A 228280-nucleotide genomic window follows, 5' to 3' on the forward strand; every position below is an offset into this window, starting at 1 on the left:
GGCTGGTCGATGGGACCGGCGAACAACAGACGCGCGCGACGCACGGTCAGGCGCTGGCCGTAGGCGCGATAGCGGCCGTCGTTGAGCCAGAGTTCGCCACGGGTGTCCATGTTGTCGCCGATGTGCACCTGACCTTGCAGATTGGCGGTCAGGCCGAAACCGGCAAAGCTCAGCTTGTCCTGGCCGACGATCACGTCGATGTCCATTTTCATCGCGATCGGTGGTTTGCCCTCTTCGGTCTGCGCGCCAACGATGATCGTGTCGTCGGAGACTTTTACCGTCGATGGCGGCAGCTCGCGCACGGTGATTTCGCCTTTCGGCACCAGCACCTTGCCGGCAACTTTCAGCTCATCGCCGGCCATGGAAATCTTCAGATCCGGGGCCATTTCCAGTTTGGCGTAGGGCTCGACGCTGACCGGCAATTGCGTGCCCTTGAGCGCCAGATCGACCACCAGCGCCTGCCCCCAAGCGACGTTGCCGTTGAGGCTGCCCTTGCCAGTCTTGCCGCTGTTCCAGCCTCCGTCCAGGCGCATCGACTCGCCGGCGATCGCCGCAGTCAGTTGCAGATTCTGCAGCTCCATCGGCAGTTCGGCGCCGGACACTTCGCCATCGCTGAGCTGCACGGTGCCGTTGACCAGCGGTGCGAGCAAACCACCGGAGATCGTGCCACTGCCGTTGAGGCGGCCGGTGAGTTTCTCGACCATCGGTACAAACGGCCGCGCCACCGACAGGTCGAGGCCAGAGAGGCGGAACGAGCCGCTCAGCGGTTTGTTCTTCGGCAGCGGATTGAGCTGCGCCTGGACCATCAATTCGCCGAGTTTGCCGCCGACAAAATTGAGCTCGGTGTCGACGCGCTTGGGCGTGAGCTTGCTGCTGAGTTTGAGGGTCTGGTAGGGGAAATCCAGCCAGCGATCCTTGTCGCGCACGCGCAGGGTGCCGCCGCTGGCGTCGACACTGACCACGCCGTTCGGGCCGCTGGCGGGCAGGTCCAGTTGCAGATCGGCGTTGAGCCGGCCCTGCCAGGCGAAGTCTTTGGGCAGCCATTGCGCAAGGCTTTCGATCGGGAATTGCTTGAGGTGATAACGCAGCTTAGGCTCGGGCATCAGGCGCTGATCTTCGCCACACAGGCTGGCATTGCCGGACAGCCAGCAATGCGCGCCGAAATTGATCTGGCCGTCCGCCAAGCGCTCCAGTCTGGCCGGGCTTTGCAGCTTCCAGTCCTGGCCACCGGCCTGAATGTCGCCACTGGCCAAGCGTCCGTGCCAGTTGCCCTTGTCGAGATTGCCGTCCAGACCCAGCGCCAGTTTCAGCTTCGGTCCGATCAGGTCGAGGTTGAGTTTCTGGCTTTTGATATCGCCCTGAGCACTGGCGGTCAGGGTGCCCAGCGAGGTGTCGCCGGTCTGAATGCCGCTGCCTTTGAGATTGATCTTCGCTCGTTGCGCGCTGTCGAGCGTGGCGTCGAGGTTGAGGCTTTGCAGGCGATTGTCCTGGAAGGCCAGTTGCGAACCTTGCAGATCAAGCTTGCCCTGTGGCGCCTTCAGCGTACCGGCGACGTTGATCTGGCCGTTGACCTGCCCGCGCAGTTGCGGCCAGAGCTGGGCCAGACGCGGCAGCTTGATGTCGATCTGCCCGCCGAGTTTGTCCTGCAGGCTGCCCTTGCCGTTGATGCTGTTATCGCCGAGGCGGATCTGCAGGGCGTTGAGGTTCCACCGCTCGCCAGCGCCGTCAGCCTTGGCCTGGAGGACCGCCGGCTGACCGCGCAATTTGCCTTTGAGGTCGAGGTCGGCGCTGAGGCTGAGCTGATCATTCTTCATCTCGCCCTTACTCTGCAACGGCCCGGCCAGGGTGCCCGGCAGTTCGGCGACCCAGTACGCCGGGTTGAGCGCCGACAGATCCAGCGCGGTATCCCAGGCGATGCCGTCGGCGAAGCGCACATTGACGTGCCCTTCGGCCTTGCCCTGCCCGGCCTGCATGACCAGTTGCGGCAAGGCGATCTGTTCCAGACTGCCACTGAACGGACTGCTCAAGGTGAACGCCCCGGCCGGGCCATCCAGCGCAGCGTCGAAGTTGCCGAGGTACTGACCGTCGGTGTAGGACACTTCGCCGGTAAAGGTGCGCAACGTCACTTGCGGCTCGTCGATTTCCGGATAGAGCCGGTGCCACGGGAAGTCTTGCCAGTTGATATTGGCCTGAGCGCTGAGGCCTTTGCTCCAGTCGACATTGCCGGTGAGCTTGAGGCTTTGCTTGTCGTTGGCGTTGAGGTCGAGCCCGGCGATCTGCGCGCCGTTGGCGTCAACCTTGCCCTTGAGCAGCAGCGCCACCGGTGATTTCTCGGCGGGCAACGATGCGTTGCCGAGCAGTTGATAACCGTTTTTCAGGTCGCCTTCGCCGGTGAGCACAAGCTGATTGAATTGCAGGGTGTCCGGCAAATCGGCGCTCGGCTTGAACGCATCGCTGGTGACGCGCAGCTTGGCCGGGAGGTTTTCCGCCAGCGCTTGCAGCTCGCCGTTCAACTGGCCGTCGAGGTAGCCGCGGCTGTCGGCGTGCAGGTTGAGGGTTTTCAGCAGGTCGCCGTCGACTTTCAGCGCCAGCGTCCACGGCTCGCTGCCGGGAGAAGGCAAAGTCAAATCGCCCTGAATCGTCAGCGGCCAGTTGCCGCTCGGTTGCAGCAGGCCGGACAGGTTCAGGCTGAGCTCGTCGCGCTGCAATTTCACGCTGTCGATCTGCAGCCCCTGAGCGGTCCAGTGCGCCGCCAGTTGCAAGCCCTTGAGCTGTTCGCTGCCGTTGAACAACAGGCTGCCCACCTCGACGTCGCCCAATTCGATGGCCAACGGCAATTGCAGGTCCGGCAGTGTGATCGGGCCGCTCTCGGTGGTTTCTTCGCTCGGCGGGAATTGCAGGACGACCTGATCGGCCTTGAGCTGATCAATGCACAAGGTCATGCGCGTCAGGCACAGCGGCGACCAGGCGAAGATTGCCTTGTTCAGCTCGACGCGGCTGGTGTCCTGTTGCCATACCAGGTGATCGGCACTCCACTGCCCAGCGAGGCGACCGTGGAAATTCTCCACGCTCAAGCCGGGCACAAGGCCCAGCGCCCAACGGCTGCCGGCCTGCGTGCCAAGCAGTGCGGCCAGGCTCAAGACAATCAACACGACCAGCGCCAACAGCGTCAGCGCCGTTATTTTCACACCACGCTTCACAGCTCAGGCCCCATGGAAAAGTGCAGCCGGATGCCGCCGTCGTCGTCCAGCGCATGGGCCAGGTCAAGGCGGATCGGCCCGACCGGCGAGACCCAGCGCACACCTACACCGACCCCGGTCTTGAGGTCGGGCAGTTCGAGTTTGTTAAAAGAGTTGCCTTGGTCGACGAAGGTCGCGACCCGCCATTTCTCGGCGATCGAATACTGATACTCGACGCTGCCGGCAATCATGTAGCGGCCACCGATGCGGTCGCCGTCAGAGTTTTTCGGCGACAGGCTCTGATAGTCGTAACCGCGCACGCTCTGATCGCCACCGGCAAAGAAGCGCAGCGACGGCGGAATCGAGTTGTAGCCGTTGGTGGCGCTGCCGCCGACCTGCACGCGACCGAGCAAGCGGTGCTTGTCGAACACCGTGGTCAGGCCCTTGACCAGCGCGGTGCCATATAAAAGGTTGTTGTCCGAACCGAGGCCTTCCTTGGCCACTTTGCTTTCGAAGCTCAGGCGATAGCCGTTACGCGGATCGATGCGGTTGTCGCTTTTCAGATAGGAATAACTGATGCCGGGCATGAGCAACGTGCTCAGGCCGGAGTCGTCGCCGAGTTCGTATTCTTCACGTTGCCATTTCAGCGAGATCACCCGCTGCCAGCCGCTGGGCAACTTGCTGTGCCATTCCGGGCCGAAAGTCAGCAGTTTGCTGAGGGTGTCGGAGCCTTCGATGTCTTCGAACTGATAGCCGCCGGCCCAGCGCAGTTTGTCGGTCAATGGCGGGTCGAGCGGGATGTCGTAGAACAGCCCGACGTTCTGCCGGGGCGCCGAGAGCTCGGCCTCCCAGCCATAGCTGTCGCCCTGCGGGTTGACCCAGTGACGCGTCCAGTTGGCCTTGATCCGTGGCCCGACGTCGGTCGAATAACCGAGGCCCAGGCCCATGGTGCGCGGCTTGCGCGTGTCGAGTTTGACGGCGACCGGAATCACATCGTTCTGCGCTGCCGTCGGTGCCGCGTCGACACGCACGCCTTCGAAATAGCCGCTCGATTGCAGGTCGCGATTGAGTTCGGCGATCAGTTCCGAATCGTAAGGCTCGCCTGCCTTGAACGGCACCATGCGTTGCAGCAGGTCTTCGTCGAACGGCGTGTCGCCCTCGAAACTGACTTTGCCCAGCGCATAGCGCGGGCCGCTGTCGTAGATCAATTCGATGTCGGCGACACCTGCGCGCGGGTCGACCATGAGTTTCTGGCTGGTGAAATGACCGCTGAAGTAACCGAAGCGCGAGGCCTGATTTTGAATCACGCGCTTGGCGTCTTCGTAACGGCCATGGTTGAGCACGGCGCCGGACTTGAGCAGGTCGCTTTTCGGCACGCGAAAGGATTTCAGCGAGGCTGCCGGGCCGTCGACGCGCACGGTGACGTTGCGCAGGCGAATCGGCTCGCCGGGATCGATGTTCAACACCAGACGCGGTTTTTCTCCGCCCTTGACGTCACTGTCGATCTGCGGCTGGTAATAGCCCAACGCCTGCGCCGCTTTGCGCGCCTGCTCTTCGGCGCCGCGACTGAAACGCAGCAAGGCTTCTTCGTCGCGATCGCCGAGGCTGCCGATATAGCCTTCTATATTGGCCTTGAGTTCATCGTTGGACGGCTTGATCCGTACATCCAATTCACTTTGCGCCAGCGCCGCGCAGCTGGATAACAGCATCAGCACGCCGCTGGTAAATCTTCGTGGAAACTTCATAGGCGCGGATGCTATCACGGGCTCGGGAGCCTGATAGAACAGGTAATTTGTGAAGAAGTTCGATCATTATCCCGTTGCTGTTTGTAACACCTGCGGATTGGCGTGGAAAAATACGTGTTCGCGCACCGGCCCGACGGCAACCTCGCCGATCTCCTGATAACCCTGCCTTTTATAGAATTCCAGGTAGCGCGGGTTGCCGGTGTCGAGCACCACGCCTTGCGATGTTTCATCGACGGCGCACCAGTTGTGCACGGCAGTGAGCAACTGTTCGCCGTAGTGTTTGCCTTGAAACTGCGGGTGAACGCCGAGCAACGGCAGCATGTGCACCGAATCACCCGGCACGCATGCAGCAACGGCATCGTGGTATTCCAGATAACGCCGGGTGCAGCGAAAACCGGTGCTGAGCACCATGCGCAAGCGCCACGCCCAACTTTCGGTAACGCCCAGGCGCCGTTGCGGCGGTGCGATCAGGGCGATGCCGATCAAGCGATCGTTGACCAACAGGCCGATTGCCGGCAGGTCCTGGAGAAAATGCTGTTTGACCAGCTCGCGCACCGTGGCGCGCACCCGTTGTTCATAGCCGGGACGTTCGGCTTCGAACAGGTAGCCGAAGGTCGGCTCGTGGCGATAGGCCTGATACAGCAACGAGCGGGCTTCGCGCGAATAGCCGCGGTCGAGCATATGGATGTCGGCAACGGCGGTCTGGGTTTCAGGCATTGCAGTGATTCTCCCCGGGGGCGCGCTCGGAGGCTGGCGCGCTTGTTGGTACGAACCTTGGGCGGATGTGGTGGTTCCCCTGACAGGTATAGACCAAGTCGGGATCTTCATCGATCTCGCCGGCCTCTTCGCGAGCAGGCTCGCTCCCACAGAGGCGCTGCATAGGGCATCACAAATCCCACAGGCCAAAATGATTTGTCCCACACTGGCCCATCTCCCCCATGTCAGCTAGCATCGCCCTTTTGCCAGGACTGCCGACCATGAAGATTGTTTCCTTCAACATCAACGGACTGCGTGCCCGTCCGCATCAGCTGGCAGCGCTGATCGAAAAACATCAGCCCGACGTGATCGGCCTGCAGGAAACCAAGGTCCACGACGACCAGTTCCCCCTCGAAGACATCCGCGCCCTCGGCTACCACGTGCACTTCCATGGCCAGAAAGGTCATTACGGGGTCGCCCTGCTCTCGCGCAACGAACCGATCGCCATCCATAAAGGCTTCGCCACCGATGAAGAAGACGCGCAGCGGCGGTTTATCTGGGGCACTTTTGCCGATGCCAACGGCGTGCCGGTGACGATCATGAACGGCTATTTCCCACAAGGTGAAAGCCGCGACCACCCAACCAAATTCCCTGCCAAAGAGCGTTTCTACAGCGATCTGCAAGCGCTGCTGGAAAGCCAGTTCCACAATGAACAGCCACTGGTGGTGATGGGCGATGTGAACATTTCCCCGGAAGACTGCGACATCGGCATCGGCCCGGACAACATGAAGCGCTGGCTGAAAACCGGCAAATGCAGCTTCCTGCCGGAGGAGCGCGAGTGGATGGCGCGCCTGAAAAACTGGGGCCTGACCGACAGCTACCGTCACCTCAATCCCGACGTGAGCGACATGTTCAGCTGGTTCGACTACCGCAGCCGTGGCTTTGAAGATGAGCCCAAACGCGGCCTGCGCATCGATGTAATTCTGGCTTCCCATGGCCTGCTGCCACGGGTCAAGGACGCCGGCGTGGACTACGAACTGCGCGGCATGGAAAAGCCATCGGACCATGCGCCGATCTGGCTTGAGCTGGCCTGAGGGAATTTTCATTGTGGGAGCGAGCCTGCTCGCGAATGCGGTGGATCAGCGACGAATTTTTCGACTGACACGGCGCCTTCGCGAGCAGGCTCGCTCCCACAGGTAATCCCCTGTCATATTTCGGTCACGCGCCTGACTTAATCTCCCCGGCAATCCCCTTGGCTTGATTCGGTGCCGGCATGACCCTGCGTGTTCTCTGCATTTTCCTGTTGAGTGGCTGGTTGTCGATCTACGCCGCCGCCCTGCCGATCCCCGAAAACGGCCCGGCTCTACGCATTCAGGGCTCCAACACCATCGGTGCCGATCTGGGTCCGGCGCTGGTCGAAGGCCTGTTGCAGCAACAAGGCCTGCTGAAAATCCACCGCGAAACCCCGGACACCGCCAACGAACAACGCATCGTCGGCCAGACCGCACAAGGGCAACGCGTGATCATCGAAGTTGCCGCTCACGGTTCCAGCACCGGTTTCGCTGCGTTGAAAAACGCCAGCGCCGATCTGGCCGCCTCTTCCCGTGAGATCAAGGACAGCGAACTGCTTGCCCTGCAAACCCTCGGCGATCTGAAAAGCCCGGCGGCCGAGCAAGTCATTGCCATCGATGGCCTGGCGATCATCCTCAACCCGGCCAACCCGCTTGAGCAGTTGAACACCGAGCAACTGGCGCGGATTTTTGCCGGCGAAGTGAAAACCTGGGAAGAACTCGGTGGCCGTGGCGGCGCCATTCATTTATATGCGCGGGATGATCAATCGGGGACGTACGACACGTTCAAGGAACTGGTCCTGAGCCGGCGTGGGAAAAGTCTCGGCAGCGCGGCGAAGCGTTTCGAATCCAGCGAGCAATTGTCCGATGCGGTCAGCAACGATCCGCAAGGTATCGGCTTCATCGGCTTGCCCTATGTCCGTCAAGCCAAAGCCGTGGCGATTGCCGACGGCGCGTCGCAAGCGATGCTGCCGCTGAACAGCCTGATCGCCACCGAAGACTATCCGCTGTCGCGGCGCTTGTTCTTTTATCTACCGCCGGACATCCAGAATCCGTGGGCGCAGGCGTTGGCAACGTTCGCGCAAAGTCCACAGGGACAGGCGATCGTCGCGACCAGCGGTTTTGTCAGCCAGACCGTGCAGGCCATGAGCGTGGCGCCGAATGCGCTGATGCCAGAGGGTTATCAATCTCTCAGCCGGCATGCCCAGCGTCTGACAGTGAATTTCCGTTTTGCCGAGGGCAGCGCCAGTCTGGACAACAAGGCGCGGCAGGATCTGGCGCGGGTGCTCGACTATATAAAGCGCAATGGCAAGACCGAACGGGCGGTGACGCTGGTGGGGTTTGGTGATTTGAAGGATGACCCGGCGCGGGCTGATCTACTGTCGAAGCTGCGAGCAATGGCGGTGCGGCGCGAGCTGGTCAAAAACGGTGTGGTCATGCGCGAAGTACGCGGCTTTGGTGCGCTGATGCCGGTGGCGACCAACAGCGCGGATGAAGGGCGGATCAAGAATCGGCGGGTTGAGGTTTGGGTGTATTGATCCTGATGTCGATGTGCTGAGTGTACAGGCCCTTTCGCGAGCAGGCTCGCTCCCACATTGGATCTGTGGCGTGCACAAATCTTGTGGGAGCGAGCCTGCTCGCGAATGAGGCGACGCGGTATTACTGGCCGCTACGCATCATCTCCTTCGGCACATACTTGCCGATCTCGAACTTGCCAATCGCCGCGCGGTGCACTTCGTCGGGGCCGTCGGCCAGGCGCAGGGTGCGCTGCATCGCATACATATAGGCCAGCGGGAAATCGTTCGACACCCCTGCCCCGCCATGCATCTGGATCGCCCGGTCGATCACCCGCAAGGCCACGTTCGGTGCGACGACTTTGATCTGCGCAATCTCGCTTTTCGCCACTTTGTTGCCGACGGTGTCCATCATGTACGCCGCTTTCAACGTCAGCAGACGCGCCATGTCGATCTCCATCCGCGAGTCGGCGATCTTGTCGATGTTGCCGCCCAGACGCGCCAGCGGTTTGCCGAATGCGGTGCGGCTCACCGAGCGTTTGCACATCAGTTCCAGCGCACGCTCGGCCATGCCGATCGAACGCATGCAGTGGTGAATCCGCCCTGGGCCAAGGCGACCCTGAGCGATTTCGAAGCCGCGTCCTTCACCGAGCAGAACGTTTTCGTACGGCACCCGAACGTTGTCGAACAGCACTTCGGCGTGACCGTGCGGTGCGTCGTCGTAGCCGAATACCGGCAGCGGACGGACGATTTTCACCCCGGGGGTGTCGACCGGCACGAGGATCATCGAATGCTGGGCGTGACGCGGCGCGTCGGGGTTGCTCAGGCCCATGAAGATCAGAATCTTGCAGCGCGGATCGCAGGCGCCGGAGGTCCACCATTTCTTGCCGTTGATCACCCACTGATCGCCATCACGCACGGCCCGGGCGGCCATGTTGGTCGCGTCGGAAGATGCCACGTCGGGCTCGGTCATGGCGAACGCCGAACGAATCTCGCCGCGCAGCAGCGGCTCGAGCCAGCGCTGTTTCTGCTCTTCGTTGGCGTAGCGCACCAGCACTTCCATGTTGCCGGTGTCCGGCGCCGAGCAGTTGAACGGCTCCGGCCCCAGCAGGGAACGGCCCATGATTTCCGCCAATGGCGCATATTCGAGGTTACTCAGGCCGGCGCCCAGCTCGGACTCAGGCAGAAACAAATTCCACAGCCCTTCAGCCTTGGCCTTGGCCTTGAGCTCTTCCATGATTGCGGTCGGCTGCCAGCGATCGCCCTCGGCGACCTGGCGTTCGAACACCGCTTCGGCCGGGTAAACGTAAGTGTCCATGAACGCAGTCACGCGCTCACGCAGTTCCTGAACCTTGGGCGAATAAGCGAAATCCATGGGTAGTTACCTTCTCGGGCAGAGGTTGTTCAAGTCATGCAATCGATGCTAGAACAGCGCTGATCATTTACCTAGCCTATTCTCGGCGTGTATAAACATTCATCACCAATATATGATCCGCTGATCGTCAGCCCCAAAACACTTGCACTTAATAACAAGAGAAGCCGCGTTATGAATCTGAGCAAGGTCGACCTGAACCTTTTCATCGTCTTCGACGCGATCTACACGGAAGCCAACCTGACCCGCGCCGGGCAGATTGTCGGCATCACCCAGCCGGCGGTGTCCAATGCCCTGGCGCGGTTGCGCGAAACCTTCAACGACCCGCTCTTCGTGCGTACCGCTCAGGGCATGGTGCCCACGCCGATGGCGCAGAACATCATCGGCCCGGTGCGCAACGCCCTGTCGCTGCTGCGCGTGTCGGTGCAGGAAAGCCGCATCTTCAACCCGGCGCAGGCGGCCAAGACTTACCGCATCAGCATGACCGATTTGACGGAGGCAATCATTCTGCCGCCCTTGTTCCAGCGTCTGCGCCGCCTGGCGCCGACGGTGATCATCGAAAGCTTTCTGTCCAAGCGCCGGGAAACCACCAAGGAACTGGCCGCCGGGCGTCTGGATTTCGCCGTGGATGCGCCGCTCAACACCGACCCGCAGGTACGCCACGTCAAGCTGATGGACGACCGTTACGTCTGCGCCATGCGCAAGGGCCATCCAATGGCGAGCAAGGAAAAACTCAGTCTCGATGACTATTTGTCGCTGACTCACATCCATATTTCCAGCCGCCGCAGTGGTCTGGGCTATGTCGATCTGGCGCTGGGCAAAATGGGCATCCAGCGCAAGATCGCCCTGCGCTCGCAGCACTATCTGATGGCCTCGCAAGTGATGCAGCAGACCGACATGGTCATGACCGTGCCGGAACGCTTCGCCCGCCGCCATGATCTGCAATCGTTCAATTTGCCGGTGAATGATGTGCCCTCGGTGGAAACGCACCTGTATTGGCATGAGAGCACCGACCAGGACCCGGCCAACCGCTGGATGCGCGAGCAGATGATCGAGTTGTGCCAACAGGTGACGGCGCAGGAGAAGAAGCTGGAGAAGGTGTAGGGCTTTTTTACCGCGTTATCGTTCTTCGCGAGCAGGCTCGCTCCCACAATGAATTGCATTTCATCTGAAGGAACGCGGTCGAATGTGGGAGCGAGCCTGCTCGCGAAGAGGCCTGTACGGACACCCCAAATCCATCCCGCTTGACGTAAACGTAAACCACCGATTAGCTTAGCGCCATGCCCCTTTTCCGAGCGCTTTCATGAGCAGTCAGACCTATAGCATTTCCGACCTCGCCCGCGAGCTGGACATCACCACCCGGGCGATCCGCTTTTATGAAGAGCAAGGCCTGCTCAGCCCCGAGCGTCGTGGCCAGGAACGTATCTATTCGCCGCGCGACAAGGTCACTCTGAAGCTGATCCTGCGCGGCAAGCGCATCGGTTTTTCCCTGGCCGAATGCCGCGAGCTGATCGAGCTCTATGACCCTAGCGGCGGTAACACCAAACAGCTCAACAGCATGCTGGCGAAAATCAGCGAACGCCGCGAACAGCTCGAACAGCAGTTGCTGGATATCGAACAGATGAAGCTCGAGCTGGACACTGCTGAAGAGCGCTGCGTGCAGGCGTTGGAGCAGACGCTCAAGAGCCAGCAGGCGGTCTAGCCAACACTGGCGCCCCTGTGGGAGCGAGCCTGCTCGCGAATGCATTCTGTCATCCAACATTAACGGTGACTGATCCACCGCTTTCGCGAGCAGGCTCGCTCCCACAGGGTTCTTCGTGAACTAAAAAAACAGGCAGGTCCCACCCATGTCCCTCCCCTCCCAAGTACGCCTGATCGAAGTCGGCCCGCGCGATGGCCTGCAGAACGAAGCCCAACCGATCAGCGTGGCTGACAAGGTGCAACTGGTCGATGCCCTGAGCGCCGCCGGGCTCGGCTACATCGAAGTCGGCAGTTTCGTCTCGCCGAAATGGGTGCCGCAGATGGCCGGCTCCGCCGAGGTGTTTGCGCAGATCCAGCGCAAACCCGGCGTGACCTACGGCGCGCTGGCGCCGAACTTGCGCGGCTTTGAAGACGCGCTCGCCGCCGGGGTCAAGGAAGTCGCGGTGTTCGCCGCCGCCTCCGAGGCGTTCTCGCAGCGCAACATCAATTGCTCGATCAACGAAAGCCTGGCGCGGTTTGCGCCGATCATGGAGGCCGCCAAACAACACGGCGTTACCGTGCGCGGTTACGTTTCCTGTGTGCTGGGCTGCCCGTATGAAGGCACGGTCGCGCCGGAGCAAGTGGCGATGGTCGCGCGCGAGCTGTACGCGATGGGCTGCTACGAAGTGTCGCTGGGCGACACCATCGGCACCGGCACGGCGGGCGCGACCCGGCGCCTGTTCGAGGTGGTCTCGGCGCAGGTACCACGGGACAAGCTTGCCGGGCATTTCCACGACACCTATGGCCAGGCCATGGCCAATATCTACGCCAGCCTGCTCGAAGGCATTGCGGTGTTCGACAGCTCTATCGCCGGCCTTGGCGGCTGCCCTTACGCCAAAGGCGCGAGCGGTAACGTCGCGACCGAAGACGTGGTGTACCTGCTGGATGGCTTGGGCATCGAGACCGGTATCGACCTGGACGCCTTGATTGCTGCGGGCCAGCAGATCAGTGCAGTGCTCGGCCGTCCAAGCGGTTCGCGAGTGGCCAAGGCACGCAGCGCGCAGTGAGGTGTTACCGCTGGGTCAGTGCTGTGGGCAAAAGCGAGTAACACGGAAACAAATTGTCTGGCTTTGCCCTGGGGTGAAAAAGCCCGAAAAACTTAAATCACTGATTTATAAGACTTTTTAAAAGTTGGCACGACACCTGCTATCTCTATGGCATAACAAGAATAAAAAGCCGCAAACCAATAAAAACAAGACGAAACGACTCTGACATAACAAGAACAACACGGCAGAGACGCAGCTAACAGATTTTTTTGGAGAAGGTGTGCTTTTCAGGGTGCTCTCAGGAGTGACCCGCAACCGGGCAGAGAACAATAAAACTACCTTCAGGTAGCTCCCGAATCGGTTGGATCGTTAAACGAGAAAGCAGATCAGCGCTCAAAAAAATACGTTTGCTCTTGACCCCGGATGGGGGTCGCCAAAAAGCTGTACAGGGCCACGGTTGCCAAAAACAACAACAGACCGACCCTCAATAATAAAAAGAGCACGCAACGACAAATTAAAGGGGAGCTTCGGCTCCCCTTTGTGCTTTCTGCAATTCGTCTCTCTATCACTGCATCCCTGTGGGAGCGAGCCTGCTCGCGAAAACGGTGTGCCAGACACATTTGCGCTGAATGACACACCGCATTCGCGAGCAGGCTCGCTCCCACAGAAATTTTGTGATTATCCCTCGATTGTTTTCAGCTCCTCGATACTGATCTCACGCATCCTGAATTTCTGGATCTTGCCCGTCACCGTCATCGGAAACGCGTCGACGAATTTGAAGTAACGCGGTGTCTTGAAATGGGCGATGCGCTCCTTGCACCAGGCTTGCAGCTCCAGTTCGGAGGCGCTGTGGCCGGGGTGGAATTTGATCCAGGCGACGATTTCCTCACCATAGCGCGAGCACGGAATACCGATCACCTGCACGTCCGCCACCGCCGGATGGGTGAAGAAGAACTCCTCCAGCTCACGGGGATAAACGTTCTCCCCGCCACGAATGATCATGTCTTTGTTACGCCCGGCGATGTTGACGTAACCCTCCTCGTTCATGCTCGCCAGGTCGCCGGTGTGCATCCACCCCGCCTCATCGATTGATTCGGCGGTGGCCTGCGGATTCTTCCAGTAGCCGAGCATCACGCTGTAGCCGCGCGTGCACAATTCGCCGGTGGTGTTGCGGGGCACCACGTTGCCAGCGGTGTCGATGATCTTGCTTTCCAGTTGCGGCTGGGTGCGCCCGACCGTGGTGACACGCAACTCCAGCTCATCCGCTGGCCCGGTCTGCAGCGACACCGGACTGGTTTCGGTCATGCCGTAGGCGATCTGCACTTCGCTCATGTGCATTTCGTTGATGACCCGGCGCATGACCTCGATCGGACAGGTCGCGCCGGCCATGATCCCGGTGCGCAGGCTCGACAGGTCGAAGGTCTGCCGCTGCGGCTGATCGAGCATGGCGATAAACATGGTCGGCACACCGTACAGCGCCGTGGCTTTTTCTTCGGCCACCGCTTGCAGGGTCAGCGCCGGATCGAAAGCGTCGTTGGGGTAGATCATCGTGCTGCCATGGGTGACGCAACCGAGGTTGCCCATGACCATGCCGAAGCAGTGATACAGCGGCACCGGAATCACCAGACGATCGGCAGTCGTCAGGCCGAGGCTTTCGCCGACCATGTAGCCGTTGTTGAGAATGTTGTAGTGACTGAGGGTCGCGCCCTTGGGGAAACCGGTGGTGCCGGAGGTGTACTGGATGTTCACCGGTTGATCGAAATGCAGACTGGTACTGCGTTCGCGCAATTGATCGGGCGAGACGCTGGCGGCCAGATCGCTGAGCTGCGACCACGGCAGAAAACCGGGCGGCGGATTGGCATCGAGGCTGATCACGCCGCGCAACTCCGGCAGGCGTTCGCTACGCAGCTGACCGATGGCGTGCTCAGCCAATTCCGGCGCCAGGCTCTGGAGCATTTCGTGGTAATTCGAGGTTTTGAACGCTCCGGCACAGACCAGCCACTGGCAGCCGGATTGCTTGAGCACGTACTCGAGTTCGGAGCTGCGGTAGGCGGGATTGATGTTGACCAGGATCACGCCGATCTTCGCCGTGGCGAACTGAGTGATGCACCACTGCGCGCAATTCGGTGCCCAGATACCCAGGCGATCACTGGTCTGCAAGCCCAGTGCGAGCAAGGCCCTGGCCTGCTCATCCACCGCGTCGGCCAGTTGCCGCCAGGAGTAACGCAACTGTTGATGGCGCACCACCAAAGCCTCGCCGTCCGGGTATTGCGCGACAGTCTGATCGAAGCGTTGACCGATGGTCATCGCCAGCAGGGCTTTGTCCTGAGAGCCACGGGTGTAGCTGCGCTGCGGGTTTGCACTGGGTAGATCCATGACGACCCCTATTGTCTTTATTAGTGGGTTTTCCCGGTTTTGAATCCCTGTGGGAGCGAGCCTGCTCGCGAATACGCTGCGTCATTCAGCCTTGAGGGCGACTGATACAGCGCTTTCGCGAGCAGGCTCGCTCCCACCAGAAACAAACCGATATCTGATCCTGAACTGTCCTTACTCTCGCCCAAGTTGACGCTTACGTAAAGCCGATTGACAGTCGAACTGTGGAAGCTTTACGTTAACGTAAAGCTGAACGCCGATTCGTCGTGCGCTCCACCCGATAAAAAAGCCAAAAGGTGCCTCATGAGCTATCCATCCCTGAATTTCGCCCTCGGTGAAACCATCGACATGCTGCGCGATCAGGTGCAGTCCTTCGTCGCCGATCAGATCGCCCCGCGCGCCGCGCAGATCGACCACGACAACCTGTTCCCCGCCGACATGTGGCGCAAATTCGGTGACATGGGCCTGCTCGGCATCACCGTGCCAGAGGAGTACGGCGGCGCAGGTCTGGGTTATCTGGCGCATGTGGTGGCGATGGAAGAAATCAGCCGTGGCTCGGCGTCGGTGGCGTTGTCCTATGGCGCGCACTCCAACCTTTGCGTCAACCAGATCAACCGCAACGGCAACCACGAACAGAAAACCAAATACCTGCCGAAGCTGATCAGCGGCGAGCACGTCGGCGCTCTGGCGATGAGCGAGCCCAACGCCGGTTCCGACGTGGTATCGATGAAACTGCGCGCCGACAAACGCGGCGACCGCTTTGTACTCAACGGCAGCAAAACCTGGATCACCAACGGCCCTGACGCCAATACGTACGTGATCTACGCCAAGACCGATCTGGAAAAAGGCCCGCACGGCATTACTGCATTCATCGTCGAGCGTGACTGGAAAGGCTTCAGCCGCAGCAACAAGTTCGACAAGCTTGGCATGCGTGGCTCCAACACCTGCGAGCTGTTTTTCGATGACGTCGAAGTACCGGAGGAAAACATCCTCGGCGTGCTCAACGGTGGCGTGAAAGTGCTGATGAGCGGCCTCGATTACGAACGCGTGGTGCTTTCCGGTGGCCCGACCGGGATCATGCAGTCGTGCATGGACCTGATCGTGCCGTACATCCACGACCGCAAGCAGTTCGGCCAGAGCATCGGCGAATTCCAGCTGATCCAGGGCAAAGTTGCCGACATGTACACCCAGCTCAATGCCAGCCGCGCCTATCTGTACGCGGTGGCCCAGGCTTGCGAGCGCGGCGAAACCACCCGCAAGGACGCTGCCGGGGTAATCCTCTACACCGCCGAACGCGCCACGCAAATGGCCCTCGACGCGATCCAGATTCTCGGCGGTAACGGCTACATCAACGAATTCCCCGCCGGCCGCCTGCTGCGCGACGCCAAGCTCTACGAAATCGGCGCAGGCACCAGCGAGATCCGCCGCATGCTGATCGGCCGCGAACTGTTCAACGAGACGAAATGAATTTCGTCAGCTGCAAGCCGCAAGCGACAAGCTGCAAGAGAACCACGCTCTTGCCCCAACTTGCAGCTTGCCGCTTGTAGCTGGAAGCTGCTTACGGAGTAAGCCCCATGATTCTGCACACTCAGCTCAACCCGCGTTCAGCGGAGTTCGCCGCCAACAGTGCGGCGATGCTCAAACAGGTCGACGCGCTGCACACCTTGCTCGCCCAAGTGGCGCAGGGTGGCGGTGTCAAAGCGCAGGAACGCCACACCTCGCGGGGTAAATTGCTGCCGCGCGAGCGCATCAATCGCTTGCTTGATCCGGGCTCGCCGTTTCTCGAAATCAGCCAACTGGCCGCCCATGCGGTTTACGGCGAAGACGTGCCGGCTGCCGGGGTGATCGCCGGGATTGGTCGCGTTGAAGGCGTCGAGTGCATGATCGTCGCCAACGATGCGACGGTGAAAGGTGGCTCGTATTACCCGCTCACCGTGAAAAAACACCTGCGCGCGCAGACCATCGCCCAGCAGAATCGCCTGCCGTGCATTTATCTGGTGGATTCCGGTGGCGCCAACCTGCCGCGTCAGGACGAAGTGTTTCCGGATCGCGAGCATTTCGGGCGGATATTCTTCAATCAGGCGAACATGAGCGCCATGGGCATCCCGCAGATCGCCGTGGTCATGGGCTCGTGCACCGCAGGCGGCGCGTATGTGCCGGCGATGGCAGACGAAGCGATCATGGTGCGCAACCAGGCGACGATTTTCCTCGCCGGCCCGCCGCTGGTAAAAGCCGCGACCGGCGAAGTGGTCAGCGCCGAAGACCTCGGCGGCGCCGATGTGCACTGCAAGACCTCCGGCGTGGCCGACCATTACGCCGAGAACGACGAACACGCCCTCGCCCTCGCCCGCCGCAGCGTCGCCAACCTCAACTGGCGCAAGCTCGGCGAGGTGCAGCAACGCACACCGATCGCGCCGCTGTACGCCAGCGACGAGTTGTACGGCGTGGTTCCGGCTGACGCCAAGCAGCCATTCGATGTGCGCGAAGTGATCGCGCGGCTGGTCGACGGTTCGGTGTTCGATGAATTCAAAGCGCTGTTCGGCACCACGCTGGTCTGCGGTTTCGCGCACTTGCACGGCTACCCGATCGCGATTCTGGCAAACAACGGCATCCTCTTCGCCGAAGCTGCGCAGAAAGGTGCGCACTTCATCGAACTGGCCTGCCAGCGCGGCATTCCGCTGCTGTTTCTGCAGAACATCACCGGTTTCATGGTCGGCCAGAAATACGAGGCCGGCGGCATCGCCAAGCACGGCGCGAAACTGGTGACCGCGGTGGCCTGTGCCAAGGTGCCGAAATTCACCGTGATCATCGGCGGCAGCTTCGGTGCCGGCAACTACGGTATGTGCGGGCGCGCTTACGATCCGCGTTTCTTGTGGATGTGGCCGAACGCGCGGATTGGCGTGATGGGCGCCGAACAGGCCGCCGGTGTGCTGGTGCAGGTCAAGCGCGAACAGGCCGAACGCAGCGGTCAGGCGTTCAGCGCCGAGCAGGAGACCGAGATCAAGCAGCCGATTCTCGATCAGTACGAAGAACAGGGTCACCCTTATTACTCCAGCGCTCGGCTGTGGGACGACGGCGTCATCGACCCGGCGCAGACCCGCGATGTACTGGCCCTGGCCTTGTCCGCGTCGCTGAACGCGCCAATCGAACCGAGCCGCTTCGGCGTGTTCCGGATGTGATGTTTTTTTGTGGGAGCGAGCCTGCTCGCGAATGCGCTCTGTCAGGCAGCGGATAGATCGACTGATACCCCGCTTTCGCGAGTAGGCTCGCTCCCACAAGAACCGTGGAGACGGATGAATATGAGCGACTTCAATACCCTCGAACTGCAAAACGACCCACGCGGTTTCGCGACGCTGTGGCTAAATCGCGCGGAGAAAAACAACGCGTTCAACGCCGAGATGATCCGCGAACTGATCCTCGCCCTCGACAAGGTCGCCAGCGATTCGAACCTGCGTTTCCTGCTGCTGCGCGGGCGTGGCAAGCATTTCAGTGCCGGTGCCGACCTGGCCTGGATGCAGCAATCGGCGGAACTCGATTACCACACCAATCTTGACGATGCCCGCGAACTGGCCGAGCTGATGTACAACCTCGCCAAGCTGAAAATCCCCACTCTGGCTGTGGTTCAGGGCGCGGCGTTTGGTGGCGCGCTGGGCTTGATCAGTTGCTGTGACATGGCGATCGGCGCCGATGACGCGCAGTTCTGCCTGTCGGAAGTGCGCATCGGTCTGGCCCCAGCGGTAATCAGCCCGTTCGTGGTGCAAGCGATCGGTGAGCGTGCGGCGCGGCGCTATGCGCTGACTGCCGAGCGCTTCAACGGGCAGCGGGCGCGGGAGATCGGCTTGCTCGCCGAAAGCTATCCTGCGGCTGAACTGGAGCATCAGGTCGAACAGTGGATCGACAACCTGTTGCTCAACAGCCCCGCGGCCATGCGCGCCAGCAAGGACTTGCTGCGCGAAGTCGGCAACGGCGCGCTGACCCCGGCCCTGCGCCGCTACACGGAAAATGCCATCGCGCGGATTCGCGTCAGCCCTGAAGGCCAGGAAGGCTTGCGCGCCTTCCTGCAAAAACGCCCACCGAACTGGCAAGCCGCACCCACCAAGGAGTCGCGTTGATGAGCGCACCTGTGATTACCACTGTGCTGGTGGCCAACCGTGGCGAAATCGCCTGCCGCGTGATGCGCACCGCCAAGGCCTTGGGCCTGACTACCGTCGCTGTGCACAGCGCCACCGACCGCGATGCGCGGCACAGCCGTGAAGCCGATATCCGCGTCGATCTGGGCGGCAGCAAGGCCGCCGAGAGTTATCTGCAAATCGACAAATTGATCGCCGCTGCCAAGGCCAGCGGCGCCCAGGCGATTCATCCCGGCTACGGTTTTCTCTCGGAGAATGCTGGATTCGCCCGCGCCATTGAAACCGCCGGACTTATCTTCCTCGGCCCGCCCGCCTCGGCCATCGACGCGATGGGCAGCAAATCCGCCGCCAAAGCGTTGATGGAAAAGGCCGGTGTGCCTTTGGTGCCGGGCTATCACGGCGAGGCGCAGGACCTCGACACCTTCCGCGAAGCCTGCGAACGCATCGGTTATCCGGTGCTGCTCAAGGCCACTGCGGGTGGCGGCGGCAAAGGCATGAAAGTCGTCGAGGATGTCAGCCAACTGGCTGAAGCCCTCGCCTCGGCGCAGCGCGAAGCGCAATCGTCGTTTGGCGACTCGCGGATGTTGGTGGAAAAGTATTTGCTCAAGCCACGTCATGTGGAGATTCAAGTGTTCGCCGATCAGCACGGCAACTGCCTGTATCTCAACGAGCGCGACTGTTCGATCCAGCGCCGTCATCAGAAAGTCGTCGAAGAAGCCCCGGCGCCGGGTCTGACGCCCGAGTTGCGCCGGGCGATGGGCGAAGCGGCCGTGCGTTCGGCGCAGGCGATCGGTTATGTCGGCGCCGGCACCGTGGAGTTTTTGCTGGATGCGCGCGGCGAGTTTTTCTTCATGGAGATGAACACGCGGCTGCAAGTCGAGCACCCGGTGACCGAAGCAATCACCGGGCTCGATCTGGTCGCCTGGCAGATTCGCGTCGCCCGTGGGGAAACGCTGCCGATCACTCAGGCGCAGGTGCCGCTCAATGGTCATGCGATCGAAGTGCGTTTGTATGCCGAGGATCCGGCGAATGATTTCCTGCCGGCCACCGGGCGGCTGGACTTGTATCGCGAATCGGCACAGGGCGCGGGGCGGCGGGTGGACAGCGGGGTCGAGGAAGGTGACGAGATTTCGCCGTTCTACGACCCGATGCTCGGCAAGCTGATTGCTTGGGGCGAAGATCGCGAACAGGCACGCTTGCGTCTGTTGAGCATGCTCGACGAGTTTGCGATTGGCGGGCTGAAGACCAACATCAATTTCCTGCGCCGGATCATCGCGCATCCGGCGTTTGCGGCGGCAGAGCTGGATACCGGGTTCATTCCGCGCTATCAGGAGCAATTGCTGCCCGCACCAGGCACGTTGAGCGATGAGTTCTGGCAGGCGGCGGCGCAGGCGTTTGCGCAGAGTCTGCCGCAGCGTGCGCGGGCGGATGATCCCGCCTCGCCCTGGTCTTGCGGCAGTGGTTTGCGAGCAGGTTTGCCGGCGCAAATCACCGTGCATTTGAGTTGCGAGGGACAGGATCGCGCGTTGACCTTGAGAACTGCGGCCCATGCAAAACTGCTTGGCGAAGCATTAATCGTCGAGCATGACGGCGTGCGCCGCACTCTACGGGCGATTCGTCAGGGTGGCGCGTTGTATCTGGAATGGGACGGCGAATTACGGCGCATCGAGGCGTTCGATCCGATCAGCGCCGTCGAGGCCAGCCACAGCCATCAGGGCGGTCTGACCGCGCCAATGAACGGCAGCATCGTGCGCGTGCTGGTCGAAACGGGACAATCGGTTGAGGCCGGGGCGCAACTGGTGGTGCTTGAAGCCATGAAGATGGAACACAGCATCCGCGCGCCGCATGCCGGTGTGATCAAAGCGCTGTACTGCCAGGAAGGCGATATGGTCAGTGAAGGCAGCGCTTTGGTTGAACTGGAAGAGGGATGAAATAAAAGGGTCGATCCTGGCCCTGCGCGAGGATCGATCCGCTCAGTAACGCGCCGTTGCCTGAACCACCACGCCGATGATCCGGCATTCATCGGTGAGCAGGGTTTTCGGCCAGGTTGGATTGAGCGGCACCAGGTAACGCTGGCCGGCCTGCTCGTCGAGTTTGCGGAAAATCGCTTCTTCGCTGTCCGGCCACTGGGCGATCACCAGTTTGCCAGGCACCGCCTCCAACTCCGGATCGACCAGAATCAGCATGCCCTCGGCAACGCTCTGCCCGCTCGGCGCGGTCATCGAATCCCCGGTTACTGTCAGCCAGAACGCCGCACCGCCGCGAGCGTGGTAATCCGTGAGTTCGAAGCGCTGCTTCGCTGATGCTCCGGGATAGCTCGCCGCAGTGTCACGCACTTCGCACGGTGCACGCCAATCGCAAACCGGATAACGGAAGTACGGGTTGTACTTCTGCGCCAGCGGCATCTCGTCTTCCGGCGTCGGCTGCGGTTCGCGAATCACCAGAACGACTTCAAGGAAGTCCATTCCCAGCGCCTTGAGCACGCGGTTCATTTCGGTAACACCGGGTTCGCGACGCTTGTTCAGCCAATGACCGATCCCGCCCTGGGACATGCCGACGCGCTCTCCGAGCTCTGTTTGAGTGACTTTGAGTTCACTCATCTTGGCCTTGACCAACTCAATCCATTTATCCATGTGCCGCACCTTACGCGGACGTCTTCGACCGGCAAAACACATATTGTAGTATTTAAATCCTAGTCACAAATACAGGCGGTACTATCCTAGAGGAACGGACTTTCAATCGAACATGGAGTGACGTTTCATGATGAACATCAGCAGCAAAGACATGCCCGATCTGCAAATTGACACCAGCTTCACCTCCCCTCAGGGCAATGCCGCCGCACAGCGCGCGCTGGACTACTACTTGAAACCGACTGTTTCGAAATCCGAGACGGACGAACGTTTTTTCAATGTCAAAGGCCATCTCAGCGGCGAGGAAGCACTGGTGCATGCCTCGGATCTGTTGCGATGTGCGGCCGCCACCGCGTTCAAGGCCGCAGAAAACCTGCAAGGCACCAGTCGCGATCTGGCCTTTTCGGTGGTGCACATGGTGGATATGGCGCGGGCGATGGTCGACCATTCGATCGACAACGATGAAGTCACGGCGGACAAGGTACGGGCGGACAGGAAAGAATTTTCCCATCGCGCAGATAAAAACATTTGACTTGCAAATGATAATGATTATTATTGCAAGCAGCTGGTCGCGAGATCAGTCGATGGACCAGAGACCTTAGGTCGGTCTTCTGGACTATCTCCTCATCAGGCTAATCACGGTTTTTGACCCGGCTTTTTGCCGGGTCTTTTTTTGCCCGTTTTTCGGGCTTGTGTCTTCAGGCTAATGAAGTCTTTGGGTGCTGCAAATTCGATGGCGCGGATAATATCAAAAGAATATTGATTGGCAAGCCGAGCCCAGCCACATTGGGCGAAACTAATGGCAATCAGCACTTGAGAATCAATCGCATAGCCTCTAAGCTGCTGGAGCGTCACGGAAGACGCCCCCCGCTACACCCGCGATTCCCCTCGGTTTCAGCCCTGCCTGCGTGTAAAGTACCGGTCATAAAAATCCTGATCAGGAACCGACCATGACCGTGGCCAAATCTTCGTTCGACATCAGCGCCAATTTCGACAGCGGCAATATCCAAGTCATCGATATCAGCAACCCGCTCAGTCCCGTCCTGGCCATCCGCCCGGACACCCGCAGCGCTCATTTTCAGTGGTTCCACTTCAAGGCCAGCGGCCTGCATGTGCACCAGGAACACTGGTTTCGCCTGGTCAACGCCAGCCAATCGACCTACAGCAAAGGCTGGCCGGGCTATCAAGCGGTGGCGTCGTATGATCACGTCAACTGGTTCCGCATCCCCACCAGCTTCGAAGGCGACAGCCTGCGCTTCTGCCTCGAAGCGGAACAGACCCACGCCTGGTTCGCCTACTTCGAACCCTACAGCCGCGGCCGCCACGACTGGTTGATCGAGCAAGCGCTAAGCAAGGCTGGCACCGAATTGCTGGCGACCGGCAAAAGTGTCGAGGGCCGCGACATTCAGCTGCTGCGCAAAGGCACCGGTGCCGAAGGCCAGCGCAAAATCTGGATCATCGCCCAGCAGCATCCGGGCGAGCACATGGCTGAATGGTTCATGGAAGGTGTGATCGAGCGTCTGGAACGACAGGACGATCCGGTATTGAACAAACTGTTGGCCAGCGCCGATCTTTATCTGGTGCCGAACATGAACCCGGACGGCGCGTTCCACGGCCACCTGCGCACCAACGCCATGGGGCAGGACTTGAACCGGGCCTGGCAGAGCGCCAGTCAGGACATCAGCCCGGAAGTGCTATTCGTTCAGCAGCAGATGCAAAAGTATGGCGTCGATGCGTTTATCGACGTACACGGCGACGAAACCATACCTCACGTTTTCACCGCCGGCTGTGAAGGCAATCCTGGTTTTACGCCGCGCATCGAAAAGCTTGAAGAGCATTTCCGCAGCCACTTGAAGCACACCACCAAAGACTTCCAGACCACCTATGGCTACACCCGCGACGAACCGGGACAGGCCAACATGACCCTGGCCTGCAACAGCGTCGGACAGAAATACGACTGCCTGTCGCTGACCCTGGAGATGCCGTTCAAGGACCACGACGACCACCCGGACAAGATCACCGGCTGGTCGGGCAAACGTTCCAAGCAACTGGGTAAAGACGTGTTGACCACCCTCGCCGACATGGTCGACACCCTGCGCTGATCCCCTTCCCTGCAACAACAAAAGATCGCAGCCGGCCTGCGATCTTTTGCGTTATAGGGTCAGCCGCGATCGCGCCCGCGCAACATGCTGTCGAGCACTTCGTCACGACGCACCCAGCCATGGAACAGCGCCGCCGCCAGGTGCAGCAGCACTGTCAGAAACAGCAGATACGCCAAATAGCCATGGGACTTGCGCAGCAACGCAAACAGTTGCGCGTCGGCCGGCACAATTGGCGGCAGATGCAGCGACGCCGAGAGCATCACCGGCTCGCCCGAGGCACTGATCATCGCCCAGCCGAGCAACGGCAACACCAGCATCAACGCATACAACAAGACGTGGGAAGCCTTGGCTGCGAGCACCTGCCAGCCCGGCAGATCATCCGGCAGCGGCGGTTGACGCGTGGTGAAGCGCACCAGCAGGCGCACGATCACCAGCGCCAGAATCGCGATGCCCAGCGGCTTGTGCAGATGAATCAGCCATTCATGGCGAGACGACACCGAAGTGACCATGCCCGCGCCGATAAACAGCATGGCGATGATCATCAGCGCCATCAGCCAGTGCAGCAGGCGCGCCAGCAAAACAAAATGCGTCGGTTGCTTGTTCATGGACGAGCCTCCTGTTTGGCGGCGGGCAACTGGCTGACTTCGCTGGTGCGACGCAGGTAGGAATCGGCATAGCCGGCAGAACGCGCGGCCAGCAGTGGATCTTCCGAGCCTTGAATCCCGGCCGGCAGCACCAGCGGGTCGTAGTTGATGTCACGGCACTCGCCACTGAGTTGCGGCTGGGTCTTCTCCAGCACCAGGGTTCCGGCGTTCAACACTTTGCGATCTGCGGGCCAGGTCTTGCTGGCATCGTTGACCGGGTCACCGGCGTTGGCCAGGGTGATGTTCAACTGAAAGCGCAAGGGTGCGGCGGCCAAGCGTTGCACCAGATCCTTATCGAGAAAGTCCGCGCCTTCAGGAGCCGTGGCACCCGCCGCGTCCTGCGCCAGCGGCGTCATGCTCCAGCGTACGGCCTGTTTTTTACCGTTGCCATCGACCAGATAGAACGCATTGATGCTGTTATAGGTTTCGGTGGCGTAGCTGGCCGAAGGCTTGGCGGTCTTCACCCACGTCAGAAACGGCACGGCTTCCGGATGTGCGGCAAAAAACGCCGGCACCTTCGTCGGGTCTGGCTTGCCGGTGGCTGGATCCGGCGACTGCGCCTGCTGCAATTGGTAGAACGCTTCGGGCGTGCCCACCGGAAACACCGGCATGCTGTTCATCCCGGTGCGCCATTGCTGACCGTTCGCCTGGGTGAAGCGCAGCGCCAGGCTGCGGATCGGTACGGCGCTGTCCGGCGCGTAGGGATTGCCGGCCGGCAAGGCGAAACGCCCCACCACCGGTGTCTGCGGCAGGTTGAACACCTGTGCCGTGGAGAACGCGCGCGCCTCGCCGCTGCTTTCGAAATGGCCTATCACGCAGACACCCTTGGCGTGATTGCGACGAAAGCCGGGATGCACGCCGTTGTTCTTTTCCAGCACATCGACCAACGCTTTTGGCGTCAATCGTTGCGGGTCAAGGTTGCCATGCACGTAGGCAAACGCCCCGGCCACGGCGGCGACAATCACGGCAATGCCGCCCAGACGAAAAACCAGGCTCGCGGCGCTCAGTGGCTGGCGCGGCGGCCTGCCGGGCGGTGCAGCGTTGGGGGACGAGCGATCAACCATGAATATCTCCAGGCCATCGGCCACAAGTGGAAAGAGTCAGCAAGACGCACCCCGTCCGGGTTTATTCCACGGCGCGGTATTTATTTTTGCGCACGGGGAATAACCTGCGCTGACGGGCGTCTTCCTAGTCCACAGCGTAGCGACCAGCAGACATTCATGAGCGAATTCGACGAACAGTTGAGAGAAATCATTCCCAGATTGCGCCGCTTCGCCGTGTCGTTGACGCGCAACAGCAGCAGCGCTGACGATCTGGTCCAGGCCAGCCTCGAGCGGGCACTCTCGGCGTGGGGCGAAAAACGCGCTGACGGCGACGTGCGCGCCTGGCTGTTCGCGATCCTCTATCGGCAATTTCTCGATGCGCACCGTCGTTCGCGGCGCTATGCGCGGATGCTGGAATTTTTCACCGGTCGCGACGATGCCGAGCCGTCTGTGGAACGCACGGTGATTGCCCAGTCGACCCTGCAAGCCTTCGAACGCCTGCCCACCGAACAGCGCGCTTTGCTGCTGATGGTCTCGGTGGAAGGCCTGTCCTATAAAGAGGTCGCCGAGATCCTCGGCGCCCCGATCGGCACCGTGATGTCGCGCCTGTCCCGCGCCCGCCAGGCCTTGCGCCAACTCAGCGACGGCGAAATCAGCAGCCCTTCCTTGCGGATACTCAAATGATCAGCCTGCCTCCCAGCGAACGTGATTTGCACGCCTATGTCGACCACCAGCTCAGCGACGCCGATCGGCGCGTGCTCGAGACCTGGCTGGCCAGTCACCCTGAAGAAGCGGCACAGGTGCGCGCCTGGCAACGCGACGCCCAGCAGCTGCGCGCAGCGCTGAGTGGCGCGTTGCAGCAACCGGCCAATCCGGCGCTTGACCCGATGATGATTCGCCAGCGCCGCCGCCAGCAGTCCCGTCGGCACCTGGCCAGCGCGGCGGTGCTGCTGATTGCCGTGAGCATTGGTGGTTTCAGTGGCTGGCAGGCACGGGAAATGACCTTGGCGCGCCCTGCGCAATTGCCGATGACTGACGCGTTGCAAGCCTATCGCCTGATCGCCCAGCAAGGCGTACTGCCCGCCGATTACAAGGTCGACAGCGACGGCGACATGCAGCGCTGGCTCGACCGCTACTTCAGTGGTGCCGGGCGCTTGCCGGACTTGAAAGCTGCCGGATTCGAGCCGGTCAGCGGGCGTTTGCTCAGCACCGATGAAGGCGCGGCGGCGATGGTGATGTATGAGGATGGCAGCGGTCACAAGGTCAGTTTCTACCTGCGTCCACCGGGGCCGAAAAACACCCTGCTGCCGCGCGGTTCGCGCAGCGATGGCGATCTGCAGGCCGATTACTGGTCAGGGCCGGGTTACAACTATGCGGTGGTCAGCCCGACCGACTCGCCGGCAGCAGAGTTGCTCAAGCAATCGCCACCGTTCTGAAATCCGCCCCTTGTAGGAGCTGACGAGTGCAACGAGGCTGCGATCTGTTCGCGGCAACCCAGGATCAAAAGATCGCAGCCTCGTTGCACTCGTCAGCTCCTACAGGGGACCGTGCACATATTTCATGGAGCCGACGCCTGAGCTCTGGTTACACTTGGGCCACCGCGCTCCCGGTGGAGCCCGCCCAATCAAACAGGAGCCTTTCCCGCGTGCCCGCCCGAACGCCGAAACGATCACGACTGAGCCAACGCTGGCCGTTGTTGCGCCGCCTGTTCGGCAAAAGCCTGCCCGTCAGCGCCGGGCACGATGCTCATGCCGCGACCATCCGCGATTATTTCCGCGACAAGGCCAAAAGCCAGGGCTACACCCTTAGCCGCAGTCAGCAGCACGTCATCGACTGCATGGCGCAGCAGGCCAGCGTACTGCTGGGCGACAGCGGCCACACACCGCCGAGTCTGTACCTGTACGGAGCCGTCGGGCGCGGCAAGAGCTGGTTGCTCGACGGTTTTTTCCAGGCACTGCCGATCCCGCGCAAACGTCGCCTGCACTTCCATCAGTTTTTTGCCCGGCTGCACGACGGCATGTTCCGTCACCGCCTGCAGGAAGACGCGCTGGAAATCACCCTGGATGAGTTGCTGGAAGATTGCCAGGTGCTGTGTTTCGACGAATTTCATGTGCACGACATCGGCGACGCGATGCTGATCACGCGTTTGTTCAAGGCCCTGTTCAAACGGCGGATCATGCTGCTGGTGACCTCCAACTATGCACCCGAGGGCCTGCTGCCCAACCCGCTGTATCACGCACGCTTCAAACCGGTGATCGAGCTGATCAACACGCGCATGCAGGTGATGGAAGTCGGCGGCGACCACGACTACCGCACGCTCAACCGCCAGCATTCGCATCAAGTGTTTACCCAAGGACATTACGTCTGGCCGGCTACAACAGCCCAGCGCCAGGCCCTGGACCTGCCACCAGCCGACGCGCCTGCCCTTGCCCTCGAGGTTGGCAAGCGCCAGCTTCAGGCCCGTTTTTGCCAAGGCCGGCGAGTCGCGTTCACCTTCAACGACCTGTGTGAACAGCCAACGGCAGTGATGGATTATCTGCAACTGTGCCAGCGTTTCGACCAGTGGATCATCGATGACCTGCCGCCGCTCGGCGAGTGTCCGATCGCCGTGCAACAGCGCTTCATCAATTTGATCGACGTGCTCTACGATCAGGACAAACACCTGACCCTGCTCGGCCAACTGCCGCTGGGCCAGAGCCTGGAAGGTCACGCCATCGACCTGGCGCGCACGCGCAGCCGGTTGGGGCAATTGCAGGAAATCCACGCTCCCAACTGACACCCTACCCTGTGGGAGCGAGCCCTGTGGGAGCGAGCCTGCTCGCGAAAGCGGTATGTCAGTCAGAGTTCATTTAACTGATACACCGCTTTCGCGAGCAGGCTCGCTCCCACAAGGTCCCGGGACAACTCAAAATCCGTTCAGCATCCGCTTTACCGCTATCATGTCGCCCATTCCCGCGCCCCCGCGTCGCTCCACCGATCAATAGCGAAACCAGACATGCACACCCTTGCTCAACTGCGCGCCGGCGAGCTGTCAGGCATTACCCGCCTCGACCTGTCCTGCGGGCTGACCGAATTCCCCCGCGAAATATTCCAACTGGCCGACACGCTGGAAGTGCTCAACCTCAGCGGCAACGCGCTGAGCAGCCTGCCCGATGACCTGCATCGCCTGACCCGCCTGCGCGTGCTGTTCTGCTCCGACAACCAGTTCAGCGAACTGCCGGCGTGCCTCGGCCAATGCACCGCGCTGACGATGGTCGGCTTCAAGGCCAACCGCATCGTCAATGTCCCTGGTGACGCTCTGCCGCCGCAGCTGCGCTGGCTGATCCTCACCGATAACCGCATCGCAAGCCTGCCCAGCGAACTCGGTGAACGGCCCGCCCTGCAGAAGCTCATGCTCGCCGGCAATCGCCTGCGCTCGCTGCCAGACTCCCTGCGTCACTGCCATCGGCTGGAATTGCTGCGCATCGCCGCCAACCAGCTCAACGAGCTGCCGCAATGGCTGCTGACCTTGCCGAGCCTGACCTGGCTGGCCTACGCCGGCAATCCGCTGGAGACCGAAGCCGATGCCGCTGCCCTTGAGGCCACGCCGCTGATCGACTGGTCGACGCTGCGCATGGAACAGCAACTGGGCGAAGGCGCTTCTGGGGTGATTTCCCGGGCAGTCTGGCAGCGTGACGATGGCACGGCGCAAGCGGTTGCGGTGAAGCTGTACAAAGGCGAGATGACCAGCGACGGCTCGCCGTTGCATGAGATGAACGCCTGCATCACCGCCGGTTTGCACCCCAACCTGATCCGCGTCGAGGGTCGCATCAGCGGCCACCCCGATCAGCAGCAGGGATTGGTGATGCAGTTGATAGATCCGAGCTTCGGCAATCTCGCCGGCTTGCCGAGCCTGGTCTCGTGCTCGCGGGATGTTTATGCCGAGGACTGCCGGTTCACGGCGGAGGTTGCCCTGCGCGTCGCCCAAGGCATCGCCTCAGCGGCCGAGCACCTGCACCACCAAGGCATTACCCACGGCGATCTGTATGGCCACAACATTCTGTTGAACGATCAGGGCGATTGTCTGCTCGGGGATTTCGGCGCGGCGTCGTTTCATGCAACCCGCGATGATGTGCAGACGCGCGCATTGCAGCGCCTGGAAGTCCGTGCGTTCGGTGTGTTGTTGGGGGAATTGCTGGAGCGTGTCGACTCAGGATTGAGTACGGAGCGGCGCGCGCACCTGGAGGCGCTGGAACGACGTTGCTGTCAGGCGGATGTGCTGGGGCGGCCGGGGTTCAGTGAAGTCATCGAGATGCTGGAGAATCTGTGACCGCTGCGCGGTCATTCGCGAGCAGGCTCGCTCCCACATTGGAATGCATTGCAAATGTGGGAGCCAGCCTGCTCGAGAAGAGGTCATTACTGGCGCGACGGATCAGCCAGCCAGACCAACAAACATGTCCTGCACGTCATCATGGTTGTCGAGGCCTTCGAGGAACGCTTCGACTTCAGCCATCTGCTCGTCGCTCAAGCCGCTGACCGGGTTCTTCGGCTGGTAGCCGAGCTTGGCCGAGAGCACGGTGAAGCCTTGTTCCGGCAGGGCTTTCTGCACAGCGTCGAGGTCGGTCGGGTCGGTGAGGAACAGCGTCGCGCCCTCTTCGCCCGGCTCGAAATCCTGGGCACCGGCTTCGATCGCAGCCATTTCCGGATCGGCTTCCGGGCTGTCCGGCGCGGCTTCGATCATGCCGACGTGGTTGAACATCCACGCCACCGAACCCGAAGCGCCCAACTGGCCCTTGCGGAACGCCACACGAATTTCCGCGACGGTGCGGTTGATGTTGTCGGTGACGCATTCGACGATCAGCGGCACCTGATGCGGCGCGAAGCCTTCGTAGGTCACGCGATGGTATTGCACGGTTTCACCCAGCAGACCGGCGCCTTTCTTGATCGCGCGATCGAGGGTTTCTTTTGGCATCGAGGCTTTTTTCGCCTGTTCGACCACCAGACGCAGGTGTGCGTTGGTGGCGGTATCGGCACCGTTGCGCGCAGCAATGGTGATTTCCTTCACCAGTTTGCCGAAGATCTTCCCTTTGGCGTTGGCTGCCGCTTCTTTGTGTTTAACCTTCCACTGTGCGCCCATTACTCACTCTCTTGATCTGTGGCGCCGAGACATCTATTGGCCGACGCGTGGCGGCAAGTTTATACGGCCTAAAGTCGGCAATCGACCAAAAAAACAGCCGACGGAATCGACATCTTCACCAAAGCATGTAGGGGGATTCTGAAAAGCGCCTTTGACATGACCATTCAGGCCGACGGTTTCGTACCCTTGAAACCCCGTATCGCCTGACAGGGCCTGCTCGAATGCTCAATGACAAGGAAAGTCCCTTCACCCTTACGCTGACCGACAGCGGATTGCGCCTGCCGGTGGTGCGTTTTCGCGGCGAGGAAGCGCTGAACCAGCCTTACCGTTTCGACATCGAACTGCTCGGACTGGCCCCGGCCATCGTCCCGGGATCCTTCCTGCACAGGCCAGCCTTTTTGCGGCTCAGTGAGCAGCACGGATTCCACGGCGTCATTTCCAGCGCCAGCTGCGAACATCGCGGGACGCATCGGGTCGGCTATCGACTGATTCTGGTGCCGCATCTGCAACAACTGGCGCAAACGCATAAGCGCCGCGTGTTTACTCACCTGAGTGTGCCGCAGATCATTCAACAACTGCTCGAAGAACATGCCCTGCCAGCGCACAGCTACCGCATTGAAATGAGCGTCGGTCACTACCCTGCAAGGGCGTTTTGCATTCAGTACGAAGAAAGCGATCTGGCACTGGCGCAGCGGCTATGCGAAGAAGAAGGCATCCACTATCACTTCGAACATGGGCCGGACGGACACGTCGTGGTCTTCGCTGACGACAGCCTGAGCCTGCCGCAGGAACCGGTCGAAATCCCTTTCAGTGCTGATGAGCAACCACCGTCGCCCTGCGTCAGCGCGCTCTATCAACAGCATCGCGCGGCGCCTGTACCGATGCTGCATGCGGTGCGCAATCGCGGTCAGCCAACCGGCAATGCCGAAGCCGCCAACGAGGTCTCGACCGAGTTGCCGATGCCCGCGCGATCGCCGGAACGTCTGCACGCCGAACAACGCAGCCGACGTCATCTGCAACGCCAACGCTGCCAGTTGCGCTCCATTCACGGGCGCAGTGATTGCAGCGATTTGCTCAGTGGACGACTGCTGCTTGTGGCCGACCACCCGATTCATCATTTCAACGAACAATGGCTGATCAGCGCGGTGCGCCACCACGGGCAGCACCCTTCGATCCTTGATCCGGCGCCAAGCGTTCAGCGTTATCACAACGACTTCACTGCGCAGCCCTGGTCGACCGACTTCCGTCCGCCACTCAAACAAGCTCGCCCGAATATTGCCGGTTATCACTTGGCGAAAGTGGCGGGTGCGCCTGGGCAACCTGCGCAAGTGGACGAAAACGGCTGCCTCGCTGTAAGCCTGTGGCCGTCTGCGGATAAATCCGCCAGCGACGCCCTGTGGCTGCCGATCGCCATGAGCCGGCTCAGCGGCCCTGTCGCCATCGATCAATTACCGCGTGCTGGCAGTGAAGTGTGGGTGAGTTTCCTCGACAGCGATCCGGACCGACCGATCCTGTGCCTCAGCCACGCACGCCAGCCGCCGGAGCGCGAATCAGAGCCCGTGCGCGACAGCCTGTTGCTCGACTGGCTGAGCCACCGCGCCGAGCATTGATCGGCGCCTCAGCTTTTGTCCGCCTTGCCCGCCGCCGCCGCGAACTTGGCCAGGCGCACGTCCAGATGCCGAGGCCGGTGCCCGTGATCTTCGGCGCGCTCCTTGCGGCGGATGGCGTTGCGCACCATCAACGAGCCGAGGTAGCGGATGGGTTCCGGCGGGAAATAACCCAGCGGCCCGTTGACCAGCGGCGAGCGGGTCCACGGGTTATCCAGGCCTTGCACCAGCGCGGCGAGAATCTGCCCGCCCATGTGACACGGGCCGACGCCGCTGCCGGAATAACCGAAGCCGTAAAACACATTGCCCGCCCCGCTCATCTGGCCGAAAAACGGTAAGCCGGTCACCGAACGATCCGACGGGCCGTTCCACGTCGCGTCGATTTTGACCTCGGCGAACGCCGGGAAAAAATCCGCGAGACTGCGCTTGAGCAAGCCGGCATAAGGCGACGGCTGATCGAACACCGGCAGCATCCGCCCGCCATAGGCGAAGGTGTTGCCGCCCTTGCCGAGCATGATCCGGCCGTCCGGGGTGTTGTGGTAGTAATGCACGAAAATCCGCGAATCGAGGACGCTGACGCCGCTGGTCAAACCGATTTGCTGCAGCAGCTCCGGACGCGGTTCGGTGATCAGCATGTCACTGGAAACGATCGCCACACTGCGCTCGAACTGAGGAAACGCGCGGGCCATCCACGCATTCATCGCCAGCACCACGCGGTCGGCGATGACCTTGCCGCCGGGCGTGTGAATACGTGCCGGGCGGCCCTCTTCCAGTCCGGTCATCGCCGTACCCTCATGGATTTTCACGCCCGATTGCAGCGCCACCCGGCGCAGGCCGCGCACCAGTTTGCCCGGTTGCACGCTGGCAGCCGCCGGGGAAAACCAGCCTTCCAGATGTTTTGACGAACCAGCCATGCGCTGCACATCGGCGAGCGGTCGCTGGCTGAACGAGTTGATGCCGTTACGCTCCAGCGCCGCGATCACCGCGTCAGTTGCGCCGACCTGGGCGCGATTGGTCGCGGTGTACAGCGTGCCGTCGAGGCGGTAGTCGGCATCGACGCCGTACTGCTCGCAGAACTCGCCGATCGCATGGATGCTGCGCTCGGATTCCTTGACCAGACGCACCGCCTCGTCGACGCCGAACAAGCGTTCCAGGGTGAAATATTTCGCCGACCACGACAGCGCACAGCCGCCATTGCGGCCACTGGCGCCAGCGCCGCAGATGTCCGCCTCGATCAGCAGCACCTCCAGCTCGGGGTTTTGCTGCTTGAGCATGATCGCCGTCCACAATCCGGTGTAGCCGCCGCCAACGATGCACACATCGGTGCGCACCTCGCCTTGCAGCGGTGGACACTGCTCGGATGGGTCGGCCTGCAAGGCTTGCTCGAGCCAGAACGGTCGCATGGGAAATCTCCAGTCAGAAAGCCACGACGCAGCCTGCCGCGCACCGCGCAGCAGGCCACGGGGCGAAGGGTTTCAGGAACGCAGCGGTTTGACGCTCAGCGGGCAGTTGGGGATCGCCGCGCGCGGCTCCATCACGCCGACCGGCCGACTGTTCCAGTGCGGAATCAGCACCAGCGCCGAGAACAGCGCGCATCCGGCGAAGACGATGAACACCGTCACCGAGTCGAAGTAGCCCGGTAGCAAACCGCCGAGCACCGCGCCTACGGAGCCGCAGCCGTTGACGAAACCGGCGGCGGTGGCACCGGCCTTGGCCTTGCCGAAATCGATGGCGGCCGCACCGCTGATCATCGAGTCCGGGCCGTACAACGTCAGGCCCATGACGAACAGCAACGCGACGACCAACAACACGCTGCCGGTGTTCAGCGCAGCCATGAACAGCGCCAGCGTTACGGTCAGCGCCAACAGACTCAGCACGCAGGCCGGCATGCGTCGGGCGCCGAAGAGTTTGTCCGAGGCCAGGCCGATCATGATCGGCCCGAGCAATCCGGCCAGTTCAAACGCGGTTGGAATGATCGCCGCGCCGACCTTGCCGACACTGGGCATCTGCTCGAAAACAATCACCGGGCCCCACAACAGAATCGCGTAGCGCGCCGGTTTCAGCAGGAAATACGCCAGGCCCAGCACCAGCACCGTGCGGTTGCGCAGGATTTCCTTTAACGGCTCCCACACGCTGAGTTTGCTGTTGGCTGCGGTTTCCTCGGCGGTCAGTTCCGGCTCCGGCTCCACCGCCGGCAAGCCGACGTCTTCCGGTTTGTTGCGCTGGAAGATAAAGAACAGCACGGCCACCACCGCGACCACCGCCGCGCTGGAAATGAATGCCGCGTGCCAGGTGCCGACCAGCGTGTAGGCCCACCAGCCGGCGAACGGCGAGGCGACCAGGCCACCAAACGCGTAACAGGAACTCCACAAGCCGAGCACGCGCCCGCGCTGCTCTGACGGGAAGAAGCTGCCAAGGTTTTTACACAGCCCGGACCAGCCAGTGGACTGCGCCAGACCTTGAATCAACATACACGTGGCGAAGATCGGCAATGTAGCGAAACTGCCCATCACCAGCGCCGCAGCGGCGGATATCAGCAAACCGCCAAGCACTACGACTCGCGGGCCAAAGCGATCGGCGAGCATGCCCCAGGTGAACTGTCCGAGGGCATACGCCGCCAGATAGATCGCGTCGAGGTTGGCCATGGCCATTTTGTCGAGGGTGAAATCAGGGTCTTCGGCGATGCCCAGTTTGGCCACCGAAAACGCTTTGCGGGTGAAGTAGAACGCGGCGTACGCGAGCCAGGTAATAGCGAAGATCTGCACGCGCCAACGCGCCAGGGTGCCGATGTGCTTGTTCATGGTGGTTCTGACCTCAGGGTGTGAGTGTGCCGGCAGAATCGTTAAGAAAAACGCCTGTGTTTTTTATTGTTGAGCACTGCGATACCGCCCCTTCCCTTCGGCGATAACGGTCAGATGAGTCTGCTGTTGCACGCACAGGCTCATGGGCCGGCGCCGCTGCTCGACCGAGCAGTCAGCGATGGCGTGAGCCGATCAAAGCAATTACTGTTTAATAAATAAAATCGATTTATCGTATTTCACACATAAGCTGAGCTTGTTACTGGAGCCACCATGTCTGTCTCTCACGCCCAACTCAAAGCGTTCCACGCGGTGGCCGTCCATGGCAGCTTCACCCGCGCCGCCGAGCGGCTTTATCTGACGCAACCGGCGATTTCCGACCAGGTGCGCAAACTCGAAGAACGCTTCGGCGTGCTGCTGTTTCACCGCAATAAACGTTCCGTACGCCTGACCGATCTCGGCGAGCGCCTGCTGGCGATCACCCAGCGCCTGTTCGTGATCGAAGCCGAAGCGCAGGAATTGCTGCAAGAATCCCAGGCCCTGCAGACCGGCAGCCTGATTCTCGCGGTGGACGCGCCGATCCACGTGTTGCCGCAGATCGCACGGTTCTGCGAGCGCTACCCGGGCATCAGCGTGAAAATCGAAACCGGCAATACCGATGAATCGCTGTTTCGCCTGTTCAACTATCAGGCCGATCTGGCGCTGCTCGGCCGCGACGTAACCGATGAACGCTTGCTGTGTGTGCCGTTGCGCAACGATCCGATGGTGGCGTTCGTTTCGCGCAATCATCCGTGGGCCGAGCGCGAATCGATCTGTCTGGCCGATCTGGATGACACGCCACTGGTGCTGCGTGAAACCGGTTCGGTGACCCGGCAGACCCTGGAAGAAGAAATGGCCCGCGCAGGTTTGCGCATCCGCCCGGCGATTCAGGTTGAAGGTCGGGAAGCGGCGCGCGAAGCCGTGGTGGTGGGGATCGGGGTTGGTGTGGTTTCAGCGGCGGAGTTCGGCGCCGACTCACGGGTCTGCGCGTTGCCGATCACCGACTGCACGAGGCGCCTGACCGAAACCCTGGTGTGCTTGCGCGAACAGAGTTCGCGGCGGGTGGTGGCGACGTTTCTTGATATGGTTCGCGAGAGCCTTGTGTAAACAGTATTGGCCCCTTCGCGAGCAGGCTCGCTCCCACATGGGACCGCGCTCTGTAGTGTGGGAGCGAGCCTGCTCGCGAAAAAGTCGCCTCGGTTTTCAGTCTGGCGCCAGATCAAAAAACGCCTGAATCAAGCGCAACTCGCGCCGGCGCTCCATGCAGCCAATCATGTGCCGGTTCATCAGCCCTTCCCCGGCAATCGGGATCGCCACCACGCGCGGGTCATGACTGACCTCCACCGATGACACCACACCGACCCCCAACTCGGCCGCGACCGCTTCGGTCACCGCCTCGCGACTGTCCAGCTCCAGCAACACCCGCGGCTGAATCGACGCCTGCGCACACGCCTGGTCAAAAGTGCGCCGGGTAATCGAACTCGGCTCGCGCAGGACCATGATCACTTGGTCCAGCTCCTTGACTTTCACTTCCCCGGAGCGATTCGCCCAGCGATGCCCCGCCGGCACCAACGCGCAGATCCGCGATTCGCTCAGCGCTTGCAGATGCAGACCCTTGCGCGGCTCGACCTCGGTCAGCACCGCGACATCGGCGTGTTCCGACAACAGCGCCGCCAGGGTTTCCTGCGCGTTGCCCAGACGCAGGTTGACGGTGATCCCCGGATAGCGCGCGCGCAAACTCGCCAGCATCGGCATGACCATGTGCGGCCCATCCGCCGCCACCTCCAGACGCCCGGTCAACAATTGCCGATTGGCCTCGAGCAGCGTCTGCGCTTCTTCAGCCAGGCCGAACATGGCGCGGGTGATCGCCGCCAGTTTGGTGCCCTCCTCGGTCAGTTCCACCCGTCGCGCGGTGCGCCGCAGCAAGGTGATCTGGTAGTGCTCTTCCAGTGCCTTGATGTGTCCGGTAACCGCCGGCTGGCTGATGAACAACCGCGCAGCCGCGCGGGTAAAGCTGCCTTCGCGGGCCACGGCATCGAAGGCGCGCAGCTGAAACAAATTCATGGATAACCCTCACTGATGGCTGGCATAACAACAAACAATTTGATTGATGCAGCGGCGAATTGCAACGTAGGCGCCGTAGCTTCATCCCACAGCGTTTTCGCGAGGACACACGAATGAGTACCGCCGCACCGATTCTGCTCACTCCCGGCCCGTTGACCACTTCGGCCCGCACCCGCCAGGCCATGATGGTCGACTGGGGTTCGTGGGATGACCGCTTCAACCAGCTGACCGCCAGCCTGTGCGAGCAATTGCTGGCCATCCTCAACGGCGCCGCCAGCCACCATTGCGTACCGTTACAGGGCAGCGGCACCTTCGCCGTCGAAGCGGCGATCGGCACGTTGGTACCGCGTGATGGCAAAATCCTCGTGCTGATCAACGGCGCTTACGGCAAACGGCTGGCCAAGATCTGCGAAGTGCTTGGGCGCTCGTTCAGCACCTTCGAAACCGCCGAAGACGAGCCGACCACCGCCGCCGACGTCGACCGCTTGCTGCGCGCCGACGCTGACATCACCCACGTGGCGCTGATCCACTGCGAAACCAGCACCGGCATTCTCAATCCGCTGGCAGAGATAGCCGAGGTCGTCGCGCAACACGGCAAACGTCTGATCATCGACGCCATGAGCTCATTCGGCGCATTGCCCGTGGATGCGCAAAAAGTGCCATTCGACGCGCTGATTGCCGCTTCCGGCAAATGCCTGGAAGGCGTACCGGGGATGGGTTTTGTCTTCGCCCGCAAGGAATCGCTGGCCGCCGCGGCTGGCAACTCGCACTCGCTGGCGATGGACCTGTACGACCAGCACGCCTACATGATGAAAACCGGGCAATGGCGCTTCACCCCGCCCACCCATGTGGTCGCGGCGCTGCACGAAGCGCTACTGCAATACAGCGAAGAAGGCGGTCTGCCGGCGCGGCATGCGCGTTATGCCGCCAACTGTCAGGCGCTGATGGAAGAGATGAACAAGCTCGGCTTGCGCAGCTTCCTGCCGGCGGCGATTCAGGCGCCGATCATCGCCACTTTCCATGCCCCGCAGGATCCGCGCTACCAGTTCAAGGACTTCTATGAGCGGGTCAAGGCCAAGGGTTACATCCTCTACCCCGGCAAACTGACCCAGGTCGAAACTTTCCGCGTCGGCTGCATCGGCCACGTCACCCCGGACGAAATGCGCCAGGCCGCAGCAGCAGTGGGTGAAGTGCTGCGCGAGATGGAAGTGCTCGATATCTGAGCCCCACCAAAAATCCCCTGTGGGAGCGAGCCTGCTCGCGAAAGCGTCGTCCCAGGCGACACATGCGCTGTCAGACCGCTTTCGCGAGCAGGCTCGCTCCCACATTTGAACTGCATTACAACTCAGGAATTCATCGCCATGAACTACACCAATCCAAGCAAGCTGCAAGCCGCGATCCTCGACTGGGCCGGTACCGTGGTCGATTTCGGCTCGTTCGCGCCGACGCAGATCTTCGTCGAAGCCTTCGCCGAGTTCGATGTGCAGGTGTCGATTGAAGAAGCCCGTGGGCCGATGGGCATGGGCAAGTGGGATCACATCCGCACCCTCTGTGATCAGCCGCAAGTGGCGGAGCGTTATCGCAAGGTATTCGGTCGCACGCCGACCGACGATGACGTCACCGCTATCTACAACCGCTTCATGCCGTTGCAGATCGAGAAAATCGCCGAGCACTCGGCACTGATTCCCGGCGCGCTGGACGCCATCGCCCAACTGCGCGCACAAGGCATCAAGATCGGTTCCTGCTCCGGTTACCCGAAAGCGGTCATGGACAAAGTCGTCGAACTCGCCGCCAGCAACGGCTACGTCGCCGACCACGTGGTCGCCACCGACGAAGTGCCAAACGGTCGTCCATGGCCGGCGCAAGCGTTGGCCAACGTGATCGCTCTGGGCATCGACGATGTTGCAGCGTGCGTGAAGATCGACGACACCGTGCCGGGCATTCTCGAAGGTCGCCGGGCCGGCATGTGGACGGTTGCGCTGATTTGCTCGGGCAACGCGCTGGGTCTGGATTATGAGGGTTTCCGCGCGCTGGGCAGCGATGAACTGGCCAGCGAGCGCCAGCGCATCCACGCGCTGTTCGCAAGTTCGCGGCCGCATTACATGATCGACACCATCAGCGATCTGCCGGAAGTGATCGCCGACATCAACAAGCGTCTGGCCAACGGTGAGATGCCGCAAAACGCCTGAGGCCGATAACCGGAACACCGCTGATCCATGACAATCAGCGGTGTTTTTTTGCACTGTCTTAAATAAATATATTGCCCGGTTATTACTTACTCTGAAACAAGGTTGCCCTCTGCGTCGTACGCACTACCATCGGGATGTTTAACGCTTCCGCCAGGCAATTGTTCAGTACCATCTTCCCAGACAATACGGCCATCCGGATATTCAACGGTATTATCAGACCATACGATTCGCCCGTCCGGATACTCTACCCGGCCGTCGTCATATTGAATGATGCCGTCGGGACGCTTGATCGAAGTCTTATCAACGTCAACCACGCTACCGTCAGGCAGTGTGGTCGAACCATCGACATTGACGGTCGCACCGAGTGTTTGAATCAGCGTAATCAAGGCCACCGGATCGATGTTGATGTTAAGGGTCGGCCATGGCATTGGCGGACGCTTGGTATCGACCGGCGCTACTGGTGCGGTCGGCGCAACTGGTTTGGTTGGGGCTACCGGTTTGGTTGGCGCCACTGGTTTGGTCGGTGCTACTGGCTTGGTTGGCGCCACTGGCTTGGTCGGCGCTACCGGTTTGGTTGGTGCCACTGGCTTGGTCGGCGCTACCGGTTTGGTTGGTGCTACTGGCTTGGTTGGCGCTACCGGCTTGGTCGGCGCTACCGGTTTGGTTGGTGCTACTGGCTTGGTTGGTGCCACTGGTTTGGTCGGTGCTACGGGTTTGGTCGGTGCTACGGGTTTGGTTGGCGCCACTGGCTTTGGTGTAGTGGTAGTGGGGCGAGGCTTGGAGATCGGACTTTTCATATTCACACTCAAATTTACAAATATAATTATGATCTTTAATAACAAACTAAAGAGCCGAACCAACAATAATCACGCACAACAAACTATTCAAATCAAAAGAACCTACAAGATATAAGCAACATAGAGTTACGCCCACAGACCAACGCACACCAACAACTTTAAATAAGCAGAAATAATAAACCGTACAAACAAGACTTTTGTGTGTTGCAAATATCATTACGCCGAAACGCATGTACTGATCGCGTCCATCGGCTATGTCATTGCAAATCCGCGTCGCCCCTGCAAGCCCCCCGTGTGGATAAAGATCAGACGCGTGCCGATGGCGAATTCGCCTGACTCGACATGCTGCTTGAGCGCCAGCAAGGCCTTGCCGGTGTACAGCGGTTCCAAAGGGATGCCGCTGGTTTGCTCGGTCTGATCGATGAAGGTCAGCAACGCCTCGTCAACTATGGCGAAACCACCACGGCTGGCGTCGATCAGTTGATAGTCCGCCGCAGGCTCGGTGGCTGGCGCGAGGATCGACTCGATGTTCGGCGCTACGCCGTGATCATCCGGGACCGCCAGAGCACCGTACACCGCGCGCTTGCCTTTCTCGGCGAGCGCCAGCCCGGCCAGTGTCGTGCCGGTGCCACAGGCCAGCCACCAGGCGTCGAAATCATTCCAGCCCAGCTTGGCCAATTGCTCTTCGGCTTGCTGCCTGATCGCTGCGCAACCCAAGGCGCCGGCCAATCCACCACCGCCCTCGGGCACCGCATGCAGCGTCGGATATTGCGCTTGCCATGGCACCCAGAATCCCGCTTCGTGCCGTGCGCGGTAGCCGGCGTAACCGAGCCAATGCAACTGCATGCCGAACGCTTGCAGATCCCGCACTGTCGGCGTGTCCTGCGGGTGCCCGCGCAGCAGCCCCACGGTTTTGAAACCCAGCCGTTTGCCCGCCGCCGCCAGCGCATGCAGGTGATTGGAATGCGCACCGCCGAGGCTGATGATGCCCTCGGCACCGGCACGCTCGGCGGCTTTGAGGTGTTCGACGAGTTTGAACCACTTGTTGCCGCTGATCAGCGGGTCGATGCGGTCCAGGCGCAGGATCGCAACCTCGATGCCGGCAGCTGCAAGCCAGTCCAGATGGAGCGGTTCGAGAGGGGCCGGGGGTAGCCAGTTGGGGGGAGGCAAAAGCATGGGCACTGCACAATCTGGAAAAGACCACATACTAGTAGGAGCTGCCGCAGGCTGCGATCTTTTGATCTTGCTTTTGAAATCAGGATCAACAGATCGCAGCCTTCGGCAGCTCCTACAGAATGTGTTTACAACTCAGCCGCCAGCCGCGAACCTTGATTGATCGCCCGCTTGGCGTCCAGCTCCGCCGCCACATCCGCGCCGCCGATCAAGTGCACGTTCTGCCCGGCTTCAACCAGACCGTCGTGCAATTCACGCAACGGATCCTGCCCCGCGCAGATCACGATGTTGTCCACTGCCAGCAGTTGCGGCTCGCCGGATTCGCCGATGCGAATGTGCAAGCCTTGGTCATCGATGCTCAGGTATTCGACGCTGTTGAGCATCTGCACCTGCTTGTTCTTCAGACCGGTGCGATGAATCCAGCCGGTGGTTTTGCCCAGACCGTCGCCGACCTTGGTTTTCTTGCGCTGCAACAGGAACACCTCACGGGCCGGCGCATGCGGTGCCGCTTTGATTCCCGCCACACCACCACGGGCCTCCAGTTGCGTGTCGATGCCCCACTCTTTCCAGAACGCCGCGCGATCCAGACTGGTGGCTACGCCTTGATGAACGAGAAATTCCGAGACATCGAAACCGATCCCGCCAGCACCGATTACCGCGACACGCTTGCCGACCGGTTTGCGCTCGAGGATCACATCCAGATAACTCAGCACCTTGGCATTTTCGATGCCCGGAATCGCCGGCACGCGCGGGGCGATACCGGTGGCGAGAATGATTTCGTCGTAGCCGCCCTCAACCAACTTGGCCACGTCGACGCGGGTGTTCAGGCACACCTCGACATTGGTGGTTTGCAGCTTGCGGTTGAAGTAGCGCAGGGTTTCGAAAAACTCTTCCTTGCCCGGCACGCGCTTGGCAATGTTGAACTGGCCACCAATCTCACTGGCCGAATCGAACAACGTCACCTGATGACCGCGCTCGGCGGCTACGGTGGCGGCAGACAAGCCGGCAGGGCCGGCACCGACCACGGCGATTTTCTTGATCCGCTGCACCGGCAGGTAATTGAGTTCGGTTTCGTGGCAGGCGCGCGGGTTGACCAGGCAACTGGTGAGCTTGCCGCCAAAGGTGTGGTCGAGGCACGCCTGGTTGCAGCCGATGCAGGTGTTGATTTCGTCGGCGCGGCCTTCGGCGGCTTTGTTGACGAAGTCGGGATCGGCGAGGAATGGTCGGGCCATGGAGACCATGTCGGCATCGCCCTCGGCAAGAATCTGCTCGGCAATTTCCGGGGTATTGATGCGGTTGGTGGTGATCAGCGGGATGCTCACCGAGCCGCGCAACTTGGCCGTAACCTTGCTGAACGCTGCACGCGGAACCTTGGTGGCGATGGTCGGAATCCGCGCTTCGTGCCAGCCGATACCAGTGTTGATGATGGTCGCACCGGCCTGCTCGATGGCTTTGGCAAGCATGACGATTTCATCCCAGGTGCTGCCACCTTCGACCAGATCGAGCATCGACAGGCGGAAGATGATGATGAAATTCGGCCCGACCGCTTCGCGCACACGACGGACAATTTCTACCGGCAGGCGCATGCGGTTTTCGTAGCTGCCACCCCAGCGGTCGGTGCGGTGGTTGGTGTGCGCGGCGAGGAACTGGTTAATGAAATAACCTTCCGAGCCCATGATTTCGACGCCGTCGTATTCGGCGGTTTGCGCCGATACCGAGCAGGTGACGAAATCGCTGATCTGCTTTTCGATGCCCTCTTCGTCCAGCTCTTTAGGCTTGAAGGGATTGATCGGCGCCTGAATCGCGCTCGGCGCTACTTGCTTCGGGCTATAGGCATAGCGACCGGCGTGAAGAATCTGCATGCAGATCTTGCCGCCCGCCTCGTGCACCGCGCGAGTGACGATGCGGTGCTTGAGCGCCTCTTCCTCGGTAGTGAGCTTGGCCGCGCCGGAATACACGCCGCCCTCGTCATTCGGGCCGATGCCGCCGGTGACCATCAGGCCGACACCGCCACGGGCACGTTCGGCGAAGTACGCCGCCATGCGCTCGAAGCCACCCGGCTTTTCTTCAAGGCCAGTGTGCATCGAGCCCATCAGGGTACGGTTGCGCAGCGTGGTGAATCCCAGGTCCAGCGGGGCCAGCAGATGCGGGTAATGAGCGGCGGTCATCGGTAACTCCACAACGAGCGATCACGGAAAAGTTGCGGGAGCTCTGCGTCCCCCGTCAGTCATGTTCGACAGACTAAGAGTCGCACCGCTGTCACTCAATGACCGTAACTGACAAGTTATTGATCCAAATGCGCAGCGCCCCTTGGCAACCCGGGCCATGGGCCCTACCCTAGTCGGCACATCCTGTACCCGGCTGTTGTTGGTTTTCATGCGCAAACTTCTGTATCTGTTTTTCTCCATGGCCCTCGTTGCCGCCCTGACCACCTACGCCATGTGGGCGGCAGACCGGCCGGCGGGACATTACCTGTCGGACCTGCGCATCAAGCTCGCCGTCAATCAGGGCACGCCCGGCGATCGTGGCAATCTGCTCGGCATCCAGCCCGAACTGTTCCCCACCGATTACCAAAGCTCCGCACGCCTGCACCGCAAACTCGCGGCGTATCTGCAGCAGGCCCGTGATCAAGGCTTGCTCAACGAAAAAACCGTGGTGGTGTTGCCCGAGCACGTCGGCACCTGGCTGATGATCAGCGGCGAGAAAGACGACTTGTATCAGGCGCCAACGCTGGCGGAGGCAATGAACTGGCTGGCGGCGAGCAATCCACTGCTGTTTGCCCGAGGGTGGCTGCGGGCCAAGGGCGAGCAACGCCTGGATGACGCTTATCTGCGGATGAAAGCGAAAGCCATGGCCAAGGATTACCAGGCGCTGTTCGGCGGTCTGGCCAAGGAGTTCCAGGTCACCCTGGTGGCCGGCTCCATCGTGCTGCCTGAGCCAAGCATCCGCGACGGCCGGCTCAAGCCCGGCAGCGGCGCCCTGTTCAACAGCAGCGTGGTGTTTGGTCGCGACGGCGTACCGTTGGGCCAGCCGCAACGGCAGATGCATCCGATCTTTGATCAGCAAGGTGTGATTCAGGCCGAAGACAAACACGCCATACAGGTCGTCGATACCCCGGCCGGACGCTTGGGCATCCTGATCGGCAGTGACAGCTGGTACCCCGCTAACTACCGCACCCTTGATGAGCAAGGCGCGCAACTGGTGGCCGTGCCGGCGCAGGTTATCGGCCAAGGCGCCTGGGACAAGCCATGGCGTGGCTACAAGGGTTCGAGCACGCCGGGCTCGGTCAGCCTCAAGCCCGGCGACCTCAGTGAAGGTCAAGCCTGGCACCGACTGACCCTCACCGCGCAACCGCCAAGCAGCCACGCGATTGCCGGCGTCAGTGTGTTCATGCGCGGGCAGTTCTGGGACAAGTCGAGTACCGGCACAAGCTTCCTCAGCAGCAACGGCCAGCAGTTCGCCGATGGCGAGGCCCGTGGTGCGCGCTTGCTGAACGTCTGGCTGTAAACCATGAAGCCGCAGCCGATGCGCCTCGGGGATCTGTCGGTGGGTTTCGTCCATAGTCTGGCCGACGCCGTGCGCAGCCACGACGTCGATCCGCTGCCTCTGCTTGAACAATATGGCCTTGATGCAGCGCGACTGGCCGAGGCCGGGGCGCGATTGTCGATCCCGCGTTACATGCGCCTGGGCCATGCGGCGATTCAACTCACCGGCGACCCGGCCCTGGGCCTGCGCATGGGCCGGATGATCCGCTTGAATCAGGCCGGTCTGGCCGGCATCACTGCGGCGCAAGCACCCACCGTGCGTGAAGCGGCCCGCTGCCTGACGCGCTTCGAGCCGCTTTACGGCTCGAACTATCGCGGGCAGTCCAGTTTCCACGAAGACGCCAACGGTGCGTGGCTGCGCTTCTACTCGATCAGCCCGTACAACACCTATAACCGCTTCGTGGTCGACTCGATCCTCGCTGGCTGGCTGCATCAGTTGTCGAGCCTGTGCGGCGAAACGTTACGCGCCGAGCGAATCGAAATCGAATTCGAAGCGCCGGATTACCGCGACGCCTACACAATGCTCGGTGACTGCCCGATCCAGTTCAGCGCCGAGCGCAACCAACTGCGCCTGAGCCTGAGCAGCCTCGCCCTGCGCAACCCTGAACATTGCCCGAGCACCTGGCGACATCTGCTGCAATTGTGCGAGCGGGAGCTGGAACAACTGACCCGCACCCGCAGCCTGCGCGAGCGCATCACTCAGTTGCTCGGCCCGCTGCTCAACGGCGGCCGCGAGCCGGATCTTGAAGAAGTCGCGGCACGCCTGAAACTGCCGACCTGGACCTTGCGGCGCAAGCTCACTGAGGAAGGCACGCAATTTCGCGCGATCCTCAATGACACACGCCGCGACCTGGCGATGACCTACATCCGCGACACCGAACTGGCATTCGGCGAAATCGCCTACCTGCTGGGCTTCGCCTCAGCTGAAGCCTTCCAACGCGCATTCAAGCGCTGGAGCGGGCAGACGCCCGGCGAATCCCGACGAAATTACCGCTCGGGAGCCTGAAGCTCAGAGTTCCGTCGCGTCGTCAGCCGGCTCTGGTTGATCCAGTTCAAAGGCCTGGTATTCGAGCAGTTCTTCCTGATACTCATCCATCGTATGAATCCCCCAACTGCTCGCTATGAAAATGGCCTGATCAATCGACCTGTGCCCCGAGCATAAAGTGCCCGTGTGAAGGAAAAGTGAAACGCTGCCTTCATGAATAAAACGTAGCAGGTGGTTGGGGATTTATCGCGGCGATGATGCCGCAGGTGTGTAACCAGATTTTAAGCCAACCCGAAAACCACTGTGGGAGCGAGCAGGCTCGCGAAGCGGTGTGTCAGTCTAATCATCTGTCGACTGATACACCGCTTCGCGAGCAGGCTCGCTCCCACAGGGTTTCGCTTGGTTTCTTATTGGCCCGAAGCCGGCATCGCCGGAATCGGCTCGGATGGTGGCGGAATATCCGGGTTGGTCGGCGGAGTGATGGTTTCGCTGGCCGGCGCTGGCTCTTCCACGGGCGCTGGCGCAGGCGTAATCGGCGTCGACTCCGCTGGGGGCACCATCGGTTCGGAACTCACTGGCGCGGTTTCAACCGGGGCCGGTGCAGTTTCCGCAGCCGGCACGGGGACCGGTTCCGCTGCAGGTGTCGGCGCCAGAGGCGCAGGTGCAGGTGCCGCTTTTGGTTCTGGCACACCAAGATCGGTTTTCGGCTTTTCTTCGATGTGTGCAGCTTTCTTCGCATCGGCGGGCAGGAACTGCTCCACCAGCGTGAAGAAACGCTCGTAGAACTTCTGCGCAATGACCGTCTCACTGGCGACCTTGACCATCGAGTCGTCCGAGGAGCCGATCGGCATCGACACCGAGCCCAACACACCAACCCCGAGGCTGGCCGAGTTGTTGGTCTTCTTCAGCGCATAACGGTCCTGCAAGGCGTTGGCGAACACCGTCGCATGATGCCCGGCGCTGCCATCTTCGGCGCAGACCACGTTGAAGCTGATCTCGAGGTGCGTCTCGCCGGTCTGCTGGAAGCTCTTGTGCCCGCTGACCAGCTTCGGATCACTGCTGGTAATGATGTAGCCCTGACTGAGCAACGCGCGCCGGGCCGCTTCGCAACTGGCGGTGTCGGTTACCGGGTAATTGCGCGAAAAGGTGCCGGAGTCATCGAAGTTCTCATGCTCATAGATCGGCTTGTCCTTCGAACAACCGGCCACCGCAGTCAACAAAAGCGCCAGCCCGACAACACGCATGGGAGTGGAAATCAACATTGAACATCCTGAGGGAAAACAGTCCGGGGCGTATTGTGCAACAGATCGTCGCCCCATGGCGCATGGAATAGTGTCAAGAATCGGTTACAACTTTACCGGTCATGGCCGTCAGGAAAAAGCCGCGTGGACAAATGATCGATCAACGCGCGAAATTTCGCCATGGCTTGTCGGCTCGACGGCCATAACACCCCAGAACCGACCGGCGTGTTCTAAAGCAAAAGAAAGGTAAAAACTCAAGATCAGGTCGGCTGCCAAGCCGCCTTCGCGAGCAGGCTCGCTCCCACAAAAGCAAAAGCAAAGCAGCGCAGCTGCCCGCGGCAAAGCCGCCCCACTCAACAATGAGCGCAAGCTCGAGTGCCTCTGATCTTGCTTTTGATCCACCGGCGACGTCGGAAGGCTGAGTGGAGGGATTGATCCGGGCGTGGGAGCGCAGCGACCGTCTGGCGCAGCCAGACACAGCGGAAGGAGGTGCAGCGAAGCAAACCGGAGCCGCTGCGCCCGGATCGATCCCGCAGCGAAGGAACCCGAGCCTGCGAGGGCCGAACGTAGGAGCAAGCCTTTTCGGTTACCTTTTCGGCGTCTGGAAAAAGTGCCTCGCCGTAAGGGCGAAACCGCCAGCCGCCGCACCCGAAGAAACGGATATTCACCCAAACCACCCAGAGCATGGCCGGCCCAAAGGCCGCCAAGCCACCAAAAACAAAAAAGCCCCGACCATCAGGCCGGGGCTCCTTCAAACGTCAGTCAAAAGATCAGAACCGCTCGATCTTCGCCTCAGCTTCCAACTGCTTGCGATACGCCGCAAAGTCCTGCTGGCCCTCACGGGAAGCGAGAAAACGACGATATTGCGCTTTCTCTTCTTCCGTCGGTGCAGCTGCTTCATTGACGCCATTCAGACGCACAATCATCAGGCTGCCATCCGGCAAGGTAACGCTGGAGAACGTCGGCTTGTCCTTGGCAGCCGGCTTCGGCATACGGAACAGTGCCTGCAGCACAGCCGGATCAACCCCTTCCTGACCACGGGTGGCCGCTTCGGTGATCTTCCAGTTCTGGCCATCGATGGCCTTGTCCAGCGGCGCCTTGCCGTCGCGCAGATCAGCGATCAGCTTCTCGGCACGGGTCTTGGCCTCGGCACTGGCATGCTCCTTGGTCAACTGAGTGCGGATCGCCGCGCTCACGCTTTCCAGTGGCAATTGCGCAGGCTTGAGATGCTCCTTGGCGCGCAGCACGATCACGGTTTCCGGGTCCAGCTCGATGGCGGTGCTGTTGGCACCTTCATCAATCACTTCCGGACTGAACGCGGCAGTGACCACGGCACGGTTGGCTGCAACACCTTCGCCACCTTCACGGCCGAACGGCTTGGAAGTGTGCACAGTCAGTTTCAGATCCGCTGCTGGCTGCGCCAGGTCAGAAGCTTCGAACGCCGAGTCTTCCAGTTGTTTGGTCGCCTCAACAAAACGCTGCTCGACCTGAGCGGCTTTCAGCTCGCGGGTCAGCTTGTCTTTCAGGCTGGCCAGGGTCGGCACTTCAGGCGCTTCCACGCCCAACAGCTTGATCAGGTGATAACCGAAGTCGGTACGAATCGGCTCGGACACCTGGTCTTTCGACAAGGAGTACAGCGCTTTTTCGAAAGCCGGGTCGTAAACGCCAGGACCGGCATAACCAAGGTCACCACCATTGTTGGCGGAACCCGGATCCTGCGAGAACTCCTTGGCCAACGCTTCGAACTTCTCGCCCTTGGCCAGACGCGCCTGGACTTCGTCGATCTTCGCCTTTGCCTGCGCTTCGGTAGTCTTGTCGTTCACTTCGATGAGGATGTGCGCGGCACGACGCTGTTCCGACAGGTTGGCGATCTCTTTCTGGTAAGCCGCCTCAAGATCTTCATCCTTGACCGCAACCTGATCGAAGAACGACGATTTCTTCAGCTCGACGTAATCGATGATCACCTGATCCGGCGTCATGAATTCCTTGGCGTGCTCGTCGTAGTAAGCCTTGACATCGTCATCGGTCAGCTTGACCGCAGCCGGGTCGGCCTTGACGTTAAGAGTAGCGAAATCACGGGTCTGTTTTTCCAGACGGGCAAAAGCCAGCACTTCGGCGTCGGTGACGAAACCGCTGCCGGCAACACCAGCGCGCAACTGGCCGATAAGCATTTCCTGAGCCAGCATCTGACGGAACTGCATGCGGCTGTAGCCCAGTTGACGGATCACCTGGTCGAAGCGCTCGGAGCTGAACTTGCCGTCGACCTGGAATTCAGGCGTCTGCAGGATCACTTGATCCAGCGCGGCTTCGGAGAACGAGAACTTCGCCTGTTCGGCGCCTTGCAGCAGCAACTTGCGGTCGATCAGGCCTTTGAGCGCCGATTCGCGCAGCATTTTTTCGTCGAGCAAGGACGCATCGAAGTCCTTGCCCAGCTGTTGCATCAGCTGACGGCGTTGCATATCAACGGCCTGGCTCAGCTCGTTCTGGCTGATTTCGTCACCATTGACCTTGGCCGCCTCGTTCTTGTGAGTCGTGGCCTGGAAAATGGCATCGAAACCGGTCAGGGCCATCAGTGCAACGATGACCCCGATAATGGTCTTGGCAATCCAGCCTTGTGAATTGTCCCTGATATTTTGCAGCATGCGTCCCCCAGAAACGGTTGAACTTCAATTTAGGCAACCGTGGAGCGTGGGTAGAATCCGGATAGAAGAAAGGCGCATCCGAGGATGCGCCTTCTCGTAACTGGCGGAGCGGACAGGGCTCGAACCCTCGATCCCGGCGTTACAGGTAGCTCTTTCAGCCACCTGTTCTACCGCTCCGCTGCCAAGTCAGGCTTGACCCCGACCCGGATGGGTAAAAACCTGGAAACTCAGTTAACAGCTTCTTTCAGCGCTTTACCGGCTTTGAAACCTGGCTTCTTGGCAGCCGGGATTTCCAGAGACTTGCCAGTTTGCGGGTTGCGACCGGTACGAGCCGGACGGTCAGTCACGGAGAAAGTACCGAAACCAACCAGAACAACGGAGTCGCCAGCCTTCAGAGCGCCAGTGACGGATTCGATTACAGCGTCCAGCGCACGGCCAGCAGCAGCTTTCGGGATATCAGCGGATGCAGCGATAGCATCAATCAGTTCCGACTTGTTCACTCTAAGTCCCCTTATATCTATTTTGAGATGTTTCTAAGTTTTTTGGTGAAAGCAAAAACGAGTGCTGAATGGCCTACAGACACTTAAGAGCCGCTTTATAACAAGGGCTCTAAAATGCTGTCAAGGAAAGCCCCCCAGGCTAAAACGTATTAATGCGTGCTAATTCTTTCCTTGGCATCAGACTCGCGTTTTTCGTCCTTGGCAACTATCTCCGGAGCCACATCCGGCAAGGGCTCCGGCGCGTATTGCAGCGCAATTTGCAGGACCTCGTCAATCCATTTAACCGGCTTGATCTGCAGATCCTGCTTGATATTGTCAGGAATCTCCTTCAGATCGCGGACGTTTTCTTCCGGAATAATCACAATCTTGATTCCGCCACGATGTGCCGCCAGCAGTTTTTCTTTCAAACCGCCAATTGCCAGCACTTGCCCACGCAGAGTGATCTCACCGGTCATGGCGACATCGGCGCGCACCGGAATACCGGTCAATGCCGAAACCAACGCCGTGCACATACCGACGCCAGCACTTGGGCCGTCTTTCGGCGTCGCGCCTTCCGGCATGTGAATGTGCGTGTCGCGCTTCTCGTGGAAGTCGAGCGGGATGCCCAGGCTCTTGGCGCGGCTGCGCACAACGGTCTGTGCGGCAGTGATCGATTCGACCATCACATCACCCAGCGAACCGGTCTTGATCAGTTGACCTTTACCCGGAATCACTGCGGCTTCGATAGTCAGCAATTCACCGCCAACCTGAGTCCACGCCAGGCCAGTCACCTGCCCCACCTGATCCTGCTGCTCGGCCAGGCCGTAGCGGAACTTGCGCACGCCGAGGAAATGCTCGAGCAGGTCAGCTGTCACTTTTACCGAGAAGCGTTTTTCCAGCGCATGCTCTTTGACTGCCTTGCGGCAGACCTTGGCGATCTGTCGCTCGAGCCCCCGCACGCCCGCTTCACGGGTGTAATAACGGATGATGTCGCGGATCGCTTCCTCATCGAATTCCAGCTCGCCCTTCTTCAGACCATTGGCGGCGATCTGTTTCGGCGAGAGGTATTTCACGGCGATGTTGATCTTCTCGTCTTCGGTGTAACCCGGCAGACGGATGACTTCCATCCGGTCCAGCAGCGCTGGCGGGATATTCATCGAGTTCGAGGTGCACAGGAACATCACATCAGAGAGGTCGTAATCGACTTCCAGATAGTGATCGTTGAAGTTGTGATTTTGCTCGGGATCAAGCACTTCCAGCAACGCCGAAGCCGGATCGCCACGCATATCGCTGCCCATTTTGTCGATTTCATCGAGCAGGAACAGCGGGTTGCGTACGCCCACTTTTGTCATCTTTTGAATCAATCTACCCGGCATCGAACCGATGTAAGTCCGGCGGTGACCACGAATTTCCGCTTCGTCACGCACGCCGCCCAAGGCCATACGTACGAATTTGCGATTGGTGGCATGGGCAATCGATTCCGCCAGCGAGGTTTTACCCACACCTGGAGGACCAACCAGGCACAACACCGGGCCACGGATTTTCTTCACGCGCTTCTGCACGGCGAGGTATTCAAGGATGCGCTCCTTGACCTCTTCGAGGCCGTAGTGATCGGCGTCGAGAATGTCTTCTGCACGGGCCAGGTCGAGGCGTACTTTGCTCTGCGCCTTCCACGGCACCTGCACCAGCCAGTCGATGTAGGAGCGCACCACGGTGGCTTCAGCCGACATCGGCGACATCTGCTTGAGCTTGTTCAGCTCAGCGGTGGCCTTGGCCAGCGCATCTTTCGGCAGGCCGGCAGCATCGATGCGCTTTTTCAGCTCTTCGATTTCATTGTGGCCTTCGTCGCCGTCACCGAGTTCTTTCTGAATGGCCTTCATCTGCTCATTCAGGTAGTACTCGCGCTGGCTGCGCTCCATTTGCTTTTTGACGCGGCCGCGAATGCGTTTTTCAACCTGGAGCAGGTCGATTTCGGCATCCAGCAGTGCCAGCACGTGCTCGACACGGGCCGACAGATCGATGATCTCGAGGATTTCCTGCTTCTGCTCGATTTTCAGCGCCATGTGCGCGGCCATGGTGTCGACCAGACGACCGGGCTCATCGATGCTGTTGAGCGACGACAGGACTTCAGCCGGAACCTTCTTGCCCAGCTGGACGTATTGTTCAAACTGCGACAGCAGCGTGCGCACGAAGACTTCCGACTCGCGCTCGGCGGCGTCGACTTCTTCGATCAGAGAAACTTCGGCGCGGCAGTGGCCATCGACTTCGCTGAAGCGTTCGACGGTGCCACGCTGCTCGCCTTCGACCAGAACCTTGACGGTGCCGTCAGGCAGCTTCAGCAGTTGTAGAACCGTGGCAATTGTACCTACGCGATAGAGAGCGTCTTCACCGGGATCATCGTCAGCCGGGTTTCGCTGGGCCAGCAGCAGAATCTGCTTGTCACCCGTCATCGCTGCCTCGAGGGCTTCGATGGATTTCTCGCGCCCCACGAACAGCGGGATAACCATGTGCGGATAAACCACGACATCACGCAATGGCAGGAGAGGCAATTCGATGGTTGTCTTCATGATTTCGCCTCTACGGCGGCCGTATGGCCGTAATCAGATGGAATTAAGCTTGAAACCAAGATGGGGGCTGCCTCGAAAAAAAACAAGCGCAAAGCGGAGGTAAAAAACGACTTAAAAAAAAAGAGGCCCGAAGGCCCCTTCTTTGCTGCGGCGCTGTGAACGCTTACGCGTCCGGCGCTGCCTTGGCCGTCGGCTCACTGTTTTCGTAGATATACAGTGGCTTGGACTTGCCTTCGATCACGCTTTCATCGATCACGACTTTGCTCACCTCGGACTGCGAGGGGATTTCATACATCGTGTCGAGCAATACACCTTCGAGAATCGAACGCAGGCCACGGGCACCGGTTTTACGTTCCAGAGCACGCTTGGCGACCGATTTCAGCGCGTCGGAACGGAATTCCAGATCCACGCCTTCCATCTCGAACAGCTTGGCATACTGTTTGGTCAGAGCATTTTTCGGCTCGGTGAGGATTTGCATCAGCGCAGCCTCGTCGAGCTCATCCAGTGTCGCCAGGACCGGCAGACGACCGACGAATTCCGGGATCAGACCGAACTTGACCAGATCGTCAGGCTCGACTTCACGCAGGGATTCACCAACCTTCTTACCCTCTTCCTTGCTGCGCACTTCGGCGTTGAAGCCGATGCCGCCTTTGGTGGAACGGTTCTGAATGACCTTTTCCAGGCCGGAGAACGCACCACCGCAGATGAACAGGATGTTACGGGTGTCGACCTGCAGGAATTCCTGCTGCGGATGCTTGCGGCCACCTTGCGGCGGTACCGAAGCGACCGTGCCTTCGATCAACTTGAGCAAGGCCTGCTGCACGCCTTCACCGGAAACATCACGGGTGATCGACGGGTTGTCGGACTTGCGGGAAATCTTGTCGATTTCGTCGATGTAGACAATGCCCATCTGGGCTTTCTCTACGTCGTAATCGCACTTCTGCAGCAGCTTCTGAATGATGTTCTCGACATCTTCACCCACGTAACCTGCCTCGGTGAGGGTAGTTGCGTCAGCGATCGTGAACGGAACGTTCAGCAAGCGGGCCAGTGTTTCAGCCAGCAGGGTTTTACCGGAGCCTGTCGGGCCGATCAGCAGGATGTTGCTCTTGCCGAGTTCGACGTCGTCAGCCTTTTTGTCACGCTGGTTCAGGCGCTTGTAGTGGTTGTACACCGCTACGGCCAAAACCTTTTTCGCACGCTCCTGACCAATGACGTACTGGTCAAGGATGCCGCTGATTTCTTTAGGCGAAGGCAATTTATGCGCGCTGCTTTCGGCCTGTGCTTCCTGCACCTCCTCGCGGATGATGTCATTGCACAGGTCGACGCACTCGTCGCAGATAAAGACCGAGGGGCCGGCAATCAATTTGCGCACTTCATGCTGGCTTTTGCCACAGAAGGAGCAATAGAGCAGCTTGCCGTTGTCCTCGCCGTTGCGGGTGTCAGTCATTCGTTCGATCCAAATCCGATAGGCTTGCAACACAAGATGAAGGCTATTGCGGGCTTTTTCAAGCCCGCCGCTGATCGGACATGCCGATCAGGCCTGTTTTGCGCTGCTTATATTAAGCTGGACGCTGGTTGATCACTTCGTCGATCAGGCCGTATTCCTTCGCAGCTTCAGCACTCATGAAGTTGTCGCGATTGGTATCGCGCTCGATTTCTTCCAGAGTACGGCCGCTGTGCTTGGCCATCAGCATGTTCAGACGCTCGCGGATGAAGAGGATTTCCTTGGCGTGGATTTCGATGTCCGACGCCTGGCCCTGGAAACCGCCCAGTGGCTGGTGAATCATCACGCGCGAGTTCGGCAGGCAGAAACGCTTGCCCGGAGCACCTGCGGTGAGCAGAAATGCGCCCATGCTGCACGCCTGACCGATGCAGGTGGTCGACACGTTCGGCTTGATGAACTGCATGGTGTCGTAGATCGACATGCCGGCAGTCACCGAACCGCCCGGCGAGTTGATGTACAGATGGATGTCCTTGTCCGGGTTTTCCGCTTCAAGGAACAGCAGTTGCGCACAGATCAGGTTGGCCATGTAGTCCTCTACCGGGCCCACCAGAAAGATCACTCGCTCCTTGAGCAGGCGCGAGTAGATGTCGTAGGCGCGTTCGCCACGAGCGGACTGCTCGACAACCATCGGGACCAGGCCGCCGGCGGCCTGGATATCAGAGTTCTGCTGAATATAAGAATTACGGAACATGCTCTGCAGTCGCTCCCAAATAGTTATGTCTTGAATACGCATAAGCCAGCTCGAGAGCTGGCTTATGGTGTGCACTTCTAACGCAAAATCAATCAGTCGGCTGCTGGAGCTTCTACCGGCTTGACTGCTTCTTCGTAGGAGACCGATTTGTCGGTCACACTAGCTTTCTGCAGAACAGTATCCACAACTTGTTCTTCCAGCACAACCGAACGCACTTCGTTCAGTTGCTGCTCGTTTTTGTAGTACCACGACACGACCTGCTCTGGCTCCTGGTAAGCGGAAGCCATTTCCTGAATCATTTCGCGAACGCGAGCTTCATCAGGCTTCAGATCGAACTGCTTGACTACTTCAGCAACGATCAGGCCCAGCACGACGCGGCGCTTGGCTTGCTCTTCGAACAGCTCGGCCGGCAGTTGGTCTGGCTTGATGTTGCCGCCGAACTGCTGAACAGCCTGCACGCGCAGACGGTCAACTTCGTTGGACAGCAGAGCCTTTGGCACTTCGATCGGGTTGGTGGCCAGCAGACCGTCCATTACCTGATTCTTGACCTTCGATTTGATCGCCTGACGCAGTTCACGCTCCATGTTCTTGCGAACTTCGGTGCGGAAACCGTCGATGCCGCTTTCCTTGATGCCGAATTGAGCGAAGAACTCTTCGTTCAGCTCAGGCAGCTTAGGCTCGGACACAGTGTTGACGGTCACGGTGAACTCGGCGGTTTTGCCAGCCAGGTCCAGGTTCTGATAGTCCTCAGGGAAGGTCAGGTTCAGAACGCGTTCTTCGCCGGCTTTAGCGCCAACCAGGCCTTCTTCGAAGCCCGGGATCATACGGCCGGAACCCAGTACCAGCTGAGTGCCCTTGGCGGAGCCGCCAGCGAACACTTCGCCGTCAACCTTGCCAACGAAATCGATGTTCAGCTGGTCTTCGTTCTGAGCAGCGCGGTCGGCCACTTCGAAACGGGTGTTCTGCTTGCGCAGGATGTCGAGCATCTTGTCCAGATCAGCGTCAGCCACTTCAGCGCTCAGACGCTCAACGGTGATGCCTTCGAAGCCAGCAACGGTGAACTCAGGGAAGACTTCGAATACAGCAACGTATTCCAGATCCTTGCCCGCTTCGAGCGACTTTGGCTCGATCGAAGGCGAACCGGCAGGGTTGAGCTTCTGCTCGACCACAGCTTCGTAGAAGGAAGACTGGATGACGTCGCCTACCGCTTCCTGACGCGCATCAGCACCGAAACGGCGCTTGATTTCGCTCATTGGCACTTTGCCTGGACGGAAGCCAGCAATTTTGGCCTTTTGGGCAGTCTGCTGCAGACGCTTGTTGACCTGAGTCTCGATGCGCTCTGCCGGCACGGTGACGCTCATGCGGCGCTCGAGAGCAGTAGTATTTTCAACAGAAACTTGCATGGATATTCCTCGTTGCACAGACGTTAGCCGGCCGTTTCCGACCCCAGAATCAAGGGCATGCATTCTAGTGGGTCAAACTCAAGAAGTCACCCTACTGGAAACGGGTAAAAAAACAGCAGGCAATTTATAGGGAGCGCCGCACGAATGCCGTGCACTCCACTGGCGAATACAAGCGATCACGTCAGGGCTCTGCAACAACGCTTCTATATATAGAAGCAACTACCAGATAGGCCCCGACAGGCGTTCCGGCAAAACCGGAACGACGAGCAGTTCAGCGTCATCCGATCCTTTAAAAGCGATGAAGTGCCCTGCCCTGCGCCTCGAAATCGGCCATGGCCGGATTTCGAAACCGCTAAAACAAAAAAGGCGCCAGACTGTTAAATCTGGCGCCTTTCGAAATATGGGGTGGACGATGGGGATCGAACCCACGACAACGGGAGTCACAATCCCGTGCTCTACCAACTGAGCTACGCCCACCATATTGCGTAACAAAAAAGCCAAACAACTTCTTTGTCGAAACTTCATCAGGCCCTAGGCACAGGTGAAGCTTTATTTGGTGCGGATGAAGAGACTCGAACTCTTACGCCTCGCGGCGCTGGAACCTAAATCCAGTGTGTCTACCAATTCCACCACATCCGCGGATGAAGCTTTTAAAGCAAAGGCGCCAGACCGTTAAATCTGGCGCCTTTCGAAATATGGGGTGGACGATGGGGATCGAACCCACGACAACGGGAGTCACAATCCCGTGCTCTACCAACTGAGCTACGCCCACCATATCGCGTTACTTGTGCCAAAGCTGCCTAATGGCGCACCCGGCAGGACTCGAACCTGCGACCATCCGCTTAGAAGGCGGATGCTCTATCCAGCTGAGCTACGGGCGCCTTGTTAATCTGTACTCTTAAAGGACTACAAACTAAGTGCTTTCCAGCGTCGCAGAACCTTGATTCCGCTTCACCTTCTTAACCAGTGCTAGGCTGTGCCCGACAAGTGCGACGAATAGTATAGAGCGCTCCAAAGGTCGTCAAATCCTTTTTGAAAAAAATTCATTTAATTAAAGGAGTTAGAGGAATTTGCTGACCAAGCGCCTTTGCCCTCACCGCTCGACATGCGAGAATGCGTTCTCATTTTTTCCCCTCTCGATGGTTAATCACGCGCAATGACTGCACAACTAATCGACGGCAAATCGATCGCCGCCAGCCTGCGCCAGCAGATCGCCCAACGAGTTGCCGAGCGTCGCCAGCAAGGCCTGCGCACCCCCGGCCTCGCGGTGATCCTGGTCGGCAGCGATCCTGCCTCTCAGGTTTATGTCTCGCACAAGCGTAAAGACTGTGAAGAGGTTGGCTTCCTCTCTCAAGCCTACGACCTGCCCTCCGACACCACTCAGGACGCCCTGACCGATCTGATCGATCGCCTCAACGACGATCCGGCTATCGACGGCGTTCTCCTGCAGTTGCCTCTGCCCGAACACCTCGACGCGTCCAAGCTGCTGGAACGCATTCGCCCGGACAAAGACGTCGACGGTTTCCATCCCTACAACGTCGGCCGCCTGGCCCAGCGTATTCCGCTGCTGCGCCCCTGCACCCCGAAAGGCATCATGACCTTGCTGGAAAGCACTGGCGCTGATCTTTACGGGATGGACGCGGTAGTCGTGGGCGCCTCCAATATCGTCGGTCGCCCGATGGCCATGGAATTGCTGCTGGCCGGCTGCACCGTCACTGTGACTCACCGCTTCACCAAGGATCTGGCGGGCCACGTCGGCCGCGCTGATCTGGTGGTCGTTGCCGCCGGCAAGCCGGGCCTGGTCAAGGGCGAGTGGATCAAGGAAGGCGCGATCGTGATCGACGTCGGCATCAACCGTCAGGACGACGGCAAACTGGTCGGTGATGTCGTTTACGAAACCGCCCTGCCCCGCGCCGGCTGGATCACCCCGGTACCGGGCGGCGTTGGCCCGATGACCCGCGCCTGCCTGCTGGAAAACACGCTCTACGCCGCAGAAACCCTGCACATCTGATCGAATTTTTCCGCTGCACCAGAACCCCGCCTCGTGCGGGGTTTTTAGTGCCTGAGAAAAAACTTCAACCGTTCGCCGGAAACCGCTCTTTTTACAGGCCTTTTCACGAGATTTTCAGGTCTTACAAACAACCATCGACAGTTCTTCAGCCATACTCCTAAAATGCGCCGGTTTTGAGAAATAACCCGTTACAAACTAACGGTATATCCAACCTTTTAGAGTTCGCCCGCGTGAAAATTCGTCTCTCGATTCTGAGCCTGTTGTTTGCTGTTACAGGCACATTCATCACGCCAACGATCAACGCTGCGGAAACCACCGCTGCTCCACGTGACGCTTCGACATTGAAGATCGCGTCTGGCAGCGCCCTGCTCATGGATATGCAGACCAACAAAGTCATTTATTCCAGCAACCCTGACGTGATCGTACCGATCGCTTCCGTCAGCAAGTTGATGACTGGCCTTGTCGTGGTGGAAGCTCGACAGAACATGGACGAATGGATCGATGTCGACATCAGGAACACTCCGGAAATGAAGGGTGTGTTCTCCCGAGTCAAACTCAAGAGTGAGCTGCCGCGCCGCGAGATGCTGCTGATCGCCTTGATGTCTTCGGAAAACCGCGCCGCCGCCAGCCTCGCGCACCACTATCCGGGTGGCTACGCTGCTTTTATTGCGGCAATGAACGCCAAGGCCAAGGCGCTGGGCATGACCAGCACGCACTTTGTCGAGCCGACCGGGCTGTCAGAGCGCAACGTTTCCACCGCGCGCGACCTGAGCAAATTGCTGGTGGCCGCGCACAAGCAACCGCTTCTGGTGCAACTGACCACCACCAAGGAAAAGACCGTGGCGTTCCGCAAGCCCAACTACACTTTGGGCTTCCGCAATACCGACCACTTGGTCAATAAGGCCGATTGGGACATCAAGATTACCAAGACCGGTTTTACCAACCCGGCCGGCCATTGCCTGGTGCTGGTGACGAAGATGGGCAACCGTCCGGTCGCCCTGGTCATTCTCGATGCGTTCGGCAAATACACGCATTTTGCCGACGCCAGCCGTATCCGCAGCTGGGTGGAAACCGGGCGCAGCGCCAACGTGCCTGCCGTGGCACAGCAATACAAAGCCGACAAGAACCTCAAGAGCCGTCAGAGCGGCGTGGTCGAAGCGGCAAAGTAGATCCGGCAATCATGAAAAAGCCCCGAATGTTCGGGGCTTTTTTTCGTCTGCGCGTCAGTCGTTGGGCAGTGGCATCTTGTCGTCATCGGGGATGCCGTCGCCCGAGCTCGGCTCAGGCGAAACGTCCGGCGTCAGCACATTTGGCCGCGCCATCGGGTCGCGCATCGGGCTGTCCGGGTCCAGCACCGGATCAACCTCCGGCTCCGGCGTGGTCGGTACGCTGTCAGGTTTGTGGTCATCGAAGCTTGAATCGGTACTCATACGCACCTCACATCAAGGTTTCAGATCGGCTAACGGATCATAGGGCTTGGCCGGTTTCTTCGGATCTTCACCGGGCTCGACATCCTGCGGGGCCTTAGCCGGACCGACCGGATCAACTTGCGGATCCTCGAGGTCCGGCGAATCCGGATCGAAGCCCAGATCATCGCCCGAGGAATGTTCGGACGAGTGTGGGCCTTTCGGGGTTTGGGAATCTGCCATGTTGCCTCCTTGATTCACCCGCGAAGCACGGGCATTAATCTTCAGAGGCCGGCCCGGCGCAGTCGTGCCCGGCAGATGACGAACGGAGGTTTATTGCGCCGCCAGAGCCTTTCGCGCCTGCGCCGCAGCGTTTTCTTCACCGGCCTGCGCCAGTTCATCGGCGGCTTTCAGCCAACGGGAGCGGTCGACGGCTGCCGGGATCTGCGACGGTTTCTGAATCAGGATCGCCCAGCCACCGGCCTTTTCGAGCGCTGCTTGAAAGCTGCCGAAATCCATCAACTGCCGACGATTCATGCCGGCGCGCAGCAGGACCTTCTGTTTGTTGCGGTCGTAGCCGGACAGGATCGCGTAACGCGGCTCGGCCCAGAATGCCGAACCTTCACTGAAACGCACCATGACCGGGTAGCCCGCCGCGACCTGGGTCAGCAAGGCTGGCAGCTGGCTGTCGAGCGGATAAACCACCAGGCCATATTCGCGGGCGAGGTTCTGCATGTTCTGCTGCAGCTTGTCCTCAGCCCCCGGCAAGTGCAGCGGTTTTTCCAGAAGGCCCGGGGTGATGACGATGCCTTGTTGCGACAGCAGACTGGCCAGCACCTGTGGCCCACTCTGGTTGGCTTCGCCACGATAGAAGGTGCCGCTGAGTTCAACTCGCTCCGGCAAGCGTTTGACTTCTGGCGCTACGTTGCCCGCACATCCGCTCAGCACCACCGCGCAAGCGCCGGCAAGCAACGCTCCGCGCACTCGAGAAAATACCTGCACCATCAATCACTCTCTTCCAGACGCCGGTCATCGTGTTCCGGCAACGCCAGCGATCATAGAGCCGCACCCGCCAGAGGTATAGCCTTAAACGGCAGAGCGGGCGATTGCATAGAGCAAACTGATTGGTCACTAACGACCTTTGGTCAATAGCTTGAAACACCCCATTGACTAGACTGTCACTGAAATAGAGCGAATTGCGAAAAGCAGGCGCCCGATGCAGGGCGAAGAGGAGGCACCAATGAGCCTGACCATGACCATTGTGATGTTGATAACCGGCTGGCTGGCCGTGGCGACTGCCATGTTGTGGGGTGTGCTGCGGATTTCGCGGCGGCATCATCCGGTGCAGACGATGCCGGTTGAGAAAACAGAGAAGCATCCAGTGCGGCACGCTGCTGCGCATTGAAGATCAAGAGCCCCTCACCCTAGCCCTCTCCCGGAGGGAGAGGGAACTGACCGGGTTGTTCTTCCGAATTAGGTCGACGTGAAATATGCAGCCGAACTCAGGATCTGAAAAGCCACCCAATCGGCTCCCTCTCCCTCGGGAGAGGGGTGGGCGGGCGGCGTTCCGATGAGGGGCAAGCTCTAAACCACACCCCCCAACACCAAAGCGAAAAAAAACCGCCTGAGCTCAACCAGCCTAGGCGGTTTTTTGTGTTCTCAGCAATTACGCCTGCTGAGCAACCTTCTTCTGCTTCGCCCGGCGCGACAGCATGTTCAACACTTCGATACCGGCCGAGAACGCCATGGCCGCGTACACATAACCTTTCGGTACGTGAGCGCCGAAGCCCTCAGCGATCAGCGTCATGCCGATCATGATCAGGAAGCCCAGCGCCAGCATGACCACGGTCGGGTTGTCGTTGATGAACTTGGCCAGCGGATCAGCCGCGAGCAGCATCACCAGCACCGACACCACCACCGCGATGATCATGATCGGCAAGTGTTCGGTCATGCCGACAGCGGTAATGATGCTGTCGATCGAGAACACCATGTCGAGCATCAGGATCTGACCGATGGCCGCGGCAAAACCCAGGGTTACGGTCGAAGTCGCGGTCTTCGGGTCTTCCGGCGACGGGTCCATGCTGTGATGGATCTCGGTCGTGGCCTTCCACACCAGGAACAGGCCACCGGCGATCAGGATCATGTCCTTCCAGGAGAACGCCTGGCCAAGGATTTCGATCACAGGCTCGGTCAACTGCACGATGAACGCGATGGTGCTCAACAGGGCCAGACGCAGAATCAGGGCCATGCCGATACCGATACGACGCGCCTTCTGCCGATGCTGTTCGGGCAATTTGTTGGTCAGGATCGAAATAAAGATCAGGTTATCGATGCCGAGCACGATTTCCATTACCACCAGTGTGGCCAAAGCAACCCAAGCGGTGGGGCTGGCGGCGAGTTCTAACAGATATTCCATGGGTCAGTCCTGACTCTGTGTAAGACGGTTTAGATGGTCTTGGAGGAAGATTCGGATTCTTCCGCCTGTTTTTCCGGCGTTTCTTTTTTCTCGATCAAACCACCGGTGGCATCACTGAGCGCTTGCTCGGCGGCTTTATGGGTGTCGTCGATCGCTTGCTTGGCAGTTTCAGCCGCCGCGCCCATCAGTTGTTGGGCGCTTTTTTCCGCCTGATCACAACCGGCCAGAACCAGTAAAGACGCAAACATCACTGCGGGAAATGTGTATTTCATAAGGTTTCCTTCGAATGAACAGACAGGCGCGCACACCGGCCGTCGATGGCTGGGCATTCTAGGGAGATGAACACTTCAGGAAAATTCGTATTTTTAGCGGCTATACTTCGGTTTTCACGAAGTGGCCATCACTATGCTCAATTACCGACAACTGCATTACTTCTGGGTTGTGGCCAAAACCGGCAGCATCGTCCGCGCCTGCGAGCAGCTGAACCTGACGCCACAGACCATTAGCGGACAGATTTCACTGCTCGAACAAACCTATGGCGTGGAATTGTTTCGCCGGGTTGGCCGACAACTGGAACTCACCGAAGCCGGGCGCCAGGCCCTGCCCTACGCCGAGCAGATGTTTCAACTGGGCGGCGAGCTGGAGCTGATGCTGCGAGCGCAGCCCAACGAGCAGCAGATCCTCTTTCGCGTCGGCGTGGCCGACGTGGTGCCCAAATCCATTGTTTATCGCCTGATCGCGCCGACCATGGAATTGAGCGAGCCGCTGCGCATCACCTGTCGCGAAGACAAACTCGAACGTCTGCTCGCTGATCTGGCCATCCAGCGTCTGGATCTGGTGATTTCCGACAGCCCGATGCCTTCGCATCTGGACATCAAAGGCTACAGCCAGAAGCTCGGTGAGTGCGGGATCAGCTTCTTCGCCACCGCCGAACTTGCCGCGCAGTATGGCCAGGATTTCCCGCGCAGCCTGCACGGCGCACCGTTGCTGATTCCCGGCGCGGAAACCGTGGTGCGCAGCCGTTTGCAGCGCTGGTTCGCCGAACAGCAGATCCAGCCGCAGATTGTCGGCGAGTTCGATGACAGTGCTTTGATGCAGGCCTTCGGCCAATCCGGCAGCGGGATTTTTATTGGCCCGAGCGTGATTGCCGAGGAAGTGAAGCGCCAGTACGGCGTCGAGTTGATCGGCCAGACCGACGCCGTGAGCGAGTCGTTCTATGCCATCTCGGTGGAGCGCAAGGTCAAGCACCCTGGCATCGTAGCGATTACCGAGGGCGCCCGACGCGAGCTGTTTACCGGGTTATGAAGCGCAGACTTCACGCGGCTTCAGCGTCATCAGCACCATGGCGAGGAACACCGAAAGCAAAATGAAGCCGGCAGCGGCAAAGCCGAGAAAGCCCAGCCCGGCACTGTCGATCACCCGGCCGCCGACCATCGCGCCCAGGCCGATGCCGAGATTGGCTCCGGCGATGTTCAGCGACGCGGCGAAGGCCGGCGCTTCCGGCGCGGCTTTCATCAGGCGCACATGGCTAACCAGGAACAACGCCGCCTGGGTCACGCCCCAAATGCCCATCGCCACCGCCAGGCCGACTGGCGAATGAATGTTCGGCACCAGCGAGACCATGCCCGCGATCATGAACGCACAGAACAACACCGACGCCCCCAGCGGATGCCGATCCACCGCTCGCCCACCGAGCGAGTTGCCGATAAGGCCGACTGCGCCAAACGCCATCAGGCACCAGCCGACCACGGTGCCGTTGAATCCGGCAAGTCGTTCGAGGATGTCAGCAAGGTAGGTGTAAGCGGTGAACATGCCGCTGAACACCAGAATCGACAACAAGATATGGCCGAGCATCAGCGGGCTGCGCAGGATCTTGAACTGCGAACGGAAGCTGACCTGATGCTGGTGCAGACTGGTTTTCGGCAGATAGACAAACAGCAGCAAGGCTTTGGCAAACGCGATCAACGCCAGAATGCCGAATGCGCTGCGCCAGCCGAACGCATCGGAAATCAGCGTGCCGACCGGAATGCCAAACACCGTGGCGCAGACAATACCGAAGCCGATCTTGGCGATGGCGCGGCCGGCGAAATCCGGGCCGACGATGTCCACCGCCGTCTCACTGGCCAAAGCCCAGAACACCGGCAAACCCAACGCTGGAATCAAGCGCGCGATGGCCATCACCCAGATATTCGGCGCCAACGCTGCAACGGTATTGGCCAGACCGAACATGATCAGAATGCTGATGAACAGTTTGCGCCGTTCGAAACGGGCGAAATACGCGGTCAGGAATGGGCCGAACAGCGCCACGGTAAAGGCGAACAAGGTCACCAGCAGCCCGGCTTGCGGGATGCTGACTTCGAGGTCTCGGGCGATCGCCGGCAACAGGCCGACAATGACGAATTCCGTGGTCAGCACCGTGAACCCGGCGGCGGACAACAGAAGAATAGGCAACAGCATGCGCAACTCCAGCAAAACGACGACACCAGCGATGACCCGGAGGCCCGCTGGCAGAACTTGAAAATGAGGATGGCGAAGCTTAACAGACTGCGTCCGCACTGAGTTGCCCAAAACTGCCGATCTGCCGGGCCGATCCGGTGGCAGATCGTCACAGGCCTGAAGGTTCACGCCTACGCTGTGATAAAGTCCGCGCCCTGAAAATCGTACAGCTGTTCAACGTGCCGTTTGGCGGCGTTGATGTCACTTCGACAGGCGTTTCGTGACTGCCCACGACGCTTCGCACCCTATAAAAAACAGAGATGCCGCTATGACCGCTTCATCCCCTTCGTTACTGCAACGCCTGAAACGCCTGAGTCTGGTCAGCCAGATCGTCATTGGTCTGATCGCCGGTATTGCCCTGGCCCTGATTGCACCGGAGCTGGCGAAGTCCACCGCGTTCATCGGCAAGGTGTTTGTCTCGGCGTTGAAAGCCGTGGCGCCGATTCTGGTGTTCGTGCTGGTGATGGCCTCGATCGCCAACCACAAGCACGGCCAGGAAACCCACATCCGGCCGATCCTGTTCCTTTACCTGCTGGGGACATTCAGCGCTGCGGTGGTGGCCGTGGTCGCCAGCATGGCGTTCCCGTCGAATCTGGTGCTATCGACCGAAAACGTTGCCGTGACTGCGCCTGGCGGCATCGGCGAAGTCCTGCAAAGCCTGTTGCAGAGCGTCGTCGATAACCCGGTCAGCGCGCTGATGAATGCCAACTTCATCGGCATTCTGGCCTGGGCGATCGGCATGGGCATTGCCATCCGGCATGCCGGCGACACCACCCGCGAGGTACTGGGTGACTTGTCCAATGGCGTCACCGTGATCGTCCGCGTGGTCATTCGCTTCGCGCCGCTGGGCATCTTTGGCCTGGTCGCGTCGACACTGGCCACCTCCGGTTTCGGCGCGCTGCTCGGCTATGCGCACCTGCTGGCAGTGCTGCTGGGCTGCATGCTGTTCGTCGCGCTGGTGATGAACCCGCTGATCGTGTTCTGGAAGCTGCGCCGCAATCCGTACCCGCTGACCCTGATGTGCCTGCGTGAAAGCGGCATTACCGCGTTCTTCACCCGCAGCTCGGCGGCGAACATTCCGGTCAATCTGGAATTGAGCAAGCGCCTGGGTCTGCACGAAGACACCTACTCGGTATCGATCCCGCTGGGTGCGACCATCAACATGGCCGGTGCGGCGATCACCATTACCGTGCTGACCCTGGCGGCGGTGCACACCTTGGGCATCGCTGTGGACATTCCGACCGCAATCCTGCTCAGCGTCGTCGCAGCCATTTGCGCGTGTGGTGCCTCGGGTGTGGCCGGTGGTTCGCTGCTGCTGATTCCGCTGGCGTGCAGCCTGTTCGGCATCCCGAGCGAGATTGCCATGCAGGTCGTGGCGGTGGGCTTCATTATTGGCGTGCTGCAGGATTCGGCGGAGACCGCGCTAAACTCGTCGACTGACGTGCTGTTTACAGCGGCGGCTTGCCTGGGCGAGGAAGAAAAAGCTCAGCGTACGGCGTAACCGCCTTACCTTGTGGGAGCGAGCCTGCTCGCGAAAGGGGCGAGACATTCAGCATTAATATCGCCTGATACGCTGCATTCGCGAGCAGGCTCGCTCCCACAGAAAAACAAAAGCCCGCCAAGGCGCGAACCTTGGCGGGCTTTTTCGTATCCGGGTGTTTAGAACGCGCCCATGTAATCGCGCTTGCCCACTTCAACGCCGTTATGACGCAGCAGCGCGTAGGTGGTGGTGACGTGGAAGAAGAACTGCGGCAAGCCGTAAGTCAGCAGATACGCCTGACCACTGAAGCGCTTCTCTTTCGGCGTGCCCGGACGGGTCACGATTTCGATGCCTTCCTTGCCGTCGATCTGCTCTGGCTTGATCTCGCCAATGAAGGCCAGAACCTTGGTGATCAGCGCTTGCAGTTCGGCAAAGGTAGTTTCAGTGTCGTCGTACTTCGGCAGTTCGACTTCGGCCAGACGCGCCGACACGCCTTTGGCGAAATCCACGGCGATCTGCACCTGACGCACCAGCGGGAACATGTCCGGGTACAGACGCGCTTGCAGGAAGACGCTCTGGTCGATGTTTTTCGCGCTGGCGTGGGCTTCGGCCTTTTTCAGCACATCGCTCAGGGCGTTGAGCATTTGTTGAAAAACCGGGACGGATGCGGCGTACAGTGAAATGGTCATGGCAGTCTCATGTGATGGCTGGGTAATACGTGGTGGCGATTATAGCCATGCTTGATGAGCACACGGCTTGCCTTTTGTTTGGCAAGGATTAGGCTAGGCGGCTTCGACTGCAGAGGGAACGCGCGATGAGCAACGAACAAGAATCCACCTCCGAACAGCCACGGTTAAATGCCACGGAAATCCGCATTCTCGGTGCGCTGATCGAAAAACAGGCCACCAGCCCGGAAACCTATCCGCTGACCCTCAACGCGCTGGTGCTGGCCTGCAATCAGAAAACCAGTCGCGAGCCGGTGATGAACCTCAATCAGGGTCAGGTCGGGCAGAGCCTGCGGGCGCTGGAAGGTCGAGGTTTCACCCGGCTGGTCATGGGCAGCCGTGCCGACCGCTGGGAGCACAAGGTAGACAAGGCGCTGGAGCTGGTGCCGGCACAGGTGATTCTGACTGGCTTGATGTTTCTGCGCGGACCGCAGACCGTCAACGAACTGCTGACCCGCAGCGGGCGCATGCACGAGTTCGAGGACGCCGAGCAGGTGGTTCATCAGCTTGAACGGCTGATCGCACGCGGTCTGGCGGTATTGATTCCGCGTCAGGCCGGGCAGCGTGAGGATCGTTATACCCATGCCCTGGGCGACCCGGCGGATATCGAGGCGATATTGGCGGCGCGGCAAAATCCTGGGGAGCGCTCGAGCGCTGGTGTTTCCCTGGAGCGTATCGAAGAACTGGAAGCGCGGATCGCCGCACTGGAAGAACGCCTGGCCCGCCTCGAATAATCGCAACAGAACCTCTGTGGGAGCGAGCCTGCTCGCGAAAGCGTAGTGTCAGTCACCACGACCTCGAATGACCTGCCGCCTTCGCGAGCAGGCTCGCTCCCACAGGGGACATCTGCGAATTTCAGATGTTATTCCCCATCCCAATAATCCACCCCATCCACCTGCCGCGCGACAGCGACAAAGCCCGAGGCCTTGCCCTCGGCATCCACCGTGAAATTATCCATCACCGCATACTTGTTCGAATCCGGATACTCGCAGATCTCCGGCTGCTGCTGAGTGCTGATCGCCAGATAACGCAGCTCATCCGCGCTGGTATTGATGATCTGGTGAGCCTTTTCCGGTCCTCCCGGTGGGCAGGCGATCACATCACCGGCGCGGATCGGAAAACGCTCACCTCCCAACCGCACCTCGCCCTCCCCGGCCACCACGTAGAACATCTCCTCATTGACCCGATGGCTGTGGAATGGACTGCCGCGCATGCCCGCTGGCAGCGCATACAGGCGATAACCGAGTTTCTGCGCACCCAGTTGCTGGCCGATCCGCGCGATACGCTGCTGATAACGCCCGGCAGTGTCGCCTTCAGGGGCCAGGGCTTCGGGAAGGGCTTCGAGTTCGACCTCGTTCAGGTTGAGGATGGGCGGATGCATGGGCGGCCTCGGTTATGGTTTTTGTGGTGGGCACATCTGTGCGTGCTGGCGAGGATTATAGATAGTGATCCAGAACCGCAGCGCGGCCTTCGCGAGCAGGCTCGCTCCCACATTCAATCGCATTCCAGCTCAACCTGTGGGAGCGAGCCTGCTCGCGAAGAGGCCAGCCCAGCCACTAAAAGATCAATCAGCTACGCGCAAAATCCACCGCCGCCGCAAACTGCGCCTCATTCGGGCGCACCCCGGTGTACAGGACAAATTGCTCCAGCGCCTGAATCGCAATCACCTCAAGCCCGGTAATCACTCGCTTGCCCTCGGCCCGCGCCCGCACAATCAGCGGCGTCTCCGAAGGGATCGCCACCACGTCGAATACAGTCTCAGCCGCCTTGATCACTTCAGGCTCGAACGCCAGTTGCCCCGCCTCCGGCCCGCCGTCCATGCCTACCGGGGTGACATTGATCAGCATCTGCGGGCGCTCGTCACCCAGCTCGGCCTGCCAGCGATAACCCAGCGAATCCGCCAGGGCGCGGCCGGCCCGCTCGTTACGGGCGACAATCAAACCGTTCTTGTAGCCACCATCGCGCAGGGCGCTGGCCACCGCTTTGGCCATGCCGCCGCTGCCGCGCAGGGCGAAGGTGGAATCCTTCGGCACCGCGTTGCTTTCCAGCAATTGCGCGACGGCGATGTAATCGGTGTTGTAGGCCTTGAGGTGGCCGCCAGTGTTGACGATGGTGTTGATCGACTGGATCGCCGCCGCCGACGCATCCAGCTCATCGACCAGCGCAATGCAGGCTTCCTTGAACGGCATCGACACGCCGCAGCCACGAATGCCCAGTGCCCGGATGCCGCCGACCGCGCCGGTCAGGTCCTGGCTGCTGAACGCCTTGTAGTAGAAGTTCAGGCCCAGCTGTTCATACAAATGGTTGTGAAAACGCAGACCGAAATTCCCCGGCCGCCCGGACAGGGACATGCACAATTGGGTGTCTTTGTTCGGGTTCATCTGCATGAAACTTCTCCTTCAAACGCACTTTCGGATGGACGGGATTGGCCAGCCCACCGGGTTCTGAATCATCATTTGGGCTTGTTTGTGGCGCCGCGTAGCCGGGTAAAGAAGCCGGTACAGACCTTACACAAAATTTACCCAGCGGCTGTGCTGAATTTCGCAAATTTGCTGTCTTAGCTGTATCCCCGCGACAACTGTGGGCCTGACTCAGGCCGCGGCGCCGGGTCGAAGAACCGAGGACTTATCATGATTCGTAAACTTCCCATCATGGCTTTGTTGATTGGCGCACTCGCCGTCACCGGCCAGGCTGAAGCGGGTGGTGGCCATGGCTGGCAGGGCCCTGCAGTGTTTGGCGCGATCGTCGGCTCGGCCATCATCGGCTCGGCACTGATCAACCAGGATCGGCCGGTGTACGTGCAGCAGCAGCCGGTTTATGTTCAGCCGCAACCGGTCTACGTGCAGCAACCGCCGCCACCGGTCTATTACCAGCCGGCGCCGGTGTATGTACAACAACCGGTCTACGTGCAGCCGGCCCCCGTCTATTACGGCCCGCCTCGTGGTTATTACGGTCGCCCCCACGGCTACTACGGCGGCCCGCATGGCTACTACGGCGGTCCACGCTGGTAAGCGCAACACAGAGCCCCGTTTTCAAGCGGGGCTTTTTTATGACCGCTGGTCGGCCAACGTCTGAAAAAATCTCGCCAGGGTCGCTGTGAGAACAGTTTGAGCAGCTAAAGTCGGCATGATGGAATCGACCGTAGAGATTTTTTTCATCAAACGGTCACCGCTTTGTCATGACGGAACCGCAATCTGAATCCGTCCGTAAACAACAGATCGATAACAACAAGGACGACTGTATGCCCACACAAAACCCGCACCGCATCGTCGGTCTGTGCACCTCGAGCAAGGTGTACAGCGCGCTCACCGAGCTCAAGCACCTGGAAGGCCATCGCTGCGCCAAGCTGCTGTCCCTGCTCGCCGAAAACCTCGTGCACAAGGGCCTGCTCAATGAGCGCGAAGTCATGCACATGCTCGATCAAGTGGTCGAATGACGCCAGACCTCACTGGCATCAATGACCACTATCGAAAGCGTTGATTGTCCGTCGTGCCGGCAAATCCCTAAGGTAGCCCCATCAGTTTGATGGAGGTTTTCCCATGGCACAGGTTCAAATCATGTCGGTCATCGGCAGCGCAGTTCCCGCTTCGCTGCGTGCATCCGGTTTGCTCGCTTGCTGGTATCTGGTGCGCGATGGCGAGCCGATCAGCGGCCCGCTCACCTCGTTACCAGCGGCGCAGGCCTTGTCGCAACAGGTCGCCAGCAGCACGTTTCATGCTTAAGGCAGTTGCACCTTGGGCTTGGTCTCGACGAACAGCGCCCAGCTCGACAGGAACAATGCGGCAATCAGCGGCCCGATCACAAAGCCATTGAGGCCGAAGACCGCGAGGCCGCCAAGGGTCGAGACCAGGATCAGGTAATCGGGCATTTTCGTATCTTTGCCGACCAGAATCGGGCGCAGCACGTTGTCGACCAGGCCGATCACGAATACGCCGAACAAGCCCAGCACCACGCCCTGCCAGATCATGCCGCTGAGCAGGAAGTACACCGCCACCGGCGCCCAGACAATCCCCGCGCCCACCGCTGGCAACAGCGACAGAAACGCCATCAGTACCGCCCAGAGCAACGCGCTGGGAATGTCGAGAAACCAGAAAATCAGCCCGCCCAGCGCACCTTGGGTCACGGCCACCACCACGTTGCCTTTGACTGTCGCGCGCACCACGCGGTTGAACTTCAGTTGCAGGCGGCGCTTGTGGTTTTCTTCCAGCGGCACGGCGGTTCGCATCTTGCGCGCCAGCTCGGGGCCGTCACGCAGAAAGAAAAACAGCAGATAGAGCATGATGAAAAAGCTCACCACGAATTCGAACGTGCCCTGACCGAAACTGAACGCCTGAGTCGCCAGCGCCTGGCTGCCCTGCATCGCCGCTTTGACGATCTTCTCGCGCAAGCTGTCGAGCTCGCCCATGCCAAAGCGGTCGAGCAAGTGCTGAAAGTAAGGCGGCAGGCTGTGTTTGAACTGCGCCAGATACGCAGCGATGTCCAGCTCGCCGCTTTCAATGTTCTTGTAGACAGTCGCCCCTTCCTGCACCAGCAGGATGCTGACGATGATCACCGGCAGAATCGCGACCACCAGGCACAGGCTCAAGGTGCACAGCGACGTCACGTTGCGTTGCCAGCCGAACTTCTGCTGCAACCTGCGCTGTACCGGCGCAAACAGAATGCCGAGGATGACAGCCCAGAATACCGCGCCGTAGAACGGCAACAGAATCCAGATAAAGGCCACCGTGACCAGCACCAGCAGCACTGTCAGGGATTTGAATTGCAGACTCTTTTCGTTCATATCCGGTCCATGTCAGTCAGGCGTCACGCACGCCCGCCCCACTTAGTCAGCCGCCGGGCGCGCGAGTGCCATGTTTATTCATGGAGCATAGATCCAGATCAATGAACCCTCGCAACAGCTGCCCTACCCTGCGCGGCTTTTGCGACCGACATCCAAATGCAGACTCTCATCGCCCCCGAGCTTCTCGCCCCCGCCGGCACCCTGAAAAACATGCGCTACGCCTTCGCCTACGGCGCCGATGCGGTCTACGCTGGCCAGCCGCGCTACAGCCTGCGGGTGCGCAACAACGAGTTCGATCATGTCAACCTGGCGCTGGGCATCCGTGAGGCGCAGGCGCAGGGCAAGCGCTTCTACGTCGTGGTCAACATCGCCCCGCACAACGCCAAGCTGAAGACGTTTCTCAAAGATCTGGCGCCAGTGATCGAGATGGCCCCGGATGCGCTGATCATGTCCGACCCGGGCCTGATCATGCTGGTGCGCCAGCACTTTGCGCAGATGCCGATTCACCTGTCGGTGCAGGCCAACACCGTGAATTGGGCGAGCGTCGAGTTCTGGCAGCAACAGGGACTGAGCCGGATCATTCTGTCGCGCGAATTGTCGCTGGAGGAGATCGGCGAAATCCGCGAGCAGGTACCGGGCATGGAGCTGGAAGTGTTCGTGCACGGCGCGCTATGCATGGCCTATTCCGGGCGCTGCCTGCTTTCCGGTTACATGAACAAACGCGATGCCAATCAGGGCACCTGCACCAACGCCTGCCGCTGGAAGTACACGGCGCAAGAAGCCACGGAAAACCAGCTCGGCGAGATCGTCCAGACCTTTCAGCCCAAGCCCACGCTAGGCCTCGGCGCACCGACCGATCAGGTCTTTCTGTTGCAGGAAGCCAATCGCCCCGACGAATTGATGCCGGCGTTCGAAGACGAACACGGCACCTACATCATGAACGCCAAGGACCTGCGCGCGGTGCAGCATGTCGAGCGGCTGACGCGCATGGGCGTGCACTCCTTGAAAATCGAAGGCCGGACCAAATCGCATTTCTACTGCGCACGCACCACCCAGGTATATCGCCGGGCGATCGATGATGCCGTGGCCGGGCGCGAGTTCGATCGCAGCCTGATGCTGGATCTGGAATCGCTGGCCCAGCGCGGCTACACCGAAGGTTTTCTGCGCCGACATGTGCACGACGAATATCAGAATTATCAACACGGCAGTTCGGTGTCGGAGCGTCAGCAGTTCGTTGGCGAGCTCACCGGCGAGCGCCGTGATCGCCTGGCCGAAGTGAAAGTGAAGAATCGTTTTGCCGTGGGCGATCATCTGGAACTGATGACGCCCAAGGGCAATTTCCATTTTGATCTGCATGAATTGCAGAGTGTCAGCGGGCAAGCGATCGAAGTGGCGCCGGGGGACGGGCATACGGTGTACGTGCCGATTCCGGATGCGGTGGATTTGCGCTTTGGGTTGTTGATGCGGGATTTGCGTGTTGGTTGACTGGCGATCTTGTCTGGCACTCGCAGCATGGCCGTAATTTGCTGCGAAGCCGATGCCGTCTTCGCGAGCAGGCTCGCTCCCACAGGGAGTTTGTGTCATCCACTGTGGGAGCGAGCCTGCTCGCGAAGAGGCCGGCGAACTCAGCGGATCATCCGGACTTCAGCGCAAATCATCCGACAACGGCGTCGGCTCGTCCGCCGGCGGTACATTGTCGTCATCCGGCGGATCCTTCCAGTCATCCGGCCGGTCGGCATCGCTCAATGGGTCGCGGCCAGGGTCCATGCCCGGCGGGGCGTCGTGATCGCTCAGGGTCGGCTCGTCAGTGCCGGATACGGGGCGGGTCTGGTCGGTGGGCGCCATGCCACCGGGAACAAGCGAGTCATCAGCCATGCTGCACCTCACAATACTGGCCCGGATTATCCGGGGCGTATTGTTTGGAAGCGCGACCTTTGACGGCGTGCGATAGATCAGACCAGCGGCATCAGCCTTGGGCGATAAAGCGATCGCGACTGTTGGTCAGGTGCAGCCACATCGCAGCGCGGGCGGCATCGGCGTCCTGGCGCTTGATCGCATTCAGAATCGCCTCGTGTTCCAGATTGGCCAAGTGCCCGAGCTTGCTCAGATCCGCCGCGCCGCGCTCGGCGGCATTCAGGCGATTGCGCGGGATCATCGCACTGCCCAGGTGCTGCATGATCTCGCTGAAACAAGCGTTGCCAGTGGCCTCGGCGATCAGCAGATGAAAACGCCGATCGGCCTCCACGCAGCTGTCGTTGTTCGCCAGCAGCCGTTGATAGTCATCCAGCGCCTGACGCATCTGCTGGACCTGCTGCTCACTGCGCCGCTGCGCCGCCAGTGCGGCCGCTTGCGTCTCCAGGCCCATGCGCAGCTCAAGAATGCTGCGCACACCGAGCGCCGTGTCGACATTCAGGCGCAGGCCCTGCTCCGCTGCGCGCTCGATGACGAAAGTACCGATGCCATGGCGCGTCTCCACCAGCCCCGAGGCCTGCAACTTGGAAATCGCCTCGCGCACCACCGTGCGGCTGACGCCGTGCTCCTGAACGATGGAGTTCTCCGAAGGCAGCTTGTCACCGGGCGACAGTTGTCCGAGCAGGATGCTCTGGGTGAGCTTTTCCACCAGGTCATGAGCGAGGTTGTGCGTGCGTTTGCGCGCGGGCGCGTCGAGGTCTTCTTGCATGGTCGGTTCCGGTGATCGGGGCTTGCCGATCGTAGCACTGCGGGATGACGGTTGAGATGGATTTTAGCGGTCGATAGGCCATCTACTTGTATGACAACACTCAATTACGTCGAATATTTTCAATAGCCAGCCATCACGCATCACCATTCATATCTCAAAAAGGCGCTCCGCTCGACTGGCGCAACATTCAATAAATACGAGCTTAAATCCTGTTTTCGCATAAAAAACCGAACAATCAGAAGAATTTGATCGCCCTCCCCACTTGTAGGACAAAAAATTACAGTTGTATGATGTCTAGCAACAACGCAGCACCCAGCCCTACCCGCATAAAAATAATCAGTGGGAGAAACATCAGTGAAAACCTCCATCTCCGGGATGCAGGACAGCGTCGACCCGACGCTCGCCTCAGCCATCTCCAAAGTCAAACGCCACGTCCTGCCGCTCTTCGTGATCATGTTCATCGTCAATTACATTGACCGGGTGAACATCGGCTTCGTCCGCACGCATATGGAAACCGATCTGGGCATTGGTGCTGCCGCCTATGGCTTCGGCGCCGGGCTGTTCTTTATCGGTTACGCGCTGTTCGAAGTGCCGTCCAACATGCTTTTGCAGAAAGTCGGCGCACGCATCTGGCTGACCCGCATCATGTTCACCTGGGGCATAGTCGCGGCCTGCATGGCCTTCATCCAGAACGAAACCCACTTCTATATTCTGCGTTTCCTGCTCGGTGTCGCCGAGGCCGGGTTCTTTCCCGGGGTGATTTATTACTTCACCCGTTGGCTGCCCGGCGTCGAGCGCGGCAAGGCGATCGCGATCTTCCTCAGCGGCTCTGCCGTGGCCTCGCTGATCTCCGGCCCGCTGTCCGGTCTGCTCCTGCAGATCAATGGGCTGGGCATGCACGGCTGGCAATGGATGTACTTCATCGAGGGGATGTTCTCGGTGTGCCTGTGCGTGTTTGTCTGGTTCTGGCTGGACGCCAAACCCCACGACGCGAAATGGCTGAGCCGCGCCGAACAGGATGCGTTGGTCAGCGCCATCGACGACGAGCAAAAGGCCCGCGAAGCCGCGACGCCGATCCGGCCGTCGCTGGGCAAACTGCTCAAGGACCGGCAGATCATTCTGTTCTGCCTGATCTACTTCTTCATTCAGTTGACCATTTATGCGGCGACTTTCTGGCTGCCGAGCATCATCAAGAAGATGGGCGAACTCAGCGACGTGCAGGTCGGCCTGTTCAACTCGATTCCATGGTTGCTGTCGATCGTCGGCATGTACGCCTTCGCCTCGCTGTCGGCGAAGTGGAAACATCAACAAGCTTGGGTCGCCACCGCCCTGTTGATCGCCGCAGCGGGGATGTTCATGTCCACCACTGGCGGGCCGATCTTTGCCTTCGTCGCGATCTGCTTTGCGGCGCTGGGCTTCAAATCCGCCTCGTCACTGTTCTGGCCGATCCCCCAGGCTTATCTGGATGCACGCATCGCGGCGGCAGTGATCGCGCTGATCAACTCGGTCGGCAACCTCGGCGGCTTCGTCGCACCGACCACTTTTGGCCTGCTGGAGCAACACACCGGCTCGATTCAGGGCGGCCTCTATGGCCTGGCCGCGACCTCGATCATCGCCGCAATCATCGTCTTCGCCGCGCGCACCACGCCGAAACCCGCTGCTGAAAAGGCTGTGGCCGACGCCGCGCCGAAACACGCCTGACTTCGTCTCGACAAGGAAAACAATAATGACTGTTCATGACACCGCCAAAGCTCCGATCATCACCGACATGCAGGTCATTCCGGTGGCCGGTCACGACGGCATGCTGCTCAACCTGAGCGGCGCCCACGGGCCGTTTTTCACCCGCAACATCGTCATCCTCAAGGACAACGCCGGCCACACCGGCGTCGGCGAAGTGCCCGGTGGCGAGCGCATTCGCCAGACCCTGGAAGACGCGCGCAATCTGGTGGTCGGCAGCCCCATCGGCACCTACCAGAAGATCCTCAACCAGGTGCGCCAGACCTTCGCCGACCGCGATGCCGGCGGCCGCGGCCTGCAAACATTCGACCTGCGCATCACCATTCACGCGGTCACCGGCCTGGAAGCCGCTCTCCTCGACCTGCTCGGCCAACATCTGGACGTGCCGGTGGCGGCGCTGCTCGGTGAAGGTCAGCAACGCGACGAAGTGAAGATGCTCGGTTATCTGTTTTACGTTGGCGATCAGCACGAAACCGATCTCGCCTACCGCAGCGAACCGGACGCCGACAACGACTGGTTCCGCGTGCGCCACGAGAAAGCCATGACCGCCGAAGCGGTCGTGCGTCTGGCCGAGGCGGCGCACGCCAAGTACGGCTTCAAGGATTTCAAACTCAAGGGCGGCGTGCTCAGCGGCGATGCCGAAATCGAAGCGGTCACAGCACTGGCCGAACGCTTCCCCGACGCGCGGATTACCCTCGACCCGAACGGTGCATGGTCATTGAAAGAGGCGATTCGTCTATGCCGCGATCAGCATCACGTACTCGCCTACGCCGAAGACCCGTGCGGTGCGGAAAACGGTTATTCCGGTCGCGAAGTCATGGCTGAATTCCGCCGCGCCACCGGGCTGAAAACCGCGACCAACATGATCGCCACCGACTGGCGCGAAATGGGTCACGCGATTCAGTTGCAGTCAGTGGACATCCCGCTGGCCGACCCGCACTTCTGGACCATGCAGGGTTCGGTACGCGTCGCGCAGATGTGCCACGAATGGGGCCTGACCTGGGGTTCGCATTCCAACAACCACTTCGATATCTCTCTGGCGATGTTTACCCACGTCGCCGCTGCGGCACCGGGCGAGATCACGGCCATCGACACCCATTGGATCTGGCAGGACGGCCAGCGCCTGACCAAGGCACCGCTGCAAATTGTCGACGGCTGCGTGCAAGTGCCGCAGAAACCGGGACTGGGCGTGGAGCTGGATCTGGATCAAGTGGCCAAGGCCCACGAACTGTACAAAGGCATGGGCCTCGGCGCGCGGGATGACAGCGTGGCGATGCAGTTCCTGATTCCGGGGTGGAAATTCGATAACAAACGGCCGTGTCTGGTGCGGTGATCCAGCAGGCGCCGCTGATTTCAATTGTGGGAGCGAGCCTGCTCGCGAAGGCGTCAGGTCAGTCGATAGTGCTGTCGCTGATGCACCGCTTTCGCGAGCAGGCTCGCTCCCACAAGGGGGGGGGTTGTGTCAGGCAGAAACTTGCAGTAACCACGCCTTGAACGCGTTCATCGCCGCCGTTTCCGCTCGCGACTGCAACCGCGTCAGCCAGTAACTGCCGGTGGTGATCTCGATCGCGAACGGCTGGCAAATCGCATCAGCCGCCAGTTGCCGGGCGAACATCAGTGGCGGCGCCAACGCCACGCCGCCGCCCTGCAACGCCGTTTCCATCATCGCCAGTGAAGAATCGAAGACGATGCTTTGCGGTGGCGCAGCCTGGGTCGCCAGGCCCGCCGCCTGAAACCACTGCGGCCATTCATCAGTGCGATAGGAACGCAGCAAGGTCTGCTGCAACAGGTCCGCCGGCGCGTGCAGTTGCCGGGCAATCTCCGGCACGCATAACACCGACAACGGCGCATCGAGCAAGCGTGTCGCCTCAATGCCATGCCAGGCGCCAGCGCCGAACCGAATCGCGTAATCCAGCCCTTCCGCCGCCACATCGACCCGGTTGTTGTGGGTCGACAGGCGTAAATCGATCAGCGGATATTTCGCCCGAAAGTCCGCCAGCCTCGGCAACAGCCAGCCCACGGCAAACGTGCCCACCGCGCCGACCGTCAACATGTCGCGATACTGCCCACCAGCCAGACGCTCGAGCATCTGCGCAATGTGGTCGAATGAGGTGCTGAGCACCGGCAGCAAGGTTTCGCCTTCACTGGTCAGCATCAGACCACGGGGCAGGCGTTTGAACAGGGTCAGGTTGAGCTGCGCTTCCAGGCTTTTGACCTGATGGCTGACCGCTGCCTGCGTTACGCACAGTTCGACGGCGGCGCGGGTGAAGCTCAGATGACGTGCCGAGGCTTCAAACGCGCGCAGAGCGTTGAGCGGCAGTTGCGGTCGAATCATGGGTTGTCCCAAATTTTTCTAAGGCTTCGTGCGAGTTTTCATCGTTTGTCGAAGGTCGGCAAAGTGCCTAAATTAACCGCGCTGATCAGCCGCCCGATGAAAAAATCACCCGCAGTGTAGCGGGATACAACAAACGACACTCATGGAGAGTGATTCACTCATGTGTTCCTTCAAACCGAGCAAGGTCTTTTCCCACAGCGCTTTCGCACTGTTCTTTGGCAGCGTTGCCTGTCATGCCGCAACGCCGACCGATGGGCAATTGCAGGCACTGGTCAGCCAAGCCGTCACCCCGGTGATGCAGCAAAACAACATCCCGGGGCTGACCGTAGCGATCACGCTGAATGGCCAGGCGCATTACTTTAATTACGGAGTCGCTGCCAAAGACACCGGGCAAAAAGTCAGTGAAAACACCCTGTTCGAAGTCGGCTCGGTGAGTAAAACCTTCACCGCCACCCTCGCCGGTTACGCCCAGGCCACCGGCAAACTCGACCTGTCGAGCAAGGCCAGCCAGCTCTGGCCTGAGCTCAAGGGCAGCGCCTTCGACAACATCAGCGTGCTGCAACTGGGCACCTACAGCGCTGGCGGTCTGCCGTTGCAATTTCCTGCCGAGGCGGATTCTTCCGACAAGATGCTCGGCTATTACCAACAGTGGAAACCGCAATTTCCCGCCGGCAGCCATCGCCTGTATTCCAACCCGAGCCTGGGCCTGTTCGGCTACCTGACGGCGAAAAGCCTCGGCCAGCCGTTCGACCAGGCAATGACGCAAACCCTGCTGCCGAAACTCGGCCTTCAGCACACCTTCCTCAGCGTACCGTCAGCGCAGTCGAAGCTTTACGCCCAAGGCTACGACAGCGCCGACCAACCGGTACGCGTCAGCCCCGGCGCCCTCGACGCCGAAGCCTACGGCATCAAAACCAGCGCCGCCGACCTGCTGCGTTACGTCCAGGCACAACTGAAACCGGCCAGCCTTGCGCCTGATCTGCACCGAGCCATCGCCAACACCCACATCGGTTATTACCGCGTCGGCGACATGACCCAAGGCCTGGGCTGGGAACGCTACGCCTACCCGATCACCCTGGAAAAACTGCAAAACGGCAACTCGACCCCCATGGCCATGGAACCTCACAAAGTCGAGTGGCTGACCCCACCGCAAGCTGAGCCGGCCAATGTGCTGTTCAATAAAACAGGTTCTACACGGGGCTTTGGCGCGTATGTGGCGTTTGTGCCGTCGCGGGACATGGGCATTGTGATTCTTGCCAACAAGAATTACCCGAATGCCGAACGGGTGAAGATTGCGCACACAGTTTTCGCGGCGTTGGCGGATTAAGAGCAGAAGATCGCAGCCCGAGCCTTCTGCGGCTCCTACAGGATCAAGTTTTCACTCGGTTAACGTTGGAGGTGTCGCAGGCTGCAACAACTTTCGATCAGAAGATGACTTGTGGGAGCGAGCCTGCTCGCGAATGCGCTCGATCAGTCACCTTTCAGCGCCTGAAAAACCGCTATCGCGAGCAGGCTCGCTCCCACATTTGAACTGTGCACTTCACAAAAAAATGTGGGAGCTGGTCTACCAGCTCCCACAGGGATTTTGCTTCACTCACGCAACGCGCAATCAATCATCCGGCATCTGCGGCGGTTTGCTCGGTTTCGCCGGTTTGCTGCCCTTAGCGCCTTTGGCCGGTTCCGGCTCGGTGGCGGCAGGCGTTTGTGCGGCGGCGGCCGCAGCGGCGGCTTCTTTTTCGGCCATGGGCATGGCGTCGATGGTTTCGAAGATTTTCGCCAGGCTCAATGCCTTGGCTTCATCACCCGAGGCGGAGAGCTTGGTTTCGCCGTCCTTGCCAACCAGGAACACTTTTGGATAAGCCCCCGCGCCGAGCTTCAGCGAACGCAGCAGGGCCATGGTGTCCTGCTGGCCCATGTCCTTGCCGTCGAGCTGGCCGGACATGCTGAGGATGGTGTAGACCTTGATGTTGCGGTCGGTGACGCCCTTTTTGTTGGCCGGGTCTTCCAGTGACTTTTTCAGGCTCAGCCAGACCGGGTCGACGGTGCTTTGCGCAATCACGATCAGCGGGCGGGCGCGGCCCACGTCCCCGGCCAGGGGTGAATCGCTGTCAGCGGCGAACAGGGGGCCGGCGATTGCCAGCAAGAGGGTCAGGGTCAGGGACCTGATGAGCATGCGCATCTCCTTTTGATATCCACGCACTACTGATTGCGCATCGTGGCGATTGTTCCGGCGGCGTCTGGCAAAAAGGCATTGCCCTGTCAGAAGCTTAGGTCAGGGAGAACTTTGCGCAACATGACGTAAGCGATCATCGGCACCTCCCTACGGCCGCTGCACAGGAAGTGTTTTTTCCAGGCTGAATCAGAACGCCAACTTGTAACCAATCAACACCAGCATCGTCGCCAGGCACGGGCGCAGGACTTCGTCGGAGATGCGACCGGTCAGGTGGCTGCCGAGCCAGATGCCTGGCAGCGAGCCCATCAGCAGGAAGCCCAGCACGCCCCAATCCATGTTGCCCATGCTTGCGTGGCCGAGGCCGGCGACGAGGGTCAGGGGTACGGCGTGGGCGATTTCGGTGCCGACCAGGCGCCGGGTTGGCAGTAGCGGGTAGAGGATGAACAAGGCGACGGTGCCGAGTGCGCCGGCGCCGATCGAGGTCAGGGCGACCATGGTGCCAAGGATCAGACCGGTGATCACCGTCATGATATTCAGGCGCGAACCGCTCGGGTTGTAGTTGCCACCCGCGCGTTTGTGGGCGAATTCGAGCAAGCGTTTTTTGAAGAAAATCGCCAGCGCCGTGGCGAAGAGGACGAAACCGAGCGCCTGTTTGATAATGGCGTTCATCGCGTCCGGAGCGGTGTGCAGGGTGCTGAGGAACCACAGGGTCATGGCCACGGCTGGCACGCTGCCGAGGGTCAGCCAGCCGGTGATCGCCCAGTCGATGTTCTTGTTTTTTTTGTGAACGAGGACGCCGCTGGATTTGGTGATCGCGGCGTACAGCAGGTCCGTACCCACCGCCGTCGCCGGGTTGATGCCGAACCACAGCAGGATCGGCGTCATCAACGAACCACCGCCGACACCGGTCATGCCGACGATAAACCCCACCACCAGCCCGGCAATCACCAGGCCGAAATTTGCCAATTCCATTCAAACGTCCAGAAAACGACAGGAAAATCTGGCCCGCAGCATAGCGATTTTTCTTATAACCACATATATCGATGCGGTCTATCGTTATGCCATATCGAATTTACCGCAGATCCCTGTGGGAGCGAGCCTGCTCGCGAAGGGGGTGTCAGCCGACCGATGAGTTGAATGATGCAACGCTTTCGCGAGCAGGCTCGCTCCCACAGTGGCCCCTGGCGCTACAGAAAACTTGCCGGGTTCACTGCACCGGCAGGAAATTCAAGAACAAGAGGCTTTGCGCGTAATTCAGTCCGATCCTGCGATAGCGCTCATCGAGCATCTGCGTGAGCAGGTCGAGGCGCGCGACGATTTTGCTGAATTCGGTGGCGAAGCTGAGGTTGCTGCCCTCCTCCGAGATTTCGTTGGAGAACAGCAACGGCTGGCCTTCCTTGTTTTGTCGTTGCGACAGAATCCACATGGCTTTTTCGATGTTGCGCGCGGCGTTGTGCACGAACGTCGGGTTGATCGCGTCGGTCATGTAGAACTCGGTGCGATTGCCGTGGGCGGTAACCAGCATGCTGCCGATCGCATAGATGAAGGCGCCGACGCGGTCGCCGAGGAATTCCGGACTCATCGCATAGCTCAGCGCCGCCAGATCCTTGCGCCCGCCCAGCACGGGCAACGGCTGCTGTTGCTCGACGGCGAGGCGCACTTGTTTCACGGCGGCGTTGACGGTGAGGAAACCGGATTTGCGCAGTTCTTCCGGGTTGCGCAGGTAGAGCTTGCCCATCAGCCGGTAAAGGCTGTCGAGGTTGTCGCGCATCGCCAGGGTGGCCATGCGGTCGACGCTGGTCTGCAGAAATTCCTGCGGCTGCCCTTCTCGTATCTGATTGAAAAATCCATTGCCGTTCTGATGGCTGCAGCCGCTGAGCAACAGCGACAACAGGCAGGCCAGCAGCAGGCACGGGCGGCGGTGAGCGACGGTGATCAGGGCAAAAACACTCGGCATGAAGTCTCGGACAGGCACATTCCTGTGCGGCGGGAGTCACCGCATCCTGGCCATGCATAGAGCCGCCGATTACGAAAAAGTGCAGTGCCCGGGCGGTGAGCCGACCTTCGGTGCTTTTCGCCATATCAATTAGTCGGACTTTATATTTGCCAACAGCGGTAAATCCGCTATAAATCTTCTTTCTCGACTCAAATAGCATGACTAGTGACATGTAGGAGCTGCCGAAGGCTGCGATCTTTTGATCTTGCTTCTAAAAATCAAGATCAAGATGAAGATCAAAAGATCGCAGCCTTCGGCAGCTCCTACGGTCAATACGAAAACAACAACAAAAAGGAAGGTCAACCATGCTTCAATCCCGTCACCTGCTCTCCGGCCTCGGACTGTCCCTGATGATCGCTACCCTTTCCGCCAACGCGGCGGGCCTGACCGCCGAACACAAAGCCTTCGGCAAAACCAATGACGGCACGCCTGTCGAACAGTACATCCTGCGCAACAGCCACGGCATGCAGGCCACCGTGATCACCTACGGCGCGACCCTGCAAGCGCTGAAAGTCGCTGACAAACACGGCAAGTTCGACGACATCGTGTTGGGCTTTGACGATGTGCAGGGCTATCAGAAAGGCACCGCGTACTTCGGCGCGACCATCGGCCGCTTCGGCAATCGCCTGGCCGAAGGTGCTTTCGAACTCGACGGCAAGCGTTATCAAGTGCCGCAGAACGACAAATCCAACGCCCTGCACGGCGGCCCTGAAGGTTTCGACAAGAAAGTCTGGAAGGCCAAGGAAACCAAGGACAAGGATTCGGTGGGCGTAACCCTGACCTACCTGTCGGCAGACGGCGAGATGGGCTTCCCGGGCAATCTGACCACCGAAGTCACCTATCGCCTGACCGACAACAACGAGCTGCGCATCGACTACAAGGCCAGCACCGACAAGCCGACCGTGCTCAACCTGACCAACCATAGCTACTTCAACCTGGCCGGCGCCGGTAATGGCGATATTCTCAAGCAAGTCGCCATGATCAACTCCAGCCATTACACGCCAGTCACCGCCAAACTGATCCCGACCGGGGAGCTGGCGGCTGTCGCCGGCACGCCGATGGACTTCAGCAAACCGACGGCAATCGGCACGCACATCAAGGCTGATCATCCGCAGCTGAAATTCGCCGAGCCGAAACAGGGCGGCTTCGATTTCAACTGGGCGCTGGACACCAAGGGCGATGTCAGCAAGCTCGCCACCGAAGTCAGCGATCCGCAATCCGGACGGGTCCTGCAACTGTTCACCAGCGAGCCGGGCGTGCAGTTCTACACCAGCAACTTCCTCGACGGCACGGTCAAGGGCAAGGGCGGCAAGGTCTATCCACACTGGGGCGCATTCACCCTCGAGACCCAGCACTATCCGGATTCGCCGAACCAGCCAGACTTCCCGAGCACGCGGCTTGATCCGGGGCAGACTTACGCCCACAGCGTGATCCTGAAGTTCTCCACCAAGTAACCTGCCATGCTCCCCCTGTGGCGAGGGGATTCATCCCCGTTGGGATGCGAAGCAGCCCTGATCCTGCAACACGCGCTGTATCAGACAGCGTTCTATTGCAGGTTTTTGGGGCTGCTTCGCAGCCCAGCGGGGATAAATCCCCTCGCCACAAAATCCCCTCGCCACAATTGATCTGGTTTCATCCTTGACTTCCTTCCGGGAACCCTTGCTCTATCCTGCTGCCCACTAAAGATATCGACTCTTTAAGGCAGGAGGTTTGAATGCGTACTCTTGAATTGGCCGGCGTACAGGTTCCCGTGATTGGCCAGGGCACCTGGCGCATGGGCGAAGATCGTTCGGCGCACAGCCGTGAAGTGGCGGCGCTGCGCACGGGCATCGAGCTCGGCGTGACCCTGATCGACACCGCCGAGATGTACGCCGAGGGCGGTGCCGAAACGGTAGTCGGCGAAGCCATCGCCGGTCTGCGCGATCAAGTCTTTCTGGTCAGCAAGGTCTACCCGCACAACGCCAGCCGCCAGGGCATCCCGCAAGCCTGCGAGCGCAGTTTGCGTCGGCTCGGCACCGACTACATCGATCTGTATCTGCTGCACTGGCGCGGTCAGTATCCGCTGGAGGAAACCGTCGAAGCCTTCGAACGCCTGCGCGAGGACGGCAAGATCGGCCGTTGGGGCGTGTCGAATTTCGATGTCGATGACCTCGAAGAACTGTCCAGCTCGGCCTGCGCCACCAATCAGGTGCTGTACAACCTCGAAGAGCGCGGTATCGAATTCGATTTGCTGCCGTGGTGCCAGCATCAGCGCCTGCCGCTGATGGCGTACTGTCCGATCGGTCAGGGCGGCGCGATGCTCGCCGAGCCGGTTCTGCAAGACATTGCCAGCCGTTACAACGCCACCCCGGCGCAGGTTTCGCTGGCGTGGCTCCTGCGTCAGGACGGCGTGATTGCGATTCCCAAGGCTGTGCGCCCGGAGCATGTGCAACTCAATGCCGAGGCGGCCCAGTTGCAACTGGACGCCGGGGATCTGGCGGCGCTGGACAAGGTGTTTCCGGCGCCACAACGCAAGCAGCGGCTGGCCATGGTCTGAGCTGCCGACTGTGAGGGCTTCGCCATGAGAAGCACAGATCTGCACGACCCGTACAACCTGCAACGTTTTGTCCAGGCTCAGGACCCGGTGTTCGAACGGGTCCAGCGTGAACTCGAGACGGGCCGCAAGCGCAGCCACTGGATGTGGTTCGTCTTCCCGCAGTTCGCCGGGTTGGGCGGCAGCGAGATGGCCCGGCGCTTTGCCATTGGTTCAGCCGAGGAAGCCCAGGCCTATCTGGCCCACGAGCTGCTCGGGGCGCGGCTGCGCACTTGCACGCAACTGGTGCTGAATGTGCCGCAGCGCTCGATTGCAGACATTTTCGGCCATCCCGATGACCTGAAATTTCATTCTTCGATGACTTTGTTCGCCCAGTTCAGCGCCGAGGACAGCCTGTTCCATCAGGCACTGGAGCGCTACTTCCACGGCATTCTCGATGAATGGACGCTGCAATTGCTCGACTCAAAACAGGCCCAGTTGCCCACCGATCAGGGTTGAGAAGTCGTCGTCGACAAACGGCAGAATCGCATCCGCCACTGGTTGCAGCTGCCGAGTGATGTAGTGGTCGTAGTCGATGGCGGCGCGGCGCACCTCCAGCGGCTCCGGGCCGGCCAGGGTGATGACGTAGCTGATCCAGCCGCCGTTCTGATATTGCCGTGGCCGCCCGTGCTCGGCATTGTATTCGTCGGCCAGCCGCGCCGCGCGGACGTGCGGCGGCACATTGCGTTCGTAGTCGTCGAGGGTGCGGCGCAGGCGCTTGCGGTAGATCAGCCGATCGTCGAACTCGCCGGCGAGGGTCTTGCGCACGTAGTCGCGCACGTAATCCTGATACGGCTTGCGCTGGAAAATCCGCTCATAGAGTTCCTGCTGAAATTGCCGCGCCAGCAGCGACCAGTCGGTGCGCACGGTTTCCAGGCCCTTGTAGACCATTTCCTCGCTGCCATCGGCGCGGGTGACCAGGCCGGCGTAGCGCTTCTTGCTGCCCTCCTCGGCGCCGCGAATGGTCGGCATCAGGAAGCGCTTGTAGTGAATCTCGAACTGCAATTCCAGCGCGCTTTCCAGCCCGTATTCCTCGCGCACATGGGCGCGCCACCAATCGTTGACGTGCTTGACCAGCGCATGGCCGATCTGCGCTGCTTCTTCCTGGCCGTGCAGACTGCGCAGCCAGACGAAGGTTGAATCGGTGTCGCCGTAAATCACCGCGTGGCCTTGCTCTTCGATCAACTGGCGGGTGCGCAGCATGATTTCGTGGCCGCGCAAAGTGATCGACGAGGCCAGCCGGGTATCGAAAAAACGGCAACCACTGGAGCCGAGCACGCCGTAGAAGGCGTTCATGATGATCTTCAGCGCTTGGGACAGCGGCGCGTTGTGTTCGCGCTTGGCGGTTTCGCGCCCTTCGGCCACTCGCGCCACGATGGACGGCAGACAATGCCGGCTGCGCGAGAAGCGTGCGCCACGAAAACCCGCTACCGAGTCAGCGTCGTCCGGGTGTTGCAGGCCCTCGATCAAGCCCACCGGGTCGATCAGAAAGGTGCGAATGATCGACGGGTAGAGGCTTTTGTAATCGAGGACCAACACCGACTCGTACAGACCCGGCCGTGAATCCATAACGAAACCGCCGGGGCTGGCCTGCGGTGGATTGGTGCCCAGATTGGGTGCAACGAAGCCCTGGCGGTGCATCAACGGCATGTACAAATGGGTGAACGCGGCGACCGAACCGCCGCTGCGGTCGGCCGGCAAACCGGTAACGCTGGCGCGCTCAAGCAGGAACGTCAGCAGTTCGGTCTTGGCGAAGATCCGCGTGACCAGTTCGCAGTCCTTGAGGTTGTATTTGGCCAGAGCAGGCTTGTCCTCGGCGAACATGCGGTTGATCTCGTCCATGCGCTGGTATGGGTTGTTGATCGCCTTGCCTTCGCCGAGCAGGGTCTGCGCGACGTTTTCCAGGCTGAACGAAGGAAAACTCCAGGTCGCCGAACGCAACGACTCGATGCCATCGATGATCAGCCGCCCCGCTGCCGAGGCGAAGTAGTGATTGCGGCTGCCGTGCTCGCGCCACTGCATTTCTTCGCCGCCACGACCGATCTTCAGCGGCACGCCAAGACGCCGCGCGTGTTCATGGAGGATGCGCAAATCGAACTGCACGACGTTCCAGCCAATGATCGCGTCGGGGTCGTGGCGGGCGAACCAGTCGTTGAGCTTCTTGAGAATGAGCGTGCGCGAATCGCAGTATTCGAGGTCGAAATCGACAATGCTGGCATCGCCATTCGGCGCGCCGAGCATGTACACCTGGCGCTCGCCACAGCCTTCCAGCGCGATGGAATACAGCTCGCCGTTTTCGGTGGTCTCGATGTCGAGTGAGACCAAGCGCAGTTTCGGCCGGTAAATGGGGTCGGGTTTCAGTTGGGCGTTGATCAGCACGCCGTCAGCATCAGGCGTGCCGCCGAACAGCACCGGCGCGGTGATGAAGCGCTCCATCAGATAGCGTTCCGGGGGGCGCACGTCGGCTTCAAAGACGTCGACGCCGGCGCGGTTGAGCGCGGTTTCGAGGCGCATCAACTGGCCGTGCTGCTGGCAATACAGACCGAGCACCGGACGATGCTGAAAATCCAGCAGCGCCAACGGTCGCAGTTCCACATTCTTTTCATCGTGCAGCAGACGCTCGGCCGCTTCCCGCTGGGCGGCGGGAATAAACGCCACCGATGGCTGATGCGCCAGACGCACACGGCGCGGCCCGGCGTCGGTCGCCAGCCAGAACTCGACTTCGGTGCCGGCCGGCGTATCGCGCCAATGCCGGGTCAGGACGAAGCCTTGCTGTAAATCCACCACTGCGACCTCAACGTTTCAATCAGAACGCCATTCTACGCAGCATTTGTGGCGAGGGGATTTATCCCCGCTGGCCGCGAAGCGGCCCCGCTTTTAATGAAAGGGCCTGCTGCGCAGGCCAGCGGGGATAAATCCCCTCGCCACAGATAAATCCCATCACCACAGATAAATCCTCTGCCACAGATAATCCCCCCTTGTTACAGATAAATCCCCTCGCCACAGATGCTTCATTTACCGATACAAAGAAGTTTTTTCCGGCAAATGGCGTTTTTTGCACGCTAACTGCCGCTTTGCCACCTTGCTCTGCGCGGCTGCGTCTACGATGCTTGATGAACAACGACAACACCTGAGTAACCGCCATGAAGACCGTCGCCCAACTGCTGAAGCTCAAAGATCAGAAAAATCAGGAAGTGCACCAGATCAAACCCGATCACATGGTGCTCGAAGCGCTGATGAAGATGGCCGAGAAAAACGTCGGCGCCTTGCTGGTGGTCGAAGACGACAAAGTGGTCGGCATCATCAGCGAGCGTGACTATGCACGCAAACTGGTGCTGCACGGGCGCTCTTCGGTCGGTACGCCAGTGCGCGACATCATGGTCAAGGACGTGATTACCGTGGATACCCGACAAACCGTCGACACCTGCCTTGGCATCATGTCGGACAAACGCCTGCGCCACCTGCCGGTGGTCGAGGACGGGCAACTGATCGGTTTGCTGTCGATCGGCGACCTGGTGAAAGAGGCAATTGCCGAACAGGCCGAGCTGATCAAACAGCTGGAGCAGTACATTCGCGGCGACTGAGCCCACCGCCGTGATCCCCTTGTGGGAGCGAGCCTGCTCGCAAATGCGCCAGGTCAGTGATGATCGTTCCCACGCTCTGCGTGGGAATGCAGCCCGGGACGCTCCGCGTCCCTCTAACGCCGAACGCGGAGCGTCCGTTGAGGCATTCCCACGCAGAGCGTGGGAACGATCTCGCCCGTCAGGCCGGCCAGTGCCGCTCAAACACCGGTGCCAGCACCGGGTGCCGGTCGATCCTTTGCAGCCACGCATAAAAGCCCGGGCGGGTCTGGCGCAGGTGTTCGCGGCTGCCGGCCCAGCGGCTCACCACGGCCGCCAGCACATCCAGTGCGCCGGGCGTTTCATCATCCAGATACAGCTCCCCGGAAAACTGATCGGCAAACACCTCCCAACTGAAGTGCAGGCGCTGGCGGGTGCCGGCGATCAGGTTTTGCCGTGCGCTCTCATCAGGCGTGATCAACCAGCGCTCGGGGTAATCGATGATGCCGACCGCTGCGTAGCAATTGCTGACGATGTAGGCGAGACCGCGAATCGCCTGATCACGATCGGCAGCCTTGCTCGGCAGCAGGCCGGATTTGGGAAACGTCAGGCCCAGGTGAATCAGGATCGCCGCGCTTTCAGTCATGGCGCTGCCGTCCGGCAGTTGCAGGGTCGGTATCTGTTTCAGCGGATTGAGTTTGCCCAGCGCCTCGTCGGCCTCGGCGCTGGCTTCGGTATCAATGAAGCGATAGGCGATCTGGCACAACTCCAGTGCCGCCTCGATGGCAGCCGCGCCGGAATTCTTGTGCCCGTAGAGCTGGTACATGTCCGTTCCCCCGATAAGGCCTTTGCACAGGGTAGATGGCTGGCTGGCCTGACGTAGAAAATTCTGCAAATGTGTCGTGATTGGCACGTTTTTCCCATGCACTGCCGACTTGCGAAATCGACCTTCGCCAATCAGCGCTGGCGGTGCCCATCCCGCACCAAGAGCATTCATCGAACGCTATCCGCGTTCTTGTAAGGTGCGACAGCGAACCAAAAGTTCGCCTGTCCGAGCTGGCAATAAGGAGTTCCTCCGTGAATCTTCAAATGCTCCGCCGTACGACATACCCGACTCACTCGCAAATCCAGCCCAAAGTTCAGCCGAACCTATTCAGCCTGGCGCGTTTCTCCTTTATTACCTGAAACCCAATGCACACTTTGCGTGCCTGGCGATCGAGCGATCGCCGGGCGCAGAGTGTTATTTATTTTTTAAATACGGCAATTAATAAAAGGCACAACAACAAGATTGTCGAACAATGATTTGCCGCCATTGAAGTTGCACCAAAACCGCACGCCCGAATGTGATGCAGTTAGCCAATACTCCAGAATCAAAATAAGGAACATGCCCTGTGAACCGCTGAATGACTGACCTGCACCAAATCGATTCGCTACGCACCGATAGGTGCTAAGCCTGATCACCGAGCAGCCGCTCTATCCCGTCGATTGGCGTGATACAGCGTTCCCTCTGACTCGCTCTGGAAAAAGCCCTTCTGCGAGGACTTGAGAACCGCTTCGCGCTGAATAAACCGTATGCGAATTTGAAACTTATATAAATGCGACATCAGTAACACCGAAGATATGCGCTCAACCGGTTTCAGCAACATCTGGCACACCTGTTGCAAACTGTAACAAACCTGAGACAGCTCACGCCTCCACACAACAACAAGCCACGGAATGGGTAATGAACAATCGATATAGATACTAATAAGCCAATAAGTTTGTTCGAGGCCGTTTAAACAGATAGTCCAACTATCGGCTCGCGTACACCTTGAAGAAAGTTGCACCCACTCACTCGAACATCAGCCATATGTTCGGACGGCACCTTATTGCCCTTCATCTGACCCGAGGGAGCTTTAATGAACGATGCGGTAAAGCACAAAACCCTGCCCGGGCCGTTGCGGCAAGCGCCGGTCCCGCCGGCAACGGGCAGGCCGGCGTTTACAGCCAACACGTCACGACCCGGCGGGTTGAACAAACCACAGATGCTCTTGCTGATCGCCGTGTCGGCGCTGATACACGGCGGCGCGTGGTGGTTCTTCCATCAGGCGCGGCCGGAGCCACTGCCGACGCCGCCGGAAATTCCGGAAATGACCGTCGAGCTGACCAGCCCGACGCCTCCGGCCCCACCGACACCGGAACCACCACCGCCGCCCCCGCCTCCACCGCCGCCGGAACCCGAGCAGCCGGTGGAAGACGAGGACGCGGTCAAGCCGCCGCCCAAACCGGTGGAGAAGCCCAAGCCAATCGAAAAACCAAAACCGGTCGAGAAACTCAAACCGGTGAAGAAAGTCGAGCCACCGAAAGCGCCGCCGGCCCCGGCGCAACCTGCCGCACCTGCGGCGCCGACGACACCGAGCGCACCACCGGCACCCCCTGCTGCGCCCGCTCCGGTCAAGGAGTCGGCAGCGATTTCCGGCCTGGCCAGCCTTGGCAACCCGCCGCCGGAATACCCGTCGCTGGCGCTGCGCCGCAATTGGGAAGGCAGCGTGGTGCTGCGCATTCAGGTGCTGGCCAACGGCCGTGCCGGTGCGGTGACGGTGACCAAGTCCAGCGGCAAGCCGCAACTGGATGAGGCGGCCGTCGCGGCGGTGAAGAACTGGAAGTTCATTCCGGCCAAGCGCGGTGACACGCCGATCGACGGCTTCGCCACCCAGACCATCGATTTCAAATTGCCGCAATGACGGCACAACCGACTCATTACTGATTAACGCAAGCGAGGTGTAGCCATGAACGATTCACTGTCTTCGATGATTGTCCCCGGTGTGCTCTGGGGTCTGGTGCTGTTTTCCGTGGTCAGTTGGGCGATCCTGCTGGTCAAGTCGGCCCAGTACCTGCGCCAGAAAGCGCAGAACAAACAGTTCGCCAAAGCCTTCTGGAGCGCGCCGGACCTGCTCACCGCCGCCGAACACGCCAGCCAGTATCCGGGCTCGCTGGCGCGCATCGCCAGCAGCGGTTTCGAAGCCCTGCTGGTGGAAGATTCGCCGCGCACCACGCAGCAACTGGCGCACACCATCAACCGTTCCGACCGCCTGGAACGCAACCTGCGCCAGCAGATCCAGAAGGAACGTCGCTCGCTGGAAAACGGCCAGGCGATCCTCGCCAGTATCGGCAGCACCGCGCCGTTCATTGGTTTGTTCGGCACCGTGTGGGGAATCATGGAAGCCCTGCAAAGCATCGGCGAAACCGGCTCGGCCAGCCTTGAGGCGGTCGCCGGGCCTATCGGCCACGCGCTGATCGCCACTGGCGTGGGCATCGCCGTCGCGGTGCCGGCGGTGCTGATCTACAACTTCTTCCTGCGTCGGCTGAAACTGGCCTCAGCGGACATGGACGACTTCGCCCACGACTTCGACGCCCTCGCCTCGCGCAGTGCCTTTTCCATCAGCCGCCAGGCCATTGCCAGCAAAAGCACCACCGCCGTGCGGGAGGCCAGCTGATGTCGTTTTCCACTCAAGACAGCGATGAAGTGCTCAGCGAAATGAACGTCACGCCGCTGGTCGACGTGATGCTCGTGCTGCTAGTGGTGTTCATTGTCACCGCGCCGCTGATGACCAACGCGATCAAGGTCAACCTGCCGAAAACCGACGCCGTCGCCCCTGCCGAAAAGAAAGACCCGGTGGTGGTCAGCGTCGATCAGGATGGCAAGTTCTATCTGGCCAAGACCGAATTGGCCCCGGAATCCCTTGAGGCCAGCCTCAGGGAGGTCAAGGCCAAAGACGCCGACGTGCGCGTGCAGTTGCAGGCCGACGCCGCCGTCAATTACGGCCAGGTGGCCAAGGCCATGGCATCGATCGAACGCTCCGGCATCAGCAAGATTTCGGTGATGACCACCCACTGAGTGCGGTGCCGGATGGGTGTTGAAAAACCCGCCCGGCGCCGCTGAAAAAAAGAAATCCCGTCGCACCCGGCCGACCGAAAAAACGCCCCGCGTCTTCGGAGGGGATCGGCTTGCTTGAAGAAAGTGGTTTTCCGCGCGCGGTATCACCGGAAGCGGAGCAATGAGCGGCTCACAAGGCCAATTCGATAACGTCTGAAAATCGGAAACAACCATGCTGATGAACACTCCACGCTTCACGCTCAAACCTTTGGTGGCAACGATGTCTCGCCACCGTTTCGTTCCGCTGTATCTGGTGGCCATGGGGATGGGCGCCGGGACCGTGCAAGCGGCCGAGGACGACAACAGTGCCACGCCGGCAGCCGCTGTCGTGGCGGCGCCGACCACGCAACTGCAACGGGTCGAAGTGACCGGTTCGGCGATTCGCCGGGTCGATGCGGAAACGGCGGTGCCGATCACCATCCTCAAGGCTGACGAGCTGCGCAAACAGGGCGTGACCACCACCGCCGAACTGGTGCAGCGCATCACCGGCAGCCAGTCGATCAACAACAGCGCCGGCTCCGTCGGCGCGGCAACGGGCGGTGCGTCATTTGCCGACATGCGCGGCATCGGCGCGAACAAGACGCTGGTACTGCTCAATGGTCGACGCCTGGCCAACAATGCCCTGTCGGGGACCAACTCGGCCGGCGGCGCGGTGGACCTGAACATGATCCCGTTTGCGGCCATCGAGCGCGTGGAAGTGCTGCGCGACGGCGCCTCGGCCCTGTACGGCACCGACGCCATCGGCGGTGTGATCAACTTCATCACCAAGAAATCCCTTACCGATGGCGCCCTGACCCTGGGCGGCGAAACGCCGACCCACAGCGGTGGCGGCGCGACCAAGGACATGAGCGCCAGTTGGGGCTACGGCGATCTGGAAGAAGACCGCTTCAACGTCCTCGGCGTGTTCAACTACAACAAGCAGCAGAACCTCGACGCCAACGACCGCTCCTTCGCCACCGACTACGCGCCCGGTCGCGGTCTCGATCAGACCTCCGGCACCGCGTTCCCCGGCAACTACAGCCAGAACGGCAACGCCACCAACCCGTTGGCCAACAGCAATTGCAACGGCCCCAACCTGATCGCCCGCGACGGCTTGTGCCGCTTCAGCACCCGTGAATACATCGATCTGGTGCCACAGACCGAGAAGACCTCGTTCTTCGGCAAGACCACTGCCAAGCTCGGCGATGATCACAACGCCAACCTTGAATATTTCTGGTCGCGCAACAACAACGCCGTCGCCGTCGGCCCGGCGCCACTGACTGGTCTGAGCCTGGATTCCTCGTCGCCCTACTACCCCGGCAATGGCATCACCCCGGCGCCCACCGATTTCGCCCTCGACCCGACGCAGCCGGTCGATGTGAACTGGCGCGAGACTGCCGCCGGCCCGCGTGAATCGAAAGACCAGAACACCAGCCAGCGCTTTCTGCTGAGCTTCGATGGTCTGGTTGGCGGCTGGGATTACAACGTCGGCGCCTCGTACAACCAGAACAAAATCGTCTCCAGCGTCACCAGTGGCTATGTCAGCGATCAGGCGATGATTGACGGCCTGGCCAGCGGTTTGCTCAACCCGTTCGGCCCGCAGACCGCTGCCGGCCAGCAGTACATCGATGCCGCCGCCTACCACGGCGCCTACTCCACAGCCGTGGGTCGCGTCGCCGGGTTCGATGGTCGCGTCAGCCGTGAAATCGGTGACTGGTTCGGCGCAGGTCCGTCCGGCCTGGCTCTGGGCGGCGAGTACCGCAAGGAGAAATTCCATCAGGACTTCGAGTCGTTCGCCGGCGACATCCAGAGCCTCGGCATCGACCCGGCCGGCAGCGTCGAGGGCGACCGCAGCGTCAAGGCCGCCTATGCCGAACTCAACGTGCCGGTGCTCGACAGCCTCGAACTGTCCGCCGCTGTGCGCCACGACAAATACAGCGACTTCGGCAGCACCACCAACCCGAAATATTCGTTCCGTTATCAGCCGATCAAAGAGCTGGTGGTGCGTGGTGCCTACAGCGAAGGTTTCCGCGCGCCATCGCTGTACGAGCTGTATTCGCCGCGCAGCATCACGTTCACTCAGGGTTACTACAACGATCCGCTGCTGTGTACCGGCGGCGTGGTGCAACCGGGCGGCAACGGCGGCCGCGATTGCGGTCAGCAGTTCCTCAACCAGATCGGTGGCAACGAAGATCTGGCCCCGGAGAAGGCGCGCAACGTGACGTTGGGCTTCGTCTACCAGCCGATCAGCAATCTGTCGGTGGGTCTGGATTTCTGGTGGATTCACATCTCCAACCAGATCCAGCCGTTCCCGGAATCCACCGTGTTCGATCAGGCTGGCTCCTACCCGGACCGCTTCGTGCGCAACGCCGACGGCACGCTCAACTACATCGTCACCGGCAACGCCAACCTCGGCATCGTCGAAACCAATGGTGTCGATGTGTCGCTCGACTATCGCTTCCCGAACACGCCGTACGGTCAGTTCGGCCTCGGCCTGCAAGGCACCTATGTCGACGAGTACGACTTCCAGAGCACCATCAAAGGCCCGTTCACCGACAAGGTCGGCGACTTTCAGGGTGACGGCGTGATCGCGCGCTGGAAGCACAACCTCACCGGCAGCTGGAGCCTGGGGGCGGCGCGGGCAGCGCTGACCAACCGCTTCACCACCGGTTACAACGATTACGACCGCGAGACGCACGCGCGGGTGGCGTCGTATTCGGTGTGGGATCTGTCGGCCGGTTACACCTTCAACAAAGTGCTCGACGTTGATGCCGGGATGAAGAATGTGTTCGACCGCAACCCGCCGTTCTCCAACCAGGCCTACAACTTCCAGAGCGGCTATGACCCGCGCTACACCGACCCGCTGGGCCGGACATTGTTTGCGCGCATGACTTACCACTTCTAACCGGAAACAGAACACATTTCCCCCTGTGGGAGCGAGCCTTTGTGGTGAGGGGATTTATCCCCGATGGGGTGCGAAGCGCCCCCAAGACCTGCCGACGCGGAGAATCAGAAGTACCGCATGCATTGATCTTGCGACTGCTGCGCAGCCGATCGGGGATAAATCCCCTCGCCACAAGGGCTCGCTCCCACCGGGGGTCCGGGTTCCTTCAGGGATTTCAAGGGTGACTTCATGAGTTTTTTGCGCAACATGGCTGGCCTGCTGCTCGGCAGTGCGCTGCTGTGCTTCGGGGCGTCGGCGTTGGCCGCCGGCAGTCACGCGCTGACGGTGTACGGCGAGGCGCCGAAGTATCCGGCCGGCTTCAAGCATTTCGATTTTGTTAACCCCGAAGCTCCCAAGGGCGGTTCGCTCAGCCGTGCGTCGATGGAGATCGGTCAGTACAACTACATCACGCCGTATGCCGATCAGGGCATTTCGGTGGTGCAGGTCAACGATTGGGTCTACGCGCCGCTGGCGTTCCGATCGCTGGACGAGCCCTACACGGTTTACGCTCTGGTCGCGCAGCAGATCGAGCGCGATCCCGAAGGTTTGTGGGTGCGCTTCACCCTCAACCCCAAGGCACGCTTTGCCGACGGCACGCCGATCACCGCCGAAGACGTGCGCTACACCTTCAACCTGCTGATGACCAAGGGCAGCCTGAGTTACCGCCAGCAATACGCCGACGTGCAGGACGTGCTGGTCGAAGGTCCACGGCAGGTCCGTTTCACCTTCAAGAACAACCTCAATCGCACCCTCGCGCTGGATCTGGCGACGATGCGCGTGCTGCCCGAGCACTGGTGGAAAACCCGCGACTTCGCCAACGGCGGCGGCTTCGAGCCACCGCTGGGCAGCGGCCCGTACCGGGTGAGCAAGGTCGACGCCGGGCGCAGCATCAGTTTCCAGCGTGACCCGGACTGGTGGGGCAAGGACCTGCCGGTCAGTCGCGGCATGTACAACTTCGACAGCCTGACGGTGAATTTCTACGGCGACACCGACGTCGCCCGCCAGCTGTTGCAGGCCGGCGCGTTCGACTACAACCGCGAGTTCTCCTCGTCCGGTTATGTGGTCGGCTATGACAGCCCGGCATTGCGCGACGGTCGTTTGCAACAGTCGATCCTCGCCCCGGACAAACCCACCGCCGCTCAGGGCTTCGTGTTCAACCTGCAGAACCCGTTCTTCAAGGATCGCCGCGTGCGTCAGGCGATCAGCCTGCTCTGGGATTTCGAGTGGACCAACAAACAGATGATGCGCGGCTTCTACGTGCGTCAGAACAGCTTCTGGCCCAAGAGTGAAATGGCCGCCAGCGCCCTGCCCGATGCCGAGGAATTGAAGATCCTCGAACCGCTGCGCGGCAAGGTCCCTGACGAGGTGTTCACCACGGTCTATGAAGCGCCGAAAACCGATGGCAGCGGCTACATCCGCGACAAGCAACTGCAAGCGCTGAAGCTGCTCGCCGAAGCCGGTTGGACGGCGAAAAACAATCGTCTGGTCAACGCCGCCGGCGAGCCGCTGGAATTCACCTTTCTCGATGGCCAGGGCGGCTTCGATCGCATGCTGCTGCCGTTCAAACGCACCCTCGCTCAGATCGGCATCACGCTCAATCTGCGCCGCATCGATTCGGCGCAATACATCAACCGTCTCAACGCCCGCGATTACGACATGATCGTCTGCGCGTTCCCGCGCAGTGGCGATCCGATCGTCTCCCCGGGCCGCGAGTTGTACAGCCTGTACGGCTCGCAAAGTGCCACGCAAGTCGGCAGCTCGAACGCGATGGTGCTGGCCGATCCGGCAATCGATCAACTGATTGACGGGCTGGTCCAGGCCAACAGCCGCGAAGCCATGGTGCATTACGCCCGCGCCCTCGACCGGGTGCTGCAATGGGGTTACTACATGATTCCCAACTACTACTCCAAAGGCACGCCGACGGTGTATCAGAACCGCTTCGGCATGCCCGCCGTGCAACCTTCGTATGACGAAGGTCTCAACACCTGGTGGGAAGTCTCGGCCAGGCCGCTGACGACTCAGCAGATGAGCGCTCAGCTTGCGGGAGGCCAGTGACATGCTGCGTTATCTGAGTCGCCGATTGCTGCTGATCATCCCCACGCTGTTGTGCATTCTGGTGGTGAATTTTCTTATCGTGCAGGCCGCGCCCGGCGGCCCGGTGGAACAAGCCATCGCCCGCCTGCAAGGCTTTGGCGGGCACAGCATGGGCGGCGGTGGCGAAGTCGCGGCGGTCGGCGGTGCCGGGCGCAGCAGCCGTGGGCTGGACCCGGCGCTGATCGAGGAAATCAAACACCATTACGGCTTCGACAAACCGCTGCACGAACGCCTGTGGCTGCTGCTGAAAAACTACGCACAACTGGATCTGGGCAACAGTTTCTTTCGCGGCGCCAAGGTCACCGACCTGATCGTGCAGAAGCTGCCGGTGTCGCTGTCGCTGGGCTTGTGGGCGACGCTGATCACCTACCTGATTTCAATCCCGCTGGGCATTCGCAAGGCAATCAGGAACGGCAGCGCCTTCGATGTCTGGAGCAGCACGGCGATCATCGTTGGCTATGCGATGCCGGCGTTTCTCTTCGCCATTCTGTTGATCGTGGTGTTCGCCGGAGGCAGTTACGTCAATTGGTTTCCGGTGCAGGGACTGGTCTCGGACGACTTCGCCACACTGAGCACATTGGGCAAGGTCGGTGACTACCTCTGGCACCTCGTACTGCCGGTCACGGCGCTGGTGATCGGCGGCTTTGCCACGCTGACGATCCTGACCAAAAACAGCTTTCTCAACGAGATCAGTCGCCAGTACGTGATCACTGCACGAGCCAAGGGCCTGACCGAGCGGCGCGTGCTGTACGGCCACGTGTTTCGCAACGCCATGCTGCTGGTGGTGGCCGGCGTGCCGTCGGCGCTGATCGAAGTGTTTTTCGCCGGCTCCCTGCTGATCGAAACCATCTTCAACCTCGACGGCCTCGGGCGCATGAGCTACGAAGCGGCGGTGTCGCGTGACTATCCGGTGGTGTTCGGCGCGCTGTTTCTGTTCACCCTGTTCGGCCTGCTGATCAAGCTGATCGGCGACCTCTGCTACACCCTGCTCGACCCGCGCATCGATTTCTCGGCGAGGACTGCCTGATGTTCACACTGTCGCCTCTGGGCCAGCGCCGCGTCGCGCAATTCAAGGCCAACCGCCGTGGGCGCTGGTCGCTGTGGCTGTTTATCGGCCTGTGCCTGATCTGCCTCGGTGGCGAGCTGATCGCCAATGACAAGCCGCTGGTGATCCGCTACCACGACGCCTTTTACTTTCCGATCCTCAGCGATTATCTGGAAACCGATTTCGGCGGCGAGCTGCCGTTTCAGCCGGATTACGCCAGCAGTTATGTGCACAAACTGATCGAGGATCAGGGCGGCTGGATGCTGTTTCCGCCGATCCCGTTCAGTTACGACACGGTCAACTACGACCTCACCGAACCGGCGCCCAGCCCGCCGTCATCAAGCAATTGGCTGGGCACCGATGATCAGGCTCGCGATGTTCTGGCGCGGGTGATTTTCGGCACACGGATCTCGATTCTGTTCGCGCTGATCCTCACCGCCATCAGCGCGTTGATCGGCATTCTCGCCGGGGCTTTACAGGGTTATTACGGCGGCTGGGTCGACTTGCTCGGGCAGCGCGTACTGGAAATCTGGTCGGGGCTGCCGGTGCTGTATCTGCTGATCATTCTGTCCGGCTTCGTCTCGCCGAGTTTCTGGTGGCTGCTGGGGATCATGGCGCTGTTTTCCTGGCTGGCGCTGGTCGACGTGGTGCGCGCCGAGTTCCTGCGGGGGCGCAATCTCGAATACGTGAAAGCCGCGCGCGCGCTGGGCCTGACCGACAGCGAACTGATGCGCCGGCACATTCTGCCCAACGCCATGACCTCCACCCTCACCTACCTGCCGTTCATTCTCACCGGCGCCATCGCCACCCTGACCGCGCTGGATTTCCTCGGCTTCGGCATGCCCGCAGGCACCGCATCGCTGGGTGAACTGATCGGCCAGGCCAAACGCAATCTGCAGGCACCGTGGCTGGGGCTGACGGCGTTTTTTGCCTTGGCGCTGATCCTGTCTTTGTTGGTTTTCATCGGTGAAGCGTGCCGAGATGCCTTTGATCCGAGGAGCTGACATGCAAGACCATTTAATCGAGATCCGCGACCTGCGCGTCGCCTTCGCCGGGCAAGAAGTGGTGCACGGTGTGAGCCTCGATATTCGCCGTGGCGAGTGTCTGGCGCTGGTCGGCGAGTCCGGCTCGGGCAAGTCGGTGACGGCGCATTCGATCCTGCGCCTGCTGCCTGGCCAGAGCGTCAGCAGCAGCGGAGCGATTCGCTACAACGGCGTGGATTTGCTGCACGCCAGCGAACAGCAGATGCGTGGTCTGCGCGGCAATCGCATTGCGATGATTTTCCAGGAGCCGATGACTTCGCTGAACCCGCTGCACACGGTGGAAAAACAGATCAGCGAAGTGCTGGAAATCCACAAGGGCCTCAAGGGCCGCGCCGCCCGCGCGCGGACGCTGGAGCTGCTGGAACTGGTGGGTATTCGCCAGCCGTTGCAGCGACTCAAAGCCTATCCGCATCAGCTTTCCGGTGGTCAGCGGCAACGGGTAATGATCGCCATGGCGCTGGCCAACGAGCCGGAACTGTTGATTGCCGATGAACCGACCACGGCGCTGGACGTGACCGTACAGCAGAAGATTCTTGAACTGCTGATCGAGTTGCAGCAGCGCCTCGGCATGTCGCTGTTGCTGATCAGCCACGACCTCAATCTGGTACGCCGGATCGCTCAGCGCGTGTGCGTAATGCGTCAGGGCGAGATCGTTGAACAGGCCGATTGCGAGACGCTGTTCCAAGCGCCGCAACACCCCTATAGCCGGTTGTTGATCGAAGCGGAACCGAGCGGCGCGCCAGTGCCCAGTGAGTACGAGCACAACCTGCTGGAAGTCGATGATTTGAAGGTGTGGTTTGCCCTGCCGAAAAAACTCTTCAGCCGTCAGCAGGATTACATCAAAGCGGTGGACGGCGTCAGTTTCACCCTGCAACGCGGCAAGACGTTGGGCATCGTCGGCGAGTCGGGTTCGGGCAAGTCGACGCTGGGTCAGGCGATCCTGCGACTGGTCGAATCAGAGGGCAATATCCGTTTCGGCAACAAGCAGTTGAGCCTGCTCAATCAGCGTCTGATGCGCCCGTTGCGCCGGCAGATTCAGGTAGTGTTTCAGGATCCGTTCGGCAGCCTCAGCCCGCGCATGTCGGTGCAGCAGATCATTGCCGAAGGCTTGCTGACCCATGGCATCGGCAGCGAGGCCGAGCGCGAGGCAGCGGTGATTCGCGTGCTGGAGGAAGTCGGCCTCGATCCGCAAAGCCGCCATCGTTACCCCCACGAGTTCTCCGGAGGCCAGCGCCAGCGCATCTCCATCGCCCGCGCACTGGTGCTGGAACCGGCGCTGATCCTGCTCGACGAACCGACGTCGGCCCTGGATCGCACGGTGCAGAAGCAAGTGGTGGAGTTGTTGCGCCAGTTGCAGATCAGGCATGGGCTGACGTACCTCTTCATCAGCCATGACCTGGCGGTGGTGCATGCGCTGGCGCATGACTTGATGGTGATCAAGGACGGCAAGGTGGTTGAGCAAGGCTCGTCGCGGGAGATTTTCGCTGCGCCGCAACATCCGTATACCCAGGAACTCCTGAAAGCCTCCGGCCTGAAGCCTGATGAAGAACCTTGTGGGAGCGAGCCTGCTCGCGAATGCGGTGCATCAGTCACATAAGTGCTGGCTGGCCCGACGCTTTCGCGAGCAGGCTCGCTCCCACAGGTTTGATAGGTGGTGTTTGAAATTTATTTTTCCGGCACTGCATCCAATCGCCTCCGCCACGGGTAGTCCCTGTAACAGCCCACTCTGGTGCTGTCAGCGCCCTTCCCTTTTCGGAGAATCATCGGATGAACATCACCCAGCTGATTGGCTTCACCGGTTTGCTCGCCTTCACCGCGACCACCTTCGCCCAGAGCAGTTATCCCGACGCGATCAAGGTGCCGGACGGGCACAAGATTGCCCTGGAAACCACCGGGGTTGGCGAGATCACCTACGAATGCCGCGACAAACCCAATATGGCCGGGCAGACCGAGTGGACCTTTGTCGGCCCGAAAGCGGTGCTCAATGATCGCAGCGGCAAACAGGTCGGCACCTATTTCGGCCCGCCAGCGACCTGGCAAGCCAAGGACGGTTCGAAAGTCACCGGCACACAACTCGCCGTGGCACCGTCGAGCCCGGGCAACCTGCCCTATCAACTGGTCAAGGCCAATCCGGCCGAGGGCAAAGGCGCGATGACCGGGGTCAGCTATATCCAGCGTGTCGCGCTCAAGGGCGGCGTAGCGCCGGGCAGTGAGTGCACAGTGGCGAACAAGGGCAAGCAGGAAGTGGTGAAGTACCAGGCGGATTATATTTTCTGGGCGGCGAACTGATATCCGGAAGCAGTGCACAATCCTGTGGGAGCGAGCCTGCTCGCGAAGACGGAGTGTCAGTCGCCTTATTACTTTCTGACCCACCGCATTCGCGAGCAAGCTCGCTCCCACAGGGAACCATGCCTCTGGATGTTTGGGAAATGTGAGCTAGATTGCACCCCATGCCTTTACCCGAATCCGTTTTCGATTACGAAGCCCGCCTCGCCGCCTGTGCCCGGGGCGAGCGCGCGGCTTTGCGCGATTTGTATGTGCAGGAAGGCCCGCGCCTGCTCGGTGTGGCCAAGCGGCTGGTGCGCGATACGGCGCTGGCGGAGGACATTGTGCATGAGGCATTCATCAAGATCTGGCACGGCGCGGCCGGGTTCGACCCGGCGCGCGGCTCGGCGCGGGGCTGGATGTTCAGCGTGACCCGGCACCTTGCCTTGAATCAGTTGCGCAAGCAAAGTCGGGAAACGCCGTTCAGCGAAGAACATGAGGCAGCGGCGCCTGATGAGCTGGCCGATATTCACTCGGCGCGCATTCATCGCTGCCTCGAACAACTGGAACCGCAGCGGCGCAGCTGCATCCTCCATGCCTACGTCGACGGTTATAGCCACGCGCAGATTTCCGCGCGCCTCGACACGCCGCTGGGCACGGTCAAAGCGTGGATCAAGCGCAGCCTCAATGCTTTGCGGGAGTGCATGGGATGACCGGCGAATCAGCGCAGGAACGGGATGAACTGGCCGGCGAATACGTGCTCGGCACCTTGTCGTTCGAGCAGCGCATCGAGGTGCAACGGCGCCTGCCGAACGATCCCGAACTGCGTGCAGCGGTGGATGCCTGGGAGCGGCGTCTGCTGGAGCTGACCGATCTGGCCGAACCTCAGCAACCCTCGGCGCAGCTGTGGCCACGCATCGAGCGCAGTCTCGAACGGCTTACGGTGAAGAAGCCGCTGACCTCGTGGTGGAATCTGCTGCCACTGTGGCGTGGCCTGAGTGCGGCGGGCCTGGCTGCGACGCTGATTCTGGGCGCGATGCTACTGACCCAGACTGCGCCGAAACCGAGTTATCTGGTCGTGCTGGTGGCGCCGCAGGACAAGGCGCCGGGTTGGGTGATTCAGGCGAGCAATGCGCGGGAGATCCAGTTGATTCCGCTAGGGGTGGTCGAGGTGCCGGCGGACAAGGCGCTGGAGTTCTGGACCAAGGCTGACGGCTGGTCGGGACCGGTGTCATTGGGACTGGTCAAACCGGGGCAAGCGTTGTCGGTGCCGCTGGACAAGTTGCCGCCGCTGCAACCGAACCAGCTGTTTGAGCTGACCCTGGAAGGCGCCAATGGCTCACCGATCGGCAAACCGACCGGGCCGATTCAGGCGATCGGGCGTGCGGTGAAGGTGCTCTGAGGCTCTGCTACGCGGTTGTCCGCAACCATCATCGACGTCGATGTTCACCATCACGGCAATGAAGTTCTCATAAAAAATTCCGGGCGTAACATCAGCTCCATACCAACCAACAACACCCCGGAGCACACCATCATGAAACGCCAGACTCTTCTCAGCATCGCTTTCTCGGTTTTCGCAGTTAACGCTTTCGCCGCCACCCCGGCGCACACCATGATCGCCGAAGGCGGCTCGGACAAACTGATCGAAAGCCGTCTGGCTGAAGGCGGTTCGGATCGTCTGATCGAACGCCGCGTTGCCGAAGGTGGTTCGGATCGTCTGATTGAACGCCGCGTTGCCGAAGGTGGTTCCGATCGTCTGATCGAACGCCGCGTTGCCGAAGGTGGCTCTGATCGTCTGATCGAGCGCCGCGTTGCCGAAGGTGGTTCGGATCGTCTGATCGAACGCCGCGTTGCCGAAGGTGGTTCGGATCGTCTGATCGAACGCCGCGTTGCCGAAGGTGGCTCTGATCGTCTGATCGAGCGCCGCGTTGCCGAAGGTGGTTCGGATCGTCTGATCGAACGCCGCGTTGCTGAAGGTGGCTCGGATCGTCTGATCGAACGCCGTGTTGCCTGATGCATCACTGCAAGCGCAACACCGCAGAGAAACCCGGCTCCCGCAGCCGGGTTTTTTATGTCTGCGTGTTTTATCCGGCCTTCGCCATGCAGCGCTTGTAACGCTCGTCCACGCGCTTGGCGAACCAGGCAGTGGTGAGTTTGCGGGTGATCTTCGGACTCTGCAGCACAATCCCCGGCAATACCGCGCGCGGTAACGCCTTGCCTTCGGCCCGCTCCGCCAGTTCGAACACGCGTTGATAGAGTCTGGTCTCTTCGAATTCCAGGGTTTTGCCCTTCTCCAGTTGATCGCGAATCGTCGGGTTGCGCATGCCCAGCGACTTGCCGAGGGTGCGCACCGCCAGTTCGGTACTGCCGGGCATGATCGAGTCGTAGCGAATCAGGTCGCCGTCCAGAGTCAGGGGGATGCCGGACGCGCGGCTGACCGCATTCTGAAACGCGGCATTGCGACTGGCGTACCAGCCGGCGTTGAAATCGGCGAAACGATACAACGGCTCGCGGTAATTCACCGGGTAACCGAGCAAATGGGCGATGCCGAAATACATGCCGCCGCGCCGGCTGAACACTTCACGGCGGATCGTGCCGTCCACCGGGTACGGATAATCCTTGGCGTGCTCCTCGGCGAATTCGATGCTGACCTGCATCGGCCCGCCGGTGTGCACCGGGTTGAAGCCGCCGAACAGCGTACGGCCCATCGGCACCATGCCGATGAAGTCGTCGAAAATCGCGCTCAGTTCCTTTTCACTGCGCGCCGCATTCAGACGCTCGCTGTAGCTCTTGCCGTTGGGCGAGCGCACTTGTAAAGCGCCGCTGACCAGCAGGCTGGGGATGTGCACCTTGGCGGCGCGGCGGTCGATTTCGTCGCGGGCAATCTTGCCCAGCCCGGGCACCGTCGGGTCGGCTTGGAAAGTCGATTCCTGCTCGGCCACGGCCAGTACCGAACACAGATTTTGCGTGGTGGTGCTGATGCCTTGTGCGGCAAACGCAGCGTAGATGTCCGTGGCCCAGCCCTGACGGTCGGCGGTTTTTGCCGGCAACAGCCGAACGATTTCCGCCTTCACTTCAGCCGGCGGACGCGGCGCCGGTTCGTTGCTGCGCTGGCTGGCGCAACCGGCGAGCAGTAGCACGGCGCCGAGAGTAATGAGTAATCGCATGTTGCTCCATCCAATCAAATTCGCCACAACACCATACACAACCCCCGTAGGAGCTGCCGCAGGCTGCGATCTTTTGATCTTGCTTTTTGCAGATCAGATCAAGATCAAGATCAAAAGATCGCAGCCTGCGGCAGCTCCTACACGCTGATGACAAACTGATTGCAAAACGTTACTGCGAAACCCTATCATTCGCGCCTGGAGTCGCATTAGCGCAAGGAGTTCCGCGCCGCCCTTATTTTTCTTTGGCCGCTCGCCTCCAGGATCCGACATGCCCGCTTCAGCTCGACTCGGCGCTCCATTTCGCCCGACTTTGCTTGCCCTGCTGTGCTCCCTGACCGTTACCGCCCACGCCGCTGAACAAAACAGCAAAGAGCTGGTGCTCGACGACGTCAACGTCAATGCCCAAGCCCCGACACCCAACGCCCTGCCCCCGGTCTACGCTGGCGGTCAGGTTGCGCGCGGCGGCCAGTTGGGCGTGCTCGGCAATCAGGACATGATGGACGTGCCCTTCAGCGCCGCGTCCTACACCGAGCAATTGATCCAGGATCAGCAGGCGGAAAACGTCGCCGATGTACTGCTCAACGATTCTTCCGTGCGCCAGGCCTCGGGCTTCTCCAACCAGGCGCAGGTCTTCATGATTCGCGGCCTGCCGCTCAATGGCGACGACATTTCCTATAACGGCCTGTACGGCGTGTTGCCCCGGCAGATCATTTCCACCGATGCGCTGGAGCGCGTGGAAGTGTTCAAAGGCCCCAACGCTTTCATCAACGGCGTGACCCCGACCGGTTCCGGCATCGGCGGCGGCGTCAACCTGCAACCCAAGCGGGCCGGCGACGTGCCGCTGCGTCGTTACACCACCGACATCAACAGCGAAGGCCGCATCGGTCATCACTTCGACATCGGCCAGCGTTTCGGTGAAGACAACCGCTTCGGCGCGCGGGTCAACCTGTCGCAGCGCGAAGGCGACACCGGTATCGATCACGAGAACCAGCGCTCGAAACTGTTCGCCATCGGTCTGGATTATCGCGGCGATGCGCTACGGGTTTCCGGTGACTTTGCCTATCAGAAGGAACGCGTTAACGGTGGCCGCAGCTCGGTCAACCTCGGCACCGCCACGCACATCCCGGACGCGCCATCGGCGGACACCAACTACGCGCCGAAATGGGGCTACACCGACATCGAAGACACCTTCGGCATGCTCCGCGCCGAGTACGACCTCAACGACAGCTGGACCGCCTACGCCGCCGGTGGCGCCAAGCACACCCGTGAAGTCGGGCGCTATAACTCGACCACGCTGGTCGGCAACAACGGCGCCTCGTTCACCACCGGCTCGTTCGTCCCGCATGACGAGGACAACACCAGCGTCATGGCCGGCCTCAACGGCAAATTCAACACCGGCCCGGTCAGCCACAAGCTGAATTTCGGCCTGACCGGGATCTGGGCCGAGCAGCGCAGCGCTTATGACTTCGACCTGACCCGCTACTCCAACAACATCTATCACCCGATCACTACCCCAGCGCCGGTAGGCAACTTCTCTGGCGGCGATCTCAACGATCCGGGCATCGTCGGCAAGACCTTCAACCGCAGCGTGGCGATTTCCGACACCCTCGGGTTCTTCGACGATCGCCTGTTGGTCACCGCCGGTCTGCGTCGTCAGCAACTGGTGGTGCAGGGTTACAGCTACGCCAGCTACGGCAGCGGCCCGCGTTCGTCGAGCTACGACGAATCGATCACCACTCCGGTGTACGGCATCGTGTTCAAGCCGTGGGAGCATGTGTCGTTCTACGCCAACCATATCGAAGGCCTGGCCCAAGGGCCGACTTCGCCGACCAGCTCCGGCGGTTTCCGCGTCACCAACGGCAACGAGGTCTACGCACCGAAACGCTCCAAGCAGACCGAACTGGGCGTGAAAGTCGACATGGGCACCTACGGTGCGAGCCTCGGTGTTTACCGCATCGAACAGCCAAGCGATGGCTACTGCGAAATCAACAGTCCGACCACTTGCACCTACGTCCGTGAAGGCGAACAGATCAACAAAGGCGTGGAGATGAACGTGTTCGGCGAGCCGATCGACGGCCTGCGCCTGATCAGTGGCCTGACCCTGATGGACACCGAACTGAAAAACACCCTCAATGGCGCCAACGACGGTAACCGCGCCATCGGCGTACCGACCTTCCAGTTCAACGCTGGCGTGGACTGGGACGTGCCAGGCCTGCAAGGCGTTGCGCTGAACGCGCGGATGCTGCGCACCGGCGGACAATACGCCGACGCAGCAAACAACCTCAGCCTGCCGACGTGGAACCGCTTCGATGCAGGCGCGCGTTATGCGTTCAAGGTGTCGGAGAAGGATGTGACCGTGCGGTTCGGTGTTGAGAACCTGGCGAACAAGAAGTACTGGGAATCGGCTCAGGGCGGCTACCTGACCCAGGGCGAACCGCGAGTGGCGAAGTTGTCGGGGACGATCGACTTCTAAGCGTCATTGCGTCGCAGAAAAGGCCCCGCAGCTTCACGGTTGCGGGGCCTTTCTGGTTTTTGTGGTGCTTGACCGGACGCTTCGCGAGCAGGCTCGCTCCCACACTGGAATGCGTTCCCTGTGGGAGCGAGCCTGCTCGCGAAGAGGCCGGAACTGGCGACCTGATCCATACTTGCTGCACAGCCACAGGGGGACAGCCTCATGAACCGCAGCGACGTGCTGATCATCGGCGCCGGCCCGACCGGTCTGGTCCTGGCGCTGTGGCTGAGCAAACTCGGCGTGCGCGTGCGCATCATCGACAAGATCTCGGCGCCAGGCACCACTTCCCGCGCTCTGGCCGTGCAGGCACGCACCCTTGAGCTGTATCGCCAACTCGACCTCGCCGACACCATCGTGCGTCGCGGCCATCAGGTCGCGGCGGCGAACTTCTGGGTCAACGGCAAACCGGTCGCGCAGTTGCCCCTCAAGCGCATCGGCGAAGGCCTGACGCCCTACGCGTTTGTCGAGATTTTCCCGCAGGACGAGCACGAACGGCTGTTGCTCGAACGCCTCGAAGATTACGGCGTCAGTGTGGAGCGCAATACCGCACTGGACAGCTTCGAGGAAACCGGCGACACCCTCACCGCCCACCTGCGCCTGCCCGATGGCCGGCGGGAAGTTTGTCAGGCCTGCTATCTGGCCGGTTGCGACGGCGCCCGTTCGGTGGTGCGCAAAGCCCTCGACACCGACTTCCCCGGCGGCACCTATCAGCAGATTTTCTACGTCGCCGATATCACGGCCAGCGGCCCGGCGCTCAATGGCGAGTTGCATCTGGACCTGGACCAAGCGGATTTTCTCGCGGTGTTTCCACTGGCCGGCGAAGGCCGCGCGCGACTGATCGGCACGGTGCGTGACGAACGCGCCGAGCGTGCCGAAACCCTGCAATTTGCCGACGTCAGCAGCCGCGCCATCGAACACCTGAAAGTGCATATCGAAGACGTGCACTGGTTCTCCACCTACCGCGTGCATCACCGCGTGGCCGAGCACTTTCGCAACGGCCGGGCGTTTCTGCTCGGCGATGCCGCCCATGTACACAGTCCGGCCGGTGGCCAGGGCATGAACACGGGCATTGGCGATGCAATCAATCTGGCCTGGAAGCTCGCCGCCGTGCTCAGCGGTGGTGCCGAACCGAAACTGCTCGACACCTACGAAACCGAGCGCATCGCCTTCGCTCGCCGACTGGTCTCCACCACCGACAAGGTCTTCAGTTTCGTCACCGCGCAGGGTCGCATGGCCGATCTGCTACGGATGCGTGTGGCGCCGTTTCTGCTGCCGAAAATGGCCGGGTTCGAAGCCAGCCGCGAATTCCTGTTTCGCACGGTCTCGCAAGTCACCCTCAACTATCGCGGCATGCCACTGAGCCAGGGTGAAGCCGGCCACGTGCACGGCGGCGACCGCTTGCCGTGGGCGCATGATGGCGAAGGGGATAATTTCGAACCGCTACGGCAGCCATGCTGGCAGGTGCATGTCTATGGCGACACCAGCGACGAGATGATCGCCTGGTGCGCCGAACACCACTTGCCGCTGCACGTCTTCGACTGGCGCCCGGCGTTTGAAACGGCGGGATTGGGGCGCAACGGATTTTATCTGTTGCGGCCGGATACCTATGTGGCGATTGCCGATAGCAGCGCCGATCCGAAGGTGATCGAACGCTACTTCCTCGATCACGGCATCCGGCCTTTTCAGTGACCTTCACACTTTGTTGGCCAGCCATTCGTCGGAAAGACCTGAACACCTGTCAACTCTGACAGTGGACGCATTGCGCAGCGCCACCTCTAATCATTGCTCACCGTTTTCAAGGAGCAATCAAGATGGAACTGTCCACCGCAGACCAAGTGCAAGACATAGAGGTCACTGGAACATTAAACGCACTGTTCGAAGTCGCCGACCACCAACCTTTAAATGCTGCTTTGATCGAGTTGCGTTCAACCCAGCGGGTAAAATATGAGTTCCGAGGGAGAACGGAGGCCAACGACAGGTCTTTTATATTTCAAATTTTCAGCGATCTGGAAGATGGAACATATGAAATACCTTCGACCTACTACCAGTACGCCGCATTCTACTTTGCAAATCATGCAGGTTGGACGTACGCATCGCCCAATCAATCAATCTTGCATCTAACGATTTCTGAAAATAAAACTCGTTTCAGTGGAGTAATCAAAGCTGATTTCGATCCAGTCGAACACAAAACTGGTGCTTCAACGCTGTATGTCACTGCGTCGCTAGGTGTCAAACTCAGCAAAGCTCTTTTCTGATAAAAATCGGATCATGGAGACGATCGCAACCTGACGCCTCTGCCTACAAGGAGCAACCATTCCATATAGGCAATGCTGCAAGTTGCGATTCCTTTCTCAGATCCCCGCCAACGCCAGATCCATCGCAAAGTAAGTGAAGATCAGATCCGCCCCCGCACGCTTGATTGCGCCAAGGCTTTCGCGGACCACGCGATCCTCATCGATCGCCCCAGCCTGGGCGCCGAACTTGATCATCGCGTACTCGCCGCTGACCTGATACGCCGCCAGTGGCAGGTTCGAGGCCTGGCGGATGTCGCGGATGATGTCGAGGTAAGCACCGGCCGGTTTGACCATCAGCGCATCGGCACCTTCCTGCTCATCGAGCAGCGATTCGCGCAGGGCTTCGCGGCGGTTCATCGGGTTCATCTGATAGCTTTTGCGATCGCCCTTGAGCGCGCTGCCGCCGGCCTCGCGGAACGGGCCGTAGAGTGCCGAAGCGAATTTGGTCGAGTAGGCCATGATCGGAATCTGCGTGAAGCCGGCAGCGTCGAGCGCCTGGCGAATCGCGCGCACCTGGCCGTCCATCGCCGCCGACGGCGCAATCACGTCAGCACCGGCGCGGGCGGCCGCTACGGCTTGTTTGCCGAGGTTGATCAGGGTCTGGTCATTGTCGACTTCGTGGTTGTGCATCACGCCGCAATGGCCGTGATCGGTGTATTCGCAGAAGCAGGTGTCGGACATCACGATCATTTCCGGCACGGCGTCCTTGGCAATGCGCGACATGCGCGACACCAGACCGTCTTCGCGCCAGGTGTCGCTGCCGTTGGCATCGAGATGATGGGACACGCCAAAGGTCATCACCGACTTGATGCCGGCGCGGGCGTAGCGCTCGATTTCGCTGGCCAGTTTGCGCTCGGGAATGCGCTGCACGCCGGGCATGCTGGTGATCGGCACGAAGTCGTCGATGTCTTCCTCGACGAAGATTGGCAGCACCAGATCGTTCAGACTGAACTCGGTTTCCTGGAACAGACTGCGCAGGCTCGCATTGCGGCGCAGACGGCGGGGACGTGCTTCGGGGAACTGACTGGACATGGGGCCTTTCCTGAAAACAGCGGATGAGACGAAAGTCGTAGGGGGCGAAGCTTATGCCTTGCGGCGGGTGCGGGACAAACCTGGATCAATCAAGAGAGCGTTACCGCAGGTGCAATAATCCTTGTAGATACTCTGTTCACGGTCAAGCTTTTTGGGTGTGTTTATCGCTAAAAAGCTTGGCTGTACTGAAGTCTTCGCCTGCCCGCATGCAGGCCCATAGTCCGGTCAGGTATTTGCGCATGACTGCGACGATAGCCTGCATCTTCCTCTTTCCTCGAGCCACCAAGGCTTCGTAAAACGCTTTAACGTTCGGGTCGCAACGTATGGCGGTCAGCGCAGGCATGTACATCGCTGATCGCAAATAGGCATTGCCGCCCTTACTTATCCGGCCGGGTTTATCAATGCTGGTGCCTGATTGCGTGAGTCGGACATCGAGTCCGGCATGGCGGCTGACCTGCGCTGACTTGAGCGTTACCGGTAAGGTCGTCAGTTCAGCCAGCGCCGCAAATACTGAGATCTCACCCATGCCAGGGGCGGCGATCATGTGGGCGAACTGGGCGCTCAACGTTGGGCAGTTGTCGATCAATGCACGACCCGCTAGTCGGAAACGCTCGATTCGTTTGTCAAAGGCGTTGATGGCTTCTTCTTCGTCTTCAATCAGCATCAGAAGAGTTGTTTGAGTGGCTTTTAGTGCATGCAGCTCGTTTTTGGCGCGGGTGCGATGACCCGTCAAACGATTGATGTGGCGACCGATAGCGCGTAGCTCAAGCTGTATTGAAGTGGGCGGCGTCCACAACCTTGGGCTCATGCGTTCGCCGTACTCAGCTAATAACTGGGCATCGATTGCGTCCGTTTTGCTGTTTTTCAGCATCAGCTTTGCAAAGTTGTGAAAACTCTTCGGATTGATAACCGAGACTGGCAAACCCGCCGCAGCGAGCTCCATGGCCAAGTCCAGGTAGTAGATTCCGGTGGCTTCCATCACCACAGATATAGGCTTGAGCTCAAGTAACTTGCCGACAGCAGCTTTGCGCCCCGCCGGTGTCTGGTCGATATTGCACTGACCTGCAAAACGGCCGCCATTGCGCCAGCCCATCGCTGTAGTGCGAGATCCCACATCCAAACCGACGTGCATGTTCATGCTTTCAACTCCAAGAGAACTGAGTTAAAAATGCTTCCTGGTTCCCCTGACCTCGAACTTCATGCCACTGCAACCTTGTAATGCGAAGTCCGACTCGTCGGCTTCTCGATACTCTTCGTGGTGGGCAATGAGGCGGGGGGACCTCTCTACATACAAGGTCAGGAGCAAGTCCTGCCTTAAGGAGCGATCGGTCTCCCCCAGAAACACATCTTCGTATGTCGCACCAGCGAGCTTAGATCTCATTCATGCTGGTGTGTGGGGAACATACAAGGAGCTGCCGAAGGCTGCGATCTCTTGATCTTGTTTTTTAGGATCAAAGTCAAAAGATCGCAGCCTTCGGCAGCTCCTACAGGGGGAACGCGGTGAGTCAGGACGGGATGGTCAGGCCACGAATGACTGCCGGGCGAGCTAGAAACCGCTCCAGCACTCGGGTGACGTTGGGGAAATTCTCAATCCCGACCAGATCCCCCGCCTCGTAAAATCCGAGCAGATTGCGCACCCACGGGAACGTGGCGATGTCGGCGATGGTGTAGCGCTCGCCCATGATCCAGTCGCGGCCTTCGAGGCGAGTGTTGAGCACATTCAGCAGGCGTTTGCTCTCCTCGACATAGCGATCGCGTGGACGCTTGTCCTCGTAATCCTTGCCGGCGAATTTGTTGAAGAAACCGAGCTGGCCGAACATCGGGCCGATGCCGCCCATCTGCCACATCAGCCATTGGATGGTCTCGTAGCGCAGCGCGCCTTCCTGAGCGAGCAACTGGCCGCTCTTGTCGGCCAGATAAATCAGGATCGCGCCGGATTCGAACAGCGGCAGGGGTTTATCTTCCGGGCCATGCGGGTCGAGGATCGCCGGGATCTTGTTGTTCGGGTTCAGCGAGAGAAATTCCGCCGAGGTCTGGTCGTTGGTGTCGAAACCGACGCGGTGCGGCTCGTACGGCAGGCCGATCTCTTCGAGCATGATCGACACTTTGACGCCGTTGGGGGTCGGCAGGGAGTAGAGCTGAATCCAGTCCGGGTACTGCGCCGGCCATTTCTGAGTAATCGGGAATGCAGACAGATCGGTCATTGGAAGCATCCAGTCACAAATTGAAAACCGATCATAAAGTAGGCCTGCCGCTGCGCCTACACGAACCGTAACATCCTGTCGCTAACCTGCCTGCATGCCCGCAAAGGTTGCCGTTAGAGTGCTGCACACTGGCCCGGATCGAACCAAACGGGCATTACAGGACTCTGAGTTATGCCTTTCTCGCAGAGGAAGCTGTTTATGACAGGGAAACACCCGGTGCTGGGAGCCCGCGGTGCCAAGGTTTGTCAGCCTTAACCGATTTTGCTGAAGAACCCTCGAATTGATGACGAACCTGATGAGTTTCGCCAAACGTTTCAAACATCGCGCGTACGTGGCCCTGCCCTCCCTGCTGGCAGTCAGCGCGCTTTTTCTGTCCCTCGAATCCAGCGAAAGCCGCGCCCAACCGGCGGACGGCACACAGACGCTGGTGTTCCTGCGCCATGCGGAAAAACCCGAAGGCGGCCTCGGCCAGCTCAACTGCCAGGGCCTGAACCGCGCTATCGACCTGTCGACGCTGCTGCCGGAAAAATTCGGCAAGGCCGATTACGTATTCGCCGCCAACCCGACGCGCAACGTCGAGGAAGGCGAGCTGGATAATTCCTACAGCTACATTCGTCCGCTGATGACCATCAGCCCGGCCGCGATCAAGCTCGGCCTGCCGGTGAACATCGAATTCTCTGCCAACGACACCAGCGATCTGGCCCGCGAGCTGCTGGACGAGAAGTATCACAACTCGACGATCTACACCGCCTGGTCCCACGGTTATCTGCCGGATCTGATCAACAAGGTCGCCGGCAACGCAGTGGGCGAGCGACAGAACATCACCGATGACTGGGCCGGCGATGACTTCGATTCGCTGTATGTGCTGACCCTGAAGTGGCACAACGGCAAGGCCAGTTTGCAGAGCCATGTCTACAAACAGGGGCTGGATAACGGCAAGGACACTTGCCCGACCTGAGTTTTGTATCGCCCGATCTTGCGTCTTCGCGAGCAGGCTCGCTCCCACAGGGGAACGCATTTCAACTGTGGGAGCGAGCCTGCTCGCGAAGAGGCCAGTTGCTTGCACCTCAAGCCTTCTGGCTCACCCGCTCGCGCAAATACTCGATCACCGCCTGACGCTCCCCGGCAAACTCGATCCGCCCGCCCTTCTTCTCGCGCTGGAATACATACATCGGGTCGTAGTACTCACGCAGCAAACCCTCGATCCAGCCGCGATGCAGGTCCACCGCGCCGCTGCGGCCCTGCTCGGCCAGCGCCTGTTCCATCAATGCCAGCATCCGCGAATGGCGCTCACCGCCGAGGCGTTTCTGTACGTTGTTGAGGCTCTCCAGCAGACGTTCGGAAAACAGCGCAAAACCGTTTTCGCCGTGCAGCGAGGCAAATTCCGCCGACAGATCGATGACGTAATCACGCAGGATCCGCTCGACACGATCCTCGAAACGATCTTCCAGCCAGACCATCGGGTACTGCTGCATGCCCTGATACAACGTCAACGGCAAGGCGCAACTGCCGACCACACGGCTCTCGTCTTCGAGCACAAACTGCTCGATCCCAGCATCGCGTTTCTTCAGAAAGTCGATGGCCAGGCGATTCTCGAAATCGATGTTCGACGGCTGCCCGGTGGCGCGTTTGCCGAAACTGGAGCCGCGATGGTTGGCGTGGCCTTCCAGATCCACACCGTTGCGCAACTGCACCAGCACTTCGGTCTTGCCTGTGCCTGTCATGCCGCCGAGCAAAACAAAATCACACTGCGCGATGGCCTGCTCAAGGGTGTCGATCAAAAAACTGCGCATTGCCTTGTAGCCGCCGCCGACGCGCGGATAGTCGATGCCCGCCTCGTCGCGCAGCCACTGCTGGGTGATCTGCGAGCGCAAACCACCGCGAAAACAGTACAGATAACCATCGGGATGAGCCCGGGCGAAGTCGGCCCAGGCCTGGATGCGCTCGGCTTTGACTGCGCCGGACACTATTTGATGGCCCAGCTCGATTGCCGCCTGCTGGCCATGCTGCTTGTAGCAGGTGCCGATCTTCTGCCGTTCCAGATCATTCATCAGCGGCAGATTGACCACGCCGGGGAACGCGCCTTTGTGAAACTCGACCGGCGCGCGGGCATCCATCATCGGCCGGTCGTTGAGGAAAATATCGCGGTAGTCGGTGCAGTCGCGGAGCATCAAATCACCTCGACCGCGTTCGTCTGTCGCTCAACCAGTTCGCCGATCGGCGCAAGGCTCAGGCCCAGTTCGGCGGCGACGCCGAGGAACTCGGCATTACCTTCAGGCGTGACCGCAATCAGCAGACCACCGCTGGTCTGCGGATCGCACAGCACGCGTTTGTGCAACTCCTGCACGCGGCCAACCTTGCTCGAATAGCTGTCGAAGTTGCGCAGCGTACCGCCCGGCACGCAGCCCTGATCGAGGTAGTACTCGACGCTGTCCAGACGCGGCACGCGGTCATAGGCGATGCGCGCGGTCAACTGGCTGCCGTCGGCCATTTCCACCAAGTGCCCGAGCAGGCCGAAACCGGTGACGTCGGTCATCGCCGTAACGCCGGCGAGTTTGCCGAAGCGGCTGCCAGGCTTGTTCAGGGTGCACATCCAGTCGCGGGCGACACCGACGTCGGCGGCGCGCAACTTGCCCTTCTTTTCCGCGGTAGTGAGGATGCCGATGCCCAACGGTTTGGTCAGGTACAACAGGCAACCGGCGGTAGCGGTGTCGTTGCGTTTCATGTGGCGCTTTTCCACGAGGCCGGTGACGGCGAGGCCGAAGATCGGCTCCGGCGCATCGATCGAATGCCCCCCCGCCAACGGAATGCCCGCCGCGTCGCACACCGAGCGACCGCCACGAATCACTTCCCGCGCCACTTCCGGCGCCAGCACATTCACCGGCCAGCCGAGAATTGCAATCGCCATCAACGGATCGCCACCCATCGCGTAGATGTCGCTGATCGCATTGGTCGCGGCGATACGGCCGAAGTCGAACGGGTCATCGACAATCGGCATGAAAAAATCGGTGGTCGACACCACACCACGCTCGGCATCGATCTCATACACCGCCGCGTCATCGCGCGATGCGTTGCCGACCCAGAGTTTTGGATCAAGGTTCTGTGCGCCGCTGCCGGCGAGGATCACTTCCAGCACCTGCGGGGAAATCTTGCAGCCACAACCGGCGCCATGGCTGTATTGGGTCAGACGAATCGGCTCGCTCATGGGAGAGTCTCTGGCAATGAATGGGGCGGATTCTAGCAGAGCGCGAGCGCGCAGATTTTTGTGCTGACCGAGCGGCCCCTTCGCGAGCAGGCTCGCTCCCACATTTGTACGGTGGTCTCCTGTGGGAGCGAGCCCGCTCGCGAAAGCAATCGAACCTGCCTGCACCGTCCAGTCAGCCCCGCCTGCAAACCTCAGCGAAAATCTGCGTAATCGGCCGATGCGGCTGGCGCTTGTGCATACGCCGCACTTGTTCGCTCAGCCGCAGCAACTCTTCACTGGGCTTGGCCCATTGCTCTTTCGGCAGCGGCTCAGACCATTCGCGCATGACTTCCGGCAACGCCTGCTTGCCGATTCTTTCCAGCCGACGCACTTCCCATTCGACCAGACGATTGGGAATCGTCCATAAAGTCATGACGTGATACAGGTACCAAAAAAATCCCGACAGCCGCGAGCGGTGGCCTTCACGGATCTGCTGATGCATCCGCGCGCGGGCATTGCGGAAAGTGTGCAGGCCTTCGTGGGGCGGGTCGTCCGGGCCTTGCAGATCCTGCAAATCCTGAATTGATTTGAGGTCGTTGACTTCGTACTCCATGTAACCGCGAATCGCTTCCCAATGGCTGATCGCGAGCTCCAGGCCGGCGCATTGGAATTCAAGGCTGGTGAGGGTATCGCCGTGATGAAAACCGATGCCCATGCCATATTGACGATGGATGCCGAATTGGGTGGTGCCTTTGGCTTCGATGATCCAGGCGCTGAGCGATTCCCATGGAACGAAAACTGGTTCGGTGGCGCCTTCGGGCATGAAACAGACTTCGCGGCGTTGGCGGTTGAAGCGGGTTGGGATGAGGGAGAGACGTTTTTTGTGGACGTGGTGCCAGACGCCTAGGCCAATAAGTAGGATCGAGGGGCCGCAGATTAATTGGTTCTTGTAAGCCTCTTCGAATACACCAATCATTGATTCCCAAATTGCCCCGTTTCCATAGCCAAAAATAATGCCTAGTAACCCTGTAACTAAAGGAAATAAAACGATGATCATAAAGGCGCCTGCGGTTGGCGCGCCGAGAATTACCTGCCACGAAAATACCTCTGGCAGTCCAAGCCCAAAGTCCATGTATCCGTCATTGAACGCTCCGATATGAGGTCCGTAAGGCGGCATTGATGTAGGTAATGGCAACGGTGCGAGGTAGGTAATTTTCCCGCTTGGGAACGGCTCAATATCGCCCGCTTTTTTAACCCCCTCATATTCCGAACTGGAAAGAGGATTACTGCGATTATTCAGCATGGTCGGCCCATTCGAGGTATTGAGTTTCTACCAGCAGAACCATCGGGTTTTCCTTGACCGACCCGGTAGCAACAACTGAGAAATGGCCGCCACCCCGAGGGTCTCCCACCTCGGCCAAGATCAACAGAAACATCCGCATCCAGCGCGGTCCCCTGTGGGAGCGAGCCTGCTCGCGAAGGCGCTCAAACAGGCAAAAAACCTCCCCTCCTCTGGTCACAAAACTGCTCTGCATCAGTCCACAGCCCGCCTGCAAACCTCAGCAAAAATCTGTGTAATCGGCCGATGCGGCTGGCGCTTGTGCATCCGCCGCACTTGTTCACCCAGTCGCAACAACTCTTCACTGGGCTTGGCCCATTGCTCTTTCGGCAGCGGCTCGGACCAGGCGCGCATGACTTCCGGCAGCGCCTGCTTGCCGATTCTTTCGAGTCGGCGCACTTCCCATTCGACCAAACGGTTTGGAATCGTCCATAAAGTCATGACGTGATACAGGTACCAAAAGAACCCCGACAGCCGCGAGCGGCGGCCTTCACGAATCTGCTGGTGCATCCGCGCGCGGGCGTTACGGAAAGTGTGCAGGCCTTCGTAGGGCGGGTCGTCCGGGCCTTGCAGATCCTGCAAATCCTGAATTGATTTGAGGTCGTTGACTTCGTACTCCATGTAACCGCGAATCGCCTCCCAATGGCTGATCGCGAGCTCCAGGCCGGCGCATTGGAATTCGAGGCTGGTGAGGGTTTCGCCGTGGTGAAAACCGATGCCCATGCCGTATTGGCGGTGGATGCCAAACTGGGTGGCGCCTTGGGCTTCGATGATCCAGGCGCTGAGCGACTCCCACGGGACAAATACCGATTCGGTCGCGCCCCGGGGCATGAAGCAGACTTCGCGGCGTTGGCGGTTGAAGCGGGTTGGGATGAGGGAGAGGCGTTTTTTGTGGACGTGGTGCCAGACGCCTAGGCCGATGAACAGCGTAAAAGGCCCGGTAAATACAGTGTTCTCGCAAGCCTCTTCGAAGATGGCAAGCATTGACGCCCAAATGGCTTCTTGACCAAAGCCGAAAATAATCCCCAAAAACCCAGTAATAACTGGGAATAAAAAAAGCACCGAGAACGACGTAGCAAATGGTCCTCCCAACGTCATTTGCCACATGAAAACTTGCGGCTGGCCTAATCCGAAGTCCATGTAAACATCATTGAGCTCACCGATATGTGGGCCATAAGGGGGCATCGGTGTGGGCAGTGGCAACGGTGCGAGATAGGTAGTTTTTCCGCTTGGGAACGGCTCTACATCACCCGCTCTTCTAATCACCTCACATTGCGCATCAACAAGAGGCTCATTGTGATTATTCAGCATGGTCAGCCCATTCGAGGTATTGAGTTTCTACCAGCAGTACCGGAGGGTTTTCCTTGACCGAGCCGGGAACTACTACAGCGAAATGGCCGGTATCCCGAGGATCAATATGAATGACACGTGTTCGGGATGCCCACTCGCCTTTACCATTAACAGCTTGAATACAAACGGCAAGTTCGAGCGTTTCCTTTGCAGGCACGTATTCAGAGTTAGGACGTACGGGGTATTGAAGACAAAGCACCAAACCATCTGGTGATGACTTCACGATTCGCAGACTGCTCATTATTTCCTCACTGATGACTTCCTTGCGCAATTGCGGCACACCGCGATCATGCAGCGGTAAAACAAGGCGATGGGCACCGATTCCCAGCCGTTGACTCGGTTTACCGTTTAACGACGGCAGAAGATCATTTAGCGCCAGCCTCGGCAGAACCAAATGAATATCGCTAGGCTTCGCGCCAAAAAGCAAAGCCTTCAGCCAAGTGTCGCTTGACTCAGGTCCTGATTGTGCATAAGGAGCGTGTATTAAAAACGCGAGATAACTTTGATAGTCATCCAGGGAGTGGTCACCGCGCATCTCTTCATCACGGCTCCAGGGCGTGATTTTCAACCACTTGTCGTGGGCGGAGAGGTTGTACCGATTGAACAGCCAAGTCCCGACGAACTCCAGCACGGTGAACAACGCGCCGGCTAAATTGAAGCGAAAGAATATTAAAGAAAGACGTGTACCAGCGGCAGCCCAAGCGACTGTCCGCGCCGCATTGTTTTGGGCAGTAATTACTTTGTAGCCAGCAAACAGGGTTTCACCTAAACCGTATGAGTTGGCGGACGCCATGCCGCCGGCGCCCATCGTGGCAAGTGCAGCCCCGCTTTGCGCCGAGTGATCTCCGCTACGAACAGCTTCCTGCCAATTGCGTCTGTGATTTTTAAAACTATTTACGGATGACACTAGGCCGAAGGTGTAAGTGAATATCCCCAACCCCACATGCAACTTACCCATTTGCACACGAACCTGTTGCAACGCTTCAAGCTGCAAACTCCCAACTAGACTCGTGCTGCGAGCCTTCAAAGCTGTATCAGCAAGCCCCTGCGCAGCGGTAAATCCCGCAGCGCCTGTAGCGGCAAGAGCCGCAAGAAAATCCGCCCGTTTCTTCCTGTCCCTCGTCTGCTTCATCACCTCTCGATAAGCCCCCACCAAATTCACCACCTGCACCAACACCACCACCAACCCCATCCCCTCCGTCCGCACCAGACTCGCCTTCGAAACCCCCGCCACCCCCGCACGAATACTCTCCAGCAACCCGCGCAATTCCCCTTGCTGCGCCGACGGAAACACCACCGTCACGCCCGCTTTCGCCGGGGTGGCGCCGTACAGCCGCGCCGAGCGATCCGGCAGTTCGTCGATCGGGCTTAACGCTGCCGCCAGTCTTCCTTCGAACAAGGCCAGTTGCGTGCGCACGCGGACGATTTCCTGCTGCAATTCCACCGCCCGGGCAGTTTTGTGGCCCTGGCGGTTTTTGTTGTGGGTGAGCTGGTTGCGTTCGCGGTTGAGGGTTTTCAGGTAGTCGCGTTCGCGCAGCACTTCCTTGATCGTGGCTTGCAGCGCCGCTTGCTCTGCCGGGGTGGACACGGTGAAGGTCACGCCGCTGGTTCGTGCGGCGTCGAAGACGCGCAGGCGCAGGGCTTTGGGCAGGCGCTGGAACAGTTCGTCGAGGTCGGGGATTTTCTCGCCGGCAAGATCGAAGCCTTCCAGCGCCCGGCTCAGGCCGAGGTTCAGCGCTGGGCTGTAGGTGTCCTGCACCGCATCGGCGAGGACGCGGCTGTGTGCCGGCAGATCGTCGAGGGCCGGCAACTGCGGATGCTCGATGCTCTGCAACTTGGCCAGCCAGTCCGGCAGGTTGTTGAACATCGCCATGCCGGCGTTGAACAGCGTTGAATATTGCCCGGCCTGTTCGGTCTGCAAGCGCAGCGGCAAGGTGTAGAACAGCGGGCGGGTCAGTTGCGGGTGTTGTTCGAGGTAATCGAGCATTTGTTCGTTGGCCGCGTCGCTGCGGCCGATGTCCTTGAGGCAGGCGTATTCGCTGGCGAGCGCCTGATCGATCTGCGCTTGGCCGTCGAAATACCAAGCCGAGCGATGGAAACGCCCGGCGCACAGCAGTTGCGCGCGATCGGCGGTGATGCGTTCGAGCAGGCGATTCCAGCGTCCGAGGTTGTCGCGATGACTGTTGAGCACCTCGTCCATGGCCGGGCGGTCGATCAGGTCATTGATGCCGCGTTTGCCGCTGAGCAACGGGCCGTCGAGCACGTCTTTCATGCGCCGGTTCTGATCCTTGCCGAGGTCGACCAGTGTGCTCAGATGGCGCTCGACGAAGTCGGCGGGGGCCACATCGAGAAAATATTCGCGGGTGTAAAAGCGCCGATCTGCCTCGGCGGTGACGCGAGCATGTGCGGTGAAATCCGGGGCGACGCCGTCGAAACGGTTCAGCGCCAGCGACTCGTCCAGTGCCTTTTCGCGAAGCTGTTGCAACTCAGGCGTGGCTTCGCCTGCAACTGGCTCGAGCTCACCACCCTTGTTCAAATAGTCGAGCAGCGCCTGCCGGGTATTTTCCCGATCCGGTTCGGGCAATTGCTCCAGCTCAGCGAACAATGCCTGGGCGCGCGGATCGTCGCTGGCCTTGGCCAGGGTGTCGAAATCCTGAGCGCCCAACTGGCTCAGCGACTCGATGTAACTGGCCAGCAGGTAGTCGCGCTCGTTGTTGTCGGTGTTGCTCCACTGCTCGATCCAGCCGACTACCAGGTCCTGATAATCGGCCAGGTCGCGCATCACCCCAAGGTCGTCGTTGACCAGCAGAAACAGCGTGTCGTCCTGATAAGGTCCGCGCACCCGACCAAGAAATTCGCCGATATGCGCCTCGCGAAAACGTCGCGGGCTTTCCCACAGATAAGGTTCGCGTTCGTGCTCCGGCGCATCGCTGACCTGCACCGTCGGCATCCGCGTGGCGTCCGCCTCGGCCAGCGGTTTCGCTGTGCAGGCCACTTCCGCCAGCCACTGTTTCGCCTGGGCCACGGTGAGCAAATGCTCGCCGCCGATCAGACAATGCACCGGGCCGAGATCGACGGCCTGCATGAAGTGCTCGCGTTCCTGCGCACTGTCCAGCACCTGTCGGCATTTCGCCGCGCTCAACTGCACGTCGGCAAAGGTCACGTAAAGGGTGCTTTTGCGCGAAAAGATCAACGCCGGACGTTCTTCGATGGCGCTGCGCTGATCCTCGCTGACGCTTTTGCCGCGATGCAGCAATGCGCTGATGACACCTTCCAGCACGCGGTATTCGTAGAGCTCGCCGCTGAGACTGTCGACGATGTACAGCCAACCGTCGCGCAGGCGGCGGATGCCCATGGGGCGCGTGGTCAGGGTGTACGGCAGCGTGAGTTCGCTGCTGGGGTCGAAGGTTTTTTCCACCAGGCCGTACGCGAGGGGCAGCAGTTGCACGTGGGTGTTGCGCAAGGGGCAGGCGGCGGGGCCGATGATCGGGGCTTTGGACGCTGCGGCTGCCGCAAGGTCGGCGGGATGGTTCATGGTCGGACTCTTTCAGACGCCCATTGGCGGGCCATTGAAACGGCCAGCGTCAAGCGCTCACCGATCGGTTGCAGGGAGGGCTCGTGTAGCAAGTGCTGGATCTGCGGATGCTGATCCGGATCAGCACCATTGAGAGACGCGACAAGGTTGGCGAAGTAAAGCCATTCCGATTGGCTGCTCAGGCCGAGCGCGCTGGCTTTTGCCTCGATTTGTTCCAGAAGCATCCAACGTTCAGCGATGGTTTCCCCGGTATGAAACCGGGGAAAATATTCAAGCAAATACGCATCGACTTGTAGCAACACCCGCCGCCGATCCACCCGATCCAGCGCGGCATCCTGCTCGGCACTCAACCGATATGGCGCCACCAGCGCCCCACCCTGCCCGTGCCGAGGTCGCTGACAGTGCCAGACTCCCCGCGCGCCATCCGCCGTGACCACGCACCCCAGCGGCCCGAACAGACTCGCATCGCCGCTGGCAAACAGCGCCTGCGCCACGGCGGCATCCGCCAGCCGCAACAACACCGGCGAGCCGACCGGCAACTCGACGATCAGCAACTGACGCAAGTGCGCGACGATTTCATGCGCCGGCGCGGCGCTGAACAACAGCACGCCCCATTCCTGTTGGGCGTGCTGGCGATAAAACCGCGCCACCGGATCGTCAGCGTCAGCGAGCGCCACCAGCAGCGGCGAGACGTCACGCAGGGCCGAAAACGGTGGCTGGTCGTACAGCGCAAAAGCGTTGGCGGCGGGGTCGAGCCTTCGCAGTTGCGCCGGCAAATCCGCGATCGTCGCACCGTCGAGCAGCACAAACGCCTGCTGCTCAGCCCACGGCAAACCTTCAGGCCAATCCGTCAAAAGGCTCATGCCTGGGCCGCCTCGCAAATCAGGCAACGCGAGGTCCGCGTGGTCAGCAGCGCATGCCGTTGCTGCACGGCATCGAACGTCGCCTTGAGCAACGGCGCGGCCCCCGGCAGCAAGGGTTCCGCTGGCAGACACACCGTCGGCGCCCCGCCCTGCACCACCGGCACACTGCTGAAAATGCCGGCGGCGCCGACCGTCAGCCAATGCCCGCCAGCAGCCAGAGTGATCTGCAGGCCGCTGTTGAAAACCACCTGCTCGCCCGCGCCGAAATGCAGCTGCTGCGCGGCACTGACGCGCTGGCTGGCGACCCGCACATGCTGCTCGCCCTGCACCCACAGATGATCGTCCTGCTTGAGTTCAGTCAGGCGATTGCCGTGGGTCAGGTGATGTTCCTCGTCGCGCAACTCAAGGCTGGAGACGCCGCCAATCACTTGGCTGTGCAGGTTGTCGATCTGCACACGCAAGTCGTTGAGCACGTGCTGCACCAAGTCGCGCTGCGCCCTGATGGAGATTTCTTCCGCGCCTTGCCGGTCCTCGATGCGCAGTTCGTTGTAACCACCGCCACCGGGACTGCTCTGGCTGCGCCAGATGCTACGCGTCTGTTGCGCCGGCAGGTCCAGTGGCACCGGGGTTTCGGCGTTGGGCAGGCAGGCGAGCACATGCGGTTTGTCCGGATCGCCATCGGTGAACCCCACTAGCACTTCCATACCGACGCGAGGAATCTGCACGCTGCCGTAGCGGTCATGTGCCCAGGCAGTGGCCACGCGCAGCCAGCAACTTGACTGTTCATCACGCTGGCCGTCGCGATCCCAGAGCATTTGCACTTTCACGCGGCCGTAGGCATCGCTGTAGATTTCTTCGCCGGGCGGGCCGGTCACCACCGCCAACTGACTGCCACTGACGCGCGGTTTGACATGCTTGAGCTGCGGGCGAAACACCACGTCCCACGGCGTCGCGACGAAATGGTTGCGATAGCCCTGACTGAAACCATCTGCGTCAGCCTGCTCGGTGAACGCTTCCTCGAGCACTTGCGGCTGTTTGCCGATGTGCTCGACCTCGGTCAGCAACCATAAATCGTTGCAGTCGGCGCGCGAGTAATCCGCCATGGTCATGAAACTGCCGCCGCGCATCAGCGCCTGATTGCTGCGCCCGTTAGCCAGACGATAGTCGGCACCATGGCGCTCCAGCGCACACTGGCTGAGGTGCTTGCCGCGCTCGCGATGGGTGAACTGCCCGGGAAACTCATAATCTTCCAGCAGCGGAAACCGCGCTGCACTGACCTTGGCGTCCAACTGCACCGCAGGCTTTTCGAAGTGATAATCGCGGCGCTCGACAACGTTGGAGCGTGGCTCCAGGCGCACAGTGAACTGGTCGATAACCGGCGCATCGGCAACCAGGCCGTTGCCCTGCAAATAGCGCGTCGTCACGTCGTGTTTGAGGAACGCCGTTTGATCGTCGCCGAACACCAACAGGTGCGCCTCACGGCGGTGACGGAAGTGAAAGTGCAGGCCCTCCTCTTCGCACAGCCTCTGGATGAAGTGCAGATCGGATTCCTGGTATTGCACGCAATACACCCGCGCCGGGTACTCGGCGCTGAGCTGAAAACACCAGGCATCGGCCTGCATGCCGTGATCGCTCAACACATTGGCGATGATCTGCGGCACGCTCAGGTTCTGGAAAATCCGCTGATTGCGCCGATGCGCGAGGTAGGCAAGGTGTGGCGCCAGGGTGATCTGGTAACGGCTCAGCCGAACACCGCAATCACTCTGGCCGACCCGATAGACCAGCCCGTGCATGCCGCTACCGTCGGCACCGAAACAGAGAAAGGCCGGCCGATGCAGCAAGCCTTCCAGATCCACATCGGGCCGCTCGCTGACCAGCTCGAGATCCAGTTCATAGGTCTGGTTGAGCACTTCCCGGGTGCGAAAACCGAACACTTGAAGATCGTGGGAAACGCCTTCTATCTCGAGAGTGAAAACAACGGGCCTGCCAGCGATGCGCATCCACCTGTCCCTGTGTCTGATTGAATGACGGGACTGTGCAACGGTGCACTGCAATGGGTGAAGTCAGAGGTTTCCCTGTTTTGCCGGTCTGCGAGCGAAAAGGACGTGGCCCACAGAGAAACGCCCGGGATCCTACGGAAATGATCCCGAATCCTATGTATTTCCCCTGTGGGAGCGAGCCTGCTCGCGAAAGCGGTGTGTCAGTCGGCGAATGTTTAACTGATCCACCGTCATCGCGAGCAGGCTCGCTCCCACAGGGATTTGCGTGAGTCAGGGCAGCAAAATGATCTTGTCGCCACCGCCCTGATTGACCTCTTCATAGCGCGCCGGCCCTTCAGCCAGCGGCACTTGCATCAGGCCCTGCGGCAGCGGCAAGCGATCCTCATCGAAGAAGCGCCCGAACTGCTCGAGCATCGCCGCGCACGCCTCGACGCCGTACAACAACGAGTTGATCCCGACCACCGAGCCGCCCTTGCGATACAGCGCCAGCGCCGGCAATTGCACATGGCCGTCGACCGGTGCGGCGATGATGGCGATGCGGCCGAAGGTCGCCAGTGCCGCCACCGAGGCGGGCAGCCAGAAACCGGTGGTGTCGAAGATCACATCGGCGCCGCCGCGATACACCGCGTTGACCTGGGAACCGAGGTCTTCTGGCTTATCCAGTTGAATCGTCTGATAGCCCTGCTGCTGCAGATCGGCTACCTGCTCGGGCCGGCGCGCCGCCGCCAGCAATTGCGCGCCGCGCACTTTTGCCAGGGCCAAAGCCGCGGTTGCCACTGCCCCGCCGCCGATCACCAGCAAGCGCGTGTCGGCGCTGACCAGGCTGCGTTCCAGCGCATCCCACGCCGTGGTGTACGGCACGCCAAGGCTGGCCGCCTGAGCGAAACTCAAATGCGCCGGTTTGTGCGCCACGCCACGGGCCGGCAATTTGACGAATTGCGCATGTGCGCCGTCGGCGAAGAAGCCCAGCTCGCGCCCGGTACCCCAGACTTCCTGACCGATCAACGCTTGCGGCCCCTCGACCACCACCCCGGCAAAATCCCGCCCCGGAACCCGTGGCAGTGTGGTGTAGGGAAAACGCCCGAGGACGTTTTTCACATCGCTGGGATTGAGCCCGGCAGCCTTGATCTGCACCAGCACTTCATCGGCGCCGGGCACCGGGGTCGGAACGTCGACGAAACGCAGGGAAGACAGGTCGCCGGTCTGATCGAATTGCAACGCTTTCATGGGCACATCCACCGAAAAGAAAAAGGAAATTCAGGACACCCAGCCAGCGACCAGTTGCCGGCCCAACGGCCACAACTGCTCACCGGCCAACATGCCGAGCAGACCGATTAGCGCGATGGCCGGTGGGGCGGGAGAACGGAAATCGAGCGCGCCGTAGAGCAGGCCGACGCCCAGGCCGATGGCCAGAGAAATGAGGTAGTTCATGAAAGGAACTCCGCCGCGATAAGTGATGGGCAGAGTCTAGGGAAACGGGCGGAGCGGTATCGGCCAAGGACTTCTGAATTTCGGACAAACCTTCTGCAGCCGCCATAGAACCGTGTGGGAGCGAGCCTGCTCGCGAATGCGGTCTTCCAGTCAGCACTTCATTGCCTGGTGCAAAGCTTTCGCGAGCAGGCTCGCTCCCACATGGATCTGTTCAAGTTGCCGAGAATTGCGAAGGCGCTACGCCAAGTTCCCGGCGAAACATGTCGCTGAAACTGCTCGGTGAATAACCCAGTTCGCGAGCAATGACGCTCACCGCCACGCCTTGAATCAACGCCGCCACCGCCGTCGCCAACTGCACCTGCCGTCGCCATTCGGCGAAGCCCATGCCGAGGCTGTCCTTGAACAACCGCGCCAGGGTGCGCACGCTGGCCCCGGCGTTCTGCGCATGCTGCTCGAACGGGATCTCCAGCGACGGCGCGGCCATCACCGCCTGACACAGATTCATCAGACGCCGGTCGGACTCGTCCGGCAGTGGAATCTTCAACTGCGAACGCCTGGCCCGGCGCAGTTCCAGCAATGCCAGCCCGACCAGTGCATCGTAATACTCAGCCTCGCCGTCATCGCCCTGCGCCACCAGTCCGACGATCAACTCGCGCAGCAGACCACCGACTTCGATCACCTGCACCGTCGCATCCAGCGTCGCCGCCAGCGCCGGGCGCAGGTAGATATTGCGCATCTGCAAATCCGACACCACCCGAATCCCGTGCGGCACCCCCGGCGGCAACCACACCGCCCGCTGCGGCGGCACCACCAGCGCTTCGTGCGGGGTTTCGACCCACATCACCCCGCTCATCGCATACAGCAACTGCCCCCAGACATGCTCGTGCGGCTCGATGAACAAACCACGCGGATACGTCCGCGCCAGCGGTTGCACGGGCACATCGGTGTCGGTCAGATCAGGGGGCGCGGCGAGGGCCATGGCGAACGTTCACAGGGGGTTGGCGAAGCCGCCATGGTAACCAGCACGCCGCGCACTCGCCAACGATAGATACCGTCGGACAATCCGAATGAATTTTCCCGGCACAGCGCGATCCGTTTAATACCACAGGGAGGAATTCGGGCTTTATGAACAACGCAAAACTTTACGTCATCGACTACACACTGCATGGCACCCCCAAGTCGTTCATTATCCGCTCGGACAAAATGGACAACGCCGAAGCCTGGCATTGGGCAAGCTGCGACGCGGGCGTGGGTCGCATCCCGCGCTTCGGCCGCGAGAAAGTGCAAAAGACCAGCAAACCGATGGCAGAAAAATTCGGCCTGGAAAACGTCACCTGGCGCCAGACCAACTGACCCCACCGCCTCCACCGCAGGCTTGGCAATCGACAGGGGGAATCGACCGATGACCGACACTTATCACACGGCCCGACTGGACTACGGCCTGACCACCTTCTTCGGCCAGATCACCAAAACGGTGAATTGCGCAGTCGCACTGGAAACGGTCGCGGATGACCCTTACCGCTTCACCTTGTGCGTCCAGGCACCGGTACCGGAAGACCTCCACCAAGCCAAGGTTGTGGTGGTCAAGGTCGAAGGGCGAACACTGCAAGGCACGGTGAGGCACTTTGAACGACAGGAAGACGACAGTCTGAAAATGGAAGTGGAGCCTGATTAGGCTCCACTTTTTTTTGCCGCGCTTATTTCGGATGAGCGCAACCGCAGCCCTTCATCGCACATTCTTCACCGTGTTTGTGGTGATGAGCGCAAGCCTCGCAGCAATAGTGTTTACCGTGTACAGCGTAGGAATGTTCGCCTTCTTTGATCGTGCAGTTGCAGCCCGGGCAGTCGCATTTTTTATCGGACATGGGACAGACTCCTTGCGTGGTGGTTGTCTGAGGCTTGAGTGGTAAGCCGTAGAGGACAGTGTGGAAGGTGGTGTTGCAGGCTGACCAACTGTTGAGAGATTGGGCGACGCAGAGATGGCTTTCGCGAGCAGGCTCGCTCCCACCAGAACGACATCGCGCTGCACAGACCTGCACATGACATCAAAAGCCCCTCACCCTAGCCCTCTCCCTGTATGTACCGAATCCATAATCGATAAGGTCTTTCAGTTCGCTGTATAACGCGAAACAACTCGGTCGGCTCCCTCTCCCTCGGGAGAGGGCTGGGGTGAGGGGCGAATCCCGGCACAAAACCAAAGCCAGACACCACCCGCTCCTAACCACTCAACACAATGAGCGCAAGCTCGAGTACCGCCCTTGATCTTGCCGTGCCGGCCCCATCGGCAGGCTGAGTGGAGGGATCGATCCCGCAGCGAAGGAACCCCGAGCCCCAGCGAGCGGGCCGAACGCCGGGGCCAAGCCTTTTGGTTACTTTTTGGCGTCTGAAAAAGTGACCCGCTGTAAGAGCGGAACCGTAATCAGCAACAACCGCAGCAACGGATATGTACTCAAATCCAATCACTCAGAACGCAAACTGCTCCGATACATAAACACCAAAGCCACCGCCAGACACACCATCGCCAACATCCGACTCGGAGACAAGCCGATCGCCGGATTCCCCAACCAGCCAAAATTGTCGATCAACATCCCCATCCCCAACTGCCCGACAATCACCGCCACCGTCGCCACAGCCGTCCCGACCACCGGCACCGCGCCAACCATCACCATCATGTACACCACACCAAACAGCGCCCCGGTCAACTGCCACTTCGGCACCTCAAGCAGACTTACCGCCTGCGCCGGCTCGAAAAACAGAATCAACAACCCGGTCACCACTGCGCCCACCGCAAAGGTCAGCAGACTGCTACGCAGCACCCCCACCGTTTCACCCAGACGCCCATTGATCGCGGCCTGCACACTCAACACCGCACCGGCCAATACCACTACCGCCAACAAAATCACCAGACCCATCACTCACCCCCGCGCAATCAGAACCAAAGCCACCACAATCAAGCCCAACGCCAGCCAGCGCTCGCCGTTGACCTTCTTGCGCGTCGCGCCGAACCAGCCGAAATGGTCGATCAGCACACTCTTGCCGACCTGACCGGACAAAATCGCAATCATCGTCATGGCAATGCCGATGTGCGGCGTCGCCAGCGTCAGCACCACCACGTAGATCGGCCCGAGAAAACCGCCGATCAACTGCCAGCGCGGCAGTTCGGTCAGCGCCGGCCCTTTTTGCGGACCGGCAAACAGCAACAGCAAAAACAGGATCGCCGAACCCACGCCGAAAATGCTCAACGTCGCCCACAAATGCCCGACCTGCTCACCCAGCGGCCCGAGCAATCCGGCTTCTACCGACAAGCCCATGCCAGCGAGAATCACCAGCGGCAGCAACAGCAGACGCAACACCGAGCTTTTCACCGGTGCAGCAACCACCCCTTCATCCAACGTCTGCATACATAACCTTCCACGCTCAAAAACAATGGCGCGGATTATCGGCTGGCGCCGCTGTGCGATAAATGGGAGCATCCGGACAACACTTTTGCGCAACACGCACAGCGAGACACGGCATGCACGGGCTCAACGAACTCGGATTCAAAGCGTTAAGGCTGTTTGTGGCGGTCCTCGACCACGGCAGTTTTTCCGAAGTCGCCCGCCGCGAAGGGGTCGCGCCCTCCTCGATTTCGCGGCAGATCCAGTTGATGGAACAGGCGCTGAACCAGCAATTGCTCTACCGCCACACCCGCGCCGTCACCCCGACCGAAGCCGGGCGCACGCTCGGCCACCATGCGCGGCTGCTATTGGTGCAACTGGAGGAAGCCGAACAGGCGTTGCAGGAGCAGCAAAGCGAACCCACCGGACTGGTGCGCATCAACGCCCCGGTGGTGTTCGGCCAACGCCATCTGACGCCCTGGCTGGGCGAGCTCTGCGCGCGCTATCCGAAGCTGCAACTGGATATCCAGCAAACCGACCATTACATCGACCCGCTACAGGAAGGCGCCGACCTGCTGTTTCGCATCGGCGCGCTGCACGATTCGAGCATGCAGGCACGCATTGTGGCGCCGCACCGTTTTCAGGTCGCCGCCAGCCCGGCCTATCTCAAACGCCACGGCACGCCGCAGCACCCGGACGAACTCGCGCAGCATCAGTGCCTGGCCTACAAAGGCGCGGCCGGTCAGCAGCGTTGGTTTTTCCGCCGTGATGGCGAGGACTGGACGCCGTACACGGTCAGAGGCCCGATCACCGGCAACCACGCCGACACCCTGACCCAGGCCGCCCAGCAAGGCTTAGGGCTGGTGATGTTTCCGTCGTGGCTGATTGGCGAAGCGGTGCGCGAGGGCACGCTGGTGCCGGTGCTGAGGGAGTATCAGGTGTCGAACAGCCTGGAACCGCAGCAGATCGCGGTGCTGTGGCCGGGGAGCCGACGGTTGTCGGTGAAGGTGAGGACGGTAATTGATTTTTTTGTCGAGTGCTTTGGCGAGATTCCTTATTGGGACAGAGCCTGAAGATCAAGAGCCCCCTCACCCTAGCCCTCTCCCTGAGGGAGAGGGAACCGACCGAGGTGTCCCACCTACTGCATCGACCTGAAAAACCGCGTCGATTATGGATTCAAAGCAGGACTTTCAGGTCGGCGTAATCCCGCAATATTCCCCAATCGGTTCCCTCTCCCTCTGGGAGAGGGCTAGGGTGAGGGGCTTTTCAGGCCATCAGATACGGAACTGCCCCACCAGCTTGCCCAACCGCTGCCCCAGCTCCGCCAGACTGCGCGACGTTTGCGCGCCCAGTTGCGTTTCATCGGCGACGCTGTCCACCGCCACGGCAATCTGATGCACGCTGCGGTTGATCTCTTCGGCCACCGCCGTCTGCTCTTCCGCTGCGCTGGCGATCTGCGCGTTCATCGAGTTGATCGTCGCGATCAACTGCGCCATGGCGTCCAGCGATGCGCCAGCCTGATTGGCTTGCTGCGAAGTGCCGTCGCCGGCCTCGCTGGAACGGCGCATCGCTTCGACCGCCTGCTGCGTGCCGGCCTGCAAGCGGTCGATCATGCCCTGGATTTCCTGGGTGCTGATCTGCGTGCGGCTGGCCAGTGCGCGTACTTCGTCCGCAACCACCGCAAACCCGCGCCCGGCCTCACCGGCGCGCGCCGCTTCGATCGCGGCGTTGAGCGCGAGCAGGTTGGTCTGCTCGGCAATCGAACGAATCACCCCAAGCACGCCGACAATCGAACTGACGTCCTGCTGCAGGCTGTCCAGCGACACGCCGCTGTTGCGGATGTCGTCGACCAGTGCATGAATCTGTTTGATGCTGCCCGCGACCACGCGCTTGGCGCTCTGGCCTTCTTCGTCGGTCTGCTGAGCGGCGACGGCGGCGTTCTGTGCGCTCTTGGCGACTTCCTGGGCGGCGGCGGACATTTCGTTGATCGCCGTGGCGACCTGATCGGTTTCGTGGCGCTGACGCTCCATGGCCTGATCGGAACGCTGCGCCTGTTCCGAGACCTGGGTGACCAGACCGGTCAGTTGCGTGGTCATCTCGGTGATCTGCCGCACCAGGCCGTGGATCTTGTCGACGAAACGATTGAACGAGCCGGCCAGTTCGCCGAGTTCGTCCTGGCTGGTGATGTTCAGGCGTCGGGTCAGGTCGCCCTCGCCCGCCGCGATATCATCGAGGTTGGCTTTCATCAGGGTCAGCGGGCGCAGAATGGTGTTGGCCAGCAGCATGCCCGCCGCCGCGATCACCAACAGCACCAGCACCGCAACGCCGACAATGCTCAGCACCACGCCTTGCACGCGCTCCTGCACTTGCGCCTCGACCTGCGCCACTTGCGCTTCGATGCCGTCGAGGTTGACCGAAGTACCGACCGCCATGTCCCACTTCGGCAGGTATTCGGTGTAGCCGAGTTTCGGCACCAGCACCTTGGCGTTACCCGGCAGCGGTGAGCTGTATTGCAAATAGTGGGTGCCGTCCTTGGCCACTTTGACCAGGCCGAGGTTGACGTAGACGCCGTTCGGATCGCGGTTGTCCTTGAAGCTTTTGCCCACGCCATCGGGGTCGTTGGCCTTGAACAGGCGCACGGTTTCGGAGTCGTAGCCGAAGAAATAGCCGTCCTTGCCGTAGCGGATGCCCGAGAGCAACTTGATCGCCTGCGCCCGCGCCGCGTCGTCGCCCGGTGCGGCGGCGTCGTACAGCGGTTTGATCGTGGTCATGGCCACGGCGACGTAACTTTGCAGGGTGGCTTTGGCGTCGCTGAGCAGCCGCTCGCGGGTCTGTTCGACCTCCTTGCGCGCCTGTTCCTGGAGGATGAACAGCGTGGTCACGCTGATGACCAGCGCAAAGAGCAGCACCGGCAGAACGGCAAGGGACAGGACTTTAGCCTTGAGACTCAGGCGCATCGGGGGACTCACTCTTTTGATTTTGTTGGCGTGGTTAAAGGCTTTAACGGCACGCCGGGGCAAAAGTTGAGTCTTGAAACATCGCCGCCCCCCCTGTGGGAGCGAGCCTGCTCGCGAAAGCGTTGGCTCAGCAACCTGTGTGTCGACTGACACGACGCCTTCGCGAGCAGGCTCGCTCCCACATGGGGCAATTGTGGATTTTTTAGAGAACCATCGCCGCCACCCAGCCAAACACCAGCAGCGGCAGGTTGTAGTGCAGGAAAGTCGGTACGACGGTGTCCCAGATGTGGTGATGCTGGCCGTCGATGTTCAGGCCGGAGGTCGGGCCGAGGGTCGAGTCCGAGGCCGGTGAACCGGCATCGCCCAGCGCACCGGCAGTGCCAACGATGCAGACGATGGCGATCGGGCTGAAGCCCAGTTGCACGCACAACGGCACGAAAATCGCTGCGAGAATCGGCACGGTAGAGAACGACGAACCGATGCCCATGGTCACCAGCAAGCCCACCAGCAGCATCAACAAAGCCCCGACGCCTTTGCTGTGATTGATCCAGGCTGCCGACGATTCGACCAGCGTCTGCACCTGCCCGGTGGCCTTCATCACTTCGGCAAAACCTGAGGCGGCGATCATGATGAAGCCGATCATCGCCATCATCTTCATGCCTTCGGTGAACAGATCATCGGTCTCGCGCCATTTGACGATGCCCGACACCGAGAAAATCAGGAACCCGACCAGAGCGCCGATAATCATCGAGTCCAGCAGCAACTGCACCACGAATGCCGAAGCGATGGCCACACCGGCAATCATCAGGCTCAGCGGGTTGTAGTGCACCGCCGTCTGCTCGACCTGTTCGATTTTGGCCAAGTCATAAACGCGCTTCTTGCGATAGCTGATAAACGCCATCGCCAGGCCGAAAACCATGCCCAGCGCCGGAATGCCCATGGCGTGGGTGACATTGATGCCGCTGATGTCGACGCCGCTGCGGGCGACGTTGGCGAGCAGGATTTCGTTGAGGAAGATGTTGCCGAAACCCACCGGCAGAAACATGTACGGGGTGATCAGGCCAAAGGTCATGACGCAGGCGATCAGACGGCGATCGAGTTGCAGCTTGGTCAGTACATATAGAAGTGGCGGCACCAGCAGCGGAATGAACGCGATATGGATCGGCAGGATGTTCTGCGAGGCAATCGCCACCACCCACAGCAGGCCGATCAGCAGCCATTTGACGTTACCGCCGCCGGTTGCGTGCTGCCGATCCACCATCGCCAAAGCCTTGTCGGCCAGCGCATGGGCCAGGCCGGACTTGGCGATTGCCACGGCGAACGCGCCGAGCAAGGCGTAGGACAACGCCACCGTCGCGCCGCCGCCCAGACCGCTGTTGAACGCCTTGAGTGTTGCGTCGATGCCCAGACCGCCGGTCAGGCCACCGACCAGCGCCCCGACGATCAGCGCGATCACCACATGCACGCGCGACAGGCTGAGGATCAGCATGACGCCGACGGCTGCTATGACTGCATTCATTTCACTACCTCAAAAAACACTGCGGGTGGAAACACACCGCCAGACAGGATGAGTCCGCCCGGCGCTGGCCGGCGGATTTGTATGAAGGGTCTTATTAGAGGGCGCGCACTGTGCCGCAGAGTGGCGGCGCTGTCAAAGCCCTGTGGCGAGGGGATTTATCCCCGTTGGGTGGCGAAGCCGCCCCCGGCAAACTTTAAATCAACCCTGTACGCAGGTGTCACGACTGCTTCGCAGCCGAACGGGGATAAATCCCCTCGCCACAGGACTACAGGACTACCGGACCACAGGACCACAGGACCACAGGACTACAGGACCACAGGCCCCGCATGCGGCAATCGGTCATATTGCGCTCACGGCATAAAGAAAGCCGAAACGCGGCCGCTACAGTGCAAAGTCTCAGATATTTATCGGATAAGGATGTTTTCCATGGCGCTCAGACAACTTTCCATCCAGTGGAAAATCACCCTGCTCGCCGGCCTCTGCCTGGCCGGTATCGTGACCCTGTTGGTCGGTCTTTCGCTGTATCGCATGGAACACAGCTCGGCGCTGGTCAAGGCCTCGAGCATGGAGATGCTCACCGAATCGGCGCAGGCGCGGATCGAATCGCAAGGTGAAGTGCAGGCCGCCGGCATTCGTCAGCAATTCATGGACGCCTATCAGTACGGCCACGGTTTCTCGCGGCAGGTACTGTTTTTGCGTGAGCAGGCCGAGAAGCGCTTTCTCGATGCCTTCGACCTGCGCGAGGACATGACCCGTCAGGTCAAATCCGCGCTGCAAGCCAACCCGGATCTGCTCGGCCTGTCGCTGGTGTTCGAAGCCAATGCGCTGGACGGCAAGGACGAACTGTTCGCCGATCAGGCTGAACTGGGCAGCAACGACAAGGGCCGTTTTGCCCTGTACTGGTCGCAGCCGACCCCGGGCAAAGTCACCTCGATGGCGCTGCCGGAAAGCGACATGAGCGACACCAGCACCGGCCCCAGCGGTCAGGCCGCCAACGCCTGGTTCACCTGCCCGCGCACCACGCTCAAACCCTGCGTGATCGAGCCGTACTTCTATGTCATCGATGGCCAGAAAGTGCTGATGACCAGCATCGTCTTCCCGCTGCAGGTCAATGGCAAAGTCATCGCCTCGCTGTCGGTCGACATCAACCTCAATAGCCTGCAAGCGATCAGCCAGAACGCCAGCCGCAAGCTTTACGACGGTCAGACTGCCGTCAGTATCGTCAGCCCCGCCGGCCTGCTCGCCGGTTACAGCCCGGATGCCGGCAAACTCAGCCAGCGCCTGGATGCGGTGGATCAGGCCAGCGGCAGCGAGTTGCTGCGCCTGCTCGCCTCGAGCACTGGCGTGAGCAGCCTGCACAGCAACGGCCAGTTGAAAGTGCTGTCGCCGTTCCAGCCGATTCCCGACGGACCGGCGTGGGGTGTGTTGCTCGATGTGCCGGAGCAAGTCCTGGTCAGCCGCGCCGAAGCGCTTAAGCAGCAACTGGATGCGAGCAATACCTCAGGCACGCTGATCGAACTGAGCCTCGGCCTGGTCGCCGCGCTGATCGGTCTGCTGCTGGTGTGGCTGATGGCGCGCAGCGTGACCAAGCCGATCCTCGGTGTGGCGCACATGCTTGAAGACATCGCCAGCGGCGAAGGCGATCTGACCCGGCGCCTGGCCTACGACAAGCAGGACGAGCTCGGCCAGTTGGCCGGTTGGTTCAACAAGTTCCTCGACAAGTTGCAGCCGATCATCGCCGAGGTGAAGCGCTCGGTGCAGGACGCGCGCAACACTGCCGACCAGTCCTCAGCCATCGCCACCCAGACCAGCGCCGGCATGGAGCAGCAATACCGTCAGGTCGATCAGGTCGCCACCGCGTCCCACGAAATGAGCGCCACCGCCCAGGACGTCGCGCGCAGTGCCGCCCAGGCCGCCGAAGCCGCCAAGGACGCCGACCGCGCCACCCGCCAGGGTCTGACCGTGATCGACCACACCACCGCGAGCATCGACACCCTCGCCGCCGACATGAGCGCAGCGATGGTTCAGGTCGAGGGCCTGGCCGCCAACAGCGAGAAAATCGGCACGGTGCTGGAAACCATCCGCGCCATCGCCGAGCAGACCAACCTGCTCGCACTCAACGCCGCCATCGAAGCCGCCCGTGCCGGTGAAGCCGGACGCGGTTTTGCCGTGGTCGCCGATGAAGTGCGCAACCTCGCGCGCCGCACTCAGGAGTCGGTGGAGGAAACCCGCCAGGTCATCGAGCAATTGCAGAACGGCACGCAGGAAGTGGTCGGTGCGATGGGCAACAGCCATCGTCAGGCCCAGGGCAGCGTTGAGCAGGTGGGCCAGGCTGTCACGGCGTTGCGGCAGATCGGCGATGCGGTGACGGTGATCAGCGACATGAACCTGCAAATCGCCAGTGCTGCCGAAGAGCAGAGCGCAGTGGCTGAGGAGATCAACAACAACGTGGCAACGATTCGCGATGTGACCGAGTCGCTGTCCGGGCAGGCCAATGAATCGGCGCGCGTGAGCCAGTCGCTCAACAGCCTGGCGAATCAGCAACAGCGGTTGATGGATCAGTTTCGCGTTTGATGCACAAGTGCGGGGTGTCAGTTGCAATCCCCCCTCACCCCAGCCCTCTCCCCCCAAGGGGGGCGAGGGGGAAAGGGAGCCGATCTTCATGCCATTCAAGTCCTGAGTTCGACTCGGATTTCAAGTGGGTGAATCTCTCAAGAACAACACAATCAGTCCCCTCTCCCTCTGAGAGAGGGTTAGGGTGAGGGGCTTTTCAAGGGCTCACCGCCGAGGCAGTTCAATCACCACTTTCAACCCGCCCCACTCGCTTTCGCCCAACACCAGCAAGCCACCCCACGTTTCGACAATATCCCGCACGATCCCAAGGCCGAGCCCATGCCCGTGGGTCTGCTCATCCAGCCGCGTGCCACGGCTGAACACCTGAGTGCGCTGCTCTTCGGGAATCCCTGGCCCATCATCTTCCACGCTCAGGGCAAAGCCGTCAGACCTTTCGATCACACTCAAGCGCACTTCGGCATCGGCCCATTTGCAGGCGTTGTCGAGCAGGTTGCCGAGCAGTTCGAGCAAATCCTCGCGGTCCCACGGCAGCTGCAAACCCGGCGGTGCGACGTAGCTCAAGGCCAGATGCTCGCCGTGAATCATGTTCAAGGTCGCCAGCAACCCTGGCAGCTCGGCATCGCAATCAAACAACGCGCCGGGCAGCGCATCCCCCGACAACCGCGCGCGATTGAGTTCGCGATTGAGGCGCTGCTGCACCTGCTCCAGTTGTTCCTTGAGAATCCTGCGCAGCTCGGGATGGTCATCAAGCTTGTCGCTGGAGGCCAGGCTGAGCAGCACCGCCAACGGGGTTTTCAGCGCGTGGCCAAGGTTGCCCAAGGCATTGCGCGAGCGCTTGAGGCTGTCTTCGGTGTGGGCGAGCAAATGGTTGATCTGCGCCACCAGCGGCTCCAGCTCCACCGGCACCTGATCGTCGAGTTGCGAGCGCTGGCCCTGCTGCAACTGAGCGATCTGCTCGCGCGCGCGTTCCAGCGGTTTAAGGGCGCGGCGTACGGTCAGGCGTTGCAGGAACAGAATCAGAAGCAACGCCGCCAGCCCGAGGCCGAGGCCGATCTGGCGCATGCGCTGGAAACTGTCGCTGACCGGCGTGTAATCCTGGGCGACGCTGATCGAGATCGACTGACCCAGGCGTCGATAGTCCGAGCGCAGTATCAGCAGGCGTTGCCCGCCCGGGCCTAGTTGCAAGTTGCTGTGCAGCCCCGGGTGCTGCAGCAACGGCAGTTCCTGATCCCACAGCGAGCGCGAACGCCAGTGGCTGTCGGAGAAATCGATGCGAAAGTAGTGCCCGGAAAACGGCCGCTGATAGGCCGGCGAGAGATGCCGCTCATGCAATTGCAAACCTTGCGGGCCGCGCACCAGCGCAACCAACAGGCTTTCGCTGTCGTTGCGCAGGCCGGCTTCGAGGTAGCGCTGCAAACCGACTTCGAACAACCACAGGCTGGTTTGCGCCAGCACCAGACCGACCACCACCATCACGCTGATCAGACCCAGGCTCAAACGGCGCTGGATTGATCTCATGAAGCTTGTCCGCCGAACAGGTATCCCTGACCGCGACGGGTTTCGATCACGCTTTTGCCGAGCTTGCGCCGCAGGTGATTGACGTGGACTTCGAGGACGTTGGAGTCACGCTCGGTCTCACCGTCGTAGAGGTGTTCGGCGAGGTGGCTTTTCGAGAGGATCTGCTCGGGGTGCAGCATGAAATAGCGCAGCAGGCGGAATTCAGCGGCGGTCAGCTGGATGTCGGCGCCGTCGCGAACCACGCACTGGCGGCCTTCGTCCAGATGCAGGCCGGCGGCTTGCAGGGTCGGCTGGTTGGACTGGCCCTTGGAGCGACGCAGCAGCGATTGAATGCGCAGGTACAGTTCTTCCGGGTGGAACGGTTTGGTCAGGTAATCGTCAGCGCCGGCCTTCAGCCCTTCGATGCGCTCGGCCCAGGAGTCGCGCGCGGTAAGGATCAGCACCGGAATCGCCAGACCGGCCGCGCGCCACTGCGCCAGCACGTCCAGCCCCGGTACGCCGGGCAGGCCGAGATCGAGGATGATCAGGTCATAGGGCTCGCTGCTGCCCTGATACACCGCGTCACGACCATCGGCCAGCCAATCCACCGCGTAGCCTTGGCGCTGCAGGCCAGCGAGCAATTCGTCGGCCAGCGGTACGTGGTCTTCCACCAGAAGCAAACGCATCGATCAATCTTCCTTGTCTTTGACTAACTCGCCGGTATCGGCCTTCAGGTGCAGCTCGCGCGCCACGCCTTCGACCGTCAGCAATTCGACTTCGTAAATGTACACGTCGTGTTTTTCTTCCAGCTCGACTTCCAGCAGTTTGGCGCCGGGGTAGCGATCCATGGCCTGCTGCAGCACTTGCTCCAGCGGCAGGATCACGCCATCGCGACGCAGGGCCAGCGCCTCGTCCTGATCGAGGTCGCGAGCCATGGCCGTACTGCACAACAACACCAGCGCCAGCGCCGTCAGGCGGGTGGCGCGACTATTCAGCTTCATTACGTATCCTGATGATCCCTGAGCACTTCACCATCGACCGCGTTCAACTCCAGATCCCACTTCAGCCCTTTCGGGTCGCGCAGTTCGATCTGGTAAATGAACTTGCCGTACTCTTCCTCCAGCTCGGTTTCGGTGATTTCCGAACCGGGGTGTTTTTCCAGGGCGATGGCGTTGAGCTTCTCGAAGGAGACGATAGTACCAGCGTCGCGCAAACGAAGCGCTTCGTCAGGTCCGAGATCGCGCGCCAGCGCAGTGTTGGCGCCAAGGCCGAGGATCGAGGCAGTGGTCAGGGCAGTCAGGGTTTTCATGGTGTCTCCGAATTCTTATATGTTGCTTACGGTGGGCACCATAGCGAGGTCAACTTAACTGAAACTGAATGGCCATCATTGTGCCCCATTGCTGGCAAGCTCCCCTGTGGGAGCGAGCCTGCTCGCGAAGGCGCAGTGTCAGCTGCAACGATGTTTCTGACCCACCGCTTTCGCGAGCAGGCTTGCTCCCACACTGGTTTGCGTCTGCCCCCCTTGTGGGGCAGGCTCACTCCGACATGGGCCTGCAACATGTGCTTATAATCGCCAGCTTGCTAACGATCGAGACCGGTATGACCGCCATCCACATCAAGTTTCCTGCTCTCACCATAAAGGCCGGCCCACGGGCCATGGCGCGGATTCGTGCGCAGGGTTTGCACGCCGCGGACGTCGGCACCCTGCCCGGTGCGGCCGGTGGGCCGAAGGCGTTGGGGATTCAGGGGCTCGATCTAGCGTTGTTCGGCGAGTGGCTGCCGAGTGCGCCGCGTGAGCGTTCGCTGATCGGCGCCTCGGTGGGTTCCTGGCGCTTCGCCAGCGCCTGCCTACCGGACGCCGCCGAAGGCATTCGCCGCCTCGGTGAGCTATACGCCGAGCAGCATTTCAACAAAGGCGTGACCATGGCCGAGATCAGCCAGAGCTCGCAGCGCATGCTCAATGACCTGCTCGACGGCCGCGATGCGAGCATCCTTGAAAACGCCGATTACCGCTTGAACATCATGGTGGTGAAAAGCCAGGGCCGCCTCGCCGAAGACCATCGCGGGCGCCTCGGTCTGGCGCTGGGCTCGGTGATCGCCGACAACCTGCGCGGTCGTGCGCGGCTGTCGCGACACTTTGAGCGGCTGATCATCCACGACCCGCGCCTGGCGCCGCCGCTTGATGCCTTGACCGATTTCCCCTCGCGTTTCGTTGCCCTCAATACCGGCAACCTGCGCCAGGCCCTGCTCGCTTCCGGGTCGATTCCGATGGTGATGGAAGGCGTGCGCGACCTGCCCGGCGCCGGCGCGGGTACGTTCCGTGACGGCGGCCTGCTCGACTACCACCTCGACCTGCCCTACAGCGGCGACGGCATCGTGCTCTATCCGCACTTCACCGATCGGGTGATTCCCGGCTGGTTCGACAAGACCCTGCCATGGCGCCGCGCTTCGGTGCAGCGTCTGCAGGATGTGCTGCTGGTCGCGCCATCAAAGGAATATCTGGCGCGCCTGCCCTACGGCAAACTGCCCGATCGCAACGACTTCAAACGCTTTATGGGCGATGCGCCGAGCCGGCAGAAATACTGGCACACGGCGATGGACGAGAGCCGTCGACTGGGTGACGAATTCCTCGAGCTGACGGCCAACGGTCGCCTCGCCGAGCGCTTGCTGACCCTTTAGTCAGCACGGCCGAAGACAAGCTGATAAACTCGCCGCCTGCCCGAATCGCTGCGGCGAACGCCATCTGAACAGAGCCGAAAATACCGTGGAAATCTTCAAAGAGTTTACTTTCGAATCCGCCCACCGCCTGCCGCACGTCCCGGACGGCCACAAGTGCGGCCGCCTGCACGGCCACTCATTCAAGGTCGCGCTGCACCTGAGCGGCGACCTCGACCCGCACACTGGCTGGATTCGCGATTTCTCCGAGATCAAAGCGATTTTCAAGCCGCTGTATGAGCGTCTCGACCACAACTACCTGAACGACATTCCTGGCCTGGAAAACCCGACCAGCGAAGTGCTGGCCAAATTCATCTGGAATGAGATGAAGCCATTGCTGCCGGAACTCAGCGCGATCCGCATTCATGAGACGTGCACCAGCGGCTGCATCTATCGCGGCGAATAAGCACCACACATCTCCCCCGCCCCTGTGGGAGCGAGCCTGCTCGCGAAAGCGCCGTTCCAGTCAATTTATTCGGTGACTGACACTCCGTATTCGCGAGCAGGCTCGCTCCCACAAGAGTCCGGCGCCAGGTTTGAATCATCTGCCATGCACATAACAGGCTCGCTCCCACATTGGGCTCCTGGTGCATTCAGTGCACTGCTTTCGCGCTGAAAACCTCAGTCGCGTCTACACATTCGTTCACTTGCGCCGTTTGGCACGACCGCTGCAACCCTTCTGCGTCTTCCCCTTCCTGCAAGGACTGCCCCATGACGCAGAACGCCCCCGGCAACGATTACCCGCTCAGTGAAGTCCCCATGCACGCGCGCAAAGGCCTGGCCTCGACGGCGATGGTGTTACTGGGCTTCACGTTTTTCACTGCGACCATGTTTGCCGGCGGCAAGCTCGGGGTCGCGTTCGGTTTCGCCGAGATGATGGCGGTGATCATTGTTGGCAATCTGCTGCTGGGCCTTTACGCCGCAGGGCTGGGTTACATCGCCTTCAAGAGCGGCCTCAATTCGGTACTGATGGGCCGCTTCTGTTTTGGCGAAGTCGGCAGCAAGCTCAGCGATCTGATTCTCGGCTTCACCCAGATTGGCTGGTACGCGTGGGGCACGGCGACGGCGGCGGTGGTGATCGGCAAGTATTTCAATCTCGATGAAAGCACCGCGCTGGTCCTGATGGTGCTGTTCGGCCTCGGCTTCTGCGCCACGGCGTACATCGGTTATCGCGGACTGGAAATTCTCTCGTACATCGCAGTGCCGGCGATGATGTTGCTGCTGATGCTGTCGATGTGGGCAGCGACCGTGAAGGTTGGCGGTTTCGAAGGCTTGCTCAGCGTGGTGCCGACCGGTTCGCTGGACTGGTCGACAGCGATCACCCTGGTGTTCGGCACCTTCGTCAGCGGCGCAACGCAAGCCACCAACTGGACGCGTTTTTCGCGCTCGGCAAAAGTGGCAGTGCTGGCCAGCCTGATCGGTTTTTTCATCGGCAACGGCCTGATGGTGCTGATCGGCGCGTACGGCGCGATCGTCTATCAACAGCCGGATGTGGTTGAAGTGCTGCTGTTGCAGGGCTTCGCCATGGCCGCGATGGCCATGCTGTTGCTGAACATCTGGAGCACTCAGGACAACACCATCTACAACTTCGCCGTCGCCGGCTGCAACCTGCTGCGCACCGGGCGGCGCAAGACCGTGACCCTCGGTGGCGCGGTGATCGGCACTCTGCTCGCCCTGCTGGGCATGTACGACATGCTGGTGCCGTATCTCATCCTGCTCGGCACGGTGATTCCGCCAATTGGCGGGGTGATCATGGCTGACTTTTTCTATCGCTGGCGCGGGCACTATCCGCGTCTGGCCGACGCACGGTTGCCAGCGTTCAACTGGCCGGGCCTCGGGGCCTACGGGGTCGGAACCGTCGCTGCGTTCAGCTCGCCCTGGGTCGCGCCGCTGGTAGGCATTGCCGCTGCCGCGCTAACGTATGTCATCGTCACCGGTGTGCTGGGCGCCCGTCGCGTCAGCGCACCACTACAAGACCTATAAAAAGGATTTGCCTGATGCACATCATCAACGCCCGCCTGCGCAACCAGGAAGGCCTGCACGAATTGCACCTCGAAGACGGCCTGATCCACAGCATCGCCCGTCAGACCGAAGCGCCGACCCTCGGCGCGGATGACCTCGATGCCGGCGGCAATCTGGTGGTGCCGCCCTTCGTCGAGCCGCACATCCACCTCGACGCCACCCTCACCGCCGGCGAGCCGCGCTGGAACATGAGCGGTACGTTGTTCGAGGGCATCGAATGCTGGGGCGAGCGCAAGGTCACCATCACCGAAGAAGACACCAAGACCCGCGCCAAGAAGACCATTCAGGCCCTGGCCGCCCACGGCATTCAGCACGTGCGCACCCACGTCGATGTCACCGACCCGCAACTCACCGCGCTCAAAGCCATGCTCGAAGTGCGCGAGGAAAGCCGTCACTTGATCGATCTGCAAATCGTCGCGTTCCCGCAGGAAGGCATTGAGTCGTTCCGCAATGGTCGCGAGTTGATGGAAGAAGCGATCCGCATGGGCGCCGACGTGGTCGGCGGCATTCCGCATTTCGAGTACACCCGCGATCAGGGCGTCAGCTCGGTGAAGTTCCTCATGGACCTGGCCGAGCGTACCGGCTGCCTGGTCGACGTGCACTGCGACGAGACTGACGATCCGCATTCACGTTTCCTCGAAGTGCTTGCCGAAGAAGCGCGCAGCCGCGACATGGGCGCCCGCGTCACCGCCAGCCACACCACGGCGATGGGTTCTTATGACAATGCCTACTGCGCCAAACTGTTCCGCCTGCTCGGCCATTCCGGGATCAGTTTTGTTTCCTGCCCGACCGAAAGCATTCATCTGCAAGGACGTTTCGACAACTTCCCGAAGCGCCGGGGCGTGACCCGCGTCAACGAACTGCTCGAAGCCGGCATGAACGTGTGTTTCGGTCAGGATTCGATCGTCGACCCGTGGTATCCGCTGGGTAACGGCAACATCCTGCGCGTGCTTGAAGCGGGTTTGCACATCTGCCACATGCTCGGTTATCGCAACCTGCAAAGCGCGCTGGATCTGGTCACCGACAACAGCGCCAAAGCCATGCACCTGGGCGAGCGTTACGGACTGGAACAGGGCCGCCCGGCGAACTTGCTGATTCTCTCGGCGGACAGCGACTACGAAGTGATCCGCAGCCAAGGCCTGCCGCTGTATTCGATTCGCGGCGGCAAGGTGTTGATGAAGCGGCAGATGCCGGTGGTGGAGTTCAGCTGAGATTGCGCTGGGGCTGATGGCCTCATCGCTGGCAAGCCAGGCTCCCACAGGTTTTGTGTTGAGCATATGATTGGGCCCTCATGCAAAACCCTGTGGGAGCCTGGCTTGCCAGCGATGGCGTCGGCCGAATCAACCCGCCAACCGCGCCGTGCCAAACAATCTGACGCGCAGCAATTCCCCTTGCGAAACCTCAAGCAAAACCGGTGCGGTGCCACCCGGCATGACCACCCGCACTTTTCCCGCCTCGACCCAACCCACCCGCCACGCGGCACACGCGACCGCACTGGCGCTGGTGCCGGATGACGCGGTTGGTCCTTCGCCACGCTCGAATACCCGGGCGAGGACTTGCTGCGGCGACGCCAGCGCGGCCCATTGCAGATTGACGCCCGCCGGGCAGGGATTACCGGCACCGGTGGGCATGGCATAGGCGATTGCTGTAAGCCGTTGGTTCAGGGTGGGTTCACGCATCTTTTCGTTGCTCGGCAAAGCGCTTGCATCGCTGAGCAGCGTTACACAGTGCGGATTGCCGATGCGGACGAATTGGCTGTGGGTCCAAGTGGGATCGAGTTGCGCCAGGGGCTGGACATGGCTGACGTCGCGATTATTGATTTGAACGCTCTCGACTGCCTGCGCCCCAACGGCTCGCGGGCCGAATCCGGGCCGGCCGAGGTCGAGCCAGAAACCGCGCACGCCTTCGACTTCGGCGGGTCTCACTGAGGTTTCCAGCGCCGCGCCTTTGTCATGATGAACGCGCAGCATGGCGCCCTGCTCCGCCATCAAGCCTTGCTCGGTTAATGCCTGAGAAAAAATCGTCAGGCCGTTACCGCTGCGCTCGGCGAGACTGCCGTCGGTGTTGACGATCAGCACATCGAACGGCGCAGATGCCTGAAACGGGCCGATCAGCAGGCCGTCACTGCGGTGGGGTTTGCCGTTGGCCGGACGCTGGCCGTCGGGCCAATCGCAGCACAGGGCGATAGCGGCTTCGCTCCAGTGCTGCCGAGATGCGGCGCAGGCGTCGGCGCTTGTCGGCAACGCGATTCCGGCCTCGCGCAAGGCTTGGGGTGAGACCACGGCGTAGATATTGCCGCGTGCGTCGTAGAACGTCGTCATGCCTTGTTCCCATATTCCATGCTGGCGAAAATCCGACTGTAAACCGCAAACCAGTGTGGGAGCGAGCCTGCTCGCGAAGGCGGTGCGTCAGTCGACAATTCCATATTTGACCCACCGCTTTCGCGAGCAGGCTCGCTCCCACAGGGTAGGATGTTCACCGTTATGCCCCGAAAAGGCCTGAGATCGAACCTCAACGCCGGCAGAATGTCACTCGGGATGCAGTTGTTTTTTTGCCAAGGATCGATATGACCAGCCTCAACCCCCAAGACACCTTCGTCCCCGGACGTCTGCAACAGATGTCCACCCGCGTCGCTTTTTTCATCGCTGGCCTCGGCATCGCCGCCTGGGCGCCGCTGGTGCCGTATGCCAAGGCGCGGGCCGGGCTGGATGAGGGCACGCTGGGGTTATTGCTGCTGTGCCTGGGCGTAGGCTCGATTCTGGCGATGCCGCTGGCGGGGATTCTCGCCACGCGTTTTGGTTGCCGACGTGTGGCCACCGGCGGCACCCTGCTGATCTGCGCGGCGCTGCCGTTGCTGGCGACGGTGTCATCGATCCCGGCGCTGATCGCCACGCTGTTCATGTTCGGCGCCGGTCTCGGCACGGTGGATTCGACGGTGAACCTGCAAGCAGTGATCGTTGAACGCGCCAGCGGCAAGCACATGATGTCGGGGTTCCACGGCCTGTTCAGCCTTGGCGGCATCGTCGGTGCGGCGGGTGTCAGCGCCCTGCTCGGCCTCGGCCTGACACCGCTGGCGGCGATGCTGGTGGTAGTGGTTTTGCTGATCGGCGCCTTGCTCAAATGCGTGCCGCACATGCTGCCCTATGGCAGCGAAAGCTCCGGCCCGGCGTTCGCCATTCCCCATGGCATCGTGCTGTTTATCGGCGGCATGTGCTTCATCGTGTTCCTCACCGAAGGCGCGGCGCTGGACTGGAGCGCAGTGTTCCTCGCTCAGGAACGGGGGATCGACACGGCTTATGCGGGAATGGGTTACGCAGCGTTTGCCCTGACCATGACCGTCGGCCGTCTGCTGGGTGATCGCATAGTGCGCAAGCTGGGGGCTACGCGGATCATTCTGTTCGGCGGCCTGTTGGCGGCGGCGGGACTGTTTCTCGCCACCTTCGCGCCGAGCTGGCAAGCGGCGCTGGTCGGGTATGCGCTGGTCGGCGCCGGTTGCTCGAACATCGTGCCGGTGCTGTACACGGCGGTGGGCAAGCAGACGGTGATGCCGGAGAGCATCGCGGTGCCGGCGATTACCACGCTGGGTTATGCAGGGATTCTCGCCGGGCCGGCAGTGATCGGTTTTGTCGCCCATGCCAGCAGCCTGAGTTTTGCCTTTGGACTGATGGCGGTATTGCTGGTGGCTGTGGCGATCGGCGGCAAAGTCCTCAAGGTCTGAAAGCTTCGCGAGCAGGCTCGCTCCCACAGGGTTTCAGTGGTCCATGTGGGAGCGAGCCTGCTCGCGAAGAAGGCACCGCGCTCTATCAGAAGCCGACGCTGGCCTGCACGAAGAACGTGCGCGGTGCGCCGACATACATCCCCGAGTTGTTGTCGCTGGAGCGGGTGAAGTATTGCTTGTCGAAGACGTTCTTCACCCCGGCGCCGAGCTTCAGGTTCGACACCTGCGGACCAAAGTCATAACCGCCGCGCACGTTCCAGGTCACGTAACCCGGGATGTCGCCGTACTGCCCGTCTGCTGTGCCTTCGGTGATGTAGTTGCCATTGAAGCTGCCATCCGCATTCACACCGGTGCCCGGCGAACGCTGTTTCGATTGGGCAAAGCCGTCGATGTTCCAGGTCCAGCGGTTGATGTCGTAACGCAAACCGACTGTCGCAACCTGCCGCGAATAGAACGGCAGATCGCGGCCCTTGAAGCCGGGGATCTCGCCTTCATAAGTGGCTCGGGTGTAGGTGAGCCCGGCGTTGGCGGTCAGGCCATCGAGGCGCGGGTCGAGTGCAGCCATGTCGTAATGCACCGAGGCTTCAATGCCCTGGTGCTTGGTCGCGCCGAGGTTGGTCCAGCCGACGTCGTTGCTGATGTATTGCAGCTCGTCATCGAAATCGATGTAGAACAGCGTCACCTCGCCGCCCCACACATCATCGTTGTAGCGCGTGCCGATCTCGTAGGTCTTGGCCTTTTCCGGCTCCAGCCCGTTGGCGGTGCTGTCACCCGAACCGCCTTGGCCGAGCTGGAAATACTGCAGGCTGCCAAACGAAGTTTCGTAGTTGGCGAACAGCTTCCAGGCATCGGACAGGTGATACATCACGCTCAGCGCTGGCAGCGGTTCGTTGCTTTCGATGCTGCGGTTTTTCTCCGGGACCGGGCGGCCAGCGGTGTCGAGCACGGCGCGATCATGCCAATCGGTGCTGATGTGTTCGAAGCGAATGCCTGGGGTGATGGTCCAGTTGCCGACGTCGATCTTGTTGTCGACATACACCGAATTGGCCTCGGTGCCACCGGTGCGATCCTGGAATACATGGCCGTCAGAGGTCGGCGTGACCACCGGCTGATTGTTGACCAGCGCCAGACGACTCGACTCTTCGTGCATCGCCTCTTTCAGATAGCGATAACCGACGCTGACTTCCTGGGTGGTCGGGCCGACATCGAACACCCGCGACACGCGCGGCTCGATGCCGAGGGTGTAGTAGGAACGCGGGTACGAGCTGAGGGTGCGCTGATCGCGCGCGGCGATGGTGCTGCCGCGAAAGCTGTCGGTGTAATAGGTGAGAATTTCTGCCTGAGTGCGCTCGTCGATCTGGCGGATCCACTTGAACGACACGTCTTTGCGCCGGCCTGTGAACTGGTCGTAATCACGCACCGATTCGTACGGTTTGTCGTCGTACTGACGCTGGGTCAGGCCGCCGGGCATGTCGGCACTGGCGTCGTAGTAGTGGAAGTTGAGGCTGAAGTCGTCCTGATCGGTCGGCGCCCAATGCGTCTTGAGCAGCACGTCGTCGATGTCGTTACCGTTGTTGCGCTCGCGATAGCCGTGGCCGTTGACGCCGGAGTACAGCAGCGCGACGCCCATGCCGTTGTCGGCGGTGCCGCCAAGAAATGCGGTGTCGATGTGTTTCCAGCCGCCGTACTGAGTGGTCTCCAGTGTTGTGCCGATTTCGCCGGTGGTTTTCTCCGGGATCGCGCGGGTCACGAAGTTGATCACGCCGCCGACGTTCTGCGGCCCGTAGCGCACGGAACCGGCGCCACGCACGACGTCGATGCTGTCTAGGTTGCCCGCGGAAATCGGCGCCATCGACAGTTGCGGCTGGCCGTAAGGCGCGAACGCCGCTGGTACGCCATCGATCAAAACAGTCGAGCGTGGCGACAGCCGCGAAGTCAGACCGCGTACGCCGACGTTGAGGGAAATATCACTGCCGCCGGTGCCATTGGAGTCCTGCACCTGCACACCGGGCACGCGCTTGAGCACGTCGCTGACGTTCATCGCGCCCTGCTCGACCATCGCTTCGCGGCGAATCACCGTACGTGCGCCGGGGTGGTTCTGCACCACCGCAGCGTCGGCGTCACCGAGCCAGTCGCCGACCACTTTGATGTCGGTCACACCCAGTTCCAGCGGGCCGTTGCTGGCTGCGGAAGTGGCGGCCGGGGCGAGCGTCACCGAGCCTTCATTGATCTGATAATCGAGGCCGCTGCCTTGCAGCAACTGCCGCAGCGCCTGCTCTGGCGCGAGGTCGCCGTCCACCGCCGGAGCTTGTTTGCCCGCCACCAGCTCAGGGCTGAAAAACACCTGCAGCGAGGTTTGCTGGCCCAGTTCGCTCAAGGCTTGGCCTAGCGGTTGCGCGCGGATATGAATGGCTTCAGCGGCAAACGCCAACGGCATCGCGGCGCTGACTGCCAGCGCGAGAGCCAGTGGCAACCAAGGGGATTTTTTATTGTGGGTTGTGGTGATGTTCACGTCGTACGGAGTCCTGTGGATCGCAAGAGTGTGCGGCTGTTAATGCAAACCAGTTGCAGTTGAACAGGAAGACGATGAACGGGGAAAAAACCTGAATGCTATCTGGAAATTATTTCCTGACTGCCATCGGCAAGGGTGCGCACCGTCACCGGCAGGATGCTCGGCAAGGCTTTGAGCAAGGCGTCGGTGTCGTCGGATTTGAACACGCTGGTCAGGCGCAGGCTGGCTACGTTCGGCTGGGTTACGGTCAGCGGTTTGTCGCGATAGCGCGATACTTCTGCCGCTACTTCACTGAGGCTGGCGTTGTTGAATACCAGTTTGCCGTTGCGCCATGCGGTCAGTTCCGCCGGGTTGACCGCGTAAGCCGGCAGCACTTGGCCTTGGGCATCGACCGCAGTGCCGAGGCCTGCGGTGAGGTTGATGAACTCGTTGTCCGGGGCAGCACTTCCCTGCACCTTCACCGTGCCCTGCTCCACCGCCACGCGGGTTTGCGTGGCATCGCGGCGCACATCGAAACGCGTACCGGTGACCGTGACCCTGCCGCTGCCGGCTTCGACAATAAACGGACGCGAGGCGTCGTGTTCAACGCTGAACATCGCCTCGCCCGCGCTCAATTCGATAACCCGTCGATCCTGCTCATAACGCACCTGCAAGCGGCTGCGACTGTTCAGATCGATCACCGAACCATCCGGCAACGCTACATGCTTGCGCTCGCCCGGCGCCGTGGCGAATTCAGCGCGGTAAGCGCCCGGATGATTCAGCCCGCTGAACAGGCCAAGCCCCAGCGCAACGGCGAGGACACTCGCGGCCACGGCATAACGCAACAACGGCCGGCGTTGGCGGCGAGGTGGCGGAGTTTCGGCAAGGGCCTGCAGACGCGACGTCGGCAGCAGATCAGCAGCCGCCCACAAGTCCTGGAGCAGGCGGAATTCTGCACGGTGCTGCGAATGCTCGTTCAGCCAGGCCTCGAAGCGCTGCTGTTGCTCGACGCTGACATTCGGCTCCTGCAATCGCACGAACCATGCCGCCGCCTCGTCACGCACCGCCGCTTGCCCACAGGCGCAATCTCTCGTCTCCATCATGGAATATTCTGTCCGGCTGAGGTTGAGAGCAGGCAGGCCCCCCTGTAGGAGCTGCCGAAGGCTGCGATCTTTTCGACGTCACACGTCATCATGACTGCAAGCCATCCAGCCGCTCACGCAGATGGCGCAGGGTGCGGATCATATACTTTTCGACCATGTTCTTGGACAGCCCCAAGCGTTCGGCGATTTCTGCCTGCGTCAGGCCTTCGATCTTCTGCCATACAAAGATCTTGCGGCAGTTGAGCGGCAGCTCGGTGAGCGCGCGTTCGATGGAATCGGCCAACTGGATCGCGTGCATGTAATGCTCCGGATCGCCCGCCGACGATGCACTGTCATCGACCGCCTCCGACTCCATGACGCCCCGCCGGTCCTCACGCCGATAACCATCAACGGCGATATTGCGCGCGGTCTGATGCAAATACGCACGCGGCTGCTGCACCGCCGCCGAATCCGCCTCGAGCACCCGCACAAAGGTGTCGTGCGCCAGATCCTCGGCCTGCGCGCGATTGCGCAGGCGACGAGTCCAGGTGCCGATCAACTCTTCGTAATGCTCGAAAAAGCCGGATCTGCGGGAGCGCATGGGGGATGGGCGGCGTGGTGAGAAAGGGGCGTGAATAGTAATGCTTCGTATTAATACAAAGCAATGCACGCTGTGATGGTGTTCTTGATGCGCAAGGTACAAGCACCGACGACGCCGAGCTCCGATGGGCATTGAATAGGACCCTGTGGGAGCGAGCCTTCTCGCGAATGCGGTATGTCAGCAACGATGATGGTGACTGACACGTCGCCTTCGCGAGCAGGCTCGCTCCCACAAGGTAAAAGCGTGAATGTCTCAGGCCTGCGGCAGTTTGCGGAAGCCCACTGCCAGGCGATTCCAGCCGTTGATGGTGTTGATCGCCACCGTCAGGTCAACCAGTTCCTTCGGCGAAAACTGCGCAGCGACGACTTCATAGTCTTCGTCCGGTGCGTGGGTCAGGCTCAGTTGTGTCAGCGACTCGGTCCACAGCAGTGCGGCGCGTTCACGCTCGCTGAAGAACGGCGCTTCCCGCCATGCTGTCACGGCGAACAGGCGGCGTGGGGTTTCGCCGTCCTTGATCGCGTCGGCGGTGTGCATGTCGATGCAGAATGCGCAGCCGTTGATCTGTGAAGAGCGCAGCTTGACCAGTTCGAGCAGGCTCTTTTCCAGCGACAGTTTCGAGACGGCATTTTCCAGCGCCATCATCGCTTTCATGGCATCGGGGGAAGCGGTGTAGAAATCGGCACGAGGTTGCATGGTGGGCTCCGGGGTAGCGATTGAATGTGTGGCTACGTTAGTCCCCGGGGGTGGTTCGGCAAATAGCCAATATTGCAGAAGAACGGTAGGCCACTTGGCGCGGCGACTGACCGCTCGTCACTCGACGGGCACCAAGGTTTCAGTGCGCCTGACCAATATCAGGTAATCCCCTTTATCAGGAGACGTACCATGATGACGCGCAAATTCACTTCGTTATTGTTGGCCGGCCTGCTCGCCACGGCATCCGCCGCCAGCTTCGCTGCCAACGACAGCACCGATGCGACGGGCACCAAGTCCGGCGGCGCCAGCAGTTCAACCATGCCGCCAGACAGCACGCCGGGCTCGCCTTCCGTTGACAGCAATTCGGGTGGAACCAATAACGGAACTGGCACAGGAACCGGGACAGGGACAGGAACTGGTTCGGGCATGGGCACTGGAACGGGCACCAATGGCGGCGCCAGCGGTTCGGGTTCCGGCGCGGGTGGCGGGACCGGTTCGGCCGGCGGCGGCACGGGTGGTGCGGGCGGTGGCACGGGCAGCTGAACGAACAAGAGCCATCCCAGATAGTCCTGCTTACATCAGGACCCAATGTGGGAGCGAGCCTGCTCGCGAAAGCGGTATGTCAGCCAACCTTGATGCAAGCTGACACACCGATTCGCGAGCAGGCTCGCTCCCACTTCTGATGTCTGTTGATTGAAAGAATCAGCGATCCGAACGCATCAGCTCGGCAAAACCCTCTTCAGCTGTAAACACCGCCGCGCGATTGCGCCCGGCATTTTTCGCCTCATACAACGCCGCATCCGCGCGCTGGATAAACACCTGCGGGCTGTCGTTGCCGTGCGGAATAAACGCATAACAGCCCAGGCTCACCGTGAGATAACCGGTCGGCGAGCCACTGTGGATGATGTGCTTGTCGATCACGCTGCGGCGAATCTGCCCGGCTATCGCCAGCGCACCGTTGATGTCCGTATCCGGCAACAGCACAGCGAACTCTTCACCACCGTAACGCACCGCCAGATCCGACTTGCGCTGGCAGCAGGCCTTCACCACTTGCGCCACCTGCGCCAGGCATTGATCGCCGGCGACATGGCCGTAAGCGTCGTTGTAGCGCTTGAAGAAATCGATATCGAGCATGATCAGGCTGACCGGGCTGACCTGGCGGGCGCCCCGGGCAAATTCGATGTCCAGCGAGCGCTCGAACAAGCGTCGATTGGCCAACCCGGTCAGGCTGTCGTGAGTGGCGATCTGCTCCAGCGCCAGTTGCGCCTTGCGCAGGTTTTTCTCGATACGTTCGCCATCGCGCACTTGATGAATGAACACCCAGCCGAACAGGCCAACCCCGAGAATCACCAGCGCGACAATCACGCTGGACTGAAAGGCGCGGTCATACCAGCCCTGCAGAATCGTGTCTTGCGACGTCGCCGCAGAGACCACCAGCGGATACGAGGCGAGCTGTCGATAGCCATACAAGCGGGTCACGCCGTCGACCACGGAGTTGAGCATCGCGGTGCCAGCGTTAGCGTTCGGCAGCAGGGTTTGATAGATCTCGCCGTGTGCCACCGAGGTATTGATCAACGACTCATCAAAGGGCCGTCGCGCCAGCAAGGTGCCGTCGGTCAGCGCCAGAAACATGATGCCGCTGTCATCGAGGCTGAAGCTTTTGAAGAACTGATCGAAGTAGGACATGCGGATGCCGGCCATCAGCACGCCCTGAAAGTTGCCGAGCTGGTCGTTGACGCGTCTGGAAATCGGAATGATCCACTCGCCGTTTTCGCGGCTGCGAATCGCCGGGCCGATGTGCGCAACCGTCGAAGCATTCTGCTGATGGAACTTGAAATATTCGCGATCGGCCACGCCATTGCCACGAGGCAGATCGGCGAACGAAGTAATGACCCACTGCCCTTCGCGATCGAAGAGAAAGATGCCATGCAACTGATCCAGTTGCTGCGCGCGGCGGGCAAAGATCCGCTGCAACCGAGGGCGCTGCACCGCCCCGTAACCATCGTCCTGAATCCAGTCGACCAGGCTGGTCATCACCAGATCCGCCGCCCGCACAGTGTCCTCGGCCTGCTGCGCCATGGCCCTGGTCAGGTTGCCCGAAGCCATTTTCGCCACCGCCAGATCCTGACGCCGCGACTGCTCCAGTTGCAGGTACAGCAGACCACACAGGCACAGGCTCACCGCAACGATAAACAGCACCGCCGCTTTGCGTAGCGGCAGGCGCTTGAGCGTGCCGGGGGCCTGATGCGGATCGTGATTGGGGATTGGCAAAAGCATGTCCTGGGCAGGTACGACAGGGGCGCGAGCCCGAAACCCTTGTATATGTGAGCGTAGCCCACCGGGATGTACCGGGCAAACGCCCGCCTCCCGCCCAGTTATCGGCGCCTCGCGAGTTTGGATGATCGCTTTTCGTCGATTTATTTACGATTGCTTCTTTACGGTTAATCAGTTGTGCAGGGCCAGCCGCCGCATCGCGCTGGTCAGGTGCGCGCGAGCACTTTGCGCATCGCCTTCACGCATTTGCTCATAGGCGCGCTGCGCAATCGCATGGGGCACCGGTTTCAATTCGCGCTGAGTGGCCATCGCCAGCAGTTGCACCTGCGCGGCGCGTTCCAGGTAATAGAGATCGTCCCAGGCTTCAGCAATGCTCGGCGCGGCGACAATCACCCCGTGGTTTTTCAGAAAGAGAATGGCGGCGTCGCCCATGACGCTGGCGATGCGGTCGCCTTCGGATGCGTCCAGCGCGAGGCCGTTGTAATCCTCGTCCACCGCTGTGCGCCCGTAAAACTTCAGCGCAGTCTGCCCCAGCCACAGCAGCGGCGGGCCTTGCAATAGGCACAACGCGGTGGCGTGCGGCATGTGCGTGTGGAACGCGACTTTTACTCGTGGCAGTTGCTTGTGCAGGCGCGCGTGGATGTAGAACGCGGTCGCTTCGGGCTCGCCTTCGCCATCGACCACGTTGCCAGCGAAGTCGCAGACCAGCAGATTCTGCGCGGTCACTTCCGAAAAAGCACAGCCGTATGGATTGACCAGAAACAGATCATCATGCCCCGGCAGCATCGCCGAAAAATGATTGCAGATGCCCTCCTCCAGACCATGCAATGCGGCCAGTTGAAAGCACGCAGCGAGTTCGTTGCGGGCGGTGATGATCGCTTCGGTTTCCAGGTTCAGCGTCGCGGTTGGTCTGGCTTTGCCAGTGCCGCTCAAGATATGAGCCATGGCAATTCTCCTTAGGTCCAGCCGAGGGATTTGAACAGCGGCAGCACTTGATCGAGGCTGGACAGGATCGCGTCGGGGCGATAGTCGGGCAACAACTGGCGCCCGGTGCCGCGATCGATCCACACGCATCGAAAACCCATGTCCCGCGCCGCCGTGTGATCGAGCATGGGGCTGGCGCAGATGTGCACCACTTCATCCCGGGTCACGCCCAATTGCTCATGAGCGTAGTCGAACAGGCGCGGCGCCGGCTTGTAGGCACCGGCCTGCTGCGCGGTGATCACCCGGTCGATATGGCCGCCGAGCTGCGCGACGTTACCGGCGATGATGTCGTCGTCAGTGTTGGAGACAATGCACAGCTTGAAGCCCATGGCTTTGAGCTGCGCGAGGGTGTCGACCACTTCGGCAAATGGCGGCATGTTCGGGATGGCCGCCGCCAGACGCTGACTGTCCTCGGACTGGCTCGGCAAGCCCAGTTCTGCCAGCGCCAGTTGCAGGCCGAGTGTGCTCAGTTCGCGAAAGGAACGGTGCGGCGGCGTTTGTTCGAGACGGTGCTCGTGACGGTCGTAGACTTCGATCAACTTAGTGGCGTCGACGGCGTGCTCGCCCTTGTCGCTGAGCATTTTTTCGACCACGGCTTTCAGGCCTTCATCCCACTGAATCAGCGTGCCGTAGCAATCGAAGGTCAGCCAGTGCGGGCGCGGCGTGTTGTTCAAGGTCATCGGTCGATTCCTCCACAGTGAGGACTTCAGCTTATGAGCGCGCGGTGATAGTGTGAAATTAAATAAACACTCAACCCTCATTTGCAAAACAACTATCAGGAATACCGCCATGCTGGATCTGGAATTGCTGAAAACCTTTGTCTGCGTGGTCGATGAAGGCAGCTTCACCCGTGCTGCCGAGCGTGTGCACCGCACGCAATCGACGGTCAGCCAGCAGGTGCGCAAACTCGAGGATCTGGTCGGCCACCCGCTACTCCTGCGCGACCGCACCGGAGTGAACGTCGCTCTCACTGAGCACGGCGAACTGCTGATCCACTATGCGCGCCGGTTGCTGGCGCTGTCCGCCGAAGCCACGCAAGCGCTGGCCAGTGACGTCGACCTGGAAGTGCTGCGCATCGGCATGCCGGAAGACTTCGACGCCCGGCGCATGGCCCTGATCCTCGCCGGCTTCACCCGCAACCATCCGCAGGCGCGCCTGGAAACCATCAGCGGCATGAGCCTCGACCTGCGCCAACGCCTCGACGCCGGCGACATCGACATTGCCCTGATCAAACGCGAACCCGACAGCGGCCCGGCATGGGCTACCTGGCCGGAACGACTGGTATGGGTCAAAGGCACCGAATTCGACACCTCCAGCTGTGTGCTGCCGCTGGCACTGTTTCCGCAGGGCTGCCTGTACCGACAACGGGCGATTCGCCTGCTCGATGTGGCGCAGCGACCATGGCGAGTGGCGTTCGGCAGCCACAGCCTGACCGGGATTCAAGCGGCGGTAGCGTCTGGGTTAGGGATTTCGGTTTTGCCGGTTTCGGCGCTATTGCCAGAGCATGAGGTGTGTAGGGATCTGCCGGAGTTGGCGCCGACGGAACTGGCGCTGGTCAGCCGCGAGGGGGTATTGAGTGGGTTGCAGCGGGGGCTGGTGGAGTTTTTGCGTGGGGAATTGGGGGTGGATGCGGGGGGATTTGCCTGAATCCCCCGGGGATCCTTATTCGGGTTTGTTGATTTCGCGGAGCAGGTCGGCGGTGGGGATGTTCATGGTGTTTGAGTAGTAGCGTGGTTCGTATTCATATTCACATTTCAAAATCCTCAGACCAAAAAAACAGGCGCTCACGGGAGCGCCTGTTTTTCCTGGCTCATTACGGATGGCTCACCGTACCGGCGGCACCCGAATATCCCCCGCCCGACACTGCGTCTTCACCCCTTTGCCACACGCGCCGAACTGCAAATCCTTGTCCATGCACACCCGCACTTCCGACAGCTGCGGGCCGCTGCAAATCACCGCAATTCCATCCTCGGGAATACCCGGATTGGCCTTGCGAAACAGATCGACAATCTCTTGCGCTTCGAAGTAGTACGACGTCGAGCCGAACGGCTGTAACGCCTGCGGAATCTTCACCGCGCCGAGGGCCTGATCTGACTTGTCCAGATAGCCCACCGCGCCCAGACCACTGCAAGTGCCGTGCTTGGACCATTCGTGATCGAGGAGTTTTTTCGTCGGGTACATCGTCAGGCCCTTGCTGGTTTCTGCCGCCGATAGCCTGGTCAGCGGCGGGCAGGATTGCGGCCAGCCGCCCTTGGCGTATTGCGGCCACAAACCGTGCAGGACAAAACCGTAACCCTTGCCGGTGCACTGCGCATCGTCCTTGTGCGTCAGACAAAAGGTCGGCGACCAGGACAGCGCCAGCAGGTAGTAGTCGAACACCCCCGCCACCGATTCGGCCTGCGCTTTCATCGATGCCGGCTGACGCGCCGAACTCGTGCCGATGCTACCGGCCGTCAGCGCGATCAGCGCCAGAATTGTAAACAGCTTTTTCATTAACCCGTTCCTTGGGACGCCTGCGTCCGTGGTTTTCGTTGTTGGCCAGACCTGGCCAGTGCTGATTTCGACACGCTTGTATTGCAAGCGCATGACGCAAGGCAAGGCCCTGCGCCGTGCAAAGGTCTACGCTGAACAGGCAGACATCCAACAAGGGAACCGACATGAGTAAAGCAGACGAACTCGCCGCCAGACTCAAGCAGACACGGCACACCCAGGCTGATGCGGCGCTGGAAATCGATTGCTGGCCTGCTCAGGTGTACGACTTGTACCACCGCATTGAGGGCTGGCTGCAACCAGTCACCGAAGTAGGACTGAAGATTCGGCGAAATCCTACGCACGTTTGCGAAAGTTCGCCGGATGGTGAAAGCCACGACTACGCCATAGACCAGTTGGTGATCGAAGCCAACCATCACAGTTTGATGTTCGATCCGATTGCGCGGTTTACCGAGGATGGTTGCGGACGTGTCGAGATCAAGGTGCCGGGGCGCGATCAGTCGCTGCTGCGCACGGTCGACGAGCATGGCGAGAGTCACTGGTGGTTGCAGACTATCGAGACCGGCCAGGAGCTGGATGCGATTGCGCTGACGGAAAACAATCTGCTGCAAGTGGTGCAGCAAGGGCTGGGGCTGTAACCCGTCCGAGTCAACTGACAAAACTGTAATGTTTGCCTCAGCCAACTGAAAGCTGGGGCTGGCTAGTCTCTCTGTCATGAGTCAGACGGGGATTTCCAGCGCATGCCTTCCACTCCAACAAGACGTACCTTTGTCAAAGGCCTGGCCGCTGGCAGCGTGCTCGCAGGCCTCGGGCTGTGGCGTACACCGGTCTGGGCGCTGAACGGCGCCGCCCCCCTCAACGAACTGAGCGGCAACGAATTCGAGTTGTTCATCGGCGAAACTCCGGTCAATTTCACGGGTTCCGCACGCACAGCGATGACCATCAACGGCAGCCTGCCCGGCCCGCTGTTGCGCTGGCGCGAAGGCGATACCGTGACGCTGCGGGTGCGAAACCGGCTCACGGCTGACACCTCGATTCACTGGCACGGCATTCTCCTGCCGGCGAACATGGACGGCGTACCGGGCCTGAGCTTCCACGGCATTGAACCGGGCGGCGTGTATGTCTACCAATTCAAGGTCCGGCAGCACGGCACCTACTGGTATCACAGCCATTCCGGCTTACAGGAGCAGGCCGGCGTCTACGGGCCGCTGGTCATTGAGGCCAAAGAGCCGGAGCCGTTCCAGTACGATCGCGACTACGTGGTGATGCTCAGCGACTGGACCGACGAAGACCCGGCCAGCCTGATTAAGACCCTGAAAAAACAGTCCGACTACTACAACTTCCACAAACGCACCGTCGGCGATTTTATCGACGATGTCAGTGAAAAAGGCTGGGGCGCCACGGTCGCCGATCGCAAGATGTGGGCGCAAATGAACATGAATCCCACCGACATTGCCGACGTCAGTGGCGCCACGTATACCTTTTTGATCAACGGCCAGGCCCCCGATGACAACTTCACCTGGCTGTTCCGTCCCGGCGAAAAACTGCGCCTGCGCCTGATCAACGGCTCGGCCATGACCTATTTCGATGTGCGCATTCCGGGACTGAAGATGACGGTGGTGGCTGCCGATGGCCTGTACGTCAAACCGGTCAGCGTCGATGAACTGCGTATCGCAGTGGCCGAGACCTATGACGTGATCGTCGAACCTGAAAGCGAGGCCTATACCCTCTTCGCTCAAGCGATGGATCGCACTGGCTACGCCCGTGGCACTCTCGCCACACGCGCCGGCATGTCGGCAGCAGTGCCGGCGCTGGATCCGCGTCCGTTGGTGAGCATGGACGACATGGGCATGGGCGGCATGGATCACGGCAGCATGGACATGAGCGCCATGGATCACTCCAGCATGGGCCCGATGCAAGCCCATCCCGACAGTGAAAACAACAATCCGCTGGTGGACATGCAGGCCATGATCACCGCGCCAAAGCTTGACGATCCGGGCCTTGGCCTGCGCAACAACGGCCGCCGAGTGCTGACCTACGCCGACCTGCGCAGCACCTTCGAGGACCCGGACGGCCGCGATCCGGGCCGCACGATAGAGCTGCACCTGACCGGCCACATGGAGAAATTCGCCTGGTCGTTCAACGGCATCAAATTCTCCGATGCCGAGCCTTTACGGCTGAAATACGGCGAGCGCATCCGCCTGGTGCTGGTCAACGACACCATGATGACCCACCCGATCCACCTTCACGGGATGTGGAGCGATCTGGAAGACGAAAACGGCAACTTTCAGGTGCGCAAACACACCATCGACATGCCGCCCGGCAGCCGCCGCAGCTATCGCGTCACCGCCGACGCCCTCGGCCGCTGGGCCTATCACTGTCATCTGCTTTATCACATGGAAACGGGCATGTTCCGCGAAGTGCGGGTGGAAGAATGAAGAGGCCGATCATGACTCGACTCAGCGTGTTTCCGCTGCTGCTAGCCGGCACCTCCGCCATGGCCGCCGACGCCATGCACGGCATGGACCACAGCCAGATGCCCGGGATGGATCATTCGGCAATGCAAAGCATGGACGACGGCATGATGCAGCCCGCCGCGCCGAGCGAAAGCCGCACGCCGATTCCGCCCGTGACCGACGCCGACCGCGCTGCGGTGTTCACCAGCCCCGGCGGTCATCAGGTGCATGACAGCGTTATAAACAGTTACTTTCTTGCCGACAAACTCGAATGGCAGAACGCCGATGACGGCAGCGCTTTGGCCTGGGACCTGTCCGGCTGGATCGGCGGGGATACCGATCGGCTGTGGCTGCGCTCTGAAGGCGAGCGCAATAACGGCAAGACCGAAGACGCGGAAATTCAAGCGCTATGGGGCCATGCCATTTCGCCGTGGTGGGACGTGGTCAGCGGCGTGCGTCAGGACTTCATACCCGGCGCACCGCAAACCTGGGCCGCGTTCGGCGTGCAAGGCATGGCGCTGTACAACTTCGAGGCCGAAGCCACGGCTTTCCTTGGCGAGGGCGGCCAGAGCGCGGTACGTCTGGAGGGCGACTACGACATCCTGCTGACCAATCGACTGATCCTGCAGCCGACCGCTGAACTGAATATCTACGGTAAGAACGATCCGCAGCGAGGCATCGGCTCAGGGTTGTCCAATACCGAGGCGGGCCTGCGGTTGCGCTATGAAATCCGCCGCGAATTCGCGCCTTATATCGGCGTGACGTGGAATCGCACTTACGGCAACACCGCCGACTACGCCCGCGAAGAAGACGAGGATCGCAGTGAGGCGCGCCTCGTCCTAGGCGTCAGGCTGTGGTTCTGAATTCTTCTACAAAAACAAACCGGAGACCTTGCATGCGCACATTGACCCTGCCCCTGATATTCGCCAGCGGATTGCTCCTGAGCGCCCTCGCCCAGGCCCATCCGAAACTGCTCTCGTCGACGCCAGCCGAAGGCGCGGAAGGCGCCGCGCCGGGCAGGATCGAGCTGCACTTTTCCGAGAACCTGGTCACGCAATTTTCCGGGGCCAAACTGGTAATGACCGAAATGGGTGGCATGGCTCACTCGCCGATGCCGATGAAAGCCAAAGTCAGCGCCAGCAGCGATCCGAAAACCATGCTGATCACCCCGCTCGCCCCGCTGCCTGCCGGCACCTATCAGGTGCAGTGGCGCGCGGTGTCCGCCGACACGCACCCGATCACCGGTAACGTCACGTTCAAAGTGAAGTGAGCAATGGCGGACCTGCTCAACATCATCCTGCGGTTCGCCTTGTATGTGGATTTGCTGCTGTTGTTCGGGCTGGCGTTGTTTGGCTTGTACAGCTTCAACGCGCTGCTGCAGTTCCGTCGGTTATTGCGTGGCATGGCAGTCACAGGGGCATTGCTGTCAGTGGCCGGGCTGGTGCTGATGACCCGCGCCATGAGTGGCGAAACACAGCTCGCGGCGTTGTGGCCGCACCTGCAGATGATGGTATTGGAAACGGACGTCGGCCTGGCGTGGGCGCTGCGGATGACAGCGCTGGCCATCGTGGTGATCCGGCCGGGTCTGTGGCCAGCGTCGCTGGCAGGCGCCATTGCCCTCGCTTCGCTGGCGTGGAGCGGGCATGGCGCGATGGACGAAGGATGGCTGCGGTTCTGGCACTTTCTCAGCGACATCTTGCATTTGCTTGCGGCGGGAGCGTGGTTGGGTGCCTTGCTGGCGCTGGTGTTGATGGTGAGCGGGCGGATCGGTGACACACGCCTTCGCCTGCTCGCCGATGCAGTGAAACGCTTCGAATGGGTGGGCGCGCTGATCGTGCTGACGGTGTCGGTCACCGGCGTGATGAATTATCTTTTCATCGTCGGCCCAAGGTTCGACGGAGTGCTGTTCGGCACTTACGGGCTGCTGCTGGCGATCAAGGTGCTGGCGTTCGCCGTGATGCTGGTGCTGGCTGCGTTGAACCGCTTTCATCTTGGACCGTCACTGCAACGATCGCTGCGCGACGGCCAGCACCTCATCGCCGCGAAAGCGCTGCGGCGCAGTGTCGTAATGGAGTTGGCCCTTGCCCTGTTGATCGTGGCGCTGGTGGCGTGGCTCGGCACATTGAGTCCGGACCCGGGATGACACCCGTGGAAGGCTTTCACTACACTGGGCCACCTTCCCTTTCAGAAGCCCGATCTCAATGACAACACTAAAAAGCACGATGATCCTCGGCGGCCTGCTGACCCTGGCGACTGGCGCTCACGCCGACCCGGCCTCGTCCCACCTCGACAGCATCCAGCAACAAGGCCAGTTGCGTGTCTGCACCACCGGCGACTACAAGCCCTACACCTTCAAGCGCAGCGACGGCGACTTCGAAGGCATCGACATCAGCATGGCCCGCTCCCTGGCCGACAGCCTCGGCGTCAAGGTGCAATGGGTGCAGACCAGCTGGAAAACCCTGATGCCCGACATGCAGGCCGGCAAATGCGACATCGGCATGGGCGGCATCTCGGTCACATTGGAACGGCAGAAAAAAGCCTACTTCAGCAACACCCTCGACACTGACGGCAAAATCCCGCTGGTGCGCTGCGCCGACCAGTCCAAATACCAGACCATCGACCAGATCAACCAGCCCAACGTGCGCCTGGTGGAACCTGCCGGCGGCACCAACGAAGCTTTCGTTCACGCCTTCCTGCCCAGAGCGCAACTGGCTCTGCACGACAACGTGACGATCTTCCAGCAACTGCTCGACAACAAAGCCGACGTGATGATCACCGACGCCTCGGAAGCGCTGTATCAGCAGAAACTCAAACCGGGGTTGTGCGCAGTGAATCCGCATCAGTACATGCAGTACGGTGAGAAGGCGTACTTGCTGCCGCGCGATGACATCAGTTGGAAACTGTATGTCGATCAGTGGCTACATTTGAGCAAGGTCACTGGCAAGTATCAGCAGACGTTGAGTGAGTGGATTGCGGTGCCGCAGTAAGCCAAGGAACCCGGCCGACGCGCGCATTGAGGGAACGGTTCGCTCAATGCACGCGGTCGGCACGCGGTGGAGAAAAGTGGCAGCCGTAATTCCAAAAAGCAGACAAGGCCTACACTGAAATCACAGCGACACGTTCGCTTCCGCCGCGATGCATACCGCACATCCACCGCTACTGCGCTTGAGGCGTCCCATGAATGTCGACTGGCTCAATTTCACGCCTTGGTCTTCCCTTGCCGGCGGCGCGCTGATCGGCCTGGCCGCGAGTCTGTTCGTGGTCGGCAATGGACGTATTGCCGGCATCAGCGGCCTGATCGGCAGCCTGCTGCAACGCAATCGTGAAGGCGCCAGCGAGAAGGCGCTGTTCATCCTTGGCCTGCTGGTGGCGCCACTGCTGTGGGGATTGTTCAAGGCGTTACCGCCGATCGAGTTCCAGAGCGACTGGTCAGGGCTGATTCTCGCAGGGTTATTCGTAGGGCTTGGCACACGCTACGGCTCAGGTTGCACCAGCGGCCATGGCGTTTGCGGCATATCGCGCCTTTCGCCACGTTCGATGCTCGCCACTGCCTGCTTTATGCTCAGCGGGTTCTTCACCGTATTTGTCCTGCGCCATCTGACGGGAGTTTGAACGTGCTCAAACTCAATGCATTCCTGGCCGGCCTGCTGTTCGGCGTCGGATTACTTCTGGCGGGCATGGCCAATCCGACGAAAGTCCTGGCGTTCCTCGACGTGGCCGGGGCCTGGGATCCCTCGCTGGCATTGGTCATGGTGGGCGCCATTGCCATCGCTATCGGCCCGCTGACCTGGGCACGCCGGCAACGCAAATCGGTACTGGGCAACCCCATGCAACTACCCGCCCGAAAAGAGCTGGACCGACGTCTGGTTGGTGGCAGCCTGCTGTTCGGGGTCGGTTGGGGGATAGCCGGCATCTGCCCTGGCCCGGCAGTGACCATCCTGTTGACAGGCCACTGGCAAGCAATCGTTTTCGTATTGGCGATGCTCGCAGGCATGGGGCTATTTACGCTGCTGGAAACCCGACGCAACCCGTGACCGCAGAACAACCGACATTAAGGCGCAGGGCACCCACGGCAGCCAGTGTTGGTGGTGATCAATGTTTTGCACAAGATCGCGGATTGGATGATCTCCCCTGCCACGCACTCGTCGAGATCTGCGCCAATGATTTAAAGGCCGGCCTGGCGAACCAGTAGCCCTGCATCAGGTAAATGCCGCAATCGGCGAGAAAGTCTCTTTCCTCGGCATCTTCTATGCCCTCGGCGATCACTTCCACGCCCAACTCTCTACACATGTTCACCACGTTGCGCACGATGGTCTGGCGTACGCGGTCACGGTGAATATTGCGGATCAGCGCCATATCCAGCTTGATCAGGTCTGGCTGAAAATCCGCCAACAAGTTAAGGCCGGAATAGCCTGCGCCAAAGTCGTCGATCGCCGTCTTGAAACCAAACTCACGATACTCACGCAAGATATTCATCAAATGCTTGTTGCTTTCAACGTGCTCGCCTTCCACGGCCTCAAAGATCAGCCGCTCCAGCGGAAAGCCGTATGTGCGCGCCGCTTCCAGCGTGCTGCGAATACACATCTCCGGCCGGTAAACGGCATTCGGCAGAAAGTTGATCGACAGGTACTGCGTCATGCCCAAGTCAGCCGCCGTGGAAATCGCCCGCACACGACACAGTTGATCGAATCGATAACGGTTCTGATCGTCCACCTGCTCCAGGACAGACAAGGCGCCTTCACCGTTTACGCCGCGAACCAACGCTTCATGGGCAAACGTCGTTTGATCGCGCAGATCCACAATGGGCTGGAAAGCGAAGGCGAAATCCATCTCTGGCACACCTTTGTTCTTACAGCCCTGGCAGCCACCGGGAGACACTATTGATTTTGGAAAGTCGGTCATGACACCCCTGATAACGGGTTGTAACCTTCCATGGTGATAAATGATCAGTTGCAGGATTGCGTCATCTGCAAACCAGGCAACAACTGCAGCCCTGCGGCGCCTGAATATTCAAAGGCGCCGCGTGCTCGACGTTAAATGGTCAGGTGCGGAAATGCGCGGTCATTCGCTGCAGGTCCTGCCCCAGGGACGCCAATTCGATCGTCGCCGCCGCACTTTCTTCGCTGGCGACAGCCGACTGGTCAGCCACATCACGCACACTGACAATGCTGCGGTTGATTTCGTCGGCCACGGCACTTTGCTGCTCGGCGGCGGCCGAGATCTGCAGACTCATCTCCTGGATCGTACCGATGGACTGATTGATCTCGGTAATCGCCAATTCGGCCTTCTGCGCCAGTACCACCGTATCGAGGGTGCGCTCGCGGCTTGAGGTCATCAGCGTCGCGGCCGCTTGCGTGCCTTGTTGCAGGGTGACGATCAACGCTTCGATTTCCTTGGTCGAGTCCTGCGTGCGCTGTGCCAACGAGCGCACTTCGTCTGCCACCACAGCAAAACCACGTCCCTGCTCACCCGCCCGTGCGGCTTCGATAGCGGCGTTCAACGCGAGCAGATTGGTCTGCTCGGCGACGGCTTTGATCACATCGATGACTTTGCCGATCTGCTCGCTGTCCTGAGTCAGCACGTTCATCGCACCGCCCAACTCCTCAATGGCCATGGCAAGTTCGCTGATCTGCACCGTCGCCTGCTTGACCACCGTGCTGCCATGGCGCGCCTGCTGATCGGCGAGGGTCGCGGCAGCGGAGGCATCGGTGGTGTTACGCGCAACTTCCTGCACCGTCGAAGCCATTTCGTGCATCGCTGTGGCGACCTGATCGACCTCGCTCTTTTGCTGACGCACACCCGCGCTGGTCTGCTCGCTCATGGCCGAGAGCTTTTCCGCAGAGGTGGAAATCTGCGTAACGCCATTGCCGATACCTTGCACCAGCGTGTTCAGGTTCTGCGCCATCTCCTGCATCGCATTTTGCAGATCGCCCAACTCATCTTTGCGCGCAGACCTGGCCTGTACCGTCAGGTCGCCTTTGGCAATCCGTCGTGCCAGATCAACCGTCAGCGCCAGCGGCGCAGTAATCTGGCGCGAGATAACCAATGAAGCCAACAGCCCGATCACCAGCGCCAACGCAGTCAATACCGCCATCTGAATAAAAGCCGAATGCTGATCCTCATGCGCAAGGCGCTGCTGGGTGTCCATCAGGCCACTCATGATCTTGTCCATCGCCTTGCTTTCCTGGTCGACCTGCTCGCGCATGTTCTGCTTCTGCTCAAACAGCCCGGCCACTTCCATCAATACTTCGCGATAACGCCGCATGCCGGAGTGGGCTTCTTCCAGTTGGCTCGAAAGCGCCGTCGGCAGGCTGGTGCGCGCCTTGCTGATATCACTCAAGAAGCTATCGATGGTTTCCATCAGCAGTTTTTTGTTCACGTCGTTGGGCACCGCGATGTAACGACGCAACATCAGGCGAAACGTGGTCATGCCATTGCGCAAATCGGCCACCGTGCGCAGCTCCCGAACGCGTTCACCATCGGCAGACGCCAAGGCACTGGTCGTGGTGCCTTCAAGCATGCCGGCAAAAGTTTGCGCGTACTTGTCCGACAGCGCCGTCAGCGGTTTCAGCGCATCGGTGGTCGATTGATCGGCAGCGATCAGCCGTTTGACCTTCTGGTCGTAGGCAACAATCGTGGTTTGCAAAGCCTTCAAGGCTTGCTGGTTTTCAGCGCGGGTTAACGTGTCCAGCGCCTTGCCCACAAGGCCCTGCAAGACATTCAACTGCGCGTTATAGGATTCGGCGAACGCTGCGTCAGCGGCGGCTTCGTACTGTTTCTCGGACAGACGCATATTTTGCGTAGCGTCATTCAACGTGCCGATCAGACGCGTCGTACTCAAGCGATCAACCAGCACGCTGTTGCTGTTATAGCCGATGAAGGCAACCGCCAAAACGGCCAGCAGAAGAATGCCGAAGCCGGTTCCCAGCTTGCGGGAAACTTTGATGTCACCGAGGAAATTCGATGCTACTGCCATATTCAGCCTCAAACGTCCTGACGCGAAACGCCAGGCACAAAAAAATTGATCTCCGGTAACCACAGTCACCGTCCAGACATTCGGGGGGTCGTCATCCAGGGCGTAATACGGGACGCTCCAGCTGTCCCGGAAATGCAAATGCCGATGCTGTTGAAGCGTCGAAAAGAGACCTGACGCGAGCACCGGCAGACAAACCCTTCACGTCGCAAACAGAGCATTTGCACGCTGGATTTATCGTTTCAGCAAAGGTGTCTGGAGGGATGCTATTAATTTTGCGAAAACTTGTACAACTTTATATTTTTGTATAATCGTTGAACTTTTTGCGCGGCGTGATGACGCATTGCCATCATGATTTATGGCACATCGCCATTGGCGTGAAACGGGGTTGAAAATGCGGATTCAGATGCATGGTCACGCAATCACTGCCTCGAAGGCGTCCGGTGTGTGGTGGGCATGGGTACACGCAGATTGCCTTGATGGCCATGCAGGGATGGTTATGTAGTTGGCGATGCTTACCAGGTGACGCGGTTGAGGAGGCCGAAATCTGCGGTTGAGTCGGCTAGTCAGTTTGGCTAGATCTGCGAGTGAAAGCCGTCACCTTAAGGTGACGGCTTTTGTTTCACTGAAAGGCTGTGCCAATCCTCGATCGATCGGATGAATACCAGATTCCGGTGACTTTACCGGTAATGTCCTGGACTGCGACCTGACCCATAAAGCGGCTGTCGTTACTGCTGTCGCGGTTATCGCCAAGCAGATAAACATAATCTTTCTCGACCACCGTCTGCGGCGTTTGCAGATAACGAGGATCCTTCACGCGATCTGGCGGTGCAAAGAACAACCCCATGTTTTCGCCGTTGCGAATGACCTTTCCGTCAACAATCGACAAGGTATCGCCACCCACTGCCGCCACACGTTTAACCGCCTCCGTGCCGTTATAGCGATACACCACAATGTCTCCCACCTGCGGCGCGTCGATGCGCATGTTGGTGACGATATAGTCACCGATCGAAAGGGTCGGAACCATCGAGCCGGAGGGGATCAAGTAAGTCTTGAACCCTAGCGTCGGGCCTCGCAATGGACCGAAAAGAACCAGCGTAAAGATGACCAGCGCCACCACGTAAAGCACATGGAAACGGGTGCTGGGGCTGTTCACCGGACGGTCGTTTCTACGCACCGATATCGCAGCCGCCGTGGCTGAGCCGAGTTTCACCAGGACAATAAACGTAGCGAAGACATACAGGCCCACTGGCGTGGCAGGCACCCCGCAGACACCGAGTAAAATCACCCCCAGATAAAGCAAAGCGGCAACACGCACCGCCCACTTCACCTGACCGGCATACACCAGACCCCAGCCGGCCACTAGGCACGACATCACAAATGCTTGCAGCGGCAACTTCGGCTTATCAGGAGTAGACATAAATTCTCTTCACGTAAATAGCTAACAATCAAGCGCCCGGCCTATTCAGCCAATAGGGCGCTACGGGCAATGCAGTGGGGGTTATTTAGCGAAAAATAACCGGTCGTGCGCAATTGCAGGCTGTACAACTCCTGACGGATGAACGAAAAGGAGCCATCACTCTCGCTACCAAACGAAGGGTGGAGGCCATACGCAGGTTGGTAGACCGGTCGTCAGGAACCCCGGCGCATCCGAAGACGCCCCGCGCATGACCACCATAAAACGAAGACGAGAAACGTCATCGCAAGACAGTAGTCTTGTGCTTCTGACGGAACGGGCTACCAAACCCGATCACTGTTTTCAGTGACCCGGAGACGATAAAACCCGCAGGCTAGACGCACAAGCCGGCGGATTCTGTCTTAGGTGTAGGGGGAGGCGCAAGACAAGGTAGGCTTCGGATAACTTTCACCAGTCAGATTTAAACAAGCGCCTGCGCAATCGTTTAAACGGATACTGAAGGACAGAAAACAGGCAGAAATACACCTCCTCCCATCAGGCCGAGCGCGTCGGAGCCCAGTTCAAACCACAAACAGCGGCTCGCAAGCCTTTGCCTGTTCGCAGACCTGATAAACTCTTGCGCCTTCGCCTTCTTGATCCAGATTCCTCACATGTCCCTACAACCCGTCACACTCTCCCGCCGCTTCTCTGTCGCCCCGATGATGGATTGGACGGACCGCCATTGCCGTTTCTTCCTACGCCTCCTGTCGAAGAACGCCCTGCTCTACACCGAAATGGTCACCACCGGCGCACTCCTCAACGGCGATCACGAACGTTTCCTGCGTCACAACGAAGCCGAGCACCCGCTGGCGTTGCAGCTCGGTGGTAGTGTTCCGCTCGATCTCGCCGCCTGCGCGCGCATGGCTCAGGAACACGGTTACGACGAGGTAAACCTGAACGTCGGCTGCCCAAGCGATCGTGTGCAGAACAACATGATCGGCGCCTGCCTGATGGGGCATCCGCAGTTGGTGGCCGATTGTGTGAAGGCGATGCGTGATGCGGTGTCGATTCCGATAACGGTGAAGCATCGCATCGGGATCAACGGTCGGGACAGTTACGCTGAGCTGTGTGATTTCGTCGGTACTGTGCGGGATGCCGGCTGCACGAGTTTTACCGTGCATGCGCGGATTGCGATTCTGGAGGGGTTGTCGCCGAAGGAGAATCGTGACATTCCGCCGTTGCGCTATGACGTCGCGGCGCAGTTGAAGGCGGACTTTCCGGAGCTGGAGATTGTGCTGAACGGCGGGATCAAGACCATGGAAGCCTGCCATGAGCATTTGCAGACCTTCGATGGCGTGATGCTCGGGCGTGAGGCTTATCACAATCCGTATTTGCTGGCGGAGGTGGATCAGCAGTTGTTTGGCAGTTCGGCGCCGGTGATCAGTCGGGCTGAGGCGCTGGCGCAATTGCGGCCTTATATAGCTGAGCATTTGTTGGCCGGTGGTGCGATGCATCACATCACGCGGCATGTGCTGGGCCTGGGCACGGGGTTCCCGGGAGCGCGGAAATTCCGTCAGTTGTTGTCGGTGGATATTCACAAGGCCAAGGATCCGCTGGCCTTGCTGGATCAGGCGGCTGAGTTGCTTGAAGGTCGTTGATTGATGGTTTGAGTGTGCGGGCGACGCATGAGCGTTGCCCGCTGTTTTGATGTACTGACAGGATGTCTTTTGTTTATGCCCGCGTTTAGTTTTTCTGCTTTCAAGCGTTTCACCCTCCTCGCCTTATTCAGCTTCACTTCCGACGTTTATGCGCACTGCGATGGCTTTTGCATGGGCCGTACCGATACGCCGTGGGAGGTGACGCAGCTTTCCGCCTTCACTTTGGTGTCTTTAATCCTCGCACCTATTTCGTCTAGCCAGGAAACGACCGACAGTCACAAGCGTGTTTACTCCGCCGAGGAGCAAGAAGACGCGCGACTCTATCTGGCCAGCGACGGCATGCTGCAGGCCGCATATTTCACCTCGGCCTTGCAGCGCTTTCGTCAGGAGTCGGCGGATTCGGGGTTAAATGATCTCGCCGTGGCGGCGTTGATCAGCGCTCAGTGATCAGGCGGCCGCTGCGGCGGTCCAGTTGACCCAGCCGAACAGCCAAGTCGCCAGAATCAACAAACCAAACGCGATCCGATACCACGCGAACGCGGCATAGCTGTGGTTGGCGATAAATTTGAGCAGGCCACGCACTGCGATCATCGCGAAGATGAAGGCGGTGACGAAGCCGAGGGCGAAGACTGGCAGGTCGTTGGGTTGGAACAGGTCGCGGTATTTGTAGCCGGAATAAACGGCGGCGCCGACCATGGTCGGCATGGCGAGGAAGAACGAGAACTCGGTGGCGGCTTTGCGCGACAAGCCGAAGAGCAGACCGCCGATGATGGTCGAGCCGGAGCGTGAGGTGCCGGGAATCATCGCCAGGCACTGTACGAAACCGACCTTCAACGCGTGAGACCAGCGCATGTCGTCGACATGTTCGACGCTGACTACATGGCTGCGCTGTTCGGCCCATAACATGACGATGCCGCCGACAACCAGGGCGACGGCAACGGTGATCGGGTTGAACAGGTATTCATGAATCGCGTCGGCGAATAACACGCCGAGGATAACGGCCGGGAAAAACGCGATCAGCAGATTAAGGGTGAAACGTTGCGCGTTGCGCTCGGTGGGCAGGCCTTTGACGATATCGAAGATCTTCGGACGAAACTCCCAGACCACAGCAAGAATGGCCCCCAGTTGAATAATGATGTTGAACGCCATCGCGCGTTCGCCGCCAAACTCGAGCAGGTCGGCGACAATAATCTGGTGGCCGGTACTCGAGATGGGCAAAAACTCGGTCAGGCCTTCAACCGCGCCTAATATCAATACCTGGAAAAGGGTCCAGAAATCCATTAATCCTCCGTCAGAGCACTCAGGGTGAGCGACCGGTTCAATAACACTCAGGGGTTGAGTATCTGAAGTAATGCATACAGCGATTCGCCGATCCGGAAGAATAGGGTTTATGCAGAGTTAGACTCAAGAGCTGTTAGTAATCGTCGGCCGACGAACTAAACGGAAAAAATTTACATCTATTACAACAAATATTTCAGTTCAGATATGAAGTGTGATCAACCTCACACATTGTTGACATGGCCAATCAGTGGCAAAAGGACATAGACAAAGCCATCGCCACAAGCTCAAAATAGTGGCACCATTGCATATAGCCATCATCTACGCGCTATTTCACAACCCCGAGAAAATCAACTAAAAGCTTGAAAAGCTTAGTTATTGTTAGAAATCTCGGGAGACACGTCTAAAATCCGCGCAAATGTTACCAATTGTCAGTCACAGATAAGAACCGGTGCTTTAACATCCCGATGTCAGCACCTAATTCGAGTCAACGCATGATGCTCTCAGGGAACTTGGCGACGAGAAGTCCGCGCCCGACAAATGATGAATCCGGTGTTCTTGCTCTGGGTCGTACACTGGGTGTGGCTGATCATTTGAGATCGCTGATCGCAAAGCACGTGCAGCCCGATATGACCCTGGAAACAGGTGCTTTCACTAGTTCATATAAGCAGCACGGTTACATCGGTTCCTACCGCGCCATTTTCGTCATCATCGATAATCCACAAGCCATCGAAGAAAATCTGGCCCTGGTGCAGAACCTGCGCGATGACAACTTGAAGCCGCTTATTTGCACAATTGTCACCGGCCGCGGTGCCGTCAACAAGATCAAATATTTCCTCGCCGGGGCGGATGCCTGTATCAAGCTCAACACATTGAGCGATGACAGCGAAGACTTGCTCGCGGAGTTCTTCAACAGCGAAGACTGGCAACGAGATATCAATCTCACGCTTGATCCGACGCGAATCTGCCTGATGGACAGTCGGCGCAAACTGGATATCTCTTTCGCCGAAATGAAGATTCTCGAAGCCTTTGCGCACACCGGCAATCACATTCTGAGTCATGATGAAATCGCCAGCATCATGGGCCTCAACAGCAATTTCTACGATCCTCGGGCACTGGAAAAATCAATCAGTCGCTTGCGTGGAAAAATCAAGGACATGTATGGTACAAACGCGATTCAGAGCATCCGCGGCTACGGCTATCGCCTGATGCGGGGCCTGATATCGACTGCCTGAGTCTCGGGCAGTCTTCCCTTTTGCATACGTACGAAGGATCGTCTGATGCAGCCATATCGTTTCAATTGCGCCTCATACTTATTAAAACTCAAGCACTTGAATGAGCACGGCATCACGCCACATAACAATAAAACTCCATAACATAGCAGCAGATCGAGTGGAATTTATCGATGGCCATTTTCGGCCAGAACCCTGCCTACGATTACTTCCGAGGAAGTCATTGCTCGCCTGCCGATTTATCTTTTAGCCAATTTTGGTGTGTATTTAGGAGAGAGACATGGAAACGAGTACAACCCTCCCCAGAAAATATTTTGTTGTTGTGACGCACAGCACAACGTCGCAACGTGAACTGGAAAGCATCTTGTCCAGTGAGCGTTTCAATTCGTTTGGCACGTCGCAGGCACAAATGTTTGTTGAAGGTGTTGCTTCGCCCTCTTCCGCCCCGATGGTCATGGAGTTCAGTTACCCGAGCCTAAGTCGAAAGAACGTTGCGCGCAGTATCGAACATGATACTCAACGCATACTGGCCACTCTTGAAAATGAATGGCGAGCCGCGCAAACAGACAATCCGTTTCAAAGCTTCCCGACCCGCAGTGCAGAACGCGCTCATATCTCCAATGTCAGCGACAGCACTGAACCTTGCAGCGATACTTGGCATCTCGACGATGAACAAGGCGTGTTGCTCAAGGACAATGTTGCGATCAGCCTGACTGGCCTGGAAACCGCTCTGGTCAGGAAAATGCTGAGCCATGAAGAGCGCGTGGTCAGTCGTGATGACCTGATCATCAGCATTGGTCGGGAACCCGAGCAATACCGTGGCCTGGAAATGTGCCTGAGCCGATTGCAGGACAAGTTCAAGAGTGCGAGTAATGGCGAGCGATTGTTCCGAGCCGTAAGAAATCGCGGATATTGCCTGATCCAGGAAGTCGTAGCGTAATCACCGGCGCCACTAAAACCGAGACAAACAGATATAAAGTGCGACTACAACAACAAGAAGAGCACTCTGTCTGGTTTTCCCTCCCTGATTCAATAAAAGCTTCCCTGCCTCCACCCTGCAACAGTAACAAATACCTCCTCGCCTTTTCATCCCCCGCTCTACGACCTTTTCTAACAGCCATCTATTTAATTATTAAAAAGTTGGCACTGTGCCATCTTGTTAGAACTCGTCAGACACCATTCCCGGCAATAACTTAGTCTATTGGCTGACGACAGTTCGGCTCTCGATGTTGTTACCTCAAGACACTCGCTAAAACAAAAACAATAAGTCTGCATAACAACTCGGCTTTCAACTGTTGAAACCTGAATGGACGTCTTTTGGGGATATCGTATGGATCTTTCTCTCAGTATTAATCGAAGCACGGGCCTCAAGGGACTGACCTTTTGGGGCCAATGGGCGCTGGCACAGGCTTTCGTTGTGACGCTGCTGTTCATTCTCGCTGAACAGCACACCGGCACCGTCGCGTTCTACTACCGAATGTGCGCCACCCTCGCCGTCCTGGCTTCGGTGCCGGCTTACACATTCAGCGGCGTTTATCGCAAACGCGACAACTACCTGACCGGCCTCGGCCGCTTGTTCATGGGCTGGTCGATGACCATGGCCGCGCTGGCGTGCATCGCGTTTGTCTGCCAGGCCGATGAGCTGTTTTCCCGTCAGGTGATTCTGAGCTGGGCGGTGTACGGCTTCCTCGGTCAGGCGTTCCTCTACGCGCCGCTGCATGCGTTTTCCAAGTTCTACCAGCGTTCGCGTAAAAGCGAACACCGGACGCTGATTGTCGGCACCGGCGAACTGGCGTTGGGCCTGGCGAAAAAACTCAGCCAACTGGAAAACCTGCCGCTGATCGGGCTGGTCAGCAACGGAGACAAGCCCGCTCTCGGCTCCGATGCACCGCGTATCGTTGGTGCTCAGGACGAGTTGCTTGAGCTGATCGAGGCCCACGACATCCGTCGTTTGTACATCACCCTGCCCCTGTGCGAAGCCGCGAAAATCGAAGCGATGTATGTCGATTTGCTCGGCGCCAACGTCGATGTGGTGTGGGTGCCGGACTTGAACAGCCTGACCCTGCTCAACCACTCGGTGAAAGTCGTGGACGGCCTGCCGGCGATTTACCTGAACGAAAGCCCGCTGACCAGCCGCCCGACCGCTGCTCTGAGCAAGAGTCTGGTTGAGAAAACCGTGGCGTTCCTGGCGATCATTGCGCTCAGTCCGCTGCTGTTGATCATCGCTCTGGCGGTGAAAATCAACTCGCCCGGCCCGGTGTTTTTCAAGCAGGACCGCCATGGCTGGAACGGCAAGGTGATCAAGGTCTGGAAATTCCGCTCGATGCGTGTCCACGATGACCGCGAAGTGAAACAGGCCAGCCGCAATGACTCGCGCATTACCGCAGTAGGTCGTTTTATCCGCCGTACTTCGCTGGATGAGTTGCCGCAGTTGTTCAACGTGTTGCAGGGGCACATGGCGCTGGTGGGGCCACGGCCGCATGCGGTGGCGCACAACAATTACTACTCGGGCAAGATCCTCGCTTACATGGCGCGTCACCGAATCAAACCGGGCATCACTGGCCTGGCACAGATCAGCGGCTGCCGGGGTGAGACCGACACCATCGACAAGATGCAGAAGCGTGTCGAGATCGACCTGCAGTACATCAACAGCTGGTCGTTGTGGCTGGATCTGAAGATCCTCGTGAAGACGCCGTTTACGTTGTTGTCGAAGGATATTTACTGAGGCTCAGCGCTGCAGATCACAAGGGGACGAAAGTCCCCTTTTTTGTGGGCGGGATTTTGGTAACCGGTATCGACTACCGGCACAAACCTTGTAGGAGTGAGCCTGCTCGCGATGGCGGTGGGTCAGTCAATGACGATGTCGGCTGACACGAAGCTATCGCGAGCAGGCTCGCTCCCACAGGGATTCGGGCGATGCCCTGGATGTGTGGCGTGACGCCGATCAGTTGTGGGAGCGAGCCTGCTCGCGAAAGCGGTGTGTCAGGCGATGGAGATGTTGGATGTGCCGGACCATCGCGAGCAGGCTCGCTCCCACAGACCAGCGCCTACTCGGTAATCTTCTCGAAGTTGCGATAGAACATGTCCCCTTCCCGGCTATCCGTCATCGAGTGCAGTTGATAGCTGCGGCTCAGTCTGGCGCCGCCATCTCGAGTCAGTGGCGCCCAGACCAGGTTGGCGCGGCGCATGGTCGACATGCTCATCATTTCGTCGAACGGGATCGACAGGTACAGGCCCTTGTCGAAACTACCTTCGCCATATTCCGCGCTGCTGGCCGTGGTGATGGTTGCCCAGGCACCGACCCGCACGCCGTTGAAGAACTCACGCGAGATGTCCACGGTGGTGCCCCAGTCTCCGGCCAGATAGCGACCGACACTGACCGCCGCCAGCGTGTCGAACGGCAGGTCGGTATAGCCGGTGATATGCCCGGTCACTACCGAGTAATCGCGCAAGGCAAAGCCCTGATCGAAATCACGCTGGCGCACCCAGTTCAGATCCGCGCCCAGCGACCAGCGCTCGCCGGTCGGGCGGAACAACACTTCCGCGCCGACGCCGGCAAACATCGATTCCAGATAGCCGCCGTACACCATGCCGTACAGATCCTTGTCCAACTGCTCGGCATGGCTGAGCTGGAACAACGGCATGGTCGTGTTTGACGTGGTCAGGTACTGGCGCAAATCCGTGCGCACGCGGGGCAAACCGCTCGGTGCGTCGTAGACGAATTTGTCGAAGTTGTTGACCAGGTTGGCGCTGAGCAAACCGCTCCACCAAGTGTTGCGGTTGAAACGATATTCCGCGTCCGCATCGGCACTGAATTGATAGAGCAAACCATCCGGGCCGCCGACGTTCTGCTTGAAGCCCAGACCCACGCCATAGCTGAAATGCTGCGGCGCTTCGGTGTAGAGGGTCTTCTCGTTGCGCGGCATCGCCGGGTTGATTTCGGTGGTGCGGTGCAGCGACTCCAACGGTTCTTCATTGTTGATCACTTCGCGGAAGGTCTGGCGCGGCAGGCTGGTTTCTTCCAGCGGCAGGTCGTAGCGCTTGTTGACCACGGTAAACCAGTCGATGTCGTCGTTGACGCTGTTGTCGAGAATCCGGCTCGCGCGGCCAACGGCTTTGGACGAATGGAAATACCGCTGCTGCTCGCCGTAGACGATCAGTTCGGAATCGCGCTGACTGATGCGCTCGACCTTGTACCCGGCGTTCTGCTGCAAACGCCGCGACACATCGGCCCAGTTGACCTGTTCCATCGAGGTCGTCGGCGCCTTCGCCGGCAGCGGTTCGGGAGTCGGATCGTAGGTCTTGGCCGGCGCTTTGCGGCTGACGAAATTGGTGTGAAAGGTCACGCCGAACATCGCCGTATTGCCCCGTTCCCAGGCAGCGCTCAGGTCGATCGAATCGGTCACCTTGAACACCGCGCCAAGGTTGATCGGCGAGTCCTGTTTGATCTCGTTGTCCTTCGGCTCGTTCTTGTAGTCGTTGCCTTCGAATTCCAGCTTCAGGCTCAGCCGATCCCACGGCGTCTGGTAGCTCACGCCACCGAACAGAGAAGGCTTGCCACGAAAGTACGCGCCGGAGTTGACGTCACCGGTGCCTTCCAGCGCCGGGCGCGTATCGAAGCGGCTGCTGACGTAGCCCAGCGGGTTGTCGAAGTCGCCGCGATTACCGATGTAGCCCCAGGCGATGCCGGCACTGAAATCGAAATTGTCGAAGCGCTTGTTGGCGACGAAGAATTCGCTGGAGAACAAACCGGTACCACCGATATCTCGAAAGCCCAGCGCCACTTCCGGCGCCCAGTGGCTTTCCTGCCACAGGCGCACTTTGGCGTCGACCGCCTTGTCCTTGTAGCTTTGGCTGCCGCTGAGGGCCTCCGAGCCGTACGGCCGGTTGGTGATCGCGGTGTAGCGGAACGAACCTTCGAGCCAGTCCAGCGGTTGCAACGACACGCTGTAGCGGCTGTACGGGTCGGTGCGGTTGGCATTGACGCTCAGCTCGCCGGCCGGGGCCATGCGCGCCGTTGGCGTCTGCAACAGACCGGTGCCACCGAAGTCATTCTGGGTGATGCGCGGCTCGGCGTGGGCCAGACCGCAGGGCAATAACAACACAGCTGCAAAACGTAACTTCAACGAACCACCTCGGCCAGCTGCGTGGCAATGAATTCGGCCAACTGCTGATTCAGTTCAGGAAGAGGCGGATCTAGATCATCATTTTTTATCGGCACCAGAATCCTGCTGCCAGCCACCGGAAACTGCCCGCTCTCGCGATTCCAGTGCGCGATGCCGACGCGCCGCGACACGCCGTTGGGCTGGATCAACCACAGGTAATCGGCCTCGGCATCGTCGAGAATCGAGCAGCCTTCGAGATATTCGCGGGCCTCCTGCAATGGCTGGTACGGCAGGTGGCACGGCTCGGTGACCGCGCCCAACACCTGCACTTCATCAACCCGTTTCGGATAGATCAGCCGATCGCCGTCATCCAGGCGCATGTTGCGGGCGAAGCCGACTTCCACCGCCACCGGATCGAGGTCAGCGATCTGCCGTCCGGTCACTGGCATTTGCCGGACTTCTTCAGCAACGCGCTGTGCCAGTGCCGCGCGGCTTGGCCGATCAAACAGCGTCGCCATGCGCTGCAGCACCTCGAGATCGAACAGCACACCAACCTTGAGCCGTGTCTGTTCCTCGACCAGCGACTGGCGCAACAAGCCGCCCGCCAGCCAATAGCCTTCGGCATTGGGCACGGCTTCGCTGATCACATCGAACAGGCGTCCACCCGGCGGCAATGCGATCGGACCGGGATTGGCGACGTCGCCGGACACGATGACGGCGGCCTGACTCGCCCCAGCGATCAGCAAAAGACCCGCAGCCAAAATGCTTGAGCGCTTCACGGCAGATGCCTGCGATCAGGCGTCAGCTGAACCAGCTTCACGCGCAATTGCGAGGTCAGTTGTTGCTCGCTTTGCAGAATGAAACCGTCGCGCGGGTCGACCCAGTAACGGTTGGTCGCGCTGAGGCCGATGGCTGGCGCGTCAATCTGTTCATCGACGCGCAGCACCGAGTAAGCCTTGTCGAGAATCTCCAGGGTCTCGGTGGAACGGCGCGAAAAGCGGCTGTTGACGATCACGCCGACTTCCTGGCCCTTGTACAGATCAATCCAGCGCCGTGTGGTGAAACCGTCGGCGACGTGATGCAGACCGTGCTTGAACGGCGAATCATCGGCCAGCCGTGTGCCATCCAGATCACCTTGCAGACCGAGGCCGATGCTGCGCACGGCGAGGCCATCGCGCAGCAGCAAAACCTGCTTGCCGGAGGCGACCCAGAATTGCAGGTCTTCGCGCTCGCGCACCAGCGCCAGCACGCCTGAGCCGGACGGTGTGGTCAGTTTCAGTTGCGGGTAGTTGACCCCGGCGACTTCGGCCGCCGAAACGTCAACCTCGTCGGGGCCGACGACGGCGGCCTTGAGGTTGTTCAGCGACGCGCTCATCAGAGGATTGCAGCCGCACAGCAACGAGGCCGCCATCAGGCAGACGCCCACTTTCAATAGGTTCACAGTCGGGCGGCCTTATTTGCTGTTGTTGCTGTATTCGCTCCAGTTCTTCGCTGCCGAAGCCCCGGTGCCGACAATCGACGCCGACGGCACCAACTGGCTGATGAAACGGTTCCAGCGAGTGACGTTGGCCGGGCCGACGTAGACCACATCCTGTGGCCGCACCTGGAAGTGCGAAGCCAGCGCCATGGCGGTCGGTGATTCGGCTTCGAGCTGATAGATCTTCGCCGGCTCGACGTCGAGATTTTCCACGCCGCGAATCACGTACACCGCGTTGCCATTGGAACTGGTCTGACTCAGGCCACCGACCGAACCGAGCACGTCGGACAGGTTCATGGTTGCGGTCTTGAAGCTCAGCGCGCGCGGCTGGTTGACCTCGCCCATGACGTAGATGCGCTTGTTGTCGTTGTACGGCAGATACAGCTGATCGCCGCCCTTGAGGTAGACGTTCTGCAGTTCGGAATCCTGCTGATTGAGCGTGTCGAGATTGAGTGGATAGACCCGCCCGTTGCGCGTCAGCAGCAGGCCCGACAAGTCGGCGTTATTGGTGTCGATGCCAGCGGAACCGAGGGCTTCGACCACGCTCAACGGATTGGTCGAAATCGCTTGCGGGCCGGCCTTCGTGACGGCGCCGGTGACCACGACTTTCTGACTGGCGAAGCGCAACACCGCGACGTCGACCTGCGGCTCGGCGATGAATGCCGACAGGCGTTGTTCGATGTCCGCACGCAGTTGCTGGATGGTCCGGCCGGCGGCCTGGACTTCCTTGATGAACGGGTAATACAGCGTGCCATCGGAGCGCACCAGTCGGCCGTTGGCATCGATCTGTTGTTGCGCGCCGGAGGGGGCGGTGAGCTCCGGGTGATCCCAGACGGTGATGTACAGCACGTCATTGTTGCCGATGCGATATTCCGCCGGCGTCACCAGCAGCTCCGCCGGCAGTGACTCACGCTTTTGCGTGGCGCGGTTCATGGCGATCAGCTTCGGGGTGATCGGGATCAGCTCGACCCGACTGCTTTCGCTGGCACCCTGGCGGGTGATATCGCTGGTGCTCAGGTACTGGCCGGGGGAAAACATGCAACCTTGCAAAGCGAGACTTGCCAACATTAAAAGATAAACACTACGAGTCATAATGGCACTACGCTATTCAAGGGCGAATCCAAAAAACAAAGTCACCCGACTTGCGTCGGGCGACTCTGTACTGCACTAACAAATGTTCCTGTTAGTTATGCGTGCCGGTTGTACCGGTGGTACCCGTCGTACCGGTGGTACCGCCGTTGGCACTGCCACCGCTGTTGGACGCCGCTACAGCACTGGCAACCATTGCAGTACTGGCCGCGGGCGCTTGCGAAGCCGCCACACTGCCACCTACATTGGTTACCGCTGTCAACGGCGCTTCAGCGGCGGCAGCCCAGTTGCTCAACATCGTCAACAGGGCAACTGCCATCACTTTTTTCATAACAACTCCTTTCTAACATTCGAACTGTTAAAAAACAGATCTGTGTCAGAGCTGGTAGCTTTCAAGTCCGCAAAGAGCGCGAACAAGATCCGCTGTTCTTTCACAGTCCTGTGCAACTGCTAAAGTCGAACGGCAGGTTTATATCTACGGACTTGCAAAAGGCATTGCCAGTGTAATTTCCCGACGTTATCTAACAACCTGACTGAAACTAACATCGGACTAAATGGCCATCATCGCGAATAACCATTGGGATGATTCGATTGCCAGCGCCAAGTGTCGGCAACCATGTCCTGCAAGTTGCGCGTGGCTTTCCAGCCGAGTTCTTTCGCCGCTTTCGAAGCATCGGCAAAACTCTCAGCGATATCACCGGCGCGGCGCGGCATCATCCGGTACGGCACCGGCCGCCCGCAGGCCTGTTCGAAGGCATGTAGCACCTGCAGCACGCTGTAGCCGTCGCCGGTGCCGAGGTTCCAGGTGTGAATGCCGGTGCGCTCGCTGATCGACTGCAACGCTTTCAAATGCCCATCCGCCAGATCGACGACATGAATGTAATCGCGCACGCCGGTGCCATCGGCGGTCGGGTAATCGTTACCGAAGATCGACAGCTCGCGCAGGCTGCCGACCGCGACCTGGCTGATATACGGCACCAGGTTGTTCGGGATGCCGTTGGGGTCTTCGCCCATGTGCCCGCTGGCGTGGGCGCCGATCGGATTGAAATAGCGCAGCAGCGCGATACTCCAGCGCGGCTCGGCGAGGCTCAGGTCGCGCAGCACGTTCTCGACGATCAGCTTGGATTGGCCGTAGGGATTGGTCGGATTGCCCGTCGGAAAATCCTCGCGAATCGGCATCTCTTCGGGCTCGCCGTACACCGTTGCCGAGGAACTGAACACCAGCCGGAACACCCCCGCCGCCGCCATCGCCTGGCACAGGGTGATGCTGCCGCCGACGTTGGTTTCGTAGTATTCGAGTGGTTTGCGCACACTCTCGCCCACGGCTTTCAGCCCGGCGAAATGCAGCACGGCGTCGATCTGATGTTCGCGGAAAATCCGGTCGAGCAGCGGCCGATCGCAGACATCGCCGCGAATCATCCATGCACTTTTGCCGCAAATGGCTTCAACGGCGTGAAGTGCTGCGTCGCTGCTGTTACAAAGATTATCCAGAACGACAACTTCATAACCTGCTTCAAGCAATGCAAGTGTGGTATGCGAGCCGATATAGCCGGCACCACCCGTTACCAGAATCTTCATAGCGTGGTCCGTCATTGAATAAATACCCGGTAGCGTGTCAAGCCATGCCTGGTGGATATGCGGAGCAATTCACACAAACAGGGCGACAACAACCTCAAACAAATTTAGTTCAACCACTGGCAATAATTATTTTTGCCGGTCAAACTGTTTGACGGGTACTTATTAGCACTCCCTGGATACTTATCACTATCGACAGATACCGACTAAAAATAACTTACAACCAAGTAGTCGACATCTCATAACATTAGCGCTTTTTAACAGCACAACTAATTGCCAGCAACAACCTGACTCGGGTATTAAAGTAAGCCTTCAATAATCATTGAAACTTGCCGCCACTTTGTGGCGCGCAACCGTCGCCTGTGTTCCATGACTGTCCAGGATACTTTTATGATTCGTAAATGTTTGTTCCCCGCTGCCGGCTACGGCACGCGTTTCTTGCCGGCGACCAAAGCCATGCCGAAAGAGATGCTGCCGATCGTCAACAAGCCGTTGATCGAATACGCCGTTGAAGAAGCACGGGACGCTGGCCTGCAACACATGGCCATCGTCACCGGCCGGGGCAAGCGCGCGCTGGAAGACCACTTCGACATCAGCTACGAACTCGAGCACCAGATTCGCGGCACCGAGAAAGAGAAATTCCTCGCCGGCACCCGCGAGCTGATCGACACCTGCACCTTCTCCTACACGCGTCAGGTGGAAATGAAAGGCCTGGGCCACGCCATTCTCAGCGGTCGCCCATTGATCGGCGACGAGCCGTTTGCCGTGGTGCTGGCCGACGACCTGTGCCTGAACCTCGAAGGCGACGGCGTGCTGTCGCAGATGATCCAGCTGTACAAGAAATTTCGCTGCTCGATCGTCGCCATTCAGGAAGTCCCGGCCGACCAGACTCACAAGTACGGCGTGATTGCCGGTGAGCTGATTTCCGAGGGCATCTACCGGGTCAACAACATGGTGGAAAAACCGGCGCCGCAGGACGCGCCGTCGAACCTGGCGATCATCGGGCGCTACATCCTCACCCCGGACATCTTCGACCTGATTGCCGACACCGAACCGGGCAAGGGCGGCGAAATCCAGATCACCGACGCACTGATGAAACAGGCACAGAACGGCTGCGTGCTGGCCTACAAATTCAAAGGCCTGCGCTTCGACTGCGGCGATGCAGAGGGTTATCTGCAGGCGACCAATTTCTGCTACGACAACGTGTACCTCAAGGGCCGCTGAGACGGCTTTTCTCTCCCCACAGGCAGGCAACCATGAACATTGCACAACATTCGACAGAGATTGAACGTGAGGTGGGCAACCTCGGGGTGATGAGCTGGTTGTCGCGCCATCAACCGCTGCCCAGCGCCAACGAAACCTGGCTGGGCACGATTCTGCTGGTGGAGCGGATCGGTGTGTTTCCTGCGTCCGGCGATATCCGCCGGCCGCTGCGTGATCCCTATCCGCTACTCGCGCATCTGAAGGCGTTGTATGGCGAACAGGCGCTGGAAATGGATGACCGCGATGGCCTGAAAGTGATCTTCAGCGACTGGCGCTTTCGCGTGCGCATCTGCTGCAACGACCCGGCGATCATCATCAACGTGGAAACCCGTTGTGATGCGCGGTTGATGCCGCGCAAGCTTGACGAACTGCTGGGGCTCATCGACGCCTTCAAGCACGACGCCTGATCACCCGGGCTTCACGCCGATCCATTGTGGGAGCGAGCCTGCTCGCGAAAGCGGCGGCACAGTCAGCATTGATCGTTCCCACGCTCCGCGTGGGAATGCATCCGGTGACGCTCTGCGTCACGCTGCGGAGGGACGCGGAGCGTCCCGGGCGGCATTCCCACGCGGAGCGTGGGAACGATCATGGTGGCGAGTCGTCGCAACCGGTACTCGGACCAGTTATCCAGCCATAAAAATAATCGGCAATCACCTTCCCGCCCGTGGCTGGCAATGGATGAATCTTGTCCGGCCCGATCATCGCGCTGGCGTAGCGTTTGACGTCGGGGCCGAACGCGCATTGCAGGTTGGCAAAACCGAGCTGCTGCTCATGCGCCCACGGCTCGAGCACCTGCGCATAGGCCGACATCGGGTAAGCGCTGGAACGCGTGGTGTCCTGACGCATGATCAGGTTGATACTCGCCGCCGGCTGAATCTCACGCAGCATGCTCACCAGGCCCTGAACGTTTTGCAGGTACTGCGCAGGTTTGACGCCGAAGCCCTGATCGTTGCCGCCGAGCATGATCAGGTAAACGTCGGCCGGGATCTTCGACACCACCGCTTTCCACTGCGCCTGCCACTGTCGATCGGCGTGATAGAAATCCGCCGATGCCGCGCCGGAGGCCGCCAGTTTCGACACCCGAATGCCCTTCTCATCATTTGTCATCCAAAGGCCGAACAACGTGGGCGCGCCCTTCACCACTTCCAGTCTGAATGACCAGTCTGCGGCTGATGGAACGCCCGCTAGCGCGACTTCCTGAACACCTGAGCCTGCGAGTTTCAACGGTTGCCAGTCTTGCGCGGGCGACCAGCGATAGCGCAACTCGTCGGACTCGCCATTGCCCAGATACAACAGTTTCGCCTGAGTGACCGTGGTATCGATGCGCGGCGAAGGGCTGGCATCGACTTGCACCCAGGCACCCGGCTTGCCGCTGATCGTGCGACTGTCCGGGCTGGCCTGGCCCAGGTCGGAAACCTTCCAGCCGCCGCCGAAGTATTTGTCGCTGCTGCGGGTGTATTTGAAGTGCGTGCCGCCCAGCGCCGCGCCGTGGTTGAAACCGACGTAACCGGGGCCGGCAAAACCCACCTCGGCGGCCACTCGCTGCACCAGTTTGTTCAGGTAGAAATCCTGCCCGGCGGTGTAGCTGTCGCCGATCACCGAAACCGCCAGCACCTTGCCGGTCTTGCCGTCGCGCCACTGCGCAAAGCGCTGGCGGGCATCGTCTACCGTGATGGCCGAGGTGGCGACTGGTTGAGGGGCGTCTACTGGCATCATTGAATATTTTCCTTTGTCCGGGATGGCCCCTTCGCGAGCAGGCTCGCTCCCACAAAAGACGCAATCCACACAACCTCTGTGGGAGCGAGCCTGCTCGCGAAGCTTTCAGCTGTTCTGCGTCTGCACCACCGGAGCGACAATCACCGGTGCTTTCCTCTTCGCCGCACGCTCGCCAAGGAACAACACCGAAGTGAAATTGAACCGACTGAACACCATCGCCAACAGCACCGGCCCGAGCAATCCACAACTCAGACCACCAGGCACCAGCAAGCTCTCATCCTTCACGCCGAGGCGCCCGAGGACAAACCGCGAGGTCGCTGCGAACAGCACATGGAAAAGGAAAATCGCATAGGAATATCCGCCGAGCCAGGTCAGCGCTTTCGAGCGCATGTCACTCGACAGCAATGCGATACAAGACACGCACCCTACCGTCAAACCAATCACACTGCGACGATCGACAATCAGCTCACGATCGATCGCCGCGACGTACAACAGCGTCAGTGAAATCAACACAAACAGCAGCGGCCCGATCACTTTGAAACGCTGCTTCAAAACATCGACATTTTCCTGCCCAATCATCCCTGCAACAAAAAACGGCAGCAGGTAAATCGCACCGTTGATACCGAACGCATCCAGCGGCAACGGCGGCAGCAGGAACAACACTGCCGCAAACGCAAACAAGCCATACAGCCGCGTCGCTGAACGCAACAGGCCGCGCCACTCCAGCAAGCCGACGAAGATGAAAATGCTGAACACCGCCTGCAGGAACCAGAAGTGGTTGATCGGCACCCAGAACGACAACAACGCGTCGATCACGCCGACGTCCTTGTTCACCCCCGGCCCCACCGCTTGCAGCACCGAGAACGGCACGCCGACGCAGAACAGCGGCACGATCAGCCGCCGCACCTTGCCAGCGAAGAAGGCGGAAAAGTCATTGCCGCGAATCTTGTAGATCGAATAGATGTAGCCGGAGATAAACGTGAACAGCGGCATGCGCACATACACCATCGAGTCGGCGATGACCCGGAACGGCGAGCCGATGTCGATCTTCAAGCCTCCGCCCAGCGGGCCGATGACGTGATAGAGCACCAGCAGCAGGCACGCCAGGCCGCGCAGGGTTTCGATCTCCAGGGATTTTTTCTTGCTCGACATAGAGCACCTGCCTTAAGTGAGAATTCTTGATTCGACCTGCACCGGTTTGTTCGCGCGCAGCATCAAGCCCAGGCCGACGAACAACACCGGCACGACCATCGAGAAGTGTCGGGCAAAGGAGCCGAAGTCCGGCTCGAACAAGCCCTGCACCAACAGAAACGCCAGAGGAATCGCGATCAGTTCCTTGGGTTTGGTCTGGATCGGCGCGCCCTTGTAGTCGGTCGAAGTGATGACTTTGAACAGTAGCAGCGCGGTCATGATCATCAGCGCAACGAAGATCACCTGCCCCGGCCCGGACAGCAGAATCAGCTCAACCGGAAACGACAGGCGGAAGAAAATGATCATCGAGTCCAGTGCCTGGGAAACGAAGTCACTGCCGCTGAGCCACGACACGATGAGCGACTTCGAGCCCTCCTCGCCCGCCGTGCGCAGCTCGTTGTTGCTCGCCCGGATCGACGACACCGGAAAGCCCAGCGCCAGCTGAATGGCCATGGCCACCGCCAGATAAAACAGGAACAGCATCAGAAAGAAGGTGAAGCGCGAGACGTACTTTTTCATCACGCAGACGCCGACCCACGACAGCGAAAACAGAATCCAGTACGGCCGGATCAGCACACCGTAAATCACCGCCGAGAGAAAAAAACCGCCGCGATATTTGCGCGTCAATGCGCTGAGCAGAATGCTCAACACCGCTACCGACACGATGATTTCCTTGGTCAGGTTCTCGAGGAAAAACGAGCGCACGATGCCCCACAGGCACAGGGTGCCGAAGATGGTCAACGGCATGCGCCGGAACACCACTACCGGAATTGCGGTGAGGAAGAAATTGCAGAACATGCCGTAGGCCCAGGCATTGGTCAGGTTGATCCCGGTAGGCCGCAGCAGGAACGCCGAACATTCGTAGGACGAGCGATCCGGTGAGAACGGATTCCAGAAATTGCAGTTGTCGGCACGCGCATATGACGACCACAAGGTCATCGCATCCGGCCCCGGATCACGCGGCACCAGCAACGGCATCGCCACTGACAGAAACAGCCCGGTGAACAGGATCAGAAAGGAAATCGACGAATCAAATTTGCGCCCACGAAACTCGATGCGCGGCAATTTCAGGCCCATGACAGCGCAGCCTTTTTCGCGCCGCTGACACGGGTCAACGCTGCAATCACAGCAAGCTGCACGACGATGGCGAAGACGTTGCCCCACGCCGCGCCATAGATCGAGTAATGCTTGATCAGCACATAGCTGACCGGCACTGAAATCAGCAGACAGAGCGCCGCGCTGGCCAGCGACACCCGGCTGTTTTTCGAAGCAATCAAACCGCCCCAGACAATGTCGCCAATCGCCCGCAAGGCGAAGGAAAAGATCAGCACCGCGAGGAGCGCGTTATCCGGACGCGGCACGCTGGCGGCGACGTAATCGAGCAGCACATTGAAAAACACATAGATCGCCACGGCCACAACGGCGGAGACCGCTAGCGAGCGCATCACCCATTTGTTGACGAACAGTTGCTTGACCGTGAATGCCTGCTGATCGGCCTGGAAACGCTTGGCCAACACCGGAATGCCGACCACCGCCACCACCGCATACGACAACGCCTGCAAAGTGTTCGCCGCCGACCACGCGTACACATATTTACCGAGGCTGGCGTAGGGCTCCAGGTCGATGATCAGAAAGCGCTCGGCGTACTGACTCAGCGCGATCAGACCGGTGCCGAGATAGAACGGCAACCCGGCCTTCCACACCGTCGCGGTGTCCAGCGTCGCTGCTTCGCGGCCCTTGTGCACGTTCACCACGATCAGGTAACCCGCAATGATCACCAGCACGTTGGCGGCGACCCACAGCCACAACACACTGGCGATGCCCGCGACCCAGCCGAGCACCATGCCGCCCACCGCCAACACCGCCCACAGGCCGGTCTTGATGAAGAACAGCAAGGCGCCGGCGGTGGCTTTCTGCGCAGAAAACACGAAGGAATTGATTTCGAACGACAGGTGCTCGGTGAGCAGCACCAGGGTCACGCACAGGATCAGCGTGGCGGTCGCTTCCACCGACTGGAACAGCGAATAGACCAGCACCGTCAGTACCGACAACAACAGCCCGACCGCCAGATACAGCAGCAGAACCTTGTCGACCACCCGCCGCGAGCTGCCGCCGACGCTGATCAAACGGTTGATTTCGGAACTGAAGCCGACGCTGTAGAACTTCGAAGCGATCAGCGAAGCCGCGACCACCACACCGTAAAAACCCAGCGCCTCGTAACCGAGGTAATGGGTGATGGCCAACACCAGCAAGAACTTCGCGCCCAAGGCTCCGCCGCGAAGCAACAGCCGAAATATCATCGAACGACACCCTTGATGATTTCGTCCATGGCCACGGTTTTCGCTTCGATTTCGCGGCAGGTGTCAGTCAGGCGCTTGCCGAAATCCGCCAAGGCATTGGGCGCGTAAACGGTGTTGATGATGGTGTCGACGTCGATGTCGCCGCCGTTGATCACCCAGTCCTCGACGCCCATGTCCTGATAGGCGCCAAAGCCTTTGCGCTCGTAGCTGATGTGATACGCCGGCACGCCGGAGAGCAGCGATTCGATGGCGCCGTGCAGACGCACCGAGATCACCAGATCGGGTTGGTATTTGGCGATGGTTGCCTTCAGCGACAGCAGGTCTTCGTTGATGCCCAGCTCGCGGTAGAACGCGCCGTCATCGTTGCCACGCACCGCGCTCTGTACCGCGCAGACCACTTTGCTTTTGTTCTTCAGACGCTGCAGCAGCAGTTTCAGATTGGCCACGTAAGCGACCTTCTTCTCTTTGCTCCACTCCGGTGGCTTGCGCAGCACCACGCAGACGGTCGCCGGCGAGGCGGCGCAGCGGGTGAATTTCGGTTGCTGAAGAATCTTGCTCGCCAGCGACTGCACGGCCAGATCCGGCGCGCGGTAGACGTTTTCGCAAGCGTCAAAAATCGCCGAGGAACGGTTGTCACGCACGAACACCGCATCGGCGCTGGCGTAGTGTTCGACGATCTTGCTGCTCTCGCCGTGGAATGGGCCGATGCTCTGCGGCAGGTACACCGAAGGCACCTTGCTGAGGATCGCGGTTTCCAATTGCTTGGCATGGCCGAGCTTCAGCTTGATGTGCTCGAAGGCGCTTTTCGAACGCATGTAACCGCCGCCGACACCGACGATCAGATCGGTTTTCTTCAACAGATCGGCGAGCCCGGCGTAGGACTGATTGAGAAACACCGCTTGCTTGACCCGCCCCAGACCCTTGGCCGCCATCACCGGCGCATCGAAACGCGGGTGCGGCAGATAGTTGAACGACTCAGGGTCGGACGCCACGACACTGATCGCGGTGTCGTCACCGAAGTTACGCTGCACCAGAGCAATGGCCAGATCGACGAGCAGACCGTCACCGGAGTTGGACGCACTGTAGCCATGCAAAATCGTTACGTTCATAAGCTTGAGTTCTACTTAATAAGTGGGAGCGTGATACAGGTCGTAGGTCTGGCGGATCATCAACGCGGCGCTGAAACGTTCGCGGACAATGCTCCGGCCTTCGTTGCCGAGGTCGAGCAGGCGCGGCTTCTGGATGATCGTTAAAACGTCGGCCAGCGCCTGGTGATCGCCGGAGGGGAAGACGTAGCCGGACACTTCATTGGTGACCAGTTCCGGCAGTGAAGTGCAGTTGCTGGCGATCACCGGCAGCCCCATGGCCATGCCTTCCAGCGGCACCATGGCAAAGCCTTCCCAGCGACTCGGCACGATCAGCGCATCGGCTTTCTGATACAGCGCCTGCACTTCACTCGGGGTCACCCATGGCAGGTACTCGACCGAATCCATCGGCGGGCACTCGACCGAATCTTCGTTGACCGCACTGCCGACCACGGTGAGTTTCAGGTCGTTGCGGTTGACCTTGGCGTAGGCCTTGAGCAGCACGTCGAAGCCTTTCTGGTAATCCAGGCGCCCGACGAACAGCAGATGAATCGGCTCGGCGCCAGCGGTTTTTGGCGCGTCATCCTTGTGATGAATGCCGTTGTAGATGAGCTTCATGCGCTTGCGCTCGATACCGAAACGCGCGGCTTTATCCAGCTCGTACTGGCTGACGCAAATGATCACGTCGGTGACTTTCTGCAGAACCCGCTCGATCCACGCATAGACCTTCTGCTTGGTCGGCGAGCTTTCCATCAGGAACGAAAACGCATGCGGGCAGTAGACGATTTTCGGCTTGCGCCATGGTCGCAACAGCACACACACAACACGGCCGATCACCCCGGAAAAGGTGCTGTGCAAATGCACCACGTCGGGTTTTTCCTTGAGCAGCACCTGGCTCAGACGCCAGGCGAAACGCAGCAGCGACGGCACGTTGCGGCCACTGCGTGGAAAGGTGCGCACCTGCTGCGGGGCGATGCCGTGCAGCTCCCTGGCCTGATCCTCGGGCACCAGATAGACCAGTTGATAATTCGCTGCGTCGTCTTCTGGGGATGCCGAGATCGTGCGGATCACCGTCGCCACGCCACCTTTGATCGTCTCTGCCACGTGCAGTATTTTTTTCACAACTCACCCACTTCAAACAGGAAAGAACAATCGGCAACCATCAGGATTTGTCGGACGCGTATTCGTAGTTGTAATAGCCAGTGCCGCCGTAATAGCTGGCCGCACGCTTCTCGACGCCGTTGAACACCGCGCCTTTCAACTCGATGCCGTTCTGGGCGAAGCGGCGAATGGTCAGTTCGATCTCTTTGGCCGGGTTCACCCCGAAGCGGGTGACGATCAGGCTGATGCCAGCCTCGCGACCGACGATGGCGGCATCGGTCACTGCCAACAGTGGCGGCGTGTCGATGATCACCAGGTCGTAGCGCTCGCTCAGTTGCGCCAGCAGCTCACGGAAGTTCGCATGCATCAGCAGCTCGGAAGGATTGGGCGGCACCTGCCCCCGGCTGATGAAGTGCAGGTTGTCGACTTCGACCTTGTTGATCGCCTGTTCGAGGGTGCAGCGCTTGACCAGCAGGTCGGACAGACCGTTGCTGATCGGCGTGTTGAGGGTTTTGTGCAGGTGCCCTTTGCGCATGTCGGCATCGATCAGCACCACGCGCTGGCCGCTCAGGGCCATGACCGCCGCAAGGTTGGACGAGACGAAGGTCTTGCCGACCTGCGGGCTCGGCCCGGAAATCATGATGCGGTTGTTGGTCGAATCGAGCCCGGCAAAGTGCAGGCAGGTGCGCAGGCTGCGGATCGATTCGATCGACAGATCGGTCGGGTTGCGCAGCGCCAGCAGGTACGCCGGTTTGTCGACGCCATCGCGGGCGCGGCCCTTTTTGTTGTCCTCTTCTTCCTGCAAGGCGCTGTAGGGAATCGACGCGTAAACCGGCAGGCCCAACTGCTCGATGCCTTCCGGGCCTTCAAGGCCACGGCTGAGGGATTTGCGCAGCAGCACCAGCGCCACGCCGACAAACGCGCCGAGCAATGTCGCGATCAGCACGATCAGTGGTTTCTTCGGTTTGATCGGATTGGTCAGGTCGACATCGGCAGTGTCGATCAAGCGCACATTGCCAACAGCCCCGGCGCGGACGATGTCGAGCTCCTGGGATTTGTTCAGCAACTGCGTGTAGATCTGCGAGGCCACTTCGACGTCGCGGGTCAGGTTGAGCAATTCCTGCTGGGTGGCCGGCAAGTCCTGAACCTTGCCTTCGAGGGATTTCTGCTGCTGGGTCAATTCGCCGATCTGCGTCATCAAGGCGCGATAGGCCGGGTGCTGTTTGGTGAACTTGCGATCGAGCTCGGCCTGCTGCATTTTCAGCTCGGAGATGCGCGTTTCCAGCGCCACCGACTGGCCCAGCACCGACTGGGTTTCCAGCGAGATGTTCACGGTCTTGCCGTGGGTCTGGTAGGCATTCAAGGCGTCGCTGGCCTTGGCCAGATCACGCTTGACCTGGGGCAACTGGCTTTGCAGAAACGCGAGGCTCTGCGCGGCTTCCGCCGAAGTGCGCCGTACGTTCTGTTCGACGTAGAGCGAGGCGATCTTGTTGAGAATCTTCACCGCCTCGGCCGCGTCCGAGCTGGCCAGCGCCAGACGAATGATCCCCGACTCTTTGCCTTGTTCGGAGATATCCAGCGCGTCCTGATAGCCCTGAATGGTCACAATCCGAGGATTGCGCACCACCTGAAAGCGCGTGCCGGGGTTGGCCGAAAAGTGCGCGATCTGCCCTTCCACGCCATCGTTGGCAAACGCTTCGCCGGCCACGCCTTCGGCGAGCAGATTGTCGTTTTCATCGAACAGCTGAAAACGCTGCTGCTCGCCGGCGATCAGGGTGAGTTTCTTGCCGAGCAGGTCTTTCGGCAATTGCAGCCGAGTGAATTCCAGACGTTCGCCGCCCCAGGCATAACTGTTCAAACCGAAACGCGGCGGCGCGACGCTGGTCTCGCTGTCTCCGCGATAACGCCGCGAAAGAAAGCCGCCGATTAACGGGAACGTGTTGGGGGTGACGTCGATATCCAGGCGCAGGTCGTCAACGGTTTTGCCGATCACCGCGCGGGATTTGATGATGCCGATTTCGGTCACCGACGGCGATTGCCCACCGAGCATACTGTTGAGGTCGGAGAAACCGAGCATGTCGTTCTTTTTCGGTTCGACCTGCACCAGCGCGTTCGCCAGGTACACCGGCGTCGCCAGAACCGCATAGGCAACGCCGGTGACCATGAAGGCGCCCGTCAGCGCGCCGATCAGCCACTTCTGGTCGATCAGGCTGCCGAAGATGCCGAGCAGATCAATACTGTCTTGATCTTTGTCGCGGGTGCCGATTACGGACGGTAACTGCATAAGTCTGTTCTTACCATTTACTGTTCTGAAGAAGATTCATCAATGCCCGAGGCGCTTCGCCCATGAACTAACAGCATCTTCAATCAATGCGTGGGCATGAATAAACGCGGCTTTGCCTTGACGATACGGATCATGTATTTCGCGCTCGCTCTGCCATTTACCGAGCAGAAACACTTTGCCTCTGGCGTGCGAGGCAATCTTCAGCACTTGATTGACGTGGGCCTTTTCCATGACCAGGATCAGGTCCGAGTCATTGACGATGTCCGAAGTCAGTTGCCGCGCCTTGAAGGCCTCGGCGCAATGCCCGTGCTCTTCGAGAACCTGCCGCGCCGAGGCTTCCACGCCCTCGCCGACGCGGGCGGACAGGCCGGCTGAGGACACGGTGATGGCGGACTGGCCCAGCGCGTTGCGCAGCAGCAGTTCGGCCGTCGGACTTCGGCATATATTGCCCACGCAGACAACGAGGATCTTTTTGAACAAGTCTTGCTTTCCTGTGTAATATCAAACAGCCAACATGCCGTGAAAGTTAATGAACCCTCTCGACTTTCCTGCACTCAGAAATAGCTTCGCCCTGTTAGTACAGGAACATTAAGTACCACAGCGTTTTAAGCCGCCCCAACCACAATTAGCGGACTAAAAATAACTGTGATTTTCAGTTGCTGTTTTCCTGACAAAAAATAACATTCGCGCACTTAGTGCCATCACCGTTATCGGAAATTGAGTAACGGGATAAATATTCGTAGTTGTCATTCTCTTCAGGAGAGCAGACATGAAAACAGCACAGCGCAATAAACTCGCCGCCCTCGCCCTGATGGCGCTCGGTGCCGCCAGCCAGGTTCACGCCAGTGAGCTGTTCCCCAACCTTCCAGCAAAAACCATCGGCGTGCAGGTGAAAATCCAGAGCTTCACCGCCGCCGATGCCGCGCAAATCAAGGCCGCAGGCTTCAGCTTTGTGCGCTTCGGCGTGTGGAGCGACAGCCTCACCGCCAAGACGTATCAGAAACAGGTCAGTGACGCCTTCGCCGCCGCCGCTTCCGCCGGCCTGCCGGTGCTGCTGACGGTGCGCGCGATCAAGGCATTGCCGGCCACTTCGCCGGAGGAGCTGAACGCCGCCGGCGGTAAGTTCGCCAACACCGTGACCGGGCTGGAAAAAACCTGGAGTTCACAATTGGTGGCGATCGAAATCTGGAACGAGCCGGATCTGGAAACCTATTGGCCGACGCGCAATTTCGACACCACCTTCGTGCCGTTCATGGCCGGCATGTGCAAGGCCTTCGAAGGTCAGCCGCAGACGACGCCACGGGTCGGTTTCGGCTTCGCCCGGCCGCCAAGCGCGGGCTCGGCGTCGACGGTGGCGATGAAAAGTATCGTCAGCGATTACCCCAAGTGCCTGAACGCCGTGTCCTATCACCCTTACGGGATGACAGCCACGCAGATCAGCAACGCACAGACGTTCATCCAGCAGAACTTCAATCTGCCGGGGGTCATCAGTGAATGGGGGGTTTCGGCCCTCGCCTCCAACGGCGGTCCTGAGGGACAAGCGACCAAGATCAACGCGTTTATTACCGACGTTAAACGCCTCAATATTCCCCTGACCTCTATCTATGAATGGCGGAACAGTGATTCGGGCAGCAACGATCGCGAGAAGAACTTCGGCTTTCTCACCTCTGACGGCCAGCCAAAACCGGCGCGGTTATCCGTGGAAGGTGTGTTGAACGCTGAGTAGAGCTCGAGCAACCGGCCTGTTCACAGGTCGGTTGCTTTGAACCTGTGGGCTGTTTTGGCATCGTATTCAGCGACACCGCGCCGCGCCTTTCAAACAATCGTTTTCAGGTTGTTGCCGCAGGGGCCATCGATCCACCAATGCACCCTTGAGTGCCCGTCAGCGCTCGGGTAATGTCTTCAGACCCATAGGATAGAGCACGCCCATGACTTCCAAGCTGGAACAACTCAAACAGTTCACCACCGTGGTTGCCGACACCGGCGACTTCGAAGCGATCGCCCGAGTCAAACCGACCGATGCCACCACCAACCCTTCCCTGCTGCTCAAGGCTTCGGCGATTCACGGTTACGCCGAACTGCTGAACGATTGCGTTCGCGACTGCAAGGGCGATGTCGGCCTGGCCAGCGACCGTTTCGGCGTCGCAGTGGGCAAGGAAATTCTCAACGTGGTTCCGGGCCGCATCTCCACCGAAGTGGATGCGCGCCTGTCCTTCGACCAGGATGCGATCCTCAAGCGTGCGCATCGCCTGATCGAGCTGTACGACAAGGCCGGCGTCGGCCGCGACCGCGTGCTGATCAAGATCGCCTCGACCTGGGAAGGCATCCGCGCCGCCGAGATCCTCGAAAAGGAAGGCATCCAGACCAACCTGACGCTGCTGTTCTCTTTCGCCCAGGCCGCCGCCTGCGCCGACGCCGGGGTGTTCCTGATTTCGCCGTTCGTGGGCCGTATCTACGACTGGTACAAGAAGGCCAACGGCAACGACTACACCGGCGCCGATGATCCGGGCGTGCAGTCGGTGACGCGCATCTACAACTACTACAAGGCCAACGACTACAAGACCGTGGTCATGGGCGCGAGCTTCCGTAACATCAACCAGATCGAGCAACTGGCTGGCTGCGATCGCCTGACGATCAGCCCGGAACTGCTGGAGAAGCTGGCCGCCGATACCGGCAAGCTGGAACGCAAACTGGCGCCGGGCAATGCCGGTGAAGCGCGTCTGAGCCTCAACGAAGCGCAATTCCGCTGGTTGTCCAACGAAGACGCGATGGCCACCGAGAAACTGGCTGAAGGCATCCGTCAGTTCGCCCGCGACCAGGAAAAACTGGAAGCATTGCTGCAGGCCAAGCTGTGATTTGAGTTTGTAGAACGCAAAAAGGGCGAACCTGTGAGGGATCGCCCTTTTTCATTTGCCTGCACTGATAAATGTATCGACCGACCCGACGCCATCGCGGGCAAGCCCGCTCCCACAGGGTATGTGGAGAACCTAAGTTTGAGGTTTCACGCGATCATTGTGGGAGCGGGCTTGCCCGCGATGAGGCCAGCCCAGACACCATCAATTCATGAGGTCAGTGTCTTTCCAGGGCATTGACCAGATCATGAAACGCTTCACGATTGGAATCGTTCAGGCCCATGAGAATCTTGTGCGCTTCCAGCACCTTGATTCGCACCACTTCTTCGGACTGGTCCTGATCCGGCAGATCGTCCAGGCACTCCGGGCACGGCACCGGGTGGTTGACGATGTTGAACACCTGCTCGAAGCCCATCGACTGCAAAAGCCGAGTGATGTCTTCGTGGGTGGTGACAACCGTCGGCAACAGGCCGACCTTCTGCCGCGACAGGATCGACAGTTTGGCCAGCAGGCCCAGGGTGGTGCTGTCGATGCTGCGGGTTTCGGTCAAATCGATCACGATCGCGTTGAAATTCAGCGCGGTGAAGATTTTCTCAATAGTCGCATCCAACGCCGAACACAGGGTCAGGCGAACTTCACCGACGAACTTCAGGACGAAGGTGCCGTCCTGCTCGGCGAACTGGATTCTACCGGTACTCATTAAAGATTCCTGCTCAACACCAACAGGGCGATATCATCCGGCATCTCCCCTAGCGTGGCCAAACCAAACACTTGCCGCAGACCATCCAGGCTGCCGCCCGCTGACTTCACCCGTTCGGGCAAAGCAGCCTCTTTTTCTTTGAGCGTTGCTTCCGGCAAAAGGTCCAGAATGCCATCAGACATCAGCGTCAGGCTGAACGTCGGCGGCAGCTCAAGCACGTGGTCTTCGTAGGTGGCTTCGTTGAAAAGCCCCACCGGCAGACCACGGCCTTCGAGATAACGAACACTGTCAGGCGTGTACAACACAGGCAAAGGCAGATGGCCGCCGATGCTATAGGTCAACAAACCGGTCTCCTCGTCGATGACTCCACCGACCATTGTGACGTGTTTACCCAGCTTACAACTGATCAGCCCCCGGTTGATATGACCGAGCACTTCCGAAGGTTTGAACTCCGGCAAGGTACCGCTGCGTTTTGACTCGAAGAGCAAACGCGTGGTCATGAACTTCAACAGCACGGTGACGAAGGCTGATGACGCGCCATGCCCGGAAACATCCGCCAGATAAAACGCGACCCGGCGCTCGTCAACGCGGAAATAGTCGACAAAATCACCCGACAGGTACAGCGACGGGATGATCTGGTGGGCAAAGTTGAATTCGTCAATGCTCCACGGGCTTTCCGGCAGCATGTTCATCTGCACCTGGCGACCGGCGTTCTGGTCTTCCTGGAGCAGGTTCAGGCTGGCTTCAAGCTCGCGGTTGGCCTTTTCCAGCTTCTCGCTGTAGCGCTGGTTTTCCAGCAGCAGCCGCGCACGATCCAGGGCCCGGCGCACGGAGTGCTCGAGCACAGCCAGATCTTCGAGAGGCTTGATCAGGTAATCCGCCGCGCCCAGGCGCAGGGCCTCGACCGCGTCGTTCATCACCCCGGCACCCGAGACCACGATCACCGGCGTCTCCGGTGAGCGCTCGGTAACCTGACGGATCAGTTCGAGACCGCCCATCTGCGGCATGCGCAGATCGCAGATGACCAGATCGGGCTCGTCTTGCTCGAATACCTGAAGACCCTGTTGACCGTTGCCGGCCTGCAGGACGCTGAAACCACTGTCTTCCAGATAGGCCGCGAGGCTCGCGCGCACTACCTCGTCATCATCGATTATCAGCAGCGTGGCACTGGTTTTTGGCATGTGGGCAAACGGCGCCAGAATTAGGTTGGCGTAGTGAGCGGGGCAACGGCCCTGCGCAGACTACTGGATTCGCTTTCTAGCCTCTCTGTTGCAGCGCTTTCAAGCATTCGCCTGGCGCGCGGTTTTAAACAGAGGTGCCCTTCTAAGGCGCAGACGGTACTCCCATCCGCAGAGCGTTTCAAGCATGCGCCGATTGTCGCTTGACGACTTTGTTTGTCAAATCACCGGGAGTTATAAGAACCGCTCCAACGGTAACCCGATGGAAGGTAGTGGCAGTCGCAGGCAACGCTCTGGCGCGGACAAAAAAGGCGACCCGAGGGTCGCCTTTCTGTCGCCGGTCGAAATCAGAAATCGTCTTCGACCTGACCGTCCTTCACCTTGAACTCGCGGTTCTGCAGGTAAGCGTTGCGGATGAAGGTGTATTTGTCGCCGCTGATCAGCTTCTCGCTCGACAGCAGGCTGGCGCGGGTGTCGACGATGTTCAGGCCGAAGATCGAGTTACGCGTCGGCACGTGGTCGATGTAGCGGTACGCGCCGGTGAAGCTGTCGACATATTTCGACGGTGCGTCACGCAGGGTGCTCGGCCCCATCAGCGGCAGCATAACGTACGGGCCGCTGCCCACGCCCCAGTAACCGAGGGTCTGACCGAAGTCTTCGTCGCTGCGGTTCAAGCCCATCTTGGTGCCGACATCAAAGAAGCCGAGCAGACCGAAGGTGGTGTTGAAGATCAGTCGGGCGGTATCAACGCCCGCCGCAGCCGGTTTGGCCTGGAGAATGTTGTTCGCCAGGTTGGTCACGTCACCGACGTTGCGGAACATATTGTGAATGCCGTCTTCAACGAACTGCGGGGTGATGAACTCATAACCCTGGGCCAGTGGCTTCAGCGCGTAGGTGTCAACGAAGTCGTTGAACTGGAAAATCGGCCGGTTGACGCTTTCCCAAGGGTCTTCTTCGGTGGCCGCCTGGGTGGCGAACGGCGCCAGCAACAGGCTGGCACATACACTTAGCTGAGTGAGCGAAGGGCTCCAGCGCATAGAAAAACTCCTTGGATTCGATACTGGCGCGGTCCTCTCGGCCCGGGCATTAAGGCCGCTAGTATAAGCGTAAACGGCGATTTGGGCAGTGCGCCGCTGCAAGGATATGCAGGAAGTTTCCTACGCAGGCTTTCACCCGCCTGTCATGCAACTGTCACCCCAGCGCCTTAGTCTTGAGCGTTATTTCAGGGACGTTGCCATGACTCACGCCGAAACCTTGCCCGTCGCCGCGCCCGGCCTGACTGCCGTGCTGTTCGGCCTGAGCGGTTGCCTGGTGGATTTCGGTGCCCGCGCCGCGCAAGAGCTCAACTCCCAGCCGGAACATGCCAAAACTACACCGGGCGCACTCGATAGCCTGAAAAGTTTGCAGCGCCAGGGAATTCCCTGCGCGTGGCTCGACGAATTGCCCCCTGCCCTCGCTCAGCCACTGGCCGCGTCGCTGCCGGACTGGATCAAACCGACGCAACATTCAGCAACAATGAATCCGTGGCCAGCGCCCAACGCGTGCTGGCAGGCGTTGATGAGTTTGAACATCGACCGCCTCGACGGTTGCGTGCTGGTCAGTGGTGAGCCGCGCCTGTTACAGGCCGGTCTGAATGCCGGGTTATGGACGATTGGCCTGGCGTCCTGTGGCTCGCTATGCGGCCTGAGCCCGAGCGAGTGGCAGGCGCTCTCGCAAAAGGAACGCGAAAAGTTGCGCGGCAAGGCCACCGTGCAGTTATTCGGCCTGGGTGTGCATTCGGTGATCGATCATCTCGGCGAACTGGACGCCTGCCTCGCCGACATCAGCTTGCGCCGCGCCAAAGGCGAAAAGCCCTGACCGGCGTCATGCAGGTTTACCGAGAGTGGATTAATCTAAAGGTCAGCCATAGACCTTTGGCGCGCGGCTGCGGTCAATGCCAGTGCCTATTGATAAAAGGAAACCACCATGCCCGCCCAAGAACTGCAAAAACAGCTCGATACCCTGCGCGAGCAGCTGGAACACAATCCACCGCTGTCGGAAGCCGAGCGTGATGATCTGCATGCGCTGATGGCGCAGATCGAATCGGAGATCCAGCTGGAAACTGCCACCCAGGACGCGAGCATCGCCGATGGTGTGAACCTGGCAGTGGATCGCTTCGAGCTTGAACATCCGGCTATCGCCAGCACCCTGCGCAACATCGTCAACGCGCTGGGCAGCATGGGCATCTGACGCCCCGCCGCACAAAAAAGCCCTGCCAGCGATGGCAGGGCTTTTTCATTTGCAAAATGTGCATGCAAGCCCTTGAGGGAGCGAGCCTGCTCGCGAAGGCGTCGTGTCAGTCGACATCATCGTTTAATGACACACCGCATTCGCGAGCAGACTCGCTTCCACATTGGATGTCGCACATTCAGGATCTTTATTGACGTACGAGCCGATGATTCGGCAGTTGTACGCTTTCGGTACTGCGATACGGATTGATATCCAGCCCACCCCGGCGAACGTAACGTGCAAACACGGTGAGCTTTTCAGGTTTCAACAACCGCTGCAGATCGAGGAAAATCCGCTCAACGCATTGCTCATGGAAGTCCGAATGCTGGCGGAAGCTGACGATGTACTCCAGCAGGCTGGCGTGATCCAGCGCCGCGCCGCGATATTCCACCACGACGCTGCCCCAGTCCGGCTGGCTGGTCACCGGGCAGTTGGATTTGAGCAGGTGGCTGTGCACGCTCTCCTCGACCACGCGCGAATTGTCGCAACGCAGCAGCTCCGGACGCGGATGCTCATAGTTGCTCACGCTGATATCCAGATCGTCGATGCACACGCCCGGCAACGCCACCACGCCTTCGGCTTCGACGTCCTTCAGACTGCGAACCCGAACGCCCACAGGTTTACCGGCAGCGGCGGACAGATCCTTGACCAGCGTCGCTTGCAATATGGCAACGTCGGCGAACGGCGTCTGGTTCAGCGAGTTGAGGTAGAGCTTGAACGACTTCGATTCGATGATGTTCGGCGAGTCCGCCGGGATGCTGAATTCAGCGATCGCCACCACCGGTTTGCCCGAGGGCAGCAGCCACGACAGCTCGAAGCAGTTCCAGAAATCCACGCCTTTATACGGCAGGGTTTCGGCGGTCAGGCCCAGCTCGGCCCATTTCGCGGTGCGCGGAATCGGGAACAGCAGGGACGGCGTGTACGTGGCGATGTATTCGCTGGATTTGCCCAGCGGCGAATGTTCGGCTGCGGGATGCATGGCGGAAACCTGACTGAAGAATCAGCGGATTCTACCAGCCTTTGCCCGCGCCTTTGAGTGCTTACTGACTGACTGTCAGTTTGCCGACCATGCCCGCCTGATAATGCCCGGGGATATTGCAGGCAAACTCGAGCGCCGTGGCCTTGCTGAAGGTCCAGGTCAACTCGGCGGTTTTACCGGGCTCGACCAGCACGCTGTTGGGGTCGTCATGCTGCATGCCGTGGCCCATCGCCGCGTGATTCATGCCCGCCATGTCGTGGGACATTTCTTTCATGCCTGTCGGCGTTAGCATGCCGCTTTGCTGCATCTGCAACATTTCCTGCTGGTGACTGGCATGCATCGCCGCATCACCGAGGTTGAATTCATGCAGCAACTGGCCTTTATTCACCAGTACAAAGCGAACCGTCTCACCGGCCTTGACCTGTATGGCTTTCGGGTCGAAGTTCATGTCGCCCATGACGATTTCGATACTGCGCGTAGCCTGGCTCGCCGCTGCCGGCTGGCCGAAGGCGAAGGTGTGCGCGGGTGCCGCCCAGGCTGGCGAACTCAATGCCAGCAGACAGGTGGCTATTTTCAGCGAGGTGCGCAAAAACATGGTCGTACTCCAACAAGACAAGGTTCAGCCTGTGGGAAACTCTAACCACCCAGTGCTGGCATCGACCTGACAGGCAGATTACAACTTTGTCAGCTTGGCGCTTATCGCCGGATCTCACGGTATAACGCCCTCGCCCTTCCAAATACCAACCCCGCCCGAGTCGCCCATGAAACTGTTGATCGTCGAAGACCAAGCGAAAACCGGCCAATACCTGCGTCAGGGCCTGACCGAGGCCGGATTCAATACCGAGCTGGTGGCCGACGGCATCAGCGGCCAGCAATTGGCCTTGAGCGGCGACTACGCGCTGTTGATCCTCGATGTGATGCTGCCCGGGCGCAGTGGCTGGCAGATTCTCCAAGCGGTACGCAGCGCCGGCCTCGCCACGCCGGTACTTTTTCTCACCGCCAAAGACGCCGTAGAGGACAGGGTTCACGGCCTCGAACTGGGCGCCGACGATTATCTGGTTAAGCCATTCGCCTTCTCCGAATTGCTCGCCCGGGTGCGCAGCCTGTTGCGACGCGGCAGCGCAATCGCCCAGGAAACCAGCCTGCAACTGGCCGATCTGCGCCTGGATCTGATCCGCCGCCGGGTCGAACGCAGCGGCCAGCGCATCGACCTGACCGCCAAGGAGTTCGCCCTGCTGGAAATGCTCCTGCGCCGCCAGGGTGAAGTGTTGCCGAAGTCGCTGATTGCCTCGCAGGTCTGGGACATGAATTTCGACAGCGACACCAACGTCATCGAAGTGGCGATCCGCCGCTTGCGCCTGAAGATCGACGATGACTTCCCCAACAAGTTGATCCACACCGTGCGCGGCATGGGTTACGTGCTCGAAGAGCGTTCGCTGTGATGCGTAGCCTGTCCTTGAGCACGCGCCTGGCACTGTTGTTTGCCGCCTGCACTGCGGTGGTCTCGCTGTTCGCCGGGGTGCTGTTCGACCGCGCCAGCGAGGCGCACTTCATCGAACTTGACCAGCAACAACTGGAGACGAAGCTGATCGGCCTGCGCCGCGCCTTGCAGGATCTGCAGCCTGCTCAACGCGAAGCGCGGCTGGCCGATGAACTCAGCCGTCAGGCCGATCTGTCGTTGCGCATCACCAGCGGCGATGGCCAGCACTGGTATGACAGCTCGGTGCAGATTCCGAAGAATCTGCCGCTGCAAACAGGCCTGTCGACCATCAGCCATGACGGCACCGATTACCGCGTGCTGCGCGCCCCGCTCTACCCAGACACAGCGGATTCGCCGCAACTGACGCTGCTGCTGGACATCACCCATCACCAGCATTTTCTTACGCGCATGCAGCATCTGATCTGGCTGACCGTCGGCCTGTCGGCGCTGGCTACTGCCGTGCTCGGGGCCTGGGCCGCGCGCAGCGGTCTGCGCCCGTTGCGGCGGATGAGCGCGGTGGCCCGTGGGATTTCTGCGCAATCGCTGAATGCCCGACTGCCTGAAGAGAAGATGCCACCAGAGCTTGCAGAAATGGCCTACAGCTTCAACGCCATGCTCGCACGCCTCGACGACTCGTTTCAGCGCCTCTCGGCGTTCTCCGCCGACATCGCCCATGAACTGCGCACACCGTTGTCGAATCTGCTGACCCACACCCAGGTCACCCTCACCCGCCCTCGGGCACTGGAGGATTACCGCGAAGCGCTGCACAGCAACCTCGAAGAACTGCAATGGATGGCGCAACTGGTCAACGACATGCTCTATCTGGCCAAGGCAGATCACGGTTTGCTGACGCCCAAGCGCGAACCGCTGGAACTGGCGGATGAAGCTGACATGTTGCTGGAGTTTTTTGCGCCATTGGCGGAAGACGCCGGCGTGAGTTTGAGCCGTGAAGGTGAGGCGCAAATCGAAGGTGATCGCGGCATGTTGCGCCGGGCCTTGTCGAACCTGCTGGATAACGCGCTGCGGTTTACCCCGGCCGAGGGGTACGTTCGCTTGAGCATCGTCGACGAGGCGAAAGCTGTGCGCGTTTGCGTCGAGAATAGTGGCCAAGGGATTTCAGCGCACGCGCTGCCACGTTTGTTTGACCGGTTCTATCGGGCGGACCCTGCACGGCAGGAAGGCAGCAGTGAACATGCGGGGTTGGGCTTGGCAATTACCCAGTCGATCGTGCGTGCCCATGGCGGGCAGATTCATTGCGAATCTGAAGCGGGTTGGACGCGGTTTGTAATCGAGTTGCCTCGGACCTGATCGTTCCCACGCTCTGCGTGGGAATGCAGCCCGGGACGCTCCGCGTCCCTTCAAGAGCCGAACGCAGAGCGTCCGTTGAGGCATTCCCACGCAGAGCGTGGGAACGAGCATGGAGTCGCTTACGAATATCTCAGCGCATGCGCCGGCTCAATCTTCGCCGCCCGCCACGCCGGATACACCGTCGCCAGGAAGCTCAGGATGAAACCCGCCGAGCAGATCAACAGCACATCCCCACCCTGCAGTTCCGAGGGCAGGTTGCTGACGAAATACACATCCGAACTGAAGATGTGCTGCCCGGTCACACGCTCGACCCAGCCGACCAATTCACTGACATTGAGCGCCGCAATCACGCCCAGCACGCCGCCAATGATGGTGCCGACAATACCGATCACCGTGCCCTGGACCATGAAGATCGCCATGATCTGACGGGGCGTGGCGCCGATCGTGCGCAGGATGGCGATGTCGGCGCCCTTGTCGTTCACCACCATGATCAGCGTCGCGATGATGTTGAACGCCGCCACCGCGACGATCATCAGCAACAGCAGGCCGATCATGGTTTTTTCCATCTTCATCGCGCTGAACAGGCTGCCCTGGGTGTGAGTCCAGTCGTCAGCCTTGAAGTCGGCGCCGAGGCCACCGGCAATGTCCGCAGACACTTTCGGCGCCGCGTACAGATCCTTGACCGCCAGACGCACGCTCTGCACCTGATTTGGCTGCCAGTGCTGCATGGTCGCGGCGTCGGCGACGTGAATCAGGCCCATCGAGCCGTCCAGCTCGGCGCCGACCTTGAACACGCCAACCACATTCAGGCGCTGCATGCGCGGGGTGATACCGCCCGGCGCGGTGCTGACTTCCGGGACGATCAGAGTGATCTTGTCGCCGACATTGAGGCGGAAACGCCGCGCGGTGATTTCACCGATCACCACACCGAATTCACCCGGCTTCAAGGCATCCAGACGACCCTGGACGATGTGCTGGGCAACGATCGACACCTTGCCTTCCTGGGCCGGATCAACGCCGCTGATCTGAATCGGCTGCATCGAACCCTTGTAGGACAGCATGCCTTCCATTTCGGTGAACGGCACGGCGGCCGTCACTTCGGGATTTTTCATCGCAGCGGCGGCCACTGGCTGCCAGTCATCGATCGGCTTGACGCCAACGATGGTCGCATGGGGCACCATGCCGAGGATGCGCGAGCTCATTTCGCGCTGAAAGCCGTTCATCACCGACAGCACGACGATCATCGCCAGCACGCCGAGGGCGAGGCCGATCATCGAGGTCATCGAAATGAACGAAACAAAGCGATTGCGGCGCTTGGCGCGGGTATAGCGCGTGCCGATAAAGATCGATAACGGTCTGAACATTCGCTGGGGCACCGTATAGAAATAAAAGACCCGGCACCGTTACGGGCGCCGGGTTTCAGCCAGTCAGATGGGGGTCAGGCAACCTTCCTGCAACTGCAGGACGCGGTCCATCTGGCGAGCCAGGTTCATGTCGTGCGTCACCACCAGGAACGCTGTGCGCATCGAAGTGCTCAGCTCCAGCATCAGATCCTGAATGCCTTCGGCGGTATGCAGGTCAAGGTTGCCGGTTGGCTCATCGAGCATCACCAGCCCCGGGTTGTTCACCAGTGCACGGGCAATGGCCACGCGCTGACGTTCGCCGCCGGAGAGTTCCGCCGGTTTGTGTTCCAGACGATGGCCCAGACCGACGCGCTCCAGCAATGCCGTGGCACGCTGGCGCGCCTCCGGGATGGCGGTCTTGCCGATCAACAGCGGCATGCAGACGTTTTCCAGCGCGGTGAATTCCGGCAGCAGGTGGTGAAACTGGTAAACGAAACCAAGCGCGCGATTGCGCAGCAGGCCCCGCTTCTTCTCGCTCAACGCCGACAGTTCTTCACCGTCGAGCCAGACGCTGCCCTTGCTCGGCGTATCGAGGCCGCCGAGCAGGTTGAGCAAGGTACTTTTGCCGGAACCGGATTTACCCACGATCGCCACACGCTCGCCCGGGTGCAACTCCAGTTGCAGGCCGGCCAGCACTTGTACCGACTCAGGCCCCTCCTCGTAGGACTTGCCCAGGTTACGGCAGCTCAGAATTGCTTGTTCACTCATGCCCGACTCACTCATAACGTAACGCCTCCGCCGGCTGGGTGCGCGCGGCACGCCAGGCGGGATACAGGGTGGCGAGGAAACTCAGGACCAACGCAGCGGCGCAGACCATGACGACGTCCTGGCTCTGTACCTGCGAAGGAAGATAATCAATGAAATACACGTCAGCATTAAGGAACTTGTGGCCGATCAGCCCTTCAAGCGCCGAAATGGCCGCACTGACATTCAGCGCCGCGAGGATCCCGACCACCGCGCCGATCGCCGTGCCGACCACGCCGATTACCGTGCCCTGAACCATGAACGTGCGCATGATCGTGCCCGGTGTCGCGCCGAGGGTACGCAGAATGGCGATGTCGCCCTTCTTGTCGTTCACCACCATCACCAGCGTGGAAATGATGTTGAACGCGGCGACGGCGACGATCAGCAGCAACAGCAGCCCGATCATGGCTTTTTCCATGCGGATCGCCTGATACAGGTTGCCGTGGGTGCGGGTCCAGTCGCGGGCGTAGTAACGATCTTCGCCGAGCTGCTGGGCGATGTTCCACGCCTCACGCGGTGCCTGGAACAGGTCGTCGAACTTCAGCCGCAGGCCCTGCACCTGATCGGCTTTCCAGCGGTGCATTTTCGCCAGATCCTGCAGATTGGTCACGCCGAGGTAGCCGTCGAGCTCACCGGCACCGACATGGAAAATCCCAACCACGGTGAAGCGCTTCATGCGCGGGAACATCCCGGCCGGGGTCACGCTGACCTCCGGTGCGACGAAGGTGACCTTGTCACCGATGCCGACGCCGAGCTTGGTCGCGGCCTTGTCGCCGATGACGATGCCGAAGCTGCCGGGCGTCAGGTCGTCGAGTTTGCCCTGCTTCATGAAGTTGTCGATGATCGACACATTGCGCTCGAGCGCAGGATCAATGGCATTGAGCAACACTTTGGAAACCTGACCGTTATTGGTCAGCAGGCCCTGCATCTGGGTGAACGGCGCCACCGCCGTCACCTGCCGGTTCTGCTTGACCTTGTCGGCCAGGCTCTGCCAGTCATTGATCGGCTCGCCGGTCTCGAGAGTGGCGTGGGGCACCATGCCCAGCACGCGGGTGCGCATCTCATGGTCGAAGCCGTTCATCACCGACAGCACAACGATCATCACGACCACGCCAAGGGCGAGCCCGATCATCGAAGTCAGGGAAATGAATGACACAAAATGATTGCGACGCTTTGCACGGGTATAACGCGTGCCGATAAATACGAAGAGAGGTCTGAACATGTCGGGGCTTGTTCGGAGGGAAAAGGAACGTCCTTGTGGCGGGGGTCGAAAACCAGCTTTACACTCAGACCACCGCCGCTACCATGGGTTCGCCATGTCGACATTAGATGAAGAAGATCGCCGCGAATACTACCGTATCGAGGACACGATCGCACTGGAAATTCGGCCCCTGTCCGCTCCCGAAGCCGCAGGCCAGGAAGTGTTGCAGGATGCTTCCCCACTCTTCAACTTGCTCAGCGAACTGCACCTGAGCGAATTCGAGTCGCAGCACCTGCTGCGACAGATCAGCGAGCGCGACCGCGCCATCGCCGCGTTCCTCAAATCGCAGAACAAACGCATCGACCTGCTCAGCCAGGTAATCGCCCTGACGGTGCTCGGACACATCGGCGAGCCGCAGCCGGTGATCATCTCCGAGGGCGGGATCGACTTTCAGTACCCGACGCCGATTGCCACCGGCGCGCACCTGTCGGTGAAACTGGTACTGATGCCGCAGGCACTCGGCCTGCTGCTGCGCGCCCGGGTCACCCATTGCGATCCCAAGGGCGATGGCTATGACGTCGGCACCGAGTTCGAGCGCCCGACCGATGCCCAGCGCCAATTGCTCGCGCGCTACATCTTGCAGAAGCAGGCTCAGGAACGCCGTCTGGCCCGCGAACAGAACGAATCTGGCATTTAACTTAAGGAAGCACCGTGACCCTCATCTACGGCCACCGCGGCGCCAAGGGCGAAGCACCGGAAAACACCCTGAGCAGCTTTCAGGAATGCCTCAAGCACGGCGTGCGCCGCTGCGAATTGGATCTGCACCTGTCCAAGGACGGCGAGCTGATGGTCATCCATGACCCGACGCTCAAGCGCACCACCGACCGTCGCGGCAAAGTCGTCGAGCACACCGCCGCCGAACTGGTGACCTACGACGCGCGCAAGGGTGGCCCGGGCTGGATCCAGCCGTGCCCGATTCCGACGCTGGAAGAGTTGTTCGAGAAATGTGATTTCGAGCACTGGCAGCTGGAAGTCAAAAGCGCTTCACGCACCCGCGCGGCGACTACCGTGCTGGCGATTCGGGAAATGGCTCAACGGCATGGCCTGCTCGACAAGGTGACGATCACCTCGAGTTCACGGGAAGTCTTGAAGGCAGCGCTGGACCTGGTACCGGACGTATCCCGTGGCCTGGTGGCCGAATACGCCTGGCTCGATCCGTTGAAGGTGGCGGCCAGCTACGGTTGCGAAATTCTCGCGTTGAACTGGACGCTGTGTACGCCGGAACGCCTGCAAAAGGCGCAGCGTCAGGGCCTGCATGTGTCGGTGTGGACCGTCAACGAGCCTGCACTGATGCGCAGACTCGCCGACTTCGGCGTTGACAGCCTGATTACAGACTTTCCCGGTTTGGCCACTGCCACCCTTGAGAATTGCTGAAATCGGTCTCCCCGGCCGGCTCAGGCCACCGGCCGGAGCCCGTCAAAAAAGCCGGTTGAGGCCGTCGTACGCCGCTACCCGATAGGCTTCGGCCATGGTCGGGTAATTGAACGTGGTGTTGACGAAATACTTCAGGGTGTTCAGCTCGCCCGGCTGGTTCATGATCGCCTGACCGATGTGAACGATCTCCGACGCCTGATAACCGAAGCAATGCACGCCGAGCACTTCCAGCGTTTCGCGGTGGAAGAGGATCTTCAGCATGCCCTGCGGCTCACCGGCAATCTGCGCCCGCGCCATGCTCTTGAAGAAGGCCTTGCCGACTTCGTACGGCACTTTGGCCTGGGTCAGCTCCTGCTCGTTCTTGCCGATCGAGCTGATCTCCGGAATGGTGTAGATGCCGGTCGGCACGTCATTGACGAAGCGCCAACTGCCATTGTCGACGATGCTGCCAGCGGCCGAACGACCCTGGTCGTGGGCGGCGCTGGCCAGGCTTGGCCAGCCGATCACGTCACCGGCGCCGTAGATGTTCTCCACGCAGGTGCGGTAGTTCTGGTCGACTTCGATCTGGCCACGGCTGTTGACCTTGACCCCGATGTTTTCCAGACCAAGCGTGTCGGTGTTGCCGGTACGGCCGTTGCACCAGAGCAAGGCGTCGGCCTTGATCTTCTTGCCGGATTTCAGGTGCAGGATCACACCGTTGTCCACGCCTTCGACGCGGTCGTACTCTTCGTTGTGACGCACGGTGATGTTGTTGTTGCTGAAGTGGTAGCTCAGCGCCTGGGAAATTTCCGAGTCAAGGAAGCTCAGCAACTGGCCACGGTTGTCGACCAACTCGACCAGCACACCCAGACCACTGAAGATCGATGCGTATTCGCAACCGATTACCCCAGCGCCGTAAACGATCAGTTTGCGCGGGGTGTGACCGAGACTGAGGATGGTGTCGCTATCGTAGATGCGCGGGTGGTGGAAATCGATGTCCGCCGGGCGATACGGGCGCGAACCGGTGGCGATGATGATGTGCTTGGCCACCAGCTTCTCGACCACGCCGTTGCCGCAAACCACTTCGATGGTCTGCTCGTCGGCGAAGCTGCCGGTACCGAAGAACACGTCGACGCGGTTACGGGCGTAGTAGCCGGTGCGCGATGCGACTTGTTTGGAAATGACTTTTTCGGCGCTTTTCAACACGTCCGGGAAGGAGAACCAGCGTGGCTCGCCGATCGCGCGGAACATCGGGTTGGTGTTGAACTGCATGATCTGCCGCACCGAGTGACGCAGTGCCTTGGACGGGATGGTGCCGAGGTGGGTGCAGTTGCCGCCGACCTGACGACGGCTGTCGACCATCGCGACCTTGCGCCCCGCTTTGGCGGCGTTCATTGCCGCGCCTTCTCCCGCCGGGCCGGAACCCAGTACCACCACGTCGTAGTTGTAGACAGCCATGCGTACTCCTCAGAACAGGCCGCGGTGCCAGCAGCACCGGCGGCTAAATCACGCCGAACGGCGGCGCGAAGGAACAATTGGGGGCCAGTGAAGAACCCGGACACAGTCTATAGAAGCGTCAACGCCGCGCACATTAACCCTTGGTCGCGTCGTAGGCTACTTTTGCCTGCACTACAACGCCAGCTTTCGTCTTGTCTCCGGTCAGTTTTTTTCACCGACAAGCTGCGTAAATGCCTGACTGCTGCGGGTGACGAAACCTGTATCGGCACGCAAGACAAAGAATGCAGCAATGTCATGCTTTTGGGCATAGTCCCGTGCCCTTTCCGGCCCGAGAATCAGCAACAGCGTCGATAGTCCATCGGCCATCAACGCTGAAGGATGAATCACCGTGACTGACGCCAGATCATGTAGGACCGGCCTTCCGCTGCGTGCATCGAAGGTGTGGGAATAACGCCGACCGTCCTGCAGAAAATAATGGCGGTAGTCACCGGAGGTGGACACGCCGTAGCCATCGACATCGATAATCCGCTCGGCCAATTGCTGGTCATCGCGAGGCTCTTCGAGAGCGATGCGCCACGCGGAACCATCCGGCTTCTTGCCCCGGACCTTGAGTTCGCCCGTGGCTTCGACCAGGTAATTGTCGATGCCCATGCCCTGCAATCTGGCGGCGATGGTATCCACGGCGTAACCGGCGGCAATGCTGTTGAAGTCGACTTCGACGGCGGCGTCCTTGCACAACCGCTCGCCATCGATGCGCAGGTGCTGATGGCCGACCCGCTGCATGACCTCGGCCACAGCGGCCGCATCAGGGATCTTTTCTTCGCGTCCTTGCGGGCCGAATCCCCAGAGGTCCAGCAGCGGTTCCACGGTCAGGTCGTAGGAGCCTTCGCTTTGCATTGAAAGCTGTTCGCCGATGCGGACCAATTCGAGCACCGCTGTCGGCATGGCTTGGCAGCTATCGGCGGGCAAGGCGTTGAAACGCTCGATGACGGAGTCACTGCGGTAAGTCGACAGCTGTTGATCGACTTCACCGAGGATGGCCTGCACTTTGCTGCGCACCTGCGCAGGATCGGCGACCCCGGCGTGGCGCACGTACTTGACCGACCAGGTGCTGCCCATGGTCGAACCGCCAACCTCTTCCAGGGAATCGCCGTTGCCGCAGCCGCCGATTGCCGCCGCCAACACCACAAGCCCCAACCAGCGTCCAGTTAACAATTCTTCATCTCCCCGCAAAACCACGGCGGCCATTATGAACTACAAGCGCCCGCTCGCTTCCCCATGGCTGCAACGCCTTTATACAAAATTGAACAGTGAGTACCTCCCATGTCCTCCACCACGGGCAAAGGCAAAGCGATCTTTCGCGTTGTCAGCGGCAACTTCCTCGAAATGTTCGACTTCATGGTCTACGGCTTCTATGCCACGGCCATCGCCAAAACCTTCTTCCCCACCGACAGCGCGTTCGCTTCGCTGATGCTGTCGCTGGCGACCTTCGGCGCCGGCTTCCTGATGCGTCCGCTGGGGGCGATTTTCCTCGGTGCCTATATCGACCGTCACGGACGGCGCAAAGGGCTGATCATCACTTTGGCGATGATGGCCGCCGGTACGGTGCTGATCGCCTGCGTGCCCGGCTACGCGACGCTCGGTGTCGCCGCGCCGCTGCTGGTGTTGTTCGGCCGTGTGTTGCAAGGCTTCTCGGCGGGCGTGGAACTGGGCGGTGTGTCGGTGTATCTGGCGGAAATTTCTACGCCGGGGCGTAAAGGCTTTTTCGTCAGTTGGCAGTCCGCCAGCCAACAGGCAGCCGTGGTGTTCGCCGGTCTGCTCGGCGTTGGCCTCAACCACTGGCTGAGCCCTGAGCAGATGGGCGAATGGGGCTGGCGCGTACCGTTTCTGATGGGCTGCATGATCGTGCCGGTGATTTTTTTCATCCGTCGCTCGCTGGAAGAAACCCCGGAGTTCCAGGCGCGCACCCACCGCCCTACCCTCGGCGAAATCGTCCGCTCGATCGGGCAGAACTTCGGCATCGTCATTGCCGGCATGGCGCTGGTGGTGATGACCACGGTGTCGTTCTACCTGATCACCGCTTACACCCCGACGTTCGGCAAGGCCGAACTGCACCTGTCTGATCTCGATGCGCTGTTGGTGACGGTGTGCATCGGCTTGTCGAACTTCTTCTGGCTACCGGTGATGGGCGCGGTATCCGACAAGATCGGCCGAAAACCCTTACTGCTGGCGGCGACGATTCTGGCGATCCTCACGGCGTACCCGGCACTGTCGTGGCTGGTGGCGAATCCGAGCTTCAGCCATTTGCTGATTGTCGAATTGTGGCTGTCGTTCCTGTACGGCTCGTACAACGGCGCGATGGTGGTGGCGCTGACGGAGATCATGCCGGTGGAAGTGCGCACGACCGGGTTTTCCCTGGCCTACAGTTTGGCAACGGCGACGTTCGGCGGATTTACTCCGGCAGCGTGCACCTATCTGATTCATGTGCTGGACAACAAGGCAGCACCGGGCATCTGGCTAAGTGGCGCGGCGGTGTTGGGCTTGATTGCGACACTGGTGCTGTTCCGTGGCAACCGGCATGAGTTACGCACGGCGCAGGCTGCTGTGGTTGGCGGCGCCAGTTAGATCGCACCCGCCAGCGCGATCGCTCCCACGCGCAGCAAAGGAACGCTTCAAGGGACGCTCCGCGTTCCAATGGGACGCAGAGCGTCCCGGGCTGCATTCCCACGCAGAGCGTGGGAACGATCACTCCACAAACAAAAACGCCCCGACAAAATGCCGGGGCGTTTTCATTCAAGCCTGAAGCTTAGCGCGGGAACGCTGGCGGATTCACATCAGCCATGTCTTCCATCACGCGAACCACCTGGCAGCTGTAGCCGAACTCGTTGTCGTACCAGACGTACAGAACGACGCGGTTGTCCTGCACGATGGTCGCTTCAGCGTCGACTACACCGGCGTGACGCGAGCCAACGAAGTCAGTCGACACCACTTCCTGCGAATTGACGAAGTCGATCTGCTTGTGCAGCTCGGAGTGCAGCGCCATGTAGCGCAGGTACTCGTTCATCTCTTCACGGGTGGCGGCTTTCTCAAGGTTGAGGTTGAGAATGGCCATCGACACGTTTGGCGTCGGAACACGAATCGCGTTACCGGTCAGCTTGCCGGCCAGCTCAGGCAGCGCCTTGGCAGCAGCGGTAGCGGCGCCGGTCTCGGTGATCACCATGTTCAGCGCGGCGCTGCGGCCACGGCGATCGCCCTTGTGGAAGTTGTCGATCAGGTTCTGGTCGTTGGTGTACGAGTGAACGGTTTCGACGTGACCGTTGATGATGCCGAACTTGTCGTTGACCGCTTTGAGCACCGGCACGATAGCGTTGGTGGTGCAGGAAGCAGCCGAGACGATCTTGTCGTCAGCGGTGATTTCACCGTGGTTGATGCCGTGAACGATGTTCTTCAGCTTGCCCTTGCCAGGCGCGGTCAGAACAACGCGATCGATACCCGGGCACTGCAAGTGCTGGCCCAGGCCATCGGCGTCACGCCATACACCGGTGTTGTCCACCAGCAGCGCGTCTTTGATGCCGTACTGGGTGTAATCCACCTCGGTCGGGTTCTTCGCGTAGATCACCTGGATCAGGTTACCGTTGGCGGTGATGGTGTTGTTTTCTTCGTCGATGGTAATGGTGCCGTTGAACGAACCGTGTACCGAATCGCGACGCAGCAGGCTGGCGCGTTTGGTCAGGTCGTTCTCGGCGCCTTTGCGCACGACGATGGCGCGCAGACGCAGGCCGTCGCCGCCACCGGTTTTCTCGATCAGGATGCGCGCCAGCAGACGGCCGATACGACCGAAGCCGTAAAGAACAACGTCGGTGCCTTTGCGGGCCGAAGCGTTCTGCTGGCCAACCACGTCAGCCATCTCTTCACGCACGAACTGCTCGGCGCTGCGGCCGTTGCCTTCGTTACGGAATTTGAACGCCAGCTTGCCCAGATCCACCGACGCCGCGCCGAGCTTGAGCTCGCTCATGGCCTTGAGCAGTGGGAATGTTTCGTGGACGGAGAGTTCGCTGTCGTCGGAAGAACGGTGGCGAGCAAAGCGGTGAGCTTTGAGAATCGCGATGACAGACTGGTTGATCAGGCTGCGGCCATAGATCGAGCTAACCACGTTGTTATTGCGGTAGAGCTGACCGATAAGCGGAATCATCGCTTCTGCGAGTGCTTCACGGTCGATCCATTCACCAAGACACTGGTCGGGCTTCTGAGTCACGGTAACCTTCCACATGTAGGGGCAGAAAAAAGGGGCTACATTATGCCGCCGACAAGCCCTTTCAGCAATGCGCGCTTGTCGCGCAATCGGTAACAAAATCCCGTTCAAAAAATTTACGCCTTTCTCCAGCCCAGTAAAACCGGGGCTTTCAGCGCAGTCAATTTTTCGACGACTGTTAGACGATGTCTGTAACCCTCCGTAACACCACCCGGTTTCGGCACTACATAACCATGAAAAAAGTGCTCGTTTTTATGGTTACCACTACATTTCGTCCAAACCGTGAAGATAGACGCAGTCTGCAACTGACAGGCGGCACCGGAGGCCGCTACAATTACCGACTTTGTCGCAACGCCTGGAGCTCAACCTTCCGTGCCTGTTCTGCGTCTACCGTTACTCCCTGCCGAAGCAGGTAAACAGCACTGGGGCAATCTGCCCGGTGCCGCCCTCAGCCTGGCGATTGCCGAGGCTGCCAGCGCTGCCAAGCGCTTTACCCTGCTGCTGACCGCCGACAGCCAAAGCGCCGAACGGCTGGAACAGGAGCTGAGTTTCTTCGCCCCGGATTTGCCCGTACTGCATTTCCCCGACTGGGAAACCCTGCCCTACGACCTGTTCTCGCCGCACCAGGACATTATCTCCCAGCGCATCGCCAGCCTGTATCGCCTGCCGGAACTGGCCCACGGCGTGCTGGTGGTACCGATCACCACCGCCCTGCATCGCTTGGCGCCGACCAAATTCCTGCTCGGCAGCAGCCTGGTGCTGGATATCGGCCAGAAGCTCGACGTCGAACAGATGCGCGCGCGGCTCGAAGCCAGCGGCTATCGCTATGTCGACACGGTGTACGAGCACGGCGAGTTCACCGTACGCGGCGCGCTGATCGACCTGTTCCCGATGGGCAGCAAACTGCCGTATCGCATCGACCTGTTCGACGACGAAATCGAAACCCTGCGCACCTTCGATCCGGAAACCCAGCGTTCAATCGACAAGGTCGAGTCGGTCAAGCTGCTGCCGGCCCGCGAGTTTCCGTTGCAGAAAGACGCAGTCACCCGCTTCAAGGCGCGTTTCCGTGAGCGCTTCGACGTCGACTTCCGCCGCTGCCCGATCTTTCAGGATTTGAGCAGCGGCATCACTCCGGCCGGCATCGAGTACTACCTGCCGCTGTTCTTCGACGAAACTTCGACGCTGTTCGATTACCTGCCTCAGGACACACAAGTGTTCTCGCTGCCGGGCATCGAGCAGGCGGCGGAAAACTTCTGGAACGACGTGCGCAATCGTTACGAAGAACGCCGCGTCGATCCATCGCGTCCTTTATTGCCACCGGCCGAACTGTTCCTGCCAGTGGAAGACTGCTTCGCGCGCCTGAAGAACTGGCCACGGGTCGTTGCCAGTCAACAGGACGTTGAAAGCGGCGTCGGCCGTGAGCGCTTCCCGGCACATGCGCTGCCCGATCTGGCCATCGAAGCCAAGGCCACGCAACCGCTGGCGGCGCTGGCCGGCTTCCTCGAAGAATTCCCCGGTCGCGTGTTGTTCACCGCTGAATCGGCGGGTCGTCGCGAAGTCCTGCTGGAACTGCTGGAACGTCTGAAGTTGCGGCCGAAAACCGTCGACAGCTGGCCTGACTTCGTCGCCAGCAAGGATCGTCTGGCGATCACCATTGCCCCGCTCGACGAAGGTCTGCTGCTCGACGACCCGGCGCTAGCTCTGGTGGCGGAAAGTCCGCTGTTCGGCCAACGGGTCATGCAACGTCGTCGCCGCGAAAAGCGCAGCGACGTCAGCAACGATGCGGTGATCAAGAACCTCACCGAACTGCGCGAAGGCGCGCCGGTGGTGCATATCGACCACGGCGTCGGCCGCTACCTGGGCCTGACGATTCTGGAAATCGACAATCAGGCCGCCGAGTTCCTCACCCTCGAATACGCCGAGAACGCCAAGCTCTACGTGCCGGTGGCCAACCTGCACCTGATCGCACGTTACACCGGCAGCGACGATTCGCTCGCGCCGCTGCACCGCCTCGGCTCGGAAACCTGGCAGAAAGCCAAGCGCAAAGCCGCCGAGCAGGTGCGTGACGTCGCCGCCGAATTGCTCGACATTTACGCCCGTCGTGCCGCCCGTGAAGGTTACGCCTTCGCCGACCCGAAGGCCGATTACGCCACCTTCAGCGCCGGTTTCCCGTTCGAGGAGACGCCGGACCAGCAAGCGACCATCGAGGCCGTGCGCGAAGACATGCTCGCGCCGAAACCGATGGATCGTCTGGTCTGCGGCGACGTTGGCTTCGGCAAGACCGAAGTAGCCATGCGCGCCGCGTTCATTGCCGTGCACGGCGGTCGTCAGGTGGCGATTCTGGTGCCGACCACCCTGCTCGCCCAGCAGCACTACAACAGTTTCCGCGACCGCTTCGCCGACTGGCCGGTGACCGTGGAAGTGATGAGTCGCTTCAAATCGGCCAAGGAAGTCAACGCGGCGATCACCGATCTGGCGGAAGGCAAGATCGACATCGTCATCGGCACGCACAAACTGCTGTCCGATGATGTGAAGATCAAAAACCTCGGGCTGGTGATCATCGACGAAGAGCACCGCTTTGGCGTGCGCCAGAAAGAACAGCTCAAGGCCCTGCGCAGCGAAGTCGACATTCTGACCCTGACCGCGACGCCGATTCCGCGCACGCTGAACATGGCGGTGTCGGGCATGCGCGATCTGTCGATCATCGCCACGCCGCCAGCGCGGCGCCTGTCGGTGCGCACTTTTGTCATGGAGCAGAACAAGAGCACGGTCAAAGAGGCCCTGCTGCGTGAACTGCTGCGTGGCGGTCAGGTTTATTACCTGCACAACGATGTGAAGACCATCGAGAAATGCGCCGCCGACCTCGCCGAACTGGTGCCGGAAGCGCGCATCGGTATCGGCCACGGGCAGATGCGCGAACGTGAACTCGAACAGGTGATGAGCGACTTCTACCACAAGCGCTTCAACGTGCTGATCGCCTCGACCATCATCGAGACCGGCATCGACGTGCCGAGCGCCAACACCATCATCATCGAGCGCGCCGACAAGTTCGGTCTGGCCCAGCTGCACCAGTTGCGTGGTCGTGTCGGCCGCAGTCACCACCAGGCTTACGCCTACCTGCTGACACCGCCACGCCAGCAAATCACTTCGGACGCGGAAAAACGTCTGGAAGCGATCGCCAATACCCAGGACCTCGGCGCCGGTTTCGTCCTGGCCACCAACGACCTGGAAATCCGTGGCGCCGGCGAACTGCTCGGCGATGGTCAGAGCGGGCAGATTCAGGCCGTCGGTTTCACCCTGTACATGGAAATGCTCGAACGCGCGGTGAAGTCGATCCGCAAGGGCGAGCAGCCGAACCTCGATCAACCGCTTGGCGGCGGCCCGGAAGTCAATCTGCGGGTGCCGGCGCTGATTCCGGAAGATTATCTGCCGGATGTGCATGCGCGGTTGATTCTGTATAAACGCATCGCCTCGGCCACCGACGAGGAAGGCCTCAAGGATCTGCAGGTGGAGATGATCGACCGCTTCGGCCTGTTGCCGGAGCCGACCAAGAACCTGGTGCGGATCACCGCGCTGAAATTGCAGGCGGAAAAGCTCGGCATCAAGAAAGTCGACGGCGGGCCGCAAGGCGGACGCATCGAGTTCGAAGCGCAGACGCCGGTTGACCCGATGACCCTGATCAAGCTGATCCAGACGCAGCCCAAGCGCTACAAGTTCGAAGGCGCGACGATGTTTAAATTCCAGGTGCCGATGGAGCGCCCGGAAGAACGTTTCAATACTGTCGAGGCGCTGTTTGAGCGTCTTATCCCGAAATCCGCTTGAAGGACGCCCGATGCGCCTGTTCCGCTCCCTGACTTTGTTGCTTGCACTTGCAGCACCGACGGCGTTTGCCGATGACACGTATCAGGTCGAAATGATCCTGGTGCGCCAGAATGCCGTCCCGGCCATCGTCAGCCGCGCCGCCCCGGAAGACTGGGCCGCAGGCGCCCAGCGTCTGGGCAGCGACAGCCAGCGCACCCCGGCGCTGAATGATGTAGTGAGCAAACTCACCGCCAGCGGCGAGTACACCGTGCTGATGCACAAAGCCTGGCAGCAGAGCCTCGGCGAAGCACCGGCGAAAGTCGCAGTGAGCGAAGGTCAGGAGCAGTTCGGCCAGTTCCCGATCGAGGGCACGCTGGAAATGAAACTCGGCCGCTTCACCGACGTGACCGCCGATTTCTGGGTCAATCAGATCGACGCCAATGGCCTGGTCACCGCCAGTGAGCGCCTGCGCCAGGACAGCCACACCAAGAACGGCCAGCTCAATTACCTCGACAACGGTCATCTGGCCCTGCTGATCAAAATCACTTCCCTGACCGCGCCAGCGCCTCGCGAAGCGCCCGAAGTCGTGCCGGACTGATCGAAGTCCTTATGCCGCCGCCCCTGAGCAAACCGCTGGCCCCGTCGTGGGTCAGCCGATTCAAAGAACAGAGTCTGGAGCGCGGCCGCCGCTACGCTTTGGAGAATCGGGTGCGCATCGCCCAGGTCGGCGATGCGACCATCACCGCCAGTTGCGAAGGTTCTGGCGGCAGTGTCTACCGGCAGACCATCCATCTGCGCGAGTCAGCCAAAGCGACGCTGTTGCTGGTCGACGCCACCTGCACCTGTCCGGTGCGCAGCAACTGCAAACACTGCGCGGCGGTGCTGCTGAAAATCCAGGAAACCCTCGACTACCCCGCCGCCGCGAAAGATGCCGAGTTGCTGGAAAAACTCCAGGCCGTGCTGGAGAACCGTAGCCCGAAAGCGCCGCCGCAAGTGCTGGTGGACAACGTGCAACCGGTGCCACGCCTATGGCTGGCGAGCGTCGAATTCAGCGCCTTCGAGCCGCGCAACGGCAAGATGCAGCGCTACATTCAGCATCGCGCGGCACTGTCGTTCAGCTATCTGGACGAATACGTCAGCGGGCAAAAACACAGCGATATCCTGATCCGTCAGGAAGCCCAGACCCTGCGAATAAAACGTCACCCGGACGTCGAACAGTCCTACCGCGAACAGTTACGCATCCTCGGTTTCCGCATCGCCACAAGGCAGAGCAAAGCACTGCCGGAAAGCGCCGGCGAACTCTACGAGATGGTCAACGACAGCGCCTGGCTGACCTTCACCCTCAATGACTTGCCGAAGCTGCGCAGCCAGGGCTGGGAGTTGCAGATCGATGAGGAATTCGGTTTCGACCTGACCGCCGTCGACGACTGGTACGCCACCGTCGAACAGGCGCCGGAGCGCGACTGGTTCGATCTGGAACTGGGTATCATCGTCAACGGCGAGCGCCTGAGCCTGCTGCCGATTCTGCTGAATCTGATGCGCTCGCACACCGAGATCCTCAACCCGGAACGCCTCGCCCGTCGTCGCGATGACGAGCTGATTCTGGTGAACATTCCGCAACGCACCAGCGAGCATGGGCCGTTGCAAGTGGCGCTGCCGCTCGGTCGCTTGAAGCCGGTATTGATGACGCTGGGCGAGTTCTATTTGCAGGAGCCGGGCGAAACCACCCTGCGCCTGAGCAAGGCTGACGCCACCCGGCTCAATTCGCTGGAAGGCCTGCCGCTGTTGTGGGAAGGCGGCGAGCAGATGCGCACCTTCGCCCAGCGGCTGCGCGACATCCGCGATTTCACTGCCGAAGCGCCGCAAGGTCTGAATGCAACGCTGCGCCCGTATCAGCTCGAAGGTTTGAGCTGGATGCAATCGCTGCGGCAACTGGAGGTCGGCGGGATTCTTGCGGATGACATGGGCCTGGGCAAAACCCTGCAGACCCTGGCGCATATTCTCAGCGAGAAGAACGCCGGACGCCTCGATCGTCCGTGCATGGTGGTGATGCCGACCAGCCTGATTCCGAACTGGCTCGATGAAGCGGCGCACTTCACCCCGCAGCTGAAAGTCCTCGCGCTGTACGGCGCCACGCGAAAAAAGCACTTCGACAATCTGGCCGACTTCGACCTGATCCTCACTACTTACGCCCTGTTGCCCAAGGACCTTGAGCGCTTGGCCAAACAGCCGCTGCACGTTCTGGTGCTGGACGAAGCCCAATACATCAAGAACCCCAACAGCAAAGCCGCCCAGGCCGCCCGCGAGCTGAATGCACGCCAGCGCCTGTGCCTCAGCGGCACGCCGCTGGAAAACCACTTGGGCGAGCTCTGGTCGCTGTTCCACTTCCTGTTACCGGGCTGGCTCGGCGACGTGAAAAGTTTCAATGCCGATTACCGCGTGCCGATCGAAAAGCGCGGTAGCGAAGTCAGACTGCAGCACCTCAACGGTCGGATAAAACCGTTTCTGCTGCGCCGCACCAAAGAGCAGGTCGCCACCGAGCTGCCGCCGAAAACCGAAATCATCCATTGGGTCGAACTCAACGAAGCGCAACGCGACGTGTACGAGACCATGCGCCTGGCGATGGACAAGAAAGTCCGTGACGAGATCACTCGCAAAGGCGTGGCACGCAGCCAGATCATCATCCTCGAAGCACTGCTCAAGCTGCGCCAGGTCTGCTGCGATCTGCGCCTGGTCAACGACGCCACCCTGCCCGCGCGCGGCAGCACCTCGGGCAAGCTCGACAGCCTGATGGAAATGCTTGAGGAACTGTTCGAAGAAGGCCGGCGGATTCTGCTGTTCTCGCAATTCACTTCGATGCTGACATTGATCGAAGAGGAATTGAAAAAACGCAAGATCGCTTACGCCCTCCTCACTGGCCAGACCCGCGACCGGCGCACACCGGTGAAGGAATTCCAGAGCGGCACGCGTCAGATTTTTCTGATCAGCCTGAAGGCCGGTGGCGTCGGTTTGAACCTGACCGAAGCCGACACGGTGATTCACTACGACCCATGGTGGAACCCGGCAACCGAGAATCAGGCGACTGACCGCGCGTATCGAATCGGCCAGGAGAAACCGGTGTTCGTCTACAAGATGATTGCCCGGGGCACAGTGGAAGAGAAAATTCAGCACCTGCAGAAGGAAAAGTCCGACCTGGCAGCGGGCGTGCTCGATGGGCGCAAGGCCGGGGACTGGAAGTTGCAGAGCGATGATATTGAAGCGCTGTTTGCGCCGTTGCCGGACAAGATCGACAAGCGCTGAAAGCGGCGTCGCTGGTTAGATAGCTATCGCTGGCAAGCCAGCTCCCACAGGGTTATGAGCTGTACCGAAGATTGTGTTTCAACTCGATACCTGTGGGAGCTGGCTTGCCAGCGATGGGGTCATCCAATATTGCGCAATCACTCAGGGCTCAACCCTTGGAAACCGGCAACGGCGCAAACAACGCCTCGATATCACTCTGTTCCAGTTTGAATCCGCCCGTCGTGCCACCCTCAAGCACCGCCCCGGCCAGCGCCGCTTTCTCCTGCTGCAACGCCTGGATCTTCTCTTCGACGGTGCCTTTGGCAATCAACTTGTAGACGAACACCGGATTGTTCTGCCCGATGCGATACGCCCGATCAGTCGCCTGATTCTCCACCGCCGGGTTCCACCAAGGATCGAAGTGAATCACCGTGTCTGCCGCCGTCAGGTTCAGACCAGTGCCCCCGGCCTTGAGGCTGATCAGGAACAACGGCACCTTGCCGCCCTGGAAATCCCTCACCGGCGTGCGCCGATCGGTGGTGTCGCCGGTCAGCAACGAGTAGGCAAGCCCGCGTTGCTGCAACTCCTGCTCGATCAGCGCCAGCATCGAGGTGAACTGCGAGAACAGCAGAATGCGCCGACCTTCGCCGAGCAATTCTTCGAGCATCTCCATCAGGCTGATCAGCTTGCCGCTGCCCGAGCGCAACGCCTTTGCCGTGAGCGGCATATTGACCAGGCGCAGATCGCAGCAGACCTGACGCAGCTTGAGCAGCGCATCGAGGATGATGATCTGACTGCGCGCCACGCCGCTGCGGGCGATTTCGTCGCGGACCTTTTTGTCCATCGCCACGCGCACCGTCTCATAGACGTCGCGCTGACCATCACTGAGTTCGACCCAGTGGATGATCTCGGTTTTCGGCGGCAACTCGGTGGCGACCTGATCCTTCTTGCGCCGCAGCAAAAACGGCTTGATGCGCGCGGTCAGGTGCTGCATGCGCTGCACATTGCCGTGCTTCTCGATCGGCGTGCGGTAATCGCGGTTGAAGGATTTGCTGTCGCCGAGCCAGCCGGGCATGAGGAAATGGAACTGCGACCACAGCTCACCGAGGTGGTTTTCCAGCGGCGTACCGCTCAAACACAAGCGCTGACGGGCCTGTAAGTCACGGGCGGCCTGGGCGGCTTTGCTCAGCGGGTTCTTGATGTTCTGCGCTTCGTCGAGAATCAGCACGCTCCACGGCTGCGGCTGCAAGATCTCCAGATCCCTGGGCAGCAATGCGTAAGTGGTTAGCACCAAGTCGTATTCGGCGAGATTGGCAAAGTCCTTCTGCCGCCCGGTCCCGTGCAGCGCCAGGACTTTCAACTGCGGCGTGAAGCGCTCGGCCTCGTCGAGCCAGTTGGGAATCAGGCTGGTCGGCATCACCGCCAGTGCCGGACAGTCCAGGCGCCCGGCGTGTTTTTCCGTGAGCAGATGCGCCAGGGTCTGCAGGGTTTTGCCCAGGCCCATGTCATCGCCCAGAATGCCGCCGACTTCCAGCTCGCGCAGGGTCTGCATCCAGTTCAAGCCTTCGAGCTGATACGGACGCAGTTGCGCGTTGAGGCCGGCCGGCGCAGCAATCTGGGCGTGACTGGAATTCTGCAGACGCTTGGCAAAAGTGCGCAGGCGTTCGCCGCCCTGCCAGTCCAGCGGTACGCCATCGAGCATACTCAGGCGTGCGGCGTCTGGAGCGGTCAAGCGCAGCGCATCGCCCTGGTGTCCGCCCAGATACAGCTCGCCCAGCGTCGCCATCAGCGGTTTGACCCGACTCAGCGGCAACGCGACTTTGGCGCCCGCCGGGTCGCCAAAACCGCTGGGCTTGAGCTCGATCAGGAGTTTTTCATCATCGCTGCGCTGCGCCAGATTGACCGGGTCGAGCAAGCGCGGCTGGGTCCGCAACAGGTGCAGAAGGATCGGCAGCAAGCTGTAGCGCTCGCCGTTGACGACGATACCCAACTGCAGATCAAACCACTGATGCGTAGCCTCTTCTTCAACCTCCGCGTACCACTGCTCAACCGGTTGTACATCGAAATGGAAACCGGGACTGATCTCGATTTTCCAATCTGCGGCGCGCAGCGTGGCCAGCCCTTCGTGCATGAACCCAAGCCAAGCGGAATCATCCGGCAAGGTAAACATCTCGCCGGGACGGTCCATTGCACTCTTGCGCGTGGCTTTCTTGAAGCCATGTTTTTGCAGGTTCTGGCGCAGCTTCTTTTCCAGCGCAGGTTGACGCTGAATGCGCTGGGTTTCGCTGCCGTTGAGGATCATCACTTCCGGGTTGCGATCCACCGCCGGATGACCGTTGTAGGTAAACAGCAGAGCGGCGCGGTGCTCCAGCACGTATTCCCAGCGCGAACGTTCCCGGCCGCTGACCAGGGTCAGTTGCGGCTGCGGCAGCACGTCATCGATGATCCGTTCGGTGAGTTTGTGCGGTGGCGCAATTTGGGTCGCCGCGCTCATGCGATGGCTGAACTGCATGGCCTGACGCGCCGGAATGTCTGGCGCCAGGGTCAAATGGCAGGCGAGTTTTTCTTCCAGCTCAGTGAACAGCGGGCCAACCTGGCGCTGCTCGCGATCAAGGTAATAAAGCGGCTCCAGCGCCAGCACGGTTTCCTGCGCGGCTTCGGCACTGCTCCATTGCGCGCGGAATCCGCCGTCAGCCTGCTCGGCCCAAGAGAACTGACCGACGCGTTTCGCCCCCGGTGTCAGCGCTCGCAGGTCTTCGAAGTCGAGGAACAGCCGCGAGGTACGCAGGAGCATTTCCAGCAGTTCGGCGCCACTGCTGCCTTCCAGCGGATAGCCGCTGTAATAGGCGTGATGGGAATGCATGGCGACCAACAGCCGGGCGATGCGCAGATCCAGCTCGGACAGGTAGCCGGGCTGGCGCATGAGCATTTCCGCGAGCGAGTACATCGGTTTGACCTCGCGTAACTCGCCGCTCTTGAGCTGGTAGACCTTGAAAATATCGAGCAGCCACTTGCCGTTCGCAGACGTCGGTTTGAGCTTGTAAAACAGACGCGTGCCTGCGGTTTGCGCACTTTCTTCAGCGGGCTTGGCCGGCACGGGAATTGTTGAAAGCCAATGCTCCAGCGCTCGTCCCAACGGGGTCTGCGCGTCACTTCCAGACGCATCCTCGCCAGTGCCCAGCAGGTGATAGAGCACCGCTGCGCTGTGCTTGCAGTCCAGTGCAACCGGACAGCTGCACAGGCATCGCAAGCTAACCGATCCCAACCGATCTTCTGACAGGTAAATGGTTTGCTCATACGCCTGAAGTTGCGATCCGACGCAGAACGCCTCTATCTTCCTGTCATCGATCTCGAGGATCTCTACCCGGTCATCGGCGGCATAAGCGCGGGCCTTGGCCAACGCCTTGCTACTGAATGCGTGGGTCCATGTCAGCCCTTTAAGCCGCTCGATGAAAATGCTCATGGACAGTCCTTAGCTGGCCAGCACTCGCGCCAACGTTGATTTCACCTTGCCCATGCCATCGTGCAGGGCCTGCTCGATTTCGGCCATGGTGATCACTTCGGTGGTCTTGCCGGCTGCAGGATTCACCACCAGCGCCAGACAGGCGTAATCCAGATCCAGCTCACGCGCCAGCGCCGCTTCCGGCATGCCGGTCATGCCGACGATGTCGCAGCCGTCACGCTCCAGTCGCACGATCTCGGCGACCGTTTCCAGACGCGGACCCTGGGTGCAGGCGTACACGCCTTGATCGCTGTATTCGCAGCCTTCGGCGGCGACCGCGGCAATCAGTTGCTGACGCAACGGTTCGCTGTAGGGAAAGCTGAAATCGATGTGGGTGACGTGCTCCAGATCATCGGCGAAATAGGTGTGCTCGCGCCCACTGGTGTAGTCGACGATCTGGTGCGGCACGCAGAAATGCCCGGTGCCCATGGCCGGATGAATACCGCCCACCGCGTTAACGGCGATGATCGCTTCGGCACCCGCCTGCTTCAACGCCCACAGGTTGGCGCGGTAGTTGACCTTGTGCGGCGGGAAACGATGGGGGTGACCGTGACGGGCGAGGAACAGCACTTCCTTGCCGGCGTATTCACCAATCTGCACCTCGGCCGAAGGCGCGCCGTACGGGGTGTCGACTGCCAGCGACTGGCGAATGCTCAGGCCTTCGAGCTGAGTCAGGCCAGTGCCACCGATGATTGCGTAAACGGTCATAACGAAAAAATCCTTAATCGATCAGTTGAGCGTCTTTGAGCGCGCCGAGGGCGGTGAGCCAACGCGGGTCCTGACGATAATCGGTGCTGGCGAAGGCCTGCCCGCGCATCTTCGCGATGCGCGCGGAAGGCTTGACCTTCATACGCTGGGCGGCACTCAACGCCAGCTCGGCTGCCGCGCGGTCGTTGCATACCAGGCCCATATCGCAACCGGCACTCAGCGCGGCTTCGATGCGGCTGGCAGCGTCGCCGACCACGTGAGCGCCGGCCATCGACAGATCATCGCTGAAGATCACGCCATCGAACTGCAACTCGCCGCGCAGAATCTCCTGCAGCCAGCGTCGGGAGAAACCGGCCGGCTGCGAGTCGACTTGCGGATAGATGACGTGGGCCGGCATGACGGCGGCCAGTTGTTTGCTGAGTTTGGCGAAGGGCACCAGATCATTGGCGCGGATCTCGTCGAGACTGCGCTCGTCGTTCGGGATCGCCACATGGGAGTCGGCTTCGGCCCAGCCGTGGCCTGGGAAATGTTTGCCGGTGGCGGCCATGCCGGCGCTGTTCATGCCGCGAATGAATGCACCGGCGAGTAAGGCGGCACGCTCGGGATCCCCTTCGAAGGAACGAGTGCCGACCACGGCGCTGCGCTGATAGTCCAGATCCAGCACCGGGGCGAAACTCAGGTCGAGCCCGACCGCCAACACTTCGGTGGCCATGATCCAGCCGCATTGCTCGGCGAGATACTCTGCATTCGGGTTATCGGCGATGGCACGCATCGCTGGCAGACGGACGAATCCCTGACGCAAACGCTGCACGCGCCCGCCTTCCTGATCAACCGCCAGCAGCAGATCCGGGCGAATCGCGCGGATCGCGGCGCTCAGTTCGCGTACCTGGCGTGGATGCTCGATATTGCGGGCGAAAATGATCAGGCCGCCCACTTCGGGCTGACGCAACAATTGGCGATCTTCGGCCGTCAGCCAGGTACCGGCGACGTCCACCATCAACGAGCCTTGCAGGCCAGCAGTCATAGAGATTCCTTGAAAACGAAAAACCCGATCTGCTTGCATTCGCTACCGTGGGCAATGCCCGGACGGTCAGCAGAATTCATGCAGATCGGGTTCAGTACGAGAGTCGGCATGGCCGGCTAGCTTAGCGGATACCAGCTGCCGCGCCCACCCGTGCGCGGTCAAACCTTGGCGGCGACCGGTATGGATTTGCTGCGCGGACGCAATTGCGCGCTGGCCATGGCTGTATCGGTGACGCCGGTTTCGGCGCGCATGCCGGCAGCGAGGAACGGCACCATCAGGCGCATGACCTGTTCGATGGAGGTATTGACGCCGAAATCGGTCTCGGCGATCGCGCGCAAGGCCTTGATCCCGGACATGCTGAACGCTGCGGCGCCGAGCATGAAGTGCACGCGCCAGAACAGCTCGATCGGTGGAATGCGTGGCGCCGCTTCGTTGACCAGCAGCATGTAGCGGCGGAACACTTTGCCATACATGTCTTCCAGATAACGTCGCAAGTGGCCCTGGCTCTGGCTGAACGCGAGGCCGAGCAAACGCATGAAGATCGACAGATCGTTACCGCTGCGAGGCTGCACGACGAGCGCTTGCTCGACGAGGATTTCCAGCAGCTCTTCGAGGGTCGGCTTGTTCTCAGGCTTGGCCTGACGGCGCTCCAGCTCTTTATCGAGGCTGACGCAGAACGGACCGAGGAAGCGCGAGAACACGGCCTGGATCAGCGCCTTTTTCGAGCCGAAGTGATAATTCACCGCAGCCAGATTGACGCCAGCCTTGCTGGTGATCAAACGCAATGAGGTTTCAGCGAATCCTTTCTCCGCGAACAACTGCTCGGCAGCATCAAGAATGCGTTCAACGGTTTCCGACTGGGCCATGGCTACTCCGCCTGACAAACACTTGTTTGAAACATACGTTTCAGCCTAAGCCTTGTCAAGCCTGCCGGTTCGTTTTGGGAATGGTCGGTCAGCTATTTAACCACACAAGGCGCCAGCATTAATAAGCGCCCTTCGCGACCGCTCGGCGGGCGGCAAAAAAACGCCCATTGCCAAGACCGCTTCACTGTATATAATCCCAGTCACTGTATAAAAAGACAGAGCGATCAATATGCTAAAGCTGACGCCACGCCAAGCCGAGATTCTGGCCTTCATCAAACGTTGCCTCGAAGACAACGGCTATCCGCCCACCCGTGCGGAAATCGCTCAGGAATTGGGTTTCAAATCGCCAAATGCGGCGGAAGAACATCTCAAGGCCCTGGCCCGCAAGGGCGCGATCGAGATGACCCCGGGCGCTTCCCGCGGCATTCGTATTCCCGGCTTCGAAGCCAAGGCCGACGACTCCACCCTGCCGATCATTGGCCGAGTGGCTGCCGGCGCGCCGATCCTCGCCCAGCAGCACATCGAAGAATCCTGCAACATCAACCCGACCTTCTTCCATCCTCGCGCCGACTACCTGTTGCGTGTGCACGGCATGAGCATGAAGGATATCGGCATCTTCGACGGCGACCTGCTGGCAGTGCATACCACCCGCGAAGCGCGTAACGGCCAGGTTGTGGTTGCGCGTATCGGCGACGAAGTGACGGTCAAACGCTTCAAGCGTGAAGGCAGCAAAGTCTGGCTGATTGCCGAGAACCCCGAGTTTGCCCCTATCGAAGTCGACCTGAAAGATCAGGAACTGGTGATCGAAGGCTTGAGTGTCGGCGTCATTCGCCGCTAAAGGAGGCTCCATGCAGTTCCCACACACACCTCAGCAAACACAACTGCCTTTATTTGAAGCGTTTCTGGCGCAACCGATTGCGCCGATCCTCAAAGACGTGGTCGAGCGTGACTGGAATGCCAAACCTGACGCCTTCAGTGAGCTATCACTGCGTGGTGCGGCCGGGAACTGCCTGAACCTGCTAGCGCCGATCCTCCGTGAATTGAGCGAGGATCAGGATGCGCG

At 60.2% G+C, this 228280-nt stretch carries 202 protein-coding genes, 4 tRNA genes and 3 pseudogenes (2 of these 209 only partly in view); 96 read left to right on the forward strand and 113 right to left on the reverse strand.

Annotated elements, in window-relative coordinates:
• The 3 genes from AB9L16_RS16180 to AB9L16_RS16190 form a co-directional block, all read right to left on the reverse strand.
• Nucleotides 1–3200: the 5' portion of a translocation/assembly module TamB domain-containing protein gene (locus AB9L16_RS16180; protein WP_375122387.1), read on the reverse strand. The gene continues 475 nt to the left of window position 1, outside the view; only the first 3200 of its 3675 coding nucleotides appear in the window; the start codon lies at nt 3198–3200; its stop codon lies off the left edge, out of view.
• Entirely contained in the window at nt 3197–4924 is a 1728-nt protein-coding gene (locus tag AB9L16_RS16185) for an autotransporter assembly complex family protein (RefSeq protein WP_056788842.1), read from the reverse strand. The genes AB9L16_RS16180 and AB9L16_RS16185 overlap by 4 nt, the downstream gene beginning before the upstream one ends.
• Nucleotides 4925–4990: 66 nt before the next feature.
• Nucleotides 4991–5641: an N-acetyltransferase gene (locus tag AB9L16_RS16190; protein ID WP_041477100.1), complete on the reverse strand. Its 651-nt coding sequence runs from the start codon at nt 5639–5641 to the stop codon at nt 4991–4993.
• Between the two features lie 260 nt (nt 5642–5901).
• Here AB9L16_RS16190 and xthA point away from each other — a divergent pair, with 260 nt between their 5' ends.
• Both xthA and AB9L16_RS16200 read left to right on the forward strand, forming a co-directional pair.
• On the forward strand, nt 5902–6714 hold the full coding sequence (gene xthA / locus AB9L16_RS16195; protein ID WP_041477104.1) for an exodeoxyribonuclease III: 813 nt from the start codon (nt 5902–5904) through the stop codon (nt 6712–6714).
• A gap of 179 nt (nt 6715–6893) precedes the next feature.
• Nucleotides 6894–8228 carry a substrate-binding domain-containing protein gene (locus AB9L16_RS16200; protein ID WP_375122388.1) on the forward strand — a complete coding sequence of 445 codons (1335 nt, stop codon included), beginning with the start codon at nt 6894–6896 and terminating at the stop codon, nt 8226–8228.
• Nucleotides 8229–8349: 121 nt separating this feature from the next.
• On the opposite strand, the gene AB9L16_RS16205 is transcribed toward AB9L16_RS16200, so the two are convergent.
• Nucleotides 8350–9579: an acyl-CoA dehydrogenase gene (locus AB9L16_RS16205; RefSeq protein WP_024013435.1), complete on the reverse strand. Its 1230-nt coding sequence runs from the start codon at nt 9577–9579 to the stop codon at nt 8350–8352.
• Nucleotides 9580–9750: 171 nt separating this feature from the next.
• Here AB9L16_RS16205 and AB9L16_RS16210 point away from each other — a divergent pair, with 171 nt between their 5' ends.
• From AB9L16_RS16210 to AB9L16_RS16220, 3 genes are all read left to right on the forward strand, one after another.
• On the forward strand, nt 9751–10680 hold the full coding sequence (locus tag AB9L16_RS16210; protein WP_262135995.1) for a LysR family transcriptional regulator: 930 nt from the start codon (nt 9751–9753) through the stop codon (nt 10678–10680).
• 199 nt (nt 10681–10879) lie between these two features.
• Nucleotides 10880–11278: a MerR family DNA-binding transcriptional regulator gene (locus tag AB9L16_RS16215; RefSeq protein WP_039763349.1), complete on the forward strand. Its 399-nt coding sequence runs from the start codon at nt 10880–10882 to the stop codon at nt 11276–11278.
• 145 nt (nt 11279–11423) lie between these two features.
• Entirely contained in the window at nt 11424–12323 is a 900-nt protein-coding gene (locus AB9L16_RS16220; RefSeq protein WP_252886437.1) for a hydroxymethylglutaryl-CoA lyase, read from the forward strand.
• 657 nt (nt 12324–12980) lie between these two features.
• On the opposite strand, the gene AB9L16_RS16225 is transcribed toward AB9L16_RS16220, so the two are convergent.
• Nucleotides 12981–14678 carry an AMP-binding protein gene (locus AB9L16_RS16225; protein ID WP_375122389.1) on the reverse strand — a complete coding sequence of 566 codons (1698 nt, stop codon included), beginning with the start codon at nt 14676–14678 and terminating at the stop codon, nt 12981–12983.
• A 300-nt stretch (nt 14679–14978) separates the two neighbouring features.
• Here AB9L16_RS16225 and AB9L16_RS16230 point away from each other — a divergent pair, with 300 nt between their 5' ends.
• From AB9L16_RS16230 to AB9L16_RS16245, 4 genes are all read left to right on the forward strand, one after another.
• Complete coding sequence (locus tag AB9L16_RS16230; RefSeq protein WP_024013438.1) at nt 14979–16142, forward strand: isovaleryl-CoA dehydrogenase; 1164 nt, start codon at nt 14979–14981, stop codon at nt 16140–16142.
• Between the two features lie 107 nt (nt 16143–16249).
• The gene (locus AB9L16_RS16235) at nt 16250–17854 is read left to right on the forward strand and encodes a carboxyl transferase domain-containing protein (RefSeq protein ID WP_056788823.1); all 1605 of its coding nucleotides are present in this window, start codon (nt 16250–16252) and stop codon (nt 17852–17854) included.
• Nucleotides 17855–17974: 120 nt separating this feature from the next.
• Nucleotides 17975–18787 carry a gamma-carboxygeranoyl-CoA hydratase gene (locus AB9L16_RS16240; RefSeq protein ID WP_375122390.1) on the forward strand — a complete coding sequence of 271 codons (813 nt, stop codon included), beginning with the start codon at nt 17975–17977 and terminating at the stop codon, nt 18785–18787.
• Nucleotides 18787–20736 carry an acetyl/propionyl/methylcrotonyl-CoA carboxylase subunit alpha gene (locus AB9L16_RS16245; protein ID WP_375122391.1) on the forward strand — a complete coding sequence of 650 codons (1950 nt, stop codon included), beginning with the start codon at nt 18787–18789 and terminating at the stop codon, nt 20734–20736. Before AB9L16_RS16240 ends, AB9L16_RS16245 begins: the two co-directional genes overlap by 1 nt.
• 42 nt (nt 20737–20778) lie before the next feature.
• On the opposite strand, the gene AB9L16_RS16250 is transcribed toward AB9L16_RS16245, so the two are convergent.
• Entirely contained in the window at nt 20779–21438 is a 660-nt protein-coding gene (locus AB9L16_RS16250) for a LexA family transcriptional regulator (RefSeq protein ID WP_071172928.1), read from the reverse strand.
• 130 nt (nt 21439–21568) lie between these two features.
• Between AB9L16_RS16250 and AB9L16_RS16255 the strand changes: the two genes are divergently transcribed.
• Complete coding sequence (locus tag AB9L16_RS16255) at nt 21569–21967, forward strand: DUF6124 family protein (protein ID WP_056789870.1); 399 nt, start codon at nt 21569–21571, stop codon at nt 21965–21967.
• 104 nt (nt 21968–22071) lie between these two features.
• On the opposite strand, the gene AB9L16_RS16260 is transcribed toward AB9L16_RS16255, so the two are convergent.
• Nucleotides 22072–22290 (reverse strand): hypothetical protein, encoded by a 219-nt coding sequence (locus AB9L16_RS16260; protein WP_252882297.1) that lies wholly within the window; start codon nt 22288–22290, stop codon nt 22072–22074.
• 95 nt (nt 22291–22385) lie between these two features.
• Here AB9L16_RS16260 and AB9L16_RS16265 point away from each other — a divergent pair, with 95 nt between their 5' ends.
• A complete protein-coding gene (locus tag AB9L16_RS16265; RefSeq protein ID WP_252876581.1) occupies nt 22386–23537 on the forward strand; it encodes a M14-type cytosolic carboxypeptidase in 1152 nt (383 codons plus the stop codon).
• A gap of 59 nt (nt 23538–23596) precedes the next feature.
• Here the strand turns inward: AB9L16_RS16265 and AB9L16_RS16270 are convergent, their stop codons facing one another.
• Together AB9L16_RS16270 and AB9L16_RS16275 are read right to left on the reverse strand one after the other, a co-directional pair.
• Nucleotides 23597–24142 carry a cytochrome b gene (locus tag AB9L16_RS16270; protein WP_129999585.1) on the reverse strand — a complete coding sequence of 182 codons (546 nt, stop codon included), beginning with the start codon at nt 24140–24142 and terminating at the stop codon, nt 23597–23599.
• The gene (locus tag AB9L16_RS16275) at nt 24139–25245 is read right to left on the reverse strand and encodes a catalase family peroxidase (protein WP_375122392.1); all 1107 of its coding nucleotides are present in this window, start codon (nt 25243–25245) and stop codon (nt 24139–24141) included. Before AB9L16_RS16275 ends, AB9L16_RS16270 begins: the two co-directional genes overlap by 4 nt.
• Before the next feature lie 156 nt (nt 25246–25401).
• On the opposite strand from AB9L16_RS16275, the gene AB9L16_RS16280 reads away from it, so the two are divergent.
• From AB9L16_RS16280 to AB9L16_RS16295, 4 genes are all read left to right on the forward strand, one after another.
• Entirely contained in the window at nt 25402–25908 is a 507-nt protein-coding gene (locus AB9L16_RS16280) for an RNA polymerase sigma factor (RefSeq protein WP_056788806.1), read from the forward strand.
• Nucleotides 25905–26660, forward strand: a complete 756-nt coding sequence (locus tag AB9L16_RS16285) for an anti-sigma factor (protein WP_110600761.1) — start codon at nt 25905–25907, stop codon at nt 26658–26660. The genes AB9L16_RS16280 and AB9L16_RS16285 overlap by 4 nt, the downstream gene beginning before the upstream one ends.
• Nucleotides 26661–26869: 209 nt before the next feature.
• Complete coding sequence (gene zapE, locus AB9L16_RS16290; RefSeq protein WP_252886444.1) at nt 26870–28000, forward strand: cell division protein ZapE; 1131 nt, start codon at nt 26870–26872, stop codon at nt 27998–28000.
• Nucleotides 28001–28219: 219 nt separating this feature from the next.
• Entirely contained in the window at nt 28220–29533 is a 1314-nt protein-coding gene (locus AB9L16_RS16295) for a protein kinase (protein ID WP_375122393.1), read from the forward strand.
• 102 nt (nt 29534–29635) lie between these two features.
• Here AB9L16_RS16295 and AB9L16_RS16300 read toward each other — a convergent pair whose 3' ends face one another.
• Nucleotides 29636–30340 carry a YebC/PmpR family DNA-binding transcriptional regulator gene (locus AB9L16_RS16300; protein ID WP_252882301.1) on the reverse strand — a complete coding sequence of 235 codons (705 nt, stop codon included), beginning with the start codon at nt 30338–30340 and terminating at the stop codon, nt 29636–29638.
• Nucleotides 30341–30561: 221 nt separating this feature from the next.
• Between AB9L16_RS16300 and AB9L16_RS16305 the strand changes: the two genes are divergently transcribed.
• Nucleotides 30562–31950: a type VI secretion system Vgr family protein gene (locus AB9L16_RS16305; protein ID WP_375122394.1), complete on the forward strand. Its 1389-nt coding sequence runs from the start codon at nt 30562–30564 to the stop codon at nt 31948–31950.
• Between the two features lie 8 nt (nt 31951–31958).
• On the opposite strand, the gene AB9L16_RS16310 is transcribed toward AB9L16_RS16305, so the two are convergent.
• Both AB9L16_RS16310 and AB9L16_RS16315 read right to left on the reverse strand, forming a co-directional pair.
• Nucleotides 31959–33350 (reverse strand): FAD-dependent oxidoreductase, encoded by a 1392-nt coding sequence (locus tag AB9L16_RS16310; RefSeq protein ID WP_375122395.1) that lies wholly within the window; start codon nt 33348–33350, stop codon nt 31959–31961.
• A gap of 72 nt (nt 33351–33422) precedes the next feature.
• Nucleotides 33423–34748 (reverse strand): MFS transporter, encoded by a 1326-nt coding sequence (locus AB9L16_RS16315; protein WP_016775327.1) that lies wholly within the window; start codon nt 34746–34748, stop codon nt 33423–33425.
• A gap of 270 nt (nt 34749–35018) precedes the next feature.
• Here AB9L16_RS16315 and AB9L16_RS16320 point away from each other — a divergent pair, with 270 nt between their 5' ends.
• Entirely contained in the window at nt 35019–35891 is an 873-nt protein-coding gene (locus AB9L16_RS16320) for a LysR family transcriptional regulator (protein ID WP_095182100.1), read from the forward strand.
• A 96-nt stretch (nt 35892–35987) separates the two neighbouring features.
• On the opposite strand, the gene AB9L16_RS16325 is transcribed toward AB9L16_RS16320, so the two are convergent.
• On the reverse strand, nt 35988–36848 hold the full coding sequence (locus AB9L16_RS16325) for a LysR substrate-binding domain-containing protein (RefSeq protein ID WP_375122396.1): 861 nt from the start codon (nt 36846–36848) through the stop codon (nt 35988–35990).
• A gap of 113 nt (nt 36849–36961) precedes the next feature.
• On the opposite strand from AB9L16_RS16325, the gene AB9L16_RS16330 reads away from it, so the two are divergent.
• Both AB9L16_RS16330 and phnX read left to right on the forward strand, forming a co-directional pair.
• Nucleotides 36962–38071, forward strand: a complete 1110-nt coding sequence (locus tag AB9L16_RS16330) for a 2-aminoethylphosphonate--pyruvate transaminase (protein ID WP_375122397.1) — start codon at nt 36962–36964, stop codon at nt 38069–38071.
• Between the two features lie 138 nt (nt 38072–38209).
• The gene (phnX, locus tag AB9L16_RS16335; protein WP_095182103.1) at nt 38210–39037 is read left to right on the forward strand and encodes a phosphonoacetaldehyde hydrolase; all 828 of its coding nucleotides are present in this window, start codon (nt 38210–38212) and stop codon (nt 39035–39037) included.
• Nucleotides 39038–39123: 86 nt separating this feature from the next.
• Here the strand turns inward: phnX and AB9L16_RS16340 are convergent, their stop codons facing one another.
• A complete protein-coding gene (locus AB9L16_RS16340; protein ID WP_375122398.1) occupies nt 39124–39465 on the reverse strand; it encodes a hypothetical protein in 342 nt (113 codons plus the stop codon).
• Between AB9L16_RS16340 and AB9L16_RS16345 the strand changes: the two genes are divergently transcribed.
• Complete coding sequence (locus AB9L16_RS16345) at nt 39443–39949, forward strand: collagen-like protein (RefSeq protein WP_353188612.1); 507 nt, start codon at nt 39443–39445, stop codon at nt 39947–39949. The genes AB9L16_RS16340 and AB9L16_RS16345 overlap by 23 nt on opposite strands.
• Nucleotides 39950–40086: 137 nt before the next feature.
• Here AB9L16_RS16345 and AB9L16_RS16350 read toward each other — a convergent pair whose 3' ends face one another.
• Together AB9L16_RS16350 and AB9L16_RS16355 are read right to left on the reverse strand one after the other, a co-directional pair.
• Nucleotides 40087–41010, reverse strand: coding sequence for a 1-aminocyclopropane-1-carboxylate deaminase/D-cysteine desulfhydrase (locus tag AB9L16_RS16350; RefSeq protein WP_375122399.1), 924 nt, complete (start codon nt 41008–41010; stop codon nt 40087–40089).
• 125 nt (nt 41011–41135) lie between these two features.
• Nucleotides 41136–43175 (reverse strand): FAD-dependent oxidoreductase, encoded by a 2040-nt coding sequence (locus tag AB9L16_RS16355; RefSeq protein ID WP_375122400.1) that lies wholly within the window; start codon nt 43173–43175, stop codon nt 41136–41138.
• A gap of 208 nt (nt 43176–43383) precedes the next feature.
• Here AB9L16_RS16355 and AB9L16_RS16360 point away from each other — a divergent pair, with 208 nt between their 5' ends.
• Nucleotides 43384–44514, forward strand: a complete 1131-nt coding sequence (locus tag AB9L16_RS16360) for a nitrilase-related carbon-nitrogen hydrolase (protein WP_375122401.1) — start codon at nt 43384–43386, stop codon at nt 44512–44514.
• 3 nt (nt 44515–44517) lie between these two features.
• A complete protein-coding gene (locus tag AB9L16_RS16365) occupies nt 44518–45558 on the forward strand; it encodes an AraC family transcriptional regulator (RefSeq protein WP_236168548.1) in 1041 nt (346 codons plus the stop codon).
• A 386-nt stretch (nt 45559–45944) separates the two neighbouring features.
• On the opposite strand, the gene AB9L16_RS16370 is transcribed toward AB9L16_RS16365, so the two are convergent.
• The 11 genes from AB9L16_RS16370 to AB9L16_RS16420 all read right to left on the reverse strand — a co-directional run bounded on the left by AB9L16_RS16370 (nt 45945) and on the right by AB9L16_RS16420 (nt 56945).
• Nucleotides 45945–46799 carry a DUF2242 domain-containing protein gene (locus tag AB9L16_RS16370; protein WP_252886453.1) on the reverse strand — a complete coding sequence of 285 codons (855 nt, stop codon included), beginning with the start codon at nt 46797–46799 and terminating at the stop codon, nt 45945–45947.
• Nucleotides 46800–47548: 749 nt separating this feature from the next.
• Nucleotides 47549–49420 carry a SurA N-terminal domain-containing protein gene (locus AB9L16_RS16375; protein ID WP_375122402.1) on the reverse strand — a complete coding sequence of 624 codons (1872 nt, stop codon included), beginning with the start codon at nt 49418–49420 and terminating at the stop codon, nt 47549–47551.
• A 227-nt stretch (nt 49421–49647) separates the two neighbouring features.
• On the reverse strand, nt 49648–49920 hold the full coding sequence (locus AB9L16_RS16380; protein ID WP_016775333.1) for an HU family DNA-binding protein: 273 nt from the start codon (nt 49918–49920) through the stop codon (nt 49648–49650).
• 149 nt (nt 49921–50069) lie between these two features.
• Nucleotides 50070–52466, reverse strand: coding sequence for an endopeptidase La (gene lon / locus AB9L16_RS16385; protein WP_016775334.1), 2397 nt, complete (start codon nt 52464–52466; stop codon nt 50070–50072).
• Nucleotides 52467–52629: 163 nt separating this feature from the next.
• Nucleotides 52630–53913 (reverse strand): ATP-dependent Clp protease ATP-binding subunit ClpX, encoded by a 1284-nt coding sequence (clpX, locus tag AB9L16_RS16390; RefSeq protein WP_016775335.1) that lies wholly within the window; start codon nt 53911–53913, stop codon nt 52630–52632.
• Nucleotides 53914–54025: 112 nt separating this feature from the next.
• Nucleotides 54026–54661: an ATP-dependent Clp endopeptidase proteolytic subunit ClpP gene (gene clpP / locus AB9L16_RS16395; RefSeq protein WP_016775336.1), complete on the reverse strand. Its 636-nt coding sequence runs from the start codon at nt 54659–54661 to the stop codon at nt 54026–54028.
• Nucleotides 54662–54753: 92 nt separating this feature from the next.
• The gene (gene tig, locus AB9L16_RS16400) at nt 54754–56064 is read right to left on the reverse strand and encodes a trigger factor (protein ID WP_016775337.1); all 1311 of its coding nucleotides are present in this window, start codon (nt 56062–56064) and stop codon (nt 54754–54756) included.
• A 401-nt stretch (nt 56065–56465) separates the two neighbouring features.
• Nucleotides 56466–56541: transfer RNA gene (locus tag AB9L16_RS16405), tRNA-His, on the reverse strand.
• 77 nt (nt 56542–56618) lie between these two features.
• Nucleotides 56619–56703 (reverse strand) — tRNA-Leu (locus tag AB9L16_RS16410).
• A gap of 57 nt (nt 56704–56760) precedes the next feature.
• Nucleotides 56761–56836 (reverse strand) — tRNA-His (locus AB9L16_RS16415).
• Between the two features lie 32 nt (nt 56837–56868).
• Nucleotides 56869–56945 (reverse strand) — tRNA-Arg (locus AB9L16_RS16420).
• A 275-nt stretch (nt 56946–57220) separates the two neighbouring features.
• Between AB9L16_RS16420 and folD the strand changes: the two genes are divergently transcribed.
• On the forward strand, nt 57221–58075 hold the full coding sequence (folD, locus tag AB9L16_RS16425; RefSeq protein ID WP_375122403.1) for a bifunctional methylenetetrahydrofolate dehydrogenase/methenyltetrahydrofolate cyclohydrolase FolD: 855 nt from the start codon (nt 57221–57223) through the stop codon (nt 58073–58075).
• A 230-nt stretch (nt 58076–58305) separates the two neighbouring features.
• A complete protein-coding gene (gene pbpG, locus AB9L16_RS16430) occupies nt 58306–59244 on the forward strand; it encodes a D-alanyl-D-alanine endopeptidase (protein WP_095182110.1) in 939 nt (312 codons plus the stop codon).
• A gap of 54 nt (nt 59245–59298) precedes the next feature.
• Here pbpG and AB9L16_RS16435 read toward each other — a convergent pair whose 3' ends face one another.
• The 3 genes from AB9L16_RS16435 to AB9L16_RS16445 all read right to left on the reverse strand — a co-directional run bounded on the left by AB9L16_RS16435 (nt 59299) and on the right by AB9L16_RS16445 (nt 60486).
• A complete protein-coding gene (locus tag AB9L16_RS16435; RefSeq protein ID WP_041477156.1) occupies nt 59299–59505 on the reverse strand; it encodes a hypothetical protein in 207 nt (68 codons plus the stop codon).
• A 12-nt stretch (nt 59506–59517) separates the two neighbouring features.
• Entirely contained in the window at nt 59518–59724 is a 207-nt protein-coding gene (locus AB9L16_RS16440; protein WP_056788754.1) for a DUF6021 family protein, read from the reverse strand.
• Nucleotides 59725–59814: 90 nt separating this feature from the next.
• Nucleotides 59815–60486, reverse strand: a complete 672-nt coding sequence (locus AB9L16_RS16445; RefSeq protein WP_252882310.1) for a peptidase C39 family protein — start codon at nt 60484–60486, stop codon at nt 59815–59817.
• A gap of 235 nt (nt 60487–60721) precedes the next feature.
• Between AB9L16_RS16445 and AB9L16_RS16450 the strand changes: the two genes are divergently transcribed.
• The gene (locus AB9L16_RS16450) at nt 60722–60886 is read left to right on the forward strand and encodes a hypothetical protein (RefSeq protein WP_375122404.1); all 165 of its coding nucleotides are present in this window, start codon (nt 60722–60724) and stop codon (nt 60884–60886) included.
• Nucleotides 60887–61147: 261 nt separating this feature from the next.
• Here the strand turns inward: AB9L16_RS16450 and AB9L16_RS16455 are convergent, their stop codons facing one another.
• Together AB9L16_RS16455 and AB9L16_RS16460 are read right to left on the reverse strand one after the other, a co-directional pair.
• Entirely contained in the window at nt 61148–61897 is a 750-nt protein-coding gene (locus tag AB9L16_RS16455; protein ID WP_016775343.1) for a TerC family protein, read from the reverse strand.
• 29 nt (nt 61898–61926) lie between these two features.
• A complete protein-coding gene (locus AB9L16_RS16460; protein WP_024013465.1) occupies nt 61927–62169 on the reverse strand; it encodes a hypothetical protein in 243 nt (80 codons plus the stop codon).
• A 133-nt stretch (nt 62170–62302) separates the two neighbouring features.
• Between AB9L16_RS16460 and nhaR the strand changes: the two genes are divergently transcribed.
• Nucleotides 62303–63202: a transcriptional activator NhaR gene (nhaR, locus tag AB9L16_RS16465; RefSeq protein ID WP_016775345.1), complete on the forward strand. Its 900-nt coding sequence runs from the start codon at nt 62303–62305 to the stop codon at nt 63200–63202.
• Here nhaR and AB9L16_RS16470 read toward each other — a convergent pair.
• Nucleotides 63197–64354 carry an MFS transporter gene (locus AB9L16_RS16470; protein ID WP_024013467.1) on the reverse strand — a complete coding sequence of 386 codons (1158 nt, stop codon included), beginning with the start codon at nt 64352–64354 and terminating at the stop codon, nt 63197–63199. The genes nhaR and AB9L16_RS16470 overlap by 6 nt on opposite strands.
• A 307-nt stretch (nt 64355–64661) precedes the next feature.
• Here AB9L16_RS16470 and sstT point away from each other — a divergent pair, with 307 nt between their 5' ends.
• On the forward strand, nt 64662–65894 hold the full coding sequence (sstT, locus tag AB9L16_RS16475; protein WP_375122405.1) for a serine/threonine transporter SstT: 1233 nt from the start codon (nt 64662–64664) through the stop codon (nt 65892–65894).
• A gap of 158 nt (nt 65895–66052) precedes the next feature.
• Here the strand turns inward: sstT and AB9L16_RS16480 are convergent, their stop codons facing one another.
• Complete coding sequence (locus AB9L16_RS16480; RefSeq protein WP_041477165.1) at nt 66053–66562, reverse strand: DUF1993 family protein; 510 nt, start codon at nt 66560–66562, stop codon at nt 66053–66055.
• A gap of 125 nt (nt 66563–66687) precedes the next feature.
• Here AB9L16_RS16480 and AB9L16_RS16485 point away from each other — a divergent pair, with 125 nt between their 5' ends.
• Nucleotides 66688–67332 carry a YceH family protein gene (locus AB9L16_RS16485; RefSeq protein WP_041477166.1) on the forward strand — a complete coding sequence of 215 codons (645 nt, stop codon included), beginning with the start codon at nt 66688–66690 and terminating at the stop codon, nt 67330–67332.
• A 128-nt stretch (nt 67333–67460) separates the two neighbouring features.
• Here the strand turns inward: AB9L16_RS16485 and AB9L16_RS16490 are convergent, their stop codons facing one another.
• Both AB9L16_RS16490 and AB9L16_RS16495 read right to left on the reverse strand, forming a co-directional pair.
• Nucleotides 67461–67979 (reverse strand): cupin domain-containing protein, encoded by a 519-nt coding sequence (locus AB9L16_RS16490; protein ID WP_375122406.1) that lies wholly within the window; start codon nt 67977–67979, stop codon nt 67461–67463.
• Between the two features lie 187 nt (nt 67980–68166).
• A complete protein-coding gene (locus AB9L16_RS16495) occupies nt 68167–68985 on the reverse strand; it encodes a shikimate 5-dehydrogenase (protein WP_252876596.1) in 819 nt (272 codons plus the stop codon).
• A 243-nt stretch (nt 68986–69228) separates the two neighbouring features.
• On the opposite strand from AB9L16_RS16495, the gene AB9L16_RS16500 reads away from it, so the two are divergent.
• From AB9L16_RS16500 to AB9L16_RS16510, 3 genes are all read left to right on the forward strand, one after another.
• The gene (locus AB9L16_RS16500; protein ID WP_024013471.1) at nt 69229–69609 is read left to right on the forward strand and encodes a hypothetical protein; all 381 of its coding nucleotides are present in this window, start codon (nt 69229–69231) and stop codon (nt 69607–69609) included.
• Nucleotides 69610–69839: 230 nt separating this feature from the next.
• The gene (locus AB9L16_RS16505) at nt 69840–70034 is read left to right on the forward strand and encodes a hypothetical protein (RefSeq protein ID WP_016770691.1); all 195 of its coding nucleotides are present in this window, start codon (nt 69840–69842) and stop codon (nt 70032–70034) included.
• A gap of 103 nt (nt 70035–70137) precedes the next feature.
• Nucleotides 70138–70320, forward strand: a complete 183-nt coding sequence (locus AB9L16_RS16510) for a hypothetical protein (RefSeq protein WP_041477171.1) — start codon at nt 70138–70140, stop codon at nt 70318–70320.
• Here the strand turns inward: AB9L16_RS16510 and AB9L16_RS16515 are convergent.
• Entirely contained in the window at nt 70317–71378 is a 1062-nt protein-coding gene (locus AB9L16_RS16515) for an AI-2E family transporter (protein ID WP_041477173.1), read from the reverse strand. The two genes, AB9L16_RS16510 and AB9L16_RS16515, sit on opposite strands and share 4 nt — an antisense overlap.
• A gap of 156 nt (nt 71379–71534) precedes the next feature.
• Here AB9L16_RS16515 and yegQ point away from each other — a divergent pair, with 156 nt between their 5' ends.
• Nucleotides 71535–72863 carry a tRNA 5-hydroxyuridine modification protein YegQ gene (yegQ, locus tag AB9L16_RS16520; RefSeq protein WP_375122408.1) on the forward strand — a complete coding sequence of 443 codons (1329 nt, stop codon included), beginning with the start codon at nt 71535–71537 and terminating at the stop codon, nt 72861–72863.
• Between the two features lie 159 nt (nt 72864–73022).
• Here yegQ and AB9L16_RS16525 read toward each other — a convergent pair whose 3' ends face one another.
• Nucleotides 73023–73253, reverse strand: a complete 231-nt coding sequence (locus tag AB9L16_RS16525) for a hypothetical protein (protein ID WP_122603100.1) — start codon at nt 73251–73253, stop codon at nt 73023–73025.
• Nucleotides 73254–73344: 91 nt separating this feature from the next.
• Nucleotides 73345–74058, reverse strand: coding sequence for a FadR/GntR family transcriptional regulator (locus AB9L16_RS16530; RefSeq protein ID WP_016775357.1), 714 nt, complete (start codon nt 74056–74058; stop codon nt 73345–73347).
• Between the two features lie 354 nt (nt 74059–74412).
• Here AB9L16_RS16530 and AB9L16_RS16535 point away from each other — a divergent pair, with 354 nt between their 5' ends.
• Nucleotides 74413–75759: an MFS transporter gene (locus AB9L16_RS16535; RefSeq protein ID WP_024013478.1), complete on the forward strand. Its 1347-nt coding sequence runs from the start codon at nt 74413–74415 to the stop codon at nt 75757–75759.
• Between the two features lie 25 nt (nt 75760–75784).
• A complete protein-coding gene (gene gudD / locus AB9L16_RS16540) occupies nt 75785–77128 on the forward strand; it encodes a glucarate dehydratase (protein WP_252876598.1) in 1344 nt (447 codons plus the stop codon).
• A 129-nt stretch (nt 77129–77257) separates the two neighbouring features.
• Here gudD and AB9L16_RS16545 read toward each other — a convergent pair whose 3' ends face one another.
• Nucleotides 77258–78130 (reverse strand): LysR family transcriptional regulator, encoded by an 873-nt coding sequence (locus AB9L16_RS16545; protein ID WP_056788727.1) that lies wholly within the window; start codon nt 78128–78130, stop codon nt 77258–77260.
• A 160-nt stretch (nt 78131–78290) separates the two neighbouring features.
• On the opposite strand from AB9L16_RS16545, the gene ampC reads away from it, so the two are divergent.
• Nucleotides 78291–79457, forward strand: coding sequence for a class C beta-lactamase (ampC, locus tag AB9L16_RS16550; RefSeq protein ID WP_375122409.1), 1167 nt, complete (start codon nt 78291–78293; stop codon nt 79455–79457).
• A gap of 282 nt (nt 79458–79739) precedes the next feature.
• Here the strand turns inward: ampC and AB9L16_RS16555 are convergent, their stop codons facing one another.
• From AB9L16_RS16555 to AB9L16_RS16565, 3 genes are all read right to left on the reverse strand, one after another.
• Nucleotides 79740–80303 (reverse strand): DUF4174 domain-containing protein, encoded by a 564-nt coding sequence (locus AB9L16_RS16555; RefSeq protein ID WP_016775365.1) that lies wholly within the window; start codon nt 80301–80303, stop codon nt 79740–79742.
• 186 nt (nt 80304–80489) lie between these two features.
• The gene (locus AB9L16_RS16560; protein ID WP_125927590.1) at nt 80490–81275 is read right to left on the reverse strand and encodes a sulfite exporter TauE/SafE family protein; all 786 of its coding nucleotides are present in this window, start codon (nt 81273–81275) and stop codon (nt 80490–80492) included.
• Nucleotides 81276–81510: 235 nt separating this feature from the next.
• Entirely contained in the window at nt 81511–82260 is a 750-nt protein-coding gene (locus AB9L16_RS16565) for a hypothetical protein (protein ID WP_056788708.1), read from the reverse strand.
• A 344-nt stretch (nt 82261–82604) separates the two neighbouring features.
• Here AB9L16_RS16565 and AB9L16_RS16570 point away from each other — a divergent pair, with 344 nt between their 5' ends.
• The 3 genes from AB9L16_RS16570 to AB9L16_RS16580 all read left to right on the forward strand — a co-directional run bounded on the left by AB9L16_RS16570 (nt 82605) and on the right by AB9L16_RS16580 (nt 85330).
• Nucleotides 82605–83753, forward strand: a complete 1149-nt coding sequence (locus tag AB9L16_RS16570; protein WP_056788705.1) for an aldose epimerase family protein — start codon at nt 82605–82607, stop codon at nt 83751–83753.
• Between the two features lie 260 nt (nt 83754–84013).
• The gene (locus tag AB9L16_RS16575; RefSeq protein WP_375122410.1) at nt 84014–84835 is read left to right on the forward strand and encodes an aldo/keto reductase; all 822 of its coding nucleotides are present in this window, start codon (nt 84014–84016) and stop codon (nt 84833–84835) included.
• A gap of 24 nt (nt 84836–84859) precedes the next feature.
• A complete protein-coding gene (locus AB9L16_RS16580; RefSeq protein ID WP_056788700.1) occupies nt 84860–85330 on the forward strand; it encodes a DUF1810 domain-containing protein in 471 nt (156 codons plus the stop codon).
• On the opposite strand, the gene AB9L16_RS16585 is transcribed toward AB9L16_RS16580, so the two are convergent.
• Nucleotides 85295–87655, reverse strand: a complete 2361-nt coding sequence (locus tag AB9L16_RS16585; RefSeq protein ID WP_353188408.1) for a DNA polymerase II — start codon at nt 87653–87655, stop codon at nt 85295–85297. The two genes, AB9L16_RS16580 and AB9L16_RS16585, sit on opposite strands and share 36 nt — an antisense overlap.
• A 61-nt stretch (nt 87656–87716) precedes the next feature.
• Nucleotides 87717–87992 (reverse strand): hypothetical protein, encoded by a 276-nt coding sequence (locus AB9L16_RS16590; protein WP_375122411.1) that lies wholly within the window; start codon nt 87990–87992, stop codon nt 87717–87719.
• Nucleotides 87993–88014: 22 nt separating this feature from the next.
• On the opposite strand from AB9L16_RS16590, the gene AB9L16_RS16595 reads away from it, so the two are divergent.
• Nucleotides 88015–88455: a CBS domain-containing protein gene (locus tag AB9L16_RS16595; RefSeq protein ID WP_041477195.1), complete on the forward strand. Its 441-nt coding sequence runs from the start codon at nt 88015–88017 to the stop codon at nt 88453–88455.
• A gap of 178 nt (nt 88456–88633) precedes the next feature.
• Here AB9L16_RS16595 and AB9L16_RS16600 read toward each other — a convergent pair whose 3' ends face one another.
• Entirely contained in the window at nt 88634–89257 is a 624-nt protein-coding gene (locus AB9L16_RS16600) for a glutathione S-transferase N-terminal domain-containing protein (RefSeq protein WP_041477196.1), read from the reverse strand.
• 1072 nt (nt 89258–90329) lie between these two features.
• Here AB9L16_RS16600 and AB9L16_RS16605 point away from each other — a divergent pair.
• The 12 genes from AB9L16_RS16605 to AB9L16_RS16660 all read left to right on the forward strand — a co-directional run bounded on the left by AB9L16_RS16605 (nt 90330) and on the right by AB9L16_RS16660 (nt 103731).
• Nucleotides 90330–91154, forward strand: a complete 825-nt coding sequence (locus AB9L16_RS16605) for an energy transducer TonB (protein ID WP_375122413.1) — start codon at nt 90330–90332, stop codon at nt 91152–91154.
• Between the two features lie 45 nt (nt 91155–91199).
• Nucleotides 91200–91907 (forward strand): MotA/TolQ/ExbB proton channel family protein, encoded by a 708-nt coding sequence (locus AB9L16_RS16610; protein ID WP_041477200.1) that lies wholly within the window; start codon nt 91200–91202, stop codon nt 91905–91907.
• Nucleotides 91907–92308, forward strand: coding sequence for a biopolymer transporter ExbD (locus tag AB9L16_RS16615; RefSeq protein ID WP_073471362.1), 402 nt, complete (start codon nt 91907–91909; stop codon nt 92306–92308). The genes AB9L16_RS16610 and AB9L16_RS16615 overlap by 1 nt, the downstream gene beginning before the upstream one ends.
• A 211-nt stretch (nt 92309–92519) precedes the next feature.
• The gene (locus AB9L16_RS16620; protein WP_375122414.1) at nt 92520–95231 is read left to right on the forward strand and encodes a TonB-dependent receptor; all 2712 of its coding nucleotides are present in this window, start codon (nt 92520–92522) and stop codon (nt 95229–95231) included.
• A gap of 228 nt (nt 95232–95459) precedes the next feature.
• Complete coding sequence (locus tag AB9L16_RS16625; protein WP_375122415.1) at nt 95460–97325, forward strand: extracellular solute-binding protein; 1866 nt, start codon at nt 95460–95462, stop codon at nt 97323–97325.
• A 1-nt stretch (nt 97326) separates the two neighbouring features.
• Complete coding sequence (locus AB9L16_RS16630; protein ID WP_150741201.1) at nt 97327–98391, forward strand: microcin C ABC transporter permease YejB; 1065 nt, start codon at nt 97327–97329, stop codon at nt 98389–98391.
• Nucleotides 98391–99413, forward strand: coding sequence for an ABC transporter permease (locus tag AB9L16_RS16635; RefSeq protein WP_056788667.1), 1023 nt, complete (start codon nt 98391–98393; stop codon nt 99411–99413). The genes AB9L16_RS16630 and AB9L16_RS16635 overlap by 1 nt, the downstream gene beginning before the upstream one ends.
• Before the next feature lies 1 nt (nt 99414).
• Entirely contained in the window at nt 99415–101049 is a 1635-nt protein-coding gene (locus AB9L16_RS16640; protein ID WP_375122416.1) for an ABC transporter ATP-binding protein, read from the forward strand.
• A gap of 170 nt (nt 101050–101219) precedes the next feature.
• Nucleotides 101220–101741, forward strand: a complete 522-nt coding sequence (locus AB9L16_RS16645) for a DUF3455 domain-containing protein (RefSeq protein WP_252882365.1) — start codon at nt 101220–101222, stop codon at nt 101739–101741.
• A 161-nt stretch (nt 101742–101902) separates the two neighbouring features.
• Complete coding sequence (locus AB9L16_RS16650) at nt 101903–102430, forward strand: sigma-70 family RNA polymerase sigma factor (RefSeq protein WP_310217083.1); 528 nt, start codon at nt 101903–101905, stop codon at nt 102428–102430.
• The gene (locus AB9L16_RS16655; RefSeq protein WP_150741205.1) at nt 102427–103119 is read left to right on the forward strand and encodes an anti-sigma factor domain-containing protein; all 693 of its coding nucleotides are present in this window, start codon (nt 102427–102429) and stop codon (nt 103117–103119) included. The genes AB9L16_RS16650 and AB9L16_RS16655 overlap by 4 nt, the downstream gene beginning before the upstream one ends.
• A 132-nt stretch (nt 103120–103251) precedes the next feature.
• Complete coding sequence (locus AB9L16_RS16660; RefSeq protein WP_024013496.1) at nt 103252–103731, forward strand: hypothetical protein; 480 nt, start codon at nt 103252–103254, stop codon at nt 103729–103731.
• A 70-nt stretch (nt 103732–103801) separates the two neighbouring features.
• Here the strand turns inward: AB9L16_RS16660 and AB9L16_RS16665 are convergent, their stop codons facing one another.
• Nucleotides 103802–104884, reverse strand: a complete 1083-nt coding sequence (locus tag AB9L16_RS16665; protein WP_375122417.1) for a DUF1615 domain-containing protein — start codon at nt 104882–104884, stop codon at nt 103802–103804.
• Between the two features lie 268 nt (nt 104885–105152).
• On the opposite strand from AB9L16_RS16665, the gene AB9L16_RS16670 reads away from it, so the two are divergent.
• From AB9L16_RS16670 to AB9L16_RS16680, 3 genes are all read left to right on the forward strand, one after another.
• Complete coding sequence (locus AB9L16_RS16670) at nt 105153–107357, forward strand: TonB-dependent receptor (protein WP_375122418.1); 2205 nt, start codon at nt 105153–105155, stop codon at nt 107355–107357.
• A 201-nt stretch (nt 107358–107558) separates the two neighbouring features.
• Nucleotides 107559–109085 (forward strand): FAD-dependent monooxygenase, encoded by a 1527-nt coding sequence (locus tag AB9L16_RS16675; protein WP_375122419.1) that lies wholly within the window; start codon nt 107559–107561, stop codon nt 109083–109085.
• A gap of 122 nt (nt 109086–109207) precedes the next feature.
• Nucleotides 109208–109651, forward strand: coding sequence for a hypothetical protein (locus tag AB9L16_RS16680; protein ID WP_150634883.1), 444 nt, complete (start codon nt 109208–109210; stop codon nt 109649–109651).
• 96 nt (nt 109652–109747) lie between these two features.
• Here the strand turns inward: AB9L16_RS16680 and hemB are convergent, their stop codons facing one another.
• The 3 genes from hemB to AB9L16_RS16695 form a co-directional block, all read right to left on the reverse strand.
• Nucleotides 109748–110722, reverse strand: a complete 975-nt coding sequence (hemB, locus tag AB9L16_RS16685; RefSeq protein WP_016775388.1) for a porphobilinogen synthase — start codon at nt 110720–110722, stop codon at nt 109748–109750.
• Nucleotides 110723–110864: 142 nt separating this feature from the next.
• Complete coding sequence (locus tag AB9L16_RS16690) at nt 110865–111860, reverse strand: IS110 family transposase (RefSeq protein ID WP_150638880.1); 996 nt, start codon at nt 111858–111860, stop codon at nt 110865–110867.
• Nucleotides 111861–112227: 367 nt separating this feature from the next.
• On the reverse strand, nt 112228–112926 hold the full coding sequence (locus AB9L16_RS16695) for a glutathione binding-like protein (protein ID WP_041477217.1): 699 nt from the start codon (nt 112924–112926) through the stop codon (nt 112228–112230).
• 283 nt (nt 112927–113209) lie between these two features.
• Here AB9L16_RS16695 and AB9L16_RS16700 point away from each other — a divergent pair, with 283 nt between their 5' ends.
• Nucleotides 113210–113884 (forward strand): histidine phosphatase family protein, encoded by a 675-nt coding sequence (locus AB9L16_RS16700; protein ID WP_375122420.1) that lies wholly within the window; start codon nt 113210–113212, stop codon nt 113882–113884.
• Between the two features lie 109 nt (nt 113885–113993).
• Here AB9L16_RS16700 and mnmH read toward each other — a convergent pair whose 3' ends face one another.
• The 10 genes from mnmH to AB9L16_RS16750 all read right to left on the reverse strand — a co-directional run bounded on the left by mnmH (nt 113994) and on the right by AB9L16_RS16750 (nt 127607).
• Nucleotides 113994–115097, reverse strand: coding sequence for a tRNA 2-selenouridine(34) synthase MnmH (mnmH, locus tag AB9L16_RS16705; protein ID WP_375122421.1), 1104 nt, complete (start codon nt 115095–115097; stop codon nt 113994–113996).
• Nucleotides 115097–116131 carry a selenide, water dikinase SelD gene (gene selD / locus AB9L16_RS16710; protein WP_076563594.1) on the reverse strand — a complete coding sequence of 345 codons (1035 nt, stop codon included), beginning with the start codon at nt 116129–116131 and terminating at the stop codon, nt 115097–115099. Before selD ends, mnmH begins: the two co-directional genes overlap by 1 nt.
• 172 nt (nt 116132–116303) lie before the next feature.
• The gene (locus tag AB9L16_RS16715; protein WP_310217097.1) at nt 116304–117413 is read right to left on the reverse strand and encodes a hypothetical protein; all 1110 of its coding nucleotides are present in this window, start codon (nt 117411–117413) and stop codon (nt 116304–116306) included.
• Nucleotides 117414–117644: 231 nt separating this feature from the next.
• Nucleotides 117645–118760, reverse strand: a complete 1116-nt coding sequence (locus AB9L16_RS16720) for a hypothetical protein (protein WP_375122422.1) — start codon at nt 118758–118760, stop codon at nt 117645–117647.
• Nucleotides 118750–122334, reverse strand: coding sequence for a toxin VasX (locus tag AB9L16_RS16725; RefSeq protein ID WP_375122423.1), 3585 nt, complete (start codon nt 122332–122334; stop codon nt 118750–118752). The genes AB9L16_RS16720 and AB9L16_RS16725 overlap by 11 nt, the downstream gene beginning before the upstream one ends.
• Nucleotides 122331–123197, reverse strand: a complete 867-nt coding sequence (locus tag AB9L16_RS16730; protein WP_252867922.1) for a DUF4123 domain-containing protein — start codon at nt 123195–123197, stop codon at nt 122331–122333. The genes AB9L16_RS16725 and AB9L16_RS16730 overlap by 4 nt, the downstream gene beginning before the upstream one ends.
• Nucleotides 123194–125197 (reverse strand): type VI secretion system tip protein TssI/VgrG, encoded by a 2004-nt coding sequence (gene tssI / locus AB9L16_RS16735; protein ID WP_375122424.1) that lies wholly within the window; start codon nt 125195–125197, stop codon nt 123194–123196. Before tssI ends, AB9L16_RS16730 begins: the two co-directional genes overlap by 4 nt.
• Nucleotides 125198–125467: 270 nt before the next feature.
• Entirely contained in the window at nt 125468–126424 is a 957-nt protein-coding gene (locus AB9L16_RS16740; RefSeq protein WP_150634877.1) for a zinc-binding alcohol dehydrogenase family protein, read from the reverse strand.
• Nucleotides 126425–126454: 30 nt separating this feature from the next.
• Nucleotides 126455–126628 (reverse strand): DUF1427 family protein, encoded by a 174-nt coding sequence (locus tag AB9L16_RS16745; protein ID WP_375122425.1) that lies wholly within the window; start codon nt 126626–126628, stop codon nt 126455–126457.
• Between the two features lie 211 nt (nt 126629–126839).
• On the reverse strand, nt 126840–127607 hold the full coding sequence (locus AB9L16_RS16750; RefSeq protein ID WP_150634876.1) for a helix-turn-helix domain-containing protein: 768 nt from the start codon (nt 127605–127607) through the stop codon (nt 126840–126842).
• Nucleotides 127608–127753: 146 nt separating this feature from the next.
• On the opposite strand from AB9L16_RS16750, the gene AB9L16_RS16755 reads away from it, so the two are divergent.
• Both AB9L16_RS16755 and AB9L16_RS16760 read left to right on the forward strand, forming a co-directional pair.
• A complete protein-coding gene (locus tag AB9L16_RS16755; protein ID WP_016775403.1) occupies nt 127754–127981 on the forward strand; it encodes a DUF6555 family protein in 228 nt (75 codons plus the stop codon).
• Between the two features lie 49 nt (nt 127982–128030).
• Nucleotides 128031–128303, forward strand: coding sequence for a hypothetical protein (locus tag AB9L16_RS16760; protein WP_056791362.1), 273 nt, complete (start codon nt 128031–128033; stop codon nt 128301–128303).
• A gap of 22 nt (nt 128304–128325) precedes the next feature.
• Here AB9L16_RS16760 and AB9L16_RS16765 read toward each other — a convergent pair whose 3' ends face one another.
• The 3 genes from AB9L16_RS16765 to AB9L16_RS16775 form a co-directional block, all read right to left on the reverse strand.
• Nucleotides 128326–128493: a metallothionein gene (locus AB9L16_RS16765; RefSeq protein ID WP_016775405.1), complete on the reverse strand. Its 168-nt coding sequence runs from the start codon at nt 128491–128493 to the stop codon at nt 128326–128328.
• 594 nt (nt 128494–129087) lie between these two features.
• Nucleotides 129088–129540 carry a DMT family transporter gene (locus AB9L16_RS16770; RefSeq protein ID WP_236169375.1) on the reverse strand — a complete coding sequence of 151 codons (453 nt, stop codon included), beginning with the start codon at nt 129538–129540 and terminating at the stop codon, nt 129088–129090.
• A gap of 3 nt (nt 129541–129543) precedes the next feature.
• Nucleotides 129544–130029, reverse strand: coding sequence for a DMT family transporter (locus AB9L16_RS16775; RefSeq protein WP_110603826.1), 486 nt, complete (start codon nt 130027–130029; stop codon nt 129544–129546).
• A 113-nt stretch (nt 130030–130142) separates the two neighbouring features.
• Here AB9L16_RS16775 and AB9L16_RS16780 point away from each other — a divergent pair, with 113 nt between their 5' ends.
• Nucleotides 130143–131078 carry a LysR family transcriptional regulator gene (locus AB9L16_RS16780; protein WP_375122426.1) on the forward strand — a complete coding sequence of 312 codons (936 nt, stop codon included), beginning with the start codon at nt 130143–130145 and terminating at the stop codon, nt 131076–131078.
• 201 nt (nt 131079–131279) lie between these two features.
• Here the strand turns inward: AB9L16_RS16780 and AB9L16_RS16785 are convergent, their stop codons facing one another.
• From AB9L16_RS16785 to AB9L16_RS16795, 3 genes and pseudogenes are all read right to left on the reverse strand, one after another.
• Nucleotides 131280–132101: a methyl-accepting chemotaxis protein gene (locus tag AB9L16_RS16785; protein ID WP_370695145.1), complete on the reverse strand. Its 822-nt coding sequence runs from the start codon at nt 132099–132101 to the stop codon at nt 131280–131282.
• Nucleotides 132102–132137: 36 nt separating this feature from the next.
• Nucleotides 132138–132962, reverse strand: a pseudogene (locus AB9L16_RS16790) (cache domain-containing protein); the annotation flags it as partial.
• 202 nt (nt 132963–133164) lie between these two features.
• On the reverse strand, nt 133165–134481 hold the full coding sequence (locus tag AB9L16_RS16795; RefSeq protein ID WP_024013513.1) for a Na+/H+ antiporter family protein: 1317 nt from the start codon (nt 134479–134481) through the stop codon (nt 133165–133167).
• Between the two features lie 1569 nt (nt 134482–136050).
• Here AB9L16_RS16795 and AB9L16_RS16800 point away from each other — a divergent pair.
• Both AB9L16_RS16800 and AB9L16_RS16805 read left to right on the forward strand, forming a co-directional pair.
• Nucleotides 136051–136197, forward strand: a pseudogene (locus AB9L16_RS16800) (HAMP domain-containing protein); the annotation flags it as partial.
• A gap of 102 nt (nt 136198–136299) precedes the next feature.
• Nucleotides 136300–137055 carry a methyl-accepting chemotaxis protein gene (locus tag AB9L16_RS16805; protein ID WP_370593523.1) on the forward strand — a complete coding sequence of 252 codons (756 nt, stop codon included), beginning with the start codon at nt 136300–136302 and terminating at the stop codon, nt 137053–137055.
• A 204-nt stretch (nt 137056–137259) separates the two neighbouring features.
• Here the strand turns inward: AB9L16_RS16805 and AB9L16_RS16810 are convergent, their stop codons facing one another.
• The 4 genes from AB9L16_RS16810 to AB9L16_RS16825 are packed head-to-tail and all read right to left on the reverse strand — an operon-like array spanning nt 137260 to nt 139861.
• The gene (locus tag AB9L16_RS16810) at nt 137260–138573 is read right to left on the reverse strand and encodes a sensor histidine kinase (RefSeq protein ID WP_375122427.1); all 1314 of its coding nucleotides are present in this window, start codon (nt 138571–138573) and stop codon (nt 137260–137262) included.
• Nucleotides 138570–139238 (reverse strand): response regulator transcription factor, encoded by a 669-nt coding sequence (locus tag AB9L16_RS16815; RefSeq protein ID WP_252876626.1) that lies wholly within the window; start codon nt 139236–139238, stop codon nt 138570–138572. The genes AB9L16_RS16810 and AB9L16_RS16815 overlap by 4 nt, the downstream gene beginning before the upstream one ends.
• Before the next feature lie 3 nt (nt 139239–139241).
• A complete protein-coding gene (locus AB9L16_RS16820) occupies nt 139242–139553 on the reverse strand; it encodes a PepSY domain-containing protein (protein ID WP_016775413.1) in 312 nt (103 codons plus the stop codon).
• Entirely contained in the window at nt 139553–139861 is a 309-nt protein-coding gene (locus AB9L16_RS16825) for a PepSY domain-containing protein (protein ID WP_016775414.1), read from the reverse strand. Before AB9L16_RS16825 ends, AB9L16_RS16820 begins: the two co-directional genes overlap by 1 nt.
• A 290-nt stretch (nt 139862–140151) precedes the next feature.
• On the opposite strand from AB9L16_RS16825, the gene AB9L16_RS16830 reads away from it, so the two are divergent.
• The 4 genes from AB9L16_RS16830 to codA all read left to right on the forward strand — a co-directional run bounded on the left by AB9L16_RS16830 (nt 140152) and on the right by codA (nt 144500).
• Complete coding sequence (locus AB9L16_RS16830) at nt 140152–141231, forward strand: patatin-like phospholipase family protein (protein ID WP_375122428.1); 1080 nt, start codon at nt 140152–140154, stop codon at nt 141229–141231.
• 85 nt (nt 141232–141316) lie between these two features.
• A complete protein-coding gene (gene queD, locus AB9L16_RS16835) occupies nt 141317–141673 on the forward strand; it encodes a 6-carboxytetrahydropterin synthase QueD (protein ID WP_007915588.1) in 357 nt (118 codons plus the stop codon).
• 305 nt (nt 141674–141978) lie between these two features.
• Nucleotides 141979–143250 (forward strand): cytosine permease, encoded by a 1272-nt coding sequence (gene codB, locus AB9L16_RS16840; protein WP_375122429.1) that lies wholly within the window; start codon nt 141979–141981, stop codon nt 143248–143250.
• 14 nt (nt 143251–143264) lie between these two features.
• Entirely contained in the window at nt 143265–144500 is a 1236-nt protein-coding gene (gene codA, locus AB9L16_RS16845) for a cytosine deaminase (RefSeq protein WP_039763460.1), read from the forward strand.
• 129 nt (nt 144501–144629) lie between these two features.
• Here codA and AB9L16_RS16850 read toward each other — a convergent pair whose 3' ends face one another.
• Nucleotides 144630–145610 carry a diaminopimelate epimerase gene (locus tag AB9L16_RS16850; RefSeq protein ID WP_375122430.1) on the reverse strand — a complete coding sequence of 327 codons (981 nt, stop codon included), beginning with the start codon at nt 145608–145610 and terminating at the stop codon, nt 144630–144632.
• A gap of 245 nt (nt 145611–145855) precedes the next feature.
• Between AB9L16_RS16850 and AB9L16_RS16855 the strand changes: the two genes are divergently transcribed.
• A complete protein-coding gene (locus tag AB9L16_RS16855) occupies nt 145856–147007 on the forward strand; it encodes an MFS transporter (protein WP_101158826.1) in 1152 nt (383 codons plus the stop codon).
• Between the two features lie 85 nt (nt 147008–147092).
• Here AB9L16_RS16855 and AB9L16_RS16860 read toward each other — a convergent pair whose 3' ends face one another.
• The 4 genes from AB9L16_RS16860 to AB9L16_RS16875 all read right to left on the reverse strand — a co-directional run bounded on the left by AB9L16_RS16860 (nt 147093) and on the right by AB9L16_RS16875 (nt 151874).
• Nucleotides 147093–149519, reverse strand: a complete 2427-nt coding sequence (locus AB9L16_RS16860; RefSeq protein WP_375122431.1) for a TonB-dependent siderophore receptor — start codon at nt 149517–149519, stop codon at nt 147093–147095.
• Between the two features lie 98 nt (nt 149520–149617).
• A complete protein-coding gene (locus tag AB9L16_RS16865) occupies nt 149618–150601 on the reverse strand; it encodes a FecR domain-containing protein (protein ID WP_375122432.1) in 984 nt (327 codons plus the stop codon).
• A gap of 88 nt (nt 150602–150689) precedes the next feature.
• Nucleotides 150690–151181, reverse strand: a complete 492-nt coding sequence (locus tag AB9L16_RS16870; RefSeq protein WP_065615952.1) for a sigma-70 family RNA polymerase sigma factor — start codon at nt 151179–151181, stop codon at nt 150690–150692.
• 252 nt (nt 151182–151433) lie between these two features.
• Nucleotides 151434–151874, reverse strand: coding sequence for a carboxymuconolactone decarboxylase family protein (locus tag AB9L16_RS16875; protein WP_016775423.1), 441 nt, complete (start codon nt 151872–151874; stop codon nt 151434–151436).
• A gap of 189 nt (nt 151875–152063) precedes the next feature.
• On the opposite strand from AB9L16_RS16875, the gene AB9L16_RS16880 reads away from it, so the two are divergent.
• The gene (locus AB9L16_RS16880; protein ID WP_041477257.1) at nt 152064–152417 is read left to right on the forward strand and encodes a hypothetical protein; all 354 of its coding nucleotides are present in this window, start codon (nt 152064–152066) and stop codon (nt 152415–152417) included.
• Nucleotides 152418–152576: 159 nt separating this feature from the next.
• Here AB9L16_RS16880 and AB9L16_RS16885 read toward each other — a convergent pair whose 3' ends face one another.
• The 3 genes from AB9L16_RS16885 to AB9L16_RS16895 form a co-directional block, all read right to left on the reverse strand.
• Entirely contained in the window at nt 152577–154145 is a 1569-nt protein-coding gene (locus tag AB9L16_RS16885; RefSeq protein WP_375122433.1) for a diguanylate cyclase, read from the reverse strand.
• A 174-nt stretch (nt 154146–154319) separates the two neighbouring features.
• Complete coding sequence (locus AB9L16_RS16890; protein ID WP_375122434.1) at nt 154320–155093, reverse strand: aldolase; 774 nt, start codon at nt 155091–155093, stop codon at nt 154320–154322.
• 11 nt (nt 155094–155104) lie between these two features.
• Nucleotides 155105–155812 carry a haloacid dehalogenase type II gene (locus tag AB9L16_RS16895; RefSeq protein WP_056791404.1) on the reverse strand — a complete coding sequence of 236 codons (708 nt, stop codon included), beginning with the start codon at nt 155810–155812 and terminating at the stop codon, nt 155105–155107.
• A 109-nt stretch (nt 155813–155921) separates the two neighbouring features.
• Here AB9L16_RS16895 and AB9L16_RS16900 point away from each other — a divergent pair, with 109 nt between their 5' ends.
• Nucleotides 155922–156779, forward strand: a complete 858-nt coding sequence (locus AB9L16_RS16900) for a LysR family transcriptional regulator (RefSeq protein ID WP_056791408.1) — start codon at nt 155922–155924, stop codon at nt 156777–156779.
• Between the two features lie 177 nt (nt 156780–156956).
• Here AB9L16_RS16900 and AB9L16_RS16905 read toward each other — a convergent pair whose 3' ends face one another.
• Entirely contained in the window at nt 156957–157625 is a 669-nt protein-coding gene (locus AB9L16_RS16905) for a ribonuclease T2 (RefSeq protein WP_056791411.1), read from the reverse strand.
• 164 nt (nt 157626–157789) lie between these two features.
• On the opposite strand from AB9L16_RS16905, the gene AB9L16_RS16910 reads away from it, so the two are divergent.
• The 8 genes from AB9L16_RS16910 (at nt 157790) to AB9L16_RS16945 (ending at nt 164112) form a co-directional block, all read left to right on the forward strand.
• Nucleotides 157790–158260: a hypothetical protein gene (locus tag AB9L16_RS16910; protein ID WP_041477268.1), complete on the forward strand. Its 471-nt coding sequence runs from the start codon at nt 157790–157792 to the stop codon at nt 158258–158260.
• 102 nt (nt 158261–158362) lie between these two features.
• The gene (locus AB9L16_RS16915; protein WP_056791414.1) at nt 158363–160060 is read left to right on the forward strand and encodes a copper resistance system multicopper oxidase; all 1698 of its coding nucleotides are present in this window, start codon (nt 158363–158365) and stop codon (nt 160058–160060) included.
• An 11-nt stretch (nt 160061–160071) separates the two neighbouring features.
• Nucleotides 160072–160941 (forward strand): copper resistance protein B, encoded by an 870-nt coding sequence (locus tag AB9L16_RS16920; protein WP_056791559.1) that lies wholly within the window; start codon nt 160072–160074, stop codon nt 160939–160941.
• 32 nt (nt 160942–160973) lie between these two features.
• The gene (gene copC, locus AB9L16_RS16925) at nt 160974–161348 is read left to right on the forward strand and encodes a copper homeostasis periplasmic binding protein CopC (protein WP_122612652.1); all 375 of its coding nucleotides are present in this window, start codon (nt 160974–160976) and stop codon (nt 161346–161348) included.
• A 3-nt stretch (nt 161349–161351) separates the two neighbouring features.
• The gene (gene copD, locus AB9L16_RS16930; RefSeq protein WP_375122435.1) at nt 161352–162221 is read left to right on the forward strand and encodes a copper homeostasis membrane protein CopD; all 870 of its coding nucleotides are present in this window, start codon (nt 161352–161354) and stop codon (nt 162219–162221) included.
• A 58-nt stretch (nt 162222–162279) separates the two neighbouring features.
• The gene (locus tag AB9L16_RS16935; protein ID WP_375122436.1) at nt 162280–163065 is read left to right on the forward strand and encodes a transporter substrate-binding domain-containing protein; all 786 of its coding nucleotides are present in this window, start codon (nt 162280–162282) and stop codon (nt 163063–163065) included.
• A gap of 190 nt (nt 163066–163255) precedes the next feature.
• Nucleotides 163256–163690, forward strand: a complete 435-nt coding sequence (locus AB9L16_RS16940; RefSeq protein WP_056791428.1) for a YeeE/YedE family protein — start codon at nt 163256–163258, stop codon at nt 163688–163690.
• Between the two features lie 2 nt (nt 163691–163692).
• On the forward strand, nt 163693–164112 hold the full coding sequence (locus AB9L16_RS16945) for a DUF6691 family protein (RefSeq protein WP_076563632.1): 420 nt from the start codon (nt 163693–163695) through the stop codon (nt 164110–164112).
• A 58-nt stretch (nt 164113–164170) separates the two neighbouring features.
• Here AB9L16_RS16945 and AB9L16_RS16950 read toward each other — a convergent pair whose 3' ends face one another.
• The 4 genes and pseudogenes from AB9L16_RS16950 to lepB all read right to left on the reverse strand — a co-directional run bounded on the left by AB9L16_RS16950 (nt 164171) and on the right by lepB (nt 168471).
• On the reverse strand, nt 164171–164980 hold the full coding sequence (locus tag AB9L16_RS16950) for an EAL domain-containing protein (protein ID WP_375122437.1): 810 nt from the start codon (nt 164978–164980) through the stop codon (nt 164171–164173).
• Nucleotides 164981–165119: 139 nt separating this feature from the next.
• The gene (locus AB9L16_RS16955; RefSeq protein ID WP_370695147.1) at nt 165120–165992 is read right to left on the reverse strand and encodes a methyl-accepting chemotaxis protein; all 873 of its coding nucleotides are present in this window, start codon (nt 165990–165992) and stop codon (nt 165120–165122) included.
• A pseudogene (locus AB9L16_RS16960) lies at nt 165978–167054 on the reverse strand (methyl-accepting chemotaxis protein); the annotation flags it as partial. The pseudogene AB9L16_RS16960 and the gene AB9L16_RS16955, both read right to left, overlap by 15 nt.
• Before the next feature lie 619 nt (nt 167055–167673).
• A complete protein-coding gene (lepB, locus tag AB9L16_RS16965) occupies nt 167674–168471 on the reverse strand; it encodes a signal peptidase I (protein WP_258706980.1) in 798 nt (265 codons plus the stop codon).
• A gap of 647 nt (nt 168472–169118) precedes the next feature.
• Here lepB and dusA point away from each other — a divergent pair.
• Nucleotides 169119–170105, forward strand: coding sequence for a tRNA dihydrouridine(20/20a) synthase DusA (dusA, locus tag AB9L16_RS16970; RefSeq protein WP_375122438.1), 987 nt, complete (start codon nt 169119–169121; stop codon nt 170103–170105).
• Between the two features lie 27 nt (nt 170106–170132).
• Nucleotides 170133–170552: a DUF2388 domain-containing protein gene (locus AB9L16_RS16975; protein ID WP_252867991.1), complete on the forward strand. Its 420-nt coding sequence runs from the start codon at nt 170133–170135 to the stop codon at nt 170550–170552.
• Here AB9L16_RS16975 and AB9L16_RS16980 read toward each other — a convergent pair whose 3' ends face one another.
• Complete coding sequence (locus AB9L16_RS16980; protein WP_252876642.1) at nt 170553–171386, reverse strand: undecaprenyl-diphosphate phosphatase; 834 nt, start codon at nt 171384–171386, stop codon at nt 170553–170555.
• Between the two features lie 491 nt (nt 171387–171877).
• On the opposite strand from AB9L16_RS16980, the gene AB9L16_RS16985 reads away from it, so the two are divergent.
• From AB9L16_RS16985 to AB9L16_RS16995, 3 genes are all read left to right on the forward strand, one after another.
• Nucleotides 171878–172618, forward strand: coding sequence for a winged helix-turn-helix domain-containing protein (locus AB9L16_RS16985; RefSeq protein ID WP_375122439.1), 741 nt, complete (start codon nt 171878–171880; stop codon nt 172616–172618).
• A gap of 277 nt (nt 172619–172895) precedes the next feature.
• The gene (locus AB9L16_RS16990; protein ID WP_016775451.1) at nt 172896–173555 is read left to right on the forward strand and encodes a helix-turn-helix domain-containing protein; all 660 of its coding nucleotides are present in this window, start codon (nt 172896–172898) and stop codon (nt 173553–173555) included.
• A gap of 390 nt (nt 173556–173945) precedes the next feature.
• Nucleotides 173946–175340 (forward strand): undecaprenyl-phosphate glucose phosphotransferase, encoded by a 1395-nt coding sequence (locus AB9L16_RS16995; protein WP_095182401.1) that lies wholly within the window; start codon nt 173946–173948, stop codon nt 175338–175340.
• Nucleotides 175341–175662: 322 nt separating this feature from the next.
• Here the strand turns inward: AB9L16_RS16995 and AB9L16_RS17000 are convergent, their stop codons facing one another.
• From AB9L16_RS17000 to galE, 6 genes are all read right to left on the reverse strand, one after another.
• Nucleotides 175663–177741, reverse strand: coding sequence for a YjbH domain-containing protein (locus AB9L16_RS17000; protein WP_150634841.1), 2079 nt, complete (start codon nt 177739–177741; stop codon nt 175663–175665).
• On the reverse strand, nt 177738–178499 hold the full coding sequence (locus AB9L16_RS17005; RefSeq protein WP_375122440.1) for a capsule biosynthesis GfcC family protein: 762 nt from the start codon (nt 178497–178499) through the stop codon (nt 177738–177740). Before AB9L16_RS17005 ends, AB9L16_RS17000 begins: the two co-directional genes overlap by 4 nt.
• The gene (locus tag AB9L16_RS17010) at nt 178496–179161 is read right to left on the reverse strand and encodes a YjbF family lipoprotein (protein ID WP_252882399.1); all 666 of its coding nucleotides are present in this window, start codon (nt 179159–179161) and stop codon (nt 178496–178498) included. Before AB9L16_RS17010 ends, AB9L16_RS17005 begins: the two co-directional genes overlap by 4 nt.
• Nucleotides 179162–179173: 12 nt before the next feature.
• Nucleotides 179174–180235 (reverse strand): polysaccharide biosynthesis/export family protein, encoded by a 1062-nt coding sequence (locus AB9L16_RS17015; protein WP_052269119.1) that lies wholly within the window; start codon nt 180233–180235, stop codon nt 179174–179176.
• A 145-nt stretch (nt 180236–180380) separates the two neighbouring features.
• Nucleotides 180381–180617, reverse strand: coding sequence for a hypothetical protein (locus tag AB9L16_RS17020; protein ID WP_016775457.1), 237 nt, complete (start codon nt 180615–180617; stop codon nt 180381–180383).
• A gap of 230 nt (nt 180618–180847) precedes the next feature.
• A complete protein-coding gene (gene galE / locus AB9L16_RS17025) occupies nt 180848–181864 on the reverse strand; it encodes a UDP-glucose 4-epimerase GalE (RefSeq protein ID WP_016775458.1) in 1017 nt (338 codons plus the stop codon).
• Between the two features lie 387 nt (nt 181865–182251).
• On the opposite strand from galE, the gene galU reads away from it, so the two are divergent.
• A complete protein-coding gene (galU, locus tag AB9L16_RS17030; protein ID WP_024013613.1) occupies nt 182252–183085 on the forward strand; it encodes a UTP--glucose-1-phosphate uridylyltransferase GalU in 834 nt (277 codons plus the stop codon).
• A 32-nt stretch (nt 183086–183117) separates the two neighbouring features.
• Nucleotides 183118–183531, forward strand: coding sequence for a mannose-1-phosphate guanylyltransferase (locus tag AB9L16_RS17035; protein WP_016770593.1), 414 nt, complete (start codon nt 183118–183120; stop codon nt 183529–183531).
• A 178-nt stretch (nt 183532–183709) separates the two neighbouring features.
• Here AB9L16_RS17035 and AB9L16_RS17040 read toward each other — a convergent pair whose 3' ends face one another.
• The 8 genes from AB9L16_RS17040 to AB9L16_RS17075 form a co-directional block, all read right to left on the reverse strand.
• Nucleotides 183710–184840 carry an SGNH/GDSL hydrolase family protein gene (locus tag AB9L16_RS17040; RefSeq protein WP_375122441.1) on the reverse strand — a complete coding sequence of 377 codons (1131 nt, stop codon included), beginning with the start codon at nt 184838–184840 and terminating at the stop codon, nt 183710–183712.
• Nucleotides 184841–184945: 105 nt separating this feature from the next.
• Complete coding sequence (locus tag AB9L16_RS17045) at nt 184946–185992, reverse strand: acyltransferase family protein (protein WP_375122442.1); 1047 nt, start codon at nt 185990–185992, stop codon at nt 184946–184948.
• A 12-nt stretch (nt 185993–186004) separates the two neighbouring features.
• Nucleotides 186005–187108 carry a hypothetical protein gene (locus AB9L16_RS17050; protein WP_016775461.1) on the reverse strand — a complete coding sequence of 368 codons (1104 nt, stop codon included), beginning with the start codon at nt 187106–187108 and terminating at the stop codon, nt 186005–186007.
• Nucleotides 187099–188331, reverse strand: a complete 1233-nt coding sequence (locus tag AB9L16_RS17055) for a phosphoribosylaminoimidazole carboxylase (RefSeq protein WP_375122443.1) — start codon at nt 188329–188331, stop codon at nt 187099–187101. The genes AB9L16_RS17050 and AB9L16_RS17055 overlap by 10 nt, the downstream gene beginning before the upstream one ends.
• Nucleotides 188328–189440: a polysaccharide pyruvyl transferase family protein gene (locus tag AB9L16_RS17060; protein ID WP_041477306.1), complete on the reverse strand. Its 1113-nt coding sequence runs from the start codon at nt 189438–189440 to the stop codon at nt 188328–188330. The genes AB9L16_RS17055 and AB9L16_RS17060 overlap by 4 nt, the downstream gene beginning before the upstream one ends.
• Before the next feature lie 15 nt (nt 189441–189455).
• Nucleotides 189456–190538 (reverse strand): glycosyltransferase, encoded by a 1083-nt coding sequence (locus AB9L16_RS17065; protein ID WP_122880635.1) that lies wholly within the window; start codon nt 190536–190538, stop codon nt 189456–189458.
• Nucleotides 190539–190578: 40 nt separating this feature from the next.
• Complete coding sequence (locus tag AB9L16_RS17070; RefSeq protein WP_252882403.1) at nt 190579–192801, reverse strand: polysaccharide biosynthesis tyrosine autokinase; 2223 nt, start codon at nt 192799–192801, stop codon at nt 190579–190581.
• 39 nt (nt 192802–192840) lie between these two features.
• On the reverse strand, nt 192841–193281 hold the full coding sequence (locus AB9L16_RS17075) for a low molecular weight protein-tyrosine-phosphatase (protein ID WP_073471426.1): 441 nt from the start codon (nt 193279–193281) through the stop codon (nt 192841–192843).
• A 289-nt stretch (nt 193282–193570) separates the two neighbouring features.
• On the opposite strand from AB9L16_RS17075, the gene AB9L16_RS17080 reads away from it, so the two are divergent.
• Both AB9L16_RS17080 and tal read left to right on the forward strand, forming a co-directional pair.
• A complete protein-coding gene (locus tag AB9L16_RS17080; protein WP_375122444.1) occupies nt 193571–194527 on the forward strand; it encodes a glycosyl hydrolase family 5 in 957 nt (318 codons plus the stop codon).
• Between the two features lie 202 nt (nt 194528–194729).
• Nucleotides 194730–195656, forward strand: coding sequence for a transaldolase (gene tal / locus AB9L16_RS17085; RefSeq protein WP_016775468.1), 927 nt, complete (start codon nt 194730–194732; stop codon nt 195654–195656).
• Between the two features lie 214 nt (nt 195657–195870).
• Here tal and rssC read toward each other — a convergent pair whose 3' ends face one another.
• From rssC to AB9L16_RS17100, 3 genes are all read right to left on the reverse strand, one after another.
• Nucleotides 195871–196353: an anti-sigma factor antagonist RssC gene (gene rssC, locus AB9L16_RS17090; protein WP_003226553.1), complete on the reverse strand. Its 483-nt coding sequence runs from the start codon at nt 196351–196353 to the stop codon at nt 195871–195873.
• Nucleotides 196353–197534: a two-component system response regulator RssB gene (gene rssB / locus AB9L16_RS17095; RefSeq protein ID WP_041477317.1), complete on the reverse strand. Its 1182-nt coding sequence runs from the start codon at nt 197532–197534 to the stop codon at nt 196353–196355. Before rssB ends, rssC begins: the two co-directional genes overlap by 1 nt.
• Before the next feature lie 344 nt (nt 197535–197878).
• Nucleotides 197879–198568 (reverse strand): VacJ family lipoprotein, encoded by a 690-nt coding sequence (locus tag AB9L16_RS17100; RefSeq protein ID WP_016775470.1) that lies wholly within the window; start codon nt 198566–198568, stop codon nt 197879–197881.
• A gap of 199 nt (nt 198569–198767) precedes the next feature.
• Between AB9L16_RS17100 and AB9L16_RS17105 the strand changes: the two genes are divergently transcribed.
• Both AB9L16_RS17105 and AB9L16_RS17110 read left to right on the forward strand, forming a co-directional pair.
• Entirely contained in the window at nt 198768–199388 is a 621-nt protein-coding gene (locus AB9L16_RS17105; protein ID WP_252868003.1) for an HAD family phosphatase, read from the forward strand.
• 108 nt (nt 199389–199496) lie between these two features.
• Nucleotides 199497–199760 (forward strand): DUF4404 family protein, encoded by a 264-nt coding sequence (locus tag AB9L16_RS17110; protein WP_150634832.1) that lies wholly within the window; start codon nt 199497–199499, stop codon nt 199758–199760.
• Between the two features lie 187 nt (nt 199761–199947).
• Here the strand turns inward: AB9L16_RS17110 and queF are convergent, their stop codons facing one another.
• Both queF and AB9L16_RS17120 read right to left on the reverse strand, forming a co-directional pair.
• Nucleotides 199948–200778, reverse strand: coding sequence for an NADPH-dependent 7-cyano-7-deazaguanine reductase QueF (gene queF / locus AB9L16_RS17115; protein ID WP_095182378.1), 831 nt, complete (start codon nt 200776–200778; stop codon nt 199948–199950).
• 61 nt (nt 200779–200839) lie between these two features.
• Nucleotides 200840–201373 carry a plastocyanin/azurin family copper-binding protein gene (locus tag AB9L16_RS17120; RefSeq protein ID WP_056791490.1) on the reverse strand — a complete coding sequence of 178 codons (534 nt, stop codon included), beginning with the start codon at nt 201371–201373 and terminating at the stop codon, nt 200840–200842.
• A 166-nt stretch (nt 201374–201539) separates the two neighbouring features.
• Here AB9L16_RS17120 and AB9L16_RS17125 point away from each other — a divergent pair, with 166 nt between their 5' ends.
• Nucleotides 201540–202220 carry a heavy metal response regulator transcription factor gene (locus tag AB9L16_RS17125; protein WP_375122446.1) on the forward strand — a complete coding sequence of 227 codons (681 nt, stop codon included), beginning with the start codon at nt 201540–201542 and terminating at the stop codon, nt 202218–202220.
• The gene (locus AB9L16_RS17130) at nt 202220–203566 is read left to right on the forward strand and encodes a heavy metal sensor histidine kinase (RefSeq protein ID WP_375122447.1); all 1347 of its coding nucleotides are present in this window, start codon (nt 202220–202222) and stop codon (nt 203564–203566) included. The genes AB9L16_RS17125 and AB9L16_RS17130 overlap by 1 nt, the downstream gene beginning before the upstream one ends.
• A 119-nt stretch (nt 203567–203685) precedes the next feature.
• Here AB9L16_RS17130 and AB9L16_RS17135 read toward each other — a convergent pair whose 3' ends face one another.
• From AB9L16_RS17135 to AB9L16_RS17145, 3 genes are all read right to left on the reverse strand, one after another.
• Nucleotides 203686–204930 (reverse strand): lipoprotein-releasing ABC transporter permease subunit, encoded by a 1245-nt coding sequence (locus tag AB9L16_RS17135; protein ID WP_024013627.1) that lies wholly within the window; start codon nt 204928–204930, stop codon nt 203686–203688.
• Between the two features lie 63 nt (nt 204931–204993).
• Entirely contained in the window at nt 204994–205692 is a 699-nt protein-coding gene (gene lolD, locus AB9L16_RS17140) for a lipoprotein-releasing ABC transporter ATP-binding protein LolD (protein WP_024013628.1), read from the reverse strand.
• A complete protein-coding gene (locus AB9L16_RS17145) occupies nt 205685–206935 on the reverse strand; it encodes a lipoprotein-releasing ABC transporter permease subunit (RefSeq protein ID WP_024013629.1) in 1251 nt (416 codons plus the stop codon). Before AB9L16_RS17145 ends, lolD begins: the two co-directional genes overlap by 8 nt.
• A gap of 94 nt (nt 206936–207029) precedes the next feature.
• Here AB9L16_RS17145 and AB9L16_RS17150 point away from each other — a divergent pair, with 94 nt between their 5' ends.
• Both AB9L16_RS17150 and AB9L16_RS17155 read left to right on the forward strand, forming a co-directional pair.
• Nucleotides 207030–207611 (forward strand): PilZ domain-containing protein, encoded by a 582-nt coding sequence (locus AB9L16_RS17150; RefSeq protein ID WP_016775478.1) that lies wholly within the window; start codon nt 207030–207032, stop codon nt 207609–207611.
• 14 nt (nt 207612–207625) lie between these two features.
• Nucleotides 207626–208348, forward strand: coding sequence for a glycerophosphodiester phosphodiesterase family protein (locus AB9L16_RS17155; protein ID WP_041477331.1), 723 nt, complete (start codon nt 207626–207628; stop codon nt 208346–208348).
• A gap of 42 nt (nt 208349–208390) precedes the next feature.
• On the opposite strand, the gene sthA is transcribed toward AB9L16_RS17155, so the two are convergent.
• Together sthA and AB9L16_RS17165 are read right to left on the reverse strand one after the other, a co-directional pair.
• Entirely contained in the window at nt 208391–209785 is a 1395-nt protein-coding gene (sthA, locus tag AB9L16_RS17160; RefSeq protein ID WP_016775479.1) for a Si-specific NAD(P)(+) transhydrogenase, read from the reverse strand.
• 201 nt (nt 209786–209986) lie between these two features.
• Nucleotides 209987–211033, reverse strand: coding sequence for an FAD:protein FMN transferase (locus AB9L16_RS17165; RefSeq protein ID WP_375122448.1), 1047 nt, complete (start codon nt 211031–211033; stop codon nt 209987–209989).
• A gap of 75 nt (nt 211034–211108) precedes the next feature.
• Here AB9L16_RS17165 and AB9L16_RS17170 point away from each other — a divergent pair, with 75 nt between their 5' ends.
• Entirely contained in the window at nt 211109–212410 is a 1302-nt protein-coding gene (locus AB9L16_RS17170) for an MFS transporter (protein WP_375122449.1), read from the forward strand.
• A gap of 181 nt (nt 212411–212591) precedes the next feature.
• Here AB9L16_RS17170 and AB9L16_RS17175 read toward each other — a convergent pair whose 3' ends face one another.
• Nucleotides 212592–214055, reverse strand: a complete 1464-nt coding sequence (locus AB9L16_RS17175) for a glyceraldehyde-3-phosphate dehydrogenase (protein WP_236169416.1) — start codon at nt 214053–214055, stop codon at nt 212592–212594.
• A gap of 354 nt (nt 214056–214409) precedes the next feature.
• Here AB9L16_RS17175 and mfd point away from each other — a divergent pair, with 354 nt between their 5' ends.
• Genes mfd through AB9L16_RS17190 form a run of 3 tightly spaced genes read left to right on the forward strand, consistent with a single transcriptional unit; the run spans nt 214410 to nt 221138 of the window.
• On the forward strand, nt 214410–217859 hold the full coding sequence (gene mfd, locus AB9L16_RS17180) for a transcription-repair coupling factor (RefSeq protein ID WP_375122450.1): 3450 nt from the start codon (nt 214410–214412) through the stop codon (nt 217857–217859).
• 10 nt (nt 217860–217869) lie between these two features.
• The gene (locus AB9L16_RS17185; RefSeq protein WP_071173055.1) at nt 217870–218436 is read left to right on the forward strand and encodes a CsiV family protein; all 567 of its coding nucleotides are present in this window, start codon (nt 217870–217872) and stop codon (nt 218434–218436) included.
• Between the two features lie 11 nt (nt 218437–218447).
• The gene (locus tag AB9L16_RS17190; protein ID WP_041477338.1) at nt 218448–221138 is read left to right on the forward strand and encodes a DEAD/DEAH box helicase; all 2691 of its coding nucleotides are present in this window, start codon (nt 218448–218450) and stop codon (nt 221136–221138) included.
• 148 nt (nt 221139–221286) lie between these two features.
• Here AB9L16_RS17190 and AB9L16_RS17195 read toward each other — a convergent pair whose 3' ends face one another.
• The 4 genes from AB9L16_RS17195 to AB9L16_RS17210 form a co-directional block, all read right to left on the reverse strand.
• The gene (locus AB9L16_RS17195; RefSeq protein WP_375122451.1) at nt 221287–224580 is read right to left on the reverse strand and encodes an SNF2-related protein; all 3294 of its coding nucleotides are present in this window, start codon (nt 224578–224580) and stop codon (nt 221287–221289) included.
• 9 nt (nt 224581–224589) lie between these two features.
• Entirely contained in the window at nt 224590–225327 is a 738-nt protein-coding gene (locus tag AB9L16_RS17200; RefSeq protein WP_016775487.1) for an S-methyl-5'-thioinosine phosphorylase, read from the reverse strand.
• 13 nt (nt 225328–225340) lie between these two features.
• Nucleotides 225341–226339 carry a beta-N-acetylhexosaminidase gene (gene nagZ, locus AB9L16_RS17205; RefSeq protein WP_236169425.1) on the reverse strand — a complete coding sequence of 333 codons (999 nt, stop codon included), beginning with the start codon at nt 226337–226339 and terminating at the stop codon, nt 225341–225343.
• Between the two features lie 170 nt (nt 226340–226509).
• Nucleotides 226510–227217 (reverse strand): TetR/AcrR family transcriptional regulator, encoded by a 708-nt coding sequence (locus AB9L16_RS17210; RefSeq protein WP_056791523.1) that lies wholly within the window; start codon nt 227215–227217, stop codon nt 226510–226512.
• A gap of 229 nt (nt 227218–227446) precedes the next feature.
• On the opposite strand from AB9L16_RS17210, the gene lexA reads away from it, so the two are divergent.
• Nucleotides 227447–228055: a transcriptional repressor LexA gene (gene lexA, locus AB9L16_RS17215; protein WP_016775490.1), complete on the forward strand. Its 609-nt coding sequence runs from the start codon at nt 227447–227449 to the stop codon at nt 228053–228055.
• 10 nt (nt 228056–228065) lie between these two features.
• Nucleotides 228066–228280: the start of an SOS-induced cell division inhibitor SulA gene (sulA, locus tag AB9L16_RS17220; protein WP_041477346.1), read on the forward strand. 259 nt of this gene lie beyond the right edge of the window; the window shows 215 of its 474 coding nt (coding positions 1–215); the start codon lies at nt 228066–228068; its stop codon lies off the right edge, out of view.

The organism is Pseudomonas sp. LW8, from assembly GCF_041956865.1.
Classification (GTDB): domain Bacteria; phylum Pseudomonadota; class Gammaproteobacteria; order Pseudomonadales; family Pseudomonadaceae; genus Aquipseudomonas; species Aquipseudomonas siliginis.

What these genes read in the sequence shown, in the direction of transcription:
- AB9L16_RS16185 (WP_056788842.1), bottom strand. Translation starts at nt 4,924, where the DNA reads ATGAAGTTTCCACGAAGATTTACCAGCGGCGTGCTGATGCTGTTATCC.
- AB9L16_RS16190 (WP_041477100.1), bottom strand. Translation starts at nt 5,641, where the DNA reads ATGCCTGAAACCCAGACCGCCGTTGCCGACATCCATATGCTCGACCGC.
- xthA (WP_041477104.1), top strand. Translation starts at nt 5,902, where the DNA reads ATGAAGATTGTTTCCTTCAACATCAACGGACTGCGTGCCCGTCCGCAT.
- AB9L16_RS16200 (WP_375122388.1), top strand. Translation starts at nt 6,894, where the DNA reads ATGACCCTGCGTGTTCTCTGCATTTTCCTGTTGAGTGGCTGGTTGTCG.
- AB9L16_RS16205 (WP_024013435.1), bottom strand. Translation starts at nt 9,579, where the DNA reads ATGGATTTCGCTTATTCGCCCAAGGTTCAGGAACTGCGTGAGCGCGTG.
- AB9L16_RS16210 (WP_262135995.1), top strand. Translation starts at nt 9,751, where the DNA reads ATGAATCTGAGCAAGGTCGACCTGAACCTTTTCATCGTCTTCGACGCG.
- AB9L16_RS16215 (WP_039763349.1), top strand. Translation starts at nt 10,880, where the DNA reads ATGAGCAGTCAGACCTATAGCATTTCCGACCTCGCCCGCGAGCTGGAC.
- AB9L16_RS16220 (WP_252886437.1), top strand. Translation starts at nt 11,424, where the DNA reads ATGTCCCTCCCCTCCCAAGTACGCCTGATCGAAGTCGGCCCGCGCGAT.
- AB9L16_RS16225 (WP_375122389.1), bottom strand. Translation starts at nt 14,678, where the DNA reads ATGGATCTACCCAGTGCAAACCCGCAGCGCAGCTACACCCGTGGCTCT.
- AB9L16_RS16230 (WP_024013438.1), top strand. Translation starts at nt 14,979, where the DNA reads ATGAGCTATCCATCCCTGAATTTCGCCCTCGGTGAAACCATCGACATG.
- AB9L16_RS16235 (WP_056788823.1), top strand. Translation starts at nt 16,250, where the DNA reads ATGATTCTGCACACTCAGCTCAACCCGCGTTCAGCGGAGTTCGCCGCC.
- AB9L16_RS16240 (WP_375122390.1), top strand. Translation starts at nt 17,975, where the DNA reads ATGAGCGACTTCAATACCCTCGAACTGCAAAACGACCCACGCGGTTTC.
- AB9L16_RS16245 (WP_375122391.1), top strand. Translation starts at nt 18,787, where the DNA reads ATGAGCGCACCTGTGATTACCACTGTGCTGGTGGCCAACCGTGGCGAA.
- AB9L16_RS16250 (WP_071172928.1), bottom strand. Translation starts at nt 21,438, where the DNA reads ATGGATAAATGGATTGAGTTGGTCAAGGCCAAGATGAGTGAACTCAAA.
- AB9L16_RS16255 (WP_056789870.1), top strand. Translation starts at nt 21,569, where the DNA reads ATGAACATCAGCAGCAAAGACATGCCCGATCTGCAAATTGACACCAGC.
- AB9L16_RS16265 (WP_252876581.1), top strand. Translation starts at nt 22,386, where the DNA reads ATGACCGTGGCCAAATCTTCGTTCGACATCAGCGCCAATTTCGACAGC.
- AB9L16_RS16270 (WP_129999585.1), bottom strand. Translation starts at nt 24,142, where the DNA reads ATGAACAAGCAACCGACGCATTTTGTTTTGCTGGCGCGCCTGCTGCAC.
- AB9L16_RS16275 (WP_375122392.1), bottom strand. Translation starts at nt 25,245, where the DNA reads ATGGTTGATCGCTCGTCCCCCAACGCTGCACCGCCCGGCAGGCCGCCG.
- AB9L16_RS16280 (WP_056788806.1), top strand. Translation starts at nt 25,402, where the DNA reads ATGAGCGAATTCGACGAACAGTTGAGAGAAATCATTCCCAGATTGCGC.
- AB9L16_RS16285 (WP_110600761.1), top strand. Translation starts at nt 25,905, where the DNA reads ATGATCAGCCTGCCTCCCAGCGAACGTGATTTGCACGCCTATGTCGAC.
- AB9L16_RS16295 (WP_375122393.1), top strand. Translation starts at nt 28,220, where the DNA reads ATGCACACCCTTGCTCAACTGCGCGCCGGCGAGCTGTCAGGCATTACC.
- AB9L16_RS16300 (WP_252882301.1), bottom strand. Translation starts at nt 30,340, where the DNA reads ATGGGCGCACAGTGGAAGGTTAAACACAAAGAAGCGGCAGCCAACGCC.
- AB9L16_RS16305 (WP_375122394.1), top strand. Translation starts at nt 30,562, where the DNA reads ATGCTCAATGACAAGGAAAGTCCCTTCACCCTTACGCTGACCGACAGC.
- AB9L16_RS16310 (WP_375122395.1), bottom strand. Translation starts at nt 33,350, where the DNA reads ATGCGACCGTTCTGGCTCGAGCAAGCCTTGCAGGCCGACCCATCCGAG.
- AB9L16_RS16315 (WP_016775327.1), bottom strand. Translation starts at nt 34,748, where the DNA reads ATGAACAAGCACATCGGCACCCTGGCGCGTTGGCGCGTGCAGATCTTC.
- AB9L16_RS16320 (WP_095182100.1), top strand. Translation starts at nt 35,019, where the DNA reads ATGTCTGTCTCTCACGCCCAACTCAAAGCGTTCCACGCGGTGGCCGTC.
- AB9L16_RS16325 (WP_375122396.1), bottom strand. Translation starts at nt 36,848, where the DNA reads ATGAATTTGTTTCAGCTGCGCGCCTTCGATGCCGTGGCCCGCGAAGGC.
- AB9L16_RS16330 (WP_375122397.1), top strand. Translation starts at nt 36,962, where the DNA reads ATGAGTACCGCCGCACCGATTCTGCTCACTCCCGGCCCGTTGACCACT.
- phnX (WP_095182103.1), top strand. Translation starts at nt 38,210, where the DNA reads ATGAACTACACCAATCCAAGCAAGCTGCAAGCCGCGATCCTCGACTGG.
- AB9L16_RS16345 (WP_353188612.1), top strand. Translation starts at nt 39,443, where the DNA reads ATGTTAAGGGTCGGCCATGGCATTGGCGGACGCTTGGTATCGACCGGC.
- AB9L16_RS16340 (WP_375122398.1), bottom strand. Translation starts at nt 39,465, where the DNA reads ATGCCATGGCCGACCCTTAACATCAACATCGATCCGGTGGCCTTGATT.
- AB9L16_RS16350 (WP_375122399.1), bottom strand. Translation starts at nt 41,010, where the DNA reads ATGCTTTTGCCTCCCCCCAACTGGCTACCCCCGGCCCCTCTCGAACCG.
- AB9L16_RS16355 (WP_375122400.1), bottom strand. Translation starts at nt 43,175, where the DNA reads ATGACCGCCGCTCATTACCCGCATCTGCTGGCCCCGCTGGACCTGGGA.
- AB9L16_RS16360 (WP_375122401.1), top strand. Translation starts at nt 43,384, where the DNA reads ATGCGCAAACTTCTGTATCTGTTTTTCTCCATGGCCCTCGTTGCCGCC.
- AB9L16_RS16365 (WP_236168548.1), top strand. Translation starts at nt 44,518, where the DNA reads ATGAAGCCGCAGCCGATGCGCCTCGGGGATCTGTCGGTGGGTTTCGTC.
- AB9L16_RS16370 (WP_252886453.1), bottom strand. Translation starts at nt 46,799, where the DNA reads ATGTTGATTTCCACTCCCATGCGTGTTGTCGGGCTGGCGCTTTTGTTG.
- AB9L16_RS16375 (WP_375122402.1), bottom strand. Translation starts at nt 49,420, where the DNA reads ATGCTGCAAAATATCAGGGACAATTCACAAGGCTGGATTGCCAAGACC.
- lon (WP_016775334.1), bottom strand. Translation starts at nt 52,466, where the DNA reads ATGAAGACAACCATCGAATTGCCTCTCCTGCCATTGCGTGATGTCGTG.
- clpX (WP_016775335.1), bottom strand. Translation starts at nt 53,913, where the DNA reads ATGACTGACACCCGCAACGGCGAGGACAACGGCAAGCTGCTCTATTGC.
- clpP (WP_016775336.1), bottom strand. Translation starts at nt 54,661, where the DNA reads ATGTTCCGTAATTCTTATATTCAGCAGAACTCTGATATCCAGGCCGCC.
- tig (WP_016775337.1), bottom strand. Translation starts at nt 56,064, where the DNA reads ATGCAAGTTTCTGTTGAAAATACTACTGCTCTCGAGCGCCGCATGAGC.
- folD (WP_375122403.1), top strand. Translation starts at nt 57,221, where the DNA reads ATGACTGCACAACTAATCGACGGCAAATCGATCGCCGCCAGCCTGCGC.
- AB9L16_RS16435 (WP_041477156.1), bottom strand. Translation starts at nt 59,505, where the DNA reads ATGAGTACCGATTCAAGCTTCGATGACCACAAACCTGACAGCGTACCG.
- AB9L16_RS16440 (WP_056788754.1), bottom strand. Translation starts at nt 59,724, where the DNA reads ATGGCAGATTCCCAAACCCCGAAAGGCCCACACTCGTCCGAACATTCC.
- AB9L16_RS16445 (WP_252882310.1), bottom strand. Translation starts at nt 60,486, where the DNA reads ATGGTGCAGGTATTTTCTCGAGTGCGCGGAGCGTTGCTTGCCGGCGCT.
- AB9L16_RS16450 (WP_375122404.1), top strand. Translation starts at nt 60,722, where the DNA reads ATGAGCCTGACCATGACCATTGTGATGTTGATAACCGGCTGGCTGGCC.
- AB9L16_RS16455 (WP_016775343.1), bottom strand. Translation starts at nt 61,897, where the DNA reads ATGGAATATCTGTTAGAACTCGCCGCCAGCCCCACCGCTTGGGTTGCT.
- AB9L16_RS16460 (WP_024013465.1), bottom strand. Translation starts at nt 62,169, where the DNA reads ATGAAATACACATTTCCCGCAGTGATGTTTGCGTCTTTACTGGTTCTG.
- nhaR (WP_016775345.1), top strand. Translation starts at nt 62,303, where the DNA reads ATGCTCAATTACCGACAACTGCATTACTTCTGGGTTGTGGCCAAAACC.
- AB9L16_RS16470 (WP_024013467.1), bottom strand. Translation starts at nt 64,354, where the DNA reads ATGCTGTTGCCTATTCTTCTGTTGTCCGCCGCCGGGTTCACGGTGCTG.
- sstT (WP_375122405.1), top strand. Translation starts at nt 64,662, where the DNA reads ATGACCGCTTCATCCCCTTCGTTACTGCAACGCCTGAAACGCCTGAGT.
- AB9L16_RS16480 (WP_041477165.1), bottom strand. Translation starts at nt 66,562, where the DNA reads ATGACCATTTCACTGTACGCCGCATCCGTCCCGGTTTTTCAACAAATG.
- AB9L16_RS16485 (WP_041477166.1), top strand. Translation starts at nt 66,688, where the DNA reads ATGAGCAACGAACAAGAATCCACCTCCGAACAGCCACGGTTAAATGCC.
- AB9L16_RS16490 (WP_375122406.1), bottom strand. Translation starts at nt 67,979, where the DNA reads ATGCATCCGCCCATCCTCAACCTGAACGAGGTCGAACTCGAAGCCCTT.
- AB9L16_RS16495 (WP_252876596.1), bottom strand. Translation starts at nt 68,985, where the DNA reads ATGCAGATGAACCCGAACAAAGACACCCAATTGTGCATGTCCCTGTCC.
- AB9L16_RS16500 (WP_024013471.1), top strand. Translation starts at nt 69,229, where the DNA reads ATGATTCGTAAACTTCCCATCATGGCTTTGTTGATTGGCGCACTCGCC.
- AB9L16_RS16505 (WP_016770691.1), top strand. Translation starts at nt 69,840, where the DNA reads ATGCCCACACAAAACCCGCACCGCATCGTCGGTCTGTGCACCTCGAGC.
- AB9L16_RS16510 (WP_041477171.1), top strand. Translation starts at nt 70,138, where the DNA reads ATGGCACAGGTTCAAATCATGTCGGTCATCGGCAGCGCAGTTCCCGCT.
- AB9L16_RS16515 (WP_041477173.1), bottom strand. Translation starts at nt 71,378, where the DNA reads ATGAACGAAAAGAGTCTGCAATTCAAATCCCTGACAGTGCTGCTGGTG.
- yegQ (WP_375122408.1), top strand. Translation starts at nt 71,535, where the DNA reads ATGCAGACTCTCATCGCCCCCGAGCTTCTCGCCCCCGCCGGCACCCTG.
- AB9L16_RS16525 (WP_122603100.1), bottom strand. Translation starts at nt 73,253, where the DNA reads ATGGCTGATGACTCGCTTGTTCCCGGTGGCATGGCGCCCACCGACCAG.
- AB9L16_RS16530 (WP_016775357.1), bottom strand. Translation starts at nt 74,058, where the DNA reads ATGCAAGAAGACCTCGACGCGCCCGCGCGCAAACGCACGCACAACCTC.
- gudD (WP_252876598.1), top strand. Translation starts at nt 75,785, where the DNA reads ATGACTGTTCATGACACCGCCAAAGCTCCGATCATCACCGACATGCAG.
- AB9L16_RS16545 (WP_056788727.1), bottom strand. Translation starts at nt 78,130, where the DNA reads ATGATTCGACCGCAACTGCCGCTCAACGCTCTGCGCGCGTTTGAAGCC.
- ampC (WP_375122409.1), top strand. Translation starts at nt 78,291, where the DNA reads ATGTGTTCCTTCAAACCGAGCAAGGTCTTTTCCCACAGCGCTTTCGCA.
- AB9L16_RS16555 (WP_016775365.1), bottom strand. Translation starts at nt 80,303, where the DNA reads ATGCTCATCAGGTCCCTGACCCTGACCCTCTTGCTGGCAATCGCCGGC.
- AB9L16_RS16560 (WP_125927590.1), bottom strand. Translation starts at nt 81,275, where the DNA reads ATGGAATTGGCAAATTTCGGCCTGGTGATTGCCGGGCTGGTGGTGGGG.
- AB9L16_RS16565 (WP_056788708.1), bottom strand. Translation starts at nt 82,260, where the DNA reads ATGCCGAGTGTTTTTGCCCTGATCACCGTCGCTCACCGCCGCCCGTGC.
- AB9L16_RS16570 (WP_056788705.1), top strand. Translation starts at nt 82,605, where the DNA reads ATGCTTCAATCCCGTCACCTGCTCTCCGGCCTCGGACTGTCCCTGATG.
- AB9L16_RS16575 (WP_375122410.1), top strand. Translation starts at nt 84,014, where the DNA reads ATGCGTACTCTTGAATTGGCCGGCGTACAGGTTCCCGTGATTGGCCAG.
- AB9L16_RS16580 (WP_056788700.1), top strand. Translation starts at nt 84,860, where the DNA reads ATGAGAAGCACAGATCTGCACGACCCGTACAACCTGCAACGTTTTGTC.
- AB9L16_RS16595 (WP_041477195.1), top strand. Translation starts at nt 88,015, where the DNA reads ATGAAGACCGTCGCCCAACTGCTGAAGCTCAAAGATCAGAAAAATCAG.
- AB9L16_RS16600 (WP_041477196.1), bottom strand. Translation starts at nt 89,257, where the DNA reads ATGTACCAGCTCTACGGGCACAAGAATTCCGGCGCGGCTGCCATCGAG.
- AB9L16_RS16605 (WP_375122413.1), top strand. Translation starts at nt 90,330, where the DNA reads ATGAACGATGCGGTAAAGCACAAAACCCTGCCCGGGCCGTTGCGGCAA.
- AB9L16_RS16610 (WP_041477200.1), top strand. Translation starts at nt 91,200, where the DNA reads ATGAACGATTCACTGTCTTCGATGATTGTCCCCGGTGTGCTCTGGGGT.
- AB9L16_RS16615 (WP_073471362.1), top strand. Translation starts at nt 91,907, where the DNA reads ATGTCGTTTTCCACTCAAGACAGCGATGAAGTGCTCAGCGAAATGAAC.
- AB9L16_RS16620 (WP_375122414.1), top strand. Translation starts at nt 92,520, where the DNA reads ATGCTGATGAACACTCCACGCTTCACGCTCAAACCTTTGGTGGCAACG.
- AB9L16_RS16625 (WP_375122415.1), top strand. Translation starts at nt 95,460, where the DNA reads ATGAGTTTTTTGCGCAACATGGCTGGCCTGCTGCTCGGCAGTGCGCTG.
- AB9L16_RS16630 (WP_150741201.1), top strand. Translation starts at nt 97,327, where the DNA reads ATGCTGCGTTATCTGAGTCGCCGATTGCTGCTGATCATCCCCACGCTG.
- AB9L16_RS16635 (WP_056788667.1), top strand. Translation starts at nt 98,391, where the DNA reads ATGTTCACACTGTCGCCTCTGGGCCAGCGCCGCGTCGCGCAATTCAAG.
- AB9L16_RS16640 (WP_375122416.1), top strand. Translation starts at nt 99,415, where the DNA reads ATGCAAGACCATTTAATCGAGATCCGCGACCTGCGCGTCGCCTTCGCC.
- AB9L16_RS16645 (WP_252882365.1), top strand. Translation starts at nt 101,220, where the DNA reads ATGAACATCACCCAGCTGATTGGCTTCACCGGTTTGCTCGCCTTCACC.
- AB9L16_RS16650 (WP_310217083.1), top strand. Translation starts at nt 101,903, where the DNA reads ATGCCTTTACCCGAATCCGTTTTCGATTACGAAGCCCGCCTCGCCGCC.
- AB9L16_RS16655 (WP_150741205.1), top strand. Translation starts at nt 102,427, where the DNA reads ATGACCGGCGAATCAGCGCAGGAACGGGATGAACTGGCCGGCGAATAC.
- AB9L16_RS16660 (WP_024013496.1), top strand. Translation starts at nt 103,252, where the DNA reads ATGAAACGCCAGACTCTTCTCAGCATCGCTTTCTCGGTTTTCGCAGTT.
- AB9L16_RS16665 (WP_375122417.1), bottom strand. Translation starts at nt 104,884, where the DNA reads ATGCGATTACTCATTACTCTCGGCGCCGTGCTACTGCTCGCCGGTTGC.
- AB9L16_RS16670 (WP_375122418.1), top strand. Translation starts at nt 105,153, where the DNA reads ATGCCCGCTTCAGCTCGACTCGGCGCTCCATTTCGCCCGACTTTGCTT.
- AB9L16_RS16675 (WP_375122419.1), top strand. Translation starts at nt 107,559, where the DNA reads ATGAACCGCAGCGACGTGCTGATCATCGGCGCCGGCCCGACCGGTCTG.
- AB9L16_RS16680 (WP_150634883.1), top strand. Translation starts at nt 109,208, where the DNA reads ATGGAACTGTCCACCGCAGACCAAGTGCAAGACATAGAGGTCACTGGA.
- hemB (WP_016775388.1), bottom strand. Translation starts at nt 110,722, where the DNA reads ATGTCCAGTCAGTTCCCCGAAGCACGTCCCCGCCGTCTGCGCCGCAAT.
- AB9L16_RS16690 (WP_150638880.1), bottom strand. Translation starts at nt 111,860, where the DNA reads ATGAACATGCACGTCGGTTTGGATGTGGGATCTCGCACTACAGCGATG.
- AB9L16_RS16695 (WP_041477217.1), bottom strand. Translation starts at nt 112,926, where the DNA reads ATGACCGATCTGTCTGCATTCCCGATTACTCAGAAATGGCCGGCGCAG.
- AB9L16_RS16700 (WP_375122420.1), top strand. Translation starts at nt 113,210, where the DNA reads ATGACGAACCTGATGAGTTTCGCCAAACGTTTCAAACATCGCGCGTAC.
- mnmH (WP_375122421.1), bottom strand. Translation starts at nt 115,097, where the DNA reads ATGCTCCGCGACTGCACCGACTACCGCGATATTTTCCTCAACGACCGG.
- selD (WP_076563594.1), bottom strand. Translation starts at nt 116,131, where the DNA reads ATGAGCGAGCCGATTCGTCTGACCCAATACAGCCATGGCGCCGGTTGT.
- AB9L16_RS16715 (WP_310217097.1), bottom strand. Translation starts at nt 117,413, where the DNA reads ATGCTGAATAATCGCAGTAATCCTCTTTCCAGTTCGGAATATGAGGGG.
- AB9L16_RS16720 (WP_375122422.1), bottom strand. Translation starts at nt 118,760, where the DNA reads ATGCTGAATAATCACAATGAGCCTCTTGTTGATGCGCAATGTGAGGTG.
- AB9L16_RS16725 (WP_375122423.1), bottom strand. Translation starts at nt 122,334, where the DNA reads ATGAACCATCCCGCCGACCTTGCGGCAGCCGCAGCGTCCAAAGCCCCG.
- AB9L16_RS16730 (WP_252867922.1), bottom strand. Translation starts at nt 123,197, where the DNA reads ATGAGCCTTTTGACGGATTGGCCTGAAGGTTTGCCGTGGGCTGAGCAG.
- tssI (WP_375122424.1), bottom strand. Translation starts at nt 125,197, where the DNA reads ATGCGCATCGCTGGCAGGCCCGTTGTTTTCACTCTCGAGATAGAAGGC.
- AB9L16_RS16740 (WP_150634877.1), bottom strand. Translation starts at nt 126,424, where the DNA reads ATGAAAGCGTTGCAATTCGATCAGACCGGCGACCTGTCTTCCCTGCGT.
- AB9L16_RS16745 (WP_375122425.1), bottom strand. Translation starts at nt 126,628, where the DNA reads ATGAACTACCTCATTTCTCTGGCCATCGGCCTGGGCGTCGGCCTGCTC.
- AB9L16_RS16750 (WP_150634876.1), bottom strand. Translation starts at nt 127,607, where the DNA reads ATGGCCCTCGCCGCGCCCCCTGATCTGACCGACACCGATGTGCCCGTG.
- AB9L16_RS16755 (WP_016775403.1), top strand. Translation starts at nt 127,754, where the DNA reads ATGAACAACGCAAAACTTTACGTCATCGACTACACACTGCATGGCACC.
- AB9L16_RS16760 (WP_056791362.1), top strand. Translation starts at nt 128,031, where the DNA reads ATGACCGACACTTATCACACGGCCCGACTGGACTACGGCCTGACCACC.
- AB9L16_RS16765 (WP_016775405.1), bottom strand. Translation starts at nt 128,493, where the DNA reads ATGTCCGATAAAAAATGCGACTGCCCGGGCTGCAACTGCACGATCAAA.
- AB9L16_RS16770 (WP_236169375.1), bottom strand. Translation starts at nt 129,540, where the DNA reads ATGGGTCTGGTGATTTTGTTGGCGGTAGTGGTATTGGCCGGTGCGGTG.
- AB9L16_RS16775 (WP_110603826.1), bottom strand. Translation starts at nt 130,029, where the DNA reads ATGCAGACGTTGGATGAAGGGGTGGTTGCTGCACCGGTGAAAAGCTCG.
- AB9L16_RS16780 (WP_375122426.1), top strand. Translation starts at nt 130,143, where the DNA reads ATGCACGGGCTCAACGAACTCGGATTCAAAGCGTTAAGGCTGTTTGTG.
- AB9L16_RS16785 (WP_370695145.1), bottom strand. Translation starts at nt 132,101, where the DNA reads ATGACCACGCAACTGACCGGTCTGGTCACCCAGGTCTCGGAACAGGCG.
- AB9L16_RS16795 (WP_024013513.1), bottom strand. Translation starts at nt 134,481, where the DNA reads ATGAATGCAGTCATAGCAGCCGTCGGCGTCATGCTGATCCTCAGCCTG.
- AB9L16_RS16805 (WP_370593523.1), top strand. Translation starts at nt 136,300, where the DNA reads ATGGAGCAGCAATACCGTCAGGTCGATCAGGTCGCCACCGCGTCCCAC.
- AB9L16_RS16810 (WP_375122427.1), bottom strand. Translation starts at nt 138,573, where the DNA reads ATGAGATCAATCCAGCGCCGTTTGAGCCTGGGTCTGATCAGCGTGATG.
- AB9L16_RS16815 (WP_252876626.1), bottom strand. Translation starts at nt 139,238, where the DNA reads ATGCGTTTGCTTCTGGTGGAAGACCACGTACCGCTGGCCGACGAATTG.
- AB9L16_RS16820 (WP_016775413.1), bottom strand. Translation starts at nt 139,553, where the DNA reads ATGAAGCTGAATAGTCGCGCCACCCGCCTGACGGCGCTGGCGCTGGTG.
- AB9L16_RS16825 (WP_016775414.1), bottom strand. Translation starts at nt 139,861, where the DNA reads ATGAAAACCCTGACTGCCCTGACCACTGCCTCGATCCTCGGCCTTGGC.
- AB9L16_RS16830 (WP_375122428.1), top strand. Translation starts at nt 140,152, where the DNA reads ATGACCGCCATCCACATCAAGTTTCCTGCTCTCACCATAAAGGCCGGC.
- codB (WP_375122429.1), top strand. Translation starts at nt 141,979, where the DNA reads ATGACGCAGAACGCCCCCGGCAACGATTACCCGCTCAGTGAAGTCCCC.
- codA (WP_039763460.1), top strand. Translation starts at nt 143,265, where the DNA reads ATGCACATCATCAACGCCCGCCTGCGCAACCAGGAAGGCCTGCACGAA.
- AB9L16_RS16850 (WP_375122430.1), bottom strand. Translation starts at nt 145,610, where the DNA reads ATGACGACGTTCTACGACGCACGCGGCAATATCTACGCCGTGGTCTCA.
- AB9L16_RS16855 (WP_101158826.1), top strand. Translation starts at nt 145,856, where the DNA reads ATGACCAGCCTCAACCCCCAAGACACCTTCGTCCCCGGACGTCTGCAA.
- AB9L16_RS16865 (WP_375122432.1), bottom strand. Translation starts at nt 150,601, where the DNA reads ATGATGGAGACGAGAGATTGCGCCTGTGGGCAAGCGGCGGTGCGTGAC.
- AB9L16_RS16870 (WP_065615952.1), bottom strand. Translation starts at nt 151,181, where the DNA reads ATGCGCTCCCGCAGATCCGGCTTTTTCGAGCATTACGAAGAGTTGATC.
- AB9L16_RS16875 (WP_016775423.1), bottom strand. Translation starts at nt 151,874, where the DNA reads ATGCAACCTCGTGCCGATTTCTACACCGCTTCCCCCGATGCCATGAAA.
- AB9L16_RS16880 (WP_041477257.1), top strand. Translation starts at nt 152,064, where the DNA reads ATGATGACGCGCAAATTCACTTCGTTATTGTTGGCCGGCCTGCTCGCC.
- AB9L16_RS16890 (WP_375122434.1), bottom strand. Translation starts at nt 155,093, where the DNA reads ATGGCTCATATCTTGAGCGGCACTGGCAAAGCCAGACCAACCGCGACG.
- AB9L16_RS16895 (WP_056791404.1), bottom strand. Translation starts at nt 155,812, where the DNA reads ATGACCTTGAACAACACGCCGCGCCCGCACTGGCTGACCTTCGATTGC.
- AB9L16_RS16900 (WP_056791408.1), top strand. Translation starts at nt 155,922, where the DNA reads ATGCTGGATCTGGAATTGCTGAAAACCTTTGTCTGCGTGGTCGATGAA.
- AB9L16_RS16905 (WP_056791411.1), bottom strand. Translation starts at nt 157,625, where the DNA reads ATGAAAAAGCTGTTTACAATTCTGGCGCTGATCGCGCTGACGGCCGGT.
- AB9L16_RS16910 (WP_041477268.1), top strand. Translation starts at nt 157,790, where the DNA reads ATGAGTAAAGCAGACGAACTCGCCGCCAGACTCAAGCAGACACGGCAC.
- AB9L16_RS16915 (WP_056791414.1), top strand. Translation starts at nt 158,363, where the DNA reads ATGCCTTCCACTCCAACAAGACGTACCTTTGTCAAAGGCCTGGCCGCT.
- AB9L16_RS16920 (WP_056791559.1), top strand. Translation starts at nt 160,072, where the DNA reads ATGACTCGACTCAGCGTGTTTCCGCTGCTGCTAGCCGGCACCTCCGCC.
- copC (WP_122612652.1), top strand. Translation starts at nt 160,974, where the DNA reads ATGCGCACATTGACCCTGCCCCTGATATTCGCCAGCGGATTGCTCCTG.
- copD (WP_375122435.1), top strand. Translation starts at nt 161,352, where the DNA reads ATGGCGGACCTGCTCAACATCATCCTGCGGTTCGCCTTGTATGTGGAT.
- AB9L16_RS16935 (WP_375122436.1), top strand. Translation starts at nt 162,280, where the DNA reads ATGACAACACTAAAAAGCACGATGATCCTCGGCGGCCTGCTGACCCTG.
- AB9L16_RS16940 (WP_056791428.1), top strand. Translation starts at nt 163,256, where the DNA reads ATGAATGTCGACTGGCTCAATTTCACGCCTTGGTCTTCCCTTGCCGGC.
- AB9L16_RS16950 (WP_375122437.1), bottom strand. Translation starts at nt 164,980, where the DNA reads ATGACCGACTTTCCAAAATCAATAGTGTCTCCCGGTGGCTGCCAGGGC.
- AB9L16_RS16955 (WP_370695147.1), bottom strand. Translation starts at nt 165,992, where the DNA reads ATGCAGGAGATGGCGCAGAACCTGAACACGCTGGTGCAAGGTATCGGC.
- lepB (WP_258706980.1), bottom strand. Translation starts at nt 168,471, where the DNA reads ATGTCTACTCCTGATAAGCCGAAGTTGCCGCTGCAAGCATTTGTGATG.
- dusA (WP_375122438.1), top strand. Translation starts at nt 169,119, where the DNA reads ATGTCCCTACAACCCGTCACACTCTCCCGCCGCTTCTCTGTCGCCCCG.
- AB9L16_RS16975 (WP_252867991.1), top strand. Translation starts at nt 170,133, where the DNA reads ATGAGCGTTGCCCGCTGTTTTGATGTACTGACAGGATGTCTTTTGTTT.
- AB9L16_RS16980 (WP_252876642.1), bottom strand. Translation starts at nt 171,386, where the DNA reads ATGGATTTCTGGACCCTTTTCCAGGTATTGATATTAGGCGCGGTTGAA.
- AB9L16_RS16985 (WP_375122439.1), top strand. Translation starts at nt 171,878, where the DNA reads ATGATGCTCTCAGGGAACTTGGCGACGAGAAGTCCGCGCCCGACAAAT.
- AB9L16_RS16990 (WP_016775451.1), top strand. Translation starts at nt 172,896, where the DNA reads ATGGAAACGAGTACAACCCTCCCCAGAAAATATTTTGTTGTTGTGACG.
- AB9L16_RS16995 (WP_095182401.1), top strand. Translation starts at nt 173,946, where the DNA reads ATGGATCTTTCTCTCAGTATTAATCGAAGCACGGGCCTCAAGGGACTG.
- AB9L16_RS17015 (WP_052269119.1), bottom strand. Translation starts at nt 180,235, where the DNA reads ATGTTTTCCCCCGGCCAGTACCTGAGCACCAGCGATATCACCCGCCAG.
- AB9L16_RS17020 (WP_016775457.1), bottom strand. Translation starts at nt 180,617, where the DNA reads ATGAAAAAAGTGATGGCAGTTGCCCTGTTGACGATGTTGAGCAACTGG.
- galE (WP_016775458.1), bottom strand. Translation starts at nt 181,864, where the DNA reads ATGAAGATTCTGGTAACGGGTGGTGCCGGCTATATCGGCTCGCATACC.
- galU (WP_024013613.1), top strand. Translation starts at nt 182,252, where the DNA reads ATGATTCGTAAATGTTTGTTCCCCGCTGCCGGCTACGGCACGCGTTTC.
- AB9L16_RS17035 (WP_016770593.1), top strand. Translation starts at nt 183,118, where the DNA reads ATGAACATTGCACAACATTCGACAGAGATTGAACGTGAGGTGGGCAAC.
- AB9L16_RS17040 (WP_375122441.1), bottom strand. Translation starts at nt 184,840, where the DNA reads ATGATGCCAGTAGACGCCCCTCAACCAGTCGCCACCTCGGCCATCACG.
- AB9L16_RS17045 (WP_375122442.1), bottom strand. Translation starts at nt 185,992, where the DNA reads ATGTCGAGCAAGAAAAAATCCCTGGAGATCGAAACCCTGCGCGGCCTG.
- AB9L16_RS17050 (WP_016775461.1), bottom strand. Translation starts at nt 187,108, where the DNA reads ATGGGCCTGAAATTGCCGCGCATCGAGTTTCGTGGGCGCAAATTTGAT.
- AB9L16_RS17055 (WP_375122443.1), bottom strand. Translation starts at nt 188,331, where the DNA reads ATGATATTTCGGCTGTTGCTTCGCGGCGGAGCCTTGGGCGCGAAGTTC.
- AB9L16_RS17060 (WP_041477306.1), bottom strand. Translation starts at nt 189,440, where the DNA reads ATGAACGTAACGATTTTGCATGGCTACAGTGCGTCCAACTCCGGTGAC.
- AB9L16_RS17070 (WP_252882403.1), bottom strand. Translation starts at nt 192,801, where the DNA reads ATGCAGTTACCGTCCGTAATCGGCACCCGCGACAAAGATCAAGACAGT.
- AB9L16_RS17080 (WP_375122444.1), top strand. Translation starts at nt 193,571, where the DNA reads ATGAAAACAGCACAGCGCAATAAACTCGCCGCCCTCGCCCTGATGGCG.
- tal (WP_016775468.1), top strand. Translation starts at nt 194,730, where the DNA reads ATGACTTCCAAGCTGGAACAACTCAAACAGTTCACCACCGTGGTTGCC.
- rssC (WP_003226553.1), bottom strand. Translation starts at nt 196,353, where the DNA reads ATGAGTACCGGTAGAATCCAGTTCGCCGAGCAGGACGGCACCTTCGTC.
- rssB (WP_041477317.1), bottom strand. Translation starts at nt 197,534, where the DNA reads ATGCCAAAAACCAGTGCCACGCTGCTGATAATCGATGATGACGAGGTA.
- AB9L16_RS17100 (WP_016775470.1), bottom strand. Translation starts at nt 198,568, where the DNA reads ATGCGCTGGAGCCCTTCGCTCACTCAGCTAAGTGTATGTGCCAGCCTG.
- AB9L16_RS17105 (WP_252868003.1), top strand. Translation starts at nt 198,768, where the DNA reads ATGACTCACGCCGAAACCTTGCCCGTCGCCGCGCCCGGCCTGACTGCC.
- AB9L16_RS17110 (WP_150634832.1), top strand. Translation starts at nt 199,497, where the DNA reads ATGCCCGCCCAAGAACTGCAAAAACAGCTCGATACCCTGCGCGAGCAG.
- queF (WP_095182378.1), bottom strand. Translation starts at nt 200,778, where the DNA reads ATGCATCCCGCAGCCGAACATTCGCCGCTGGGCAAATCCAGCGAATAC.
- AB9L16_RS17120 (WP_056791490.1), bottom strand. Translation starts at nt 201,373, where the DNA reads ATGTTTTTGCGCACCTCGCTGAAAATAGCCACCTGTCTGCTGGCATTG.
- AB9L16_RS17125 (WP_375122446.1), top strand. Translation starts at nt 201,540, where the DNA reads ATGAAACTGTTGATCGTCGAAGACCAAGCGAAAACCGGCCAATACCTG.
- AB9L16_RS17130 (WP_375122447.1), top strand. Translation starts at nt 202,220, where the DNA reads ATGCGTAGCCTGTCCTTGAGCACGCGCCTGGCACTGTTGTTTGCCGCC.
- AB9L16_RS17135 (WP_024013627.1), bottom strand. Translation starts at nt 204,930, where the DNA reads ATGTTCAGACCGTTATCGATCTTTATCGGCACGCGCTATACCCGCGCC.
- lolD (WP_024013628.1), bottom strand. Translation starts at nt 205,692, where the DNA reads ATGAGTGAGTCGGGCATGAGTGAACAAGCAATTCTGAGCTGCCGTAAC.
- AB9L16_RS17145 (WP_024013629.1), bottom strand. Translation starts at nt 206,935, where the DNA reads ATGTTCAGACCTCTCTTCGTATTTATCGGCACGCGTTATACCCGTGCA.
- AB9L16_RS17150 (WP_016775478.1), top strand. Translation starts at nt 207,030, where the DNA reads ATGTCGACATTAGATGAAGAAGATCGCCGCGAATACTACCGTATCGAG.
- sthA (WP_016775479.1), bottom strand. Translation starts at nt 209,785, where the DNA reads ATGGCTGTCTACAACTACGACGTGGTGGTACTGGGTTCCGGCCCGGCG.
- AB9L16_RS17165 (WP_375122448.1), bottom strand. Translation starts at nt 211,033, where the DNA reads ATGGCCGCCGTGGTTTTGCGGGGAGATGAAGAATTGTTAACTGGACGC.
- AB9L16_RS17170 (WP_375122449.1), top strand. Translation starts at nt 211,109, where the DNA reads ATGTCCTCCACCACGGGCAAAGGCAAAGCGATCTTTCGCGTTGTCAGC.
- AB9L16_RS17175 (WP_236169416.1), bottom strand. Translation starts at nt 214,055, where the DNA reads ATGTGGAAGGTTACCGTGACTCAGAAGCCCGACCAGTGTCTTGGTGAA.
- AB9L16_RS17185 (WP_071173055.1), top strand. Translation starts at nt 217,870, where the DNA reads ATGCGCCTGTTCCGCTCCCTGACTTTGTTGCTTGCACTTGCAGCACCG.
- AB9L16_RS17190 (WP_041477338.1), top strand. Translation starts at nt 218,448, where the DNA reads ATGCCGCCGCCCCTGAGCAAACCGCTGGCCCCGTCGTGGGTCAGCCGA.
- AB9L16_RS17195 (WP_375122451.1), bottom strand. Translation starts at nt 224,580, where the DNA reads ATGAGCATTTTCATCGAGCGGCTTAAAGGGCTGACATGGACCCACGCA.
- AB9L16_RS17200 (WP_016775487.1), bottom strand. Translation starts at nt 225,327, where the DNA reads ATGACCGTTTACGCAATCATCGGTGGCACTGGCCTGACTCAGCTCGAA.
- AB9L16_RS17210 (WP_056791523.1), bottom strand. Translation starts at nt 227,217, where the DNA reads ATGGCCCAGTCGGAAACCGTTGAACGCATTCTTGATGCTGCCGAGCAG.
- lexA (WP_016775490.1), top strand. Translation starts at nt 227,447, where the DNA reads ATGCTAAAGCTGACGCCACGCCAAGCCGAGATTCTGGCCTTCATCAAA.